Source organism: Mycobacterium sp. IEC1808 (genome assembly GCF_002101935.1).
GTDB lineage: Bacteria > Actinomycetota > Actinomycetes > Mycobacteriales > Mycobacteriaceae > Mycobacterium.
Genome location: NZ_LQPV01000068.1, coordinates 115343 through 340383, shown reverse-complemented (window position 1 = coordinate 340383; position 225041 = coordinate 115343). Strand labels below are relative to the sequence as shown.

The 225041-nt window shown below is 68.2% G+C and carries 191 protein-coding genes, 2 tRNA genes, 2 pseudogenes and 1 other annotated feature (1 of these 196 cut by a window edge); of the genes and pseudogenes, 78 read left to right on the top strand and 117 right to left on the bottom strand.

All coding sequences use genetic code 11. The features are described 5' to 3' along the window. The 6 genes and pseudogenes from AWB92_RS27805 to AWB92_RS31240 form a co-directional block, all read right to left on the bottom strand. Window positions 1-201, bottom strand: a pseudogene (locus tag AWB92_RS27805) (IS256 family transposase); the annotation flags it as partial. A 79-nt stretch (window positions 202-280) separates the two neighbouring features. Then, a complete protein-coding gene (locus AWB92_RS27800; RefSeq protein ID WP_241523614.1) occupies window positions 281-982 on the bottom strand; it encodes a helix-turn-helix domain-containing protein in 702 nt (233 codons plus the stop codon). 161 nt (window positions 983-1143) lie between these two features. Then, on the bottom strand, window positions 1144-3045 hold the full coding sequence (locus tag AWB92_RS31250; RefSeq protein WP_085191445.1) for a serine/threonine-protein kinase: 1902 nt from the start codon (window positions 3043-3045) through the stop codon (window positions 1144-1146). 97 nt (window positions 3046-3142) lie between these two features. Then, window positions 3143-4978 (bottom strand): serine/threonine-protein kinase, encoded by a 1836-nt coding sequence (locus tag AWB92_RS31245; protein ID WP_206601311.1) that lies wholly within the window; start codon window positions 4976-4978, stop codon window positions 3143-3145. Between the two features lie 29 nt (window positions 4979-5007). After that, the gene (locus AWB92_RS27785) at window positions 5008-6480 is read right to left on the bottom strand and encodes a multicopper oxidase domain-containing protein (RefSeq protein WP_085191384.1); all 1473 of its coding nucleotides are present in this window, start codon (window positions 6478-6480) and stop codon (window positions 5008-5010) included. Beyond that, window positions 6477-7217: a helix-turn-helix domain-containing protein gene (locus tag AWB92_RS31240; protein ID WP_142282341.1), complete on the bottom strand. Its 741-nt coding sequence runs from the start codon at window positions 7215-7217 to the stop codon at window positions 6477-6479. The genes AWB92_RS27785 and AWB92_RS31240 overlap by 4 nt, the downstream gene beginning before the upstream one ends. A gap of 41 nt (window positions 7218-7258) precedes the next feature. On the opposite strand from AWB92_RS31240, the gene AWB92_RS27775 reads away from it, so the two are divergent. Genes AWB92_RS27775 through AWB92_RS27765 form a run of 3 tightly spaced genes read left to right on the top strand, consistent with a single transcriptional unit; the run spans window position 7259 to window position 9672 of the window. After that, entirely contained in the window at window positions 7259-8497 is a 1239-nt protein-coding gene (locus AWB92_RS27775; protein WP_277622341.1) for an APC family permease, read from the top strand. A 4-nt stretch (window positions 8498-8501) separates the two neighbouring features. Then, the gene (locus tag AWB92_RS27770; RefSeq protein ID WP_085191382.1) at window positions 8502-8999 is read left to right on the top strand and encodes a flavin reductase family protein; all 498 of its coding nucleotides are present in this window, start codon (window positions 8502-8504) and stop codon (window positions 8997-8999) included. Between the two features lies 1 nt (window position 9000). Beyond that, the gene (locus tag AWB92_RS27765) at window positions 9001-9672 is read left to right on the top strand and encodes a pyrimidine reductase family protein (protein WP_085191380.1); all 672 of its coding nucleotides are present in this window, start codon (window positions 9001-9003) and stop codon (window positions 9670-9672) included. Window positions 9673-9677: 5 nt separating this feature from the next. Here AWB92_RS27765 and AWB92_RS27760 read toward each other — a convergent pair whose 3' ends face one another. Next, window positions 9678-10166, bottom strand: a complete 489-nt coding sequence (locus tag AWB92_RS27760; RefSeq protein WP_085191378.1) for an SRPBCC family protein — start codon at window positions 10164-10166, stop codon at window positions 9678-9680. Window positions 10167-10406: 240 nt separating this feature from the next. On the opposite strand from AWB92_RS27760, the gene AWB92_RS27755 reads away from it, so the two are divergent. Continuing rightward, window positions 10407-10745, top strand: coding sequence for a hypothetical protein (locus tag AWB92_RS27755; RefSeq protein WP_068101112.1), 339 nt, complete (start codon window positions 10407-10409; stop codon window positions 10743-10745). Window positions 10746-10906: 161 nt separating this feature from the next. Next, complete coding sequence (locus AWB92_RS27750) at window positions 10907-12724, top strand: serine/threonine protein kinase PknE (RefSeq protein ID WP_085191440.1); 1818 nt, start codon at window positions 10907-10909, stop codon at window positions 12722-12724. A gap of 6 nt (window positions 12725-12730) precedes the next feature. Here the strand turns inward: AWB92_RS27750 and AWB92_RS27745 are convergent, their stop codons facing one another. Then, a complete protein-coding gene (locus AWB92_RS27745; protein WP_085191376.1) occupies window positions 12731-13105 on the bottom strand; it encodes a hypothetical protein in 375 nt (124 codons plus the stop codon). Window positions 13106-13222: 117 nt separating this feature from the next. Here AWB92_RS27745 and AWB92_RS27740 point away from each other — a divergent pair. Then, window positions 13223-13800, top strand: a pseudogene (locus tag AWB92_RS27740) (hypothetical protein). Between the two features lie 110 nt (window positions 13801-13910). On the opposite strand, the gene AWB92_RS27735 reads toward AWB92_RS27740, so the two are convergent. The 6 genes from AWB92_RS27735 to AWB92_RS27710 form a co-directional block, all read right to left on the bottom strand. Further along, window positions 13911-15839: a serine/threonine-protein kinase gene (locus tag AWB92_RS27735; RefSeq protein ID WP_085191374.1), complete on the bottom strand. Its 1929-nt coding sequence runs from the start codon at window positions 15837-15839 to the stop codon at window positions 13911-13913. A 215-nt stretch (window positions 15840-16054) separates the two neighbouring features. Next, window positions 16055-18232, bottom strand: coding sequence for a glutamine synthetase III (locus tag AWB92_RS27730; RefSeq protein WP_085191372.1), 2178 nt, complete (start codon window positions 18230-18232; stop codon window positions 16055-16057). 151 nt (window positions 18233-18383) lie between these two features. Beyond that, window positions 18384-18824, bottom strand: coding sequence for a hypothetical protein (locus tag AWB92_RS27725; RefSeq protein WP_085191370.1), 441 nt, complete (start codon window positions 18822-18824; stop codon window positions 18384-18386). A gap of 191 nt (window positions 18825-19015) precedes the next feature. Continuing rightward, window positions 19016-20500, bottom strand: a complete 1485-nt coding sequence (locus tag AWB92_RS27720; protein WP_068183717.1) for an MFS transporter — start codon at window positions 20498-20500, stop codon at window positions 19016-19018. Window positions 20501-20553: 53 nt separating this feature from the next. Then, window positions 20554-22374 (bottom strand): N-acetylglutaminylglutamine synthetase, encoded by a 1821-nt coding sequence (ngg, locus tag AWB92_RS27715; protein ID WP_085191367.1) that lies wholly within the window; start codon window positions 22372-22374, stop codon window positions 20554-20556. Beyond that, a complete protein-coding gene (locus tag AWB92_RS27710; protein ID WP_085191365.1) occupies window positions 22371-24176 on the bottom strand; it encodes an N-acetylglutaminylglutamine amidotransferase in 1806 nt (601 codons plus the stop codon). The genes ngg and AWB92_RS27710 overlap by 4 nt, the downstream gene beginning before the upstream one ends. A gap of 165 nt (window positions 24177-24341) precedes the next feature. Between AWB92_RS27710 and AWB92_RS27705 the strand changes: the two genes are divergently transcribed. Next, the gene (locus tag AWB92_RS27705; RefSeq protein ID WP_068183708.1) at window positions 24342-25247 is read left to right on the top strand and encodes a phosphatidate cytidylyltransferase; all 906 of its coding nucleotides are present in this window, start codon (window positions 24342-24344) and stop codon (window positions 25245-25247) included. Window positions 25248-25346: 99 nt separating this feature from the next. On the opposite strand, the gene AWB92_RS27700 is transcribed toward AWB92_RS27705, so the two are convergent. Together AWB92_RS27700 and AWB92_RS27695 are read right to left on the bottom strand one after the other, a co-directional pair. Continuing rightward, a complete protein-coding gene (locus AWB92_RS27700; protein WP_085191363.1) occupies window positions 25347-25985 on the bottom strand; it encodes a lysophospholipid acyltransferase family protein in 639 nt (212 codons plus the stop codon). Further along, the gene (locus tag AWB92_RS27695) at window positions 25982-26848 is read right to left on the bottom strand and encodes a CDP-alcohol phosphatidyltransferase family protein (RefSeq protein WP_241523612.1); all 867 of its coding nucleotides are present in this window, start codon (window positions 26846-26848) and stop codon (window positions 25982-25984) included. Before AWB92_RS27695 ends, AWB92_RS27700 begins: the two co-directional genes overlap by 4 nt. A 337-nt stretch (window positions 26849-27185) precedes the next feature. On the opposite strand from AWB92_RS27695, the gene AWB92_RS27690 reads away from it, so the two are divergent. Together AWB92_RS27690 and AWB92_RS27685 are read left to right on the top strand one after the other, a co-directional pair. Beyond that, the gene (locus tag AWB92_RS27690) at window positions 27186-27560 is read left to right on the top strand and encodes a DUF732 domain-containing protein (RefSeq protein WP_068183702.1); all 375 of its coding nucleotides are present in this window, start codon (window positions 27186-27188) and stop codon (window positions 27558-27560) included. 64 nt (window positions 27561-27624) lie between these two features. Then, a complete protein-coding gene (locus AWB92_RS27685; protein WP_241523611.1) occupies window positions 27625-27960 on the top strand; it encodes a DUF732 domain-containing protein in 336 nt (111 codons plus the stop codon). Between the two features lie 14 nt (window positions 27961-27974). On the opposite strand, the gene AWB92_RS27680 is transcribed toward AWB92_RS27685, so the two are convergent. The 5 genes from AWB92_RS27680 to AWB92_RS27660 form a co-directional block, all read right to left on the bottom strand. Beyond that, window positions 27975-29036 (bottom strand): TOBE-like domain-containing protein, encoded by a 1062-nt coding sequence (locus AWB92_RS27680; RefSeq protein WP_085191361.1) that lies wholly within the window; start codon window positions 29034-29036, stop codon window positions 27975-27977. Window positions 29037-29052: 16 nt separating this feature from the next. Continuing rightward, window positions 29053-29862 (bottom strand): sulfate ABC transporter permease subunit CysW, encoded by an 810-nt coding sequence (gene cysW, locus AWB92_RS27675; RefSeq protein ID WP_068183694.1) that lies wholly within the window; start codon window positions 29860-29862, stop codon window positions 29053-29055. After that, window positions 29859-30749 carry a sulfate ABC transporter permease subunit CysT gene (gene cysT, locus AWB92_RS27670; protein ID WP_085191359.1) on the bottom strand — a complete coding sequence of 297 codons (891 nt, stop codon included), beginning with the start codon at window positions 30747-30749 and terminating at the stop codon, window positions 29859-29861. Before cysT ends, cysW begins: the two co-directional genes overlap by 4 nt. Further along, window positions 30746-31717 (bottom strand): sulfate ABC transporter substrate-binding protein, encoded by a 972-nt coding sequence (locus AWB92_RS27665; RefSeq protein WP_085191433.1) that lies wholly within the window; start codon window positions 31715-31717, stop codon window positions 30746-30748. The genes cysT and AWB92_RS27665 overlap by 4 nt, the downstream gene beginning before the upstream one ends. Before the next feature lie 642 nt (window positions 31718-32359). Then, on the bottom strand, window positions 32360-33391 hold the full coding sequence (locus AWB92_RS27660; protein WP_085191357.1) for a 4Fe-4S binding protein: 1032 nt from the start codon (window positions 33389-33391) through the stop codon (window positions 32360-32362). A 150-nt stretch (window positions 33392-33541) separates the two neighbouring features. On the opposite strand from AWB92_RS27660, the gene AWB92_RS27655 reads away from it, so the two are divergent. Beyond that, complete coding sequence (locus tag AWB92_RS27655; RefSeq protein WP_142282349.1) at window positions 33542-33745, top strand: hypothetical protein; 204 nt, start codon at window positions 33542-33544, stop codon at window positions 33743-33745. On the opposite strand, the gene AWB92_RS27650 is transcribed toward AWB92_RS27655, so the two are convergent. Next, the gene (locus tag AWB92_RS27650) at window positions 33746-36043 is read right to left on the bottom strand and encodes an MMPL family transporter (RefSeq protein WP_085191355.1); all 2298 of its coding nucleotides are present in this window, start codon (window positions 36041-36043) and stop codon (window positions 33746-33748) included. Window positions 36044-36283: 240 nt separating this feature from the next. On the opposite strand from AWB92_RS27650, the gene AWB92_RS27645 reads away from it, so the two are divergent. From AWB92_RS27645 to AWB92_RS30145, 8 genes are all read left to right on the top strand, one after another. Continuing rightward, complete coding sequence (locus tag AWB92_RS27645; RefSeq protein WP_085191353.1) at window positions 36284-37207, top strand: NmrA family NAD(P)-binding protein; 924 nt, start codon at window positions 36284-36286, stop codon at window positions 37205-37207. Then, complete coding sequence (locus tag AWB92_RS27640) at window positions 37200-37334, top strand: NmrA family NAD(P)-binding protein (RefSeq protein WP_085191351.1); 135 nt, start codon at window positions 37200-37202, stop codon at window positions 37332-37334. Before AWB92_RS27645 ends, AWB92_RS27640 begins: the two co-directional genes overlap by 8 nt. Before the next feature lie 5 nt (window positions 37335-37339). Continuing rightward, window positions 37340-37645 (top strand): hypothetical protein, encoded by a 306-nt coding sequence (locus AWB92_RS27635; RefSeq protein WP_085191348.1) that lies wholly within the window; start codon window positions 37340-37342, stop codon window positions 37643-37645. Between the two features lie 49 nt (window positions 37646-37694). Further along, window positions 37695-38432 (top strand): DUF899 domain-containing protein, encoded by a 738-nt coding sequence (locus AWB92_RS27630; protein ID WP_085191346.1) that lies wholly within the window; start codon window positions 37695-37697, stop codon window positions 38430-38432. Next, window positions 38416-39399 (top strand): sigma-70 family RNA polymerase sigma factor, encoded by a 984-nt coding sequence (locus tag AWB92_RS27625; RefSeq protein ID WP_085191344.1) that lies wholly within the window; start codon window positions 38416-38418, stop codon window positions 39397-39399. The genes AWB92_RS27630 and AWB92_RS27625 overlap by 17 nt, the downstream gene beginning before the upstream one ends. Then, the gene (locus AWB92_RS27620) at window positions 39396-39872 is read left to right on the top strand and encodes a DUF6632 domain-containing protein (protein ID WP_085191342.1); all 477 of its coding nucleotides are present in this window, start codon (window positions 39396-39398) and stop codon (window positions 39870-39872) included. The genes AWB92_RS27625 and AWB92_RS27620 overlap by 4 nt, the downstream gene beginning before the upstream one ends. Before the next feature lie 220 nt (window positions 39873-40092). Then, on the top strand, window positions 40093-41730 hold the full coding sequence (locus AWB92_RS27615; RefSeq protein ID WP_173817501.1) for an L-lactate permease: 1638 nt from the start codon (window positions 40093-40095) through the stop codon (window positions 41728-41730). A gap of 43 nt (window positions 41731-41773) precedes the next feature. Beyond that, entirely contained in the window at window positions 41774-42532 is a 759-nt protein-coding gene (locus AWB92_RS30145; RefSeq protein WP_173817507.1) for a glycoside hydrolase, read from the top strand. A 24-nt stretch (window positions 42533-42556) separates the two neighbouring features. Here the strand turns inward: AWB92_RS30145 and AWB92_RS27610 are convergent, their stop codons facing one another. The 7 genes from AWB92_RS27610 to AWB92_RS27580 all read right to left on the bottom strand — a co-directional run bounded on the left by AWB92_RS27610 (window position 42557) and on the right by AWB92_RS27580 (window position 49966). Beyond that, window positions 42557-43582 (bottom strand): PE family protein, encoded by a 1026-nt coding sequence (locus AWB92_RS27610; protein WP_241523609.1) that lies wholly within the window; start codon window positions 43580-43582, stop codon window positions 42557-42559. Window positions 43583-43796: 214 nt separating this feature from the next. After that, entirely contained in the window at window positions 43797-44579 is a 783-nt protein-coding gene (locus tag AWB92_RS27605) for a 3-hydroxybutyrate dehydrogenase (RefSeq protein ID WP_085191338.1), read from the bottom strand. A 4-nt stretch (window positions 44580-44583) separates the two neighbouring features. Continuing rightward, window positions 44584-44901, bottom strand: coding sequence for an STAS domain-containing protein (locus AWB92_RS27600; RefSeq protein WP_085191429.1), 318 nt, complete (start codon window positions 44899-44901; stop codon window positions 44584-44586). Continuing rightward, complete coding sequence (locus AWB92_RS27595; RefSeq protein WP_085191336.1) at window positions 44901-47432, bottom strand: SpoIIE family protein phosphatase; 2532 nt, start codon at window positions 47430-47432, stop codon at window positions 44901-44903. The genes AWB92_RS27600 and AWB92_RS27595 overlap by 1 nt, the downstream gene beginning before the upstream one ends. A gap of 10 nt (window positions 47433-47442) precedes the next feature. After that, window positions 47443-48369: a pyridoxamine 5'-phosphate oxidase family protein gene (locus AWB92_RS27590; protein WP_085191334.1), complete on the bottom strand. Its 927-nt coding sequence runs from the start codon at window positions 48367-48369 to the stop codon at window positions 47443-47445. Next, complete coding sequence (locus AWB92_RS27585; protein ID WP_085191332.1) at window positions 48366-49307, bottom strand: aldo/keto reductase; 942 nt, start codon at window positions 49305-49307, stop codon at window positions 48366-48368. The genes AWB92_RS27590 and AWB92_RS27585 overlap by 4 nt, the downstream gene beginning before the upstream one ends. Before the next feature lie 86 nt (window positions 49308-49393). After that, entirely contained in the window at window positions 49394-49966 is a 573-nt protein-coding gene (locus AWB92_RS27580; protein WP_085191330.1) for a TetR/AcrR family transcriptional regulator, read from the bottom strand. 108 nt (window positions 49967-50074) lie between these two features. Between AWB92_RS27580 and AWB92_RS27575 the strand changes: the two genes are divergently transcribed. From AWB92_RS27575 to AWB92_RS27565, 3 genes are all read left to right on the top strand, one after another. Next, the gene (locus tag AWB92_RS27575) at window positions 50075-50503 is read left to right on the top strand and encodes a hypothetical protein (RefSeq protein WP_085191328.1); all 429 of its coding nucleotides are present in this window, start codon (window positions 50075-50077) and stop codon (window positions 50501-50503) included. 187 nt (window positions 50504-50690) lie between these two features. Beyond that, entirely contained in the window at window positions 50691-51134 is a 444-nt protein-coding gene (locus tag AWB92_RS27570; protein ID WP_085191326.1) for an MmpS family transport accessory protein, read from the top strand. Continuing rightward, window positions 51131-53974 (top strand): RND family transporter, encoded by a 2844-nt coding sequence (locus AWB92_RS27565; protein WP_085191324.1) that lies wholly within the window; start codon window positions 51131-51133, stop codon window positions 53972-53974. The genes AWB92_RS27570 and AWB92_RS27565 overlap by 4 nt, the downstream gene beginning before the upstream one ends. An 87-nt stretch (window positions 53975-54061) precedes the next feature. Here AWB92_RS27565 and AWB92_RS27560 read toward each other — a convergent pair whose 3' ends face one another. From AWB92_RS27560 to AWB92_RS27550, 3 genes are read right to left on the bottom strand one after another with little or no spacing between them, the layout of a single operon-like run. Next, the gene (locus AWB92_RS27560; RefSeq protein WP_085191322.1) at window positions 54062-54349 is read right to left on the bottom strand and encodes a HigA family addiction module antitoxin; all 288 of its coding nucleotides are present in this window, start codon (window positions 54347-54349) and stop codon (window positions 54062-54064) included. Window positions 54350-54363: 14 nt separating this feature from the next. Continuing rightward, complete coding sequence (locus AWB92_RS27555; protein WP_085191320.1) at window positions 54364-54645, bottom strand: type II toxin-antitoxin system RelE/ParE family toxin; 282 nt, start codon at window positions 54643-54645, stop codon at window positions 54364-54366. Between the two features lie 53 nt (window positions 54646-54698). After that, window positions 54699-56132, bottom strand: coding sequence for an FAD-binding oxidoreductase (locus tag AWB92_RS27550; protein ID WP_085191318.1), 1434 nt, complete (start codon window positions 56130-56132; stop codon window positions 54699-54701). A 168-nt stretch (window positions 56133-56300) separates the two neighbouring features. Between AWB92_RS27550 and AWB92_RS27545 the strand changes: the two genes are divergently transcribed. From AWB92_RS27545 to AWB92_RS27535, 3 genes are all read left to right on the top strand, one after another. Then, window positions 56301-57857, top strand: a complete 1557-nt coding sequence (locus AWB92_RS27545; RefSeq protein WP_085191316.1) for a succinic semialdehyde dehydrogenase — start codon at window positions 56301-56303, stop codon at window positions 57855-57857. Window positions 57858-57973: 116 nt separating this feature from the next. After that, window positions 57974-58408, top strand: a complete 435-nt coding sequence (locus tag AWB92_RS27540) for a DUF4383 domain-containing protein (protein ID WP_085191314.1) — start codon at window positions 57974-57976, stop codon at window positions 58406-58408. A gap of 82 nt (window positions 58409-58490) precedes the next feature. Further along, window positions 58491-58871, top strand: coding sequence for a DUF4189 domain-containing protein (locus AWB92_RS27535; protein ID WP_158090422.1), 381 nt, complete (start codon window positions 58491-58493; stop codon window positions 58869-58871). On the opposite strand, the gene AWB92_RS27530 is transcribed toward AWB92_RS27535, so the two are convergent. From AWB92_RS27530 to AWB92_RS27510, 5 genes are all read right to left on the bottom strand, one after another. After that, window positions 58856-59638, bottom strand: coding sequence for a Stf0 family sulfotransferase (locus AWB92_RS27530; RefSeq protein WP_085191310.1), 783 nt, complete (start codon window positions 59636-59638; stop codon window positions 58856-58858). The genes AWB92_RS27535 and AWB92_RS27530 overlap by 16 nt on opposite strands. Before the next feature lie 37 nt (window positions 59639-59675). Beyond that, on the bottom strand, window positions 59676-60416 hold the full coding sequence (locus tag AWB92_RS27525; protein WP_085191308.1) for an SDR family oxidoreductase: 741 nt from the start codon (window positions 60414-60416) through the stop codon (window positions 59676-59678). A gap of 49 nt (window positions 60417-60465) precedes the next feature. Next, complete coding sequence (locus AWB92_RS27520) at window positions 60466-60681, bottom strand: hypothetical protein (RefSeq protein WP_085191306.1); 216 nt, start codon at window positions 60679-60681, stop codon at window positions 60466-60468. 79 nt (window positions 60682-60760) lie between these two features. Next, window positions 60761-61615 (bottom strand): DUF1707 domain-containing protein, encoded by an 855-nt coding sequence (locus AWB92_RS27515; RefSeq protein ID WP_085191304.1) that lies wholly within the window; start codon window positions 61613-61615, stop codon window positions 60761-60763. A gap of 19 nt (window positions 61616-61634) precedes the next feature. After that, entirely contained in the window at window positions 61635-62450 is an 816-nt protein-coding gene (locus AWB92_RS27510) for a DUF1707 domain-containing protein (RefSeq protein WP_085191302.1), read from the bottom strand. Between the two features lie 123 nt (window positions 62451-62573). Between AWB92_RS27510 and AWB92_RS27505 the strand changes: the two genes are divergently transcribed. After that, on the top strand, window positions 62574-63767 hold the full coding sequence (locus AWB92_RS27505) for an aldose epimerase family protein (protein ID WP_085191300.1): 1194 nt from the start codon (window positions 62574-62576) through the stop codon (window positions 63765-63767). Between the two features lie 16 nt (window positions 63768-63783). Here the strand turns inward: AWB92_RS27505 and AWB92_RS27500 are convergent, their stop codons facing one another. Beyond that, a complete protein-coding gene (locus tag AWB92_RS27500; RefSeq protein ID WP_085191298.1) occupies window positions 63784-64263 on the bottom strand; it encodes a pyridoxamine 5'-phosphate oxidase family protein in 480 nt (159 codons plus the stop codon). Window positions 64264-64445: 182 nt separating this feature from the next. Between AWB92_RS27500 and AWB92_RS27495 the strand changes: the two genes are divergently transcribed. Beyond that, on the top strand, window positions 64446-65759 hold the full coding sequence (locus tag AWB92_RS27495) for a cytochrome P450 (protein ID WP_085191296.1): 1314 nt from the start codon (window positions 64446-64448) through the stop codon (window positions 65757-65759). Here the strand turns inward: AWB92_RS27495 and AWB92_RS27490 are convergent, their stop codons facing one another. Further along, on the bottom strand, window positions 65760-66662 hold the full coding sequence (locus AWB92_RS27490; protein ID WP_085191294.1) for an alpha/beta hydrolase: 903 nt from the start codon (window positions 66660-66662) through the stop codon (window positions 65760-65762). It lies immediately after the preceding gene. 94 nt (window positions 66663-66756) lie between these two features. Here AWB92_RS27490 and AWB92_RS27485 point away from each other — a divergent pair, with 94 nt between their 5' ends. After that, the gene (locus AWB92_RS27485) at window positions 66757-67104 is read left to right on the top strand and encodes a hotdog domain-containing protein (protein ID WP_085191292.1); all 348 of its coding nucleotides are present in this window, start codon (window positions 66757-66759) and stop codon (window positions 67102-67104) included. Window positions 67105-67386: 282 nt separating this feature from the next. Here AWB92_RS27485 and AWB92_RS27475 read toward each other — a convergent pair whose 3' ends face one another. Continuing rightward, window positions 67387-67758, bottom strand: a complete 372-nt coding sequence (locus AWB92_RS27475; protein WP_085191288.1) for a hypothetical protein — start codon at window positions 67756-67758, stop codon at window positions 67387-67389. A gap of 133 nt (window positions 67759-67891) precedes the next feature. Between AWB92_RS27475 and AWB92_RS27470 the strand changes: the two genes are divergently transcribed. Then, window positions 67892-69132 (top strand): IS3 family transposase gene (locus tag AWB92_RS27470; RefSeq protein ID WP_241523607.1). Its coding sequence is split into 2 segments (ribosomal slippage): window positions 67892-68177 and window positions 68177-69132, totalling 1242 coding nucleotides; the frame shifts between segments, so codons are not numbered across the junction. Continuing rightward, window positions 68167-68284, top strand: a sequence feature (AL1L pseudoknot). It overlaps the preceding gene by 118 nt. Before the next feature lie 206 nt (window positions 69133-69338). Here AWB92_RS27470 and AWB92_RS27465 read toward each other — a convergent pair. From AWB92_RS27465 to AWB92_RS27420, 10 genes are all read right to left on the bottom strand, one after another. Continuing rightward, window positions 69339-69415, bottom strand: a tRNA-Pro gene (locus AWB92_RS27465). Between the two features lie 59 nt (window positions 69416-69474). Further along, window positions 69475-70221 (bottom strand): IclR family transcriptional regulator, encoded by a 747-nt coding sequence (locus AWB92_RS27460; protein WP_085191286.1) that lies wholly within the window; start codon window positions 70219-70221, stop codon window positions 69475-69477. Beyond that, window positions 70218-71048, bottom strand: a complete 831-nt coding sequence (locus AWB92_RS27455; protein WP_085191284.1) for a cyclase family protein — start codon at window positions 71046-71048, stop codon at window positions 70218-70220. Before AWB92_RS27455 ends, AWB92_RS27460 begins: the two co-directional genes overlap by 4 nt. A gap of 13 nt (window positions 71049-71061) precedes the next feature. Beyond that, window positions 71062-71817, bottom strand: coding sequence for an SDR family oxidoreductase (locus tag AWB92_RS27450; RefSeq protein ID WP_085191282.1), 756 nt, complete (start codon window positions 71815-71817; stop codon window positions 71062-71064). A 341-nt stretch (window positions 71818-72158) separates the two neighbouring features. After that, entirely contained in the window at window positions 72159-73559 is a 1401-nt protein-coding gene (gene der, locus AWB92_RS27445) for a ribosome biogenesis GTPase Der (RefSeq protein ID WP_085191280.1), read from the bottom strand. Beyond that, the gene (gene cmk, locus AWB92_RS27440; RefSeq protein WP_085191278.1) at window positions 73556-74230 is read right to left on the bottom strand and encodes a (d)CMP kinase; all 675 of its coding nucleotides are present in this window, start codon (window positions 74228-74230) and stop codon (window positions 73556-73558) included. The genes der and cmk overlap by 4 nt, the downstream gene beginning before the upstream one ends. Further along, window positions 74227-74970, bottom strand: coding sequence for a pseudouridine synthase (locus AWB92_RS27435; RefSeq protein WP_085191276.1), 744 nt, complete (start codon window positions 74968-74970; stop codon window positions 74227-74229). The genes cmk and AWB92_RS27435 overlap by 4 nt, the downstream gene beginning before the upstream one ends. Continuing rightward, entirely contained in the window at window positions 74970-75668 is a 699-nt protein-coding gene (gene scpB / locus AWB92_RS27430; RefSeq protein ID WP_085191274.1) for an SMC-Scp complex subunit ScpB, read from the bottom strand. The genes AWB92_RS27435 and scpB overlap by 1 nt, the downstream gene beginning before the upstream one ends. Then, entirely contained in the window at window positions 75665-76480 is an 816-nt protein-coding gene (locus AWB92_RS27425; protein WP_085191272.1) for a segregation/condensation protein A, read from the bottom strand. Before AWB92_RS27425 ends, scpB begins: the two co-directional genes overlap by 4 nt. Next, window positions 76477-77340, bottom strand: coding sequence for a ParA family protein (locus AWB92_RS27420; protein ID WP_068108747.1), 864 nt, complete (start codon window positions 77338-77340; stop codon window positions 76477-76479). The genes AWB92_RS27425 and AWB92_RS27420 overlap by 4 nt, the downstream gene beginning before the upstream one ends. 187 nt (window positions 77341-77527) lie before the next feature. Here AWB92_RS27420 and AWB92_RS27415 point away from each other — a divergent pair, with 187 nt between their 5' ends. Beyond that, window positions 77528-78292: a class I SAM-dependent methyltransferase gene (locus tag AWB92_RS27415; RefSeq protein ID WP_085191270.1), complete on the top strand. Its 765-nt coding sequence runs from the start codon at window positions 77528-77530 to the stop codon at window positions 78290-78292. A gap of 48 nt (window positions 78293-78340) precedes the next feature. Here AWB92_RS27415 and xerD read toward each other — a convergent pair whose 3' ends face one another. From xerD to tyrS, 14 genes are all read right to left on the bottom strand, one after another. After that, on the bottom strand, window positions 78341-79282 hold the full coding sequence (xerD, locus tag AWB92_RS27410; protein WP_085191268.1) for a site-specific tyrosine recombinase XerD: 942 nt from the start codon (window positions 79280-79282) through the stop codon (window positions 78341-78343). Then, window positions 79279-79902: an NUDIX hydrolase gene (locus AWB92_RS27405; RefSeq protein ID WP_085191427.1), complete on the bottom strand. Its 624-nt coding sequence runs from the start codon at window positions 79900-79902 to the stop codon at window positions 79279-79281. The genes xerD and AWB92_RS27405 overlap by 4 nt, the downstream gene beginning before the upstream one ends. Further along, on the bottom strand, window positions 79895-81646 hold the full coding sequence (locus AWB92_RS27400) for a CTP synthase (protein WP_085191266.1): 1752 nt from the start codon (window positions 81644-81646) through the stop codon (window positions 79895-79897). Before AWB92_RS27400 ends, AWB92_RS27405 begins: the two co-directional genes overlap by 8 nt. Window positions 81647-81786: 140 nt before the next feature. After that, window positions 81787-82731, bottom strand: a complete 945-nt coding sequence (locus tag AWB92_RS27395) for a copper transporter (protein ID WP_085191264.1) — start codon at window positions 82729-82731, stop codon at window positions 81787-81789. A gap of 23 nt (window positions 82732-82754) precedes the next feature. Continuing rightward, window positions 82755-83936, bottom strand: a complete 1182-nt coding sequence (gene steA, locus AWB92_RS27390; RefSeq protein ID WP_068108759.1) for a putative cytokinetic ring protein SteA — start codon at window positions 83934-83936, stop codon at window positions 82755-82757. 159 nt (window positions 83937-84095) lie between these two features. Further along, entirely contained in the window at window positions 84096-84374 is a 279-nt protein-coding gene (locus tag AWB92_RS29710) for a hypothetical protein (protein ID WP_142282338.1), read from the bottom strand. Between the two features lie 207 nt (window positions 84375-84581). Then, window positions 84582-86333 carry a DNA repair protein RecN gene (recN, locus tag AWB92_RS27380; RefSeq protein ID WP_085191259.1) on the bottom strand — a complete coding sequence of 584 codons (1752 nt, stop codon included), beginning with the start codon at window positions 86331-86333 and terminating at the stop codon, window positions 84582-84584. Window positions 86334-86340: 7 nt separating this feature from the next. Further along, window positions 86341-87261: an NAD kinase gene (locus AWB92_RS27375; RefSeq protein ID WP_085191257.1), complete on the bottom strand. Its 921-nt coding sequence runs from the start codon at window positions 87259-87261 to the stop codon at window positions 86341-86343. Beyond that, window positions 87258-88067: a TlyA family RNA methyltransferase gene (locus AWB92_RS27370; RefSeq protein WP_085191255.1), complete on the bottom strand. Its 810-nt coding sequence runs from the start codon at window positions 88065-88067 to the stop codon at window positions 87258-87260. The genes AWB92_RS27375 and AWB92_RS27370 overlap by 4 nt, the downstream gene beginning before the upstream one ends. 8 nt (window positions 88068-88075) lie before the next feature. Then, on the bottom strand, window positions 88076-88261 hold the full coding sequence (locus AWB92_RS27365; protein ID WP_085191253.1) for a hypothetical protein: 186 nt from the start codon (window positions 88259-88261) through the stop codon (window positions 88076-88078). A gap of 12 nt (window positions 88262-88273) precedes the next feature. Continuing rightward, window positions 88274-89272, bottom strand: a complete 999-nt coding sequence (locus tag AWB92_RS27360; protein ID WP_085191251.1) for an HAD-IIA family hydrolase — start codon at window positions 89270-89272, stop codon at window positions 88274-88276. Between the two features lies 1 nt (window position 89273). Next, complete coding sequence (locus AWB92_RS27355) at window positions 89274-90062, bottom strand: tetratricopeptide repeat protein (RefSeq protein ID WP_142282337.1); 789 nt, start codon at window positions 90060-90062, stop codon at window positions 89274-89276. Between the two features lie 286 nt (window positions 90063-90348). Then, on the bottom strand, window positions 90349-90708 hold the full coding sequence (locus AWB92_RS27350) for a DUF732 domain-containing protein (RefSeq protein ID WP_277622340.1): 360 nt from the start codon (window positions 90706-90708) through the stop codon (window positions 90349-90351). A gap of 43 nt (window positions 90709-90751) precedes the next feature. Further along, window positions 90752-92026 carry a tyrosine--tRNA ligase gene (gene tyrS, locus AWB92_RS27345; protein ID WP_085191248.1) on the bottom strand — a complete coding sequence of 425 codons (1275 nt, stop codon included), beginning with the start codon at window positions 92024-92026 and terminating at the stop codon, window positions 90752-90754. An 80-nt stretch (window positions 92027-92106) separates the two neighbouring features. Here tyrS and AWB92_RS27340 point away from each other — a divergent pair, with 80 nt between their 5' ends. Beyond that, window positions 92107-93045, top strand: a complete 939-nt coding sequence (locus tag AWB92_RS27340; protein ID WP_085191246.1) for a bile acid:sodium symporter family protein — start codon at window positions 92107-92109, stop codon at window positions 93043-93045. On the opposite strand, the gene AWB92_RS27335 is transcribed toward AWB92_RS27340, so the two are convergent. Continuing rightward, entirely contained in the window at window positions 93042-93653 is a 612-nt protein-coding gene (locus AWB92_RS27335) for a DNA-3-methyladenine glycosylase (RefSeq protein WP_085191244.1), read from the bottom strand. The genes AWB92_RS27340 and AWB92_RS27335 overlap by 4 nt on opposite strands. Window positions 93654-93721: 68 nt before the next feature. Here AWB92_RS27335 and AWB92_RS27330 point away from each other — a divergent pair, with 68 nt between their 5' ends. Continuing rightward, complete coding sequence (locus tag AWB92_RS27330) at window positions 93722-94984, top strand: ammonium transporter (RefSeq protein ID WP_085191242.1); 1263 nt, start codon at window positions 93722-93724, stop codon at window positions 94982-94984. A gap of 8 nt (window positions 94985-94992) precedes the next feature. On the opposite strand, the gene AWB92_RS27325 is transcribed toward AWB92_RS27330, so the two are convergent. Together AWB92_RS27325 and AWB92_RS27320 are read right to left on the bottom strand one after the other, a co-directional pair. Then, window positions 94993-95859 carry a cyclopropane mycolic acid synthase family methyltransferase gene (locus AWB92_RS27325; protein ID WP_085191240.1) on the bottom strand — a complete coding sequence of 289 codons (867 nt, stop codon included), beginning with the start codon at window positions 95857-95859 and terminating at the stop codon, window positions 94993-94995. A 64-nt stretch (window positions 95860-95923) separates the two neighbouring features. Next, window positions 95924-96673, bottom strand: coding sequence for a dienelactone hydrolase family protein (locus AWB92_RS27320; protein ID WP_085191238.1), 750 nt, complete (start codon window positions 96671-96673; stop codon window positions 95924-95926). Window positions 96674-96933: 260 nt separating this feature from the next. Between AWB92_RS27320 and AWB92_RS27315 the strand changes: the two genes are divergently transcribed. Genes AWB92_RS27315 through AWB92_RS27305 form a run of 3 tightly spaced genes read left to right on the top strand, consistent with a single transcriptional unit; the run spans window position 96934 to window position 99131 of the window. After that, window positions 96934-97698, top strand: coding sequence for an ABC transporter ATP-binding protein (locus AWB92_RS27315; protein ID WP_085191236.1), 765 nt, complete (start codon window positions 96934-96936; stop codon window positions 97696-97698). Continuing rightward, a complete protein-coding gene (locus tag AWB92_RS27310; protein ID WP_142282336.1) occupies window positions 97632-98450 on the top strand; it encodes an ABC transporter permease in 819 nt (272 codons plus the stop codon). The genes AWB92_RS27315 and AWB92_RS27310 overlap by 67 nt, the downstream gene beginning before the upstream one ends. A 57-nt stretch (window positions 98451-98507) precedes the next feature. Next, window positions 98508-99131, top strand: a complete 624-nt coding sequence (locus AWB92_RS27305) for a TetR family transcriptional regulator (protein ID WP_085191235.1) — start codon at window positions 98508-98510, stop codon at window positions 99129-99131. Here the strand turns inward: AWB92_RS27305 and AWB92_RS27300 are convergent. The 3 genes from AWB92_RS27300 to AWB92_RS27290 all read right to left on the bottom strand — a co-directional run bounded on the left by AWB92_RS27300 (window position 99097) and on the right by AWB92_RS27290 (window position 102768). After that, entirely contained in the window at window positions 99097-99312 is a 216-nt protein-coding gene (locus tag AWB92_RS27300) for a Trm112 family protein (protein WP_085191233.1), read from the bottom strand. The two genes, AWB92_RS27305 and AWB92_RS27300, sit on opposite strands and share 35 nt — an antisense overlap. Beyond that, window positions 99312-102281: an acyl-CoA synthetase gene (locus AWB92_RS27295; RefSeq protein WP_085191231.1), complete on the bottom strand. Its 2970-nt coding sequence runs from the start codon at window positions 102279-102281 to the stop codon at window positions 99312-99314. The genes AWB92_RS27300 and AWB92_RS27295 overlap by 1 nt, the downstream gene beginning before the upstream one ends. A 115-nt stretch (window positions 102282-102396) precedes the next feature. Beyond that, on the bottom strand, window positions 102397-102768 hold the full coding sequence (locus AWB92_RS27290; RefSeq protein WP_142282335.1) for a hypothetical protein: 372 nt from the start codon (window positions 102766-102768) through the stop codon (window positions 102397-102399). A 483-nt stretch (window positions 102769-103251) separates the two neighbouring features. Between AWB92_RS27290 and AWB92_RS27285 the strand changes: the two genes are divergently transcribed. From AWB92_RS27285 to AWB92_RS27240, 10 genes are all read left to right on the top strand, one after another. Continuing rightward, entirely contained in the window at window positions 103252-103737 is a 486-nt protein-coding gene (locus tag AWB92_RS27285; protein WP_085191227.1) for a hypothetical protein, read from the top strand. 25 nt (window positions 103738-103762) lie between these two features. Next, entirely contained in the window at window positions 103763-104506 is a 744-nt protein-coding gene (locus AWB92_RS27280; protein ID WP_085191225.1) for a gluconate 2-dehydrogenase subunit 3 family protein, read from the top strand. After that, window positions 104506-106215: a GMC family oxidoreductase gene (locus AWB92_RS27275; protein WP_085191223.1), complete on the top strand. Its 1710-nt coding sequence runs from the start codon at window positions 104506-104508 to the stop codon at window positions 106213-106215. Before AWB92_RS27280 ends, AWB92_RS27275 begins: the two co-directional genes overlap by 1 nt. After that, window positions 106208-107998 (top strand): glycoside hydrolase family 15 protein, encoded by a 1791-nt coding sequence (locus tag AWB92_RS27270; protein WP_085191220.1) that lies wholly within the window; start codon window positions 106208-106210, stop codon window positions 107996-107998. The genes AWB92_RS27275 and AWB92_RS27270 overlap by 8 nt, the downstream gene beginning before the upstream one ends. A 19-nt stretch (window positions 107999-108017) precedes the next feature. Further along, the gene (locus AWB92_RS27265) at window positions 108018-109028 is read left to right on the top strand and encodes an SDR family oxidoreductase (RefSeq protein WP_173817500.1); all 1011 of its coding nucleotides are present in this window, start codon (window positions 108018-108020) and stop codon (window positions 109026-109028) included. Beyond that, a complete protein-coding gene (locus AWB92_RS27260; RefSeq protein ID WP_085191218.1) occupies window positions 109025-109477 on the top strand; it encodes a hypothetical protein in 453 nt (150 codons plus the stop codon). Before AWB92_RS27265 ends, AWB92_RS27260 begins: the two co-directional genes overlap by 4 nt. A gap of 9 nt (window positions 109478-109486) precedes the next feature. Continuing rightward, on the top strand, window positions 109487-110590 hold the full coding sequence (locus tag AWB92_RS27255; protein WP_085191216.1) for an enolase C-terminal domain-like protein: 1104 nt from the start codon (window positions 109487-109489) through the stop codon (window positions 110588-110590). Window positions 110591-110755: 165 nt separating this feature from the next. Then, window positions 110756-111394, top strand: coding sequence for a PAS and ANTAR domain-containing protein (locus AWB92_RS27250; protein ID WP_241523623.1), 639 nt, complete (start codon window positions 110756-110758; stop codon window positions 111392-111394). 7 nt (window positions 111395-111401) lie between these two features. Beyond that, window positions 111402-113174 carry an ABC-F family ATP-binding cassette domain-containing protein gene (locus AWB92_RS27245; protein ID WP_085191212.1) on the top strand — a complete coding sequence of 591 codons (1773 nt, stop codon included), beginning with the start codon at window positions 111402-111404 and terminating at the stop codon, window positions 113172-113174. A 40-nt stretch (window positions 113175-113214) separates the two neighbouring features. After that, window positions 113215-114540, top strand: coding sequence for a cytochrome P450 (locus AWB92_RS27240; protein ID WP_085191421.1), 1326 nt, complete (start codon window positions 113215-113217; stop codon window positions 114538-114540). Here the strand turns inward: AWB92_RS27240 and AWB92_RS27235 are convergent. The 24 genes from AWB92_RS27235 to AWB92_RS27120 form a co-directional block, all read right to left on the bottom strand. Beyond that, entirely contained in the window at window positions 114537-115598 is a 1062-nt protein-coding gene (locus AWB92_RS27235) for a type III polyketide synthase (RefSeq protein WP_085191209.1), read from the bottom strand. The genes AWB92_RS27240 and AWB92_RS27235 overlap by 4 nt on opposite strands. Before the next feature lie 181 nt (window positions 115599-115779). Next, complete coding sequence (locus AWB92_RS27230) at window positions 115780-118857, bottom strand: type I polyketide synthase (protein ID WP_142282334.1); 3078 nt, start codon at window positions 118855-118857, stop codon at window positions 115780-115782. Between the two features lie 50 nt (window positions 118858-118907). Then, window positions 118908-125237: a type I polyketide synthase gene (locus AWB92_RS27225; protein ID WP_085191205.1), complete on the bottom strand. Its 6330-nt coding sequence runs from the start codon at window positions 125235-125237 to the stop codon at window positions 118908-118910. Between the two features lie 15 nt (window positions 125238-125252). After that, entirely contained in the window at window positions 125253-131588 is a 6336-nt protein-coding gene (locus AWB92_RS27220) for a type I polyketide synthase (protein ID WP_085191203.1), read from the bottom strand. Window positions 131589-131721: 133 nt separating this feature from the next. Then, window positions 131722-132783, bottom strand: coding sequence for a type III polyketide synthase (locus AWB92_RS27215; RefSeq protein WP_085191200.1), 1062 nt, complete (start codon window positions 132781-132783; stop codon window positions 131722-131724). Window positions 132784-133277: 494 nt separating this feature from the next. Further along, window positions 133278-134696, bottom strand: coding sequence for an argininosuccinate lyase (gene argH, locus AWB92_RS27210; RefSeq protein ID WP_085191198.1), 1419 nt, complete (start codon window positions 134694-134696; stop codon window positions 133278-133280). Window positions 134697-134775: 79 nt separating this feature from the next. Continuing rightward, on the bottom strand, window positions 134776-135984 hold the full coding sequence (locus tag AWB92_RS27205; protein WP_085191196.1) for an argininosuccinate synthase: 1209 nt from the start codon (window positions 135982-135984) through the stop codon (window positions 134776-134778). A 12-nt stretch (window positions 135985-135996) separates the two neighbouring features. Continuing rightward, complete coding sequence (locus AWB92_RS27200; RefSeq protein WP_068189612.1) at window positions 135997-136491, bottom strand: arginine repressor; 495 nt, start codon at window positions 136489-136491, stop codon at window positions 135997-135999. After that, window positions 136488-137414, bottom strand: coding sequence for an ornithine carbamoyltransferase (gene argF / locus AWB92_RS27195; RefSeq protein ID WP_085191195.1), 927 nt, complete (start codon window positions 137412-137414; stop codon window positions 136488-136490). Before argF ends, AWB92_RS27200 begins: the two co-directional genes overlap by 4 nt. After that, window positions 137411-138583: an acetylornithine transaminase gene (locus AWB92_RS27190; RefSeq protein WP_085191417.1), complete on the bottom strand. Its 1173-nt coding sequence runs from the start codon at window positions 138581-138583 to the stop codon at window positions 137411-137413. Before AWB92_RS27190 ends, argF begins: the two co-directional genes overlap by 4 nt. Window positions 138584-138597: 14 nt before the next feature. Further along, on the bottom strand, window positions 138598-139485 hold the full coding sequence (gene argB / locus AWB92_RS27185; protein ID WP_085191193.1) for an acetylglutamate kinase: 888 nt from the start codon (window positions 139483-139485) through the stop codon (window positions 138598-138600). After that, the gene (argJ, locus tag AWB92_RS27180; RefSeq protein WP_085191191.1) at window positions 139482-140696 is read right to left on the bottom strand and encodes a bifunctional glutamate N-acetyltransferase/amino-acid acetyltransferase ArgJ; all 1215 of its coding nucleotides are present in this window, start codon (window positions 140694-140696) and stop codon (window positions 139482-139484) included. Before argJ ends, argB begins: the two co-directional genes overlap by 4 nt. After that, window positions 140693-141736, bottom strand: coding sequence for an N-acetyl-gamma-glutamyl-phosphate reductase (gene argC, locus AWB92_RS27175; protein ID WP_085191189.1), 1044 nt, complete (start codon window positions 141734-141736; stop codon window positions 140693-140695). Before argC ends, argJ begins: the two co-directional genes overlap by 4 nt. Before the next feature lie 150 nt (window positions 141737-141886). Continuing rightward, on the bottom strand, window positions 141887-143974 hold the full coding sequence (locus tag AWB92_RS31235; RefSeq protein ID WP_206601310.1) for a PE family protein: 2088 nt from the start codon (window positions 143972-143974) through the stop codon (window positions 141887-141889). A 610-nt stretch (window positions 143975-144584) separates the two neighbouring features. Continuing rightward, a complete protein-coding gene (locus tag AWB92_RS30925) occupies window positions 144585-146000 on the bottom strand; it encodes a PE family protein (protein WP_085191185.1) in 1416 nt (471 codons plus the stop codon). A gap of 287 nt (window positions 146001-146287) precedes the next feature. Further along, entirely contained in the window at window positions 146288-147319 is a 1032-nt protein-coding gene (locus AWB92_RS31230) for a PE family protein (RefSeq protein ID WP_085191414.1), read from the bottom strand. A gap of 355 nt (window positions 147320-147674) precedes the next feature. Then, window positions 147675-149201: a PE family protein gene (locus AWB92_RS27155; RefSeq protein ID WP_085191412.1), complete on the bottom strand. Its 1527-nt coding sequence runs from the start codon at window positions 149199-149201 to the stop codon at window positions 147675-147677. Window positions 149202-149545: 344 nt separating this feature from the next. Beyond that, on the bottom strand, window positions 149546-151099 hold the full coding sequence (locus AWB92_RS27150) for a PE family protein (protein ID WP_158090421.1): 1554 nt from the start codon (window positions 151097-151099) through the stop codon (window positions 149546-149548). Between the two features lie 280 nt (window positions 151100-151379). After that, window positions 151380-152771, bottom strand: a complete 1392-nt coding sequence (locus AWB92_RS27145) for a PE family protein (protein WP_085191181.1) — start codon at window positions 152769-152771, stop codon at window positions 151380-151382. A gap of 137 nt (window positions 152772-152908) precedes the next feature. Beyond that, entirely contained in the window at window positions 152909-155395 is a 2487-nt protein-coding gene (pheT, locus tag AWB92_RS27140; protein WP_085191179.1) for a phenylalanine--tRNA ligase subunit beta, read from the bottom strand. After that, window positions 155395-156438, bottom strand: a complete 1044-nt coding sequence (pheS, locus tag AWB92_RS27135) for a phenylalanine--tRNA ligase subunit alpha (RefSeq protein WP_085191177.1) — start codon at window positions 156436-156438, stop codon at window positions 155395-155397. Before pheS ends, pheT begins: the two co-directional genes overlap by 1 nt. A 124-nt stretch (window positions 156439-156562) precedes the next feature. Beyond that, window positions 156563-157369: a rhomboid-like protein gene (locus AWB92_RS27130; RefSeq protein ID WP_085191410.1), complete on the bottom strand. Its 807-nt coding sequence runs from the start codon at window positions 157367-157369 to the stop codon at window positions 156563-156565. Window positions 157370-157387: 18 nt separating this feature from the next. After that, entirely contained in the window at window positions 157388-158230 is an 843-nt protein-coding gene (locus AWB92_RS27125) for an adenylate/guanylate cyclase domain-containing protein (RefSeq protein WP_241523622.1), read from the bottom strand. A gap of 201 nt (window positions 158231-158431) precedes the next feature. After that, on the bottom strand, window positions 158432-159316 hold the full coding sequence (locus AWB92_RS27120; RefSeq protein WP_158090420.1) for a PE family protein: 885 nt from the start codon (window positions 159314-159316) through the stop codon (window positions 158432-158434). A gap of 262 nt (window positions 159317-159578) precedes the next feature. Here AWB92_RS27120 and AWB92_RS27115 point away from each other — a divergent pair, with 262 nt between their 5' ends. Further along, window positions 159579-160637 (top strand): oxygenase MpaB family protein, encoded by a 1059-nt coding sequence (locus tag AWB92_RS27115; RefSeq protein WP_085191172.1) that lies wholly within the window; start codon window positions 159579-159581, stop codon window positions 160635-160637. A 13-nt stretch (window positions 160638-160650) separates the two neighbouring features. Here the strand turns inward: AWB92_RS27115 and AWB92_RS27110 are convergent, their stop codons facing one another. From AWB92_RS27110 to infC, 5 genes are all read right to left on the bottom strand, one after another. Next, on the bottom strand, window positions 160651-161340 hold the full coding sequence (locus tag AWB92_RS27110) for a PE family protein (protein WP_241523605.1): 690 nt from the start codon (window positions 161338-161340) through the stop codon (window positions 160651-160653). 171 nt (window positions 161341-161511) lie between these two features. Then, the gene (locus tag AWB92_RS27105; protein WP_085191168.1) at window positions 161512-162297 is read right to left on the bottom strand and encodes an RNA methyltransferase; all 786 of its coding nucleotides are present in this window, start codon (window positions 162295-162297) and stop codon (window positions 161512-161514) included. 9 nt (window positions 162298-162306) lie between these two features. Continuing rightward, window positions 162307-162702, bottom strand: coding sequence for a 50S ribosomal protein L20 (gene rplT, locus AWB92_RS27100; protein ID WP_068111278.1), 396 nt, complete (start codon window positions 162700-162702; stop codon window positions 162307-162309). A gap of 58 nt (window positions 162703-162760) precedes the next feature. Beyond that, complete coding sequence (gene rpmI / locus AWB92_RS27095; protein WP_067012098.1) at window positions 162761-162955, bottom strand: 50S ribosomal protein L35; 195 nt, start codon at window positions 162953-162955, stop codon at window positions 162761-162763. A gap of 61 nt (window positions 162956-163016) precedes the next feature. After that, a complete protein-coding gene (gene infC, locus AWB92_RS27090; protein ID WP_081665070.1) occupies window positions 163017-163625 on the bottom strand; it encodes a translation initiation factor IF-3 in 609 nt (202 codons plus the stop codon). A gap of 390 nt (window positions 163626-164015) precedes the next feature. Here infC and lysX point away from each other — a divergent pair, with 390 nt between their 5' ends. Both lysX and AWB92_RS27080 read left to right on the top strand, forming a co-directional pair. Further along, window positions 164016-167366: a bifunctional lysylphosphatidylglycerol synthetase/lysine--tRNA ligase LysX gene (gene lysX / locus AWB92_RS27085; protein WP_277622342.1), complete on the top strand. Its 3351-nt coding sequence runs from the start codon at window positions 164016-164018 to the stop codon at window positions 167364-167366. A 78-nt stretch (window positions 167367-167444) separates the two neighbouring features. After that, window positions 167445-168917, top strand: a complete 1473-nt coding sequence (locus AWB92_RS27080) for an alpha/beta hydrolase-fold protein (protein ID WP_193791433.1) — start codon at window positions 167445-167447, stop codon at window positions 168915-168917. On the opposite strand, the gene AWB92_RS27075 is transcribed toward AWB92_RS27080, so the two are convergent. Beyond that, window positions 168898-169602, bottom strand: coding sequence for a dienelactone hydrolase family protein (locus AWB92_RS27075; protein WP_085191164.1), 705 nt, complete (start codon window positions 169600-169602; stop codon window positions 168898-168900). The two genes, AWB92_RS27080 and AWB92_RS27075, sit on opposite strands and share 20 nt — an antisense overlap. Window positions 169603-169731: 129 nt before the next feature. Here AWB92_RS27075 and AWB92_RS27070 point away from each other — a divergent pair, with 129 nt between their 5' ends. Both AWB92_RS27070 and AWB92_RS27065 read left to right on the top strand, forming a co-directional pair. Beyond that, window positions 169732-170397: a TetR/AcrR family transcriptional regulator gene (locus AWB92_RS27070; protein ID WP_085191162.1), complete on the top strand. Its 666-nt coding sequence runs from the start codon at window positions 169732-169734 to the stop codon at window positions 170395-170397. A gap of 60 nt (window positions 170398-170457) precedes the next feature. Beyond that, the gene (locus AWB92_RS27065; RefSeq protein ID WP_085191160.1) at window positions 170458-172587 is read left to right on the top strand and encodes an Rv1355c family protein; all 2130 of its coding nucleotides are present in this window, start codon (window positions 170458-170460) and stop codon (window positions 172585-172587) included. 5 nt (window positions 172588-172592) lie between these two features. Here the strand turns inward: AWB92_RS27065 and AWB92_RS27060 are convergent, their stop codons facing one another. Then, entirely contained in the window at window positions 172593-173444 is an 852-nt protein-coding gene (locus AWB92_RS27060; protein WP_241523604.1) for a class I SAM-dependent methyltransferase, read from the bottom strand. Between the two features lie 227 nt (window positions 173445-173671). Between AWB92_RS27060 and AWB92_RS27055 the strand changes: the two genes are divergently transcribed. Then, complete coding sequence (locus AWB92_RS27055; protein ID WP_085191158.1) at window positions 173672-175042, top strand: cytochrome P450; 1371 nt, start codon at window positions 173672-173674, stop codon at window positions 175040-175042. 516 nt (window positions 175043-175558) lie between these two features. After that, window positions 175559-177466: a bifunctional diguanylate cyclase/phosphodiesterase gene (locus AWB92_RS27050; protein ID WP_085191156.1), complete on the top strand. Its 1908-nt coding sequence runs from the start codon at window positions 175559-175561 to the stop codon at window positions 177464-177466. A gap of 7 nt (window positions 177467-177473) precedes the next feature. On the opposite strand, the gene AWB92_RS27045 is transcribed toward AWB92_RS27050, so the two are convergent. After that, entirely contained in the window at window positions 177474-178073 is a 600-nt protein-coding gene (locus AWB92_RS27045) for a class I SAM-dependent methyltransferase (RefSeq protein ID WP_085191154.1), read from the bottom strand. 221 nt (window positions 178074-178294) lie between these two features. Continuing rightward, window positions 178295-179011 (bottom strand): hypothetical protein, encoded by a 717-nt coding sequence (locus AWB92_RS27040; protein ID WP_085191152.1) that lies wholly within the window; start codon window positions 179009-179011, stop codon window positions 178295-178297. A 613-nt stretch (window positions 179012-179624) separates the two neighbouring features. On the opposite strand from AWB92_RS27040, the gene AWB92_RS27035 reads away from it, so the two are divergent. The 3 genes from AWB92_RS27035 to AWB92_RS27025 are packed head-to-tail and all read left to right on the top strand — an operon-like array spanning window position 179625 to window position 181485. Further along, window positions 179625-180053 carry a DUF6653 family protein gene (locus tag AWB92_RS27035; RefSeq protein WP_173817498.1) on the top strand — a complete coding sequence of 143 codons (429 nt, stop codon included), beginning with the start codon at window positions 179625-179627 and terminating at the stop codon, window positions 180051-180053. Between the two features lie 9 nt (window positions 180054-180062). Beyond that, complete coding sequence (locus AWB92_RS27030; RefSeq protein WP_085191150.1) at window positions 180063-180302, top strand: hypothetical protein; 240 nt, start codon at window positions 180063-180065, stop codon at window positions 180300-180302. A gap of 1 nt (window position 180303) precedes the next feature. Continuing rightward, window positions 180304-181485 carry a winged helix DNA-binding domain-containing protein gene (locus AWB92_RS27025; protein WP_085191148.1) on the top strand — a complete coding sequence of 394 codons (1182 nt, stop codon included), beginning with the start codon at window positions 180304-180306 and terminating at the stop codon, window positions 181483-181485. A gap of 42 nt (window positions 181486-181527) precedes the next feature. Here AWB92_RS27025 and uvrA read toward each other — a convergent pair whose 3' ends face one another. Next, window positions 181528-184431, bottom strand: a complete 2904-nt coding sequence (gene uvrA / locus AWB92_RS27020; RefSeq protein ID WP_085191146.1) for an excinuclease ABC subunit UvrA — start codon at window positions 184429-184431, stop codon at window positions 181528-181530. A 119-nt stretch (window positions 184432-184550) separates the two neighbouring features. Here uvrA and AWB92_RS27015 point away from each other — a divergent pair, with 119 nt between their 5' ends. Further along, window positions 184551-185237 (top strand): MBL fold metallo-hydrolase, encoded by a 687-nt coding sequence (locus tag AWB92_RS27015; RefSeq protein ID WP_085191144.1) that lies wholly within the window; start codon window positions 184551-184553, stop codon window positions 185235-185237. 120 nt (window positions 185238-185357) lie between these two features. Here the strand turns inward: AWB92_RS27015 and AWB92_RS27010 are convergent, their stop codons facing one another. Then, a complete protein-coding gene (locus AWB92_RS27010) occupies window positions 185358-185798 on the bottom strand; it encodes a universal stress protein (protein WP_068107190.1) in 441 nt (146 codons plus the stop codon). 307 nt (window positions 185799-186105) lie between these two features. On the opposite strand from AWB92_RS27010, the gene AWB92_RS27005 reads away from it, so the two are divergent. Then, window positions 186106-187689, top strand: a complete 1584-nt coding sequence (locus AWB92_RS27005; RefSeq protein WP_085191142.1) for a hypothetical protein — start codon at window positions 186106-186108, stop codon at window positions 187687-187689. Window positions 187690-187728: 39 nt separating this feature from the next. Further along, window positions 187729-188448: an MgtC/SapB family protein gene (locus AWB92_RS27000; RefSeq protein WP_085191139.1), complete on the top strand. Its 720-nt coding sequence runs from the start codon at window positions 187729-187731 to the stop codon at window positions 188446-188448. A 2-nt stretch (window positions 188449-188450) separates the two neighbouring features. Here AWB92_RS27000 and AWB92_RS26995 read toward each other — a convergent pair whose 3' ends face one another. The 3 genes from AWB92_RS26995 to AWB92_RS26985 form a co-directional block, all read right to left on the bottom strand. After that, window positions 188451-189851 carry an MFS transporter gene (locus AWB92_RS26995; protein ID WP_085191136.1) on the bottom strand — a complete coding sequence of 467 codons (1401 nt, stop codon included), beginning with the start codon at window positions 189849-189851 and terminating at the stop codon, window positions 188451-188453. Next, complete coding sequence (gene uvrB / locus AWB92_RS26990) at window positions 189848-192016, bottom strand: excinuclease ABC subunit UvrB (RefSeq protein ID WP_085191134.1); 2169 nt, start codon at window positions 192014-192016, stop codon at window positions 189848-189850. Before uvrB ends, AWB92_RS26995 begins: the two co-directional genes overlap by 4 nt. A gap of 202 nt (window positions 192017-192218) precedes the next feature. Then, window positions 192219-194261 carry a serine/threonine-protein kinase gene (locus tag AWB92_RS26985; protein ID WP_241523602.1) on the bottom strand — a complete coding sequence of 681 codons (2043 nt, stop codon included), beginning with the start codon at window positions 194259-194261 and terminating at the stop codon, window positions 192219-192221. 176 nt (window positions 194262-194437) lie between these two features. On the opposite strand from AWB92_RS26985, the gene AWB92_RS26980 reads away from it, so the two are divergent. After that, on the top strand, window positions 194438-197122 hold the full coding sequence (locus AWB92_RS26980) for an ATP-binding cassette domain-containing protein (protein ID WP_085191132.1): 2685 nt from the start codon (window positions 194438-194440) through the stop codon (window positions 197120-197122). A gap of 12 nt (window positions 197123-197134) precedes the next feature. Here AWB92_RS26980 and AWB92_RS26975 read toward each other — a convergent pair whose 3' ends face one another. Further along, on the bottom strand, window positions 197135-197881 hold the full coding sequence (locus AWB92_RS26975; RefSeq protein WP_085191130.1) for an SDR family oxidoreductase: 747 nt from the start codon (window positions 197879-197881) through the stop codon (window positions 197135-197137). 141 nt (window positions 197882-198022) lie between these two features. On the opposite strand from AWB92_RS26975, the gene AWB92_RS26970 reads away from it, so the two are divergent. From AWB92_RS26970 to AWB92_RS26945, 6 genes are read left to right on the top strand one after another with little or no spacing between them, the layout of a single operon-like run. Next, entirely contained in the window at window positions 198023-198463 is a 441-nt protein-coding gene (locus tag AWB92_RS26970) for a DUF402 domain-containing protein (protein WP_085191128.1), read from the top strand. Window positions 198464-198500: 37 nt separating this feature from the next. Then, window positions 198501-198938: a hypothetical protein gene (locus AWB92_RS26965; protein ID WP_085191126.1), complete on the top strand. Its 438-nt coding sequence runs from the start codon at window positions 198501-198503 to the stop codon at window positions 198936-198938. After that, complete coding sequence (ligD, locus tag AWB92_RS26960; RefSeq protein WP_085191124.1) at window positions 198935-199933, top strand: non-homologous end-joining DNA ligase; 999 nt, start codon at window positions 198935-198937, stop codon at window positions 199931-199933. The genes AWB92_RS26965 and ligD (AWB92_RS26960) overlap by 4 nt, the downstream gene beginning before the upstream one ends. After that, on the top strand, window positions 199930-200817 hold the full coding sequence (gene ligD / locus AWB92_RS26955) for a non-homologous end-joining DNA ligase (RefSeq protein ID WP_085191122.1): 888 nt from the start codon (window positions 199930-199932) through the stop codon (window positions 200815-200817). The genes ligD (AWB92_RS26960) and ligD (AWB92_RS26955) overlap by 4 nt, the downstream gene beginning before the upstream one ends. Beyond that, the gene (locus AWB92_RS26950) at window positions 200810-201589 is read left to right on the top strand and encodes a DNA-formamidopyrimidine glycosylase family protein (RefSeq protein ID WP_085191120.1); all 780 of its coding nucleotides are present in this window, start codon (window positions 200810-200812) and stop codon (window positions 201587-201589) included. Before ligD (AWB92_RS26955) ends, AWB92_RS26950 begins: the two co-directional genes overlap by 8 nt. Before the next feature lie 11 nt (window positions 201590-201600). Beyond that, window positions 201601-202017, top strand: a complete 417-nt coding sequence (locus AWB92_RS26945; RefSeq protein ID WP_085191117.1) for a hypothetical protein — start codon at window positions 201601-201603, stop codon at window positions 202015-202017. 151 nt (window positions 202018-202168) lie between these two features. Here the strand turns inward: AWB92_RS26945 and coaE are convergent, their stop codons facing one another. From coaE to AWB92_RS26925, 4 genes are all read right to left on the bottom strand, one after another. After that, window positions 202169-203383 (bottom strand): dephospho-CoA kinase, encoded by a 1215-nt coding sequence (coaE, locus tag AWB92_RS26940; protein WP_085191115.1) that lies wholly within the window; start codon window positions 203381-203383, stop codon window positions 202169-202171. 12 nt (window positions 203384-203395) lie between these two features. Next, window positions 203396-204841: a 30S ribosomal protein S1 gene (rpsA, locus tag AWB92_RS26935; RefSeq protein WP_068107161.1), complete on the bottom strand. Its 1446-nt coding sequence runs from the start codon at window positions 204839-204841 to the stop codon at window positions 203396-203398. Between the two features lie 214 nt (window positions 204842-205055). After that, window positions 205056-207731 (bottom strand): DNA polymerase I, encoded by a 2676-nt coding sequence (gene polA / locus AWB92_RS26930; protein WP_142282347.1) that lies wholly within the window; start codon window positions 207729-207731, stop codon window positions 205056-205058. Between the two features lie 106 nt (window positions 207732-207837). Continuing rightward, window positions 207838-208125 (bottom strand): antibiotic biosynthesis monooxygenase, encoded by a 288-nt coding sequence (locus AWB92_RS26925; protein ID WP_085191111.1) that lies wholly within the window; start codon window positions 208123-208125, stop codon window positions 207838-207840. Window positions 208126-208256: 131 nt separating this feature from the next. Between AWB92_RS26925 and AWB92_RS26920 the strand changes: the two genes are divergently transcribed. Together AWB92_RS26920 and AWB92_RS26915 are read left to right on the top strand one after the other, a co-directional pair. After that, on the top strand, window positions 208257-208700 hold the full coding sequence (locus tag AWB92_RS26920) for a Zn-ribbon domain-containing OB-fold protein (protein WP_068177589.1): 444 nt from the start codon (window positions 208257-208259) through the stop codon (window positions 208698-208700). Further along, on the top strand, window positions 208697-209896 hold the full coding sequence (locus tag AWB92_RS26915) for a lipid-transfer protein (RefSeq protein ID WP_068177743.1): 1200 nt from the start codon (window positions 208697-208699) through the stop codon (window positions 209894-209896). The genes AWB92_RS26920 and AWB92_RS26915 overlap by 4 nt, the downstream gene beginning before the upstream one ends. Window positions 209897-210089: 193 nt before the next feature. On the opposite strand, the gene AWB92_RS26910 is transcribed toward AWB92_RS26915, so the two are convergent. Next, entirely contained in the window at window positions 210090-210719 is a 630-nt protein-coding gene (locus AWB92_RS26910; RefSeq protein ID WP_158090418.1) for an ANTAR domain-containing response regulator, read from the bottom strand. Window positions 210720-210813: 94 nt separating this feature from the next. Between AWB92_RS26910 and AWB92_RS26905 the strand changes: the two genes are divergently transcribed. The 8 genes from AWB92_RS26905 to cydC all read left to right on the top strand — a co-directional run bounded on the left by AWB92_RS26905 (window position 210814) and on the right by cydC (window position 219269). Further along, window positions 210814-210887: transfer RNA gene (locus AWB92_RS26905), tRNA-Leu, on the top strand. A gap of 11 nt (window positions 210888-210898) precedes the next feature. After that, window positions 210899-211411: a DUF488 domain-containing protein gene (locus AWB92_RS26900; RefSeq protein ID WP_085191107.1), complete on the top strand. Its 513-nt coding sequence runs from the start codon at window positions 210899-210901 to the stop codon at window positions 211409-211411. Between the two features lie 25 nt (window positions 211412-211436). Then, window positions 211437-212765: an adenylate/guanylate cyclase domain-containing protein gene (locus AWB92_RS26895; RefSeq protein ID WP_085191105.1), complete on the top strand. Its 1329-nt coding sequence runs from the start codon at window positions 211437-211439 to the stop codon at window positions 212763-212765. Between the two features lie 30 nt (window positions 212766-212795). Further along, the gene (locus AWB92_RS26890; RefSeq protein ID WP_142282333.1) at window positions 212796-213407 is read left to right on the top strand and encodes an HdeD family acid-resistance protein; all 612 of its coding nucleotides are present in this window, start codon (window positions 212796-212798) and stop codon (window positions 213405-213407) included. A 43-nt stretch (window positions 213408-213450) separates the two neighbouring features. Beyond that, a complete protein-coding gene (locus tag AWB92_RS26885; RefSeq protein WP_085191100.1) occupies window positions 213451-214917 on the top strand; it encodes a cytochrome ubiquinol oxidase subunit I in 1467 nt (488 codons plus the stop codon). Window positions 214918-214928: 11 nt separating this feature from the next. Beyond that, the gene (gene cydB, locus AWB92_RS26880) at window positions 214929-215969 is read left to right on the top strand and encodes a cytochrome d ubiquinol oxidase subunit II (protein WP_085191098.1); all 1041 of its coding nucleotides are present in this window, start codon (window positions 214929-214931) and stop codon (window positions 215967-215969) included. An 80-nt stretch (window positions 215970-216049) separates the two neighbouring features. Beyond that, window positions 216050-217639, top strand: coding sequence for a thiol reductant ABC exporter subunit CydD (gene cydD, locus AWB92_RS26875; RefSeq protein ID WP_241523619.1), 1590 nt, complete (start codon window positions 216050-216052; stop codon window positions 217637-217639). Continuing rightward, a complete protein-coding gene (gene cydC, locus AWB92_RS26870; RefSeq protein ID WP_085191094.1) occupies window positions 217626-219269 on the top strand; it encodes a thiol reductant ABC exporter subunit CydC in 1644 nt (547 codons plus the stop codon). The genes cydD and cydC overlap by 14 nt, the downstream gene beginning before the upstream one ends. A gap of 18 nt (window positions 219270-219287) precedes the next feature. On the opposite strand, the gene AWB92_RS26865 is transcribed toward cydC, so the two are convergent. Both AWB92_RS26865 and AWB92_RS26860 read right to left on the bottom strand, forming a co-directional pair. Then, complete coding sequence (locus tag AWB92_RS26865) at window positions 219288-220169, bottom strand: alpha/beta fold hydrolase (protein WP_085191092.1); 882 nt, start codon at window positions 220167-220169, stop codon at window positions 219288-219290. Window positions 220170-220267: 98 nt separating this feature from the next. Then, window positions 220268-220498, bottom strand: a complete 231-nt coding sequence (locus AWB92_RS26860; protein WP_158090417.1) for a zf-HC2 domain-containing protein — start codon at window positions 220496-220498, stop codon at window positions 220268-220270. 180 nt (window positions 220499-220678) lie between these two features. Here AWB92_RS26860 and AWB92_RS26855 point away from each other — a divergent pair, with 180 nt between their 5' ends. From AWB92_RS26855 to AWB92_RS26845, 3 genes are all read left to right on the top strand, one after another. Further along, a complete protein-coding gene (locus tag AWB92_RS26855; RefSeq protein WP_085191400.1) occupies window positions 220679-221401 on the top strand; it encodes an SDR family oxidoreductase in 723 nt (240 codons plus the stop codon). A gap of 63 nt (window positions 221402-221464) precedes the next feature. Continuing rightward, on the top strand, window positions 221465-222385 hold the full coding sequence (locus tag AWB92_RS26850) for a LysR family transcriptional regulator (RefSeq protein WP_085191087.1): 921 nt from the start codon (window positions 221465-221467) through the stop codon (window positions 222383-222385). Window positions 222386-222535: 150 nt separating this feature from the next. After that, window positions 222536-223267 carry a Crp/Fnr family transcriptional regulator gene (locus AWB92_RS26845; protein ID WP_158090416.1) on the top strand — a complete coding sequence of 244 codons (732 nt, stop codon included), beginning with the start codon at window positions 222536-222538 and terminating at the stop codon, window positions 223265-223267. A 26-nt stretch (window positions 223268-223293) separates the two neighbouring features. Here the strand turns inward: AWB92_RS26845 and AWB92_RS26840 are convergent, their stop codons facing one another. Next, on the bottom strand, window positions 223294-224184 hold the full coding sequence (locus AWB92_RS26840) for a class I SAM-dependent methyltransferase (protein WP_085191082.1): 891 nt from the start codon (window positions 224182-224184) through the stop codon (window positions 223294-223296). A 180-nt stretch (window positions 224185-224364) separates the two neighbouring features. On the opposite strand from AWB92_RS26840, the gene AWB92_RS26835 reads away from it, so the two are divergent. Further along, window positions 224365-225041, top strand: partial view of a methyltransferase gene (locus AWB92_RS26835; RefSeq protein WP_158090415.1) — the 5' portion only. 331 nt of this gene lie beyond the right edge of the window; the window shows 677 of its 1008 coding nt (coding positions 1-677); it begins with the start codon at window positions 224365-224367; its stop codon lies beyond the right edge, outside the window.

The following is a 225041-nucleotide window of genomic DNA, read 5'->3' as shown; positions in this document are numbered from 1 at the left end:
GCGGGAATTGCCCGAGCCGTGACCCGCCGGATCACCGTGCTCGTAGCCCAGGTGATCGGCGATTTCGACATCCAAAGCCCGCTCCAGCACCGCCTTGGTCATCTGGGCCAACAGCCCATCAGGGCCGTCGATCGGAACGCCGGAAGCCTCGGCGTCGGCCAACAAAGCATCCACTGCCGCCGGCGGCAACAGCTGGGCCAACTTGGCCGCAGCATCGTCTCTGGGCGAGTCAGATTGAGGCAATTGAGAACTCTCCTGTCCGGTGGTCAGCCACCACCATTCAGGCCGAACCCCTTACACAGTCAATGAGACACGCCCTGACCATGTCCTTGATCCGGCCGCGACGTTCATCAGCACGGCGATGCGGTTTACGCACGGCGCGTCCGGTGCGCAGACACCGATGCAGTTCGCGACGCAGATTCCCTTTGCCCTGAACATAAATCGCCAGATAGATGGTCTCGTGCGACACCCGCATCTCCGCATCGTCAGGAAAGTCGATCGCCAGCCGCCGGGCGATCTGCCGGGGGCTGTGTTGTTCATTTTCCAACCGGGCTTGGACCTCGTCGTGCAGACGGGCATTGGTGGCCAGCTTGCCCGGCCGGCTGCGGCGGGCACGCCGCCACGCCTGCGCATGGGCCTGGCTGGCCCGATACCGCCGGGTGGGATCCCAGCCGCCCCGCCACCTCGCACCGAAGCGATACCGCGCCCGATAGCGTCCCGGTCCCCGAAAGGACCCGTTGCGGTTGATCTCACGCATCACCGTCGACGGGGCGCGCTCGAGCCGGCGCGCCATCGACCGGATCGACTCACCCCGAGCGATCCCGTCCTGGATCTCTTCACGTTCCTCCACGCTCAGACGCGGTCGCGAACGCGGGACAGTTTCATCTGCAAAGGTCGGTTTCACTCCGCCAGCATCAGCAAACCAACCCCATCCCGTGCGCCGCGACACACCCACGGCCTCCCCGGCGTCCTCGAAAGACATCCCCGCACCGACCAAATCCCAGAACTGCCGACCCACGAACGGATACCGCGACGGCCTCATCACAACCCCTCAACTAGAGGCCGTTGCAATCAACCCTGGAAACCGCCCCGGGATTTCGCCGTGTCGTTACGCTCGCGGCTGCCTGGTGGAATCAGGCGCTCCTAATCGCCTGTCCGCGTGTATGTTTCGTCGAAGTCCACGCTCCATTGGCAGTCGGCGCGGCCCGACGACTCGTCCAGATGGTCGTGGCCGATCAGCTGCGTGATCGGATCCTGCGGCGGTTGGGGCAGCGCATACTGGCCGGTGGCTCGCGCGTAGACGGCCCCGCCGCAGCCCGGATCGTTGTCGTCGTGCTCGACGTGCAGGGTCCAGGTGCCGCCCTCGAACACCAGCGGCGTGTCAATCGTTTTGGAGTGGAAATAGCTCATGCACCGGTCCCCGGTGCGCAGGCAGTCGGTGACGACGGCCTGGTCCGTCTGCTGTGGCGCGATCCTCGCCTTGAACTTTCGGACCAGGTGGTAGCGGCCGTGCAGGGCTTGGGCCGGCGAGCCCACCCGCCGCGGAAGCGCGTTCGGGTCGGGGAGCTTGTTGATGTCGACGTCCCCGGAGCGGGTGAAGGTCACCGTCCGCTTTTCGTTGCAGGCGTTGGCCGATGCCCCGCGATATTCACCGACGAAGGTGCCGTCCGGTTGCGGCTGCAGAGTCAACACCTGCCACACCTCGGCCGGGGCGTCTCGGCACTTGTCCGAGCCGATGGTCACCGCCACCCAGCGCCCGTCCACCTCGTCGAAAACCGCGTTCGACGCGAGCCGTAGCTCGCCACTGACCCGTTGCGCCGTCGCCCGGCAACCGTTCGGCCCGCACGCCGAGCGGACGGCGTACGTGTCCGTTTCCGGAGCCGCGCCCTGACCCGGGACACCCTCCAGCGTGGTGCCCTGGCTGAAGCGCACGCGGTAGACACCGGTGAAGGGGCCGGTGTTCGGGGTCGCGGCCGCGGTGTTCCCCGGCGCAGTGGCGGGACTGGTGGCCGCGGTGTGGCCCGATTCGGAGTGCCGCAACAGCTTCACGGCCGCGAAGACGCCACCGGCGACGACGAGCAGCGCGATGCCCAGCAGGGCGCCGATGAGCGCCCGGGGGCGCCGGCGAGGTCGGATGGCGGGCATGGTCGCGTCGATCCGCGGTTGGGTGTCCGGGAATGGAATGTCGCCGGGCTGGGTCGCGCCCGGCCCCAGCTGCCGGGCCAGCTGGTCGGCGAATTCGCGGCAGCCGGCGAACCGGTGCGATGGCTCCTTGGCCATCGCGGTGGCGAACACGGGATCCAGCGCGGCGAGCTCCGGGCGGCGGGCACCGATCGACGGCGGGGTGGCGTTGATGTGCTGGCTGATCACCACGGCCGGATTGGAATCGACGTACGGCGCCGACCCGGTCAGCAGGTGAAACGCGGTGCACGCCAACGCATATTGATCGGCGCGCCCGTCGACCCGCTCCCCCTTCAACTGCTCGGGCGCGACATAGGCCACCGTCCCGACCGTCATGTTCGTTGCGGTCAGCCCGGTCGCGTCGTCGATGTGGCGCGCGAGCCCGAAGTCGGCGAGATAAACCCGGCGCGCCTGACCGTCGGGGTCGGTCAACAAGATGTTGGCCGGCTTGACGTCCCGGTGCAGCAACCCACGGCCGTGCGCGTAATCCAACGCCGAGCCGACCGCGGTGATGATCGCCACGACGTCTTCGAGCGGCATCCCGCCCGGGTGGTGTTCGCGCAGCAGCCGGCCGGCATCGGTGCCGGCCACATAATCCATCGAGATCCAGAACTGACCGTCCTCTTCACCGCGATCGTGGATCGTCACGATGTGCGGATGCGACAACCCGGCCGCCAGCTCCGCCTCCCGCATGAAGCGGCCCCGGAACTCCGGGTCGCCGGTGAGCTCCGCGGGCAGTACCTTCAACGCGTCCTGGCGCGGCAACCGGGGATGCACCGCCAGGTAGACCTGGCCCATCCCGCCCGCGCCCAACACCCGCACGATCGTGTACCCGGCAAACACCTGACCCGCCTCGAGCGACATGGGAAAATCGTAAATGCTCAAGCCGCAGTGGCACCTAAATTCGCGCCTAATGCGAAGCCGCGCCTTCCGGGCAAACCGCGGTACGCCGCGTACCCCGTTAATCGCCGGTGCGGGTGAAGGTTTCGTCGAAGTCCGTGTTGAGCTCGCACGGGGCGGTCTGTGCCTGGTGGGCACGGCCGGTGAGCGTGGCGATCGGATCCCCCGGTGGTTGCGGCAGCGGATACTGTCCGCTGGACTTCATGCGCGCGGTGCCCCCGGAGTGCGGGCAGGTGACGTCGGCGTCCACGTTCCAGGTCCAGCGTCCGTCTCCGAAGACCAGCGGTTGATCGGCCGAGGCCTCGTGGAAGTAGCTCATGCACCGATCGGCGGTGCGCAGGCAGTAGGTGGCGACCGCGGTGTTGAGCTGTTGTTGCGGCAGGCCGTTCGCGAAGATCCGGGTCAGGCGGTAACGGCCGCGCAAGCCCTGGGCCGGCGATGCCGCCCGCGGGGGCTGGACGTCCGGATCGGGAAGGGTTTTCACGTCGACGTCGCCGGTGCGGGTGAAGGACACGGTTCGCTTGTTGGCGCAGGCGTTGGCGGCGGTCGCCGTGTATTCGCCGTCGAGGCCGCCGTCCGGACGCGGCCGCAGTACGAAGACCTGCCAGAACTCCGCGGTCGCCTCGCGGCACGCGTCCGGTGCGACGGCGACCGCGACCCAGGCCGCGCCGATCTGATCGAACACCATCGTCGGTTGCGCCACGGTCTCCCCACCGAGGCGGGACGCGGTCATCACGCAGCCCGCGGGGCGGCACACCGAACGCAGGCCATACATGCTCGTCAGCGCCGGCGGCGAACCGGGGTCCGGGACGTCATCGAGAGCCATGTTCGGCCCGAAATCGGCCCGATAGGCGCCCGTGAACGGGCTCGCGGGCGCGGCCGGGAGGTGCGAGCCGGTGAGCTTCAGTGTCGCGACGACGCCGCCCGCGACCAGCAACACCACGCCGGCCAGCACCGCGGCGAGGACGCCGGGGCGACGGCCCACCCGCCTCCAGGCGGAGGGCTTCTTCCACTGCGGCGCAAGCAAAGTCGGGTCCGACGAGGGATATGCGTCGGCCCCGTCGAGGTGCCGCCCCAATTCCCGGGCGAACTCCCCGCAGCTGTTGAACCTGCCAGAGGGATCCTTGGCCAACGCGGTGGCGAAGACGGGATCCAGGCCGGTCAGCTCGGGACGGTGGGCGCCGATCGACGGCGGCGGGGCGCTGACGTGTTGACCGATGACCACCGCCATGTTGGGCCCGCCGAACGGGGGCACCCCGGCGAGCAGATGAAAAGCGGTGCACGCCAGGGCATATTGATCGGCGCGACCGTCGACCGACCCTGCCATCAACTGCTCGGGCGCCGCGTAGGCCACGGTGCCGACCGCCATCTTCGTCGAGGTCAACCCGGCCACGTCGTCGACGCGACGGGCGATGCCGAAGTCGGCCAAAAAGATTCGCCGCGGCTGTCCGTCCGACTCGGTCACCAGGATGTTGGCCGGCTTCACGTCGCGGTGCAGCAGCCCCCGGTGATGCGCGTAATCGAGCGCCGAGGCAACCGCGTTGATGATCGCCATCGCGTCCTCGACGGGCATGCCTCCTGTAAATTGCTCCCGCAACAGCCGGGCCACGTCGGTGCCGGCCACGTATTCCATCGAGATCCAAAACTGGCCCTCGTATTCACCGCGGTCGTGGACCCCCACGATGTGCGGGTGCGAGAGCCCGGCGGCCAGCTCCGCCTCCCGCTCGAATCGCTCCCGGTATTGCGGATCGGCGGTGGTTTCGGTCGGCAGCACCTTCAACGCGTCCTGGCGCGGCAACCGGGGGTGCGACGCCAGATACACCTGCCCCATGCCGCCCGAGCCCAGCAGCCGCAGGATCGTGTATCCCGCGAACACCTGACCGATCTCGAGCGCCATGGCCGAATCGTAGATGCCCCGGTGGCGGATCAGCGGCTGTTGAACAGCAGCATGAGGCCGTAGTCCATGTGGATCTGCTGGTGGCAGTGCAGCAGCGACAAGCCGGGCTGGTCGGCGACGAAGTCGATCTCCATGCTTTGGAACCCGCCCAGCATCGCGACGTCTTTGCGCACCCCGGAGGTCGGCGTCCCGGCGATGCGGGTGATTTCGAAGGTGTGGCGGTGCAGGTGCATCGGGTGCAGGTCATCGGTCGCGTTGCGGAAGCGAAGTCGATAGCGCTTGTCGCGCTGCAGATCCAGCACGGGCTGATTGGTCTCCATCGAAAACGCCGTACCGTTGAACATCCAGACGTTGAAGCCGTTGTCGGCGGCGTTGCGCTTTTCGATCAGCATCTCGATGGTGCGTTCCGGCGGCGGCACCGGCGCGGGGTTGGGCGGCGCGAACAGCCGGTAATCCCACTTGAACGGCGGGGGCTCCGCCCACTGCGGATCACCGCCGCGCCCGGCGTATTCCACCACCACGCCCATGCCGTGGCTGCGGTCGTCATCGGACAGATCCCCCAGCACCCACACGCCGGGATTCGTCATGTTGACGAAAGCCGAAATGCGTTCTGCCGCACCGAGCCACAACACCGGGACCGGGGACGGATTGGGCACCGGGTTCCCGTCCAGCGCGACCACGTTGAAGGTGTGCCCCGGCAAGGCCAGGCTGCGACTTTCGGTGGCGCTGCCGTTGAGGACGTGCAACAGCACCCGCTGCCCGGGTTGGACGCGGATGGGATCGCCGTGGCCGAGCATGCGCCCATTGATCGCGAATGCACCGTAGCTGACCTCGTAGCCATGCGGGTCGCCCTTGGCGAGCGACGCCTTCATCGCCGACTCCCCTTTGTCCTTGAGGTCGCCGTCCGGTTCGCCGGCCAGGAATTCGCTGGCCATGTCGCCCCCGCGGGTGAAACTGGGATCGAATTCCTTGAGCGTCAGGAAGATCTCTTGGTCGTAGGCGCCCGGGTTCTTTTTGGGCTCGATGTAGACCGGCCCGACCAGGCCGCTGTACTGGCCGCGGGACAGGTCCGCGCGCGGCACGACGTGGGTGTGATAGAAGCGGTAGCCCGCCGGCCCGGGCACGAATGAAATGCGCCGCATGCCGTGCGCCGGGATGTCGGGGGTGCCCTCCTCTGCCGAGCCGTCGACGTCGACGCCGACGTGCTGGCCGTGCCAGTGCAGCTGCTCCGGCGCATCGGTGTCGTTGAAGATGTCGACCCACGTCCGTTGCCCCTCCTTGAACCGCAACAACGGGCCCGGGAATTGGCCGTTATAGGTCAGGGTCGACACGGTGTGGCCCGGCGCCAGCTCCACGGGTCCGGTGCCGATGCGCAGCGTGTAATCGGGCTTGCCGTTGGGCGGGCCGGGCGGCGCGGTCCGTGAGCAGGCCGCAGCGGCGCCGCCGGCGGTGATCAACGCCAGGCCACTGAGGAATTGACGGCGGTCGAAGGGGTTCATCATCGCTCCCGGGGCCGGGCTAGGACGGGCAGGAGAAAATCGATCCGGTCGTTCAGTTCGCTTGCCACGCGCCGGAATTCGGGGTAACTCGCCCTGCCCACAGCGGCCGAGGGATCCGGCAGGCTCCAATGCATCGCGGTGACAACGCCATGCTCTCGGGCGTATTCGCGGACCTTGTCGCACAACGTGATCACGCAATCGAAGCGCCCCCGGGCGACCGCGGCCAGCGGCTGCGGTCGGCCGCCAAGGTCGATGTCGTAGAGGTCGCGCATGATCCGCACCGCGTTCGGGTGCATCTGTGGTTTGGGATGGCTGCCGGCGCTCGCGGCACGGATGCGGCCGCCGCCCTTCTTCCGCAGCAGCGCCTCGGCCATCGGCGAGCGCGCGCTGTTGCCGGAGCACAGGAACAGCACCGACCCGGCCGGCCGGGTCGCCGCAGGCGGCGCGAGCGCCGGATGCAATGCGGTTGCCGCCCCGGCGAATTCGGCCGCGCACCGCGAAAGGTTCAGGTGGTAGTAGGTGTCGCGGGCGTCGAAATTGCTACGCCGCGCGTCGATGAGCCCCGCCGAGCGCAACAGCCGCAGGTGGTACGACACCAGGTTCTGCGGCTCGTCGACCGCGGCGGCCAACTCCCGTACCCGGTGGTCGCCTTCGGCGAGCTCGGCCAGCAACGCCCACCGCACCGGGTGGGACGCCATCTGCATCAGCGGTGGAACTTCCGCGCGTTTGGTTGCCGGCACCCTCCGGACAATACATCAAATTGGTTTGATAGGTTTGGCGCGTGAATGAGCTCCGCCGAACCCTGGGTGTGTTCGACGCGGTGGTGATCGGGCTGGGCTCGATGATCGGTGCCGGCATCTTCGCGGCGCTCGGCCCCGCGGCACGCGCCGCCGGCTCGGGGCTGCTGCTGGGCCTGGCCGTGGCCGCGGTGGTCGCCTATTGCAACGCCACCTCCTCCGCGCGGCTGGCCGCCCGCTACCCCGCCTCCGGCGGCACCTATCTGTACGGCCGCGAGCGGCTCGGCGATTTCTGGGGCTACCTGGCGGGTTGGGGCTTTGTCGTCGGCAAGACCGCCTCGTGCGCGGCGATGGCCCTGACCGTCGGCTCGTACGCGTGGCCGTCGCAGGCGCATGCGGTGGCCGTCGCCGCGGTGGTCGCGCTGACGGCGGTGAACTACGTCGGGGTGCAGAAGTCGGCGTGGCTGACCCGGATCATCGTCGCGGTCGTCCTTGCCGTACTGGCCGCGGTCGTCGTCGCCGTATTCACCTCTCGCAGCGTCGGCCCCGAATACCTGCATCTGTCGGGCGTCACCGCCGGCGGCGTGATCCAGGCGGCGGGCCTGTTGTTTTTCGCCTTCGCCGGCTACGCGCGCATCGCCACGCTGGGCGAGGAGGTGCGCGATCCGGTGCGCACCATCCCCCGGGCCATCCCGCTGGCCCTGGCGATCGCCCTGGCCATCTACGCGCTGGTGGCCGTCGCGGCGCTGGCCGCGCTGGGGCCGCGACGCCTGGCCGAGGCGTCCGCGCCGCTGTCCGAGGCCGTGCGGGTGGCGGGGATGGGCTGGCTGGCGCCCGTCGTGCAGGTGGGTGCGACGGTCGCGGCGCTGGGCTCGCTGCTGGCCCTGATCCTGGGGGTTTCGCGCACCACCCTGGCGATGGCGCGCGACCATCACCTCCCGCACGCGCTCGCCGCCGTGCACCCGAGGTTCGGCGTGCCCCACCGCGCCGAGCTGCTGATCGGCGTCGTCGTGGCGGTGTTGGCCGCGACGGCGGACCTGCGGGGCGCGATAGGTTTTTCCTCGTTCGCGGTGCTCATCTACTACGCGGTCGCCAACGCCTCCGCGTTCACCCTTCGGCCCGACGAGGGACGGCCGCGCCGCGCCATCCCGGTGATCGGGCTGGTCGGGTGCCTGGTGCTGGCGTGCGCGCTGCCGCTGTCCTCGGTGCTGTCCGGCGCGGCGGTGCTGGGCATCGGCGCCGCGGCGTACGCGATTCCCAGGGCATCCGAACGGGAAGACTGAGCGGGTGACCGAGCCCGGAACAGACGCATTCGAAAAGCTGGTGGCGCTGCTGAACTATCCGATGTTCGTCGTCACCACCCAGGCCGACGGCGTGCCGGCCGGCTGTCTGGTCGGCTTCGCGAGCCAGGCCAGCATCCATCCACCGCGGTTCCTGGTCGGTTTGTCCACGAAGAACCACACGTTCCGGGTCGCCGCCGACGCCAGCCACCTCGCGGTGCACGTGTTCGACCGCGAACATCTCGGCGTCGCGGAGCTGTTCGGCAGCCAAACCGGCGACAAGGTAGACAAGTTCGACCGCTGCTCCTGGCATCGCGGCCCGGCGCAGCTGCCCATCCTCGACGACGCGGCCGCCTGGTTCGCCGGCAAGATCCTGGATCGTTTCCCGCTCGGTGACCACGTCGGGCACCTGCTCGAGCCGGTGGACGGCCGCCCGCCGCTAGAGCTCGAGCAGTGGGTGTCGTTCGGCGACGTCCGCCACCTGGAACCGGGTCACGAGGCCTGATGTGACTCCCCGGGTGGGCGCCGTCGGCGGCATCGCCGAACTCGCGTCGTTCTACGCCGATCCCCCGGCGGGCGTGCGGGCCAACATGATCTTCAGCGCCGACGGGGCCGCGGCGTTCGCCGGTCGCGCGGGTCCGCTGTCCTGTCCCACTGACCAGCAGCTGTTGAGGCTGCTGCGGGGCTTCGCGGACGTGGTGCTGGTCGGCGCGGGCACGGCGCGCGCCGAGAACTACGGCCCGGTGCGGCTCACCGACGCGCAACGGGCCGCGCCGCCCATTGCGGTGATCACGCGCACCGGCGAACTGCCGGCCAGGCTGTTCAGCGACCCCGCACAGCCGCCGATCGTGGTGACCTGCGCGCGCTCGGCCGCGTGGCAGGACCCGCGCCGGCAGATCCTGGTGGCCGGGGAGGATTCGGTCGACGTGACGCGCGCCGTCGCCCAGCTGCGCGGGCAGGGCTTGGGCCGCATCCTGTGCGAGGGCGGGCCGACCCTGCTGGACGAGCTGGTTGACGCCGACGCCGTCGTCGAAATCTGCGTGACAGTGGCGCCCAAGCTAGCCGGGAGCCAGCCCGTCGGCAGCCGCCCGCCGTCACGGTTGTCGGTGCCGGTCGGGATGCGCCTCGAGCACGCCCTGGCTTACGACGATTACGTGTTCCTGAAGTACCGCCGCTGAGGGGGTCAGGCTCGGGGATAACCCCGCCGAACCGTGCGATCGAGGATGCCCAGGGTCGCCCGCAGCGCGCCCTCGGAGAGCACCGGAAAAATCCCGGCGTCGCGCCACTTCGGGTCGATGTTCGACCAGTCGTAGAACGACGTGACAACGGTCGACGCGCCGTCGTCGGCCGGCTCGAGCAGATATCCGTAGACGTGGCCGATTTGCGGGCGGATCTGGCCGAGAATCGTCCACGAAATTAGCCGGTCCCGCTCGAACTCCTTGATGGTGACGGTGACGTCGTATTTGCCCAGTTGCGGAAAGTCGTTGAGCGCCTCGCGGTCCATATGGACCACGAAGCTGTCTCCGACGCCGGTGACGGGTTCGCCCTCGGCATCCTGGAGCATGCCCGAGGAATCGATGGCGACGTGGCCAGCCGGGTCGCACAGCACCGCGAAGATATCGGCGGCCGGGGCCGGGATGGTGCGACGGATCTCGATGCGTTCTTCGGTCATGGGTCCTCGCAGCCGCCGCAGAAAACCTGATTTGCCTCGCCGGTCACTCTACGTCGCCGCGGCCGGTCGACGTCAGTGCCGTCGCGATTGCTGGATGCTCGCTCGGCATGCAGCGGCGCACCGGGCTTCCTATGATGAAGACTTGGGGAAAATTTCATCGAATTGCCTGCGCGACACAATCTTCAGTCCACCGCCGTCCGACTTCTTCTCGCGGGCACACAGAGGAGGATCAGCGGCGACGTGAGCGATTCGAACGGCGAGGACGAATACCGCAATCTGGCCGTGAACCGGCTGCGGCCCAGCGAGCTTCAGTGGGCGCTGAACAACGATTCCGTGCACGGGATCGCCTACGCGTTCCGCAACCCCGTCGCCGTCGCCGAGTCCATCGACGACCCGCAGGACGAACGCAAGACCTACCTGATCCGGGTCAGGCGTGACGATTTGGCCTCGGCGCTGGGAAAGATCAACGATTGGATCGTCCGGAATCCCGGCCCGGCGGGCATGCAGGCGTACGGCTTCGTCCGGGCGCTGTCGCGGGAGGGGCTCAGCGAAAAGACCGGCGACGAGGAATGCCGGTAATCCTCACCCACCCCGGGAGTTCGTAGCCAGCCGACCGGGAATTAGCTGGCTTTCTGGCAATTCAGCGTGCCCCGCGGTTGCCCAAACCATTAGCCTTATGCCTGGCACGCCGCGCTTCGGTGTGGGTTTTGCGGCGCGTGGCGGCGGGTGAGGAGTCGGCGATGGGTGACACGACCGCGGATTCGCGGGAGGGCTCGCAGTTCGGGCCGTATCGGTTGCGGCGGCTGGTCGGCCGCGGCGGCATGGGCGATGTCTACGAGGCCGAGGACACGGTGCGCGAGCGCATCGTGGCGCTCAAGCTGATGTCGCAGACGCTGTCCAGCGATCCGGTCTTCCGCTCACGCATGCAACGCGAGGCCCGCACCGCGGGGCGCCTACAAGAACCGCACGTCGTGCCGATCCACGACTTCGGCGAGATCGACGGTCAGCTCTACGTGGACATGCGACTGATCGACGGCAAGAACCTAGCCGCGACGCTGAGCCGTTTCGGGCCGCTGTCCCCGCCGCGGGCGGTGGCGATCGTGCGTCAGATCGGCTCGGCGCTCGACGCCGCGCACGCCGCCGGGGTGATGCATCGCGACGTGAAACCGGAGAACATCCTCGTCAGCGCAGACGATTTCGCGTACCTGGTGGATTTCGGCATCGCCAGCGCCACGTCCGACGAGAAGTTGACGACATTCGGCACCACGGTGGGCACGGTCAAATACATGGCCCCGGAGCGGTTCAGCGATGGCGAGGTCACCTATCGGGCCGACATCTACGCGCTGGCCTGCGTCTTGTATGAGTGCCTGACGGGCACCCCGCCGTACACGGGCGACACGATCGGGGTGATGGGCGCGCACCTCAACCAGCCGATCCCGCGCCCCAGCGCCGCGCGCCCGAGCATCCCGGTGGCCTTCGACGCCGTGATCGCCCGCGGCATGGCCAAGGATCCCGCGGCGCGCTACGCCACCTGTGGCGATCTCTCGGCGGCCGCGTATGCCGCGCTGGCCACGCCCGATCAGGATCGGGCCACCGACATTTTGGAGCGCAGCCAGGTGGCGAAGCTGCCCGCCGCGTTCGCCGGCCAGCAGCCCAGCGGTTTTGCCGCGATGCCGCCGCACGCGATGGCGAACCAGGCACCCCCTCAGGCACCCCGGTGGACCACCGGATCGGCTCCCGGTGCACCGATGCCGCAGCCGACGGGCTGGCCCGGCACCCCCACGTGGGGCACGGGCGACATGGGCAGCGTCGGCGCGCCGCTCTGGGGGCAGCCGCCCCAGAGCAGCCGCAAGCCCTGGCTGTGGATCGGCGCCGTCGTGGCGGTCGTGGTGGCCGTGGTGGTCGGGTTGGTCATCGTTGCCGCCCACCCGTGGCAGTCGTCGTCCCCGTCGGCCCGGTCCTCCACGCCGACGTCGCCCGCGCCTCCGCCGGACGCGGTTGAGCTCAAGGTGCTCGATGACGGTGTCTCCGTCGGCAGCTCGGCCGCACCGACGACGATCGACATCTTCAACGAGCCGATCTGCCCGCCGTGCGGTAGCTTCATCCGGTCGAACGCCGGTGACATCGACAGCGCGGTGAACAACAAGAAGCTGGCGGTGCGCTACCACTTGCTGAACTTCCTCGACGACAAGTCGCACAGCAAGAATTACTCGTCGCGCGCGGTGGCGGCGACGTATTGTGTTGCGGCGCAGAATGATCCGAAGCTGTACATGAACTTCTACTCCGGCCTGTTCGCCAGCAACTTTCAGCCGGCGGAGGACGCCCCCGAGGACCGCACCGACGGCGAACTGGCCCAGCTGGCCAAGACCGTCGGCGTCGACGCCAGCGTGATCGATTGCATCAAGGGCGGCGACGACGTCGGCACCGGCAAGGCCAAGGCCGCGGCCGGGGACGCGACGCTGACCGGACTCAACGCCACCGGCACACCGTTCGTCTGGGATGGCACCAAGTCGGTGAACTATCAGGACCCGACCTGGCTCACCAAGCTGCTCGGCTAGTTCGCGCTAGGGATGCGGCGTGGCAGGCGCCGGAGCGGGTGTTTGTGAGGGGCCCATCATGCCGCCCGGACCCGTCATTCCGCCGGGACCCATCATTCCGCCGGGACCCATCATGCCGCCCATTCCGCCCGAGCCCATCATCGGGCAACTGCCCTCGTGGCCGCCGTAATAGCCGCGATGCCAACCGGAGTGGGCCCCCGAGGACCAACCCAAGAACAAACCCCAGAAGAAGATCGATCCGACGACGAACACCACGCCGGCGACGATGACGACCCACGCCGCGGCTTGGCCCAGGCGGCTGGGGCCGCCGAATCGGTTGTCGTAGCGGGGTTGCTCACTCACGGTGGTCGGTTCGATCGTGGATTCAGGTGTGTCTGTCATGCCTCGAAGGATTGCACACATATACCCCTCGGGGGTAGGGACTATTGGCCCTAGCATGGGGGCCGTGCCTCTGGTCAGCTTGGCGAAGCGGCTCCTGCTGGATGTGGAGGCTAGGACGTGGTCAAGTTCACCCGACGGGCGGCACTCGCCGCGCTCGGCGCGCTGGGTGCGGGCGGTCTGTTAGGCCTGCAGGCGGCCCGCCGCAGCGTGGTGGCGTCGCCGTCTGTGGATATCCGGCTCGCCGACGGATGCGGCTTCATGGGTGCCGGTTCGGTGGACATGAGCCGATACATGGAAATGTTCATGCGGCACCGGAAGTCGGCCGAACGGTGGAAGAGATCCCCGGCGGCGTGCGCACCACCACCCAATCGGACGCCCCGGAGCTCGCCGCCCAACTGCAGGCGCATGTTTCGAGCATGTACTCCCACCTCGATCAAGGGACGGAGGTCAGTTGCATGAGCCAGAGCCTGCCGACGCTGTTCCGCCACGCTAACGGCTATCGCCGCCAATTCACCCTCACCGCAACGGGTGTGGTCGTCGAGGAGACTTCCGAAGATCCTGCTCTCACCGACGCCATCCGCGCGCACGCGCGGGAGGTAACGGGGTTCGTCGAGCAAGGTATGCCCGCAATGATGCAGCAGATGATGGGCGGGTGCATGATGGGGCCGGGCGGCATGATGGGTCCGCGCAGATAGCCGCTAAATCGCCTGCACGCCTTGACTCTACGATGCCGCCGCGAGCGTAACCTGATTGCGAAAACTGCGGCCGGGTTTCGCAGTGTGGTTAGGCTCGCGCGGGGATGCCGCTAGTCGCCGGTTCGCGCGAACTTTGCGTCGACGTCCGTGCTGCCGCAATTGGCCCCGCCGGAGTTCGTCACGTCCTCGTGACCGTGCCCGGTGAGCAACGCGATGGGGTCCTGTGCGGGCTGGGGCATCGGAAAATGCACGACGATCCTGACGTGCGCCGTGCCGCCCTTCGAGCAGCGGCCGTCGAACTCACGGTCGTAGATCCACTCCCCGGCGCCGAATACCAACGCCATAGCGGAAGCCGGGGGTGCGTGGAAAAAGCTCATGCACCGGTCGCCGGCGCGCAGGCAGTCCGTGCGGACAACGTAGTCCTGCTGCCCTTTGAAACCGGTCGGTGTGACGTCCGATTCGTGGTAGTGGCCGCGCAGCGCCTCGGCCGGCGAAACCACCCGCGGCGGCAGCACATTCGGGTCGGCCACGCTGCCGAGGTCGACGTCTCCCGTGCGGGTGAACGTCACGCTGCGTTTGTTGGCGCAGCCCTTGCCCATGATCTCGGTCACCTCCCCCGCGAACGTGCCGTCGGGACGCGGTTGCAGCGTGAAGGTTTCCCAGATCTCGCCTTCGGCGCTGGCGCACGTGCTCGAGCCGGCGGTCACCGCCCGCCAGCTTCCGTCTACCTGATCGAATACGGTCGCCGGCACCTGCATGGTCTCACCGGTAAGGCGCGTCGCGGTCGCCACGCAACCGGTGGGACGACACGCCGAACTGACAGCCCAGGTTTCGCTAGACGGCGCGGCGCCCGGGGGCGGCATGCCTTCGATGCTGGTGATCCGGGCGAAGTCGGCCCGGTAGACGCCCGTGAATGGACCCGTGTTCGGCGGCGGTGCCTTGGGCCCGGGGCTGGCCGTGGGCGCCGCGGTGTGCGTCGGCTTGCCGGACTGGGTGAGCTTTCCTGAGGCGAAGACACCGCCGGCGATCAGCAGCGCGACGCCCGCCAGGGCGGGGATCAGTACCGCCGGGCGCCGGCTCAACCGTTTCCAGCCGGCCGGTTTCGGCCGCGACGGGACGGTGGGCGCGGCGACGCCGAAAGAAGGCTGGGTGATTTCGTTGTCGGGGCGGGCCGGGATCTCGCCGGCGTACGCGAAGCTCGGCAGCGGCCGGCCGCCGAGGTGGGCCGCGAACTCCCCGCAGCTGGCGAACCGGCCGGACGGCTCCTTGGCCATCGCGGTGGCGAACACCGGATCCAGCTGGGCCAGCTCCGGTCGCTGCGCACCGACCGACGGCGGCGGCGCATTGACGTGCTGGCTGATCACCACGGCGGGATTGGAGTCGACATACGGTTGTCCACCGGTCAGCAGGTGAAATGCGGTGCAGGCCAAGGCGTATTGGTCGGCGCGCCCGTCGATCGCCTCGCCCTTGAGCTGTTCGGGTGCCGCGTAGGCCGCGGTGCCGACCGTCATGTTGGTCGCGGTCAGCCCGGTCGCGTCATCGATGCGGCGGGCGATGCCGAAATCGGCCAGGAAGACCCGCCGCGCCTGCCCATCGGGTTCGGCCAACAGGATGTTGGCGGGCTTGACGTCGCGGTGCAGCAAGCCCCGGTGGTGCGCGTAGTCCAGTGCCTCGGCGACGGCGGTGATGATCGGCACCACCTCGTCGAGCGGCATTCCGCCGGGATAGTTTTGGCGCAACAGGCGGCCCGCATCGGTGCCCGGAACGTAGGCCATCGAGATCCAGAAATGGCCGTCCTCCTCGCCGCGGTCGTGAACCCTCACGATGTGCGGATGCGACAGCCCCGCCGCCAGGTCGGCCTCGCGCACGAACCGGGCGCGAAACTCAGCGTCGGCGGTCAAGTCGGGTGGCAGCACCTTGAGCGCGTCCTCGCGCGGCAGACGCGGGTGCGCCGCCAAATACACCTGACCCATGCCGCCCGAACCCAGCAACCGCAGGATCGTGTATCCGGCGAATACCTGGCCAGCTTCCAGCGACATGGCCGAATCGTAAGTCTTGTCTTCGCGGCTTTGCGGCACTTTGTGTCCCTTTCCGGTCTGTTGCGGGCAAGGCCCGTCAGCGGAAAGGTTGCGGCACAGCACTTGGCAGAAGTTGGCGAGTTTCTTGCGAAATTCTTGCGCACGCGGATCGTCGGGCGTGGGGGCCGCGGATCACCGCCGCTGGCGCGGCCGGCCCCCACACCCGACGATGTCTATCACAGGATGTAGAGCATCTCCTGGTAGGTGGGAAGCGGCCACAGGTCGTCGGCGACAACGCTTTCCAGCGTGTCGGCGGCCGCGCGGACCGCCGCCATGGCAGGCAGCAGCTCCTTCTGCGCGTGCGTAGCCTCGGCCAGCGCCGTCTCCGCCGAGTGGTCGGACAGCGCCGACTTCAGCGTCGCCAGGCCCTTTTGCAGCTCGGCGATTGGGATCGAAACCGCTTCCAGCGCAACCGTGCTCGCTTCGATGCCGGCCTTTTTCAGCGTGGCGACGTTCTGGGCGAGCTCGGTCTGGTACCGGATGGCGGCCGGCAGGATCACGGTCGTACCGAGTTCCAGCGCCAGTTTCGCCTCGACCGCGATGGTCAGGGCGTACTGCTCCAACCGGACCTCGTAGCGGCTGTGCAGCTCGCGCTCGTTGAACACCCCGTACTTCTCGAAGAGTTCAACCGACTCCGGCTTGATCAGCTCCGGAATGGCGTCGAGCGACGTCTTGAGATTCGGCAGACCGCGCGCGGCCGCCTCGATCTGCCATTTCTCCGAATACCCGTCGCCGTTGTACACGACCGCACCGTGCTCGGTGATGATATCGGTGAGCAGCCGCTGAACGGCATGGTCGAAGTCCTCGCCGTCGGCGACGGCCTTCTCCAGCACCGTCGCCATGTAGTCGAGCGAGTCCGCCATGATCGTATTGAGGACGATCAGCGGCACGGCCACCGTCTGCCCGGAGCCTGGCGCACGGAACTCGAACCGGTTGCCGGTGAACGCGAACGGGCTGGTCCGGTTGCGGTCGCCCGGGTCGGTCGGCAGTGGTGGGAGCGTGTCGACGCCGATGTGCATGACGCCCTTGCCCTTTGACGACGTGGCCGCGCCCTTGGCGATCTGCTCGAACACGTCGGCCAGCTGCTCGCCGAGGAAGATCGAAATGATCGCGGGCGGCGCCTCGTTGGCGCCCAGGCGGTGGTCATTGGTGGCCGATGCCACCGACACCCGCAGCAGCCCCGAGAACTTGTGCACGGCACGGATCACCGCGGCGCAGAACACCAGGAACTGTGCGTTCTCGTGCGGGGTGTCGCCCGGAACCAGCAGCGAGCCCAGCTCGGAGTTGCCCATCGAGAAGTTGACGTGCTTGCCCGACCCGTTGACGCCGGCGAACGGCTTCTCGTGGAACAGACACTCCATGCCGTGCTTCTTCGCGATCGTCTTGAAGATCGTCATCAGCAGCTGCTGGTGGTCGGAGGCGATGTTGGCCCGCTCGAACATCGGCGCGATCTCGAACTGGCCGGGGGCCACCTCGTTGTGCCGGGTCTTGGCCGGGATGCCGAGCTTGAACAGCTCTCGCTCGGTGTCCATCATGAAGCCCAACACCCGCTCGGGCACCGCGCCGAAGTAGTGGTCGTCGAACTCCTGGCCCTTGGGCGGCTTGGCGCCAAACAGGGTGCGCCCGGCGTTGACGAGGTCCGGGCGCGCCAGGAAGAAGTGCCGGTCGACCAGGAAGTACTCCTGCTCCGGGCCGCAGAACGAGACGACGTGGTTGAGGTCCTTGTGGCCGAACAGCTTCAGGACACGCTCGGCGTGTTTGCCCATCGCCTGCTGACTGCGCAGCAGGGGCGTCTTGTAGTCCAAGGCTTCGCCGGTCATCGAGACGAACACCGTCGGGATGCACAGCGTGTTGCCGTTCGGGTTCTCCAGGATGTAGGCGGGGCTGGTCACGTCCCAGCCGGTGTAGCCGCGCGCCTCGAACGTGCTGCGCAGGCCGCCCGACGGGAAGCTCGACGCGTCCGGCTCACCCTGTATGAGGGTCTTGCCGGCGAACTCCGCCAGCGTCTGGCCGTCGGAGATGGGCTCCAGGAAGCTGTCGTGCTTCTCGGCGGTGAGCCCGGTCATCGGGTAGAAGACGTGCGCGTAGTGGGTGGCACCTTTTTCCAGCGCCCAGTCCTTCATCGCCACGGCGACCGTATCCGCCACCGCGGGGTCGAGCTTGGTGCCCTTCTCGATGGTCGCGACGATTGACTTGAACACCGACTTGGGCAGGCGGGCCTGCATCTCGGCCTTGGTGAAGACGTTCGAGCCGAAGACCGCGCCGGGCTCTTCGCCAGGTACGAAACTGATGGCTGGGGGGACATACGCCTCGACGTTGTTGATCGCCTGCAGGCGGACCGCGTTTCCGCTCAATTGAGTTCCTATCGCTGAGGGGGGCCCACGATTTCCTGTGCCGGACAGTGGACCGCCCCACAGTAGGAACGTTCGATGGCAAACTTGTTACGCCGATGTCAACGGCGGGTCCGCAATGGTTTCGATCATGAGACGCGGACGGCAGCGCGGGTTAGCGCCGCAGGCGCACCCGAAATGGCCCGCGCGCGCGGCTGAACGGCGGACCCTGCAGGCGCGCGATCCGCAAGGTGCCGATGATCAGCACCGCCGCCAACGGCAATTCCACCAGCCCGGCGATGAGCGCCGACACAAGAAGGTCGCCGCCTTCGGCGGTCAGCACGTCGAACCAGGCGTCGCACACGAGTAGCACCCCCGTCGTGAACGCAAACAGCGTCAGCAGTTGGTGCTGCAGGAAACCGAGCACCGCGGTGGCGACCATGAACGCCAGCAACAAGATGTCGAAGCCGACCCAGGTGGCTTGCCAATGCTGCGCGGTGTAGTCCTGCGGCAAGGTGAGGGCGAGGTAGACGGTCCACGGGATCAACGTGATCGCCGCGCACAACGCCAGCCATGCGCGGATCCGGCGGATCTGGAGCACGCGCCGCGACCGCATCACCCGGGAATCATCCCGTGGACCGTACCTACGTCGCCATGTGGGGAGAATCTCTGCGCCGACTGTCTGGTGAACTCAGGGTTTTCAGCGTGAAGCCAGGGCGGCATCTTGGCGATTTTCCCGCCGTGGGCTCACACGCAAAGCCCACGATTCACACCCAACGCCCGAAGCGCCGGAAGCGTCCGGGCCGGCTAATGCTGAGGCGCTTCGTCCTCTTCCTCGCGCTCGGCGTCGGCCACCGTCAAGGGCAACGCCAGCTCTTCGAGCGGACGCCGTTCGGCCGCGACGCCCAGCCACAGCTCGATCAGGCCCGCGACCGCCATCACCGCCGCGCCGATGAGGAACGACCAGACGACCTGACCGCGCTCTCCGGAGTTGATCAGCTGGCCGAACAGCAGCGGGCCGGTGATGCCGCCGATCGCCGTTCCCACCGCATAGAAGAACGCGATCGCCAGCGCCCGGGTCTCCATCGGGAAGATCTCGCTCACCGTCAGATACGCGGCGCTCGCGCCCGCCGACGCCAGGAAGAACGCCACCGCCAGGACGGCGATGAATGTCCAGGCGCCGCCCGTCTGCGTGACGAACAAAATCGCGAGGACGACGGCCACCACGGCGGACCCGATGTAGGTCGCCGCGATCATCGGTTTACGACCGACGGTGTCGAACAGGTGGCCCAACGCAAGCGGTCCGACGAAATTGCTTACCGCCCACAGGATGAAGAACACCGGCACCTTGCCCGACGGCACCCCGTAGAACCCGCTCAACAGCGTGCCCAGGTTGAACGTCACCCCGTTGTAGAGGAACGCCTGCCCGATGAACAGCGCCAGCCCGAGCACCGCACGACGCGGATACAGCGTGAACGCCACCCTCGCGATCTCCCGGAACGGGATCGCCTCGCGCTGACGAACTTTCAGGGGCCGGCCCGCCGGTTCGGGCAGCGCTTTGTCGCTCCCCCGCCGCACCTCTTCTTCGATTTCGCCGACCACCCGCTCGGCCTCCTGCGCACGCCCGTGGATGAACAACCACCGCGGGCTCTCCGGGACGTTGCGCCGGACCAGCAGGACGAAGATGCCGAAGATGGCGCCGAGGCCGAAGGCGAGCCGCCAGCCGATGTTCGGTGCGAAATTCGACGTGTCGAGCAGTACCAGCGCCCCGGCCGCCCCGGCGGCCGAGCCCAGCCAGTAGGTCCCGTTGATCACCAGGTCCACCCGACCGCGCACCCGAGCGGGGATCAATTCGTCGATCGCCGAATTGATCGCGGCGTATTCGCCGCCGATGCCCGAGCCGGTGAAGAAGCGGGCGATGAAGAAATACCAAGGCGCAAAGGCGAATGCGGTCGCGACGGTGGCGGTCAAATACACCACCAGCGTGAGGATGAACAGGTTCCGCCGGCCGAACCGGTCGGTCAGGTGACCGAAGACCAGTGCGCCCAGGCAGGCCCCGGCGATGTAGAACGCGGCCGCCACGCCGATCTGCGCGGGGGTGAGGCCGATGCCGCTGCCCTTCTCGGTGAGGCGGGACGACACGTTGCCGACCATGGTGACCTCGAGCCCGTCGAGAATCCACACGCCACCGAGTCCGATGACGACGCGCCAGTGGAACCGCGACCAGGGCAGCCGGTCCAGCCTGGCCGGGATGTGGGTGGTGATGGTTCCGGTTTGCACGCCCGCGCTCATGTGACTCCTATCTGCGTGAGCAGAGCATTACCCAAACAAGGCCGGTCGCAAGCTCAATCCCGGTCGGCGCGGGACTCCTCGGGAGTCCAGGCCGGCGGCTGGCCCGGGTGGCCGGGGAACAGGTAGTCGATGAACGCCGCGGCAGTGGGCTGGGGTTCGTGGTTGGCGAGCCCCGGTCGCTCGTTGGCTTCGATGAACGCGTAGTCGGCCCCGGTGACGTCGGGCACCAGCAGGTCGATGCCCGTCACCGGAATCCCGATCGCCTCGGCCGCCGCAACCGCGACGCGACACAGTTCCGGGTTCACCTGGGCGGTGACATCGTGGATCGTCCCGCCCTGATGCAGGTTGGCGGTGCGGCGGACGCGCAGCCGATTCCCCTGCGGCAGCACGTCGTCCAACTTCCAGCCGGCCTCGGCCACGGTCGCCTCGGTGATGTCGTCAATCGGGATCTTCGACTCGCCCCCGGTGGCCGCGGAACGCCGGCGGCTCTCGGCCGCGATCAGGTCTCGCACGGTGTGGTCGCCGGTGCCGATGATCTCCGGCGGCTTGCGCAGCGCCGCGGCCACGACCCGGCCGTTGATCACCACCAGGCGGAGATCGTCGCCGTCGATGCGTTCCTCGATGAGCACCTCCCGGTAGTGCTGGCGCGCCCGGGCCACCGCCGCAGCGAGCTCGTCGGGCCCCTTCTCGGCCACCACCCCGACGGTGATGCCCTTGCCTTGTTCTCCACGGGTGGGTTTGACGACGACCTCGCCGACCTCCTGCAGGAATGCGAAGTCGCCGTCGTCGAAGGTGGCCAGCCGCGCACGCGGGACGTTGATGCCCGCCTCGGAGACCAGGCGTCGTGTCAATCGCTTGTCGTCGCAACGGCACATCGCGATCGCCGAGGTGAACTCGGACAGCGATTCCCGCGTGATCACGCTGCGACCGCCGTGCGTGAGCCGCATCTCGCCGGTCTCGGCGTCCAGGACCTCGACCCAGATTCCGCGGCGCATCGCCTCGTCGGCGATGATCCGCGCGTAGGGGTTGAGGTCCTCGACCGTCTCCGGGGGTGGGGTGAACAGCGGCTCGTTGATCGCGTTCTTCCGCTTGATCGCCAATACGGGAACGCGGACGAAGCCGAGTTTCTCGTAAAGGCCGATGGCCGCGGCATTGTCGTGCGCCACCGACAGATCCATGTAGGCCCGGCCCGCGCGCCGGAAGTGGTCCGCCACCGCCCGGGTCAGCGCCTCACCCACCCCGGGAAGCGCCGCGGCGGGATCGACGGCCAGCGTCCACAGGCTCGACCCCTCCTCGGGATCGGAGAACAGCAACTGGTGGTCGACGCCGGTCACAGTGCCTACCACCGCGTCGTCGTCGTCACGCACGGCGAGCAGGTACGTCACCGCCTCTTGGTGCAAGTGGTTGTCCCAGATCGTCTCGACCGGCGCCGGCACCATGCCGCAGCGCACGAACACGCGGTTCATGGCGTCGGCGTCGACGGGGTCGTTCAGCGTGCGCACCGTCATGCCGACCGGCGAGGGCGCCAGGTTCTCCTCGTCCGGGTGCCCGGTGAAGCGCAGCCGATAGGTGTGGCTGGGGTCGATGAAGAGCTCGGTCGGCGCCCCGGCGACCACGACGTGGGACTCGCGCGCGTAGATGCAGATGTCGCGCCGCCCGGCGACCTCGCGGCGCAGCGTCTCGGCCAAGGTCTCGGCATCGGCGAATGTCTGACCGAAAATCAGTCGGCCCCAACCCATTTCGAGCTCGACGTCCTTGGCCATCGCGTCGACGAGCTCGGGCGGGGAGGCGTCGTGCAGGCCCATGGTGATGGCCTCGGTGTGATCCTCGGCGTGATCGTGCGAGTGATCCTCGGAGGGGTCGACGGCGGTCATGCGGCCGGGCCCGTCACGCCGTGACGCTGCAACCACAGCTCCAGGAGGGCGATCTGCCAAAGCTCATTGCCGCGCAACGGGGTGAGCTTGCCGTTCGGGTCGGCCAGCAGGGCGTCGACCGCTTCGGAGTTGAACAGCCCGCGCTCCTTGGCCACCGGCGCGTAGAGGGCGTCGCGAACCATGTCCAAGTAGGGCCCTTCGAGGTGGGTCAGCGCTGGAACCGGGAAGTACCCCTTGGGCCGGTCGATGACCTCCGATGGGATCACCCGTCGCGCAGCCTGTTTGAGGACGCCCTTGCCGTCGTGAGCGATCTTCAGCTCCGGGGGGCAGGTCGCCGCCAGCTCGACCAGCTCGTGGTCGAGGAACGGAACCCGGCCCTCCAACCCCCAGGCCATGGTCATGTTGTCCACCCGTTTCACCGGGTCGTCCACCAGCATCACGGTCGTATCCAGCCGCAGGGCACGGTCGATGCCGGTTTCGGCACCCGCGTGAGCGAAGTGTTCGGAAACGAAGCGCTGGCTGGGATCGCCCGGCGCGAGGTTGCCCGTTCCCAGCAGGCCCGCCAGCTCGGCCGAATCGCGATCGAAGAAGGCGCCGCGGTACTCGGCGACCGCCCCCTCCAGCGTCGCCGCCGCCGGGGAACCCATCGGCGGGTACCAGTGGTAGCCGGCGAACACCTCGTCGGCGCCCTGACCCGACTGCACGACCTTCACGTGGCGCGCGACTTCTTGGCTCAGCAGGTAGAACGCGACGCAGTCGTGGCTGACCATCGGCTCGCTCATCGCGCCGATCGCCCCGTCGAGCGCGGGCAGCATCCGGTCGGTCCCGATGCGGATCTGGTGGTGGTCGGTCTCGAAGCGCCGGGCGATGATGTCAGACCAGCGGAACTCGTCGCCCTCGACGCCGCCCGCCGACTCGAAGCCGATCGAGAACGTGGACAGCCCGTGCTGGCCCGCCTCGGCGAGCAGACCCACGATCAGGCTGGAGTCGACACCGCCGGACAGCAGGCAGCCGACGGGGACGTCGGCGACCAGCCGGCGCTCGACCGCGACCCGCAGCGCGGACAGCACCGCATCCTCCCAGTCGTGTTCCGACCAGTCGGAGCGATCGGCGCGCCTGGTGAAGTCCGGCGTCCAGTAGGTGGTGGTGCTGCGCCGGCCGTCGGGCTCGATGGCGACCACCGACGCGGGAGGGATTTTGCGCACGCCGCGCAGAATCGTCAGCGGCGGCGGGACCACGGAGTGGAACGTCATGTAGTGGTGCAGCGCGACGGGATCGATCCGGGTGTCCACCCCGCCACCGGCGAGCAGCGCGGGCAGCGTCGATGCGAACCGGACGCGGTGACCGTCCTCGGTGAGGTACAGCGGTTTGATGCCGAGCCGGTCCCGGCCGAGCAACACCCGACCGCTGTCGCGCTCGACGATGACGAAGGCGAACATTCCGTACAGGTGGCTGACGAAATCGTCGCCCCAGCGGTGGTAGGCCTTGAGCAGGACCTCGGTGTCGCTGTGCGAGAAAAACCGGTAGCCGTGGTCGCTCAGCTCGCGCCGGAGCTCCTTGTAGTTGTAGATGCAGCCGTTCCAGGCGACCGCCAGGCCCAGCTCCGAATCGACCATCGGCTGGGCGCCCGCTTCGGTCAGATCGATGATCTTGAGGCGCCGATGGCCGAGGGCGACCCGGCCTTGTGACCAGGTTCCCGCCGCGTCCGGCCCCCTGGGCGCCAGGACGGCAGCCATTGCTGACACCGCCGCTACGTCGGGAACCCGGCCATCGAGTCGAACCTCACCGGTGAGTCCACACACTCGTTTCACCCTACCGCGAGCCGATCCGAGGGGGCCAGCGGAGCCGTGTGACAGGTAGCCGACGCGGGTCCCGATGACGCGATTTCATTTCCCGGATCGGCCAGGACCGCTTATCGTTTCCTGGACCACAGTTTGCTGGGAGGCTGATGTGGACGGGCCACGCTGATGCTGGTCGACTACTACCTGCGGATCCTGCATCTGGATCGGCGATTGCCGCTGAACTTCGACGTGGGTCCGCTGCACGTGCACCTGTACGCGCGATCGGTGTTCTTCCTGTGGGTCACCGTCGTGATTTTGGTGGTCGCCGGCGTCGTGGTGCTCGCGTCGCGCCGGCGTGAGCTGATCCGGCGGTGGACCACGTGGGTGATGATCGCGCCGGTGGTCGGCATCCCCATCTGGATCGGCCGGGGCACCACCGCGACCCTGGCGGCCGCGCTGGCCGTGGTCGCGGTGTTCGAGTACGCGCGCCTGGTGAAACTCGGCAAGGCCGACACGTATCTGCTGCTGGCGCTGGCCGTGCTGTATCCGCTTGCGGCGTGGCTGCATCCGCCGCTGCTGCGCCTGGCGCCGATCATCGTGCTGGCGTGCTCGCTGCCCTCGGTGTTCAGCGGCGACGTCGAAAATGGCGGCAGGCGAACCACTTTCACCGCGTTCGGTTCGGTGTGGATCTGCTGGTCCCTGGCGCACCTGGTGACGTTGTGGTCCGACGCGTACCTGGTGTGCTTCGCGGCCGCGGCCACCGACGTCGCGGCCTGGTGCGGCGGAAAGGGGCTGCGCTTCTTCGGGTGGGCGCGAAAGCCGTTGTCCCCGTTGAGCCCCAACAAGACGGTCGGCGGGCTGGTCGGTGCGGTCATCGGGGCGTTTCTGGTGCTGACGTTGCTGGGCACGATGACCCTCGGCCTGCTGGTGGCGGTGGCCTTCGGCGGCGTGCTCGGCGATCTCGTGGAATCGATGGTGAAGCGGCAGGCCCAGGTCAAGGACGCGGGCACCTGGCTCCCGGGCTTCGGCGGCCTGCTCGACCGGATCGACTCGCTGTTGCTGGTCCTCCCCCTGGCCTATCTGCTCGGTTGAGCAGCCGCCGTTGAGGCGGCCTGCGACCGCGCACCGAACGTGCACTCACTGCGGGAAATATTCGAAAATTCACGCTGAATGCACACTCGGCGCGGCGATTCAGGCGGCGTGCGTGAGCTCGACGAGCTGCGGCTCCGGGGCGTCTCCGCGCAGCGCCATGACCTGCTCGCGCAGCTGCGGCGCGGACGTGCCGGCCGGGTCGACGGGTTCGCCGATGCGCACCTGCATCGGCGCGTGGGAGATGAAGCTCGCGCCCTTGGGCAGCACCTCGGCGGTGCCCAGCACCGCGACCGGGACGATCGGCACCCCGCAGTCGCGCGCCAACCGGACCGCGCCGGAACGGAATTCGGCAATGTTGCGATCCGTCGACCGGGTGCCCTCGGGGTAGATGACGACGGTGCGTCCGGCCTCGAGCGCCGGGCGGGCCGCGGCCAGCAGCTGGGCGTAGGTGTCCTTGCCGGACCGCCGCACCGGCAGGATCCCGATCAACGAGGACGCCACAAAGCGGCGTACCGGCACGTCGAACCAGTAGTCGGCCGCCGCGGCGAACACCGGCTGGGCGCCGGCGGGCAGCGCCGCCAGTAGCACGGCGGTGTCGGCGTGCGAGGAGTGGTTGGCCACGACCACGCAGCCACCCCGCACCGGGAAGCGGCCGGTCACGGTCAGCCCGCCGGACACGGCGCACACCGCCCGCCACAGCCGGTGCCGCAGCACGCTGCTGATCCTGGTCGCGGTCATGACGCCAGCACCGCCAATTCCTGCGTGCCCTGCGCGGCCGGGCCGTCCTGACGCTTCGCCGCCAGCTCGCGGTGGGCGGCCCGCAGCCGCAGCACCGTGGTGATCAGCGAGCCGTTCACCAGCTGGGTCGCCACCACCGGAAGGATGACCGGGAAGGCGGTGGCCAAGAAAACGAAGAGGCAGCGCTCGGTCTTGCCGAGCGGGCCCCCGTTGCGCCGGGGCGCGCCGGCGGCGGCTCCGGCCAACGAGGCGAAGGTGGGCAGCGTCGCGGCCAGCGCGGCGATCAGCACCATGATCACCGGCCAGGACAGCCAGTGCAGCCCGGGGCCGCGCTGCCGCGCCGCCCAAACCGCGAGCCCCGCGAAGGTCAACAGGTCCGAGGCGCGGTCGCCGATCTCATTGACGACGAATCCCCACGGCCGGCTGACGCCGCGGGCGCGTGCGACCGCGCCGTCGAGGTTGGCTCCGGCCAGCCGCAGCGCCAGGAAGAGCGCCGTCAGGGGCCACCAGCCCAGCGCGACCGTCGCTCCGGCCACGCCCGCCGCCAGCACCCCGGCGACGGTGAAGACGTCCGGCGAGATGTTCCACCGCACCGCGACGTTCACGACCGGAGTCAGCCGGCGGGTGTACCACGGCTTGAGCGCGTAGAGGCCCTGCCATTTCCGCGCCGCCTTGGCGGGCAACGGGGTCACGGCGGGGGCGATCGCCTTGATCCGAGGGAGCGTGGACGTCTCGGTCACCGCGAGGGCGCGCGATCCCGACGCGTAGCAGCCGCGGTGGGCGATGCGGGGCTCGCTCACCGGCGTCAGCGTGCTGATGCCGCGCAGGCGCTGTGTCGGCGCGTTGTCGAGGTCGGTGCTCACCGGGGTTTCCTCTCTGGTGGGTGGTCTGTAGTTGTGTCAAGTTGACCCGTCCCCCGCGGCTACCGGTCCCAAGATCGGGACCGCAGCGACCGGTCGGACGCTCGCATTCCTAAGAGCCACCGCTCCCCCGCGGTCGGACACTTTTCTTGCGACGTTTCCTTGCGGCCCGGTCGCCGTGACCGGCAACGCATACGTTGCTGCACGACGCTTGCCGCTTCGTCGCGAAGTTCTTGCGGAATTCTTGCGGCCGCTCGACGAGAGGAATGTCTAGATTTCGGTTACCGTTCAACCAAGTCGTTCTTGACTCGAAGCCGATTCACCCGCTTAGGGGGAGGCCATGACCCGGACAAACGCGGGTGCAGCGAAGTGGTCGATCGCCTGCGGGGTCCTGTTGTCCGCGGCCGCGCTGCTGGGCGCGGCGCCTGCATCGGCGGAGCCGATTGACGATGCGTTCGTCGCGGCCCTCGCGAAAAACGGGATATCGATGTCCGACCGCGGCACCGCGGTATCGATGGGACATACGGTGTGCGCCGGATTCGACAAGGGTGAGGCGTCAACCGCGGTGGCGATGGGGATCGTGAAGGACACCCCGCTTTCGCCGAAGCAAGCCGGCTACTTCGTCGGCCTTTCGGTGGCTGCCTACTGCCCGCAGTACCGGGGCAAGACCGACAACTCGATGAACTGGATGGTGCCGTTCCCGCCGATGATGTGAGGGTTGTTCTTGCCTTAACGGTTATTTTTGAACCGAAGCACATTCGCCCGCTCTAAGAGGAACAGTGGCCCATCTGAACATGGGTTCTGGAAAGTGGTCGACGTTAATGGCGGTCCTGCTTTCCGCCGCGGCGCCGCTCTTCGCCGCGCCGGCATCGGCCGACCAAAACGATGACGCGTTCATCGCCGCCCTTGCGAGCCAGGGGATCCCGATTTCCGACAACAGCGCTGCCATCGGGATGGGCAGGAACATGTGTGCGCTACTCGACCAGGGCACCACGCGGCCCCTGCTCGTCATGAAGCTGATGAAGGACGCGAATCTCTCGGCCAGGCAGGCCGGCTTCTTCCTGGGGCTGTCGTCGTCCGCGTACTGCCCGCAATACCGGACGACCACCGGGTAAAGCAGCCGTGCTCGTCAGGCCGAGCCGACTCCCGCCTGATCCTCCGTCACCTCGCTGGCGATCGGCGGCACGCGGGTGGCACGCACGTAGACGGTGTCGCCGTCGCGCAGGGCCAGTGCCTCGGCGTCGCCGCGGGTGATCTGCGCGGTGAACGGGCCCCCGGTGGCCTCGGCCGTGAGTTCCACGCGGACCTCGAAGCCCAGCGCCACCACCCGATCGACGGTGGCCCGCACCACCCCGATCGACTCCGCCGTGCCGTCGCCGCCGGCCACCGCCATCTCGGGGTTGCGGCCCACCCGAATGTCGTGCGGACGCACCAGGGCACCGTTGAGAACGGACACCGCGCCCAGGAACGACATCACGAATGTGTTCGCCGGGGAGTCGTAGACCTCGAGCGGTGACCCGACCTGCTCGATGCGGCCCTTGTTGAGCACCGCGATCCGATCGGCCACGTCCAGCGCTTCCTGCTGATCGTGGGTCACCAGCACCGTGGTGACGTGCACCTCGTCGTGCAGGCGGCGCAACCACGCCCGCAAATCCTCGCGCACCTTGGCATCCAGTGCCCCGAACGGCTCGTCGAGCAACAACACGTGCGGATCGACCGCCAGCGCGCGAGCCAACGCCATGCGCTGACGCTGACCGCCGGAGAGCTGGTTGGGATAACGGGTCTGAAAACCGCTGAGCCCCACCACCTCCAGCAGGTTGTCCACCTTCTTCTTGATCTCGGCCTTGGGCCGCTTGCGGATCTTGAGCCCATAGGCCACGTTGTCGCGCACCGTCAGGTGCTTGAACGCCGCATAATGCTGAAACACAAACCCGATCCCGCGCCGCTGCGGCGGCACCCCCGTGACATCCAGGCCATCGATCGTGACCGTGCCGGAGTCGGGGTGATCGAGCCCCGCGATGGCCCGCAACAGCGTCGACTTGCCCGACCCACTGGGCCCCAACAACGCCGTCAACGAACCCTTCGGCACCACGAAATCCACATGATCCAACGCCACGAAATCGCCATAACGCTTATAGGCGTCACGCACCGTGATCGCGTACGCAGTCGGGTCGTCCCCGTTTTCGCTCATCGTTGTTGTCTCCTTGTCATGCCTGGGCCCGAGCTCGCGCCCGGCGAATGAGCAGAATGGCCTTGACGATCAGAAACGCGACCGCGACGCCCATCATCAGCGTCGACAGCGCGTAGGCGCCGTATTCGGCCCCACGGTTGTAGCGATCGTTCACGAGCAGCGTGAGCGTCTGCGATTCCCCCGGCAGGTTGGACGACACCATGATGACCCCGCCGAACTCGCCGAGGGTGCGCGCGGTGGTCAACAGGATGCCGTAGGTCAAACCCCACCGGATGGACGGCAGCGTGATCCGCCAAAACGTCTGCCACCAACCCGAACCCAGCGTCGCGGCCGCCTGTTCCTGCTCGGTCCCCACTTCCTGCAGCACCGGTTGGACCTCGCGCACCACGAACGGCAGGGTGACGAAGATGCTGGCCAGCACGATGCCGGGGGTACTGAAGATCACCGGAATGCCGAGGTCCTTTTCGACGAAACCCAGCGCGCCGGCCGAGCCCCAGAGCACGATCAGCGCGACGCCCACGATGATCGGCGAGACCGCGAACGGTAGGTCCACGACCGTCTGCAGCACTCCCCGGCCGCGGAATCGGCTGCGCGCCAACAGGAGTGAGACCAAGACACCGAATATGACGTTGAGCGGCACCACGATGGCGACCACCAGCAGCGACAGGTGCAGGGCCGAGATGGCCGCCGGCGTGCTGATCCACGTGTAGAACTGAGCGAGGCCGGGCCGGAAGGTGCGCCACAAGATGATGACCACCGGAGCGACCAGCACCACACCAAGGTAGGCCAGCACCACCGAGCGGAGCGCGTAGCGCCCGGAGCTCATGCGGCCTTCTCCTCGCGTTTGGCCCTCCGGCCGCCCACGATGCGCAAGAGCAGCAGCACGGTGAATGAAATCGACAGCAAGACAATGGATATCGCGGCGGCGCCGGTGCGGTCGTCGTTCTCGATCAGGGCGCGGATCCACTGCGACGACACCTCGGTCTTGCCCGGCACCTGCCCGCCGATCGTCACCACCGAGCCGAACTCGCCGATGCAACGCGAAAACGCCAGGCCGGCACCGGATAACAAGGCCGGCGTCAGCGACGGCAACACGACCGAGGTGAAAACCTTGGGACCGGTCGCACCCAGGGAAGCCGCCGCCTCCTCGGCTTCGCGGTCGATTTCCAGCAGCACGGGCTGGATGGCCCGCACCACCATCGGCAGCGTCACGAAGATCAACGCCACCGCCACGCCCGGCGGGGTGTGCTGCAAGTGAATGCCTATCGGGCTGTTCTTGCCGTAGAGGGCGAGCATCACCAGGCTGGTGACGATGGTGGGCAACGCGAACGGCAGGTCGATGATGGCGTCGAGCACCCCCTTGCCGACGAAGTCGTCGCGCACCAGCACCCAGGCGGTCGCCAGCCCGAACACCAGGTTGACGATGGTGACCACCACCGAAACCGTCAGCGTCACCTTGAACGACTCCAGCGCGGCGTGAGACGTGACCGCCAGCCAGAACGCCTGCCAGCCCCCACCCACGGCCTGCCAGGCAATGGCTGCCAGCGGCAGCAGCACGATCAGCGAGAGCCACAGGGTCGCCACGCCGACCTGAAGCGACGTCCCGCCCGGCGGGCGGGGGGCACGCGGGGGGCGGGGCTCCGGCACCTCATTGGCGGGTGGTTCGAGTTCCGGCCGGACCGCTTCCGGGTCGGGGAGAACGGCCGCGGTCATCCGGTCGCCTGCAGGTAGACCTTGGTGATGCTGCCGCCGCTCCTGTCGAACAGCTGCGCGTCCACCTTGCTCCAGCCGCCGAGGTCGGCGATCGTCCACAACTTCACCGGCACCGGGTACTGGTCGCGGAACTTGTCGGCCACGGCGGGGTCGACCGGCCGGAAACCGGCCTGCGCCCACAACTTCTGCGCCTCGGCGGTGTACTGGAAATTCTTGAACGCGGTCGCGGCATCCAGGTGCGCACTGGTGCTCACCACCGCCAGCGGGTTCTCGATCTTGAAGGTCTGTGCTGGGTTGACGTGTTCCACCGATTTTCCTTGCCGCTCAATGGCGATGGCCTCGTTCTCGTAGCTGATCAACACGTCACCGCTGCCTTCGATGAAGACACCTGTGGCCAGACGACCCGAACTCGGACGCAATTTGACGTGCTCGTGCACCAGCTTGCTGATGAAATCGACGCCGGCGTTGGTGTCCCGGCCGCCTCCGCTTTTGGCTGCATACGGGGCGAGCAGGTTCCATTTGGCACCGCCCGAACTCAGCGGGCTGGGCGTGACGACCTCGATGCCGGGGCGTAGCAGGTCGTCCCAATCGCGGATGTTCTTCGGATTGCCTTTGCGGACAACCAATGTCACCACCGACCCGAAGGGGATCCCGCTGGCGACGCCCTTGTCCCAGTCCGCGGAGACCTTGCCGGCCTTGACCAACCGGGTGATGTCCGGCTCGACCGAGAAGTTCACGATGTCTGCCGGTTTGCCCTCGACGACGCCCCGGGACTGGTCGGCGGATGCCCCGTAGGACGTGATCACCTGCACGCCCCGACCCTCCTGCGAGGCGTTGAACGCCGGAATCACCTTGCTCCAGCCCGGTTCCGGGACCGAATACGCGACCAGGGTGATCTTCGTGTTCGCGTTGGCCGGCCCGGTGCCGCCCGCGATGTCGCTGGCGCCGCCGCCGCATGCCGTGACCATGCCGACGACAAAGGTCAGCGCGGCCAGCTGGCGGGCGCGCCGTGTGCTTCGGATGTCACTGAGCAATTGGTGGCCTTCCGGGGTGGGACTCGGGCGTGTCGGTCCCGTGGCTGCGGAAGGCGCTAGAACATCAACCGGTCTTTACCAACTCCCAATCCGCGCACGGGCTTACGAGTCAGCGACAACAATGCACGAATGGGGAGCAAACGAGGTCTGCCGCGTGCATGGCGGGAAGCCTAACAGCGCGTGCCCCTGTTGGCGCGCGGGCAGCAACGCGGCCCCACCCGCGCCGCCGCACTACGTCACACGCAAAGCGGGCGGTGTAACCCGACCGTAACGCCGGGATCGCGCGTGATCGGTTGACTCGATCCCGTTGTCGATCCACATGCGCAGCAACCAATCGGTGCCATCGACCGCAAAGGCACAGGTCGAGGAGGGCTTCGCCGATTCGCGGACCCGACCGCGGTGCGACGACGGCCCCGCGGCACGGGCGCAATGGTCGGCCGCGCCTGCGGCGCTCACACCGGGCCGAAACGGGGTCCGCGGATAAAAGTCACGGTGAGAGAAACGTCCGGCCCGCATCGGCGCGGGACCCGCGAAACATGGTGCAGCCGAGCGCCTTGCGGTTCGCCCGGCCGGCCACTAGCGCCCCCGGATACCGCTGTCGACAACCTTCACCGGCTTGTGCGGATAGCGGCGTTCGGCGTGCGCCTTCGCCCGCGAGTTCGGCAGCACGTACAACGTCTCCTTCTTGTCCTGCAGCGGTTTCAGCACCAAGTCCATGAAGCCCTTGCGGTTCTCCAGGTAGGGCTCGATGACCTCATCCCCCGCCGGGCACACCGCAAGGCAGTAGGCGGCCTTGTAGTTCGGCTTGAACGACAGGCTCTGCCACATCGACGCGTTCTCCGAATCGCTGACCCGCGAACGGAAGTCGGCCGCATCGGCGCTGTCCGCGACCGTCTGCACCCAGTCGGTGAACCCACCCATGAACTCGCGGTAGTTGTGCACCGAGCAGGAGACGAAGTCGAAGTCGCCGTCCTTGCCGATCGCGCCGACCGGGCACGCCGCCACGCATAACTTGCACTCGAGGCACGGGCTGTAGTCCAGCGGCTCGCCGTAGCTGCTGATCGCGGCGTCCACCAGGATCGTGCCCAGCAGAATGAAGTTGCCGAACCGCGGGTGAATCACGTTGCGGTGGATGCCCATAACGCCAAGGCCCGCGGCCACCGCGACGGGCTTGTGCGCCACCACCCAGATGCGGCCGGGGAAGTTGTCCATCTCCATCGGGAACGTCGCCGACGGGTTCAGGGCCCGATAACCGGTGTCCTGCAGCCGGCGCACGATCCGGTGGGCCGCTTCGTTGAGCACTTCGCCGCTGCGGTGGAACTCCTGGTTCGCGACGCTGCGCGCCGTCGAGCGCACGTTGTCGCGGTTCATCTTGACCACCAGCGAGATGTAGCTCCTGGCTCCCGGCAGCGCGGCTTGGACGTGCTCGACCTCCGAGGCCAGGTCGGGGTTGTCCACGGCGGCGAACGCGACGTCGTCGGCGCCGGCGGCCAGGCACAGCTCGCGCAGCCAGTCGGCGTCCAGCAGGCCAGGGCGCCGTTTCTGGCGGGTTCTCACCTTCTTCACGGTGGGGTGTTCCGCCAGCTTCGCCGGGAGTTTTTCCGCCATGCTCGGTATAGTACACAATACTCAGCTATCTGCACGGCGGGGCTCCCGACCCCCTGTGAACGGAGTTTGACTTCGGTGTGAAACGCATGCGAACCTGGCGCGGTGATCGAGTTGAGTGAACAGACGATCATCGCCCAGGTGGCCGATCGGTTGACCAGCAAGTATTCGACCATTCCCGCGCAAACGGTGGCCGCCGTCGTGCAGGGTGTTCACGCCCGGTTCGAGGGGCGACCGGTGCGGGAGTACGTCCCGCTTCTCGTCGAGCGTTTCGCCGACCAGGAACTCGCGCTGCTCCTGTTGACCGGCCGCAGCCCGCTCTCCGAGCCCGCGGTCGACGAGGCCATCGCCGTCTGATCAGACCGGCCGGCTCTGCACGCCGAACAGCACCCGGCGACCGATCACCCGCCAGTCGGGTTTCTCGGTGTCCGCCCCGCGCTCCCCGCTCTCGCTGAACCCGACCCGGTCGTGCAGCCGAGCCAACCATTCGGGCGCCCACCAGTTGGCCCGGCCGAGCACGTGCATGACCGCCGGCACCAGCAGTATCCGGACCAGCGTGGCGTCGACCAGCACCGCGACCGTGAGCCCGAACCCGAACAGCCTCATGAGCGACACCTGTGCGGCCATCAACGCCACGAAGGAGATCGCCATGATCAGCGCCGCGGCCGTGATCACCCGGCCGGTGTGCGCCACGCCGAGCGCGATGCTCCGGTCGTTCGCGCCCCAGCCCCGGTGTGAGCCCAGCCAGTACTCCCGGATCCGAGCGATCAGAAACACCTCGTAATCCATCGAAAGCCCAAAAGCTATGCAGAACAACAGGACCGGCAGATCCACGCCGATCGTGCCGGTCGCCGCGGTGCCGAGCCCGCCCAGGTGTCCCTGCTGAAACACCCACACCACCGCGCCGAAGGCCGCGGCCAGCGACAGGGTGTTGGTCACCAAAGCCTCGAACGGCAACACCGCGCTTCCGGTCAGCAGGAAAACCAGCACCAGCGTGATCACGGCGATGATCGTGAGCACGAGCGGCAGGCGCGTGGTGATCGCGTGCACGGTGTCGCGATTACCCTGGGCGGCGCCCGCGAGCAGCACCGGCCGGCCCGACGGAGTTGGGACGGCGTGCAGACGGTCGAGCTGCGCGTTGGAGGCGGCCGAATACAGCGGTGCCGTCGTGGCGACGGTCATGAAGGCGGCGCCGTCGGTGATGGCGGCCGACCCCGACGGCGGCCCCGCCAGCCTGCCGCCGACGAACGTGCCGCCCGGTGAGGACACCGACGAGACGTCCGGCACCCGCGACAGCGCGGCGGCGTACGCGTTGAGGTCGGCCGGGCCGACTCCGGCCGCGTTCGCCAGCACGACCGTGACGTCGGGCACGCCGCTGCCCGGGAAGCCGGTGCGCAGCTGGTCGCCGACCTGGCGCGCGGAGGCCGAGGTGGGCAGGACCCGGTCGTCGACGACGCCCCATCGCACATCGCGGAAGGGTGAGCCGAGCAGTAACAGCAGCGCGACGATGGCGATGGCGATCGGCGCCGCGTGGCGGGTGACGGACCGCGTCCATCGATACCAGATGCGCCGTTCGACCGGGGCCAGCCGGAAGGGGGGCAGCCGCAGGATCCGGCGTGCCAACCGGCGCACGTCCAGGGAATCGAGGCGCTCGCCCAGCAGCATGATCGCCGCCGGGGTGACCACGACCGCGGCGGCCACCGCGAACGCGACCACCGCGACCCCCGCGAAGGCGAACGATTTCAGGAAGTATTGCGGGAACAGCGCCATGGTGGCCATCGACAACGCCACCGTCATCGCCGAGAACAACACCGTGCGGCCCGCCGTCGCCATCGTGCGGATCAGCGCCGCGTCGCGAGTTTGACCCTCTGCCAACTCATCCCGGAATCGGCTGAGGATCAGCAGCGTGTAGTCGATGGCCAGCGCGGCGCCCATCGCGACGGTCAGGTTCAGCGCGAAGATCGACACGTTGGTGAACAGCGAAACCATGCGCAGCGACGCCATCGCACCGAGGATCGCGAACCCGCCGACGGCCACCGGCAGCGCCGCCGCGAACAACCCCCCGAAGATCCAGACCAGCACCACAAAACTCAGCGGCAGCGCCAACGACTCCATCACCAGCAGGTCTTGGCGCGTTTGGTCGTCGACCTGCCAGAAGACGGTGGCGTCGCCGCCCGAACGCACCGTGACGCCGTCGCGGTCGTGTACGAGTTCGTGGGACAGCCGCTCGGCGGTTTTCTGGGCGTTGGCCTCACCGCCGGAAATCGCGGCCGTGATCAGGCCCGTCTTGCCGTCCTTGCTGATGAACGCGCGGGCCGCGGGCGGCGGCACCGTCCAGGCCGAACGCACCTGCTCGATATTGCGCGAATCCTGCAGCCGCCGAACGAGATCCGTGCCCGCCGCCCGCGCCCGGGGGCCGTCCGCGCCGTCGACGGACGTGACCGTGATCAGCATGACCATGTCGCCCTGGCCGAACTTCTGGGACAGCAACGCGGACGCCCGCGACGACTCGGAGCCAGGATCGAACCACCCGCCGGGCAACAGGCTCTTGCTCACCGGGATGCCGAAGATCGCGGCGGCGATCACGATCAAAACCGCCAGGGCAATGACCCGGCGCGGCGCCGCGATAGCGAGCCGAGCGCTTGCGTACAGCACGACACTCCCTTCCCACGGCAGTCCCAGCACCGACCGGCGGTCATGCGATGATCCACGAACGCGCTATCGCATGCGATAGCGCATCGCAAAGTCGCCCCGCGACCGACAGCGCTCAGCGTGCGGCACAACGCTTGCCAGATCTTCGCGAAGTTCTTGCGGATGCCTTGCCGCCGATGAGTTTGGGCCGCCCGCCGCCTCTATATAGGCGTTCGGCGTGTTCGCCTACGAAAGGGAGCGAAGATGACACGGGAGACAGGCACGCGCTACTTGATCGCGGGCGCGGCTGGAAGCCACGGAGCCACGGGCAATTACGCGGCGCGACAGCTGCTCGCACGCGGGCTGCCGGTCCGCGCGTTCGTTCGTCGGGCGGATGAACGGGCCGACCAACTCAGGGAGCTCGGCGCCGAGATCGCCGTCGGCGATCTCCTCGACTACCGCGACGTGCGCGCGGCGCTCGACGGCGTCCAGCGGGCCTATTTCACGTATCCGCTGGCCGAAGGGCTGCTGGAGGCCTCCGCGAACTTCGCCGTGGCCGGCGCGCAGGCGGGTTTGCAGGCGGTGGTGAACATGTCCCAGATCACGGCGGCCCCGGATCATCGCAGCCCCGCGGCTCGCGCACACTGGGTGGCCGAACGGGTGCTGGACCAGTCCGGAATCGGCGTCACGCACCTGCGGCCCCCGTTTTTTCTGGAGAATCTCTTCAACGTCGCGGCCCCGACCGTTCGCGCCGAGGGCAGGATCTATCTTCCGTACGGCGACGGGGCCCACGCTCCAATCGGGGGCGAAGACATCGCGCGCGTGGTCGTCGGCATCCTGACCGATCCGTCCGCGCACCGTGGCAAGACGTATGTGCCCACGGGGCCGGCGTCGCTGACGATGACGGAACAGGCCGGCGTTTTCAGCCGGGTGCTGGGGCGCCCGGTCGAATACGTCGACATCCCGGGCAAGGCCTGGAGGCAGGCCCTGGCGCAGGTCGACGTCATGACGCCGTATTTGATCGAGCACCTCTCGCGGGTCGCCGAGAGTCACCAACACGGTGTTTTCGACGCGGTGACCGACGTCGTCGAAACGATTGGCGGCGTGGCGCCGCAGTCGCTGGACGCGTTCATCGGCCAACACCGGACCGCATTCGGGGTAGCGCAGGAGGCCCACCACGATGCCTAGCGGACCGGTCACCGTCATCGGCGCGACCGGCCGGCAAGGCGGCGCGGTGGTCGAGGCCCCGGTCGACCGGGCGGTCCCGGTTCGGGCGGCGACGCGAAACTCGAACGGCGACAAGGGATTGGGGTGAGGAGAATGCGCAGAGCCGCCGTGGTGCAGTACCACACCACCGCAAATTCGGCCGAACACAACCGGGCGTTGATCGAGCGGGTACTGGACGAGCTCCGGGCCCGCGATCCCGGCGGGCTGGACTACCAGGCGTTCCAGTTCGAGGACGGAACGGGTTTCCTGCACGTCGCCGTGTTCGACGGCACCGCCGACCCGTTCGCGGGTTGCGACGCCGACCGGGAATTCCACCGCGAGCTGGACAAGCGCCTCGCGACACCGCCGCTGATCAGCCGCGCCGTGCTGATCGGAGCCTACTTCGGCAGGAAGCGATGAGTTTCGGCCCGGCCGATCCTCAGTATGTGGTGAAAGGAGGCAGACCCCGATGAAGATTTCGCGCATCGCGCCCCGGCAGGAGTGGCTTGCCGCGCGGCTCGAATTGTTGGCCGAGGAGAAGGCCGCGAGCCGGCAGCTGGCCGCCCTGGCCGAGAAGCGCCGCGGCTTGCCGGCGGTGCCCGTCGACAAGGACTACGTCTTCGAGGGCCCCGACGGCAGCGCACGGCTGATCGATCTGTTCGACGGCCGCAGCCAGCTGATCGTCTACCACTTCATGTGGCTGCACGACATCGACGACGGCTGCCCGAGTTGTTCCTTCGCCGTCGACAACATGCCCGACCCCGTCCACCTTCGCGAGGGCGCGGACACCACGCTGGCGCTGGTGTCGCGGGCGCCGTATGCGCGGCTGAGCCGGTTCAAGGCGCGGATGGGCTGGCGGCTGCCGTTCTACTCCTCGCACGGCAGCGACTTCAATTACGACTTCCACGTCACCAGCGACGAGTCGATCGCGCCGGTCGAATACAACTACAAGGACAAGGCCAAGCTGCTGCGGGAGGGACTGGACTACGCGGCCGCCGACGGCGCCGACGGGCAGGGCATCAGCGTTTTCGTCCAGGACGACGGCGCGGTCTTCCACACCTATTCGGCCTACGGGGTCGGCGCCGACGTCATGCTCAGCACCTACCGCTTCCTGGACCTGACCCCGCTGGGCCGCCAGCGCTACATCAACGAGTGGCCTTGGCACGACACCTACGGAGCCTCGGACGGCCATGCCCACCACCACTGACACCAAAGAGGACTTCGGGCGGCTCGCCGAGCCGTTTCGGCGCGAGCTGATCGCCTACGGCTACCGAATGCTCGGGTCGCTGGACGACGCCGAGGAGATCGTGCAGGACGTGTACCTCGAGGCGTGGCGCGCCTATGACCGCTTCGAGGGACGCTCGTCGCTGCGCACGTGGCTGTATCGCATCGCCACCCGCGCCTTCCTCAAGGGGATCGAGCGACACAACCGCCGCCCGCTGCCGTCAGACCTCAGCGGTCCGGCGATGGATGCCTTCGCCGGTGTGCAGGCCGGCTCGCCGGAGCTGGCCTGGTTGCAGCCGGCGCCCGACTCGGTGCTGACCGGCACCCTGACGGATCCCGCCGCGGTGGTCGCCGCGCGTCACACGATGCGGTTGGCGTTTGTCGCCGCGTTGCAGGCGCTGACGCCCCGCCAGCGGGCGGTGCTGATCTTGCGCGACGTTCTGAGCCTGAGCGCGGCCGAGGTCGCGGCCGTGCTGGAGCTCAGCGTCGCGGCGGTCAACAGCGCGCTGCAGCGGGCGCGTTCGCGGCTGCCGGCCGACCACGACAGCGTGCTCGAGCCGTCGGAGGCCCGGCAACGCGAGCTGCTCGACCGGTATGTGGCCGCGTTCGAAAACGCCGACGTGGCCGGGCTCATGGCGGTGCTCACCGAGGACGCCAGGTACGAAATGCCGCCATTTCTCACCTGGTTTCGGGGCGCGCACGACGTCGGGGGGTTCCTCGGCGCACGGATGCGCGAGTTGGGTGGGGCGTCGGTCATCCGGACTTCGGCCAACGGGCAGCCCGCGGCGGCGCTGTACACCGGTCCGGCCGGCGGGCGGCGGCTGCACTCGTTGCACGTGCTCACCGTTGCCGCACAGGGCATTTCCCACGTCGTGGCGTTCATGGACGTCGCCACGCTAGGACGTTTCGACTTGCCGGCGACGGCGTCAAAGAAAGGACCACAACGATGAGCGCGACCGGAATCGACAAACCAGCTCCGCCGCAAGGCCCGACGGCCTTCCGGGTGTTTCTGCGCGTCTACGGCGTGCTGACGCTCGCGATCTTTGTGCCGCTGTTCGTAGGTTTCATCGCGCAGTCGCCGCTGCTGGCTGAGCACGGCGGCGCGTTGAACTGGACGATCTGGAACGACGTGCGTTGCGGCAGCGAACATTTGCACGTTCCCCCGATGCTGCTGGTGATCTACATCGTGTGGGGTATCTTCCTGCTGCGCGCCGCCGGCGACCCGCGCGGCTACGCGTCGTTTCTGAGCTTCACCATGTGGGCCAATCTCGTCCACGGGTTATTGATGGCCGCCCAGGCGGCCACCGAGATCGATCACTACTGGAGCAAGTTCTTCACCGACATACCGTTCGTGCTGGTCCTCGCGCTCGGCATCTACCTGTGGCGGCGCAAAGAGGCTGTCGGCCGGATTAATTCGCAGTGAACGCCGAAAGGCGCCACGGCTAACAACGTCGGGAAAAACCTCCGCACCAAAACGGAACGCCGCGATTGACGCGCGCGGATATAGAGTGCTGTGTAGAGCACTGTTACGACAACGACTGTCACCACGGTGGCGTGCCGCGCCGGCCATCGAGTCCCGTTGCTGCTCAAGGGGATTGGCGACCGGAAAGCCCGCGCACCCGTCCGTCCGGAAGGTGCGCGCCATGTATCGCCAGATACTCGATCCCGTCGCCCACTCGCTGGCCTGGAGCTCCCTGGTGGCCGCCTTGCCGCTGGCCGCCCTGTTCCTGATGCTGGGTGTGTTGCGGGTCCGGGCCTGGATGGCGTCGCTTGCGTCGCTGGCCGTCGCGCTCGTGATAGCGGTCGCGGTCTACGGGATGCCGGTCGGCCAGGCGGCGCTGGCGGGTGCGGAGGGCGCCGTCTTCGGGTTCTTCCCGATCCTATGGATCGTGATCAACGCGATCTGGGTTTACCAGATGACGGTGGAGACAGGCCATTTCGACGTGCTGCGCCGCAGTTTTGCGACGGTCAGCGACGATCACCGGATCCAGGCCATCATCATCGCGTTTTCGTTCGGCGCGTTGCTCGAAGCGCTCGCCGGGTTCGGCACGCCGGTGGCGGTCACCTCGGTGATGCTGCTCGCGCTGGGCTTCAAACCGATCAAGGCGGCGGTGCTGGCACTGGTCGCCAACACCGCGCCGGTGGCATTCGGCGCGATGGCCACGCCCATCATCACGCTCGCCAAGACGTCCGGGTTGCCGACCGACACGCTCGGCGCGATGGTCGGGCGCCAAACCCCGATCCTGGCAGTCTTCGTCCCCCTCGCGCTGGTCGCCATCGTCGACGGCCGGCGCGGCGTGCGCGAAACTTGGATCCCCGCGATTGCGGGCGGCGTGGTTTTCGGCCTGGGTCAGTACGCGACGTCGAACTTCGTGTCGGTGCCACTGGCCGACGTGATCGCGTCGCTATTGTCCGCGGGTGCCGTGGTCTCGGTGGTTCGCATCAGGCCGTCGCGCCCCGAACACGTTGGCGCGCCGGTCATCGCCGGCGGGGCCGCGGAGGCGCCGGCTCCCGAGTTCGCCGAGCGCGTCGCGGATCCCGACCCGCGCGGGCAGGTGCTGCGCGCGTACTCGCCCTACGCGATTGTCATCGCCGTCTTCGTGATTTGCCAGATCTCTTGGGTGAAGAAGCTTCTCGACAAGGCGACCTTCATCGTGCATTGGCCGGGGCTGCATCTCTATACGGCCAAGGGCGCCCCGTCGTCGCTGCCAAACTTCACCTTGAATCTGCTGACCACACCGGGCACGCAGATGCTGGTGGCCGGGGTCCTCACCATGGTGGCGCTGCGCCTGTCGGTGGGCGGCGCGCTCCGGGCCTACGGGGCGACGCTGCATCAGCTGCGATGGGCCATCGTCACCGTAATGGCAGTGCTGGCACTGGCATTCGTGATGAACGCATCCGGGCAGACCATCACCCTGGGCACGTGGATGGCCGGGGCCGGAGGCGCGTTCGCGCTGCTCTCCCCCATCCTGGGGTGGCTCGGTGTGGCGGTGACGGGGTCCGACACGTCCTCGAACTCGCTCTTCGGCGCCCTGCAGGTGACCGCGGCGGCCAAGGCGGGACTATCCCCGGTGCTGATGGCCGCCGGCAACAGCTCCGGCGGAGTGCTCGGAAAGATGATCTCGCCGCAGAACCTCGCCATCGGGGCGGCGGCGGTCGGCGTGCACGGCAAGGAGGGCGACATCTTCCGGCGCGTGTTCATCTGGAGCCTGGTGTTCCTGGCGTTCATCTGCGCCCTGTCCGGGCTGCAGGCGTCGGTGCTGTCCTGGATGGTGCCCTGATTCTTCGCAAAAGATTGCCACGGCCGTCCCGGACGGCACTAAGCTGCTGTTCGTGCGCAAAGGCGTATTAGCCATCGGACGAAGCCGGTGGTTGGCGTTGGCGGCCTCGCTGGTGGTCTCGGCCGCGATCATCTACGCCCAAGGCACCAAGCCCATCAACGCCCAGGGCACACAGCCGTGCTGCCCCGACAAGCCGGCCGCGGGCCAGGCGGCCGGGCCGTCCGTGCCGCCGATCGCCGCGGCGGCGCCCGGTCCGACCGCCGCACCGCCGACCGCCGCACCGCCGGCGGGTCCGGCGCCGCAGATCGCCAGTCCCGCGGAGGTGGAGAAGCTGGCGGCGGGTGCTCCCGCGGCCGCCCAGCAATTCCTGTTCCCGTTGTCTCCCGGCGTCGCGAACGAGCAGCGGTTGCAGGTCAAAACCATCTGGGCTGCCCGCGCCATCAGCGTGCTGTTCCCGGAGATCACCACCATCGGGGGGTATCGCGAGGATCCCCTGCCGTGGCATCCCAACGGGTTGGCGATCGACGTGATGATCCCCAACCACGCCAGCCCGGAAGGCATCCAGCTCGGTAACGAAATCGCCGGGTACGCCCTGGCGAACGCGAAACGGTGGGGAATCAACCATGTGATCTGGCGCCAGAAGATCTACCCGGGCGTCGGCGCGCCGAGCTGGATGTCGAACCTGGGCAACGAAACGCTGAACCACTACGACCACGTTCACATCGCCACCAACGGCGGCGGCTACCCGACCGGTCACGAGACGTACTACATCGGGTCGATGACGCCCGCGCCGTCCGAGTGATCAACGGCGCCTTCGGGATTCCGGTCAGCCGCCGAGGAGGCCGAGCAAGTCGCCGGTGATCGGGGGCACCGTCAATTGCCCGCCGCCGAGGCTTTGAGGCAGGGTCAGGATGCCGCCGGTGATGACCGAAGGGATCCCGACGTCCCCGCCGCCGACGCTCGGGGGCAGGCTCAGCACGCCGCCGGTGAGGATCGACGGGATGCTGACGTCCCCGCCGCCGGCGATCGGCGGCAGGCTCAACACCCCACCGGTCAGGACCGACGGGATACTCAACTGTCCGCCGCCCAGGACCGGCGGCAGGGTCACCGCGCCGCCGTCCAGGATCGGGGTCAGGATGGTGCTGATCGGGGGCACCGTAAATACGCCGCCGCCGAGGCTGGAGGGCAGCGTCAGCAGGCCGCCGGTGATGATGGAAGGCAACCCCAGCACGCCACCGCCGAGGCTTGCCGGCAGGTCGAGCACGCCGCCGGTCAGGATCGACGGCACCGTCAAGTCCCCGCCGCCCAGGAACGACGGCAGGGTCACCACGCCGCCGTTGATGATCGGGCTCGCGGCGGTGACGATCGCGGAACCGACGCTCGAGATCGGCGGCACGATCAATTGCGCACCGCCCAAGATCGGTGGCAGATCCAGCACACCCCCGGTGATGAACGACGGCACGCTCAGCACGCCACCGCCCAGGATCGGCGGCAGGGTCACCAGTCCACCGTTCAGGTTCAGGCTCGCGCTGCCGCCCAGGAACGACGACAGGTTCAAGTCCGCGGCGGCCGCAGCCCCGGCGTTGGCCAGCTCGGTGCCGAGGTAGGCGCCCGCGCCCGCGTTGATCAGGCCGACGAACTCCTCGTGAAACACCTTGGCTTGGGCGTTGATGGCTTGGAATTCCTGGCCGAAATCGCTGAATAACGTTGCGACCAAAGCCGATACCTCGTCCTGAGCGGCGGCGGCCACGGCCGTCGTGGGCGCCGCGGCCGACGCGGCGGACCCGGACAGCAACGTACGAATGCCGGCCAAACCTTCGGCCGCAGACTGCAGCTGCTCTGGAGCCGTCACGAGATATGACAAAACGCGCCTCCCGCCGATCCGCTGCGACAGTCGCCCGATGACTCAGCAATAAGAGCGTACTGGGATATCGCCGAAATGCCTACGAAAACTCCGTTTTTCAGTAATGACACCGGTCAGATGAGCCTCAACCGCGGGCGGCGGCCGGCAAAAGAGGTTGATTGCGCTCGCCGCCCAAAATCTCAGGGCCGTCGCGTATTTCGCCTCATTGGGCCGTCCACCCGCCGTCGATCGAATAACTGGCGCCGGTGATGGTGGCGGCCGCATCGCCGGCCAAAAAGACCGCGAGCGCGCCGATGTCCTCCGGTTGGGTGTAGCGGGCCATCGGTTGCTTTTCGGCGACGAATTCCGGTTTGACCTCGTCGAACGACTTGGCCGCCGCATCGGCGCGCGTTTGGATCTGCTGGGCGATCAAGGGCGTCATCACCCAACCGGGACAGATCGCGTTGCATGTTATGCCGTGGTTGGCGGTTTCGATGGCCACCGCTTTTGTCAGTCCGACAACGCCGTGCTTGGCCGCGACATATGCCGCTTTTTCGGCGCTGGCAACGAGGCCGTGCGCCGAGGCGATGTTGATAATTCGGCCCCAGCCGCGGCGTTTCATCCCGGGCAGCGCACAGCGGCACGTGTGGAACACGGCCGACAGATTCGTCGCGATCACGGCGTCCCACTTGTCGACCGGGAACTCCTCCAGCTTCGCCACGTACTGGATGCCGGCGTTGTTCACGAGGACATCGATTGCGCCGAAGGACTTTTCGGCGCCGGCGATCATTTTGGCGACCTCGTCCGGCTTGGTCACGTCGGCACCCGAATAGGCCGCGGTCACCCCGAACGTCTCCTCGATGTCGCGCCGCTGTGCCTCAACGGCCTCCGGATCGCCGAAGCCGTTGAGGGTGACGTTCGCGCCCTCGGCGGCGAAGGCGCGCGCGATGCCGAGGCCGATACCGGACGTGGAACCCGTTACGAGTACCGACTTTTCGCGCAGCATCGGGTCAGCGTTCGGATGCCGGTTCGACGGTGACGAGTTCCGTTATGCCGCTCACGGTGAGGACGGGCATCACCAGCGGGTGGGCGATGACATCGATGTGTGCGGCCCGGGCGAACAAGGCGTTGATGGCGGCGCTGTCCAGGTACTCCACCGCGCTGAGGTCGACGGTAAACGTGCCACTGTTGTTCGCGGCCTCGGCGATGGCTCTCCTGAGTGCGTCGTTAAACTCGTCGATGTTGCTCAGGTCGATTTCCCCCGTCGCGGTCAGCACGAGCTTCCCGTCGTCGCGGCGCGCGGTGTCGAGGGTCAGCGACGTGGGCATCAGGTGATCCTCGCGCATAGGTGAACCGTAGTTCCCGCGGCCTCAGGGTTGATGGTGACGTCCTGCATGAGGCCCCGCATCAAAGCGATGCCACGGCCGCGATTCGTCTCGGCAGCCGGCTGCGGGGGTTTCCACGAGCCGGTGTCGGTGATGGTCAAGCGCACCTGGTCGACCAAGATGGTGGCGCCCAGGCTGATCGTTCCCCCGGGGCTGTGGCGGTGACCGTGCTCGATGGCGTTGGCGACGGCCTCTCCGGCGGCGACGAGCACGTTCATCGTCTGATCCGCGTCCAGCTTGGCCCGGGTCAGCCACCGGCGCAGTGCGGTGCGGGTGGGTGCGAGCTGGCTGACGTCGGCCGGAAATTCCAACTCCAGCGGGGCGGGATGGCGGTAGAGCAGCAGGACGACATCGTCCTGATAGCCGCCTTCCGGCGCCAGACCGGCCATGATCTGGTTGGCCAGATCGTCCAGTGTGGAATCGCGCCCGTCCTGGACGAGGGCGGCCGCGCGCGAAATGCCCTGGTGCAGCAGTCGACGGCGACGTTCGACCAGTCCGTCGGTGTAGAGCAGCAACGTGGCGCGCGGCGGAATGGTCACCCGTGCTTCGGGGCGGGGCCAGTCGGGTCGAACCCCGAGCGCGATGGTGTGGCCGTCGTCCAGCATTCGGGTGGTTCCGTCGGCGTCGACGAGGACGGGCGGCGGGTGCCCGGCGCTCGAGTAGACCAGTTCACCCGTCTCGGGGTCGAGCACCGCGCAGACGGCGGTGGTGCATTGCGCGCCGGGCAGCCGCGCGGCGAAGCGGTCGATGCCCGCCAGGGCGGCGCTGGGGCTGGGGTTCTCGAACAGCAGCGCGCGGCAGGCGCTGCGCACCTGCCCCATCACGGTGGCGGCGGCCAGGCCATGGCCGACGCAATCCCCGACGATTAACGCGATGCGCCCGTCATCCAGGTCGACGACGTCGTACCAGTCGCCGCCGACCTGGAGGGGCCGGCTGGCGGCCTGGTAGCGCACGGCGAACCCGTGGGGTAGGTCGGCGGGGCCGAGGATGGCGTGCTGGAGGGCGAGGGCCGTTTCGCGCTGCTGGTCGACCTGGTGCACCCGTTGCAGCCCCTGACCGAGACGGCCCGCGAGCACGGTCAGCAGCGTCTGGTCCTCCAGGGTGAACGGCCGCCGCTCGGTCAGGTCGATCCGCACGACGAGCACGCCCTCGGGATGCTGCAGCGCGATGCCCGCGGTGCCGGGCTCGGCGGCGTTCGGGGTGAGCAGGTCGCCGTCGCGCAACGAGCTGAGCATCCGGCGCGTTTCGGAGGGCAGGTCCGCCCACTGCGCCGACTCGCCGACCGATTCCACCGACGGTTCACGAGAGGCGGTTTCCGCGGTGGAGTCGTCGGTCGGGAAGGTAACCGCCAGGACGCGGCGGGCCCGCCACAGCCGGCGGAGTTCCTCGGCCGCGGCGTGCACGGCATCTTCGACGCTGTCGGCTTCGGCGAGTTCCTGGTTGAGGGCGTGTTCGCGGCCCGCCGCCAGCGCCAACGCGATGGCCGCGTGCCGGGCGAAGTCGCTGACCAGCTCGAGGTAATCGTTGCCGAACGCCGGCCGCCCCGGGTGGCGCGCGACGGCAATCACCCCGAGCACCCGGCCGTCGGCGATCAGCGGCATCACGATCGCCGAGCGTTCACCGGCGTCGGTGAACCCCTCGATCGGATACTGGAAGGAATCGGTGATCAACGGCAGGCCCCGACGCGCCACGCCGCCGGTGGTGGAGGCGTCCATCGGCACCTGCCGGCCGATCACCTCCGAGGCGTACCGGCCCGCCGTCGCGGCCACGACCAGGGTGTCGACCTGATCGGACGGCAGATCGGGCTCCCGTGGGACCAGCAAGATGGCCTGTTCGGCGTCGGCCAACTCCAGCGCCCGGTTGACGATGAGCTGCAACGGCCCGGTCTGTGGGTCACCGGACAGCAGCGCGGTCGTGATTTCCCGGCTGGCCTTCGTCCATTTCGACGATTCGCGTTCCCGCTCGAACAATCGCGCGTTGTCAATGGCGGCCGCGGCCGCCGTGGCCAGTGCCCGGACCGCGGATTCGTGGGAGTCGGTGAACACCCGGCCCGGACGATCGTCGGCGAGGTAGAGGCTGCCGAAGTCGGCCGCGCGCACGGTGATCGGTATGCCGAGCAGCGCCCGCAGCTTCGGGTCGCGCGGCTGCAGTGCGGCGGTCGCCGGGTGGGCGCTCAGATCGTCGACGCGCAGGCCGTCGGCCACCGGCAGGTCGCCGAGCCGCCGAGCCGTGTCGGCGTCGATGCCCGCCTGAACGAACGAGGCCAGCGTGCCGTCGGGCGCCCTGATGCCCAGCGCCGCGTACCGGGCGTCGGTCAGCTCCATCGCCGCGTTGACGATTCGATGCAACGTCGAATCCAGATCCAGGTCGGCGTTGATCTCGACGATGACCCGGACCAGGTGTTCCAACTGGTCGCGAGCAGCCGCCAGCTCGTCCAGCTGGGAACTCACGTCGTCCCGGTCGTCTTGCCCCATAGCTCCAAATCTAATTGTTAAATTCCGGCTCTCCGTTTTGGCCTCGGTGGTTGGCCGGGTAAGGGGCGTGGTCGGTGTCACCGAGGGCGGGTATTGCGGTGGTGATTACCCACTCGGGACTGAATTGCACACGGCGTCCGGTGCCGGCGTCGCCCGGGTCGTCCCAGTGGACGCTCGCGCGGCCGGAGAGCTGGAGCGTGATGCCGGCGCGGAAGTCGACGAACAGCAGCGCCGCGGAGGGGTCGGCGGCGAGGTTTCCGAAGCTGTTGAACATGTTGTTGCCGGGAAAGTCGGGCCACCACAGGCGGCCCGCGGCAACCCGGACGAACCCCGGGGGCCCGCCGCGGTGGGAGGCGTCGCTGCCGGCGGTGGGGTGGGTAGTGCCCAGAAAGAAGGTGTCGGCCGCCTCGATGAGACGAATGTCCTCGGCTCGCAACGCATTTCCGGAGTACAACGGCTTCCGGTCGTCGGCGGGCGCCCCATGGACGTCGACGCGACGCTGGTGGATGTACTGCGGGCAGTTGCCGTAAGCCTGGTCCACGTCGACGGTCAGAGCGCCGGGCTCGGTGGAGCTGAGAAGACCGTTGATTCGGACGCGCTTCCGGGTGAGAAAGTTGATGGCGATGACACCCACCGGTTGTTCGGAGGGTAGGCCGTGGAGCGGGTCCGCGCTCGGCAGCTCCGCTCCGATCTCCAGGGCGGTCGGCGAGGCCGCCCGCAGGAACCCGGGTGCGCCGAACAGCGGTGAGGTCCAAAGCCGTCCGGACCGATCTCGGGCGGCCATGGCCGCGAACGGCGCCTCGGAGAGGAACGCGGCCATGCCGGCGCGCAGTTGCCCGCGCCCGACCATCGCGGCGAGCCGCGCGGCTTCGGCCTCGACGCCGGCTCGTCGCTGGACGGCCAACTCACCGGCGTGGAAACCCACGCTCGATGTCATCGCGGCACCTCGGCAAAGCCCGGTTGTCCGGCGTCGACGACGGAATTGAACCGGTATCGAGTTACCAGACTTTCGTTGATCTCTTGGATCGCGCTCTCAGGAAGGGCGGTGACGTCGAAGTTTTCGCCGATGCGTGCGGGTTTGACCGACGCGGTCAGGACGGCCGAGCCGCGCTGGATGCCCCACGCCAAGAGCACTTGCGCCGGCGTCTTTCCCACGCGCCGAGCGATCGAGACGATGAGCGGGTCGTCGAGCAATCGCGGTTCGAGCGCATGGCCCAGCGAGGCGAAGGCCAACAGGATGATCCCGTGCTCCTTGCACAGTTCGTGGAGTTCCCATTGCGGGTGATACGGGTGCGACTCGACCTCGACGACGGACGGTTTGATCCGGGCGGTTTCGACAATCTTCCGGGCGCCCGCGGCGTCGATGTCCGACAGACCTATCGACCGCGAAAGGCCCTCGTCCACAAGGGCTTCCATCGCGGCCCAGGTCTCCTCCAGCGTGACCCCGTCGTCGTAGAGCACGGCTCCGTGCCGGTCGCGGGGGTCTTGGTCGTCGCCGGGCCGGAACGCGAACGGCGTGTGCACCAGATACAGATCGACCGCCTCGAGGCCGAGCTTGTCCAGGCTGGCCCGCAGCGCGGGCTTCACCCGTTCAGGCCGATGGTTGTTGTTCCACAGCTTGGTGGTGACGAACAGTTCGTCACGACGCACGGTCCCGGCGGCGAACAACTCTTTGAGCGCCGCGCCGACGTCCGCTTCGTTGCGGTACCGCTCGGCCGCGTCGAGGTGGCGGAACCCGATCTCGACTGCGGTCTTGACTCCGTTTCGCGTCTCGTTGCGATCGGAAAGCGACGTCCCGAATCCGAGCGCCGGAATCGCACCGCTGCCGTCGTTCAATGAGAATCGGTGATCGCTTAGCTTCTGGTCTAACGTCATGGCGCTCAGCCTCCTGGGCTCGTACTATAAATGACCAGTCGTCTAATTAACAGACGCCGCGGTCACGCCATTCCCGAAGCGACCGATCAGCGCAGCAGCGCCGGGACCGTGACCGCCTCGAACCGGTCGTACGGGACGCGGCTGCGGGCGACTTTTCCGCGCAGGGCGGCACCTTCCCACGCCTCGATCAGCCGAAGGGCCAGGTCCCCCGCGTCGAGGTCGCCGCGGTCGCCGGACCGCAGGCACTGACCGAGGGCGGCACCCCAGCGGTCGAGAATGCTCACGAGCTCCCTGCGCACCGGCTCGCTGGACCCGCCGAGTTCGAGCGAGAGGTTGCCGACCAGGCAGCCGAGCACGAAATCGCCGGCCTCGTGCTCGTCGGCCAGCGCGTGGAAGAAGCGGGTGATTCGCTCCCGCGGCGGCCCGTCCGCCTCGAGGATCGGCAGCAGCCGCGCCTCGACGTCTTCCCAGTGATGCTCGAGGATCGCCGCGGCGAAAGCCTCCTTGCTGGGGAAATACGCGTAGAACGAGCCCTTCGGGACGCCGGCCGCGTCGGTGATGTCCTTGACGCCGCTGGCGGCGAATCCGCGCGCGTGCACGAGCTCCAGGCCCGCCGCGAGCAGGCGGCTACGCACTTCGGGGTTCGGTGGGCGGGGCATGGCGACAATAGTAGCCGACCGGTCGGCTATCTTCGGTCGGCCGCCGTGCACGGGACGGGTGGCGTAGCGTCTGGAGCGGCCTTCGACCGCGGGGAATGAAGGAGCGAGATGGTCACTGCGGCTCTGTTCGGTTTCCTGACGCTGCTCGCGCTCGCGTTCGCGTTCGTGTTCGCCGCCATTGCGGCCGTCCATGTCAAACGGCTGCAGGACAGGCCGCCTCCCCCGCTGAGCGACGAAATCGGCAGCGCCAAAGCGGTTACGCGCAAAGTGCGCAAGCGCGAACCCATGTCGCAAGAGGAGCTGGATTACGCGAGGCACCTCCTCGGCGCCCGTAGCTCGGTGTTGACGCTCTGCATCCCGGGTGCGTTGTTCTCGCTGGGCTGCTTCTACGTGTTCGGAAGCCTCTACCACCTGCATGGGGCGACGCCCTCCGAGCGGACGTTTCTCGGGCTGTTCCCGATCTTGGCGTCCATAAATCTCACGACTCAAATCATCCGCAGCGCAAGACTGAAACGGCGTCTGCAAAAGATGTCCTGAAGCCGCTGCCGTGAGCGACCGGAGCGTGCTCCCGCAGGTCGTTGCGGTCGCGTTCCGGCTGCAAGGCCGCTACTCTTGCACGATCATCTGTCCATTGGGTACATGACCGTCTACTATCTGCAGTTGGCCTAGGGGTGGGGCCGGGGGGAGAAGACGGTGGCCCGAGCGAGTTACGAGAGGTGATCGAATGAGCCCTCGTCCGGTGGGCAGGCGGGTCTTGGCGCGAGTCTGGCTGCCGCTGGTTGCCGTCATCGCGCTCGCTGTCGGCGGGGTGGCCATGTACAAGGTGCATCAGTTCTCGGAGCCCCCGCCCGTCATCACCGTCAATCAGCCGGCCGCACCGCCGGAGTTCAGCATCAAGCGGCTCACATACGAATTGTTCGGCTCCGTCGGGGAAGGCGGGATGCTCGTCTGGGTGGATATCAACGGGCATCCGCATCGGGTCGACCTCACGACCTTGCCGTGGTCGCACACGGAGGCGACGACGCTAACCGTGGTGTCCGGCAGCCTCTCGGCGCAGGTGCATGGCGGTCAAGTCGGCTGCCGACTGCGGGTGAATGGCGTCATCCGCGCTGAACAGTCCGATACCAATCAGGATGCCCACGTCTATTGTCTGGTGAAATCCGCATGAGCGAGCCACAGGCGGAGCACCGGACGAAGCGCCCGTTCGTCCCCAGAATAGTTCGCGCCCTTGCGATTCCGATCATCGCCTTCTGGGGCCTGCTCGCCGTGTCGACGAACACCTTCATGCCCCAGGTCGAGCGGGTCGCCGAGGAGCTCGCCGGCCCGCTGGTCCCGCACTACGCGCCGTCGCAGCGGGCGCTGCTGTCCATCGGTGCGAAGTTCCGCGAGTCCAATTCGACCAGCTTGGCGATGATCGTGCTGGAGGCCAACCGGCCGCTGGGCGACGCGGATCACCAGTACTACGACGACTTGATGCGCCGGTTCAAGGGCGACCCCAAGCACGTGCAGTACGCCATGGATCTGTGGGGGAAACCGATCACGGCGGCCGGCGCGCAGAGCCTCGACGGCAAGTGCGCCTACGTGCTGTTGCGCCTCGCGGGCGATATCGGCCAGATGCAAGCGAATGAGTCCGTTGCCGCCGTTCGGGACATCGTCGCAAAGGACACGCCGCCGCCCGGGCTCAAGGTCTACGTCAGCGGCGCGGCCCCGCTCGCCTCGGACACGGTGGCGATTGCGAATTCGAGCCTGAACGACATCACGATCGTGACGATCTTCCTCATCATCGGAATGTTGTTGCTGGTGTACCGCTCCATCGTCACCCTGTTCGTGCCGCTGGCCGGGGTGCTGTTCGAGATGCTGGTCGCGAAGGGGGTTATCGCGACCCTCGGGCATCTCGGGTACATCGAACTTTCCTCGTTCGCCGTGAACATCGTCGTCGCGCTGACTCTGGGAGCCGGCACGGACTACGGCATCTTCCTGATGGGTCGCTATCACGAGGCGCGACACGACGGCGAGAGCCGGGAGGAAGCGTTCTACACCGCGTACAAGAGCGTCACCCCCGTCATCCTCGGCTCGGGGCTGACGATCGCGGGGGCGTGTTACTGCCTGACGTTCGCGCGACTCAACTACTTCCACACGATGGGCCCGGCGGTCGCGATCAGCATGCTGTTCACCATCGCGGCGGCGCTGACGCTCGGCCCCGCCTTCTTGACGCTGGGCAGCCTGTTCGGGCTCTTCGACCCGAGGAGCAAGGCCAAGGCACACCTGTATCGGCGGATCGGGGCGAGCGTGGTCCGGTGGCCGGTGCCGATCCTGTTCGCCAGTGCGGCCGCGGTTCTGCTCGGGGCGATCTTCGTGCCGACGTACCGGCAGAACTATGACGACCGCCAGTACCAGCCGCACAACGCGCCCGCCAATTTGGGCTTCCAGGCGGCCGATCGGCACTTCCCGAAGAGCAAGCTGTTCTCCGAGATGCTGATGATCGAGACCGATCACGACATGCGGAACTCGGGCGACTTCATCTCATTGGACCGCGCGGCCAAGGCTCTCGAACGCCTTCCGGGCGTCGCGATGGTGCAAAGCATCACCAGGCCGATGGGCCGGGCTTTGGAACACGCCACGATCCCGTATCTGTTCACCACACAGGGCAGCGGGAGCGGCCAGCAGCTCCCGTTCAATCAGCAGCAGAACGCGAATACCAACCAGCAGGCGCAGATCACGCAGCACACCGTCGAGGTGACGCGCAAAGAGATCGACTATTTCCAGAACCTGTCGGACGAGCTGCACAAGACGGTTCTCACCGTCGAAGATCTGCAACGGGTTACCGACGAGATGAATCAGGAGATCTCGAACTTCGACGACTTCTTCCGACCCATCAAGAGCTACTTCTATTGGGAGCGGCACTGTTTCGACATCCCCATGTGCTGGGCGTTCAGGTCGTTGTTCGACACGCTCGACAACATCGACCACTTGGCCGCTGACATCAACGACGCCAAGACCTCCCTCGAGGAGATGGACAAGATCGTGCCGCAGATCATCGTGCAGCTGAAGCTGACGGCCGACGACTCGGAGGCCTTGGCGAACCTGTTGGTCAGCACCTACGGACAGTCGGCTCTGCAGACCACCCAGACCAACCAGACGTTCGACGACCAGATCAATGTGGGTCTCGACTTCGACCAGGCCCGCAGCGACGACTTCTTCTACATCCCGCACGAGGGCTTCGACAACGAAGACGTCAAGACCGGCATGCAGCTGCTGATGTCACCGGACGGCCAGGCCGCTCGGATCATCGTCACCCATGAGGGAGACGCCAACGGTCCGGAAGGCGTGCAGCACGTCGAACAATTCCCCAACGCCATAACCGTTGCGCTCAAAGAGACTTCGCTGGCCGGCTCGAAGGTCTATATCGGCGGTTCCGGCTCCACCAACAAGGACATCAAGCAATACGCCGCGTCCGATCTCCTCATCGTGGCGATCGCCGCCTTCGTGCTGATCTTCTTGATCATGCTGTTCCTCACGAAGAGTCTGATGGCGGCGATTGTCATCCCCGGCACGGTGGCCTTCTCCTATGCCGGGGCGTTCGGGCTTTCGATACTCGTCTGGCAGCACCTCATCGGACTGCCGCTGCACTGGTTGATTCTGCCGCTGACGTTCATCATCCTGGTGGCGGTGGGCTCGGACTACAACCTGCTGTTGATCCTTCGGGTCAAAGAGGAGCTGCATGCCGGGATCCACACCGGTCTGATCCGCGCCCTCGGCAGCACCGGTGGTGTAGTGACTTCTGCCGGTTTGGTTTTCGCGTTCACCATGCTGGCGATGCTGAGCAGCGATCTGCGCACCGTCGGCCAGGTCGGTTCGACCGTCTGCATCGGCCTGCTGCTCGACACGCTGATCGTGCGGTCGTTCGTCGTGCCCTGCATCCTGCGCATCCTCGGGCCGTGGTTCTGGTGGCCGACGCTGGTGCGGTCCCGTCCGCTGCCGGTTCGCGCGGCGACGCCGGCCACGTGAGCACTGTCAGCCTGCCATGCGGTGATTCCCATTTGCGATATCACCGGCGCTATCACAAATGAGACTCACCCATCGGCCGCTCGCGGATTACGCGATGCGATCAATGGTCGCAAGTTCCCCCGCCAGCTGCTCGCGGGCAATTTCGGCGTCGTAATGAGCCTGCATGTTGATCCAGAACATGTCGCTCAGACCGAGCGCACGGGATAGCCGCAACGCCGTGTCGGCGCTGATGCCGCGCTTGCCGTGCACGATTTCGTTGATCCGGCGCGGCGGCACGTCGATCGCCTTGGCGATCCGATACTGCGAGATACCAAGCGGATCAAGGAATTCGGCCTTGAGGATCTCGCCCGGGTGGGTCGGCGCGAAGTCTGCCATTTATGTTTGCCTTTCTAGTGATAGTCGACGAGTTCAACGTTCCCGGCCCCGCCGGCGCTCCACGTGAAACAGATGCGCCACTGGTCGTTGACGCGGACGCTGTACTGGCCGGCACGGCGGCCGGCCAGTTTCTCCAGTCGGTTGCCCGGAGGCACCCGCAGGTCGTTGATGGTCTCGGCGGCGTTGATGAGAACGAGCTTGTTGTATGCGAGCCTGCTGAGTTCCGGACTCAGTTTCTTCACGTAGCGGCGCTGCCAGATCGCCTCGGTGTCCTTGTCCCGGAACGAGCGGATCACTCGACCAATGATAACGTCAAACGTTATTAACGTAAAGCGTTATCACTCGACCGCTAGAAATTCAGCCCCGAGAACATGACCCGGCCGGGATCGTACTTCTGCCGCACCGCGCTGAGCCGCGACAGGTTGGGCCCAAAGTAGCGCGACGCCGGTTGGTTCGCCTCGATGTAGTTCACGTAGCCGCCGACCGAATACGGTTGCACCGCTTGGTGTGCCGTGGCGAGCCAGCTCGTCGCCGCCGCCGGGTCACCCGTCTCGACGTACCACTGCACCAGCGAGGCCTGCCGGCGCCACGGGAAGGCCGTCGCACCCGGCGCCACGGTGGCGAGCGCGCCGTCGAGGGCGTGCATGATCGCCAGCATGCGGCCCGCGCCACGCGGAAACGCCTCGACCGCCGACGCGATCCCCTGGGCGGCGGCCGGGGTCATCGCCGTGAAGACGTCGGATCCGCCGACGTATCCCAGCGGCGACGGGTTGAGGTTGCCAACGGCCAAGTAGCGCACCAGGTCCATGTAGTTGAACGTGTGGTTCTCTGTCCCGCTCGGTTGCACCCCAACGGCTTTGGTGATGGCGGCCGCGACGCTGTTCCCCGATCCGGCCGGGCAGGTCGCCATTATCCGGGGATGCGTACCGAACCCGTCGACGGTGTTGTCCGCCAGCGCCCACATGCTTTGGTCGGCGGTGCGCAACCAGTTCTGCCAGCCAAGCAGAACCTGCGCGAACGCCTGGGGCGGGAAATTGAGGTTGACGACGTCGACGTCGCGGGTGGGGAACGTGGCGAAGGTCAGCGAGGTCGTCACCCCGAAGTTGCCGCCACCGCCGCCGCGCAGCGCCCAGAACAGGTCGGGGTTGTTGGCGGCGGACGCGGTGACGGCCTGGCCGCCGGGCAGCACCACCGACGCCGCCGTCAGCTGGTCGCAGAGCAGGCCCGCGTGCCGCGATTGGGCGCCCAGTCCCCCGCCCAGCGCGTGCCCCGCGGCGCCGACCGACGGGCAGGTACCCGTCGGGATGCCCCGTCCGGCCGCGGCCAGGGCCTCGTGGATCGCGTACAGGCTGGTCGCGGGCGTCACGGTGACCTGCCCGGTGGACGCGTCGTAGTTGATCCCGCCGGGCAGCTGGCGCAGGTCGAACACCACGGCGCCGTTCGCGGTCGACGCGCCAATGTAGGAGTGCCCGCCGCTGCGCGGGGCGACCTTGAGGTTATTGGCGGCGGCGAAGGCCATCGCCTTCTGCACGTCCGCCGCCGACGTCGGGGTGACGATCGCCGCCGGCGTAAACCCGTTGTAGTTGGTGTTGAAAACCTGCTTCGCGCTGGCGAATTGAGGATCTTGCGGCAGCACGACCCGCCCGCCGATGGCGGTGGTCAGGCCGTCCCAGCCGGAGGGGTTCGGGGCCGCGGTCGCCCGCGCCGAGCCGAAGACCGCGCCCGCGGCCAACGCGCCGGCGGCCCCGCGCAGGAACGCCTGGCGGGAGATCTCACGCGCCATCGTCAGGGCTCCCGCGATTGCGTCATGCCCGCATTGTCATTCCCGGGGGCCGCGGTGCGCTGTGGCGTGCCGCGAGGCAACCGGACCGTGCCCCAACCGTTACCGGCCCGGGTCCGCCGGGCCTAGGCTGGTGTTTTGCACGCCTGCGCTTTTTCGAGAGGTAACGCCATGCCCGCACCGTCAGCCGAGGTCTTCGACCGCCTGCGTCAACTGGTCGCGATCAAGGACATCACCGCACGCGAGACCAAGACGATCGACGAGGTTTTCACCGGTAAACCGCTGACCACGATCCCCATCGGCACGGCCGCCGACGTCGAGGCCGCTTTCGCCGAGGCCCGCGCGGCGCAGATCGACTGGGCGAAGCGCCCGGTCGCCGAGCGGGTGGACGTCATCCGCCGCTATCGCGACCTCGTCATCGAGAACCGCCAGTTCCTGATGGATCTCCTGCAGGCCGAGGCGGGCAAGGCCCGCTGGGCGGCGCAGGAGGAAATCGTCGATCTGATGGCCAACGCCAACTACTACGTGAACGTGGCCGCCGACCTGTTGAAGCCGCGCAAGGTGCAGGCGCTGCTCCCAGCGGTTGGCAAGACGACCGTCATCTACCAGCCCAAGGGCGTCGTGGGGGTGATCTCGCCGTGGAACTACCCCATGACGCTCACCGCGTCCGACTCGGTGCCCGCGCTGGTGGCGGGCAACGCGGTGGTGCTCAAGCCCGACAGCCAGACGCCTTACTGCGCGCTGGCGTGCGCCGAGCTGTTGTACCGGGCCGGGCTGCCGCGGGCGCTGTACGCGATCGTGCCCGGTCCGGGTTCGGTGGTCGGCACAGCGATCATCGAGAACTGCGACTACCTGATGTTCACCGGCTCGACCGCCACCGGCAGGCAGCTCGCCGAGCACGCGGGCCGTCGGCTCATCGGGTTCTCGGCCGAACTCGGTGGCAAGAACGCGATGATCGTCACGCGCGGCGCCAACCTCGACAAGGCCGCCAAGGCGGCCACCCGCGCGTGCTTCTCCAACGCGGGCCAGCTGTGCATCTCGATCGAGCGGATCTACGTCGAAAAGGACGTCGCCGACGAGTTCACGAGCAAGTTCGGCGCACAGGTGCGAAACATGAAGCTCGGCAGCGCCTACGACTTCTCGGTCGACATGGGCAGCCTGATCTCGGCGAGCCAGCTGGATACCGTGACCGACCACGTGGAGGACGCGAAGGCCAAGGGCGCCAAGGTGATTGCGGGTGGCAAGCCCCGGCCCGACGTCGGGCCGCTGTTCTACGAGCCGACGGTGCTGACCGACGTCACGCCGGAGATGGAGTGCGCGGCCAACGAGACGTTCGGGCCGTTGGTGTCGATCTACCCCGTCGCCGACGTGGACGAGGCCGTCGAGAAGGCCAACGACACCGAGTACGGGCTCAACGCCAGCGTGTGGGCCGGGTCCACCGCGGAGGGCCAGGAGATCGCCGCCCGGTTGCGGTCGGGGACGGTCAACGTCGACGAGGGTTATGCGTTCGCGTGGGGCAGCCTCGGCGCGCCGATGGGCGGGATGGGCCAGTCCGGCGTCGGCCGCCGCCACGGCCCCGAGGGCCTGCTGAAGTACACCGAATCGCAGACGATCGCGGCGGCGCGGGTGTTCAATCTCGATCCGCCGCGCGGCATTCCGCCGACTCTGTGGCAGAAGTCGCTGGTGCCCGTCGTGCGCACGATGATGAAGCTTCCCGGGCGGAAGTGACGGGTCCGGCCTTCGGCGCGCTCTGACAGGCCATCGCGACGCGCAGGTCGTCATTGTCAGCATCTACTACCGAGCGTAGTATCTAGGGCATCCCACCGTGCACAAGGAGGTGCAACGTGAGGTGGAGTTTCGCCCAAATCGGGCTGCTGATCATCTGTGTCCTGCACGTCATCCAGGCTGTGGTCGGGTTCATCATGGAGCCCAGCTTCGCGACGGGCCCCAATGCGCCGACCGTCCAGCTGCTCGGCATGGACTACAACGGTTGGCACGCCGTCGCCGGCCTGGCCCTGTTCGGCCCGGGTCTGGTGTTCGCGCTGCGCAAGTCGTGGGCGGTGCTGTATCTGATCGCTGCGGCGATTGCCGGTGCGCTGCCGGGCATTTGGGCGTTCTTCTCACATCAGGTTGCGTTCGTCTTCACTTTCCCCAACAACACCACCGACGCGGTGGTGCACCTGGTGACCGCGGCGGTGATGCTTGCGGTGGCGGCCGTGCAGATCCGGTTGGACGGTGGGTTGCGCAACTCGCTCGCCGATCTGCGAAAGGCGCGGTAGCGCCAAGGATTTCTTGAGGATCCGCCAAGCGGCGCGGCGGATGGTGGGTTCGTCCATTGGAAACGACTCACGAGGTTCCGCTATGACCCGCCACCGCATCTACGCCCTGATCATCTTGGCCGCCCTCGCCTTCTTCGGCGCTGCGTTCATGGCGTCGCCCGCCGCGCAGGCCGCGGCCGTCGATCGCTTCGCCGTGATCGCCTACTCCCCCGTCACCGGCTGGGCGGGTTGGGCCAACAACGCCAGCACCATGGAGGAGGCCACCCACATCGCGCTGGGCAACTGCCAGCGCCACGGCGCCGGCTGCACCGTGGCGTCATGGGCCCGAAACGGTTGCACCGCTTTGGCTCTCGGGCCCGGCGGTTGGGGCGCCGACTGGGGGTTGACCCCGGTAGCCGCTCAGCGGGGCGCGCTGGCCAAGGTCTCGTCCGGCAGCGTCGTCGAGGTTCACTGCACCGGGTAGCGGCGTTCCTCGTCGTCGATTCGTCGCCGCCAGTGTTCGTTGATGTGGTCGGACTGACGCTCGAGCGGAGGCTTGGGCACGCCGGTCGCATGTGTGGGGTCGACGCCGAGGAATTGCAGGACGCCCGCGATCTCGTCGGGATAGTTCTCGTCGAGCTCTTCGTAGCGGACCGTGAGAACTTCGGGACGTCGGGTGGTGAAGTAGTCGGTCCACGCCGCCTGTTCGGCGCCGAGGCTGCGTTCCATCGCGGTGATCTGCTCGCGCGTCGGCGCGACAGCGGCGAGGTCGACCGCGGGCCGCTGCGGCGTGGGCCGACCCAGATATAGCCCCCAGGGACGTTCCGTCGTCGGCGGTCCCGGAGAACGAAACCACTCGCCCGTCGTCTCGGCGCGAAACAGCGATATGGCCTGCGCCCGCCGATCGGTACGGACGATGTTGACGAAAACCGCTGTCGGAAAAAGCGTCTCAAGCACCGCGCCCGGATCTGCACGAAACCCTAGGGCCTGCGCCAGCGAGACGACGTCCCGCCAGTGGATCTTGAAGCCCCACACGCCGTTCTGCGTCGCCGCGAACGCTCTGACCCTCGTCAGGTATTCGGTCCACGAGCAGTCCAACGGCAGCCCCAGGTCTTCCTTATAGGCCGCGATGTGGTCTGCCGCGAAATACTCCTCGGGGCGCCCGGCGACTCCCGTAGCGACGAGCCCGGCGGCCAAAAACGAACTACCCGAACGGGGGGTGGAGGCGATGACATAGCTCGCGTGTCGCATAAGCCTCCTCGGACGTGTTCTTCAAAGCGTAGGCGCTTTACCCGGCGCCCTTGCCGTTGTCGACCCGATAGACGGCGCCGTGGACGGCGGCCGCGGCGTCGCTGGCGAGGAACGCGATCACGTTGGCGACGTCGACGGGCTGCATCATGCCGCGCGGCGAGGCCGTGCGCAGGATCAGGTCGTAGTTCGGATTCTCCGGCGCGCTGAAGTGTTCGATTTGGGGTGTGAGCATGCCGCCCGGGCATACCGCGTTGACGCGCAGGCGATCCGCGGTGTACTCGACCGCCAGCGCACGGGTGAGCCCGATCAGGCCGTGCTTGGCGGCGCAGTAGCCGGCCGAGTACGCCTGGCCCTCGACGCCCGCGATGGAGCCGACGTTGACGATGTTGCCGCCGCGTTCGAGCAGATGCGGCAGCGCGGCCCTGCACAGGTAGAACGGTCCGTTCAGGTTGACCGCGAGGTCTTGTGTCCAGTCGTCGTCGGTCATCGACTCGGTTCGGCGCATCTGGTGCTTGCCGGCAACGTTGACCAGGACGTCGAGTCCGCCGAACTCTTGGACGCACTGCTCGACCGCGTCCGTGCAGGCCTGCGCCGAAGCGACGTCCACCGAGGCGTACGAACCGCGTTCGACGTCTTTGAATACCGCGGCCAGGCGTTCGGTGTCGCGGCCTATGCCGAAAACCGTTGCGCCCTGCCGGGAAAACAGCCGGGCGGTTTCCGCGCCCAGGCCCGACGACGCACCGGTGACCAACGCGACCTTGCCTTGCAGTGCTGACATTTCGGCCCTTCTTGGTGCGGTGACGGGCTTCAAAGGCTACATTGCGCCCTCAATACGAGAGGATCCGCGCCACGCCCGCAACGGTTCTCAGCTTCAGGACGCGGCGCGCGGTCATCGCCACTAGCAGGCTGATCGCAAGCCTGCCGAGCGCGACCCGACTCGTGCGCTGCTTCCAGGATCGCGGCGACGAACCCGCGCGCCGGCCAAGGTAATAGCCGAAGCATGTCGCTGTCGCGAGCGCGCAGAGTAGCGCCAATACCGCCATGACGATGAGCGTCCTTCGTCGCTGTCGCGGAAAGGTCACGCGCGAGAAACACCTTGGGCAATAAGTGCAGGCTGCCCGATCAGAAGTCCGGCCGAATGCTGCCGTCGGCGTTGACCATGAGGTAGCGCTCGGTGTGACCATCGGAGACGTAAAGCTCGATGCGCAGGGTCCCGTCTTGGGCCGCTTCAATGATGATGTTCTCGGGGTTGCCGCCGTCAATGTGCAGAGTCTGGGGCGCCGCACGAAGGGCGCTAATGACGGCCTGGACGTCGAATTTGCCGAGGTCACCAATGGCCGTGTCCATCGGGATGGTGGTGCTGCTGCCCGTGCCCCAACCGCGACCCCCGTACGTGTAGCGCACGGTTTTGTGTGCGTTGACCGTGTCGGGGCGAGTGATGCTGGCGTGATCGGGATAGACCACCAGCTCGTAGCCCATCGTGTCCCCGAACGTCGTCCGAACTTGCGCCATCAAGCTCGACAGCCCGCCCAGGGTCAGCAGTTGCGCCGGCGGCTGCGGCTGGGTCGAGGCTGGCGGCGGTTCAACAGTCGGTGCCGGTGTTGGCGGCGGCTGCGGCGCGACCACGACCGGGCTGGCGACGGTCGGCTGGGGCGTTGCGTCGCGCGACGAAGCGGTGTTGCTGTACAAAGCCCAGGCGATGCCGGCTCCCACCAGGGCCAGCGCCACGAGCACGGCGATCCGCATCCCCCGACGGCCGGCCAGCGATTTCAGGCTCGGGGATTGGGCTGGGGCACGGCGGATCTGCAGGTCCGCCACCAGCGACTGCAGCTCGCCAAGGGTGGCGGCGTTGGTCGCGGCGCTCACCCGCTGGCGGTGCTCCTCCATCGATAGCTGGCCGTCGCTCAGCGCCAGATCCAACAGCTGGCAGGTGTCGACGCGGTTGCTGTCGGTAGCCCGGGTGTTTGCGGTGGCCACGGGAAGATCCTAGAAGGTCTCAGCGGCGCGCCGGCTCGATTGCCCTGACAGTGCCGTCCGCGTTCAGGTCCATATGCCCGCCGTCGCGGTCTCTGAATACATAGACCGACAACGCCAGGCTGCCGTCCCGCGCGGATTCGACCACCAGGTAGGTGTTGTTGGCGCCGGCAACCTGAAGGGTCTGCGGCGCCCCGCGCAAGACGTTGGCGACCTCCTGCGCGTTGAACTTGCTCAAGTCACCGGCGGTCGAGGTAGACGGAATGGCGCTGGCGCCCCACTGCGACCAGCCACGGCCGGCGTAGTGGTAGGTCACCGAGTTGCGAGGGTCTTGGGGATCGGGACGGTCGAGGTCCGCATGATCCGGGTAGACCACCAGCCGGTAGCCCATGGTGTCACCGATCTCTTTTCGCATTTGCGCCAATAGCCCCGTCAGCCCGTCGACGGTCTGCAGTTGCAGTGGCGGCGGTGGCGGCGGCGTCGTCGGGGTGATCGCCACGGTGCTGGTGGCGCTCGGAGGTGGGGCGGTTTGCCGCTGAGAAGGGCTGTTGCCGAGCATCTTCCAGCCGATGCCGAGGCCCGCGAGCGCCAACACCGCGACGCCGGCTATCAGGATGCCCCGTCGACTGGCCGGCGTCGGGGGTTGGGCAGGGCCGCTGTGGATCTGTAGGTCGTCCACGAGCGACTCAAGCTCGCCGACAGTGGCGGCACGGCGCGCGGCGCTCACCCGTTGGCGGTATTCCTCCATCGAGAGCTGGCCGTCGCTCAGAGCCGCGTCCAGCACCCGTCCGGTCTCGTCGCGGTCACTGTCGGTAGCCCTGATGTATCCGGCGGCCACGAGGGTGAGCGTAACCGAGGACGCACGAGGTCGACGCCGCCAAGACCGAGTGTGCCGATCAAGTCGATCCGCGCGTTGCTAGCGCTATCCTCGTCCGGGGTCGGACGAGTGCGAGGAGAGCCGATGCGCGGCAGACGGTTACTTCGGCCGATCGCCATCGCCGGTGTAGCGGGCTTGGCGGCGTGCAGCCACCCGACGACAAACTCCACAACGGGCGGTGGCAATGCCTCGACCCCCGCCGGACCGCCGTCGATCACCGGCGAGCCGTTCGGTCAGGTGGATGATAGCCCGGTGACCCGATACGAGCTCACCAGTGGGCGCGGCATGCGTGTGCGAATCCTGAACTACGGCAGCATCATTCAGTCCATCGAGGTCCCCGATCGCACGGGAAACGTCGGTAATGTGGTGCTGGGCTTTCCGACCCTGGCCGGCTACGTGAACAACACGGGATCCGCCAAGACCTATTTCGGCGCCATCATCGGCCGCTATGGCAACCGGATCGCCAAGGGCGCATTCACGTTGAACGGCAACGAGTATCACTTGCCGACCAACAACAACGGCAACAGCCTGCACGGCGGCACCGCCGGCTTCGATACAAAGGTGTGGCAGGCAAGTCAGCAGAACGGTAGCGACCGCGTAAGCCTCAAGCTCCAATATGTCAGCCCCGCAGGCGAAATGGGCTATCCCGGGACGCTGACGACCACCGTGACCTACACGCTGGGCCAGAACAACGAACTGCGCATCGACTACCGCGCGACCACCGACGCGCCGACCGTGATCAACCTGACCAATCACAGCTACTTCAACCTGGCGGGTGAGGACACCCTCGACGTCTACGACCAGAAGGTCACCATCAATGCCGACAACTACCTTCCGACCGACCCGACGCAGATCCCAACCGGGCAGATCGCCCCGGTGAAGGGCACACCCTTCGACTTCACCTCACCGACCGCGATCGGCGCGCGTATCACCGCCAATGACCCGCAGTTGTTGCTCGCCCAGGGCTACGACCACAACTGGGTGATCAACCGCGGCAACAACACCGGGCTGGTGGAGGCGGCCAGGGCCCAAGACCCGAAGTCGGGACGCACCCTGACGGTCTCCACCACCGAGCCCGGCGTGCAGTTCTACACGTCCAACTTCCTCGACGGGGCGTTCACGGGCACCAGCGGGCACAGCTACCGGCAGGGCGCCGGATTCACGATGGAGACCCAGCACTACCCCGATTCTCCGAATCACCCGAACTTCCCGACCACCACGCTCAACCCGGGCCAGACCTACGATTCGACAACCGTCTTTGCCTTCGGCGCCCAGTGACTCGCCTAGCGAGTTGTCAACGCGAAAGCTCCGCGAGGAACGCGGGTAACCGGCCGACGCCAAAGTCATAGAACCGCGCCCAGTGCGGCTCGATCGAGATCCGCACCATCTCCGGATACGTCGAACGCACGTTGCGTTCGAACTCGGCAAATTGCGCTTCTTCCATCGACCTCCTCGCCGCGGCGAGGTACTCGTCGGTGACGCCGTCGACGGTTTGCAGTGTGGCGAGGCCACGGACCAATAGCGCCTTCGCCTCTTCGGGGGTGGAGCCGGTGTCGATCGTCAGCGCAACTTTCGGGCGGGAGGCTAGCGCGCGGGCTTTCGGGGAGGTCGGTGCCGTCGAGACAACGATGCGTTCGCCGGTCCAGTAGAACCCGACGGGGATGACTCGCGGGAAGCCATCGTGGCCGTTGTAGGCGAGCCGGGCCATTGAACCGGAGAGCAATTTCTGGGCATCGGGGTGGCCGAGCTCCCGAGCCAACTCCTGTTTGTCCATCACACCGGTATAGCTACCCGGTGGGGACGGAGGTAGATCATCCGGGCGAGCTTCGACCGGTCGCGCCCCCTCGGAATGGCGCGCCGCAATTGTGTGAACCGATAGATTCCTGCGCGTTTCTTTGACGCGTATCGCCGCTCGATGACCGCTAGCCTCATCGGTAGCCGGAGGCAGGGGCGAATATGAATGCCGACATCAAGACCCGGGCGCATTGGCTGCTGGGATATGGACTGCCGCGTTGGACGCTGAAATTGCTCGCGCGCCGGGGCGATCCTTTTTCCCAGCTGTTAATCCAAAGCGGTCAGCCCGACGAAGTGAATCGCCGTATCGAGCAGATCCGCGAGCGGGGACGTATCTCCGCGATTGTCGGCGGGTGGGTCACCCCTGACGCGCAGATTGTTCGTGACGTGCTGCGCGACGACAGGTTTCGGACCCCGAAACCACGGGACCGGTCACCGTTTCCCGTGGTTCAGCGGATGTTCGCGAAAACCAACCCTGGAGTGCTGAATGGCGTGGAACCGCCGTCTTTGCTCGTTGCCGATCCGCCCGAGCATGCGCGGTTGCGTCGCCTGGTGTCGCGTGCATTTACCCCTAGGGCGATTGAGGGACTCCGTCAGGGCATTCAGGAGATCGCCGACGCCCTGCTCGACGATCTCGAAGGCAACAACCAATGCGATTTGATCGCCGCCTACGCTTCTCAAATCCCCATCGCCGTCATCGTCGAGATGCTGGGCATTTCGCGCGACGAGGCGCCCTACCTCCAAACATTCGCCGAGCCCGGCACCAAAATCCTTAACAGCACGTCCCCGTCTTGGCGCGAGTACCGGACCGCCGTCGCGGCGTTGCGCGAGTTCGAAAACTTCCTCGCCGCGCATATCGAGCGCCTACGTCGGGGCCGCGCCGAGGACAGCATCCTGTCCGCCGTCGTGCACGACGGCGACCTCACCGAGACCGAGGTCCGGATGTTCGCGGGGCTGCTCCTAGGCGCCGGGTTCATCACCACCACCCATGCGTTCGGCAACGCGGTGGTGGCACTCGTCGGGCATCGCGATCAGCTCGCCCGGCTGCAGGAGCATCCGGAGGGCTGGCCGAACGCGGTCGAGGAGGTGCTGCGCTACGACTCCGTCGCGCATATCGCGGCCCGGGTGGCCACCGAAACCGTTGAGATCGGCGGACATACCGTGCAGGAAGGCTCGACGATGTTCCTTCTGATCGGCGGGGCCAACCGCGATCCGGCCGTTTTCGAACGTCCCAACGAATTCGACACCGCCCGCGTTAACGCCCGCGATCACATCAGCTTCGGCAGCGGCATCCACAGCTGCCTCGGCGCGTCGCTCGCGCGCATGGAACTGCAGATCGGCCTGCGGGCGCTGTTCGAACGCTTCCCCCAGCTGGCTCTGGCCGGCGAGCCGATCCCGAACGACAGCACCCTGCTGCGCGGGATCAAGAAGTTGCCCGTCACCCTCGGACCGGCGAGGGTTGACGTTGCCCGCTAGCTAGCCGGCGCTGACACGGTCGATGTGTTCGAGGAAGTGCCGTAGCACTTCCTCGGGCGCTTCGAGTTGCGGCCAGTGCCCGATGTCGTCGGCGAGCATCACCACGTCGGGGTCGGGGATCACCTCGGCGTAGCGGCGCGCCATGTGGGCACCGGAGTTGGGGTCGACGGGCCCGTCGATCAACCGCATCGGGACCGCGGTTTGGCGCATGGCGCGCACCCACCGGTTGCGGTGCGTGTAGCGATCGTTGATGAACCGGCCGACCTTGTGCAGCACCCGGCGTCCGTCGTTGTAGTCCAGGATCTGGTTGAACACGGCCATCATGTGCGGGGTGGGTTTGGTGTTGGGGCCGAACATCTCGCGCATTGTCGGCTCGAGCAGTCGTCGTGCCAGCGGGCTGCCCTGCACAGGGCTGAACAGGTCGCCCAGCGGGGTGCCCGACATCAGTTTCTGCGCCGCCCTGGGCGTGTAGGCCTCGATGAACATGCCGCCGTTGAGCCAGGTGATGGAGTCGATGCGCCATTCGCCGTACGTCTGTTGGCCGAATTCGTGGCGGGCCAACAGTTCCTGGCCGACCGAGTCGCCGATGTCGTGGGCGAGGATGTGGGCGTTGTCGACGTTCAGGTGCTGTAGGAGCGCTTCGTGCATGTCGGCGTGGTCGTGCACCGAGTATTGGTAGTTTGTCGGTTTGGCGGAGAATCCCATGCCCATCATGTCCGGCGCGACGACGGTGAACCGCTTTGTCAGTGTCGGCCAGATCGGCGCCCAGTCAAAGGAATTGAACGGGTAACCGTGGATCAGCAGCAGCGGAGGCCCGCTGCCCTCGACGCGGTAGAAGATGTCGAAGCCGAGGTAGTCGAAGTGCTTGCCCGAGTCCAGCCAGCGTGTCAGTTCAGCGTCCATGACAGTCATCATGCGCCGACCCGATTGGCTAGCCGTCATTGGCCAGACTTCCTTGCTGCAGCGAGATACTCGTCGGGCGAGCTAGCGTGTAGTGATGCACTACCAAGTGACCGACGCCGACACCGCCGCACAGATCGGCAGCGGCGATGTGCCGGTGCTCGCGACTCCACGGCTCATCGCGTGGCTGGAAGCGGCCACGGTGCAAGCCGCCGCGCCCTTCACCGGTTCTGGCCAGACGACCGTTGGCACCGCGGTGCGCATCGAGCACCGGCGCGCGACCCATGTAGGCGGCAGCGTAGAGGTCACCGCCGAAGCGCGATCGCCGGGCGAGGGGCGACGCCTGACGTTCGACGTGCAGGCGGTTGACGATTCGGGACAGCTTGTTGCTCGCGGCGAAATCGATCGGGTAATAGTTGACCGCGAAAAGTTCCTCCGCCGCTGACCAAGATGCGGCGCTATGAACTACTGGTCTCGGCGAGCGGTAATTCGCACAGTTCTGATTTCGCCCCGGCGGAGGGGCCGTCGCACGTAGGCCCACCACGTCAGCCCCGACCCGACGAGGTAGCACAGCAAGAAAAAGCAGAACGCCGTCGTTTCCGAGCCCGTGGTCAGATAGGACTGTCTCAGGGCCAGATTAATCAACACACCGCCGAGCGTGCCGACCGCGGCGACGATTCCGATCACGGCGCCGGACATCGCACGGGCCCAGTGGCGGCGTTCGGCCTCAGCGGCTTGCATGGAGGGGCTGCGCGATTCGAAAACCGCCGGGATTCATCTTGTACACGGCCCCGTTGCCGATCCCGCACAAGACAAAAAGTGCCATAAAACCGACGATGTAGCCGGTCATGGTGGTGACGCTCAAGGGACCGGAGCGATTGTCGGCGTGTGCGCTCACCACGATCAGCGTGCTGACGGCAGCGATCATGGCGAATAGAGCTCCCAGGGTGACGGTGCCTCCGCCGAGCCGGTCCGAGAGCATGCCGCCGTACATCCGGGCCAGCGACGCGAGCAGCGGTCCGAGGAATGCGATCCGAGCGGCGTGCAAAGACGCCTGCAGCGCACCTTGCCCGGCGGCCATGTGGTTGATTTCCAGCACCTCGCCGAAGGCGAACGAAAATCCGATAAATGAGCCGTAGGTCGCGACGTAGAGCGTCGCCAGGATCCAGGTGTCGCGCCGTACCTGAACTACCCCAGCTTTAGTTCCGATCCTTATAGGAGGATTGGACGCTATGCCCCGTCAGTATTCGCCGGAGTTTCGCCAGCGTGCGGTGCGGTTGGTGGACACCACAATGGAGACCTCGGATATTTCTGAGTTCGAAGCCATCAAGTCGGTGGCTAGCAAACTCGGTGTCGCGCAGGAGTCGGTGCGCCGGTGGCGGCGTAAAGCCCAGGTCGATGCCGGCGAGCGGCCCGGCACGACGAGCTCTGAGCATGCCGAGATCCGTCGGCTCAAGCGTGAGGTCGCGGAGTTACGTAGGGCCAATGAGATTTTGAAGTCTGCGTCCGCGTTTTTTGCAGCGGAACTCGACCGCCCCGCGACGAAATGATCGCTTTCATCGATACCTATCGCGATCAGTTCGGGGTCGAGCTCATCTGCCGCGTGCTGCGGGCAGCTATCCCCGGCTTCTTGACCTCCCGAGGCTATCGGGCGGCGCGAACCCGACCGGCGTCGGATCGCGAGATCCGCGATGAGCAGCTGATCGCCGAACTGGCCACCGTGCATCGCCAGAATTACTCGGTCTACGGGGCCAAGAAGATGCATGCGGCGATGCGCCGGCGCGGCTGGCAGGTCGGCCGCGAGCAGATCCGGCGGTTGATGCGCAAAGCCGGCCTGCGGGGTGTGCAGCGGGGCAAGCCGGTGTTCACCACGATCACCGACCCGGCCGACCAACGGCCGGCTGATCTGGTCATTCGGCAGTTCAAGGCCTCGGCGCCGAACCGTCTGTGGGTTGCCGATATCACCTTCGTGCGGACCTGGCAGGGGTTTTGCTACACCGCGTTCGTCACCGATGCCGCCACGAAGAAGATCGTCGGCTGGGCGGTGGCGGCCAGCATGGGCACCGAGGATTTACCGCTGCAAGCATTCAATCATGCTGTTTTCCAGGCTGATTCGGATCTTTCTGAGTTGGTTCATCATTCCGACCGCGGATCGCAGTACCTATCGCTGGTCTATACCGACCGGCTGGCCGAGCTCGGGATCGCCCCGTCGGTGGGGTCGCGCGGCGATAGTTATGACAACGCCCTCGCCGAAGCGGTCAACGCCGCCTATAAAACCGAGCTGATTTACCGCGGTAAACCGTGGCGCTGCATCGACGACGTCGAACTCTCGACCGCCGAATGGGTGGCCTGGTACAACCAGGAACGCCTGCACGAAGCCCTCGGCTACCAAACCCCAGCCGAGTACGAGGCCGCTATCACCGGCACCTCACAGCACGCGAGCCAGCCAACCCCGGCCCTCGCAACCGACTAGGAACTAAACCTGGGGTAGTTCACATCGACGACCGCGACATCCGCGTCCTGGACCGCAACACCGGAACACTCATCCGCAAACTCGTCCTCGACCCCACCCGCGACTACCAACCACGCGGAGTCAAATGCGGAAACAGCCCCGAAAACCGGCTAGAGGTGTAAACCATGTCTCGGGACACCTGTCAACGATGTCCCGAGACATGACACTGGTCGGGCTGACAGGATTTGAACCTGCGACCACTTGACCCCCAGTCAAGTGCGCTACCAAACTGCGCCACAGCCCGCCTGCCGCCGAATCACCGGCAGCAGTGCGACAGCCTACCGCAGGCGACCCGCCACCTTGCTAATGCCCGAGCGACCTGCGAGTCTGCTCCACCCAGGCCAGTAGCGCCTCGGCAAGTTCGGACTCGCGGCGGTAGAACCGCTGCGCCGGGACGGGCACGCTGACCGCCACCAGCTGCTCGCCCACCCCCGGCAGCGCGGCGCCGACCGCGCAGACGCCTTCGGTCTGCTCCTCGCGGTCGTAGGCGACGCCGTCGGCGCGAACGCGCTCGAGCTCCTTGCGCAGGGCCGCCGGCGTCGTGATGGTGTTGTCCGTCAGCCGCGCCAGCCGGCTGGGCAGGGCCTGCGCCTGCTGCTCGGGCGGCAGATTGGCCAGCAGTGCTTTGCCATTGGCACAGCAGTGCAGAGGAAACGACTCCCCGACCGCGCTGATCGCCCGCAGTCGGTGCGGCGAGACTACTTGGTCGACGAACGTCGCGCGATCCCCGTCCAGGATCGACAGATCCACGGTCTCCTGCAGCTCCCGCGACAGCTCCTCCATGAACGGGTGCACGTCCATCACCACGCCGAGCCGCACGGTGCCGGCCATGCGCGCGATCTCGGGCCCGAGCCGATACGGGCCGCGGGCCCCTCGCGACGCCACCAGACCTTCGTCGTCCAGTGCCCCCAGGATCCGGCTGACGGTCGAGCGCGCCATGCCGAGCCGCTCGCCGATCTCGGCCTGACTGAGCCCACCGGGATGCGCTTGGAGCAGCCGCAGGATTTCGCCTGCGCGGGAGATGACCTGGATGCCGCCGTCGGCAGTCACGCCGCATGTCCCGTCTCGAGGCGGTAGGTTCCGGTGGGATCGACGATCGCGACCAACCGCACGATGCAGCCGTCGCCGCCGACCCAGCGCCAGGGGAACGCGGCGAAGGTGACGCGCTTGCCGGTGACCTTGTCCAGGTCTCCCCCGACGTTCTCGAAGCCGTAGATGCCCTTGGACAGGATCGCGCGGTGGCACGGCTCCCACTCCGGGAAATCATCGAGCACCTTGCGGCCGGTCTCCTGTTCGTATTCGCTTACCGCCCAAGGCAATAGGCCGCCGGTGTGTTCGGTCGGGCCGTGCGGGGCGATCGCGGTGGCCATCGGGTGATCCAGGGCCTGGGTGTCGGTGCCGACGGCCTTGACGCCCTTGGCCGCAAACCACTCGCCCGCCTCCTTGTAGAAGCCCGGCGAGTAGGCGTAGTACTCGGCGCTGTCGGCGTAGGTGTGGTGCCAGCCGGTGTTGACGATGACGATGTCGCCGGGCCGGATCTGCGGCATCGCGTTCTCGAGGTCTTCGGCGGTGACGACCTCCCACTTCTTCTTCGGGATCGAGACGACGACGCCGGTGCCGAAGAACGCGCTCAGGGGGATCTCGTCCAGAAACGGGGTGCCTTCGATGACGTGCGCAGGCGCGTCGATGTGGGTGCCGGAATGCATTACGGTGGTGACCTTTTGGGTCAGCACGCGGCTTTTCGCCATGTTGTGCAGGCGCTCGATCTTCACATCCTCGAAGTACGGCCACGCCGGCACGCCGTGCCTCCAAGGGTGGGACAGGTCGTAGAACTCCAGCTTGGACTCGGCTTCACCGAGGGGCCAACTGATACTCATGATTTCCTTTCAATCAACACGCGGTGTAGCCGCCGTCGAGATACATCACCTGGCCGGTGAAGAAGCTCGACGCGTCGCTCAGTAGATAGATCAGGGCGCCGACGAAGTCGTTCGGCTCGGCGAAGCGGCGCAACGGGATTCGAGCGAACATCGCCTCGCGCGTTTGCCGACCCTTCTCGTCGTCGGCAAACATCCACTCGGTCACCTCTGACCGGAAAACCGTTGGGGCAAGCGCGTTCACGCGGATGCCGCTCGGGCCCCATTCGGCGGCAAGGCTCTTGGCCAACAGGTCGGTGGCGCCCTTCGACGGGCAGTAGGCGCTGTACCCGGCGGGGTGCCCGAGGGAGCCGCGCACCGAGGAGACCAGGACAACGCTGCCGCCGGTGCCCTGCTCCAGCAGCACGCGCCCGGCCGCCTGACAGACCAGCCAGGCGCCGCGGGCATTCGCGCCCATCACCTTGTCGTAATCCTCGACGGCCATGTCGGTAATGGGTGCGACGTGGTTCATGCCCGAGGCCACCAGGACACCGTCGAGACGGCCGTGCCGGGCGACGGCCGTTTCCACCATCTCTTGGGCGTCGGCAGGAGTCTCGGGCCGCCGGGTGACGACGGCGGCGTCGACGCCGAGTTCGTCCAGTCCCGCGGCATTTCCGCCGGCCAGGGTCAGCCGGGCCCCGGCCTCGGACAGCGCGCGGGCCGCGACGCTGCCGAGGGCGCCGGTCGCGCCGGTGATCAGGATCGACTTCTCTTCAATGCTGAACAGCTTCATCGCTGTCTCCGTAATTCCTACAATGCGGGTATTCCAACCCGATATACGAGAGAGGTTAGTGCCCCCAGTTGCTGAAAATCAATCACTTACTCCTGTGATGTAGGCGTCATTATCCGTATTGCAGGAGTTTTATCAGCAAACGACCGATCAGCAACCGGGGTATCTCACCGCGCGCGGGCACACTTCCTTGCCCGCCTCACAGCGACAACTACCTAGTGACGACCCCGAGAAGGGAGGGAGCAGAGCCGAGTTGTCGCTGCGAGGCGGGCACATCGCCTATTGCCCTCCGCGCCGGGGCGAATGTGACAGGTGTGACCCGCACCCTCCGGCCGGGACGACGCTCAGCGCCGCTTAGCTCCCCGCTTCTCGCGCACCCGCACGTTGATCCGGATCGGCGAACCCTCGAACCCGAACGTCTCCCGCAGCCGCCGCTCGAGGAAGCGCCGGTAGCCGGCCTCGAGGAAGCCGTTGGTGAACAGCACGAACGTCGGCGGGCGCGCGGTGGCCTGGGTGGCGAACAGGATGCGCGGCTGCTTGCCCCCGCGCACCGGCGGCGGGGTGGCCGCGACGACTTCCTTGATCCAGGTGTTGAGCTGGCCGGTGGAGATCCGCTTGTCCCAGGATTCCAGTGCGGTCTCCATGGCCGGCACCAGCTTCTGCACCGCGCGGCCCGTCTTGGCGGAGATGTTGACCCGTTGCGCCCAGCGCAGCTGCGCCAGCTCGCGGTCGATCTCGCGCTCCAGCAGATCGCGGCGGTCCTCGTCGACCAGGTCCCACTTGTTGAAGGCGAGCACCAACGCGCGGCCGCCCTCGATTACCATCGACAGCACCCGCTGATCCTGCTCGGTGAGTGTCTCGGACGCGTCGATCAGCACGACCACCACCTCGGCCGCGTCGATGGCCGAGTGCGTGCGGACCGAGGCATAGAACTCGTGCCCGCTGGCCTGGCCGACCTTGCGCCGCAGGCCCGCGGTATCGACGAACCGCCACACCTTGCCGCCCAATTCGATGAGCGAGTCCACAGGGTCCACCGTCGTGCCGGCGACGTCGTGCACCACCGAACGCTGGTCTCCCGCAAGCTTGTTCAGCAGCGAGCTCTTGCCCACATTGGGCTTGCCGACCAGCGCCACCCGCCGCGGGCCGCCCGCCTTGGGCGCCGCCTCGGACACCTCGGGCAGCGCGGCCAGCACCTCGTCGAGCAGATCGGCGACGCCGCGGCCGTGCATCGCGCTGATCGCGTGCGGCTCCCCGAGCCCCAGCGACCACAACGCGGCGGCGTCGGCCTCGCCCTTCTCGCTGTCAACCTTGTTGGCGGCCAAGAAGACCGGCTTGCCCGAACGCAGCAGGGTGCGCGCCGCGTCCTCGTCGGCCGCGGTGGCGCCGACGGTGGCATCGACCACCAGGATCACCGCGTCGGCGGTGCGCATGGCGACCGACGCCTGCTCGGCCACCAGCTGCTGCAGGCCTTTGGCGTCGGGCTCCCATCCCCCGGTGTCCTGCACGACGAACCTGCGCCCGGTCCACAGCGCGTCGTAGGACACGCGGTCGCGAGTCACGCCGGGGACGTCCTGCACCACCGCCTCGCGCCGCCCGAGGATCCGGTTGACCAGGGTTGACTTGCCGACGTTAGGCCGGCCTACCACCGCGACGACGGGAGCGGGGCCGGGTTCGTCGACGTCCGCGAGCTCGGAATCGGTGAGCTCCCAATCGCTTTCGTCGGCCCAGGTGCCGTCGGACGTCATCGCACCGCCCCGCTCTTCTGCCGGACCAGCTCGAGCAGGTGGTCGATCACCTGGGCCTCGCTCATGTCGCTGGTGTCGACGACTACCGCGTCGTCGGCCGCGCGCAGCGGCGACACCGCCCGGGTGGAGTCGAGATGGTCGCGGCGGCGCACGTCGGCCAGCACACTCTCGTAGTCGTCGGCCAGCCCCGACGCGACGTTCTGGTCGTTGCGGCGTCGCGCACGCGTCTCGGCCGACGCGGTCAAAAAGATCTTCACTGGAGCGTCGGGCAGTACAACGGTTCCGATGTCGCGGCCCTCGACAACGACGCTGCCGGTCCCGTCCGCCAAGGCCCGCTGCAAGCCCACCAGCCGGGCGCGAACGGCCGGCACCGCCGACACCGCCGACACTGCCCGGGTGACCTCGTCGCCGCGGATCTCGACCGAAACATCCTCTCCCGCGAGGAAGTAGTGCTCATCGTCCACCGACAACGGCACACCCGACGCGACCGTCCCGACCGCCTCGGCATCGGCCGGGTCGACCCCGGCGCGCAGCACCGCCAGCGTCACGATCCGGTACATCGCCCCGGTGTCCAGGTAGCGGGCACCTAGCACCCGCGCCAAACCCTTTGAAACGGAGGACTTTCCGGTTCCGGCCGGTCCGTCGATGGCGACAACAACGTCGGAGTTCACAGCCCGACCGCCTTGTACAGCGCGCCGATCTCGTCGCGCCGCAATGCCCGGATGCTTCCCGGGCGCTGCTCGCCCAACGACACCGCGCCGATGTCGGTGCGCACCAGCGCCTCCACCGGAAAGCCGGCGGCACCCAGCAGCCGTCGCACGATGCGGTTGCGTCCTTCGTGCAATGTCAAGCGCACCAACGTCTTCCCGGGGATGGCGTCCACCACGGCGAAGTCGTCGACGCGCGCCACCCCGTCGTCCAGCTCGATGCCGGTGCGCAGCCGCTTACCCAGTCCGCGCGGCACCGTCCCCGCCACGGTCGCCAGGTAGGTCTTGGGCACCTCGTGGGAGGGATGCATCAACCGGTGCGCCAGCTCGCCGTCGTTGGTCAGCAGGATCAGCCCCTCGCTGTCGGCGTCCAACCGACCGACGTGAAAGAGGTTCTTGTTCCCGCGGACCCGGCGCTCGATCAGGTCACCGATGCACGGCCGGCCGCGTTCGTCCGACATGGTCGAGTGCATGCCGCGCGGCTTGTTCAGTGCCAGGTACACCAGCGAGTCGTCGACGACCACCCGGGCCCCGTCGACGCGGATCACCGAGGCGTCGGGGTCGACGCGCGTCCCGAGCTCGGTCACCACCTGGCCGTCCACCTCGACGCGGCCGTCGATGATCAGCTTCTCGGCCGCCCGCCGCGAGGCAATTCCGGCCTGGGACAAGACTTTTTGCAGCCGGACCCCTTCAGTATCGGCCATCAATCCTTGTCCACATCGAAGGACAGCGACTGCTCGGACGCCGAACCGCCCGCAAGTTTGATGAAACGTGGCTCGCTGTCCAGTGATTCGCTGAGGTCCTCGATCGTGTCGACGTCGGGAAGCAGCGGCGCGATGTCGGGAAGGTCGCCCAGCGACTCCAACCCCAGACGCTCCAGGAACAGTTCGGTGGTGGCGAACGTCGTCGCGCCGGTGTCGTCGTCGACGCCGGCCTCGGTGATCAGGCCGCGGGCCAGCAGGGTGCGCATGACGGCGTCGACGTTGACCCCGCGCACCGCACTGACCCGCGCGCGGGTCACGGGCTGGCGGTAGGCGACCACCGCCAGCGTCTCCAGCGCGGCCCGGGTGAGCTTGGATCGCGCGCCGTCCAACAGCAGCTTCTCGACATACGGGGCGAAGCGGGCGCGGGTGTACATCCGCCAGCCCTCACCGTTCTGGCGCAGGTCGATGCCGCTGTCGCGCTCGGCGAGTTCCTCGGACATCTGCTGCAGCTTGGCCGCGATTCGGTAGACGGGCTGGCCGGTAGCCGCGCCCAGCGCCTCGACGGTGACGGGGGTGTCCACCACCAGCAACAGCGCCTCCAGCACCGAGCCGAGTTCGTCGGCGTCCATCGGCGCCGCCTCGGCGATCTCGATCCCCAGATCGATTTCGGGCAGCTCTTCGGGCAACTCGTCGGTCATTCGTCCCGCACTTCTAACAGGGCCTCGGTGGCCGGCCGTTCCCCGGTCCACGAAATTTGGAGCACGCCAAGCGGCTCTGACTGGTCGAATGCTACCGTCCGGGTCCGATACAGCTCGAGCAGCGCCAGGAAGCGGCCGACGACCTCCAGCGGCGCCTCGCAATCCGCGACCAGCTCGGAAAACGTCGCCCAATGGCCGCTGCCCCGCGCCTCGAGGATCTCCAGCAACCTCTTGGCCTGCTCGGGAACCGACACCTGCAGCTCGTGCAGGTGTCCGAGGGACACCGTCGGCACGGGCCGCGGGGTGAAGGCGACGGCGGCGATCTGGGCGAACCGCTCGGCGTCGACACCGAGCATCACCTCCGGGAGCAGCTCGGTGAACCGGTCCTCCAGCGACACCGCGCGCGGGTAGCTGCGCAGCGCGGCGGCCTCCAGCTCGGCGAACATCTCAGCGACGTGCTTGAACGCCCGGTACTGCAGCAGCCGGGCGAACAGCAGGTCGCGCACCTCCAGCAGCGCCAGGTCCTCTTCGTCGTCGATCTGCCCGGCCGGCAGCAGGCGCGCGGCCTTGAGGTCAAGCAGCGTCGCGGCGATCACCAGGAACGCAGTGGTCTCCTCCAGCCCAAGCTGGGAGCCGATCTCTTTGGTGTAGGCGATGAAGTCGTCGGTGACCTGGTGCAGCGCCACCTCGGTGACGTCGAGGCGATGGGCGAAGATCAGCTGCAGCAGCAGATCGAACGGCCCCTCGAAGTTCGTGAGGCGGACCTGGAAGCCGGTCTGGGGTGGCGCCTCACCGTTGGCGGTTGAGTTCACGCGCCGAATCGGTGGATGAACTCGCGGGCCAGCGCGCGATAGGCGATCGCGCCGGTCGATCGGGGCGCCCAGGTGGTGATCGGTTCGCCCGCCACGCTCGTTTCCGGGAACCGGACGGTCCGGGTGATCACGGTGTCGAACACCAGGTCCCCGAACCGCTCCACGACGCGGGCCATCACCTCGCGCGCGTTGACGGTGCGCGGGTCGTAACGGGTGAGCAGGATGCCGCTGATCTCCAGCTTCGGGTTGAGCCGGTCGCGCACCTTGTCGACGGTATCGGTCAGCAGCGCCAGGCCGCGCAGCGAGAAGTACTCGCACTCGGTCGGGATCACCACGCCGTCGGCGCAGGCCAGCCCGTTGACGGTCAGCAGGCCCAGCGACGGCTGGCAGTCGATCAGCACATAGTCGTAGCGGTCCAGTACCGGATACAGCGCGCGGCCCAGAGTCTGCTCGCGGCCCACCTCGTTGACCAGCTGGATCTCGGCGGCCGACAGGTCGATGTTGCTGGGCACCAGGTCCATGTGGTTGACCCGGGTCTTGAGCAGCACGTCGTCGATCGACACCCGCGGCTCCACGAGCACGTTGTGGATGGTCTTGTCAAGCTCGTAGTGCGGGACGCCCAGCCCGGCCGACAGCGCGCCCTGCGGGTCCATGTCCACCAGCAGCACCCGGCGGCCATACTCGGCGAGCGCGGCGCCCAGGTTGATGGTCGACGTGGTCTTCCCGACGCCGCCCTTCTGGTTGCACATCGCGACGACCTTGGCGGGGCCGTGCGAGGTGCGCGGCGCGGGCTCGGGGATCGCCCGCGGCGGGCGTCCCGTCAAGCCGATCTCGACGCCGTTTTCCGGGTGCTCGGTCATCACGCCCGGCGTGTTCGGGAGGTGAACATCGCTCGAAAGTCTAACGGCTTCGCGCATTTAACCCGGGCGCCGCGCTGGCGAGTCACCAGCCAATATGGGCGAAAATCGCTGGTCGAGCGCTCATCCGTAAGGGGAGTTAACTTCAGCCACACCAGCAACATTCGGGAGATCACTATCGTGGATACCTATGGACCTCAAGCGACGGCTGCCCATCCTGCGCTGGTCGGTGTTGCGGATGGCCGCAGGCGTGCGCAACATCACCACGACGGGCCAGATCGGTGACGGTCGCGAGGCCGCCGCCGCCGAATACGTGCTGCGGAACGCCCGCGCCGGCGACATCGACGACGCGCTGGCCGCCCTGGACAAGTTCGCCTACGAGAAGTCGATGCTGATGAGCATCGGCGACGAGAAGGGGCTCCTGCTCGACGCGGCCGCGCGCCGTGCCGATCCCACGCTGGCGCTCGAGCTGGGCACCTACTGCGGCTACGGCGCGCTGCGGATCGCCCGCGCCGCGCCTGAGGCCAAGGTGTATTCCGTCGAACTCGCCGAGGCCAACGCCGCCAACGCCCGGCGGATCTGGGAGCACGCCGGCGTGGCGGACCGGGTGACGTGTGTCGTCGGCACCATCGGCGATGGCGGGCGCACGCTGGACGCGCTAGCGGGTGAGCACGGATTCACTTCGGGCGCACTCGATTTCGTGTTCCTCGATCACGACAAGGACGCCTACCTGGGCGACCTGATGAGCATCGTCGAGCGGGGCTGGCTGCATCCCGGCACGATCGTCGTCGCCGACAACGTGCGAATCCCCGGCGCGCCGAAGTACCGCGAATACATGCGCCAGCAGCAGGGCAAGGGGTGGAACACCGTCGAGCACAAGACGCACGTCGAGTACCAGTCGATGGTGTCCGACCTGGTGCTGGAGTCCGAATACCTGGGCCCAGCGTCGACTTGATGTCGCGATTTCGGCCGATTAGCGCAACGAGTCGACGTTCGGCGGAAATTAGGTAGCCCGCGGGTGCGCCCCGGCCCACACCTCGCGCAGCGCATGCACGGTGACCAGCGTGTAGATCTGCGTCGTCGTCACCGAGGCGTGCCCCAATAGCTCCTGCACGACGCGGACGTCCGCGCCGCCCTCCAGCAAATGGGTCGCGAAGCTATGCCGCAGCATGTGCGGCGACACCCCCGAGGTGATCCCGGCGCGCTCGGCGGCGTCCTGCAGCACCTGCCACGCACTCTGCCGCGACAGCCGGCCGCCGCGGGCGTTGAGGAAGATGGCGGGCGTCCCGCGGCCGCGGCGCGCCAGGTCGGGGCGGCCGCGCACCAGGTACGCGTCCAGCGCCTGCACGGCGGGGCGCCCGATGGGCACCAACCGCTGCTTGCCGCCCTTCCCGCGCAGCAGCACGGACCGTGCCTCGGTGTCGATGTCGTCGACGTCGAGGCCGACGGCCTCGGAGATCCGAGATCCGGTGGAATACAACAACTCCAGCAGGGCGCGGTTGCGCAGCGTCAGCGGGCCATCGCTCGGGCCGTCTCCGCCGGCGCCTTCGAGTAGCGCCAGCACCTGGTCGATCGTGAGGCTCTTGGGGAGCCGACGGCCGGGGGTCGGTGGGCGCACGGCCCGAGCCACGTCCAGCTCGGCGAGGCCTTCGGCGGCGGCGAACCGGTGCAGACCGCGCACCGCGATCAGCGCCCGCGCCGCCGACACCGCCGACAGCGCCGCCGTCCCGGCCTCTGGGTCGCCGCGGCGCAGCGAGACGAGGAACTCGCTGACGTCGTCCTCGCCGACCTTCGCGAGGTCGTAAATTCCGCGGTCGGACAGGTGCTTCGAATAGCGGCGCAGGTCGCGGCGATAGGAGGTCAGCGTGTTCTTCGCCACGCCGCGCTCGATGGTCAGGTGGTCGAGGTAGCCCTGCAGCTGCGTGTCCAGAACCGCCGCCGTCATTGCGCGGCCTTTCGCGCGGCGAACGCAGTCGGCTTGTCGGTCCACGGGCTGCCGGGCGGGCGCGTCATCATGAACTCGGTGGTGGCGACGTGTGCGGCCAAAATCCCCGCCACCGCAATGGCATTCACGATCTCTCCCCTGAACACCTTGTCGACGGCATCTTCCAGCGGATACCACTGCAGCGTCATGTCGGCCTCTTCGTCGTGCGCTTCGGGCCGGTCCACCTGGGTGAGGCCGGTGGCCAGGTAGACGCGCACCGATTCGTCGCTGAAGCCGGGCGTGGAGTCGAGGTCGACGAGCACCCGCCAGGTGTCGGCCTTCAGGCCGGCCTCCTCGTGCAGTTCGCGGGCGGCGGTCAGCTCCGCGGGCTCGCCGCCGACGTCGAGCAGCCCGGCGGGCAGCTCCCACAGCCGCCGGCCGAACGCGTGCCGGTACTGATAGACCAACGGGATGTTGCCGTCGTCGTCCATCGCCACCACGGCCACCGCGCCGAAATGCTCGACGACTTCACGGGTGACGAGCTTGCCGCCGGGCATCCGGACCTGATCGCGGCGCAGCGCGAAAATCTTTCCGGTGTGCAGCGTTTCGGATGACGCCGTCTCGAAGACGTGCTCAGCCACGGGTCGCGGGCTCGGGTAGCGGCCGCTGAACGCTGTCACGATGCTGGTTGCCGTTGGACGACTGCTCCGGGATCTCCACCGGAAGCTGCTCGCCCGCCTTGTAGTCCAGGGAGGCCTTGACGAACGCGACGAACAGCGGGTGTGGCCGGGTGGGCCGGCTCTTGAGCTCCGGGTGGGCCTGGGTGCCGACGATGAACGGATGCATCTCGGGCGGGTACTCGACGAACTCGACGAGGTGGCCGTCGGGCGAGGTGCCCGAGAAGCGCAGCCCGCTCTCGGCGATCTTGTCGCGGTAGGCGTTGTTGACCTCGTAGCGGTGCCGGTGCCGCTCGGACACCTCCGTCGCGCCGTACGCCTGGGCCACAATCGAATCCGGCTCCAGCACCGCGGGATAGGCGCCGAGTCGCATGGTGCCGCCGAGGTCGGCGTTGCCGGCGACGATGTGCTCCTGGTCGGCCATCGTGGAAATGACGGGATCCGGTGTGCCCGGCTCGAATTCGGCCGAGTTGGCCTCCGTGAGGCCGGCCGAGCGGGCGGCCTCGATCACGATGCACTGCAGCCCGAGGCACAGCCCCAGCACCGGCAGGCCGCGGCCGCGGGCGTGCCGGATGGCGCCGATCTTGCCCTCGATGCCGCGGATGCCGAAACCGCCGGGGACCAGGACCCCGTGCACGTCGCTCAGCGCGGCGGCGGCGTCATGAGGACTCGCGCAGTCGTCGGACGGTATCCACACCATCTCGACCTTGGCCTGGTGCTTGAACCCGCCCGCGCGCAGCGCCTCGGTGACCGACAGGTAGGCGTCGGACAGCTCGACGTACTTGCCCACCAACGCGATTCGGACGGTCTCGTGCGGCTCGTGCACCCGGCGCAGCAGGTCGTCCCATTCGGTCCAGTCGACGTCGCGGAACGGCAGGTTGAGCCGGCGCACCACGAACGCGTCGAGCTCCTCGCGGTGTAACACCTTCGGGATGTCGTAGATCGACTTCGCATCCGGGGTGGAGATGACGCCGTCGATGTCGACGTCACACATCAGGGCGATCTTGTTCTTCAGCGGCTCGGGGACGTCGCGATCGCAGCGCAGGATCAGCGCGTCCGGGGTGATACCGATGCTGCGCAGCGCGGCCACCGAGTGCTGCGTGGGCTTGGTCTTGAGCTCACCCGAGGGCGCCAGGTACGGCACCAGCGACACGTGCAGGAAGAACACGTTTTCCCGACCGAGGTCATGGCGCACCTGGCGCGCCGCCTCCAGAAAGGGCTGCGACTCGATATCGCCTACGGTGCCGCCGATTTCGGTGATGACGACGTCCGGGCGATTCCCGTCGGCGTCCGGCTGGGCCATGGCCAGGATGCGCCGCTTGATCTCGTCGGTGATGTGCGGGATGACCTGGACGGTGTCGCCGAGGTACTCGCCGCGCCGCTCCTTGGCGATGACGGTCGAATACACTTGCCCGGTCGTCACATTCGCCGACCCGGACAGGTCGCGGTCCAGGAACCGCTCGTAGTGGCCGACGTCGAGGTCAGTCTCGGCGCCGTCCTCGGTGACGAACACCTCGCCGTGCTGGAACGGGTTCATGGTGCCCGGGTCGACGTTGAGGTAGGGGTCGAGCTTCTGCATCGTGACGTGTAACCCGCGGGCCGTCAGTAGCTGCCCCAGGCTGCTGGCGGTGAGCCCCTTGCCGAGCGAGGAAGCAACCCCACCGCTGACGAAGAGGTGCTTGGTGGCGGTTTGCGGGTGCTTGCGCACTGGCGACCTCCGTGAAGACGGGCAGGGCTTGGATTTGTCTAGCATTTAACTAGCTGGGCCTGCCGACCCACGGAAATCCACCCTAACATCCGGCACGCCGACGCGCCGCGAACACGCCCTAGCGAGGGCCCACCGACGATTTACTGGGGCACGGTGATCGAGGTGGCGCCGTGCCCGGTGCCGTACTGCCCGATGTGGCCGCCGTTGATCAGATCGTGCAGGCCCAGGACCGTCGTGATCCGTCCCGGCGCGGCCTCGATGTCGTCGACGGTGCTGATCGCAGAGTTCATGCCGGCGTCGGCGCGGGCGACGGCGACCGCTGAGCCCCCCGTCGCCGAACCGTCGCGGCCCGCCAGCAGGGTGCCCGAGCCGTGGGGTGCAAGTGCGGCGGAGAACCGGGCCACGCTCACGCCCTGATTGCCGGCGTCCTGGGGCAACGCGCCGCCGGTGACGACCAGCGCGGCGTTGGCCGCCCCCAGGTGGTCGGCGGGCTGATAGGTGATGAAGCCGGTGTCGCGCAGCGACGCCAGCACGGTGTCGCGCTGCGCGTCGTCAATCGGCGGGGTGGCCGGGTTGGCGTTGATCAGCATGGCGATGCCGAGCAGGTCGCCGGCCTGCGAGCCCTGGTCGACGAGCTTGGTGCTCAACTGCTGACCGGCGGGCAGGATCGAGGAGTTCACCACCGTCCGCAGCTTCTCCGCGGAGTTGGCGTCGACGAACTCCTGGGTGAGCGAGACCGTTCCGGCGACGGTTCCGCCGGCCTGGCCGATGAATTTCGCGATCGCGGCGACGTCGTCGTCCCGGGCGTCCGGGGTGCGGAACATCACCACCGACTTCCCGCCCAGCGCGTCGTGCACGATCCGGCCGGCCAGCTGGTTATCGAAATTGTTTGCAGCGGCGAGCTTTTCGTTCATCGCGTTCTTCTGGTCGTTCAGCCCGTTGATCTGGGTGTACAGGTCGCGCTTCTCGTCACGCAGGCTGGACAGCAGGGTGTCCGAGAGGAATCCGGACCCCAGCACGACGCCCACGGCCAGCGCCAGGAAGACCGCGGCCAGGGATAGGGCGTGTTGGCGTAACGAGATCATTTAACGCACCGTTCGTCGAAAAGCTATGTGAGCAAGTGCTGTATCCACAGGGTGAAGTGGTTCCAGTAGTGGGTGATCCAGTGCATCACCACGCCGTCGGTGCGCGAGACCCACAGCGCGACGATGACGGCGATCAGCATCGTCAGCGCCAGCAGCGCGATGGCGCCCGCCGAAATGTGGTTGCGGTACAAGGTCGCAACGGCCTTGGCGTCGACCACCTTCTCCCCCACCCGCAGCCGCGTCAAGAACGTCGAAGGGTTGCTCTGGGTGCGGTTGCGGTCGAAGAACGTCTCGATGTTGGCGGTGTGGCCGGCCGTCACGAGCAACGCGGCACCGTGGTGATCGGCCAGCAGCAAGGCCAGGTCGACCGCCGAACCGGCGGCCGGGAAGGTCATCGCCCCGACGCCGAGGTCCTGGATCCGTTCCAGGCCGGGCGCGTGGCCGTCGGCGTCGGCGGGCAGCACGACCTGGGCGCCGCACTTGAGGGTGTCGGTGCTGATCTGGTCCGGGTCGCCGACGATGATCTGTGGGCGATAACCGTTCTTGCGCAACACATCCGCACCGGTGCCGACACCGATGAGCACCGGCTGGTACTCCTTGATGAATGGTTTGAGGGAGCGCAGCTCGTCCTCGGCGCTGGGCTCGTCGGCCACGATCACCACGTGCCGCCGACGCAGGTCGACGTCGATGTCGGGGATGCCGATGCCGTCGATCAACAGCGGGCTCTCGCTCTTGATGAACTCGATCGTGTTGCCGGCGAACGCCTCCAGGTGGGCGGCCAGGCCGCTCTTGGCCTCCCGCATCAGGTCGGCGATGTCGTGGTCGGTGCGCTCGGTGCCGCGGACCAGCCGCCGGTCACCGGAATACACGCCGCCCTCGTAGAGGCGAATCTTGGCGCCGTCCTTGACCTTCTTGAAGACCTCGGGCCCGGTCTCGTCGATCAGGGTCACCCCGTTGTTGACCAGAACCTCGGGGCCAAGGTTGGGGTAGCGCCCCGACACCGACGGTGACGCATTGACGACGGCGGCGATGTCGGCCTCAACCAACGCGTCCGCGGTGATGCGGTCCAGATCCAGGATGTCGAGCACCACGATGTCGCCGGGGCACACCCTGCGCAGCAGGCGATCGATATTCCGGTCGACCCGGGCGGTGCCGGTGAGGCCCGGCCGTGTCGTGTTACGCGAAAGCAGACCTGACATCTTCATGGGGGCGATTCTGTCCGCGAAGCCAGGGCGAGGCGAGTAGGCGCGCCGTAACATCTGCCTCATAAGTTATCTAGAGTCACATTAGTAACAGGCTGATCCCGGTTCGGTCGCGGTGAGGGTGCGCAGACGGCGGCCTGTCGTCGCCCGAGGCGTCGACAGTCACGAAGAGTGGCTGGCGGGCACGCCGGTGGGATGGTGGGTTTTGTGATGTTTGTGCACGTTTGCCCAAAGATTCGCAGCAAGAACGACGCCGACGTAAACGAGGAATGTGGTCAACACGATGACGACGAGCCTTTTGCGCTGCCGGCCGCGGGCGGTCACCACGCCATAAATCACCGCACCAAGTGGCAAAACGATTAGTAGCACCACTCCGACTGCGTTCTCCGCATACGATGTCCAGGCCGTGGCTGTGCTCAGTGCCACGTCAATTCGCTGCATCGCCGCACCCTAGACGAAGCCGATCACGAAGGGCTACATCATTCCTGGGCAATGCGGACGGCGCCGTCAGACGCGTCGACCAGCTCGAGCGCCGGCGCGGCAGCGGTAGGCTGCGCCGCTTCGTCCCGCCGTCGCGGCGAGGGTCCGCAGATGTACGGAATTTGCGGCGTGTCGGCGTACAAACGCGGACACTCGCGGGGAGGGGGGTCAGGCCTGCTCGGCCTGGGCGGTCTCGAGCAGTTCGCGGGCGTGCGCGCGGGCGCTGTCGGAATCGCCCAGGCCCGCGAGCATCCGCGCCAGCTCGGCGACCCGGTCGTCGCCCCTCGCCCGGCGGACCACGCTGGTGCCCTTGGGTCCGGCGCTGTGCACCACCAGGTGCACGTCGGCGTACGCGGCGACCTGCGGCAGGTGGGTGACCACGATGACCTGGTGCGTGCGGGCCAGCCGCGCCAGCCGCCGCCCGATCTGCACCGCGGCCCGGCCGCCGACGCCGGCGTCCACCTCGTCGAACACCATCGTGGTGCCGGCGGCCGAGGCGGCAAGGACGACCTCGAGGGCCAGCATTACCCGGGACAGCTCGCCGCCGGAGGCGCTCTTGGCCAGCGGCAGCACGGTCATGCCGCGATGCGCCGCAAAGCCGAACTCGACCTGATCGATGCCGTCGCCGCCGGCGCGAACCGGCTCGCCCGAGGGCAGCGTCAGGGTGGCGGGATCGTCCGGGTCGGTCGCCACATCGGTGGCCACGTCGATGGTGAACTCGGCGTCGGCCATCGCCAGCCCGGACAGCTCCGCGGTCACCGCCTTGGCCAGCCGCTTGGCGGCCTTGCGCCGAACCTTGCCGAGTTCGACTGCGGCGTCGCCCAATTCGCGCGCCAGCTCGGCGACGCGGCGTTCCAGCGCGGTGATCGCCTCTTCGGAGACGTCGAGTTGCGCCAGCCGCTCCCGCGATTCGGCCGCCCACCGCAGCACCCCGCCGATGTCGGCGGCGTACTTGCGGGTCAGCGTGCGCAGCTGGGCCTGGCGGGCCAGCTTGGATTCCAGCGCGCTGGCATCGACGGGGAGCTCGTCGAGGAAGCCGCCGAGTTCGTGGGCCGCGTCGTCGACCACCGTCAGCGCCTCGGCGATCTGGCCGGCCAACGCCCGAAGGGTCGCGTCGTCGGTCGATTCGAGTGCGGCCCTTGCCTTTCCGAGGCTGTCGATCGCACCGTGGCCAAGGCCGTCCCCGTCGTCGGCCGACAACGCGGCCCGCGCGGTGGCGGCGGCCTCGCGCAGCGTGTCCAGTTCGGACAGGCGCACGATGTCGGCGACGAGCGCGTCGTCCTCGCCGGGTTGCGGGTCGACGGTGTCGATCTCGTTCAGCGCGAACTGCAACCGGTCGGCCTCCTGCGCGAGCTCGCGGGCCCGCTCACGGCGGTCGATCAGGTCGCGGCGCGCGGTCAGCCAGGCGTCACGCAGCTTGCGGTAGCGCTCCAGGGCCGGACCGGCCTCGGCGAAGCGGTCCAGCGCGCCGCGTTGCTCCTCGGGTCGCATCAGGCGCAGCTGGTCGTTCTGCCCATGCAGGGTGAGCAGTTCTGTGGTGAAGTCGCCCAGCGACTTCGCGGGCACGCTGCGCCCGCCCAGGGAGGCACGCGACGGCCCGTCGCGGCTGACCGAGCGCAGCGCGATCACGCTGCCGTCCTCGTCGCGCTCGGCACCGAGGTCTTCCAGAATCGCGTCCAGCTGCGCCGCCGTCTCGTCATCGAGATCGGTTGTGGTGAAACGGCCTTCGACGACGGCACGGTCGGCCCCCGAGCGGACCCGGTTCGGGTCGGCGCGGCCCCCGCCGAGCAGGTGCAGCCCGGTCACCACCATCGTCTTGCCGGTGCCGGTCTCGCCGGTCAGCACCGTCAGGCCGCGGCCGAACTCCCCGACCGCGGCGCTGATGGCACCCAGCGACTCGATGCGTATCTCGGTAAGCACCCGGCCATTACTTTCCGCGCCAACCGGTCACCGGCAACCGGAATTTGCGCACCAAGCGGTCGGTGAACGGCGCGCTGTCCAGCCGCGCCCACTTGACCGGGGTATCGCAGCGGGTCACCTCGATCCGGCTGCCGGCCGGGATCCTCATTTCGCGGCGGCCGTCGCAGAACACCAGCGCGTCGTGCCCGTCCGCCTCGGTCTCGATCGCGATGGTGGCCTCGGGGCTGGTGACCATGGGCCGGCCGAACAGCGCGTGAGCGTTGTTGGGCACCACCAGGATTGCCTCCAGGTCGGGCCACAGCACCGGGCCGCCGGCCGAGAACGCGTAAGCGGTGGAGCCGGTCGGCGTCGACACCAGCACCCCGTCGCAGCCGAACGCGGACACCGGGCGGCCGTCGACCTCGACGACCACGCCGAGCACGCCCAGCCGGGGGCCCTTTTCCAGGCTGACCTCGTTGAGCGCCCAGCCGTGTTCGACGTGGCCCTTGTGCAGCACCGCGACGTCCAGCGTCAGGCGGTTCTCCACCCGGTAGTCGCGGGCCACCACGTGATCGAGCACCCGGTCGATCGCCTCGGCTTCGGCCTCGGCGAGGAAGCCGATCCGGCCCAGGTTGACGCCAAGCACCGGAATCCCGGCGTTGCGGGCCAATTCGGCCGCGCGCAGGAAGGTGCCGTCGCCGCCGAGCACCAGCACCAGTTCGCAGCCCTCGGCCGCCGACGGCTCGGCGTCGACCACCTCGATTTCGACGCCCATGGCCCGCATGTCGTCGGGGGCCAGGTTCAGCGGTCCGCGGTCGACCGCCTCGGCGGACAGCACGCGCAGCCCAATCCCGTTGTCGCCCAACACTTTCTGAACCCGGCGCGCGGTCTCGGTCGCTTCCTCACGGCCGGTGTGCACCACCAGCAGCACGGTGCGCTCAAAAGTCATTGCGGGCCCTCTTCCACCGCGCGCCGCACCGCGTCCACCAGCCCATCAGCAGATAGCCCCCGATCGGTCTCGGCGCGCAGCCACAAGAAGTATTCGACATTGCCCGACGGGCCCGGCAGCGGGCTGGCGGTGACGTCGACGGCCTGCCAGCCCAGCTCCCCCGCGCGCCGCGCGACCCGCAGTACCGCGTCGGCGCGCAGGCCGGGATCCTGGACGACCCCGCCGGCGCCGACCTGGCCCTTGCCCACCTCAAACTGCGGCTTCACCATGGGAACGATATCCGCGCTGGGCCAAGCGCATCCAATCAGCGCGGGCAACACGGTGGCCAGCGAGATGAATGACAGGTCGGCCACCACCAGGCCGACCCGGCCGCCGATGGCCTCCGGCGTTAGTGCGCGGGCGTTGGTGCGCTCGACGACGACCACCCGGGGATCGGACCGCAGTGACCAGGCCAGCTGTCCGTAGCCGACGTCGGCGGCCACCACCTCGCTCGCCCCGCGATCCAGCAGCACCTCGGTGAACCCGCCCGTCGACGCGCCCGCGTCCAGGCAACGGCGGCCCGCGACCGCAATGCCGAACGCGTCCAGCGCGCCGATGAGCTTGTGCGCCCCGCGCGACACCCAGCCGCGCTCGTCCTCGTCGGTGACGGTCAGGGCGGCGGTGACGTCGACGGCGGTGCCGGGCTTGCGGGCCGGCATGCCGTCGATGCTCACCTTGCCGGCGCCGATCAACTCCGCGGCCTGCTGGCGGGATCGGGCGAGCCCGCGGCGGACGAGCTCGGCGTCGACGCGGGCACGTCGTGCCACGGCGGTACTCAGCCCTTCTCCGCCGACTCCAGCGCGGCCAGCAACACGTCGTGCGCCTCGGAGAGGCGGCGCGCTATCTCTTCGAGTTCGGCGAGGGACGGCTCGTGTTCGGAGTTTTCCGGATCCCCGATATCCGATAGCTGGGCGACCAGGGCATCTATTTCAGCGCGAAGCTGATCGGGATCGATATTCATCGCGTCCCTACGCTAGTCCAGAGACCAGCGCTGCAGCGCGTCCCGAGCGCGCGCGTCGGCCGCCTCGATGCGCATCGGCCCGGTCGCCGCGGCGCCCCAGACCGCGTGCGCGACGGCCCGGACGACCGAGAGCCCGTCGCCCTCGTCGGCGCCGTTGGCGCTGACCGTCACCACCTGATCCCCGACGTCGACGTGCCAGCCGGGCTGCGGCTTCACCGCGAGCCGCTCGCCCTCGGAGTGCAGCGAACGCAGGTCGGGGGCGATGTAGGTGGGCCGGAGCTCCGGCGCTGCGAACACGGCGTCGCGGGCGGTGCTGACCCCGGTGAGCACCATCAGGCTGGGCAGGTCGGCGGCGTTGGCGCCCTCGATGTCGGTGTCCAGCCGGTCGCCGACCACCAGGGGCGCGCGGAAGTCGCCGCGGGCCACCGCGTCCTGCAGCAGCCGCGGCGCCGGCTTGCCCGCGACCCGCGGGTCGGCGCCGGTGGCGGCCCGCAGCGCGGCCACGAACGATCCGTTTCCGGGCAGCAGGCCGCGCTCGGTGGGCAGGGTCGGGTCGACGTTGGCGGCCACCCACAGCGCGCCCGCCCGGATGGCCAGCGCGGCCTCGGCGAGGTCGGGCCAGCCGATGGTGGTGGACAGGCCCTGCACGACGGCGACGGGGTCGTCGTCGTAGCGGCGCACCGGGCGCAGCCCGACGGCGGCGATCTCGTTGGCCAGCGCGTCGGTGCCGACGATCAGCACGCGCGATTCCGGCGGTAGCTCATCGGCGAGCAGCCGGGCCGCGCTCTGGGCGCTGGTGACGACGTCGGTCGCGGTCGCGGTGAAGCCGAGCTCGCGCAGGTGCAGCGCCACCTCGTCGGCGCTGCGGGAGGCGTTGTTGGTCACAAAGAGCTTGCGGCTTTCGACCTCGTCGAGCGACTGCACGGCGCCCTCGGTGGGCTGGGCGCCGCGGAAGACGGTGCCGTCCAGGTCGACGAGCAGGCAATCGTATTGCTGCGCAATGGTTTTCATCTCAGGCGAGCTCGCCGACGCGCTCTTCGGCGTCGGTGACGCCGTCGATATCGGCGGCCGCCGAGCGCAGGAACCATTCCAGCGCCTCGTCATTGCGGCCGAGCGCCAGCAGCGTGTCGGCGTAGGCGTAGAACAGCCGGGCCGCCGTCGAGCCGCTGCGGCTCGTGTCGAGCTGCGGGGTGGACAGGACGGTCAGCGCCTGCTCGAGCTGCCCTAGATCCGCGCGGGCGCCGGCGGCGACGATGCGCAACTCGTCGGCGTCGTCGCCGGACAGCTGGGCCGCCTCCTCGCCGCGCGCCAATTCGATCGCCCGCTCCGGACGGCCAAGGCCGCGTTCGCAATCGGCGATCAGCGCGAGCAGCGCCGACTTGCTGCCCATTCTGCGGGCGGCCCGGAGTTCGGCAAGCGCCTGGGCCCAGTCGCCGCAGTGGTAGGCGGCGATTCCGACGGCCTCGCGGACCGCGGCGATCCGGCTGGACCGGGCCCGCGCCGCGCGGGCGTGTTTCAGCGCGGCCTCGGGATCCTCGTCGATCAGCTCGCCGGCGGCGACCAGGTGGCGCGCCACCGCGTCGGCCGTGGCACGGTCCAGCGTGCTCAGCTCGCGGCGGATTTCGGGCGCCAGTTGTTTGGCTTCCACGCCGGGCGGTATCGGGGGCCCGTCGTTCGGCGCGCGATGGTCCTTGTCAGCGGTGCCCGGCTGCGCCGGCCGGGCGCGGCCGGGACCCGACCAGGAGCCGGATGCCTTGCGCGGTCCCCGCCCACCGCTGTGCCCCTGCCTGTCGTCGACCACTCTGCAAAGGATACGGGCGCCGCGGCGGGGCCTTTGTTGAGTGTGCGGCGACGGCTTTGATTGTGAGGCCAGGGCGGGAAAACTGCCCAGATCCCGCCCGGTGTACACACCGAAAGCCGTCAGTGCACACGACGGGCGGTGCGAGGCCGCTTTGGCCGGGCGCGGACCGGCCGTTGAGTGTGCAGTCACGGCTTCGAGTGTGAGTCCAAGGTGGTAAAAACGCCGAAACCCCGCCGTCAGCGCACACCGAAAGCCGTGAGTGCGCACGGCGGCGGCGCGGGGCCGCCTACGCGGGCGGGCGGTCGGTCAGCAGCGGAGCCAGCACCGCTGGGCAGTAGGTCGCGATCGCGACGATGGTGAACACGCCCGCCGCGTCGTGCGACATTCCGTGGCCGTCGGCGACGGTGCTGATCACCGAGTCGAACGACCCGCCGGGTTCCACGAGCATCGGGCACACCGACCTCCCGAGCGCCGTCGCGCTGTCGGGCTGCGACACCGGGACGCCGGCGTTGGTAAGGGCCCGCAGGAACGCGTTGCCCATCCAGTCGGCGTGCACGGGTGCGGCCAGTACGGCGGTCAGGCCGGCCAGGCCCGCGCTCAGCACCATCACCCGCAGCATCCGAGTCGCGCTAGTCACCGTGACCACCCTGGTCAGCCGAGGTCACGTCGGCGATACGACACGGTAACGACTAGGCGACGCGTTCGATGCCGGCGACGTTGCGCTTGCCGCGCCGCAGCACCAGCCAACGGCCATGGAGGAAGTCCGAGGGCTGGGGCGCCCATTCCTCGCTGTCGACGCGCACGTTGTTGACCGAGACGCCGCCCTCGCCGATCGTGCGCCGCGCCGCGCCCTTGCTGGCCGACAGGCCGCTGGCCACCAGCAGGTCGACGATCCCGTCGGGGCTGCCGGGCTTGAGCTCGGCGACCGACGTCTCGCGCAGCGCCGCCGCCAACGTCGCCTCGTCCAGCTGGTCCAGTTCGCCCTGCCCAAACAGCGCGCGGCTGGCGTGCTCGACGGCCTCGGTGGCCGCCTCGCCGTGCACCAGCACGGTCAGTTCGCGGGCCAGCCGCCGCTGCGCGGCGCGCTGCTGCGGGCGCTCGGCGGTGGCCCGCTCCAGCTCGGCCAGCTCGTCGGCGGACAGGAAGGTGAACCAGCGCAGGTATCGGATCACGTCGGCGTCGGCGGTGTTGATGAAGTACTGGTACCAGGCGTACGGGCTGGTCATCTCGGGGTCCAGCCAAAGGCTGCCGCCGCCGGTGGACTTGCCGAACTTGGTGCCGTCGGCCGCGGTCACCAGCGGGACCGTCAACGCGTGCACCGCCGCGCCGAGCTTCTGGCGGACCAGGCGCACCCCGGCGATGATGTTGCCCCACTGATCCGAGCCGCCGATCTGCAGCGTGCAGCCGAGGCGCTGGTGCAGCTCGACGTAGTCGTTGGCCTGCAACAGCATGTAGCTGAACTCCGTGTAGGAGATGCCCTCGCCGTCAAGGCGCCGCCGGATGGTGTCGCGGTCCAGCATCACGTTGACCGAGAAGTGCTTGCCGATGTCGCGCAGGAACTCGATGGCCGACAGGGGGCCCGTCCAGTCCAGGTTGTTGACGACGACAGCTCCCGTGGGCGAGTTGTCGAAGTCGACGAAGCGCTCCAGCTGGCCGCGGATGCGCTCGGTCCACGCGGCGACGGTGTCCGCCTCGTTGAGGCTGCGCTCGCCGACGTCGCGCGGGTCGCCGATCATGCCGGTGGCGCCGCCGGCGAGCACGATCGGCCGGTGGCCGGCGCGTTGGAAGCGGCGCAGCGCCAGCAGCGGAACCAGGTGCCCGGCGTGCAGGCTCGGCGCGGTCGGGTCGAATCCGGCGTAGACGGTCATCGGCCCGCGCTCCGCTTCGGCGGCCAGCGCGTCGAGGTCGGTGGACTGCGCGATCAGCCCGCGCCAACCCAGCTCGTCAAGGATCCCGGAATTCATCGCGCACGACTTTAGTCGCTGTGACGCGGTCGATTCGCCCACGCGCCGTGATATAAGGCAAGCTAACTACGTGGCGCATCGTGGCGCCGTCGCTTTTCCCCGTACGCGCACCAACAACGCGGAGCGTCATGGACAACCGATACTGGCCGTTGGTCGTCGCGATCATCATGCTCGCGCTCGGGCTGACCCTCACCGTCGACGACTTCAAGCGGGCCGCGGGCCTGCGCAAACCGCTCGCGGTGGCGCTCATCTGCCAGGCGCTGCTGCTGCCGACCCTGTGCCTGGTGATCGCCGAGGTCTTCCATCTCGAACCGCACCTGGCGGTCGGGCTCATGCTGATGTCGGCGACCCCCGGCGGGACGATGTCGAACATCCTGAGCCATTTGTTCAACGGCGATCTGGCACTGAACCTTACCCTGACCGCAATCAACGCGGTGCTGTCGATCGTTGCCCTGCCCACGATTCTGGCAGTGGCGATGACGTGGTTTCTCGGTGAAGGGCGGTTTCTGCCGCTGCAGCTGGACAAGTTCCTTGCGGTGATCGGCCTGGTGCTGGTTCCCATCGCGATCGGCGTTGCCATCCGTCACCGCTTCCCCGAGCTGGCCCGGCGAATGCAGAAGCCGGTCCGGATCGCGGCGCTCACGCTGCTGGTGCTGGCGATCGTTGCGGCCATCGCCGGCGGACGAACGACGCTCTGGCACAACATCGGCCTGCTGACCGGGGCCGTCGTGGTTTTCTGCGCCGTGAGCCTGATGGTCGGCTACCTGGCGCCACGCCTGATGCGCCTGGCCCCGCGGCAGGCCGTCGCCGTCAGCCTGGAGGTCGGAATGCACAATGCAGTCGTGGCGATGGGCATCGCGCTGAGCCCGCAGCTGCTGAACAGCGCCGTGATGGCCACGCCCGCCGCGGTCTACAGCGCCATCGCGCCGCTGCTGGCCGTGACGTTCGTCTTGATCGCGCGCCGCGTGGACCCGGCGTTTCGCGTGGTCTCCCCAGGCGATACACCGGCCCGCACTTAGTCGCTCGTCCCGGGGGCGGGTGCCCGCGGGCTGCGCCGATAGGCCGACACCTCCGGGCGGCCGGCGAGCCACAGTCGCCACGGCCGGTCGGCCGCCTGGCTGACGCCGACGCGGGGTCCCGAGGTGGCGGTCAGCGGGGCGTTCAGTTCCAGGGTCACCGGGCCGTCGGGATCGAACAGGTCAATCCCGTTGTCGTCCATGGTGATTCCCAACGCCGAGCACAGGTTGCCCGGGCCACGCGCCAGCGCGGCGGTGCGGACCAGCTCGCCGCGGCGGGCGCGCGCGAAGTCGGTGCCCTCCTCGACGGCGGCGGCGCGCAGCAGGACGGCCGCCGCGGTCCCATCGGGCCCGCACGAGACGTTGGCGCAGACGTGGATCCCGTGGCTGCGGTAGGTGTAGAGCCGCCCGGGCGGGCCGAACATCACGGCGTTGCGGCCGGACCGGCCGCGGTACGAGTGGGCCGCGGCGTCGGGCCAGGGACCGTCGGGAACCCCGCCGTAGGCCTCGACTTCGACGACGACGGCCCGCACGCCCCTCCCGTTGAGGGTGGCGCCGAGCAGCCGGTGCGCGGCGGCGACCGGATCCACCACCAGCTCCCCTGCAACCACCCACCGAACCTACCGACACGGCCGACATGGCAATATCCCGGCCGAAATTGTGTCGAAGGAGCCCGACAATGCACATCGACCCCGCCGCCACGGCGTGGCTGCTGGCCAGCACCGCCTTGGTGCTGCTGATGACCCCCGGCCTGGCGATCTTCTACGGCGGCATGGTCCGCACCACCGGGGTGCTCAACATGATCATGATGAGCTTTATCGCCATCCCGCTGGTCACGGTGGCGTGGCTGTTGATCGGCTACACCATCGCGTTCTCCCAAGACGGTGGGTACGGCCTCGTCGGAAACCTCGGACACCTCGGGATGCTCGGCATCGGCCCCGAGACCGTCCACGGGGCGGTGCCAGAACTGTTGTATGCCACGTTCCAGTTGGCGTTCGCGATCATCACGGCCGCCCTGGTCAGCGGCGCGATCGCGGACCGCGCGAGGTTCTCGGCCTGGATGGCGTTCGCCACCGTGTGGACGATCGTCGTGTATTCGGTTGTCGCGCATTGGGTGTGGGGACCCGGCGGCTGGCTGGCGAAGCTGGGGGTGCTCGACTACGCGGGCGGCCTGGTCGTCGAGATCGTGTCCGGATCCTCGGCCCTGGCCCTGGCGCTGGTGCTGGGGCCCCGCATCGGCTTCAAGAAGGACGCCATGCGGCCGCACAACCTGCCGTTCGTCCTGCTCGGTGTCGGGCTGCTGTGGTTCGGTTGGTTCGGGTTCAACGCCGGATCCGCGTTGGCCGCCAACGGAACTGCCGCGGCGATCTTCCTCAACACGCTCGTCGCGGGGTGCCTCGGCATGCTCGGGTGGCTGACGGTCGAACGCATCCGGGACGGCAGGCCGACCACGTTCGGGGCGGCATCCGGTGTGGTGGCCGGGCTGGTCGCCATCACCCCGTCGTGCGGAACCGTCAACACGCTCGGCGCGGCGGTCGTCGGCCTGGCGGCCGGCGTCGTCTGCTCGTTCGCGGTGGCGGCGAAATTCCGCTTCAACTATGACGATTCGCTCGACGTGGTCGGCGTTCACTTCGTCGGCGGCGTCGTCGGCGTGTCGTTGATTGGGCTGCTCGCGACGGCGGTCATGACGGCGGGCCCGCGGGGCCTCCTCTACGGGGGCGGCTTCGCCCAGCTGGGCAAGCAGGTACTGGCGATCGCCGTCGTCGCGCTCTATGCGTTCACGGCGTCGTTCGTCCTCGCCAAGGTGATCGATCGGGTGATGGGCTTCCGGCTCAGCGCGGACGACGAGACCACCGGTGTCGACCTCACCCAGCACGCCGAAACCGCTTACGCCGAAGGCGTGCACGGACATCAGCCGCTTCGCCGCCCCGGCGAAAGATGAGCCGATCGCTACTTGCGTAGCGTGAATTGGTTGAGGTCGGTGTAGCCCTTGCGGAAGAGGTTCGCGCAGCCGGTGAGGTACTTCATGTACATCTCGTAGACCTCTTCGGACTGGATCGCGATGGCCTCTTCTTTGTGCGCCTCCAGGCCCGCGGCCCAGACGTCCAGGGTCTTTGCGTAATGACGCTGCAACGATTGCCGGCGCTTCAGCTTGAAGCCGGCCTTCGCCGAGAACTCCTTGACCATGTCGATGGTCGGCAGGAAGCCGCCCGGGAAGATCTCGGTCTTCATGAAGTCGCTGAATTCGACGATCGCCGGGGTGAGCGGCAAGCCGGACTCGATGATCTCCTTCTCCGAGAGGACGGTGATCGTGTGCAACAGCATCGTGCCGCCGCTCGGCAACAACTCATAAGTTCTCTTGAAGAAAGCGTCGTAGCGGTCGTAGCCGACGTGTTCGAACGGTCCGATCGCCAAGATCCGGTCCACCGGATCGTGAAACCGCTCCCAGCCCTCGAGCAGCACCCGCTTGGAGCGCGGGCTGTCCGACTCGGCGAACAGTTGCTCGACGTGGGCGACCTGATTCTTGGACAGCGTGATGCCGACGACGTTGACGTCGTATTTGTCGATGGCGCGCATCATGGCGGCGCCCCAGCCGCAGCCCAGGTCCAGCATTGTCATGCCCGGCTGCAAGCCCAGCTTGCTCAGCGACAGGTCGATCTTGGCGATCTGCGCCTGTTCCAGAGTCATGTCATCGCCGCCGAGCCAGTAGGCGCACGTATACATCTGGGTGCGGTCCAGAAACAGGCGGAAGAAGTCGTCCGATAGGTCGTAGTGCGCCTGCACATCCTCGAAATGCGGTGTCAGCTCCTCGGCCATGACGTGTTGCCTTTCCTTGGAACCGTCGGGCGGTCCAGTCGATGTGCGGCTCGGCGTGGTGAGTTTATCGGCTGCGGCCGACCTGCGGGCTGCGCCCGGTGTGGAACGCCTCGTCGAACAGGTCGAGCATGGCGCGCCACGATCGCTCCGCTGAGAGTTCGTCGAACCGCAGACCGGGGACCTCGATGCGGTCGACCTCCGGGTGGGTGAAACTGTGCTGCGCGCCGCCGTAGAGGTTCATGCGCCAGTCGACCCCGGCCGCGCGCATCTGCTCTTCGAACACGAGCCGCTCGCCGACGGGGATCAATGGGTCCTCGGTGCCGATGCACACGAGCACCTTGGCGGTGATGTTGGCGGCGTCCGACGGGCGCGGAGTGGCCAGCCGGGGGTGGAAGCCGACCACGACAGCGAGGTCGGTGCCGGCGCGCGCAAGTTCCAGGACGAGGTGTCCGCCGAAGCAATAGCCGATTGCGGCGACCTTCTTGGGGTCGGTGCGGGGCTGGTCGAGTAGCACGGTCAGGCCCTCGCGGGCCAGCGCCCTGGTGCGCTCCGGGTCGTGCCAGAGATCGTCGAGCCGGGCCATCATGGCTGTTCGGTCGGTCATCGACACGCCACCGCCCTGATAGTCCAGGGCGAACGCCACGTAGCCCAGCTCGGCGAGTCGATCCGCGCGGCGGCGTTGGTGGTCATCAAGTCCCGGGCCCTCGTGCGCGATAAGGACCGCTGGACACGGGCCGTCGCCGTCTGGCACGGCAAGTCGGCCGATCATGGTCCTGCCGTCGGCCTGGTACTCGATGTCAGTCGCGCTCGTCATGGTCGACTGTGTATCACGAAGTGCGTTGCGAGATAAGCGTGTTCACCGCCAGCGAAGGCCGGCACCCGGCTAGCCCGCGGGCAGCTTGAGCACGAAGCCCTGAGCGTCATCGTGCTCCCAGGGAAGGCCGCCGCCCGAAGTGGGGACGGGCTCCGCCCAGCGTGAAATCCACGACGCCGCGGCGGCGTGTCGCGTCGTGGATTTGACGCTCGCGGGAAGGGGTCTTGACATGGCCCGGTCACCAGCGGAGTATTCATCATATGATGAGTTCATCGAGTGATGAATTATTGGCGAGGGGACACGCCCCGGCGATCAACATCGAGCATCTGCGCGTCCTCCGCGGTAAACGCCCTGCGCTGCACGACTTTTCGGTAACCATCGCCAAGGGCACGATCACCGGACTGCTCGGCCCCTCCGGCTGCGGCAAGACCACCCTGATGCGCTGCATCGTCGGGACTCAAATCGTGAAGTCGGGCACCGTCACGGTGCTGGGCCGGCCGGCCGGAAGCCCGGCGCTGCGCCGCCGCGTCGGCTACATGCCGCAGGACCCGACGATCTACAACGACCTGCGGATCGTGGACAACGTCCGCTACTTCGCCTCGCTGTACGGCTTCGACAACCGCGCCGCCGACGAGGCCATCGAGCGGGTCGGGTTGACCGACCATCGAACCGCCTTCTGCGGCAACCTGTCTGGCGGTCAGCGCACCCGTGCGTCATTGGCGTGCGCGCTGGTCTGCCGGCCCGAGCTGCTCGTGCTCGACGAGCCGACCGTGGGCCTGGACCCCGTGCTGCGGGTCGACCTGTGGGAGCAGTTCACCGAGCTCGCCCGCGGCGGCACCACCCTGCTGGTCTCCAGCCACGTGATGGACGAGGCCGACCACTGCGGCGACCTGTTGCTGATGCGCGAGGGCCACCTCGTCGCCCACACCACCCCGACCCGACTACGAGAGGACACCGGATGTCCGTCACTGGAGGACGCATTTCTGTCCATCATCAAGCGCAGCACGAGGCTCCAGGCCGGTTAGGACTGAAGGCCTACGCGGCCACCACGACGCGCATCCTGCGTCAGCTGGCCGCCGACCACCGCAGCGTCGCGCTGATCCTGCTCGTGCCGATCCTGGTGATCACGCTGATGTACTTCATGTTCGAGAACGCCCCGCATCGCCCCGGCACGCCAACCCCGTTCAACAACGCCTGCCTGATCCTGCTGGGACTGTTCCCGCTCTTCGTGATGTTCATCATCACGTCGATCACCATGCAGCGCGAACGGGCCTCCGGGACGCTGGAGCGCATCCTGACCACGCCGCTGCGCCGTCTGGACCTGCTCATCGCCTACGGCACCGCGTTCTCCATAGCCGCTGCGGCGCAAGCGATCCTGGCCTGCATCGTGTCGTTCTGGCTGCTGGGCTTCGACACCGCGGGCAGTCCGGTATGGGTGTTTGTGATCGCCATCGCCAACGCCGTGCTGGGCGTCGGGCTGGGCCTGCTGTGTAGCGCGTTCGCGCGCACCGAGTTTCAGGCCGTGCAGTTCATCCCGCTGGTGATGGTCCCCCAGCTCCTGCTGGCCGGCATCATCGTGCCCCGCGCGCTGATGGCGCACTGGCTGCAGTGGATCAGCAACGTGCTGCCCGCGAGCTACGCGCTGGAGGCCCTGCAGCAAGTGGGCACGCACAGCGAACTCACATACATCGCGGTGCGCGACATCGTCGTCGTGATGGGGTTCGCCCTCGCGGCGCTGTGCCTGGCCGCGGCGACGCTGCGCCGGCGGACGCCCTAGTGGCGATCGCAAGCGCGGCGGAGCCGGGCGCAGCGGGTCGCCACGGAGGGCCCTAGCATGACGGCTATCAACACGGGCCGGAGGCGGCCCGGGCGACCGGCGGGCAGCTCGGATACCCGAGAGCGAATCCTGACCAGTGCCCGAGAGCTGTTTGCCCGCAACGGCATCCGTAACACGTCGATTCGCGCGGTGGCCGCCGCGGCCGGCGTCGATTCGGCGCTGGTGCATCATTACTTCGGCACCAAGGAAAAGCTTTTCGCCGCCGCTGTGCACATCCCGATCGACCCGATGGAGGTCATCGGCGCATTGCGCGAGGTGCCCGTCGAGGAGCTCGGCCACACCTTGCCGTCAATGTTGTTGCCGCTGTGGGACTCCGAGATCGGTGTCGCGTTCGTCGCCGCGCTGCGCTCGATCCTGGCCGGTTCTGAGGTCAACCTGTTTCGGTCCTTCATCCAGGACGTGATCGCGGTCGAGGTGGGTCCGCGCGTCGACGATCCGCCGGGCAGCGGCGTCGTCCGCGTCCAGTTCGTCGCGTCGCAGTTGGTGGGGGTGGTGATGGCGCGCTACATCCTGGAATTGGAGCCGTTTAAGTCGCTGCCCGCCGATGTGATCGCGCGGACCGTGGCGCCGAACCTGCAGCGCTACCTCACCGGGGATCTGCCGGACGGGCTTGTGCCATGAGCCGTTCGTGCTCGTCGTCGTCGACGTCGCGCGCCTCGTCGATCAGCAGCACCGGAATGCCGTCCTCGATGCGGTAGGCGCGGCGCAGCCGGGGGTTGTAGAGCAGCTCCTCCCCGACGAGCACCAATGGGCCCCGGTCGGCCGGACACACCAGGATGGCGAGCAGGGCATCGTCGAGCATCACTGCCCACCGCTCAGTTCGGACCGCGCGGCCGGCGTCAGCTTGCGGAACTGCTCGCTGGTCGCGTCGAAGTACCACGCCTGGCGCCCCGCCTTGGGGATCCCGGCCGCGCGCAGCGCGCTGACGGTCGGACGGTAGGTGGCGCTGAGCGTCAGCTCGGGACACACCTGCACGATGTCCGGCCCCACCCCGATGGGCAGGTCGCCGACGGCCTCGGTCAGGTCCGCCGCGGTGATGCCGGCCCCGGGCAACAGGGCCACGGCCGCGACCGCCAACTGGCGGTCGCCCACCGGGACGTTGTAGGTCACCGCGAGGTCGACGCCGTTGATGCAGCTCAGCGCGTCGGTGACCGGCTCGGCGAACACCAGCCCGCGCGCGGTGTGCACGACCGAGCCGCGCCGGCCCGCCAGCCAGTAGTCGCCGTCGCCGTCGCGGTAGAACAGGTACTCGGTGGAGATCCACGTATCGGCGGGGGCGAACACCCCCCGCTTGACCGAAGCGCTGGGATCGATCGGCCCGCGGGACTGGGCGAGCAGCACCCCCACCTGCAGGGGCTCGGCGCGCTGCACGAAGCCGCGGTCGTCCTCCAGGATCAGGTCGTGCTCCGCGTCGTAGGCCGCGAGCTCGACGCGCCCCACGCCCGGCAGCGGGCGGCCCTTGCTGCCGATCTTGGCGCCGGACACGTTGGCCAGCACCGCCTGTCCGTCGGTGGTGGCGAAGAATTCCACGACGTTGGCGGGGGTGAACGCGTCGAGCACCCGCTGCCACAAACCGGTCGGCATGCCCGAGCCGATGAACAGCCGCACCGGATGGTTACCGTGCAGCACGAACGCGGGATCGTCGACGACGTCGCGCAGCATCGCCCAGGTGTAGGACACCACCGTCACGCCGTACTGGCGGATCTCCTGGACGAAGCGCTTGGGGTCCAGACCGCGTGACAGCGCGATGCGGGTGCCGCCGACGACCGCGCCGCCCAGGCTGACCAACAGAGCCGACTCGTGGTGCAGCGGCGTGAGGCAGTACACGGTGTCGCGGCGGTCCAGGGCGGCCGTCGACGCGGTCCCGAACGCCGACAGCGCCCACCGGTAGTTGGTGATCTGCTTGGCCACCAGCTCGCCGCCGGCGGCGGTGAACGCGATGAACGCCAGGTCGCGGGCCAATCCCGGGTTGGGCCGGTACCACGCCGGCAGCGTGACCGCGTCCGGGTCGATCTGTTCCATGTCGATGACGTCGCTGTCGTGGGGCAGGTGCAGATCGCGCGATTCGCCGCCACCGAGCACCAGGATCTGACCCGGCAGGTCGCGCGCGGCGTCGAGGTTGGTCGGGTCGGTGAGGATCTCGCTGACTCCCCCGAGCCGCACCGACGCGGCCAGGTCGGCGTCGGGCCGCATCACCACGGCGACGGCGCCCAGCCGCGACAGCGCGGCGATGGCAACGAGGGCGCTGGGGCGGGTCTCCATCAGCACGCCGACCCGGTCGCCCTGGCGCACGCCCACCTCGATCAGGCCGCGGACGACGTTGTTGATGCGCCGGTTGACCGCCTCGTAGGTGTGCACGCGCCCGTCGAACAACAGGAACTCACCCTGCGGGGCGTCGCGCGCCTGCTCCTCGATGATGCGGCCCAGCGAAATCCGGGTGTGGTCGTTGATCTGCCCGAGCCGGACCAGCCGGGGCAGCGTGCGGATGGTCTCGACGGCCAGCGTGCGCATCGACTTGTTGGCCGCGACGACTGTGCTGGCCGCTCCGCGCACCGCCCCGATCGCCGCCTCGGACACCTCACCGATGCCGTGCGTGATCCTCGAACTCATCGCGACGCCGCTGTCGGTGTGCTCGATCGGTTGATCGGCCATCAGGTCGATGCCGCTCGGCTTGTCCCCGCCCGTCGACAGCCAACGCACCCACTCGGCGACGGTGGGCCAGCTCTCGCGCGCCGCCCGGGAGCCGACCACAAGACCGAAATGCCCTGTGCGGATTAGGCGTTCGTAGACCTCGGCGTTGGGCGCCGCCCGCCGGATGCCGCGCACCGAGGCCGGCTGCCCGATGTCGTCCACCTCGCCGACGAAGGCCAGCACCGGACAGGTGATGTCGGTGAGCGTGACCATCTGGCCGTTGATCGCGAAGCCACCGGTCATCATGCGGTTGTGCGCGATGAACTGCTTGAGCAGCTCGGAGATCGCCGGGCCCGACCACGCGATCCAGCCTTCGCGCTCGAGGAACCGGCGCTGTTGTTCACGCGGCAGCAGCGCCTCGCGGTCGTGCAGCTGGCGCACGAAGTCCACCCGCGCCTTGGCCGTCTTGAGCGGGTCCATCATCTGAAAACCGGCCCGCGCCATCCAACTTGGGATGGCCATCCGGCTGAAGACGTGGTCGGCCATGAAGTTCGCGGCCGGTGCGGCGAAGTTTGCCGGGATGCCCATGGGCAGGGCCGCCAGCGTGTCCACCGGCGACCCGAACGCGACGATGCTGGCGATGTTCTTCGAACGCCGGTACGCCGCGGCCTGATAGCACCACATCCCGCCCTGCGAATAGCCCACCAGATGCACATCGCTGCCCGTGACGTCCTTGACGGTGTCGACGGCCTGGCTGAGCGCGACGATGTGGTCGGCCAGATTGCGGCGCATGCCGCCCTCGACCTTGTCCGGCGAACCGAAGTCGATGACCCAGGGATCCAGCCCCCCGGCGTGCAGGATTCCCACCGCGCCGTCGTCCCTCGTGACGTCCCACATGTCCGCCGACATCATCATCGGGTGGACCATCAGGACGGGCGGGCCCACCGGCGGCTGCCCGGGCCGGCTGTCCGGGGGGAAATACCGGCGCAGCTTGTACATCGGGACGCTCTCGACGATCTGGGATGGCGACGGCACCGTGCCGGTTTCCAAGCCCCCCAACCGCAAGACCTCTAACCCGTTCTGTGCCGTGGCGACCAGCCGTTCGACCGGACGCGTGACCATCGAAAAATTGAGATCCACCGCTGCTCCCTGACTCTTGACAGCTCCGCCATCATGGCACACCGGCGCCCACGGCGGTTCTGGTCAGGCAGTTTGCCCGCGGGCGGCCCCAGCGCGGCTCGATTGGGATATCGAATTAGTCGATCCCGTAAATTCTGCGGCCGCTCCATATAGCTTCACCGGCGCCGAATCCCCACGGGTCGCTCTCGGCCATGCGCCGCAGCCGCTGCGCCATCCGGCGATCCTCCGCCGCGTACTCGCGGTGCCGAACCGCGCGTCCCCGCCACTCATCGGCGCGGCGACCATCGCGCCGGGCCGCCTCGTCATACGCGTTCGCGGTTCGCTCGTGACTGTCCGCCGAGATGTCCAGGCTGCTCGCCGCAGATCGCTGTGCCGCCCTGGCCAGCCGCCGCGCCTGCTCGGCCCGCCGGCCTGCGCGCAACGCGTCCTCGGCGCCCCATGCCTCGGGCCCAGATTGGGCCTGGAGTCCGTTGTCTACATTGACCATCATCCGGTCCTTTCTCGAGCGCAGGATTGCCCGGTTGTCGGGGCTGAAACCGGTCCGCGCCGACGAATCGGCGAAGGATGACTTGCGTTGCCCCCCATGGCTTAGCGCCACCGGTGGCCTGGCGCGGAATTCAATGGTTAGCCCCGGCGAATCCGGGTACTTAACCCGAGCGCAAGGGTTTGCGACGCATGCCTGCATGCCGTCACGACCACCTCGGTTGAAACACGCAGCTGGGCGCTTAACCGGTCCTGTGGGCAGCCACCTCAAGATCCCGCGAGCGGTGTCGTAGGAGTGGCCGTCCGAGCGTGTTTTCCTGCAGGAGTGAGGTGCCCCAATGGGCAGACGGCGGGCTTCCACCACGAGCGCCCCTTGGCGCGGAACATCGACACGATTTACGGGTTCAGGTTTCGCCCGCGTTCGCCATCACAACGCATTCAATCCCGGGTCGCTGAGGCCCGGCCGACCCCAGGAAGAGGAACTCAAATGATGTTGCTGGACAACGCCGGACGGCGCCGAGGCGGCGGCGGCGCCGGACAGGTGGCCGAGCGCGCGTTGTACGACGTCGCGCACGGTCGCTTCGAACGCTCCCTGTCGGGGCTGACGGCGATCGCGGCCCTCGTCACCACCGCGGAAATCTATTTCGAGCACTACAAGGCCAGCTTCGGCAACAAATGGATGTGGAGCCCGATCGTCGTCACTCCGCCGGTGGTCGTCGCCGGAATCGGCGGGGTGTTCTCGCGCCGCTGGGCCAAACTCTGGCTGCCGATCACCGCCGGCGTCTACACGGCCAACGGGCTGATGGGTGAATACCTGCACGCCCGCGGCGTCGCCCGCAAACCGGGCGGGTGGAAGAACGCGTCCTACAACGTGCCGATGGGCCCGCCGATCGCTGCGCCCGGGTTGATGTGCATGGTCGGCGGAATGGGCCTGCTGGCCTCGATCCTGCGCCGGGAACGCTTCCGGCGATAACGACGGATTGCGAGAGATTTTCAAAATGGCCGATACCTCTCTCCCCGACCACCTGCCCAACCTGCGCCCCGACCGCCAGCCGCCGCACCCGTCGTGGCTTCCGAAGCAACGCCGCGGCATCACGCCCCAAATGATCGGGCGCTACCCCGGTTTCGACGTTCTTCAGACCGCCGACACGTGGGACGACGCCACCCGCAAGGTGGTGCTGGCACGGCTGGAACCGCCCGGTCCCCTGCGGTTTTTCACCGCCGAGCAGGAACCCTGCCTGCGCGCGTTTTGTGACACCGTGCTGGCGCAGGACTGTGAGCCGCGAGTGCCGGTGGCCGAGTCGGTCGACTCCAAGCTCGCCGACGGACGCCTCGACGGCTACCAGTACGCCGACATGCCCGACGACCGCGACACCTGGCGACTGGTGCTGCGCGCGCTCGACGAGACGGCCGCCCGCCGCTATGGCAAGGCGTTCGCCGAAGCCGAGCCCGCCGCCCGCGAAGCGATCGTCGAGCAGTTCTCGCAGGGCGAGCTGGAGGGCGGGGCCTGGGACCGGCTGAACGTCAAGCGCGCCTGGTCGGTGTGCATGCGAATGACGCTGTCCGGCTTCTACTCCCATCCCTGGGCCTGGAACGAGATCGGCTTCGGCGGCCCGGCGTACCCGCGCGGGTTCATGCGTCTCGGCGGTGCTACCGGGCCGGCCGCGGCGCGCGAGCCGTTCGAGACCCGTGGCGCCACGGACGAGGATCCCGTGCGGGTCGTGCGAAGCGGTGAGCTGTGATGGGCGACTTGCTGCGCGGTGTGCTCAAAGGAGCGGTGGGGCCGAAGGACAACGACTCCCGCTTCCTGCTCGACGTCCATTCCCGCGACCTGCCCGGCGAGAAGACCATGTGCCGCTATCGCGACGACGACGAGGTCGATCTGGTGGTGGTCGGGGCCGGCGCGGGCGGCTCGGTGCTCGCGCAGCGGCTGGCCCGCGCTGGGTGGCGGGTGGTGATCCTCGAAGCCGGACCATTCTGGCATCCCGACGAGGACTGGGTCTCCGACGAGGCCGGCTCGCACGACCTGTACTGGACCCAGAAGCGCATTATCGGCGGCGCCCACCCGATTGAGTTGGGCAAGAACAACTCCGGGCGCGGGGTGGGCGGCTCGATGGTCCACTATGCCGGCTACTGTCCGCGCTTCCACCCCAGCGACTTCGCCACCCGCACCCTCGACGGGGTCGGGGCGGACTGGCCCATCGGCTACGAGGACATCCGCCCGCACTACGAGCGCGTCGAGCTCGAGTTGCCGGTGGCCGGCCAAAACTGGCCCTGGGGCTATCCCCATCGCTATTCCTTTGCCCCACATCCTATTTCGGGCGCGGCCGCCAAACTGTGGGAGGGCGCGCTGAAGCTCGGCATCGAGATGCGCGTCGGGCCCGTCGGCATCGTCAACGGTACCTTCGGCAATCGCCCGCACTGCATTTACCGCGGCTACTGCCTGCAGGGCTGCAAGGTCAACGCCAAGGCCAGCCCGTACGTCACGCACCTGCCGGACGCGCTGGCCCACGCCGTGGAGATCCGTGCCAACTGCATGGCCGCCCGCGTCGAACTCGACGAGAGCGGCGCCGCGCGCGGGGTGGTGTACTACGACGAGGCCGGCGGGACCGAACGCCTGCAACGCGCGAAAGCCGTTGCCGTCGCGGGCTATTCCATCGAAACGCCCCGGCTGCTGCTCAACTCCGTCAGCGCCCGGTTCCCGAATGGCTTGGGCAACAACGACGATCAGGTCGGGCGTTATGTCATGGTGCAGGGGGCGACGCAGTCGGCGGGCCGGTGGTCCGAGGAGGTCCGGATGTACAAGGCACCTCCCCCGGAGGTGTCGTCCGAACAGTACTACGAGACGGACCCCGCGCGCGGATTCGCCCGCGGCTTTTCCATTCAGACCGTGTCCCCCATGCCCATCGGCTGGGCCGAGCACGTGATGGCCGGCGGGCACTGGGGCCGCGCGCTGCGCGAGTACATGCGCGATTACAACCACTGGGCCACCATCGGGGTGCTCAACGAGCTGTTGCCGCGGCCGGACAACCGGGTCACCCTCGCGGACGAGACGGACCTGTACGGCATCCCGGTGGCCCGGTTCGACTACAGCCTGTGCGACAACGACAAGGCCAACATGGCCTACTCCACCAAGGTGATCGGTGACATCCTCGATGCTGCCGACGCCCAGGACAAGCTCACCATCGAACGGTTCGCCCACCTGATCGGCGGCGCCCGCATGGGGACCAGCCCGGAGAATTCGGTCGTCGACTCCGATCACCGCGTGTGGGGCGTGCCGAACCTGTTCCTCGCCGACGGTTCGGTCTGCCCGACGCAGGGCTCGGCGAACCCGGCGCTGACCATCATGGCGTTGGCCTCGCGGCTGGCCGAGCGGATGGCGGGGGGCAAGATTCCCTCCGGCGCGGCCGGCGCCGTCGGTGGGCGCTCGAAGGTGGCGGCGCGTGGCTGAGCAGACGATCGACGTCGACGCGGCCTACGCGCCGCGGGTGCTGCGCGAGTATGCGCTGCTGGCGGACGGCGAGCGCGGCGCGTTGATCGGCCCGCAGGGCGACGTGGCGTGGATGTGTGCGCCGCGGTGGGATTCCGAGGCCGTGTTCTCCAATCTGATTGGCGGCGACGGGGTTTACGCGGTAACCCCGACGGACGTGCGGAACGTGTGGGGCGGCTATTACGAGCCGGGCACCCTGATTTGGCGCAGCCGGTGGACCACCCGCGACGGGATCGTCGAGTGCCGCGAGGCGCTGGCCTTCCCCGGCGATCCTGAGCAGGTGGTGCTGCTGCGGCGGGTGACGGGCTGCCGCGGGAAGTCGCGGGTGCGGGTGCTGCTGGCGCCGAGCGCCGGGTTCGGCCGTCACGGACCCGGCCAGGCCAGCCTTGACGACGGGATTTGGAGCGGCCGGTCCGGGCGGTTGCGGTGGCGGTGGTCGGGCGGCTCGGACGCGCACCCCGTCAAATCGGCCCGCGGCCGCGGCGATCCGTTGATGTGTGAGATCACCATCGACGAGGGCGCCCATCACGACCTGGTGCTGGAGCTGTCCGAACGCGCGCTGCCCGACCGTCCACCCGACCCCGACATCGCCTGGGACGCAACCGAAGCCGCCTGGGGCCGTAGCGTGCCCGAGCTGGACGGCACCATCGCGCCACGCGACGCGCGTCATTCCTACGCGGTGCTGCGCGGGCTGACCAGCAGCGGCGGCGGCATGGTCGCGGCCGCCACCATGAGCCTGCCGGAACGCGCGCACACCAACCAGAACTACGACTACCGCTACGCCTGGATCCGCGACCAGGTATACGCCGGCCTGGCCGCGGGCGCCGTCGGCGCGCCCGAGCTGTTCGACCAGGCGGTGGAGTTCGTCGGCGCCCGGCTGCTCCAGGACGGCCCGCACCTCAAACCCGCCTACACGGTCACGGGTGGTTCGGTGCCGAGCGAAGAGGCCCTCGACCTGCCGGGCTACCCGGGCGGCACGGACAAGGTCGGCAACCGGGTCAACCAGCAATTCCAGCTCGACGTCTTCGGCGAGGCGCTGCAGCTGTTGGCCATGGCCGCCAGGGCCGACCGGCTCGATGCCGAGGGGTGGCGCGCCGCGCAGGCCGCCATCGACGGGATCGAAAAGCGTTGGCGCGAACCGGATGCCGGCGTCTGGGAAATCGACGACGAGCTGTGGACGCAGTCCCGCCTGGCCTGCGTGGCCGGGCTACGCGCCATCGCGAAGGTGGCCGGGGCGGGTCCCGAGCTCGCCGCCTCCGCGTCGCTGGCCGACGCGATCCTGGCCGACACCGCGTCGTCCAGCGTGCACCCGCACGGCTACTGGCAGCGCAGCCCGCGGCTCGCCGGGGTCGACGCGTCGCTGCTCTTGCCGCCGGTGCGCGGTGCGGTGCCCGCGGACGATCCCCGCACCCGGGCGACGCTCGACGCCGTTCGCCGGGAACTCGCGCGCGACGGCTACGTCTACCGCTTTCGGCACGACGAACGTGACCTCGGCGATGCCGAGGGGGCGTTCCTGCTGTGCGGATTCATGATGGCGCTGGCCGAAGACCAACTGGGCCATGCGGATTGCGCGATGCGCTGGTTCGAACGCAACCGCGCCGCCTGCGGCCCGCCCGGGCTGCTGTGCGAGGAATACGACGTCAGGCAGCGCCAGCTGCGCGGCAACCTGCCGCAAGCGTTCGCGCACGCCTTGCTGCTGGAATGCACGGCCACCCTCGCCGAAGAGACCGTGCACCAGGACTGAACGAAAGGAGATTCGGCCGATGACACCGACTTCAAAGACGATTGTGATCACTGGGGCCAGCGCCGGCATCGGCCGCGCGACCGCGCAGCTGTTCGGGCGCCGCGGCGCCAATGTCGCCCTGCTCGCGCGCGGCGCCGCCGGTTTGGAGGGCGCGGCGCGCGACGTCGAGGCCGGCGGAGGAAAGGCGCTGGCAATCCCGACGGATGTGGCCGACTATTCGGCCGTCGCGGCCGCCGCCGACGAGGTCGAATTGACGTTCGGCCCCATCGACACCTGGATCAACGTCGCGTTCACATCCGTGTTCGCGCCGCTCCACGAGATCACGCCGCAGGAGTTCAAACGTGTGACCGAGGTGACCTACCTCGGCTACGTGCACGGCACCATGGCGGCGCTTGCGAAGATGCGGCCGCGTGACCGCGGCACCATCGTGCAGGTCGGGTCCGCGCTGAGCGAGCGGTCCATCCCCCTGCAGTCGGCCTACTGCGGCGCCAAGCACGCCACCAACGGCTTCACCGAATCGGTGCGCTGCGAGCTGCTGCACGAGGGCTCGAACGTGCGGATCACCGTCGTGCAGATGCCCGCGGTCAACACGCCGCAGTTCTCCTGGGTGTTGTCCCGCCTGCCCCGGCATCCGCAACCGGTGCCGCCGATCTACCAGCCGGAGGTCGCCGCGCGCGGCGTCGCCTACGCCGCGGATCATCCAGGGCGCAAACAGTATTGGGTCGGCGACAGCACCGCGGTCACCCTGCTGGCCCAGAAGTTCGTCGCGCCCCTGCTGGATCGCTACCTCGGTCGCACCGGATACGACTCGCAGCAGACCGACGAACGCGTGAACGGAGGACGGCCGCACAACCTGTGGGAGCCCGTCGATGGCGAGTCCGGGAGCGACCACGGCGCCCACGGCGAGTTCGACGACAAGGCCCACGCCCACAGCCCGCAGGTGTGGTTGTCCCAACATCCGCTCGTCGGGGGCACCGGCGCGCTGGGACTCGGGCTGGGTGCACTGCTGGCGCTGCGGCGGGCGCGATGACGGCCTGGGCGCGAATCGTTTACGGCTTGGTGCTCCTCGCCGCGCCGAGTTCGCTGCTGCGGCGGGCGTCCGGCAAGCCGGCGACCAGTCGGGAGCGCGCGGTGACCCGCATCCTGGGGGCGCGGCTGCTGACGCAGGCGGCGGCGACCGATATCAGGCCCGACGCGGTGAGCGTGGCGCTGGGTGCCGAGGTCGACCTGGTGCACGCGATCACCATGCTCGGCTGGGCGGCCGTGGACCGCGGCGCCCGGCGGCTGACGCTGCTGAGCGCCGCGACCGCCGGCCTGTTCGCCGTCGCCGGCGCCGCCCAGGCCCGGCGGACGCCGGCGGTGGCGGACGCGCCGACCGGCGACGTGCTGGCCACGCTCGTCCGGCTGCGCCACCGGATCGCCGAAGCCGTCGCCCGATACACCCTGCCGGGCGACGTTCGAGCCGCCCTCAAGACGTAGGAGGACCGCATGCTGGACGCGTGCATCGACGAGGTCACCGCGCAGGCCTACGAAATTCCCACCGACGCACCGGAGGCCGACGGCACCTTCGCCTGGTCGTCGACCACGCTGATCCTGGCCGAGGTGGTCGGGGGCGGCCGGCGCGGGCTCGGCTACACGTACGCCGCCGGCGCGTGCCGCGAGCTGATCACCGGGCCGCTCGCCAGCGCGGTCAAGGGACACAGCGCCCTCGATGTCAACGACGCCTGGGAGTCCATGGTCAGGGCGGTCCGCAACAGCGGGCGCCCGGGCCTGGTGTCCTGCGCGATCTCGGCGGTCGACACCGCGCTGTGGGACCTCAAGGGCAAGCTGGTCGATCTGCCGGTGTGCCGGCTGCTCGGCGTCGCGCACCCCGAGGTGCCGATCTACGGTAGCGGCGGCTTCACCACCTACGCCGACACCGCGACCCGCGCCCAGCTCGAACGCTGGGTCGACAACTGGAAAATCCCCCGCGTGAAGATCAAGATCGGGGAGTCGTCGGGTTCCGACGAGCGCCGCGACCTGGACCGAATCGCGTTCGCGCGCAAGGTGATCGGGCCCGACGTCGAACTGTATGTCGACGCCAATGGCGGCTACCGGCGCAAGCAGGCGATCCGGGTCGCGCACGCCATGGCCGAGCACGATGTCACCTGGTTCGAGGAACCCGTCTCCTCCGACGACCTCGCCGGGCTTCGCGAGGTGCGCGACCAGGTGACGCCGGACGTCACCGCCGGCGAATACGGCTACGACCTCACGTATTTCCGCCGGATGCTGGCGGCCGACGCGGTCGACTGCCTGCAAATCGACGTCACCCGCTGCGGCGGCATCACCGACTTCCAGCGTGCCGCGGCCGTCGCCGCCGCCTACCACGTCGACGTGTCGGGACACTGCGCACCCAACCTGCACGCCCACGTCGCCGCCGCGATTCCCAACCTGCGGCACCTGGAGTACTTCCACGACCACCACCGCATCGAGCACATGTTGTTCGACGGCGCCCTGTCCCCCGACGGCGGGTCCTTGCGGCCCGATCAGCACCGGCCCGGACTCGGGCTGGAATTCAAGCACGCCGACGCCGAGCAGTACCGGGTGAGTTGATCGACGGGTTGGGGCACCCCCGGTGTGCTTGAACGTGCCCGAAAACGGGCATTGATAAGGCAAAAACGGCAAGCATTCCGGGAGAGACAGGCGATGACTGTGAACGAGGATGACACCGGTCAACGTCGCAATGGGCGAGCCGGCGGCTCGCCGCCGGAGGCGGTGATGTCCGGGGTGGTGCAGGAGCACGAGCTGGGCGCGCTCGATCTGGTGCTGGGCCTGGGCGAGCCGCAGCGGGTCGGCAGGTTCCGGTTCTTCCTGGACGGCCAGCGTTGGGAATGGTCGGACACCGTCGCGCGCATGCACGGCTACGAGCCGGGACAGGTCGAGCCCACCACCGAGCTGTTGCTGCAGCACAAGCACCCCGAGGACCGCGAGCGCGTCGCCGCCGTGCTGGACCGCGTGATCAGCGGCAAGCCGTTCAGCAGCAGGCACCGCATCATCGACACCGCCGGGCACACCCGCTGCGTCGTCGTGGCGGGCGACCGGATGCTCGACGACACCGGCGCCCTGATCGGCACATCGGGGTTCTACGTCGACGTCACCGACTCGTTGCACTCCGACATCACCAACGTCCTGGAGGCGGTGGCCGACGCGCGCGCCCGGATCGAGCAGGCCAAGGGCGTGCTGATGAGCGCCTACGGCATCTCCGCGGAGCGGGCCTTCGACATCCTGGCCTGGCGTTCCCAGGAAACCAACCTCAAGGTCCGCGACCTCGCCGCCCGCTTCCTGGAGGCCGTCGCCGGCAAGGCGTCACCCGACACCCGGACCCACATCGACCACGCGCTGCTAACCCTCGAATAATTGCCGGGTGGCGCACCTACTGGGAGCCGAGGGCATACGCCTGGAATATCCGACTCAGGTCGTGTTCGAGTCGGTGACGCTGGGCGTCAACGACGGCGCGCGCATCGGCATCGTCGGACGAAACGGCGACGGCAAGTCCAGCCTGCTGGGCCTTCTGACCGGCCGGCTGCGGCCCGACGCCGGGCGGGTCACCCGCCGCAGCGGGCTACGGGTCGGCGAGCTGAGCCAAGCCGACACCCTGGACGATGACCGCACGGTGGGCTGGACGTTGGTCGGCGAGCAACCGGAGCATCAGTGGGCCGGCGACGCCCGGGTGCGCGACGTGGTCGGCGGGCTGGTGTCCGATATCGCCTGGGACGCAACGGTTTCCACGCTCAGCGGCGGGCAACGACGGCGGGTGCAGCTGGCGCGGCTGCTGATCGGTGAATGGGATGTGATCGCCCTCGACGAGCCCACCAACCACCTGGACATCGAGGGCATCACCTGGCTGGCCGCCCATCTGCAAGAGCGCTGGGCGCGCAACACCGGCGGGCTGCTGGTGGTCACCCACGACCGCTGGTTTCTCGACGAAGTCGCCACCGCGACGTGGGAGGTGCACGACGGGATCGTCGAGCCGTTCGAGGGGGGCTACGCCGCCTATGTGCTGCAGCGCGTCGAACGCGACCGGCTGGCCGCCGCTGCCGAGGCCAAGCGGCAGAACCTGATGCGCAAGGAGCTTGCGTGGTTGCGGCGGGGCCCGCCGGCGCGGACGAGCAAGCCCAAGTTCCGCATCGAGGCCGCCAACCAGCTGATCGCCGACGTGCCGCCGCTGCGCAACACCGTCGAGCTGGCCAAGCTGGCGACCGCGCGGCTGGGCAAGGTCGTCGTCGATCTGCTCGACGTGTCGGTGGCGTATGCGGGGCGGCCGGTGCTGCGCGACGTCGAATGGCGGATCGCGCCCGGCGAGCGCACCGGCATCGTCGGGGCCAACGGCGCCGGGAAGTCGACGCTGCTGGGATTGATCGCCGGCACGGTGTCACCGGACAGCGGGCGCGTCAAGCGCGGCAAGACCGTGCGGCTCGCCGTGCTCGATCAGCGGGGCGAAGAGCTGGACGCGCTGGCCGCCGACCGGATCGCCGATGTGCTGGGCGGCCTGCGCGGCGGCTACGAGGTGGAGGGCAGGGAGGTCACCCCGGCCCAGCTGCTGGAGCGGCTCGGCTTCGGCCGCGGGCAGCTGTCCGCGCGCGTCGGCGACCTGTCCGGCGGCCAGCGACGGCGGCTGCAGCTGATGCTGACGCTGCTGTCCGAACCGAACGTGTTGCTGCTCGACGAGCCCACCAACGACGTCGACACCGACATGCTCACCGCGGTCGAGGATCTGCTCGACTCCTGGCCGGGCACCCTGATCGTCGTGTCGCACGACCGGTACCTGCTCGAGCGGGTCACCGATCAGCAGTACGCGATCCTCGACGGCCGGCTGCGACATCTGCCCGGCGGCATCGACGAGTATCTGCGGCTTTCGGCGCGCCGGCCGGCTGCGGCTTCGACCTCGGCTGCGCCGGCTTCCGTTTCGGGGATGTCGGGCGCGGAGCGCCGCACCGCCGAGAAGGAGCTGGCCGCGGCGGACCGTCAGCTCGCGCGCCTCGCCGAGCGGATCGCGGCCAAGCATCACGAGCTCGCCGAGCACGACCAGTCCGATCACGTCGGCCTGGCGCGGCTGACGCGCGAATTGCGCGGCCTGGAAGGCGAGGTCGCCGCGACGGAGAGCCGCTGGCTGGAGCTATCGGAGCTACTCGAATAATCGGGTCATGGCTGCAGTCGGGCTCGAGACCTATCGGCCGGTGCGGTACCCGCCCGGCGAGGCGTTGCTGGCGCTGTACCGGTGGCGGGGTCCGGTGATCAATTCCGGCGTCGGTCGCCACGGCTACACCTACCTGCTTGGCCCCGAGGCAAACAAGTTCGTGTTTGCCAACGCCGACGCGTTCAGCTGGCGGGAGACGTTTGACAACCTCGCCATCGTCGACGGGCCCACCGCGTTGATCGTCAGCGACGGCGACGACCACCGGCGCCGGCGCAGCGTCGTCGCGCCCGGTCTGCGGCACCGGCAGATCCAGGACTACGTGCAGACCATGGTCGCCAACGTCGACGCCGTCATCGACGAATGGCGGCCCGGGCAGCAGCTGGACATCTATCGCCAGTGCCGCTCGGCGGTGCGGCGGAGCACCGCCGAAAGCCTGTTCGGCCAGCGCATGGCCGTGCACTCCGACTTTCTCGGCGAACAACTTCAGCCCCTGCTGGACCTGACGCACATGCTTCCGCAGGCGGTGGCTTTGCAGCGACGGTTCCGGTCGCCGGGCTGGCGGCGGGCGGAGGCGGCGCGGAAACGCATCGACGACCTCGTCGACGCCCAGATCGCCGCCGCCCGTGCGAATCCCAGGCCCGACGACCACATGCTGACGATGCTGATCAACGGACGCGGCGACGAGGGCTACGCGTTGAGCGACGACGAGATCCGGGATGCGGTGATTTCGTTGATCACCGCCGGCTACGAGACGACCAGCGGCGCGTTGGCCTGGGCCATCTATTCGCTGCTGTCGCTGCCGGGCGCGTGGGACACGGCCGTTGACGAGGTGCGCCGGGTGCTCGGCGACCGGCCTCCCGCGGCCGCCGACCTCGACGCGCTGGTCTACCTCGACGGCGTCGTGCATGAGACGCTGCGGCTGTACCCGCCCGGGGTCATCTCGGCGCGCAAGGTGATGCGCGACCTCACGTTCGACGGGCATCGCATCCCGGCGGGCCGGTTGCTGATCTTCAGCCCGTACGTCACCCATCGCCTGCCCGAACTATGGCCGCAGCCAACGGAATTCCGGCCCTCGCGCTGGGACGCCGGCGCACCGGGCTACCGCAAACCGGCTCCGCACGAATTCATTCCGTTCAGCGGGGGCCTGCACCGGTGCATCGGCGCGGTCATGGCCACCACCGAGATGACCGTCATGCTCGCCCGCCTCGTGGCCCGGACCACGCTGCGGCTGCCCCCGCAGCGCCTCCGCGCCCACAACCTGGCGGCGCTGTCGCCCAAGCCGGGACTTAGCGTCGAGGTGGTTGATCTTCGTGGCGATCGCGAGCGCGGCGTAGCCGGACGAAGCGGGTCGCCACCATCGACCTAGTGCCAGCGCAGTAGCACCAGCTCCGAGCAGAAGCCGGGACCCATCGCGAGCATCAGCCCGGGGCTACCACTGGGCGGCGGCTTGGCAATGGTGTCGCGCAAGATGTGCAGCACGGAGGCCGACGAGAGGTTGGCGATTTCGCCAAGCGAGCGCCACGTCAGCTCGAGCGCGTCGGGGGTGAGGTCCAGCGCCCGGGAGATGGCGTCGATCACCTTGGGGCCACCCGGGTGGCTGACCCATGCGCCGATGTCGTCCCTGCCGAGCCCGTGGGTGGCGAGGAAGCCGTTGACGTCGTCGGCCAGGTAGCGATCGATCAACGTCGTCAGGTCCGGCGACAGCACGAGTTGAAGCCCCGAGGAGCTGACGTTCCAGCCCATGATCTGCAGCGAGTCGGGGTAGAGGCGGCTGCGCGAATCGAGGATGTCGGGCCCGCTCGCGCGAACCTGGTCGGCGCGACGATCGCCGACCGCCACCACCGCGGCCGCGCCGTCACCGAACAGCGCGCTCCCCACCAGCCCGGAGACCGTCGGTTTGACGGCCGGATAGGTGAGCGAACACAGCTCGACCGAAACCAGAACCGCGACACCGTCGGGGGCGCCACGCAGGTAGTCGTCCAGCCGGGCCACCCCCGCGGCCCCGGCCACGCAACCCAACCCGAACAGCGGCACCCGGCGCACGTCGGGACGCAGGCCGAGCCGCCCGGCGATGCGGGCGTCCAGCGACGGCACCGCGATCCCGGTGACCGTGGTGGTCGCGATCATGTCGATGTCTTTCGGCTCCAGGCCGGCCTCGTCGAGTGCGCCCGACAGCGCCTCGCAGCCAAGGTCGACGGCGGCGTCGATGAAGATCGCGTTGGCCTCCCCGAAGTCGGTCAGCGCGGGGTAGCGCTCCAACGGCAGGATGAAGTGGCGGCTGTTGACCCGCGCCGCGGCGTGCAGGCGCCGCACGATCTCCTCGTGTTCCTTCAGCCCGGGAAACTCGACGAATTGGTCGGTGATCTCGCTCTGGCTATACCGATGCGGTGGCAGCGCACCGAACACGCCCGCAATAACGCTCATGCGCCCACCTTTTTGGTTATGGGCGGACGAAAGCGAAGACTTTCACCCGAGGCTGTGAACCACTCCGTAACGTGCGCAGTTTAAGAGTTTTCGCGCCGCATCGCAATCCAGTTGATATTCAACGTATGTCAAATTAAGGTGGGCACGCGGCGCGTAATCAATTCCGCCAGTGGCAGTTTGACTATTGAACGTCTTCGCCTTCTGCCGCGTCAAGGGCAAGCGCAATTAGCGCGTCAGGGCTCAAGGAGTCGATGGCTTCCTCGGTGACCGTTGAATCGTCCAGCGACTTCTCCGGGTCGCCGGCCAACAGTAATAACTTGTCGAGCAATCCGGTTCTTCGAAGTTCCTGAATCGGAATCTTTCTCAGCACCGACCAGACCTTTTCTTCGTCGGACTCTTCGGATTCGCCGCTCAGCAGTTGTTGGCCGAGATGATCGGCCAGCGTCGCGGGGTTGGGATAGTCGAAGATGAGCGTGCGCGACAAGGCCAGTCCGGTATCGGCTTTGAGCCGGTTGCGCAATTCCACCCCGGTCAGGGAGTCGAACCCGAGATCTTGGAAGGCGCGCTCCGGGTCGACGGCGTGGCCGTCCGGATGTCCCAACACCGCCGCGGCGTGGGCGCACACCAGCTCGGTCAGGCGGCGGCGCCGCTCGCGGGGCGGCAGTTGGCGTAGGCGCTCGGCCGTCTCGTGCGGAGCGTCCGGTGCCGGCGCATCTGTCCCGCTACCCAGCCAAAACCTCTGGCGCACAAAGCCATACGTCGGCAACTCGACCCGCCGGCCAGGCCGCAGGACCGCGCTCCAGTCGACCGCCACGCCGGTGGTGAACAACCGAGCGGCCGCCATGAGCAGCGACTCCACCTCCGGACGATCCTTGGCCAGCGTGACCGTCGCGACGGGACGCTCGGTCGCCAGGGATTGCTCCGCCGCGGCGCTGAGCCCGCCGCCGGGACCGACTTCGACGAACACGCCGGCCCCGAACGACTCGGCGGCCCGCACTCCGTCGGCGAAGCGCACCGGACGGCGCACGTGCTCGGCCCAGTAGCGCGCGGATCCGTAGCCGGGTCCGGCAAGCTGACCGGACACGTTGGACACCAACGGTATTCGAAGCTCTTCTGGCGAGATGTCGGACACCGCGGCTTCGAAGGTTTCGATCATGGGTTCCATCAGCGGCGAGTGGAACGCGTGCGAGACGGCCAACCGATGGAAGCGCCTGCCCCGGTCCGCCAGGGTTTGGATGATGGCGCCGACGGCGGCTTCCGACCCGGAGATGACCACCGCCTCCGGGCCGTTGATCGCCGCGATGGCCACGCCGTCGGTGAGCAGCGGCGCCACCTCGCCCTCGCCGGCGCCGACCGCGACCATCGCGCCGCCGGCAGGCAACCCCGCCATCAACCGGCCCCGCGCAGCGACCACCTTGGCGGCGTCGGACAGCGACAGCACCCCCGCGACATGGGCGGCGGTGATCTCGCCCACCGAATGCCCCATCACCACGTCGGGGACCACCCCCCAGTGCCGCAGCAGCGCCGCCAGCCCCACCTGGACGGCGAACAACGCCTGCTGCGCAAACTCGGTGTTATCCAACAGGTTTGAGTCGCTCCCCCACATCACGCCGCGCAGCCGGTCGTCCAGCGCGGCGGCGGCCTCGTCGAAAGCCTCCGCGAACACCGGGAAGCGGCCGTACAGCTCGGCCCCCATCCCCAGCGACTGCGCGCCCTGCCCCGGGAAGACGAACGCCGTCGTGCCCGGCGCGTGCGCCCGGCCGACGACGGCGTCGGTACGCGGCTCGCCGTGCGCCAAACCGGCCAGCGCCTCGGCCAGGGTCCCGCGATCGGTGCCCACCAGCGCCGCGCGATGCTCGAAAACCGAGCGCGTCGTCGCCAACGACCACGCCACGTCGTTCGCGTCCGGCCCCGGGTCGGCGGCCACACGCGCGTGCAGCCGCGCGGCCTGATTGGCCAATGCGCGCTGCGAGCGGCCGGACAGCACCCACACGGTCGGCCCGTTCTCGCGTTCGGTCACGGGCGTTTCCGGGCGCGCGGGCGCCTGCTCGACGATCACGTGGGCGTTGGTGCCGCCCATGCCGAACGACGACACCCCCGCCCGTCGCGGGCCCTCCCCCGCCGGCCAGGGAGTCAGTTCGGTGCTGACGCGCAGCCTGAGGCTCTCCAGATCCATTGTCGGAGCGGCATAGTTGAGGCTCGCGGGAATGGCACCATTCTCGATCGACAGCACGGCCTTGAGCAAACCCGCGATGCCCGCGGCGCCGCCCGCATGGCCGATGTTGGTCTTCACCGACCCCACGGTCAGCGGGCGCTGTCGGAGCCTGCCGATCGCCTCCCCCAGCGCGTTCGCCTCCACCGGGTCGCCCACCGGGGTGCCGGTGCCGTGCGCCTCGACATACTCCAACTCGCCCGGTTGGAGGCCCGCGTCGCCCAGGGCACGGCGGATGACGTCGGCCTGTCCCGCGACCGAGGGCGCGGTCTGCCCGGCGGCGGTGTGCCCGGCGTTGCCGACAGCGCTGCCGCGGATGACCGCGCGGATGCGGTCTCCGTCCTCGAGGGCGGCGCGCAACGGCTTCAGCAGCACCAGCCCACCGCCCTCGCTGCGCACGTAGCCGTCGGCGCGGCCATCGAAGGCATAGGTGTGGCCCGCTTCCGACAGCGCTCCGAATTCCCGTTCCAGCAGGGATGTCTCGCTCGCGAGGTTGAGGTGGACACCGCCCGCGATCGCCAGCTTGGATTCGCCCGAGCGCAGGCTTTCCGCCGCGGCGTGGACGGACACCAACGACGATGACTGGCCGGCATCGATCGTCATGCTCGGGCCGTAGAGGCCCAAGGCGTAGGAGATCCTGTTCGCGATCATCGCCCGGCTGATTCCGGCGAAGGAGTGATGGTCAACATGTTCCGCGCTGTCGAGCGTCAGCACCGCGTAGTCGTCGCTCATCGCACCGAGGTAGACGGCGACCTGTTCTCCCCGCAGGCCTTCCGGCACCAGGAACGCGTCCTCGAGAAGCTCCCAGGCAAGCTCCAGCGCCAGCCGCTGGCGGGGATCCATCGCGCCGGCCTCGCGCGGCGAAACGTTGAAGAAGTCCGCGTCGAACTCGGCGACGTTGTCCAGCAGCCCTTCTCGGCGGGTCTTCCCCTCGGCGACACGGGTGACTTCTTTTCCGTCGCGAAGCACGCGCCAGAATTCGGCGGGGTTGGCGGCGCCCGGGAACCTGCAGGCGATCCCGATGATCGCTACGTCTGCCGGGCGCACGCCGTCCTCCATATCAGTGTGCTGCACCACGTTCCCGTGTGCGGCGTCGGTCAGGGTCCGGATTCTTCGTCGAGGATGGCGAACAACTCGCTCTCGGTGGCGTTCTTGATGTCGTCGTCGAAAAGCTCGTCGTGGGCGGCGGGATCGGATTGAGCGGTGCTCAAGGTCAGCAGCATCTCGATCCGGGCCGTCATGCGCTTCTTGTCGTCGGGGTCCAAGCCGGGCTGGTCGATCAGCGCCTGGAGCTCGCGGACGACGTCGCTGAAACGGGCCATCGGGTCGGGCTTTTCGGCGCTCGGGCCCGCGGCGAGTTGGCCGTCCAGATGCTCGGCGAGCGCGGCAGGGGTCGGGTAATCGAAGATCAGCGTCGGCGAAAGGGTAAGCCCGGTAGCGTTTTTCAGGCGGTTGCGCAGTTCGACGGCGGTCAGCGAATCGAAGCCGAGATCCTGGAAGGGCTGTTCGGCCTCGACGTCCGCGCTGCTGTGACCGAGCACCGTGGCGGCGTTGCCGCACACCAGATCCACCAGTTCGCGGTGCCGCTGCTCGGGGGTCAGCCCGGCCAGCCGCGCCCGCAATCCGGTCGACGCCATCGCGATCTCGACGTGGTCGACCACGCGCCGGGCGGGGCGGTTGGCCAAGCCGCTCAACAGCGGGGGCAGCGCCGCGCTGTTGCGGGCGAGCGCGTCCCGGTCGAGGCGGGTGGCCACGACGACGGGTGGCTCGCTCAGCAGGGCGGTATCGAAGAGTTCGAGCGCCTGCTCGGCGGACAGCGGCGCCAGCCCGACGCGGCTTATCCGGGCCTTGTCGCGATCGGCGAGATGCTGCGTCATGCCGGAGTCCTGTTCCCAGAGTCCCCAGGCGACCGACAGTGCGGGAAGGCCGTTCGCGCGCCGGTGGACGGCGAGCGCGTCGAGGAAGCTGTTGGCCGCCGCGTAGTTGCCCTGACCGGGTGCGCCGACCACGCCGGCCATCGATGAAAAGACCACGAATGCGGCGAGATTCATGTCCCGGGTCAGCTCGTGCAGGTTCCAAGCGGCGTCGGCTTTGGCCCGCAACACCGTGTCGAGGCGCTCGGGCGTCAGCGAGGCGATCACCGCGTCGTCGAGCACCCCGGCGGCGTGAATCACCGCGCTCAACGAATGCTGTTCGGGCAGCCCCGTCAACAAGTCCGCCGCCGCCGCGCGGTCGCTCACGTCGCACGCCACCACCTGGATCGTGGCACCCGCCCGGGTCAGGTCGGCCACCAGTTCGTCGGCGCCGTCGGCGGTTTGGCCGCGGCGGCTGGCCAAGACGACGTGGCGGACCCCGTGCCGGGCGACCACGTGACGGGCCACCAGGCCGCCGACCATCCCGGTGCCGCCGGTGATCAACACCGTGCCGCCGGCCAGCCCGACGCCGGGCCGGTTCGGCAGCGTCAGAACCACTTTGCCGATGTGCCGGGCCTGGCTGACGAACCGGTACGCCTCGACGGCGCGGCGCACGTCCCAGGTCCGCAACGGCAGGCGGTTCAGGGCGCCGGCCTCGAACAGCCCGACCAGCTCGACCAACATCTCCTGGATGTGCTGCGGGCCGGCCTCCATCAGGTCGAACGCCCGATACTGCACACCGGGATGGATCGCGGCGATCGCCTGCGGGTCACGCAGATCGGTCTTGCCCATCTCGATGAAGCGACCGCCGGACGCGAGCAACCGCAACGAGGCGTCGGTGAACTCCCCGGCCAGCGAGTTGAGCACCACGTCCACGCCGGCCCCGTCGGTGGCGGCCAGGAACTTCTGCTCGAATTCCAGCGAACGCGAGTCGCCGATGTGGTCTTCGTCAAACCCCATGGCGCGCAGGGTGTCCCACTTGCCGCGGCTCGCGGTGACGAAAACTTCCGCGCCCCAGTGCCGGGCCAGCTGGACCGCCGCCATGCCGACCCCGCCGGCCGCGGCGTGCACCAGAACTCGCTGCCCGGCCCGCACGCCGGCCAGCACCGACAACCCGTACAGCGCCGTCAAGAACACCACCGGCACACCCGCGGCCTCGGTCAACGACCACCCCTGCGGCACCCGCACCACGTACCGCTGATCGACGACGGCCTCGGAACCCGCCAAACCCAGGATCCCCATCACCGCATCGCCGACGGCCAGGCCCGTCACCTCCGGGCCCACCTCGACGACGACCCCGGCGCCCTCGGCGCCCAACTGCGCCATACCCGGGTACATCCCGAGCGCCACCAGCACATCCCGGAAGTTCACGCCGACCGCGGCGACCGCGACCCGCACCTGGCCGGCGGTTAATTCCGCCCGGGGGCACGGCTCGGCCACGAGGTCTTCGAGCGTCCCCCCGCTACCGGCGGCCAGTCGCCAGTCGCCCGCCGGCAGCTCCAGCGCCGGCCCCGACTGCACGGGCGTCAGCCGCGCCTGGTACGCCACGCCCTCGCGGACCACCAATTGCGGTTCACCACAAACGATTACCGACTCGGCGTCGAGCGACCCGTCGGAATCGACCAAAACCACCCGGCCCGGATGCTCGGCCTGCGCCGAACGCACCAGCCCCCACACCGCCGCGCCGGCCAGATCCGTGACGTCCTCGCCGGCCAACCCCACCGCACCGCGGGTCAACACCACCAACGGACCGCTTCGATCGGCGGCCAGCGACGACTGCACCATTTCCAGCGCCGCCGCGGTGGCGGCGTGCACCGACTCCACTGGGCCCCCGGCGCCGGCACGGCACTCCCACACCTCCACGGGCTCGCCCGTCCCATCGGCGCTCAGCGAAATTGGAGACCAGCTGGCCTCGAGCAGGCCGCCGCCGGGACGACCCGCGGCCGCCAGCTGTTCGGGCGACACCGGGCGAACCACCAACTCCCGCACCGACAACACCGGCAGTCCCGCCGCGTCGGCGATCTCCAGCGACATCGCCCCCGACCCCGCCGGCGCAATCCGGACCCGCACGTGCGCGGCGCCCGCGGCATGCAACGTCACACCCTGCCAGGAGAAGGGCAGTAGGATCTGATCCTGCTCGCCGCCCACGCCCAGGGCGTGCAGGCTCGCGTCGAGCAACACCGGGTGAATCCCGAACCCACCCAACGTAACCCCCGCGTCCGGCGGGACGGCGGCTTCCGCGAAAATCTCCGTTCCCCGCCGCCACACGCTCCGTAGCCCCCGGAACGACGGGCCGTAGCCGTAGCCGCGGCCGGCCATGCTCTCGTAGGCGCCGCTGACGTCGACGGCAACCGCCCCCACCGGCGGCCATGCCGAGGAATCTGCGATCGGCGCCACCGCCCGCGCCGTCAACACGCCCTCGGCGTGCAGCACCCATCCCGAATCCGACTGCGCACCTGAGGAATACACCGACACGGCCCGAGCGCCCGCGTCGTTGGCGACACCCACCAGAACCTGCACCTGGACCCCGCCGGTTGCCGGCAGCACCAGCGGCGCCGACAACGTGAGCTCCTCGATTGCCGAACAGCCGACCTCGTCACCGGCGCGCAGCGCCAGCTCGACGAAGCCGGCCCCGGGAAACAACACCACCCCGCCCACCGCGTGATCAGCCAGCCACGGTTGCGCCGCGAGCGAGAGCCGGCCCGCCAACACCACCTCTCCCGAATCGGGCCGTTCGACGACCGCGCCCAGCAGGGGATGGTCGGACCCGGTCAGGCCCAGGCCGTCGACATCGCGTGACCCCACCATCTCCGCCGACAGCCAAAACCTGCGGCGCTGGAAGGGATACGTGGGCAGGTCCACACGTTGGGGGTCGAGGCCGGCGAACGTCGCGGCCCAGTCCACGCCCACCCCGACGGCGGACAGGCGCGCGGCCGCGGTGAGGAGCGACTCGACCTCCGCCCGGTCTTTGGCGACGGACACCACCGCTTCGGTGGTCGACGACTGTGCCACCGCGGCCGTCAGCGCCTTACCGGGCCCCACTTCGACGAACACCCCGGCCCCGAGCGTTTCGGCCAGTTGGATGCCGTCGGCGAAGCGCACCGGCGCGCGGACATGCTCGACCCAATACTGCGGCGAGCCGTACCCTGGCCCGGCCACCTGGCCGGTCACGTTGGATATCAACGCAATCCGCGGCTCGGCCGGCGCTACTTGGCCGACCACCTCCGCGAACCGCTCGATCATGGGTTCCATCAGCGGCGAGTGGAACGCGTGCGAGACCGCCAATCGATGTGTCCGCCGGCCCTGCTTCGCCAACCGGTCGGCCACCGCGTCCACCGCGGCCGCCTCGCCCGAAATCACCACGGCGCTGGGCCCGTTGACCGCGGCCAGGCTGACGCCCTCGGTCAGCAACGGCACCACCTCGGCCTCACTGGCGGCCACGGCGACCATCACGCCACCGGCGGGCAACGCGCCCATCAAGCTGCCCCGCGCGGCCACCAGTTGGGCCGCGTCGGCCAGGGACAGCACCCCGGCGACATGGGCGGCCGCGACCTCACCGACGCTATGGCCGATCACCACATCGGGGTGCACACCCCAGGACCGCCACAGCGCAGCCAGCGCGACCTCGACCGCGAACAGTGCCGGCTGGGCAAACTCCGTGCTTTCCAACAGGTTCGGGTCATCCCCCCACACCACCTGGCGCAGCGGCAACCGCAGGTGTACGTCCAAGGCCTGCGTGGTTTCGTCGAAGGCGCGGGCGAACTCTCCGAAGCGCCCGTACAGCGCCGCGCCCATCCCCAGCCGCTGCGACCCCTGACCGGGGAACAGCCACACCGTCTTGCCCGCCGCCCGCGCCCGTCCGACGACCGTGTCGGGGCCCGGGTCGCCGGCGGCCAGCTGCACCAAACTCAGTTGCATGGCCATGCGGTCGTCGCCCAGCACCACCGCGCGATGATCGAAGGCGGAGCGCGTGGTAGCCAACGACCACCCGACATCGATGACGTCCAGGCCCTCGTCGGCGCTCACCCGCGCCAGCAGCCGCTTCGCGTACGCGCCCAGTGCTTCCGGCGAACGAGCCGACAGCACCCACGGCGCCACGACGGCCTGGCGGGGGGCATCCCGTTCAACCGCAACGCCTTCCAGCGCCGGTGGATCCTCGACGATCACGTGGGCGTTGGTCCCGCTGATCCCGAACGACGACACCCCAGCCCGGCGCGGACGATCCCCCGCGGGCCACGGCCGCGGCTCGGTCAACAACGACACCGCCCCCGCCGACCAATCCACATGCGGCGACGGCACATCCACGTGCAGCGTCTGGGGCATCACCCCGTGGCGCATCGCCTGGATCATCTTGATCACCCCGGCCACGCCCGCGCCGGCGGAGGTATGGCCGATATTGGATTTGATCGAGCCCAACCACAGCGGTTCGACGCGGTCTTGGCCATAGGTCGCCAGAAGTGCCTGGGCCTCAATCGGGTCCCCGAGCACCGTCCCGGTCCCGTGGCCCTCGACCACGTCGACGTCGGCCGCGCTCAGGCCGGCGTTGGCGAGCGCCGCGCGGATCACCCGCTGCTGGGACGGACCATTGGGCGCGGTCAACCCGTTCGAGGCGCCGTCCTGGTTGACCGCCGAACCGCGCAGCACCGCCAGCACCGGATGCCCCAGGCGGCGGGCATCGCTCAGCCGCTCCAGCACCAGCATGCCTGCGCCCTCCGACCACGCGGTGCCGTCGGCGGCGCCGGCATACACCTTGCACCGGCCGTCGGGCGCCAGCGCCCGTTGGCGGCTGAATTCCACGAAGGCGGCGGGGGTGGCCATCACCGTCACGCCGCCGGCCAGGGCCAGCTCGGACTCCCCCGAGCGCAGCGACTGCGCCGCCAGGTGCATGGCCACCAACGACGACGAGCACGCGGTATCCACGGACACCGCCGGGCCTTCCAGCCCCAGCACGTATGCCACCCGGCCGGAGGTCACACTGAGGGTCGAGCCGGTGAGCCCGTAGCCCTCCAGTTCGCCCTTCACCTCGCCCCCGTAGCCGGCGTGGATGACTCCGGCGAACACCCCGGTGGCCGAGCCGCGCAGCGTGAGCGGGTCAATCCCCGCCCGCTCCAACGCCTCCCAGGAGAGCTCCAGCATCAAGCGTTGCTGCGGATCCATCGCCAGGGCCTCGCTGGGGCCGATGCCGAAAAATCCCGCGTCGAAGTCCCCGGCGTCGCGCAGGAAGCACCCGCGGCGCGTGTACATCTTGCCCTTGGCATCTGGATCGGGATCGAACAACCCGTCGACGTCCCAGCCCCGGTCGGTCGGAAAATCCGACACCGCGTCGCGGCCTTCGACCACCATGTCCCACAACGCTTCCGGCGAATCCACCCCGCCCGCGTAGCGGCAGGCCATCCCCACCACCGCCACCGGCTCCGACTGCTTGCCTTCCAACTCCAGGACGCGCCGGCGCGTCCTCCTGAGATCGGCGGTGAGGCGCTTGAGGTAATCGAGATGCTTTTCGGTGCCCGGCACCGCGTGCTCCTTAAGTTACGAGCCCAGCTCTTCGTCGAGGATGGCGAAGAGTTGGCTTTCGGTCGCGGTGTGGATGTCTGCGTCGTCGGTGTCGTCGAGCTGGGCGCTGGTGAGGGTGGTCAGCAGGTTTTGCAACCGGATGGCCAGGTGCGCCTTGTCTTCCGGGTTCCAGTCGGTTCGGTTCAGGAGCGCTTGTAGCTCCGCGGCGATGTCGTTGGCGCGGGCCGCCGGGTCAGGCATCTCGGTCCCGACCGCGAGGCGGGTATCCAGGTATTCGCCCAGCGCGGTCGGCGTGGGGTGGTCGAAAATGATCGTGGGCGAAAGGGTGAGCCCGGTGGCGGTTTTCAGCCGGTTGCGTAGTTCGACCGCCGTCAGCGAGTCGAAACCCAGTTCCTGGAAAGCCCGTTCGGCGTTGATGTCCGCCACGTCGGTTCGTCCCAGCACCGTGGCGGCGTTGCTGCGCACCAACTCGACGAGCTCGCGGTGGCGCTGGTCGGGGGCCAGTTCCCGCAGCCGCGCGGTCAGCCCCGTCGTCGAGGCGGTCACGGAAGTGTCGTCGATGACGCGACGCACGGGACGGGTTGCCAAACCGTGCAGCAGGGCCGGCAGCGCGGCGGCGTTGTGCGACAGCGCGATCCGGTCCAGGGACGTGGCCACGACGACGGGCCGCTCGCCCACCATGGCGGCGTCCAGACGCTGGAGGGCCTCGGTGGTCGACAACGGCGCGAGGCCCAGCCGGCTCATGCGGTCCTTGTCCGTGTCGCCCAGGTGCGCGGTCATCGCCGAAGCCTGCTCCCAGAGGCCCCAGGCCACCGACAAGCCGGGCAAACCATTCGCGCGGCGATGCGCGGCGAGCGCGTCCAGGAAGCTATTGGCCGCAGCGTAATTGCCCTGACCGGGGGTGCCGACGATCCCCGCCATCGACGAAAACAGCACGAACGCGGACAGATCCAACCCCGCGGTCAGCTCGTGCAGGTTCCAGGCCCCATCGACCTTGGCGCGCAACACCGCATCCACCCGCTCGGGCGTCAACGACGCGATCAACCCGTCGTCGAGCGTGCCGGCGGCATGAAACACCCCGCGCAACGGATACTCGGCGGGCACCCGCGCCAACAGCGCCGCGGCCGCGTCCCGGTCCGCCACATCGCAGGACACCACGGACACCCCAGCCCCGGCCGACCGTAACTCGGCCTCCAGCTCGGCCGTTCGTTCGTCGCCACCGCCCCTGCTGGCCAGCACGACGTGGGCCACCCCGTACTGGGCGACGAGGTGACGTGCCAGCGCCGAACCGGCCATCCCGGTTCCGCCGGTGATCAGCGCGGTGCCCCCGGAAAGCCCCGACGACAGCGTCAGCACGATCTTGCCGACGTGGCGGGCCTGGCTGACGAACCGATACGTCTCGGCGGCGCGGCGCACATCGAAAGCCCTTGTCGGCAGCGGCTTCAGGACGCCCTCTTTGAACAGATCCGTCAGCTCGGCCAGCATGGCCGCGATGCGATCGGGGCTGACCTCGGTCAGGTCGAAGGCCTGATAGCGCACGCCCGGATGCTGCGCGGCGACCTCATCGGGGTCGCGCAGGTCGGTCTTGCCCATCTCGACGAACTGCCCTCCGTCGACCAGCAACCGCAACGAGGCGTCCACGAACTCCCCGGCCAGCGAGTCCAGCACGACGTCCACCCCGCGGCCACCGGTGGCCGCGAGGAACTGTTGCTCGAACGCGGTTGTCCGCGAGTCGCCGATGTGGTCGTCGTCGAAACCCATCGCGCGCAACGTTTCCCACTTGGCCCGGCTGGCGGTCGCGAAGACCTCGGCCCCCCAATGCCGCGCCAGCTGGACCGCGGCCATGCCGACCCCGCCCGTCGCGGCGTGGATCAGCACCCGCTGTCCGGCCCGCAGCCCGGCCAGCACCGACAGGCCGTACAACGCCGTCAAGAACACCACCGGCACGCCCGCGGCCTCGAGGGTTGACCACTGCGCCGGGACGGCGGTCACCAACCGCGCATCGACCACCGCTTCCGAACCCACGACCCCGAGCAGACCCATCACGCGGTCACCGACCGCCAGCCCGGACACCCCGGGGCCGACTTCGGCGATCACGCCGACGCCCTCGGCGCCCAGCTGGCCGCCGCCCGGGTACATCCCCAACGCCACCAGCACATCCCGGAAGTTCACCCCGACGGCGGCTACCGCCACACGCACCTGGCCGGCGGCCAGTTCCACCGGCGGGCTCGGCCGCACGACCAGGTCCTCCAGCGTCCCACCCCCGCCGGCGTCCAACCGCCAATTCCCCTGCGGCAGCGCCAACGCCGCGTCGGGCGGCAACGGCGCCAACCGGGCGGCATACGCGACCCCGGACCGGATCGCCAATTGTGGCTCGCCGCAACCGATCACCGTGCTCGTATCCAGCGACCCGTCCGAATCGACCAGCACCACCCGGTCGGGATGCTCGGCCTGGGCGGAGCGGACCAACCCCCACACCGCAGCGCCGGCCAGATCCGTGACGTCCTCGCCGGGCAGCGCGACCGCGCCGCGGGTCTGCACCACCAGCACCCCGCGCCCGTCGCCGGCCAGCCAGGACTGCAACACCCCCAACGCCTCGTGAACGGCCTCGTGCGTTGCCCGCACCACATCCGAGCCCGTGCCCGGCTCCCACACCACCACCACGCCATCGCCAACACCGCTGTCGCCCAACGGCGTTGGCGACCAGGCGACCTCCAGCAGTCCGCCGGCGCCCGGGACCGCCGCCGACAGCTGGCCCGCCGACATCGGCCGTAGGTCGAGGCGTCCTACCGACAACACGGGAAGGCCCATCGCATCGGCCAGCTCGATGGACACCGCCCCGGCGCCCGCCGGCGCGATCCGCACCCGCGCCCGCGATGCCCCCGCCGCGTGCAGGCTCACCCGCTGCCAGGAAAACGGCAGCACCGTCGGGGCATCCGCATCGGCCAGGCCCAGCGCGTGCAGCGCGGCGTCCAGCAAGGCGGGATGAATCCCGAACCCGTCAACCGTGACACCGGCCTCTGGTGAAACCGCGACCTCGGCGAAGATCTCGTCGCCGCGCCGCCACATGACCCGCAATCCCCGAAAGGCCGGGCCATATTCGTATCCCCGCGCGGCCAGGCGCCGATAGGCGTTGCTGACGTCGACCGGCTCCGCGCCCACCGGCGGCCAGGCTGACAAATCCGCGCCCGGCGCGGCCGCCCGAACCCCCAGCAGGCCCTCGGCGTTCAACGACCAATCCGAATCCGGCCGCGCCCCAGCGGAATAGACCGCCACCGGCCGCGAACCGGCCGCGTCCGCACCGCCGACGAACACCTGAACCTGCGCCGTACCGTCCGCGGGCAGCACCAACGGGGCCGACAACGTCAGCTCCTCGATCACCGGGCTACCGACCTCGTCACCGGCCCGGGAGGCCAGTTCCACAAACCCGGTTCCCGGGAACAGCGTCACCCCGGTCACCTGGTGGTCGGCCAGCCAGGGATGCGCGGCGGCGGACAGCCGACCCGTCAGCACCACCCCGCCTGAATCGGGTCGCTGCACCACCGCACCCAACAAGGCGTGCTCGGCGGCGGCCAACCCCAACCGGCCCATGTCACCCGAACCCATGAACTGGGCCGGCAACCAAAACCGCTGTCGCTGAAACGCATACGTCGGCAGCTCGACACGCCGCGCGTCGCCGCCGGCGAACGCCGCCCGCCAGTCGACCTCGGCCCCGGCCACGTGCGCCTGGCCCACGGAGAGCCAGAACCGGTCGAGGCCGCCGTCGTCGCGGCCCAGCGACGGGACGACGATCGCGTCTTCCACGGAATTCACCGCGCCGACCGTCTCTTCGATGCCGGCGATCAATACCGGGTGCGGGCTGCATTCGACAAACATCCGGTACCCGGCCTCGCTTGCACCCCGCACCACTCGCTCGAATTCCACTGTCTCGCGGATGTTTCGGAACCAGTACTCGGCATCCAGGCCCGCCGTGTCGATGACCTCACCGGTGACGGTCGAGTAGAACGCGGTCGACGATGACCGTGGCTCGATGTCCGCCAGCGCCTGAATCAGGGGTTCGCGGATCGCGTCCACCTGCGTCGAGTGCGACGCGTAGTCGACGTCGATCCGGCGAGCCCGAACGTTGTCGGCCTCACAGCGCCGGATCAGCCCGTCCAGCGCCTCCACATCACCGGACACGACGACCGCCGAAACGCCGTTCACTGCGGCGATATTCAGCCGATCATCCCAGTGCGCCGCCAGCTCCTGTGCTTGCGGTAGACCGCACGCCAGCGAGGCCATGCCCCCCTCGCCCGACAACTGCAGCAGGAGCAGGCTGCGCAACGCCACCACCCGCGCGCCGTCCTCGAGCGAGAGCGCCCCCGCCACGCACGCCGCGGCGATCTCGCCCTGCGAGTGGCCGATCACCGCGTCGGGGGCGACGCCCATCGACCGCCACAACTCGGCGAGCGACACCATGACCGCCCACAGCGCCGGCTGCACCACGTCCACCCGATCCAGCCCCGGCGCGCCCGGTGCCGCGCGGATGACGTCGAGCAGCGACCACTGGACGTGCTCGCCGAGCGCCTTGTCGCACCGGCGCATGTGGTCAGTGAATACCGTTGACTCGTCGAGCAATTGGGCTGCCATGCCGACCCACTGCGAACCCTGCCCCGGGAACACGAACGCCGTCTCGCCCGCCGCGCGGGCCCGGCCCACCACCGCGCCCGCACCGGGCGAACCGGACGCCACCCCGGCGAGGCCGGCGAGCAGTGCCTCGCGGTCGGGACCGACCACGACGGCACGGTGCTCGAACGTCGAGCGGCTGCTGACCAGCGACCATCCGACATCGGCGGCGCTCAAACCCTCGCGCTCCCCGACCCAGGCCGCCAGCCGGGCCGCCTGGTCGGCCAGCGCCCGCTCGGAGCGAGCCGACAACACCCACGGCACCGACGGCGGCTCATCGCGTTGGGCCACAACCGGTTCCGGCTCAGCGGGTGCCTCCTCGACGATGACGTGGGCATTGGTCCCGCTGATCCCGAACGACGACACCCCCGCCCGGCGCGGACGATCCCCCGCGGGCCAGGCCCGCGGCTCGGTCAACAACGACACCGCCCCCGCCGACCAATCCACATGCGGCGACGGCACATCCACGTGCAGCGTCTGGGGCATCACCCCGTGGCGCATCGCCTGGACCATCTTGATCACCCCGGCCACGCCCGCGCCGGCCGAGGTATGGCCCATGTTCGATTTGATCGAGCCCAACCACAGCGGCTCTGCCCTATTCTGCCCATAGGTCGCCAAAATCGCCTGCGCCTCAATCGGATCCCCCAGCATCGTGCCGGTGCCGTGCCCTTCCACGACGTCGACGTCGGCCGCCTCGAGGCGCGCGCTGGCCAGCGCCGCGCGGATCACCCGCTGCTGCGACGGACCGTTCGGCGTCGCCAGCCCGTTGGAGGCGCCGTCCTGGTTGACCGCCGAACCGCGCAGCACCGCCAGCACCGGATGCCCCAACCGCCGGGCATCGCTCAGCCGCTCCAGCACCAGCATCCCGGCGCCCTCGGAGAACCCGGTCCCATCGGCGGCGCCCGCGTAGGCCTTGCAGCGACCGTCGGCCGACAGCGCCCGCTGCCGGCTGAAGTCGACGAACATCGCCGGGGTCGCCATCACGGTCACGCCGCCGGCCAGCGCGAGATTGCACTCCCCCGACCGCAGCGACCGCGCCGCCAGATGCATCGCCACCAACGACGAGGAACACGCGGTGTCCACCGACACCGCCGGGCCCTCCAGCCCCAGCGCGTACGCCACCCGGCCCGACGCCACGCTCAGCGTCGTGCCCCGCATCCCGTAGCGCTCCAGCTCGCCCGGCACCCGGCCCGCGCCGCCGTACGAACCATGGAAGATGCCGGCGAACACCCCGGTCGCCGAGCCCCGCAAGCCCAGGGGGTCGATCCCGGCCCGCTCCAGCGCCTCCCACGAGATTTCCAGCAACAACCGCTGCTGCGGATCCATCGCCAGGGCCTCGCTCGGCGCGATCCCGAAGAAGGCGGCGTCGAAACCGGCTACGTCGGCGAGGAACCCGCCCTGCCTCGAATACGACTTGCCGACCGCGTCGGCGTCGGCGTCGAACAGGTCGGCCAGGTCCCAGCCCCGGTCGTCCGGGAAGTCCGACACCACGTCGCGACCCTCGGCGACCATCGCCCACAGACCCTCGGGCGAATCGACCCCGCCCGGATAGCGGCAACCCATCCCGACGATCGCCACCGGCTCGGTCGCCTGGGCCAGGTATTCGCGGTTCTCGCGCTTGAGCTGCTCGTTTTGTTTCAGGGACGCGCGCAGGGCCCTCACGAGCTCTTCGTGAGTGCTGCTCATGAGCCCCGACCTCTCGGGTTACTCAATCGGCGCCAAGCCGCGCGACGATCATCGCCATATTCTCTCAACGGCCGCTCGTGCCGTCTGCCGATCTCGTCAACTGCGGGCGCCAGGGGTCGCGCCACTCGTGGACTCAATGCCAGCGCAGGAGCACGAGCTCAGAACAGAATCCGGGACCCATCGCGATCATCAGCCCGGGGCTGTCGCTGGGCGGCGGCTTGGCCAGGGTGTCGCGCAGTACATGCAGCACCGACGCGGACGAGAGGTTGCCGATCTCGCCGAGCGAACGCCAGGTCAGCTCCAGCGCCTCCGGCGGCAGGTCGAGGGTCTTGACGATCGCCTCGATGACCTTGGGACCGCCGGGGTGGCTGACCCACGCCCCGACGTCCGTCGTCGTCAGGCCGTGCGCTCCGAGGAACCCGGTGACGTCGTCGTACAGGTACTGCTCGACGACGCCGGCCACATCCTTCGACAAGACCAGCTCGAACCCGGTGGCGCCGACGTCGTAACCCATCGTGCGTAGCGAGTCGGGGTAGAGGTGACTGCGGGAGTCAACGATGTCGGGACCGACGGCACCGATCTGCTCGGCGCGGCGCTCCCCGACGGCCACCACCGAACCCGCCCCGTCGGCGAACAGCGCGCTGCCGACCAGTCCGGCCACCGTCGGCTTGTAGCCCGGGTACGTCATCGAGCAAAGTTCCACCGAGACGAGGGCCGCGACGCCGTCCGGCGCACCGCGCAGGTAGTCGTTCATGCGGGCAACCCCCGCGGCGCCGGCCACGCAACCCAGTCCGAACAGCGGAATCCGGCGCACGTCGGGACGCAGGCCGAGCCGCCCGGCGATGCGGGCGTCCAGCGACGGCACCGCGATCCCGGTGACCGTCGTGGTGATCAGGACGTCGAGGTCCTGCGGCTGCAGCCCCGCCTCCTCGAGAGCGCCGGACAGCGCCTCGCAGCCCAGATCCACCGCGTGCTCGATGAAGACCCGGTTGCCCACGCTGAAGTCGGTGAGCGTCGGGTATTTCTCCAGCGGCAAAACCAGGTGGCGGCCGTTGACCTTGGAGCTGGCGTGCAGCTGGCGAACGAGGTCCTCGTATTCGGCGAACTCGGGGATGCTGATAAAGAACTCGGTCAGCTCCCGCTGCGAATAGCGGTGAGGCGGCAGGGCGCCGAAGACACCTGCGATGACGCTCATTGGTCCCACCCTTTTGGAGACGTGTGACTAGGCCGATAGGTTCAGCCAGAATCGCTTTTCGAGCTGAAAGCTTAGCCGGGTTTGATAAGTAAGGCAGAAACGGGCCGCGGACCTGCGACGTTAGCTAGAGCTGTTGGCGACGACCCGACATGAAGGTGGGCGGCGACGCCGCGGGCGCGGCGCGGCGGCGCACGGCTGGCCGAGCGAGTCGGGAAAGTCGCAACGATTCCCCGTCGCAATAATTTGCCGCCGCGTCAATATACCGGCGGCCTTGCGCCGCCACCATGAGTAGCCCCGCAAACAACAACCGAAACCCACCAAACCATAAGGGGAAAACGACGCACCGCTGCCATTCGACGCGAAAGAGCTTTATCGGCATTGCGAGCCGACCGGCTGTATTGCCGGGCAAACAAGCCAATGGCATTTGTATTCAATGGTCCGAATTCCTCGGCAGCGGCTGCGGAATTGGACCGCGTCGGTTCGACGGTTCCCGGCTATCGCTCGGCGCTTAGGCGGTCCTTGAGTTCGGCGCACCTGGCCAGCAAGGCATCGAGCTGCTCGGCGACCCGGTTGGGCGCGGTGCCACCCCTGGAATCCCGCGAGGCCACCGACCCCTCGATGGTCAGCACGTCACGGACCTCAGGGGTCAGCTCGGGGCTGATGGCGGCCAGTTCGTCGTCGGTCAGCTCGTCGAGCCCGACGCCGCGTCCCTCGGCGGTGCGCACGGCCGCCCCGGCCGCCTCGTGCGCGGACCGGAACGGAACACCCTGGCGAACGAGCCACTCCGCGATGTCGGTGGCCAGCGTGTAGCCGGCCGGGGCCAGGGCGGCCATCCGTTCGACGTCGAACGTCAGGCTGGCCACCAGTCCGGCCATCGCCGGCAGCAGCAGCTCCAGCTGCGCCACCGCATCGAACACCGGCTCCTTGTCTTCCTGCAGGTCGCGGTTGTAGGCGAGCGGCTGCGCCTTCAGCGTCGCCAGCAGGCCGGCCAGGTTGCCGATCAGCCGCCCGGCCTTGCCGCGGGCCAGCTCGGCGATGTCCGGGTTCTTCTTCTGCGGCATGATCGAGCTGCCGGTGGACCACGAATCGTGCAGGGTGACGTAGCCGAACTCCGTCGAACTCCAGATGATGATGTCCTCGGCCAGCCGGGACAGGTCGACGCCGATCATTGCGAAGACGAACGCGGCCTCGGCGGCGAAATCCCGGGCCGCGGTCGCGTCGACGGAGTTCTCGGCGGCGGCGGCGAAGCCCAACTCCGCGGCGATCGCGTCCGGGTCCAGGCCCAGCGACGACCCGGCCAGGGCACCCGAGCCGTACGGGGAGATCGCCGCGCGACGGTCGAAGTCGACGATCCGGTCCACGTCGCGGAGCAACGGCTGCGCGTGCGCGAGCAGGTGGTGGGCCAGCAGGATCGGCTGGGCGGACTGCAGGTGGGTCTTGCCGGGCATGATCGCGTCCGGGTGGGCGGCGGCCTGGGCGGCCAATGCGGCGACGACCTCGAGCGCCCCATCGGCGACCCGCTTGGCCGCGTCCCGCAGCCACATCCGAAAGAGCGTGGCCACCTGGTCGTTTCGCGACCGCCCGGCGCGCAACCGGCCGCCGAGGTCGGGCCCGACCCGGTCGATCAGCCCGCGCTCCAGCGCGGCGTGGACGTCCTCGTCGGTCACCAACGGCGTGAAGCTGCCATCGGCCACGTCCTCGGCGAGGCTGTCCAGGCCGGCCAGCAACCCGTCGCGCTGCTCCTCGTCGAGGAGTCCCGCCCGGAACAGGATCACCGTGTGCGCCCGCGAGGCGACGATGTCGTAAGGCGCCAGCACCCAGTCGAAGTGGGTGGACTTGCTCAGCGCGGCCAGCGCGTCCGACGGCCCGTCGGCGAACCGGCCGCCCCACAGCGACCCCTCGCGAGTGCTCACCTCTTCTCCGCGAGCAGACACAAAAGCCCCTTTGCGCCCGGCGTGTCGGGGGCTTTTGCGTCTGGTGGCCAGGAAGAAGTCACTGCATGTCCCGGCGGGACGCGATCTTCGACGACAACCCGTGCACGTAGACGAAACCCTTCGCCGCCGACTGGTCGAAGCTGTCGCCCTCGTCGTAGGTGGCCAGGTTGAAGTCGTACAGCGACTCGGAACTGCGCCGGCCGTTGACCGCAATGTGGCCGCCGTGCAACACCATTCGCACCTCGCCGGTCACGTGCTCCTGGGTCTTGGCGACGAAGCTTTCCAGCGCGTCCTTCAGCGGCGAGTACCAGAGCCCGTCGTACACCAGCTCGGCCCAGCGCTGGTCGGTGTGGCGCTTGAACCGGCCCAGTTCGCGCTCCAGCGTCACGTGTTCGAGTTCGGTGTGCGCGGTGATCAGCACCATCGCGCCTGGCGCCTCGTAGATCTCGCGGCTCTTGATCCCCACCAGCCGGTCCTCGACGACGTCGAGGCGCCCGACGCCCTGGCTACCGGCGCGCCGATTGAGTTCCTCGATGGCCTGCAGCATCGACACCCGTTTGCCGTCGATGGACACCGGCACCCCGCGCTCGAACCCGACGATCACCTCGTCGGGCGTGCTCCAGTTCAGCGTCGGGTCCTCGGTGTAGGAGTAGACATCCTTGGTGGGCGCGTTCCAAAGGTGTTCCAGGAAACCAGTTTCCACGGCGCGGCCCCACACGTTCTGGTCGATCGAGAACGGCGAGCGCTTGGTGACGTTGATCGGGATGGCGTTCTCCTCGGCGAACGCGATCGCCTTCTCCCGCGTCCAGGCGTAGTCGCGGACCGGCGCCAGCACCTCCAAATCCGGTGCCAGCGAACCGAATCCGACTTCGAACCGGACCTGGTCGTTGCCCTTGCCGGTGCAGCCGTGCGCGACGATGGTGCCGCCGTGCTCGCGGGCTGCCGCGACCAGGTGCTTGACGATCAGCGGCCGGCTGATCGCCGACACCAGCGGGTAGCGGTCCATGTACAGCGCGTTGTTGAGCACCGTCGGCAGGCAGTAGCCCTCGGCGAACTCGTCGCGGGCGTCCACGACGATCGCCTCGACCGCGCCGCAGTCCAGGGCCCGCTGGCGGACCACTTCCATGTCCTCGCCGCCCTGGCCGAGGTCGATCGCGACCGCGACCACCTCGCGGCCCGTCTCCTTGCCGATCCAGCTGATCGCCACCGAGGTGTCCAGCCCGCCGGAATACGCCAGGATGACGCGTTCTGACCCGCCTTGTGACATGGACCTGTCTCCTTACTTGAGGTTCTCCAACATCCCGGCGAGTTCCGCGCCCGTCATCGGTTCGCGCGCAACCACCAGGATGGTGTCATCACCGGCCACGGTGCCGACTACGTACGGTAGGGCCGCGCGGTCGATCGCACTGGCCAGATAGTGCGCCGCGCCCGGCGGGGTGCGCAGCACCGCGAGGTTACCGCTCGCATCGGTCGACACCAGCAACTCGCCGAGCAGGCGCGACATCCGGTCGGTGCCGCCGGCCACCCCACGCACCGGGCTGCCGTCCTCGGGAACGATGTACACGCCGACGCCGCCGTCGGCGCCGCGCAGCTTGACCGCGCCCAGCTCCTCGAGATCGCGCGACAGCGTGGCCTGGGTGACCTCGATGCCCTCGCCGGCCAGCCGGGCGGCCAGTTCGCTTTGGCTGCTGATCGGCTCCGACGACAGGATCGCGACGATGCGGGCCTGCCGGCCGGCGCGGGTGGTCTCGGGGCTGGCCTTCGAGCGGGTCATCGGGACCGCTCCAGCAGCCACACCAGCAGCGCCTTCTGGGCGTGCAGACGGTTTTCCGCCTCGTCCCACACCGCGCTGGCCGGCCCGTCCATCACCTCGTCGGTGATCTCCTCGCCGCGGTGGGCCGGAAGGCAGTGCAGCACAATGGCTTCCGGGTCGGCCAACCCGACGAGCCGCGCGTTGAGCTGAAACGGCCGAAACGGCCCCACCCGGTCCAGCCCGTCGTTCTCCTGCCCCATCGACGTCCAGGTGTCGGTGACGACGACGTCGGCGCCCTTGGCCGCCTGGTCGGGGTCGGAGGTGACCGTGACCGACGCGCCGGTGGCCTCGGCGCGTCGCCCGGCCGCGGCCACCAGGGCCGGGTCGGGCGCGAAGCCGTCGGGGGCGGCGACGGTGACGTGAATGCCGGCGGTGACCCCACCGAGGATCAGCGAGTGCGCCATGTTGTTCGCGCCGTCGCCGAAGTACGTCAGCCGCAAGCCCTTTAGCGATCCCTTGCGTTCGGCGATGGTCTGCAGGTCGGCCAGCACCTGACACGGGTGGAAGTCGTCGGAGAGCGCGTTGATCACGGGCACCGACGCGGACGCCGCCATCGCCTCGAGCCGGTCCTGCCCGAACGTCCGCCAGACGATGGCGTCGACGTAGCGGGACAGCACCTGTGCGGTGTCACCCAGCGTCTCGTCGCGGCCCATTTGGGTGCTGCGGGCGTCGACGACGACGGCGTGCCCGCCGAGCTGCGCGATGCCCACCTCGAACGAGAACCGGGTGCGAGTCGAGTTCTTGTCGAAGATGACCGCGACCCCCCGCGGCCCGTCGAGCGGGCGGCGGGCGAACGGGTCCTTCTTCAGTTCGGCCGCCAGGTCGAGCACCTCGGCCTGTTCGGCGGGTGACAGATCGTCGTCGCGCAGGAAGTGCCGAATCACGTTGCCGCCTTGGCGGTATCGAGGATGGTCGGCAAAGCGGCGATGAAGCCGTCGATCTGGTCCTCGGCGATGATCAGCGGCGGCGCCAGCCGGATGACGTCGGGGGCCGCCGCGTTGACCAGGAATCCGGCGTCCCGCGCCGCGGCCTCGGTCTCCTTGGCCGCCGTCGCCGAAAGGACAATGCCCCAGAGCAATCCGCGGCCGCGCACGTGGTCGACGAGCGGGTGCCCGAGCCGTTCGATGCCGTCGCGCACGGACTTGCCCAGCACCTCGGCGTGCCGGACCAGATCCTCCGTGGCGATCACCCGCAGCACCGCCAGCGCGGCCGCGGTGCAGATCGGGTTGCCGCCGAAAGTGCTGCCGTGCAGGCCGGGGGTGAGCAGCTCGGCGGCCGGCCCGACGGCCAGGCATGCCCCGATGGGCAGCCCGCCGCCGAGTCCCTTGGCCATGGTCACCATGTCGGGGGTGATGCCGTCGTGCTGGTGGGCGAAAAATGCTCCGGTGCGGCCCATTCCGGTCTGCACCTCGTCGAGGATCAGCAGGGCGCCGTGGCGTGCCGTGATGTCCCGCGCGGCGGCCAGGTAGCCCTCGGGTGGGACGACGACGCCGCTCTCCCCCATGATCGGTTCGAGGAACACCGCGGCGGTGTCGTCGCCGACCGCGGCGGCCAGCGCGTCGGTGTCGCCGTACGGCACGTGGGAGACGTAGCCGGGCAGCGGTTCGAACGGCGCCTGCTTGCTCGGCTGGCCGGTCAGCGCCAGGGATCCCATCGTGCGGCCGTGGAAGGCCTCTTGCGCGGCAACCAATTTGGTGCGGCCCGTGAGCCGCGACATCTTGAACGCCACCTCGTTGGCCTCGGTGCCGGAGTTGCAAAAGAACACCCGCGTCGGCGCGTCGGCGCCGAGCAGGGCGACCAGCTCCTCAGCCAGCGCGATGCCCGGCTCGGTGGCATAGAGGTTGGAGGTGTGCCCCAGCGTGGCCATCTGGTGCGTGACGGCCTCGATGACGGCGGGGTGGCGATGGCCGAGGACGTTGACCGCGATGCCGCCGAGCAGGTCCACGTAGGTCTTGCCGTCCACGTCGGTGACGAGGGCGCCGTCTCCGCTGGCGAGCGCGACCGGCGGAGTGCCGTAGTTGTGCATCATCACGGCGTCCCACCGCTGCCGCATCGCGTCGCTGTTACTCACGAGGCCACCACCTTGGTTCCGGTGCCCGCATCGGTGAAAAGCTCAACCAGCACGCAGTGTTCGACCCGGCCGTCGATGACGTGCGCGCTCGGCACACCCCCGGTGACGGCCCGCAAGCACGCCTCGACCTTGGGGATCATGCCGGTCTCCAGCGTGGGCAACAGTCGCGCCAGCGCGACGGTGTCGATTTCAGTGACCAACGACTCGCGGTCCGGCCAGTTGGTGTATAGGCCTTCGACATCGGTGAGCATCAACAGCTTTTCGGCTCCCAGGGCTTCGGCCAGCGCCGCCGCAGCGGTGTCGGCGTTGATGTTGTGGACGACGCCCTCGGCGTCGGGCGCCAGCGTCGAGACCACCGGAATGCGACGTGCCGCAATCAGATCCAGCACCGCGGCGGTGTTGACCAGCTCGACGTCGCCCACCAGCCCGATGTCGGTGGCCACGCCGTCGACCGTGACGCTGCGCCGCACCGCGGTGAACAGTTGCGCGTCCTCGCCGGTGATGCCGACGGCGTACGGTCCGTGCGCGTTGATCAGGTTCACCAGTTCGCGGCCCACCTGCCCAAACAACACCATCCGCGCCACGTCGAGCACTTCGGGTGTGGTGACCCGGAAGCCGCCCTTGAAGTCGCCTTCGATGCCGAGGCGGCGCAGCATGGCGGTGATTTGGGGTCCGCCGCCGTGCACGACGACGGGGTGGATGCCGCAATTACGCAGGAAAGCCATGTCGGCCGCGAAGGCGTGGCGCAGCGCGTCGTCGGTCATGGCGTTGCCGCCGTATTTGATGACGACGATCTTGCCGTGCAACTGCTTGAGCCAGGGCAGGGCTTCGGCGAGCACCTGCGCTTTGATCTGGGTGGGCAATTCTTCGACGCGGAGGCTCATGAGCTGTAGGCCGAGTTCTCTTCGACGTACCCGTGCGAGAGGTCCGTGGTCCGGACGGCGGCCCGCCCGTCCCCGACCCGAAGGTCCACGGTGATGTCGATGTCGGCGCCGGAAAGGTCTACCTCGCGCGCGCCGGGCGCGCCTACCCCGTCGACGCATACCGCAAAACCGTTGAACGACACCCCGATCCGGTCCGGTTCGAGCGTGACCGGCGCCATGCCGACGGCCGCGAGCACTCGGCCCCAGTTCGGGTCGGACCCGAATACCGCCGTCTTGACCAGGCTGTCGCGGGCGATCGCCCGCGCCGCCGTCAGCGCGTCGTCCTCGGAGGCGGCACCGGTCACGGTGACCGTGACGCGCTTGGTGACGCCCTCGGCGTCGGCCTGCAGCTGCGCGCACAGGTCGTCGCAGACCCGCAGCACCGCCTCGTCGAGGTCGGCCTGCGACGGGGTGATCTCGCTGGCGCCCGAGGCCAGCAACAGCACGGTGTCGTTGGTCGAGCAGCAGCCGTCGATGTCGAGCCGGTCGAAGGTGCGGGCGGTGGCGTGCCGCAGCGCCCGGTCGAGCGCCTCCGGGTCGGCGGCCGCATCGGTGGTGAGCACACACAGCATGGTGGCCAGCGACGGGGCCAGCATGCCCGCGCCCTTGGCCATCCCACCGACCGTCCAATTGTTGGGATGGTGCAGCGCAACCTGTTTGGGCACGGTGTCGGTGGTCATGATGGCCTGGGCGGCGTCCTCGCCGCCGGTCAGCCCGCCGGCCATCTCGCGCACGATCTCGCGCACCCCGGCGAGCACCTTGTCCATCGGCAGCCGATCGCCGATCAGCCCGGTGGAGCAGACACCGACCTCGATAGCGCCGGTCTCGGTGCCCCAGTCCGACAGCGCCGCCGCGACCGCTTCCGCGGTGGCGTGGGTGTCCTGGAAGCCGCCGGGACCGGTGCAGGCGTTCGCGCCGCCGGAGTTGAGGATCACCGCCCGCAACTGTCCGGTGGTGAGCACCTGCTGGGTCCACAACACCGGCGCGGCCTTGACCTTGTTGCGGGTAAAGACTCCGGCGGCCGCATAGTCGGGCCCCTCGTTGAAGACCAGAGCGAGGTCGCGGGCCCCGGATGCCTTGATCCCGGCGGCGATGCCGGCCGCCCGGAACCCGGCCGGGGCGGTGACACCCTGTTCCCGCAGCAACCGCGCGGTGGCGGCAAGTTCCGTCACGGCGCCACCCCCACCACCGAAAGGCCTTCGGTCTCAGGCCAACCCAGCGCCAGGTTCATCGACTGCACCGCGGCGCCGCCCGTGCCCTTGACCAGGTTGTCGATCGCTGCGATCGCCACGAACGTCTCCGCGGCCTCGTCCATCGCGACGGCGATGTGGGTCGCGTTGCTGCCGATCACCGCCCCCGTGCGGGGCAACTGCCCGTCGGGCATCAGGTAGACGAAAGGCTCTGCGTCGTAAGCCTTTTCATAGGCGGCCCGCAGCTGCGACAGCGGCGCTCGGGTGCGCGCGGTGCAGGTGGCCAGGATGCCGCGGGAAGTCGGGATCAAAACCGGGGTGAACGACACGGTGACGTCGCGATCGGTGACGGCCCGTAGTCCCTGGGCGATTTCGGGCGTGTGCCGGTGCGCCCCGGCGATGTTGTAGGCGCGCGCCGAACCGATGACCTCCGAGCCGAGCAGGTCCGTCTTGGCGGCGCGGCCGGCCCCCGAGGTGCCGCTGACGGCGACGACCGTGACCGCCGGCTCGATGAGGTCCTCGGCCATCGCGGGCACCAGCGCGAGCAGGGCAGCCGTCGGGTAGCAGCCGGGAACCGCGATGCGGCGGGCGCCGCGCAGCCGCTCACGTCCGCCGGGCAGCTCCGGCAGCCCGTAAGGCCAGCTGCCGGCGTGGTTTGTTCCGTAGAACCGTTCCCAGGCGGCGGCGTCGGTGAGGCGGAAGTCGGCGCCGCAGTCGATGATCAGGGTTTCCGGGCCGAGCCGTTCGGCCAGGGCGGCCGAATGGCCGTGTGGCAGGGCCAGGAACACCACGTCGTGGTCTTTCAGGACGCCTTCATCGGTCGGCTCGACCACGCGCTGGGCCAACGGAGTCAGATGCGGATGGTGCTCACCCAGTGTGCTCCCGGCGCTTGCCGCCGCGGTCAGAGCGCCGATCGTGAGGCGGCCGTCGGCGTAGCCCGGGTGCCCGAGCAGGAGACGTAGGATTTCTCCGCCTGCGTAGCCGGTGGCACCGGCAACCGCCACCCTCAATACGTCGGCCATCTCGACGATTCTGCATGGTTATGCAGTAGTTTGCAAATCCATTCCGCAGGTCGAACCGGAGGCGGTGTGCGCCCAGGAGGTCGCGTCGGGCAAGGCGTCGCTTCGCTTCGGAAGAGCGAGGCCTACACGACTCTCCTGGGCGCCACCGGGCTATGCGGCGATCCCGATGCCCAAGCTGGCGTCGATAGCCGCCTGCAGCGAGAGCTCGAGGTCGGTCAGGGCGGTGTTGATGGACACGACGAGCGAGCCCCCGGTCTGCTCCAACGTGTTGGCCGCGCCGGACAGGCCGGCCGCCAGGGCGGTGCCGAGTCCCAGCACGCCGGGAGTGCCCACACCCAGGGTCGCCGCGAAACCACCGAAGAGCGCACCACCGATCTGGGCCGCGGTGTTCTCCCAGATATTCGCCAACGCGTTGCCCGTGCCGGCCAACCCGGCCAAGCCCGTCGCGAGGCTCCCGCCCAGGGTTTCACCCGCGTGGACCAGGCCCCCGAGGCCGCCGGTGAGGCCGCCTGTCAGGGATCCGGTGGCCTGTAGCAGGCCGTTCAGCGCGGCGCCGAGGTTAGCCGACAGCGCCCCATTGATAGTCAGTCCCAAGTTGGGAATGGACAGCGTCGACAACGCCGCAGCGAAGTTGGCGGCCAGGTTCTCGCCGGTCTGGATCGCCGCGTTCAGGCCCGCTCCGATGTTGCTGGCGAAGTTCGCCGCCAGCGTCTCACCGGTCTGGATAAACGCGTTGAGGTTGGCGCCCAGGTTCAGGCTTCCGGACAACATCGCGTTCAGCGACGCACCCAGCCCATTCAGCGACGCGCTGATCGAACCACCGATCCCGTTCAACGCCGCGCTCAATCCCACACCGAGCGCACCCAGGTTAGGCAGCGTGAGCGGGGGCAAGGCCGGGAAGGTGAAAGGCGGCAGCGTCAACGCCCCGGACAACACCGCGTTCAGCGCGGCGTTGATGTCCGCGCCGATGTTGGGCAGCGTGATCGGCGGCAACCCCGGCAACGGCGGCAACGTGAAGCTCGGCAGCCCCGGCAGCGTCAAGTTGATCGCCGGCAACCCCGGCAACGTCAAATTCAACGCCGCGTTCAGCGCCGCGGAGATGTCGGCCCCCAGGTTGGGCAGCGTGATCGCCGGCAACCCCGGCAACGGCGGCAACGTGAAGCTCGGCAGCCCCGGCAGCGACAGGTTGATCGGCGGCAGCGTCAACGCCCCGGACAACACCGCGTTCAGCGCGGCGTTGATGTCCGCGCCGATGTTGGGCAGCGTGATCGGCGGCAACCCCGGCAACGGCGGCAACGTGAAGCTCGGCAGCCCCGGCAGCGTCAAGTTGATCGCCGGCAACCCCGGCAACGTCAAATTCAACGCCGCGTTCAGCGCCGCGGAGATGTCGGCCCCCAGGTTGGGCAGCGTGATCGCCGGCAACCCCGGCAGCGACGCAAGGAAGTTCGCCGCCAGCGTCTCACCGGTCTGAAGCGCCCCGTTGAGACCCGCCCCGAGGTTGCCGGCCAAATTACCCAGTCCGTTAATTCCAGCGGCGAGGTTGGCGGCCAAGCCATTTAGGCTGCCACCCAAGCTGGCCGACAAGGCCGCGTTGAGGTCAAGACCGAAGTTGGCGTTCAGCAGCGCCTGAAGCGCGGCGTTGGCCTGAGCAATGAGCGGACCACCCATGGCCGACAGGGCCGCGCCCGCATTTTCAAGGGCCACCCCGGCCTGGACGATGGCGTTGCCGGTTTGGACCAGCCCGTTGCCGAGACCCGACAGGAACAGGCCACCGGTCTGGAAAGCGATTCCGCTGAGCCCGGCGCCGAGGAGAGTTTCGATGGTGCCCCCAAGCGAAGCTCCCAGGCTGCTGGTCAAGCCGGCCGACAGTGACCCGCTGATCGCGGCGCCCAAACCGGATATGGCGCCGCCGATCTCGGCGGCCAGGTTCCCGCCGCCCGAGAGCACCGCGGCGCTGTTGGCGACCTCCGCCGCCGCATACGCGGCCGCCCCGCCGCCCAACGTGTTGACGAACGCGTTGTGGAACGCCGCCGCCTGGGCGCTGAGCGCTTGGTACTCCTGTCCGAAGTTGCCGAAAAGCGCGGCGATGGCGGCCGATACCTCGTCACCCGCCGCGGGCGCCAAGCTGGTGGTCGGGGCGATTATCGCCTGGGTGACCTCATCCAGGGACGCGCGAATACCCGCAAGATCTTGGGCTGCCACCTCGACGAGATCGGGAACTGCAACGACGAAAGACATGTTCATCTCCCCACGCGAATGAACGACATATACGTTTGTAAGCCCGAATTATCGAGGCAAGGCGAGCGTAATGGTGTGCCACACAAGCACATTCGAAAATGATTGTTTTCAACCGAGTCTGGCGCGTGTATTTACGATTCTGCGCGACCCGAATGCCCCCGATGTGCGGTCCGAACGAGACCCAGCATACCGTAGGCGCGGCGGTCGCGATACTTAAGGTACAAATCCCTTGCTATTGAACAAATTTCAGTCCGTCGGGCCTCCCTCGTCGTTGCATTTGGGCTGCAGGTGACCACGTTTGGCATGTGGCGAATAAGGAGGTTTCCGGACTGCGCGCGTTTTAAACATCGCAACGCGATTTTATCCATTATTGGTATTCGCGTACCGAAAACAAGGGAATGACAAGCTGTTTCCGCAAGCGCTCGTCGCGACGACTGGCTGAACGCTGGCACGCCGAATTATCCGGTCGAGCGGTTAGGACCGATGAGACCGCCAGCAGAGGTAAGCCGGGCTGCCGCATATCACGGTAGACCAAATTGGTATCCGCGTACCGAAACGTCAGGATTGACAAGGACTTTCCGTTGACGCCCGTCCTGAGACCAACCCCGAACTAGAAGGTTGGGAGAGCTATTGAGATCAGCGGTGGAGGCGGCGCGGGCGCGCCGATCGCCTGGGCGAGCTGTTGCGGCAGGTAATTCACCAGGAAGGGCAGCAACCCGCTGAAGGGTGTGCTGCCGGCCCCGATGCTGACGTTGATCGGTGGCAGAACGGTGTTGTCGAGAAGCGTGACCGTCGCCGTCACCGGGTAGTAGCCGGGCGCATGAAGTATTCCGTCGAGCGGGAAGTCGGCGACCACGGTGACGTTGGCGACGCTCCCGATGGCGGGCCCAGTGAGACTGGATAGGTTGAGCGCGTAGGGATATGTCGCCTGGCCGTTGAGGAAGCCGTTGACGATGAAGGCGGGTGCATCGACGAGTGCCGCGAATGCCGCGGGGGCGTTGCCGGTCTGCACGGCCGTCGCGAACGTCCCCGCGCTGTAGGCGGCCGCATCGATCGTGGCGGCGGGCGGGCCCATGAGGCTGGCTGCGAACACCAACGGCAGCCCGACGGCGTTGTCCAGCGTCACGTCGGTGGGGATCGTGAGCGACTGCACCACCAGTGATGACGTGACGCCGGTATTAGTCAGCGTCCCAACGACATTGGCGACGTTCTGGGCGATATGGCCGGGTATGGCAACCACGGGCTGATAGTCGCCGGTCTGCAGTGCAGTCGCAATAGTCTGGCCGTAGCTCATCTGGTTGGCGACGACCTGCCGCAGGAACGGAAATGGATCGGCCAACCAACCACCCATCAGGCTCTGCAGGTTGTTCGCCGTGTTATAGACGAGCGCTTCGTATGGTCCCGCGATGCCCGTGAAGTAGGGTCCCGAGCTAGCTTGGATGTTGAACAGCCCGGGAAGTAGCGAATTGCTGACGCCGGCAACGGGATTCGCCAGGCCGGCCAGCGTCGTCGGCAACCCGGGAAGCGCGCTCGTCAGCAGTGTGCCCAGGTTGTTCCCAAGCGAGCCCAGGTTTCCCAGGGGGCCCAAGACGCCCCCGAGCGAGCCCAAACCGTCAAGCAGCGAGCCGCTCGGGGTCCCACTCCCGAGGAGCCCACCAAGCAGCCCGGCTGCGCTGACGGCCTGGGCAGCGCCGGCCCCTGCCTCGGCGGGCGTGGTGACCACGTTCGCCACAGCTTGTTCGGCGTTGGCGAGCTCGGCTCCGGCATAGGCGCCCGCGCTCTTGGTCAACAATCTGACGAACTCGGCATGAAACGCCTGGGCATGGGCGCTGAGCCCTTGAAATTCCTGCCCGACCTTGGCGAACATCGCGGAGACGACGGCCGATGTCTCGTCCGCCGCGGCGGGCACTATCGCCGTCGTGGGGTCCGCAACCAGTCCCGTCGCCTCGGCCAACGAGGCCCGAATACCCGCCAAATCCCCTGCTGCCGCCTCAACTGCCTCCGGCGCCGCGATCACAAAAGACATGTCCTGCCACCTCGATTCACCGGCTGCGACTACCCGGTGAACGTCGAAGTAAACACGAGTTGAATAGCGAGTTTTGATTTGCTCGGGGAAACCGAGGATTGATTCGGGTCTCTCGGTCGGCGCTGGGGGTGACCGCTGGAGCGCGGCGTCAACGCAACTCGGAATGGCCGAAACTATCTCCGCGACAGCATAATCCGGGACCCGAGCTTCGATCTTGGGGTGGCGATCTTGACGACGACGAGCACGCCCCGCGCGACGCGCTCTGCAGGCGCCAGAAGGCGCGTCAATTAACCGCCGAAGGAGGACGCAAGCAGTTTGGGCGCGTAGTCCAGCAGGGCGGGAACGATTCCGCCGACGGGCGGGCCGCTGACGCTGATCGAAGTCCCGAGGAGCGATGCCGTCGTCGTAAACGGTTGCACGGGCACGAGGAGCCCGGAGAAGGGAACGTCGGCCGTCAGGCCGGGCGCCAGCATTACGGGTAGCGTCTGCTCGCCGTTGAGGAAAGCGTTGGCGATGTTGGCGGGGGCGTCGACGAACGCGGTGAACGCAGCCAGTGGGTTGCCGGTGCCAAGGGCCTCGAGAAACGCTGCGCCGCTTAGTGATGCCGCGAGGCCGGCGTTGACCGGCGCGCCCAACGCGTCAAAAGCCAGCAACTCCGGCAGTCCCAGGCCGACGGCAAACGATGGCGGATTAATGGACGTCACGGTCAGCGAGGCGGGAACGATCAGGTCGCGGAGAAGGTTGGCGGAGCCCAGCGCGAACTGCCCGCCCGTGCCCAGGATGGGCAGCGGGTTGCCGGTCTGCAACGACCCGAGGATCAGCTGCGGGTTGGTGTAGGTGCTCATCGCCTTGAACACGGCGGGCGCAGTGACCGTGGTCCAGGTGTTGCCAATGCCCTGCAGGTTGGCAGCCGTATTCGCGGCCAGGCTTTCGTACGGGCCCGCGATTCCGAGCGCGTCGCTGGTCGCCGCGGCCGCACCTCCTCCGATCAGCCCCTGCGCCGGAGCGTCCACTGCGCTCGCCAGGGCCTGCTCGGCATTCGCCGCTTCCGTGCCGAGGTAAGCCTCCGCGCCGGCGTTCATCAGGTTGACGAACTGGGCGTGAAACGCCTGAGCTTGCGCATTGATGGCTTGGTACTCGTGGCCGAAGCTGTCGAACAGCGCCGCGATTGCGCCCGACACCTCATCCTGGGCCGCAGCCACCACCCCGGTCGTCGGGCCGGCGGCGGCGGCGCTCGCCTCGCTGAGCGCTGAGCGGATTCCCGCCAGGTTCTGGGCTGCCGCCTGGACCAATTCCGGCTGCGCAATGACAAACGACATCGCCGTCTCCCATCGGCTCATCAGCAGGATCACCGGATGGTGACCAAGATGAACATGAGGTTAAAGGGACCAGTGTGCGAGCGGAGGAAATTGCGCATTTTCGTGGCACCTGTGGCGTCACGATTTCGCCACGAAAGCGCCCACTCGAGCCGAGCGGCGCCTACCCAGCGGGGGTGATCGCCAGTGCGAGTTGCTGGGCGCGTAGATCAGCAGTCCGGTCCCCCATCGCTTCATTCGACGGTCGCCCGACGGTCATCGAGCTGAATGTGGGCTTTGTGGCAACCCGTTCACCACGCCGAGAAATGGCGGTTTTAGTGCGGCTATACCGCCGAAAGGCCGGCTCGCGACGGCGACGTCAGGGGGTGATGACCGCCGCGAGTTGCGACCCGAAGCTCAGCAGGCCCGGGATGAGACCGCCGATTTGAGTGCCCGGAAGCGGGCCTCCACCCCCGCCAAGCTGAATGGGGCTGAGCGGAGTGAGGAGCCCACCCAAGGGGACCTCGGCCACCGAGTTGAGGGTCAAGAGCGGCTGGCCGGCAACCGTCACCGTGACGGGCAGCGTCGGCAGGCTGATGAACGTTTGGCCATTGAGGAAGCCGTTCGCAACGGCGCCCGGAGCACCGATCAGCGCGGCTGCCGCCCCCAACGGGTCGCCCGTCTGCACCGCCGTGACGAACGCGAGCGCGCTCGAATTCAGGGCGCTCAAGGCGTTGGCCGGCGCGCCGATCGCGTCCAGGAGGAACTGCAAGGGCAAGCCGAAGGTGATGCCGAGGTCCGCGGGATTAAACGTCGCCCCGAAGTTGGTGAGCGTCTCGACCACGTTGGTGAAGTTCTGCGCCATCTGCGCGGGGATAGATCCAGGGGGGAACAGGTTTGCGACGTTCTGCGCCATCTGTCCGGGGATGGCAAGGATCGGGGCGAGGTCTCCCAGCGGGCCGAGCGGTGTGACCGGAAGGAGCGTCGCGGTGGGCGACCCGAGTTGGCCGATGTCGAAGCTGATGGGCTGGAAACCGGGCAGCACAACGTTTTCCAAGCCCTGCGCGACGGCGTTCACCGCGCCCTGGATGTCGCCGCCGGCGAGGGTCTGACCTGCCGCCTGGACGCTGGCGGGCAAGCCGCTCAGCCCGGTGACGAGGTCGGTGCCGGCATTCTGCAGCCCCGTGACGACGGTCTGGGCGTAGCCGATCTGGTTGGTGACCAGTTGCTGCAGCAGCGCACCGGGGTTCAGCGTCGACAGGCCCTGGATGCCGGTTTGGATGGCCGCCGGCAAGCTGGCCAGCTCGGCGGGCAGGTTTTGGATGCCGGTCACGATCGACGAACCGATCGTTTGCGCGTAGCCGATCTGGTTGTTGGCGAGCTGGTGCAGGAACGGGAACGGGTTGGCGGTGAAGGTGCTTCCGATCGCCTGCAGGTTGGTGACCGTGTTCGAGACCAGCGCCTGGTACGGCGCCGCCACGGCAGCGCCAAACGAGTTGAGGCCGGTGATCGCCGCGGAGGCGCCACCCGTGGGGAGCGAACCCAGACCGATGGGCGAGCTGGCGATCGCGTTCGAAATCGCTTGCGCGCCAGACTGCATCTCGCCACCGACGACCTGGGCGGCGTTGGCGGCCTCTGCACTCGCGTAGGCGCCCGCCCCCGCGTTCATCAAGGAGACGAACTGCTGATGAAAGGCCTGCGCCTGGGCGGTCAGCGCCTGAAATTCCTGGCCGAAGTTGCCGAACATCGATGCGATCGCGACCGATACCTCGTCCTGAGCGGCCGTGGCGATCCCGGTCGTGGGACCGGCCGCCGACGCCGCAGCCTCCGCAAGCGACGAACGAATACCGGCGAGATCCTGGGCCGCGCTCTGCACCAGGTCCGGCGTTGCGATCACAAACGACATTTCCACCCTCTCCTCGGGCACTAGCCGGATGACCACCGGTCATCCGATATTCAGTGCGAGACCAACAGGGACCCCGCGCCGGCGCGGCGCGGAACCCCGCTCGAGTCATTCGCTGCCGGTTACCGGCCGGGAACTTACCCGGCAGTAACCCTTGACAGACACGAGCCTAATAAGCCCACGGCTCCAACGAAAAAGACAATTTGCGTTTTCACAGCTTTCGTTACGGTTGGCGATGTTTCAGGGTGACGCGCCAAATCCGCAGCTCGAGAGGCCCGTCGGACGCGACGACGGGCGGGACGCCAGCCAATCCGACGCCCCGCCCCTCAACGAATAGGTACGGCCGATCAGGTAGCGGCGATGTCCGCCGCCAGCTGGGCGGGGAAGCTAAGCAGCCCGGGAATCAGTCCACCGATCGGGGTTCCACCTGTGAGTTGGAGCTGCGCGAGATCGCCCCCGCCGAGGTCGACGAACACCGAAGGAAGGCTGAGCGGCGTGAGGATCCCCCCCAGCGGAAGGTACGTAGTCGACGGAAGGGTAAAGCCGAACAAGCTGACCGCGGCCGGTGGCAGCGGGACGAGCATCGAGCCATTGAGGAAGGCGTCGGCGACGACGGCCGGCGCATCGAGGAGCGTGGCCGCGAAGGCGGATGCGTTGCCGGCCTGCGCCGCGCCTACGAGGGCCACCCCGGTGGAGTTGAGCGCGCTCAACGCGTTCGCCGGGCCACCGATCCCGTCCAAAATGAGCTGCAGCGGGATCCCAAAGCTCAGATCGGCGACATTACTGATGGTGAGCGTCGTCCCCAGGTTGGTGAAGGCGCTGACCAGATTGGTGGCGTGCTGCGCCATTTGGGCTGGGATAGAGCCGGCGGGCAGCAGGTTGGTGACGTTCTGCACCATCTGCGCTGGTATCGCCAGGATCGGGGCGAGGTCTCCCAAGGGACCGATCGGCACGATGTCGATGACAATCGACGTATCACCCGGGCCAACCTGAACGCCATTGAAGCCGGGCAGGAAGGCGTTGATGAGCGCTTGGTTGATGGCGCCGTATGCGCCACTGTTGTCCCCGGCGAGGAGGTCCTGGGCGGCCGTCTGGAAGCCCCCCGGCAGGGTTTGGATTCCGGTGACGAAATCTTGGGCGGCGCTTTGCAGACCGGTTACGACGGTCTGCGCGTTGCCGATCTGGTTGCTGATCAGCTGCTGTAGCACTGCACCGGGATTGACCGTCGAAAGGCCTTGCAGCGCAGTCTGAATCGTCGCCGGCAAGTTCGCCAACGTGGCGGGCAGGTTCTGAATACCGGTCGCGATCGTCTGCCCGTAGAAGATCTGGTTGTTGACGAGTTGGCGCAGGAAAGGGAACGGATTGCTCACCACGGTGTTGCCGATGGCCTGCAGGTTGGTGACGGTATTCGAGGCCAGCGCCTGGTACGGCGCGGCCACCGTGGCGCCAAACGATCCAATTCCGCTCATCAGCGCGGACGCCCCGCCCGTCGGAAGCGAACCCAGACCAATCGGCGAGCCGGCGATCGCGTTCGAAATCGCTTGCGCGCCGGACTGAATCTCCCCGGCGACCCCACCGAGGCTCTGCTCGATCCCGCCGCCCAGCACCGTCTGCGTGGCGTTCGCGGCCTCGGCGCTGGCGTAGGCGGTCGCGCCGGCATTCATCAACGAGACGAACTGCTGATGAAAGGCGTGCGCCTGCGCGCTGACCGCCTGGAATTGCTCGCCGAAGTTGCCGAACATCGATGCGATCGCAACCGACACCTCGTCCTGGGCCGCGGTCACGATCCCAGTCGTGGGCGCCGCCGCGGTCGCTGCCGCCTCGACCAGCGACGAACGAATGCCCGCCAAATCGGTGGCCGCGCTCTCGACCAGCTCCGGCGTTGCGATCACAAATGACATATCCACCCTCTCCTCGGCCACTGGATGATGACCAGTGGTCACCCACTTGGACATAGCCGAATAAGGCCTCGCGCACGTGACGTGCGCGAGGCCCCCCTCGGCTGTTCTTGCTGTCGCTTACCGAGCAGTAAACTTACCCGCGGGTAAGCAAGACAGACGTGAGTCTAATAAGGCGTCGCCTTTTGTCAATACGCGCGCAAGGATTCCCCGAAAATCGTTACGCTTGCGAACCGTTTCGGAGGCGGTGAGCCCAACACCGCAGCTCAGGGTAGCCGCACGGCTATCCGAGCGGCGTCGCGCCGATCGCCTGGGCGAGGGTTTCGGGAAGGAAGACCAGCAGGCCGGGGAGGATCCCCCCGAAGGCTGTGCCGCTCAGCGTGATGGATCCCGGCCCCAGCGCCGGGATGCTGAGCGAGGCGAACTGCAGGGGCGTGAGGACCCCGCCGACCGGGATCGCGGTGATCGTCTCGATACCGCCGGGACCGCCGAGCAGGGAAGGCAGCGGGAGCGCTGCCTGGCCGTTGAGGAAGCCGTTGGCGATGACGGCGGGGGCATCGATCACTGCGGCGACCGCCCCCAGCCCGTCGCCGGTTTGCACCGCGCCGATGAACGCGCTCGCACTCGATCCGACCGCCTGCAGCGTGGTGATCGGCGGCCCCAGCGCGTCAAGCGCGAGCACCACGGGCAACCCGATGTGCAGGTTGCCGGTGTTGAGATCCAGGGTTTGGGACACATCCGTCAGCGTCGTGAACAGATTGGTCGCGTGCTGCGCCACGGTTGCCGGAATCGTCCCGGCCGGAAGCAGATTCGTGAAGTTCTGCGCCATCTGCGCGGGGATGCCGAGGATGGGTAGCAGGTCCCCCAACGCGCCGCCGGGCACGATATCAAGGAGCCCGGTTACGGGGTCCACGGTGACATTGAGGTCGGTGAAGACGGGGGCCAAGAAGGCGCCGCCGACTTGCAGCAGCCCTCCGGTGACGTCACCGGACATGATGGTCTGAAGACCGGTCTGCAGGTTCACCGGCAGCGCGGTCAAACCGGCCACGAAATCGTTGCCGGCGTTCTGCAGCGAGGTGGCGATCAGCTGGGCGTAGCCGATTTGTTGGTTGACGAGCTGCTGCGCGAAGGACAGCGGGTTGATCGCTGAGAGCGCCGAGATGTTCGCCGGCAAATTGGCCAGCTCGGCGGGCAGGTTCGCCACCGCGCTCTGGAATCCCGTCGCGACGGTTTGGCCATACCCGAGTTGGTTGCTGAGGAACTGGTTCAGGAGCGGCGCGGGGTTCGCGCTGATCGCACTTCCGAGGCTTTGCAGGTTGTTCGCCGTGTTCGCGACCAACGCCTGATAAGGGGCCGCGACGGTGGCACCGAAGTCCAGCAGGACTTGCTCGACGTTGGCCGCCTCCGCACTCGCATAGGCGCCCGCTCCGGCGTTCATCAACGAGACGAACTCCGAGTGAAAGGCCTTGGCCTGTACGCTCATCGCCTGGAATTCCCGCCCGGCGTTCCCGAACATCGCGGCGATGGCGACCGAGACCTCGTCGCCGGCGGCGGCGGCGATCTCCGTGGTGGGACCCGTCGCGGTCGCGGCGGCCTCGGCCAGCGACGAACCAACACCCGCCAACTGCTGTGCGGCTCCATGCAGCAGCTCCGGCGCCACGCTCACAAACGACATACCAATCCCCTCGACTGTTTGCCCGATCACCAGTTCTTACTTGCAAGTAAGAACTTTTGGGCCTCGGCCGACGAAGACCATCGGCCAAATGGCGTAGAAAACCGCGCGAGGGGGTCGTAGATCCGCGGGCGCCGGTCTCAGGCGCGCAGTTCGGCGCCGACCACCTCGGCGGCGCGTCGCACGGCGGCGTCACGGGCCGCGCTCGCGTCGTCCTCAGTCAGCGTGCGATCCGGCGCCCGGAAGCGCAGGGCGAAGGTCAGGGATTTGCGGTCCTCGCCGATCTGCGGACCCGTGAACACGTCGAACAGCTGTAGGTCTTCGAGCAGTTCGCCGGCCCCCTCGCGAACGGCGTCCGCCACCGCCTGGGCCGGCACGTGCGCGGCCACCACCAGGCTGACGTCCTGGAACACGGCGGGAAACGGCGACACCCGCGGCGCCGGCAGCACGTCCACGATGGGGATCGCGTCGAGGTTCAGCTCCATCGCGCAGGTGCCCTTGGGCAGCGCGGAGCGCTCGATCACGGCGGGATGAAGCTGCCCCGCATAACCCACGCACGTCTCCCCGACGAGCACCTCGGCGCACCGGCCCGGATGCCACGGCAGGTGCTGGGCCGCCCGCAAACGAACGTCAATCCCACTGGCGCGGGCCACGATTCGCACCGCCTCGAACGCGTCCGCGGCTTCCACCCGGCGGCCGGGGCCCCAGGGGCCGCGCGGTTCACGCAGGCCGGTCAGCACCGCGGCGACGTGCTGCGGTTGTCGCGGCAGGGATGCGTCCAGCATCGCGATCTCGGCGTCGGTGGGCCGACGGTCGACCGGGATGAGCTCGACGCCGCGGGTCTCGTCGGTCGGCTGAACAACTTGGGCCAGGGCGAACAGCGCGGCGTCGACGATGCCGCGAGATACGTTGCGCCCCAAGGCTTCCAACAGCGCCGGCAGCAGCGTGGTGGCCAGCGCCGGGCGGTCGGCTTCCAGCGGGTTGAGCACATGCGTGGTCGCGCGCCGCGGGTCGTCGGCTGGCAGGCCCCACAGGTCGAAGATGCCGGCGGGCAAGAACGGCGTCGGCAGGATCTCCACGTAACCGGATTGGGCCAGCGACTTGCCGATCGCGCGGCGCCGCTTCTGCGCCGCGGTGAGGCCCCGCCCCGAGGGGGCCGCCGGCAGCACCGACGGGATGACTTCCAGCCCCTCCAGCCGCATGACCTCCTCGACGAGGTCGGCGGGCTGCAACAGGTCGGGGCGCCAACTCGGCGGCGTCACGATCAGGATGTCGTCGTTTGCGGCCACCGCCGCGCCGATCTGGGTGAGGCGCCGGGCCGTCGTGCCCGGGCCGTAGGCCACCCCGGCTATGCGGTCCGGCAGGCCGACGCTGATCCGGATCGGTGGGAGCGACCAGTCCTCGCGCGGCGGATCGCCCCGCCAATCGGTCAGCGTCGGCGACACCGCTCCCCCGGCGATCTCGGCGAGCAGCGCGGCGCACCGGTCCAGGGCGGCGACCGAGATGGCCGGGTCGACAGAGCGCTCGTAGCGGCGGGCCGCCTCGCTGGGCAGGTGGAGCCGTCGTTGGGTGCGCGACACCCCGGCCGGGTCCCACACGGCCGCCTCCAGCAGCACGTCGGTGGAGTCGTCGCGCACCTCGGTGGTGGCCGCGCCCATGACGCCGCCGATCGCCGCGGTCGCCTTGTCGTCGACGATGAGAACGTCGGCCGGATCGAGCCGCCGCTCGATGTCGTCCAGCGTGACGACGGTCTCGCCGGGCCGGGCGAACCGCACCGCGAGGCCCCCGGTTATGCGATTGCGGTCGTGCGCGTGCATGGGGTGGCCGAGCTCGAGCATCACGTAGTTGGTGACATCCACCGCGGGCGACATCGCGCGAATGCCGGCCAGCAGCAGCCGGCGCTGCAGCCACCACGGCGACACGGCGGTCGGGTCGATCCCGGTGACCGGGCGCAGCGCGAACCGGCGCACGCCCGTCTCCGGGTCCACCGTGAGCGGCCACGCCTCCCCCTCGACCGGCAGCGGTTTGATGTCGGCCGGGTCGACGAAGTTGAGCTCGTAGGCGCACGCGATCTCGCGCGCCACCCCCCGCACCGACATGCAGTAGCCGCGGTCGGGAGTGATCGCCAGGTGGAAAACGACGTCGTCGAGGCCGAGCACGTCGGCGCCCGAGGCGCCCGGCGCGGCGGTTTCGGGTGGCAGCACCAGGATCCCGGAATGGTCTGCGCCCATGCCGAGTTCGGCGGCCGAGCAGATCATGCCGTCGGAGCTGCGGCCGTAGGTCTTGCGAGCCGTGATGGCAAAGCCGCCGGGCAGTGTGGTGCCGGGCAACGCCACCACCACCAGATCGCCGACCGCGAAGTTGGTTGCCCCGCAGACGATCTCGCGTGGCTTGTCCTCGCCGACGTCCACCAGGCAGGCGCGGATGGGCTTCTTGAACTCGGTGAGCTCTTCGATGGAGGTGACGCGCCCGACCGTCAGCGGGCCGTCGACCGGGCCCAGGGTGACGACCTCTTCGACCTCGTGGCCGATGCGCACCAGGGTCTGCTCGATGTCGACGGGCGTCGCGTCCCAGCCCGGGGCGCCGGCCGTCACGACCTCGCGGAGCCAGCTCAAGGGGACGCGCATCAGGCACCCACCCCGAACGGCAGCGAAAACCGGATGTCGCCCTCGACCATGTCACGCATGTCCGGGATCCCGTTGCGGAATTGCAGGGTGCGTTCCAGGCCCATGCCGAACGCGAAGCCGGAGTAGACGTCGGGGTCAATTCCGGCGGCGCGCAACACGTTTGGATGCACCATTCCGCAGCCGCCCCACTCCACCCAGTCCGCGCCGCCCTTCTTGTTGGCAAACCACACGTCGACCTCGGCGGACGGTTCGGTGAACGGGAAGAAGTGCGGCCGGATCCGGGTGCTTGCCGTCGGCCCGAACTCGGCGCGCGCGAACGCATCCAGCGTCCCACGTAGGTGCGCCATCGACAGGCCGCGGTCCACCGCCAAGCCCTCGACCTGGTGGAAGACGGGCGTGTGGGTGGCGTCGAGCTCGTCGGTGCGGAACGTGCGGCCGATCGAGACGATGTAGACGGGCAGCTCCCGTTCCAAGAGCGTGCGGACCTGGACCGGCGACGTGTGGGTGCGCAACAGCTGGCGGGAATCCTCGGGCGCGATGTAGAAGGTGTCCTGCTCGCTGCGGGCGGGGTGGTCGGCCGGGAAATTCAAGGCGTCGAAGTTGAACTGCTCGGTTTCGACCTCGGGTCCCTCGGCCAGCTCCCATCCCATCGCGATGAAGGTATCGGCGATGTGCTCGGCCAGGATCGTGATCGGGTGCCGGGCACCGGGTGGCTGTCGGGTCGACGGCAGCGTGACGTCGATGCCCTCGGCGAGCAGGACCGCGGCGTCGCGCTCGGCTCGCAGTTCCGTCAGGCGTTCGTCGTAGCTGCGTTGGGCCTCGCCGCGCGCGGTGTTGACGCGCTTGCCCGCGTCGGCGCGCTCGTCCTTGGGGACGCTGCCCAGCGCCTGGCGCGCCAGCGCCAGCGGCGAGCGGTCCCCGAGGTGCTCGGTCTTGACCCGTGCCAGCGCGTCCAGGTCGTCGGCGCCCGCGATGGCGCGGCGGGCGGCCGAGACCGCCTCGGCCAACGCTTCCGGCGACAGGTCGACGGGTTGATCGCCCACGCGACGGCACTCTCCTTGCTGACGAGGCTGTTGAACGCGCCGGAATGCGCCCAGCGCAAGTGCCGATCATAGGTGATTCGGTGCGCGACGCTCGGTGCGTGCCGGGCCGTTTGCCGGCGGCTGATTAGCCGGTTGCGACCGGCTGCGGAGCGGCGTCAACCGGCAGAACCGGCACCACACCGCGTCCGGTGACGAATTGATAGGCCTTGTGGGCCGCCAGCGCGCCCAGGACCCCGAACACCGGCGCGGCGGCCATCGTCCCCCAGTGGTGCGCCAGGATCAGGAAACCGAAGCCCGAGGACGCCGCAAGCATCACGAGCCGCGTCGGCGTCCAGTGGATCGGCTGCCGGAACCGGGCGGACACCAGCACGCCCAGCACGACGGCCGCGGTGTGGCCCGCGTCGGTGAAATCGCCGCCGATGATCGCCGAGGCCAGGCCCGCCGCGACCCACCAACCGACCCATGCCGCGCGCCACCGTGCGGGGATCACCGCCGTCATCGCTCCGAGCACCGCCAGGGCGCCGTAACTCATCCCGACATCGCTGGCCCGGGTGATCGACACCGGCATCCAGCCGAACTCGACTGCCGCGGCGAGGGCGGCGGCCACCAGCAGGGTGGCGCCGATGTGGCCGACCAGGAACGCCACCACCAGCCGGATGGTGCGCAGGTGCAGCTCGGCGAGCGCGAGCAGGCAGGTCAGGAACGGCAACCAGAAGTACAGCGGTCCGGCGTCGACGACCAGCGCGCTGCCCAACAGAGTCCCCACGTGGCCGTGGGCCAGGTTGTGCAGGTTGGTGCTGGCTCGCTGGACGAGCACATCATGCGCGTGCGGGCCGAGCGCGATGAGCGCGCAGCTGATGGCGAGCAGCGCCGCCACATATCCCACGGTGAACCGGACCCGGGCAAGCCGGGAGAAGATGCCCCCAATCATTGCCATCCATTATGTGGACTAATTTGTTTCGGAAGTGTGATCAAAGGCTGTTAACTCCCTAAGAGTCTTGAGACGATATATCCCCAGGTCAGCGGGGACGCCGGCGGGCTTACCCGCGAATACGGGCTTACGTGCACGCTTGGCGACGATGCCCAACGCGTCCAGCTCGGTCTGCGGTATCTGATCTAACGTCGAGCTCGACACCATGATTCCACCTTTGGTGGCGCGTTCCATAACTCGAGCGGCGACGTTCACATCGACGCCGAGCCAGTCCGCGGCCATTCGCTGCGGCCGGCCGGTGTGGATCCCGACCCGCATCCGTGGCGTGTAACCCGCCACCTCAACCGATTTCAGCGCCTCGTTCGCGGCCAGCGATGCCCGCAAGGCGATCGTCGGATCGCGGAACACGGCCATGAGCCCGTCGCCCATGCGCTTGACGATGTGGCCCCCAGCGTCGAGCAAGGGCGGCTCGACGGCCCGTGCCACCCGTCGCAGCAGGGTGAGCGCCGCCTCGTCGCCCGCTTGCAGCGACCATGTCGAGAAGCCGACCAGGTCGGTGAAGACCAGCGTGACCTCCGGGTTTGCCGGTCGTCGGGAAACGGTCTCGGTCAGCGCCTGCCACACCTGCAACACACCGAGGCTGAGCTCGCGCGACGCCGCGTCTCGATCGCCCAGCAAACGGTCGGCGGCGCGGGCCGCGGCCCGGGGGCCTCCCTCGCCGGCGGTGGACAACGGGTCGCCGAATTCCGGATCTCCCGGCAACAGCCGTCGCGCCCGTCGCAGAAACGACACCACACCTGGGCTGTGATTCGTGGAGTGCAGCCAGCGCGCAGGAGACCGCCGCTCCGAAGCCGGGGGCACCGTCGCCACCGCTTCGCGGTCGGTCTCCACATCGGTCTCCGAGGCCTCGCCCGGGTCCGGATCGTGCGGCGCGAGTTCCACTTGGCCAGGTTAGGTGCTGTCAGGAGAAGCGGGCAATGACGGTCGCCGCGTGTGTGTCACATCTCGCAGGGAACGTCGGCCTCGCGATTCCACAGTCGCCACCGCGAGGCGCGCTGACGGTTAGCCGGCGCTCATGATGCCGGCGAGGAGGCCACCGAACTCAGTGCCGCTCAACGGGAAGGAAGTCACCGTCCCGTCAGTCGAGGTGAGGCTGAACGTAACGGGCTGGAGCGGGGCTAACAGCCCTCCGAAGGGAATCGTCACCGACCCCGTCGAATATCCCGAACCCGACGGCGCCGCCTGGGTGATCGTCACGGATTGCTGGCCATAGAGGAAACCGCTGCCGACGTTCGCGGGAGCGGTGACGAGCGCGGTAAGGGCCGCCACCGGGTTCCCGGTCTGCACCGCGCCGACAAATGCCGCGCCGCTGGCGTTGAGCGCGGCCAGCCCGTTGATCGGCGCGCCTATCGCGTCAACGGCCAGCGCGAGTGGCGCGCCCACTTGGAGGGTTCCTGAGGTAATGGTGACTCCCAGTATCGAACCTTCCCCATACAGCGTCAGCACCACCGGACCGAGCGGGGTGAGCGTATTGATGATGGGAATGGCGATCTCTAGACCGACCAAACCGCTGAGCAGGCCCGTGCCGGTGGATTCCAGGGCGCCGGTCAGGGCGCCCAAGCCGCCGCCAGTGGACAACGCCTCGATGGGTCCATTCACCGCGTTCAGCAAGGTCTGCTGGGCGTTCGCGGCCTCGGTGCCGACATACATGCCAGCGGTGGTGGTCAAGGCGCCCACGAACCGGTCACAGAAGGCCCGCGATTCAGCGCTGAGCGCCTGAAATTCCTGGCCAACGTCGCCGAACAGTCCCGCGATTGCAATCGACAGCTCGTCCTGAGCCGCGGGCGCGATCACGGTGGTGGGGCCTGCGGCCACCGCGCTGGCGGAGTCCAGCACCGAGCCGATGCCCTCCAGGTCCCCGGCCGCCGCCGAGACGATATCCGGCACAACGCTGAGAAAAGACATAGTCGGTCCCCCTTGGACTCGCGACCGCGGTCACGAAATCGAGCACTGAGTGTACTGGCGCGGGGCGGGCGCTGGCCTCACCTCCGGTCGACGTGCGACCACGTACCCATACGCGCCCCCCGGCAAACGTCCGTATCACGACGCCGCCACGCCGACGCGGAATCTGCATAACAACGGCGCCGCCGGCGTCCCAAATCATAGACAACGTGCGTTGTCAAAGTTATCGTGAGCCCAGGAGGCCGAGATGACTGCCATACCAACGACATCCGCGGATCCCCTCGGACCCGACTCGCTCACCTGGAAGTACTTCGGTGACCTCCGCACCGGAATGATGGGCGTCTGGATCGGCGCGATCCAGAACATGTATCCGGAACTGGGTGCGGGCGTCGAAGAGCATTCCATCCTGTTGCGCGAGCCGCTGCAGCGAGTGGCGCGCTCGGTCTATCCGATCATGGGCGTGGTCTACGACGGCGACCGCGCCGCCCAGACCGGTCAGCAAATCAAGAGCTATCACCGCACCATCAAGGGCGTCGACGGTGCGGGGCGCCGCTACCATGCGCTCAACCCGGAGACGTTCTATTGGGCGCACGCCACGTTTTTCATGCTCATCATCAAGGTGGCCGAGTACTTCTGCGGGGGCCTGACCGAAGCCGAGAAGCGACAGCTCTTCGACGAGCACGTGCAGTGGTACCGCATGTACGGCATGAGCATGCGACCGGTGCCTCGATCGTGGGAAGAGTTTCTGGAGTACTGGGACCGGGTGTGCCGCGAGGAGCTGGAAATCAATCAGGCGACGCTGGACATCTTCAAGATCCGCATTCCCAAGCCCAAGTTCGTGCTGATGCCGACGCCGATCTGGGACCAGTTGTTCAGGCCGCTGGTGGCCGGCCAGCGCTGGATCGCGGCGGGACTGTTCGAGCCGGCGGTGCGCGAGAAGGCGGGCATGCATTGGACGCTGGGCGACGAGGTGCTGCTGCGCGTGTTCGGGAAGCTCGTCGAGTTGGCCTTCTTGGCCGTTCCCGACGAGATCCGGCTGCATCCGCGCGCGCTGGCCGCCTATCGCCGCGCCGAGGGCCGGCTACCCTGCGACGCGCCGCTGGTGGAGGCGCCGGCGTTCATGGCACCGCCGCGCGACCGCCGCGGGCTGCCGATGCATTACTTTCCGCCGCGATCACGTTTCGCCCCCCGTACGCCGCTCGACCCCGCCAAGTTCCTGATGGAGCGCGCGGGATCCTTCGTGCACGGCACGCTCTCGCTGACCGGCTTGCGGCCCGCGCGGGGCCGGCGGCCCAGGGCGGCCTGAGCAGGCCGGGCGGCTACTGGATCGAAGCGTTGGGAAGCAGGCCGCCGAAGTAGGTGCCCGGGAACGAAAGCTGCAAATGGCTGATGTCGACGGTCACCCCGGTGATCGCGATCGCGGGCAATAACGTCCCAGTCACCGATGTCCCGTAGGAAAAATACGGAAGGGCTTGGCCCACGGATAAGAAGAACTGCCCGTTGGGGGCGACACCTTCGGTCCCGGCGGCCGACAGCAACGGCACGGCACCGAATGGGGTATTCAGGGCGACGCTGCCGTTCGCGATACCCAGCACTCCGCCGGTGCCGAAGGAAACGGCCGTCGCATTCAGCGAGATGCCGAAGGGACCGACGTTGAAGGTCTGGTTGAGACCGGGGAGGGTGACAGCCGCCGGCAGAGCCGCGGCCGGCGCGTTCCCGACGCCCGCCAACGTTTGCTGAGCGTTGGTCAGTTCGGTGCTCGCATATTGGGCCGCGGCGCCACTCAGCCCGTTCACGAACTCCTCGTGAAAGGCCGACGCCTGCGCATTTATGGCTTGAAATTGCTGCGCGTGCGAACCAAGCAGCGCCGTGATCGCGGCCGATACCTCGTCGGCGGCGGGAGCAGCGACCGAGGTGGTCTGGCTCGCCGCCGCTGCGCTCGCTTCGCGCAGCTCAGAACCCAAATTCTGTAAGTTTCCGCTTGCCGCCGCCACGATGTCGGGCGTCACGCTCAGCAATGACATTGTCGTGCCTCCCTGCCGTCGAAACTGTCGCTCCGCAGACCGCCGGACTAGCGACGAGACGCAAAGCCTAGCAGGCCGCGAGCACCGGAAAGTGTTATTGGCAAACTTTTCGCAACCAATCCCCGGATGCTCACAGCACAGTTTGCTGGAAGGGGCTTATCGGCGGTCGAGCGCCCGGGCGCTCTGGTACAGGCAGATGGCCGCCGCGGCGGCCACGTTGAGGCTTTCGGCGCCGCCGGCCATCGGGATGCGTACGCGGCGGTCCGCCGCCGCCGCGAGCTCGGCCGACAAGCCGTGTGATTCGGCTCCGAACAGCCAGGCCGTCGGCGCGGCGAGGTCCGCCTCGTCGAGCCGGGTCTCGCCGTCCACCGTCGTGGCCAGCACCTGCAACCCGGCGGCGCGCAACGCGGCGACCGCGCCGACGGCGTCGGGCGCGGAGACGACCGGGATCGAGAAGATGCTGCCGGCCGACGCGCGCAGGCACTTGCCGTTGTACGGGTCGACGCTGTGCCCGCCGAGCACCACCGCCCCCGCGCCCATCGCGTCGGCGATGCGAATCAGGGTGCCCGCGTTGCCCGGCTCACCGATCTCGACGGGAACCGCGACCAGCCGCGGCGAGCCCGTCAGCGCGTCCTCGAGCGAGCTCACCGGCATGTCACAAACCGCCACCAGCCCCGTCGGGGTGACCGTGTCGGACAACGCCTTTGCGGCGCGCTCGGTGACCAGGTGGACCGGGCACTGCTGCTCGGCAAGCAGCCCCGCGTGCCGCTGCGCGGCGAGTTCGGTGACGAACACGTCACGGACCAGCCCGCGTGCGGCCGCGGCCGCGACCAGGTTCGGCCCCTCGGCGAGGAACCGTCCCGCACGGCGACGCCCGACATGCCGATGCAATTTGACCGCAGCGGCCACCCTGGCCGAGCGTTCGGTGAGCGGTGCCGGCATCGCCGGCAGTTAGGCGGCCTCTCCGGAATCCGAGGGGGCGTTGACATCCTCGGGCAGCGCCGCCCGGGCGACGTCGACCAGCGCGGTGAACGCAGCCGGATCGGTGATCGCGATGTCCGCGAGGTTCTTGCGGTCCACCTCGACGCCGGCGGCCTTCAGGCCCTGGATCAGGCGGTTGTAGGTGATGTCGTTGGCCCGTGCAGCCGCGTTGATCCGCGAGATCCACAACTTGCGGAACTCGCCCTTACGCGCACGACGGTCGCGGTAGGCGTAGTTCAGCGAATGCAGCTGCTGCTCTTTGGCTTTGCGATAGAGCCGGGACCGCTGGCCGCGATAGCCCTTCGAGGCCTTTAAGACGCTGCGCCTCTTCTTCTGGGCGTTGACCGCCCGCTTCACGCGTGCCATGGATGTTCCTACTCTCGTTCTGGCAGTAAATGGTTCTAAATGGTCGGGTGCCGGCTGACTAGCCGTTCAGCAGCTTGTTGACGCGCTTGGTGTCGTTGGCCGACACCGTGGTGCGGCCGTCCAGCCGTCGGGTCCGGGTCGACGGCTTGTGCTCCAGCAGGTGCCGGCGGTTGGCTTTCTGGCGCAGGATCTTCCCGGTGCCGGTGCGCCGGAACCGCTTCGACGACCCGCTGTGGGTCTTGGCCTTGGGCATGTTTCCTCTACTTCCAGTACTTTCCAGTACTTTCCAGTACTTCGTGCTTCTCGCTGTCAGGTCAGTTGGGCGACGGGGTGGCGTCGGCTCCCGCATCGGTGTCCGGTGCCGCGCCTCCCCCCGGTGCCTCTGGGTGGCGCGCCCGCGCGCGGGTCTTGGCGCCGCGGTGCGGTGCCAGCACCATCGTCATGTTGCGGCCGTCCTGCTTGGCGGACGTTTCGACGAATCCGTAGTCGGCGACGTCCGCGCCCAGGCGCTGCAGCAATCGGTAGCCCAGCTCGGGCCGCGACTGCTCACGTCCGCGAAACATGATGGTGACCTTGACCTTCGATCCCGCCTCCAGGAAGCGGATTACGTGGCCCTTCTTGGTCTCGTAATCGTGATCGTCGATTTTCGGTCGCAGCTTTTGCTCTTTGACGACGGTCTGCTGCTGGTTCCGGCGGGATTCGCGCGCCTTTTGCGCCGCCTCGTATTTGAACTTGCCGTAATCCATGATCTTGCAGACCGGAGGTCTGGCGTTCGGGGCAACTTCGACGAGGTCGAGATCGGCGTCCGCGGCGACGCGCAGTGCGTCCTCGATGCGCACTATGCCTACCTGTTCTCCCCCGGGTCCGATCAATCGAACTTCAGGTACGCGGATGCGCTCGTTGACGCGGGTCTCAGTGCTGATGGGGCCTCCCTTGTTGGGCTTTTTCTCCTTGTGGCGGCCGCAGCGGTGGAAAACCACACCATCAGCAAAAAGGCCCTGCACAAGCAGGGCCCAATGCCGACCGATCGCCGCTGGAACTGCTCCAGCCGCCCGCGCTGCACGCGGAACAGGCATTCACGATGCCTGTGACCGGACCGCTGAACCTTGAGAAAACTCGTGGCCAACGGTGGGAGTGGGACTCCACTTAACTGTCCCCGGCGTTCACCGGGATGGTCGCAGTCGATAGTTTAGCAGCCATGACGCGTCTTCCTGCACGTCTGCGGCCGGACGGCCGTCCGGCGCGCGTCGTATCCCGACCAATTGCTGCCCGGCTCCCCTGGCGCTTCGCCAGGATTTTCACGGCTTGACGGCATATCCTCGCGGTCTGTGACACTCGCTACGTCCCGCTTCGGCCCGCGTTCGGGCAGCCAGCCGAACTCCCGGTATCGCTGGGTACCGGCGGCGGCGGGCTGGACCGTCGGCGTCATCGCCACGGTGTCACTGATCGCGAGCGTGTCGCCGCTGATCCGGTGGCTGATCAAGGTCCCGCGCGAGTTCATCAACGACTACCTGTTCAACTTCCCCGACACCAGCATCGCGTGGTCGTTCGTGCTGGCCCTGCTGGCCGCCGCCCTGACGGCGCGCAAACGCATCGCCTGGGTGTTGCTGCTCGGCAACATGGTCCTGGCCGCCGCTTTGAACGCGGCCGACATCGCCGCGGGCGACAACACGGCGGCCGAGTCGTTCGGGGAGAACCTCGGCTTCGCCGTGCACATCGTCGCGATCGTCCTGCTGGTCCTGTCCTATCGGCAGTTCTGGGCCAAGGTGCGCAAGGCCGCGCTGTTCAAGGCGGCCGCGGTCCTGGTCACCGGGCTCGTAATCGGAATCCTGGCGTCCTGGGGCCTGGTCGAGATGTGGCCGGGCACCCTGGCGCCCGATTCGCGCTTTTGGTACGTCGTCAACCGGGTGGTGGGGTTCTCCATCGTCGATCCCGACGCGTTCACCGGCCGGCCGCACGTCCTGCTCAACGCGATCTTCGGGTTGTTCGGAGCGCTCGCGTTGATCGCGGCGACGATCGTGCTGTTCCAGTCCCAGCGTGCCGACAACGCGCTGACGGGCGAGGACGAGTCCGCGATCCGCGGGCTGCTCGAGCTCTACGGCAAACAGGACTCCCTCGGATATTTCGCCACCCGCCGCGACAAGTCGGTGGTGTTCGCCCCGAGCGGCCGCGCGGCCATTACCTACCGGGTCGAGATCGGGGTCTGTCTGGCCAGCGGCGACCCGATCGGTGACCCGAGGGCGTGGCCGCAGGCGATCGACGCGTGGTTGGGGTTATGCCAGACCTACGGCTGGGCGCCGGGTGTGATGGGCGCCAGTTCGCAAGGGGCCCAGGCATTCCGGGAGGCCGGGCTCAACGCCCTCGAGCTGGGCGACGAGGCGATCCTGCGGACGTCCGACTACAAGCTGTCCGGCCCCGACATGCGCGGGGTGCGCCAGGCGGTGACCCGGGCGCGCAGGGCGGGGCTGACGGTACGCATCCGGCGACATCGCGACATCTCCGCCGACGAGATGGCCGAAACGATCTCGCGCGCCGACGCGTGGCGCGACACCCAAACCGAGCGCGGCTTTTCGATGGCGCTGGGCCGGCTCGGCGACCCGGCCGACGGCGACTGCCTGCTGGTGGAAGCCATCGATCGCGAGGGTCGGGTGGTCGCGATGCTGTCGCTGGTCCCCTGGGGAAGCACCGGCGTCTCCCTAGACCTCATGCGGCGTTCCCCGCAATCCCCCAATGGCACCATCGAGCTCATGGTCAGCGAACTCGCGCTGAACGCCGAAGCCCTTGGCATCATTCGCATTTCACTGAACTTCGCGATGTTCCGCTCGGCGTTCGAACAGGGCGCACAGCTCGGCGCCGGGCCCATCGCCCGGTTGTGGCGCGGGTTCCTGTTGTTCTTTTCGCGATGGTGGCAGCTCGAGACGCTGTACCGCTCGAACATGAAGTACCAGCCCGAGTGGGTTCCCCGGTACGCGTGTTACGAAGACGCCCGGCTGATTCCGCGGGTAGGCGTTGCCTCGGTGATCGCGGAGGGTTTCCTCGTCCTGCCGTTCAGCCGGCGGGAGAAGGTGCACACCGGGCACCATCCCGCGGTACCGGCCAGGCTGGCGGAGTCCGGGCTGCTGCACCACGACGGGTCGACGCCCGACGTGAGCGACCTGCAACGCGGGGTCAAGGCGGCCGAGGCCGAGGAGTCGAGGTTGCGCCTGCCCGAGCAGGTACGGGTGCGCCTGGCCAAGCTGAAGATATTGCAGCGCAACGGGGTTGACGCCTACCCGGTGGGGTGCCCGCCCAGCCACTCGATCGCCGCCGCGTTGGACGCCGACGATCAGGAGGACGTGTCGGTGGCCGGCCGCATCCTGCGGATCCGCGACTACGGCGGCGTGCTGTTCGCCCAGGTGCGCGACTGGTCGGGCGAAATGCAAGTGCTGCTGGACAATTCGCATCTCGGACGCGGCCATACCGCCGATTTCACCGCGGCCATCGATCTCGGTGATCTGGTTGAGATGTCCGGACACATGGGCTTTTCCAAAAAGGGGACCCGCTCGTTGATCGTGCGCGACTGGCGCATGATCGGTAAGTGCCTGCGCCCATTGCCGAATAAGTGGAAGGGGCTGACCGATCCCGAGGCGCGGGTGCGGACCCGCTACGTCGACCTGGCGGTCAACCCGGAGTCGCGCGAGCTGATTCGGGCCCGCAGCGAGGTGTTGCGCTCGGTTCGGGAAACCCTGTTCGCCAAGGGGTTCATCGAGGTCGAGACGCCGATCCTGCAGCAGATCCACGGCGGGGCCACCGCCCGGCCGTTCGTCACCCACATCAACACCTACGACATGGACCTGTTCCTGCGCATCGCGCCGGAGCTGTATCTGAAGCGGCTGTGCGTCGGTGGCGTGGAGCGGGTGTTCGAGCTGGGCCGGGCGTTCCGCAACGAGGGCGTCGACTTCAGCCACAACCCCGAGTTCACGCTGCTGGAGGCCTACCAGGCGCACGCGGATTACAAGGTGTGGATCGACGGCTGCCGGGAGCTCATCCAGAACGCCGCGCAGGCCGCCAACGGCGAGCAGACCGTGCTGCGTCCCCGGGCGGGGAGCGACGGGCGCCTCGAACCGGTCGACATCTCCGGCACGTGGGCGGTGAAGACCGTGTACGACGCGGTATCGGAGGCGCTGGGCGAGCACATCGATCCCGACACCTCACTGGCCGCCCTGCGCAGGATGTCCGACGCCGTGCACATTCCGTATCGGGCGCATTGGGATTCCGGCGCGGTGGTGCTGGAGCTCTACGAGCACCTGGTGGAGGACAAGACGGAGCAACCGACGTTCTACATCGACTTCCCCACCTCCGTGTCGCCGCTGACCCGGCCGCACCGCAGTCAGCGCGGTGTTGCCGAGCGGTGGGACCTGGTGGCGTGGGGCGTCGAGCTGGGGACCGCCTACAGCGAGCTGACCGACCCGGTGGAGCAGCGCCGCCGCCTGCAGGAGCAGTCGCTGTTGGCCGCCGGCGGGGATCCCGAAGCGATGGAGCTCGACGAGGACTTCCTGCAAGCCATGGAGTACGCGATGCCACCCACCGGCGGACTCGGTATGGGCATCGATCGGCTCGTCATGCTCATAACCGGCCGCAGCATCCGCGAAACCCTGCCGTTTCCGCTGGCCAAGCCGCATTAGCCCGCCTGCCACTGCCAGCGGACACACAGGGAACATGCGGTCAAAATGTTCCGGGAGTGTTAACGATGGCTCACACTGATGCACGTGACCGCCCCGACGCCCCTCGCCACGGCGCAGCTGGCCGGTAATTTCACCTCCCTGATGCACGGGTGGATACCCGCGACGATCCAGATCGGCACCGCCGTCGTGCTGGCGCTGGCCGTGGGCTGGCGGTCGCGACGATGGCGGGCGGTGTGGCTGCCACTGGCCGGCGTCGCCGGGGGCGCCACGGCCTACCTGACGCACTGGTACGTCGTCGACCGCGGCCTGTCCGACGAGCCGGCACCCTCGGCACTGTGGGTGTGGGTCGCGTTGGCCGGCGTGGCCGCGGCAGTGCTGGTGGTGGGCTGGCGCAGCGCGCCGCCGTGGCGGCGCGGCGTGACGCTGCTTGCCGTGCCGTCGTGCGTGCTCTGCGCGGCGCTGGTGCTCAACGCGTGGGTCGGCTACTTTCCGACCGTGCAGGCGGCATGGAGCCAACTCACCTCCGGTCCCCTGCCCGATCAAACGGACCCGGCCACCCTCAGCGCGCTGGCCGCCAACCGGACCCGCCCTCCGCACGGCAGCGTGGTGCCGGTGGTGATCCCTTCGGACGCATCGCATTTCAAGCACCGCGGGGAACTCGTCTACCTGCCGCCCGAGTGGTTTACCAGCAGCCCACCGCCGGCCCTGCCGACGGTGATGATGATCGGCGGACAGTTCAACACCCCCGCGGATTGGACGCGGGCGGGCAGCGCGGTCAGGACGACCGACGACTTCGCGGCCGCTCATGACGGCAAGGCGCCGGTGTTGGTGTTCGTCGACGCCGGAGGGGCCTTCAACAACGACACCGAATGCGTGAACGGCGTGCGCGGCAACGCCGCCGATCATTTGACCAAAGACGTTGTCCCCTATATGGTTTCGAAGTTCGGCGTGAGCGGCGACCGGTCCAACTGGGGCATCGCCGGCTGGTCGATGGGCGGGACGTGCGCCGTTGATCTGGCCGTGATGCACCCCGAGATGTTCAGCGCGTTCGTCGACATCGCGGGTGATTTCTTTCCGAACGCCGGCAACAGATCCCAGACCATCGCCCGGCTGTTCGGCGGAAATGCCGCAGCCTGGGCCGCTTTCGACCCGACCACTGTGATCACCCGGCACGGCAGCTACCGAGACCTGGCCGGCTGGTTCGCGATCTCGTCGGACGGCCCGCCGGCGCCGCGCGAGGACGTGGCCGTAACCGATTCCGGCGCAATGCGTCTCGCCGCTGCCAACCCGGGTAACCAGACCGCGGCCGCCTACTCGCTGTGCGCACTCGGCCGCGCCAACGGCATAGATTGCGCAGTCGTGCCCCAGCCGGGCAGGCACGACTGGCCGTTCGCCGGCCGGGCCTTCGCCGCCGCGCTGCCGTGGCTGGCCGGCCGGCTGGGCACCCCGGAGACCCCACGCACGGGCCTGCCCCCCGCTTCCCCGCCCCCGCCGTTGCCGACCCGGATAGTGGTTCCGGCTCAACGTTCCACTACTGCAGGTGTTCGTTGAAGAACGTGACGATCCGCCGCCACGCGTCCTCCGATTCGGATTCGGAATAAGCCATCCCGGCCAGGCCCGCAATTATGCGGATTGGCGCGGGAACACAGTGGTCGTTGATGAAGCTGTGGCCGACATCGGGATATTCCTTGATGTCACGCGGTACGTCACCCTCCGCCAATACGGCCTCAAGCCTTGCCGCGGTGCCCCGCCGCACGATGGGGTCGTTCGCGCCGAAGCTCGCGACCACCGGGCACGACTCGCGCAGCGCTTCGACGTCGCCGGGCAGCAGCCCGTAGTTCGGCGCTGCCGCGTCGAACTCGCCGCGGGGGGCCAGCTGCATAACGAACCCCGCGCCGATGCAAAACCCGACGAGCCCGACCTTGCCGGAGCACCGCTCGTCGGCGACGAGGTGATCGCGGGCGGCAACCAGGTCGTCGTGGGCGGGGCCCCGGCCGGTCACATGGGCGCGGATGGTGCTCAGCAGGCACCTGATCTTTGGACCGCGGCCGTAGAGCACCGGAGCCAGCGCCAGATAGCCGCTGCGGGCCAAGCGGTCCGAGATCTGCCGCAAGTTCGCGGTCATGCCGAGTAGGTCCTGAACGACCACCACACCGGGCCATGGCCCCGGGCCCTCGGGGACGGCGAGATAGCCGGGCAGGTGGCCGTCGGCGACCGGATAAGTGATATCACCCATGGCTCGGTGGTCCCCCAAATACGGTGTCGCCCGTCGACCGTTCCCGCGGCGCGCATAGCCGTGACGATACGAAGATATGGTAATCCGATACCGCCATATCGTGACGCTGTGCCGGTGTATTGTCCGGCCGTGGAACCTCCCCGGTTGTTTCCCTACGACCCGCCGCCTGCGCCCGAACCGTCGGCCAAGGAGCGGATTCGTGACGCCGCGCTGAGCTGTTTTGCCGTTCGCGGCATTGCTGCCACACCGCTGCGTGCGGTCGCCGAGACCGCGGAGGTTTCGATTGGGCTGGTGCAGCACCACTTCCACACCAAGGCCGCGTTAACCGCTGCCGTCGACCAGTACGTGCTCCAGGTGGTGGGTGAGGCATTGGAGCCCACAGCGCCGCTCGAGCCGGAGTCCGACGCCCTCGAGGAAGCCGGCAACCGCCTGATCGCACTGATGGTCCGACGTCCCGACGTCATGACGTACCTGGGGCGCACGCTCGCCGAGGGCGGCGCACTGGGGTCGGTGATCTTCACCGGGTTGGCGGCGATCAGCGCAGGGCAGGGCAGCCAATTCGGGCAACACGGCAACCTTCGATCCGACCTCGATCCCGACTGGGGGGTGCTCAACCCGCTCATCCTGCGGATCGGCGCCATCATTCTGCAGCCGTACATCGAGCTCTACCTCGGCGAGCCGTTCTTCACCGAGCCGCAGCTGCGACGCTGGGATGCCGCCGTCACCAGCCTGATACGGCGGGGCCAATTCGCCGAGGAAGCGGAGACCCCGGGCAGCGACGCCATCGCTCGGTGAGCGGCCAAGCGCGGCGGTTAGGCGCCCGTGTTGCCGGTCGGGTGCTATACACGAAACACCATGGACGAGCCCGAGGTAACCGCGCACAGCGCGCAAGTTCTCGACCCCGACGAGCCCGACGACGCACTGACGTTGGAGCGGCTACGAGCCGATCCCCTCGTCGAGGTTCTCGACCGGCTCGATGCACAACTGGCCAATCTGCGCAGCCTTCGGCCGGCACCTGATTCGGAGCTCCTCGGCGAACGGAGCCAGTGGGCTTACTACCCCTGGCGGCGGACCGTCGTCGCGGTGCTGGGCCCGAAGGGGTTTCGGACGCTACGACTTGATCGCAACAGAAACAACATCACCATTCGAGAACAGGCCCGGCTCAATTCGCTGACCATCGGCGTCGCCGGCCTGAGCGTCGGCCATGTCATCGCTCACACCCTGGCGCTACAGGGACTATGTGGCAGGATTCGGCTGGCAGATTTCGATCATTTGGAACTGTCAAATCTGAATCGGGTGCCGGCCACCGTCTTCGATCTTGGGTTGAACAAGGCGCATGTGGCGGCACGCCGGATCGCCGAGCTTGATCCCTACCTCGCGGTAGACGTGTTCGACGCGGGACTCACCGCGGACAACCTCGACGCGTTCCTGGATGGACTCGACATCGTTGTCGAGGAATGCGATTCGCTCGACATCAAGGTTGGCCTGCGCATGGCAGCGCGCGACCGGCGTCTCCCCGTGCTGATGGCAACCAGCGATCGCGGCAGGGTCGACGTTGAACGCTTCGATCAAGACCCTGACCGTCCGATCCTGCACGGGCTGCTTGGCGACCTCGACATCGAGCTGCTGCCGGGCATGAGCATCCGGGAAAAAATTCCTTACATGCTCCGTTACGACGAAGCCGATCGGGTATCGCCCCGCACTGCCGCATCACTTATCGAGATCGACCGATCGCTCTCGACCTGGCCTCAGCTGGCATCCGACGTCGTCGTCGGCGCTTCGGCTTTAGCCGAAGCCGTGCGCAGAATCGGGCTGGGCGAAGAACTGAGATCGGGTCGGTGCCGCATCGACATGGGCTGGGAACTCGATCAACTCGACGAAGTCGAGCCGGCCCACCATCGCCCTGAGCCCGACGGCGGGCATGGCGGCGACGCAGCCCCTTCGATGGTCAGCGATCCTATTGTCGCTGCCGCGCTGCGCGCCCCCTCGGGCGGGAACAGCCAGCCATGGCGCATCGACGCAGACCCGACCAAACTAACCATCAGCGTTGCGCCGGAACATACTTCAACCATGGACGTAGGGTTCCGCGGCAGCGCTGTCGCATTGGGCGCAGCCCTGTACAACGTCAGGATCGCCGCCGCCGCCCGCGGGGTGCTCGGGCCGGTGAGCGTCTCCGAAGACGTAGCCGGCTCTCCGCTACAAGCCGGGATCGACTTCGGAAACGGTAACGACCCCGCCCTCGCCGACCTCTACGAACCGATGCTCGCACGCGAGACCAACCGCCATCGCGGAACGCGTCAACCACTCGACGACCAGACGATCAAGTTGCTCTCGACCGCGGCAGAGCGGGAGGGCGCGCGTCTGCACCTGCTCACCGAGCGAGACGACCTTTCGCTGGCCGCAACGATTTTCGGCGCAGCCGACCGAATCCGGTACTTGACACCGCAGCTGCACAAAGAGATGTTTTCGGAACTGCGCTGGCCCGGTGACCCCGATCCCGACGTCGGTATCGAGGTGCTCAGCCTCGAACTCGACGACAGCGACTTGGCACTATTTGATGTCGTCCGGCGGCCCGACGTGATGGCTTGCCTTGCGGACTGGAACGCCGGCAGCGCGCTGGGCGACGGCATGCGCGACCAGGTCCTCGACAGCTCGGCACTGGCGGTGATCACCGTGACCGGGGAGCGTCTTACCGACTACGCCCGCGGTGGATCGGCCGTCGAGGCGGTATGGATCCTCGCGCAGCGCGAGGGCCTCGCCGTCCGGCCGCTGTCGCCGGTCTTCTTGCATGCTCGAAACGCTGACGATCTCCACGAGTTATCCGCCGACTTTGCCGACGAATTGAGGCAATTGCAAAGCGATTTCGTCCGCCTTACCGCGACCGGTCCCGAGGAATCGATCGTGCTGGTCTTGCGGTTGACCACCGCACCACCTGCGTCGCGACCGAGTCGCCGCAGTCTGAGCCGAGTCCGTTCCCGGCGGTAGCCGACTCAGAACGGTTTTGCGGTGAATCCCCAGCGCAACAAGGCCGCCTCGCGGCGGGCCGGACCGCGTAACCGGGCATCATGCGTGCCGGTCAGAGCGTTCGGTTTGCCGCGCGCACCGAACATCCAGTACGCCTGCAGATAGGGCAACGGTGTCGAATGACCGCTGTGCATTCCTTGCAGTCCAGCCGCGGCAAGCTCTTTCGAGAGCTCGGCGATGGTGAACGCCGCCGCCTCGCTTGCAATTGCGTCTTTTCGCAAGACAGCCGGCGAGTCGGGATCTGCGATCGCGAGCATGTTGGGGGCGGCTGTCGGGTCCCGCAGGCGCTGGAAATCGGAGATCCAAACCGCGGACCCACTGTCGCGTTGGATAGCAGCGATCTGTCCGAGTGCGCCGCGCAAGGAGTCGAAATCCGGTAGCTGATGCAGCGTCCACATGCAGGAGATCGCGTCCCACGGAGCCGCTGAAATCCGTCCTGGCAGCGCGGTGATGTCCTCGCGCAACAGTTCGACACGTTCGCCTAGACCTTCAGCGTCGAACAGCTCCCGCGCCGTGGTCAGCATGTTGGGCGCTAGATCGACGGCGGTCGCCCGAACATCGGGACGTCGGCGCAGGACGGCGCTGAGCGCACGGCCCGAGCCGACGCCGAGATCCAACAGCGCGCCGCCCGGCGGAAGGAGCGCATCGAGCGCACGAGCGCAGAAGTCGTATATCGCGACTATCCCTGGGTTGGACGCGCCGCCGGTGTGGAACTGGGCAACGGATTCCGGATCGTCCACCACCATTGGCTCGGGAATGCGCTCGCGCCCGGCGGGGTGGAAGCGCTCGCGCAAAACGACGCCGGGTACCCGCCACATCGGCCGAATTCTCTTCACCCTCAACCTCTCATGGAGTCCGCGTCATCGATTTCGAGCCGCACTGTCATACATGATTATGAACTCGACCCGTGTTCTCCACCGGCCACACGTGGCCTTTCGATCTTCCGAAAAGATGTTCAAGGACTTGCCCGGTCACCCGGGATCGGTAAGCTTTGCCTGCGCGGTCCTTTGATCGAGATAGGAAACGTTGTCCGCGGGAGGTAGGCGTGGTTCAGACCCTTGCGAGTGACGGACTCAAATCTTTACCGCTGCCGCCGGTGAATCCCATGCCCTATCGGCAGCGTCTTGCGGCGGTGCGGGAATTCAGCACGGGTACCGAACGGCTGCGTGATGCCGGCGGGCGAGTGTCGTTTTTCAGGTTAGGTCCGCGATGGCTGATGCCGCCGATTGTGTTGGCAACATCTCCGGAGGCTATTCGCGACATCCTCAGCACCAAAGATGATTCCGTGGACAAGACGACCCCGGTCTTCGAGCAGGTGCGCCATATCATCGGCGCCAGCCTTACTGATCTTCCCTTCGAGCCGTGGAAGTCACGTCGGCGCACCCTGCAGCCGGTGTTCACCAAGCAGCGTGTGAACGAGTTCGGCGGTCACATGGAGCAGGCAGCACAGTCCGTGAGCCAGGGGTGGCGCGAGGATGCCGTGATCGATTTGGACGCCGAGTGCCGCACGATCACGCTGCGCGCGCTGGGTCGGTCGGTGCTCGGGCTCGACCTGGAACAACGCGCCGACGAGGTTGTTGAGCCGCTGCGGGTGGCGTTGGCCTACGCGGTCAGGCGCGCGACGAGCCCGCTACGCGCCCCTCGCTGGTTGCCCACTCCCGCGCGTCAGCGCGCGCGAGCGGCAAGCACCAAACTTCATGCCCTGACGCGGGAGATTTTGCGCGACTGCCGCGCCGATCCGACACGAGTCGCACCACTGGTCCACGCGCTCATCGCCGCCGAGGATCCAGAGACCGGAAAACGGTTGACTGATGAAGAGATTTGCGACGAACTGGTCATGTTTATGTTCGCCGGCCACGACACCACAACCACGGCGTTGACGTACGCTCTGTGGGCTCTGGGACACCACGCCGACTGCCAGGACCGCGTCGCGGCAGAAGTCGCGGCCCTGCCGGATCGGCCACTGACGTCCGACGACATGCCACGGCTGGGCTATACGGTCCAGGTCATCCGGGAATCGCTTCGCCTGTGCCCCCCGGCGCCCACGGGCACACGTATGGCGTGCCGGGACGTGGAGGTGGGCGGCTTCCGGGTGCCGAAGGGCACCATGCTCGTTGTCGGGAGGATGGCCGTACAACGCGACCCCCAACTCTGGGAGGACCCGCTTCGATTCGATCCCGACCGGTTCAGCCCTGAGAACTTCAAGGCGCTCAACCGTTGGCAATATGTGCCATTTGGCGGCGGACCGCGCTCGTGCATTGGCGACCATTTCGCCATGCTCGAAGTGACCCTCGCCTTGGCGACGCTCATCCGCGGGTTCGAAATCCGCTCTCTCGACGACGAATTTCCACTTGCATTGCACTTCACGATGATTGCCGGTGGTCCGATTCCTGCCCGTGTTCGACCGCGTCGCTAGCGGTATCCGGCGCCAAGGCCTATCGACGGCTTGGGAACAACGACGGGGCGCGGCCACACCTGATCACCGACAAAAACGCTATTGCCTGTGCAGCAACGATTCTGGCCCGAGCACTGCGCAGCCGCGACGGCGGCACACATGCACGGCTGCGGCGCTGCCCTGGACCTGACACGATCTCCGAGCTGCGCCGCCGGAAATCAAGCCCGTCGATGCGAGACAGTGTGTGCCGCCCAAATGTCACGGTCCACCTGGCACAACAGCCGTAGCAGAGCGCTCGGTCGGTAATACGCGTGTGTTGAACAGTTCGGCGCCGGCTGTGATGGCTGTCATCGAGCAGCAGCGTGGAATCAGGTGACCGGGGATGCGGCGACCGTCCCATCGGGGTGATCTGGCCCGGCTGCCTGCGGTAAACCGGGTCGGGCCGCGCATGGATCTGCCAGTGTGATTCCACACAGACGCGTGACGCGGCAAACAAAAACTGCCTCCGCGCACTAGTAACAGCTACGGTAAGGGCAAATGTCGGGCACCTTGGACTACTTGGTCACTGCGGCCGCCGCCGAGTTGATGGCGGCCACCGCGGCTGACTCGGCCGCAATCAGCGAACGAGTGCTCGGCAACCTGGTTCGCGACTTGGGCGTCGATTTCAGCTTCCTGCGACACAACGACCACACCATCCGCGCCACGATCCTCATCGCCGAATTCCCGCCCCGCAATGCCGACCCGGACCCGATTGGCATAGTGCATTTCGCCGACGCCGACTCTATCTTCGCTCGGGCCGAACACCTCAAGGCGCCAGACGTGATGCGGCCCCGACCGGACAATGCCGACTATCAACACAACATTGAGGAGGGCACCGGTGCTCCCACCGTCTCCCTCGCCGCCGTTCCGCTGCTATCCGGCGACGTCACCACCGGCACGCTAGCCTTCGGCAAGCTCGGAGACCGCGAATGGCTACCGGAAGAACTCAACGCCCTGCAAGCCATCGCCGCGCTGTTCGCCCAGCTGCAGGGCCGCACCGTCGCAGAAGAACGACTCCACTATCTCGCCGAACACGATGACCTCACCGGCCTGCTCAACCGCAGGGCGCTGATCGAGTACCTGGACCAGCGGCTGGTCGAGGGGCAGCCCGGCCCGGTCTCGGTGGTGTTCATTGCCTTGGACCGCTTCAAGGTCATCAACGACCACCTGGGTCAAAACGCCGGCGACCGGTTCATCGAGGCCTTCGCCCAACTGATGCGCGAGGCCACGGACATCCCGGCGGCCATCGCCCGTTTCGGCGGTGACGAGTTCGTCGTCGTACCCACGGCACCAATGGACATCGAGGCCGCCGAAGTGTTTGCCCAATCGCTGCACGACCTCGTCCACAAGCAGGTCGTGATCGACGATGAGCTGCTCACCCGTACGGTCAGCATCGGCGTCACGTCGGCTCTACCCGGGCAGGACAGCACCTCGGACGTGCTGCGCCGGGTCGACCAGGCTCTCCGGTCGGCGAAAAGTTCCGGCGGCGACAGGGTCGTCACGTTCAGCCCGGAAATGTTGAGAACGAACATGATCCGCAACGACATCGAACTGCACCTGGAAGGGATGGTCGACAGCCGTACTGGCGCTATGGTGCTCCATTACCTTCCGGAGTTCGACATGCGAACCGGTGAGATCCTCGGCACCGAGGCGCTAATCCGTTGGCAACACCCCACTCTCGGACTGTTGATGCCCGATTCGTTCATCCAGGTGGTCGAATCGATCAACCTGGGCGCCAAGCTCGGCCGTCTCGTAATGCGTGCGGCGTGTGCGCAGTTCGGGCTTTGGCAGTCACGCGACGTCGGGCGCGGTGCGGTGTTGCGCATCAACGTGTCGCCCGTGCAGCTCGTCACCGATGGCATCGTCGACACGGTCGCGACCACACTCAACGAGTTCGGCCTCGACCCGCAGACGGTATGCCTGGAGATCACTGAAAGCGTGGTGGTCCAAGACATCGACGCCACACGCAAGACTCTCTTCAGATTGAAGGAGATCGGGGTACAGATCGCGATCGATGACTTCGGCACCGGCTACAGCGTGCTGACGTATCTGAAATCGCTGCCCGTCGACACACTCAAGATCGACAAGGGGTTTGTCCGCAATCTCGACACCAACGCGGGCGACCTGGCGATCGTGCGCTCCACAATGGCCCTGGCCGATGCCTTCGGACTGAACGCCGTCGCCGAAGGCGTCGAAACCGTGGCCGCGGCCAAGACATTGCTCGGCCTGGGCTGCTACCGGGCGCAAGGTTTTCTGCTCTCCCGCCCGCTGGACAGCGCCGCAATGGAGGCGCTGCTCGCCAAGCGCGTCGTGCCGATGGACTTCTCCGACGGCGCGGCCGCTGCACCGGATAAGGGATCCGCCACCGAGAACGTGGTTGAGATCCGCGGCAAGCAGAACTCTTGATCGGCGCTTACGCGCGCCGCTGAAACAGGTAGTAACGCGACGGGTTCTTCTGGTCAAGCTCTCGTTCGTCGCCCGCGGAGACCAGCGTCCAGCCCGGGGTAAATCGTCGCTCTATTTCGGCATCGTCGATGCCCGGCACACCGATCCTGCGGCCGGGAGGAAACGCGGCGATGTAGAGCCACGCGTCGGGCGCCGCCACAGCAGAGACTTCCCGGACGTAGGCGTCACGATCGGCACCGCTCATGTTGTGGATGCAGGCGTTGTCGACGATCAACTGAAAGCCCGCACCGATTCCGGCCCGACTCAATTGCGTCACGTCGGCGCGCACAAAGTTGACCGAAACATCGGCGGCGCGAGCTTTGGCGCGGGCCTTGTCGAGCGGCTTGGCCACATAGTCGACCGCAGTTACCCGCCAACCGTGCTGGGCGAGGTAAATCGCGCAGTCTCCGGTACCGCATCCGACATCGAGGGCCGATCCCGTGGACAGCCCGGCTTCACCGGATGTTCCTTCGACCAGGTCTCGTAGACCCTGCCCGATCGGATGGCCCTCCCACGGTGTGAAGCCGATGCGGTAGAAAATCCGAAAGCGGGTGTGTCGCGAGGCCATACACGCAATGATCGCATTCGCGGCGAGCAGCCGCTCTCCGACCCGGTAATCGCCACGCCTGACCGCCCTTTCGACGATCTCGAGGTCATTACCGGCAACGGTTCGTCGAATCCTGTGTAGCACCAACGGAAATAGATACGCCGCCCCGTCGCCGTAGTCCCAACGTTGCCGCCAATGAGATCACCGTCGACGAGGACGTTCAGGCTGCGGCTCGATCTCTCCTAAGCCGAAATGCGACCGAGAATTTCGGCGTTGTGGGCGCACATCAGCTTGAATTGTTCGGGTTCGGCGTGCGTCGCGATGGTTCGGCGGTCCCACCACATCACCTTGGTGCGGTAGTCCTCGGTGGGATAGGCGGCCGCCGGTATGCCGGAGGCCACCACGCCGCCGGAGGATGCCCACTGCTCCAACACGTGAGCCGCTGCGGTGGCCATGATGAACTGGACATCCAGCATCGTCATCACCGGCAGTGCGTTACGCGCCAGCACCCGGGACAACACCCGGCTGCTGTAATCCTGGGAATTGGTCCAAGCGCTTTTGACTTCGACAACGCCGAAGGGGATCCGGTTGGCGATCATATGGCTCAGCACGGCACGTCCCGGATTGCCGGCCCACTCGTCGAGCGCGTGGGACTGCTCGGGTGCGCGCAGGGGACCCACGAGGCGGTGACCGCCGACCACCCGGCCGTTTGGATCGACCACGGCGAAGAACAGCGTCGTGTCGGTGCCATCCCGAATCGCGTCGAGATCGAGCACCCACTCCAAGCCGTGACGACGGTAGCTGCGGACCGCGCCGTCCAGGTATTGCTCCCATAGGCCGGGCTCCGCCTGTGGCGTGGCCGCGGAGACCCAGCATCCCGTCGCCAGATCGCGCCAGCCTGTCCCGCCTTCCAACCACGGGCCGTGAATCGCCTGACCAGTGAGCTGAGCCGCTTCCATTGGTATCCCTTCGCTTGTTAACCATGACGGCCCGACTATTTCGTCGGCGCGCTTCGAATTATTTCGTAAAATGTGCGCACGATAAATAACCGACAGTATTTATTCTGTTGAGATCGTTTGTCGTGGCCAAACCGTTAGCGTTACCGATGAGTAATCGGCAACGAGCCGAAAGTTTGCGGTCGCTGATGCAGTATGGCCCCCTGTTAGTGGAAGCGGTAGTCACTCCGCCGGCCCCGTCCGGGTCGGCCCTGGCATTGCCCGCCGACCCGGGTCGGTCCGCAGGCTGTCATGACCTTCACTTACCGCAGCCAGGGCCGTTCCCACTCAGATGATTCAACCGGACCGCCCTGGCGGCTCTACCTGTGGATTCCCTGTGCCGCGGCCGCCGGAGCGGCGCAGGTTTGCTGGCGCCGCCCGAGGTAATGGAGCGCGATTTCCGACAACTTTCTTGCGTTTCCGGCGATTTCACGCGCACAGGCACGACGGCGACGAAGAAGCAAAATTCCACAGGCAAAGCGATTTTGCGGGCTGATGTTTGGCAACTGATCGCTTTTAGTCAGGCCGCAGCGGGTGGCTCTTCGCGAACCCCGGCCATGAGGGCAGACTCGACGTCGTGACCAGCAAGCCAACCCTGGCGCGCGTCCGGCGAGCCGTATTCGCGCGCCACTGCAACCCGTGGAGCGCCTGGACTCGCTGGGCGACCACGCCGCTGACCCTTGTGCCCGTCTGGACTCGGCGATGGAGACACGCGGCGTGGGTCGCGGTGTGGTTCGCCGTCAACCCGGTCGTCTTCGGCAAGCCGGCGCACGAACGGGCCTGGTCGACGCGGGCGATGCTGGGCGAGGAACTGTGGATCAGCCGTCGGCCCCGGGACGCCGCGATGCTCGTCAGCGCCCTGACGTCCGCGTCCGCGGTGGGCGCCGTCGCCGCCGCCCGCCGCCATCGACTGGGACCGACCGCGATCGCCACCGCGGTGCAGATGGCCCTGACGCTGGTGTACTGGCAGCAGATGGTGCGCTATCTGGGCCGCGAGGCGCAGTAGCGTGGCGGCATGCCCGACGAAACGACATTCCCCGAATCCGACCCCGGGTACGACAGCGCCGGTGTGCCGACTTTCGAAGGAGTCCGCGAGAAAATCGAGAACCGGTACGCGACAGCAGAGGGCGCGGCGGAACTCGACGCGGACACGGCCGAGGGCCGCTCGGTAGAGGAACAATACGAAGACCGCCGGCGCGCCGCCGCCGAGCGGCTGGCGCAGATCCGGGAGTCGATGCACCCCGACGAGCATTGAGGTGCGTGCGTTCACGGTCAACGAGCGGCGTAACCGCTTGGCGCGCAGGCATTTTCTGGCGACGGGCGACACATTGCCGATCACCCGGGCGATCGGCGGGCTGCTCGGCCTGCACGCGAGCGATCCTGCCACGCCCTACCTGTCGCTGTGGGCGCGGTTGCCGGGCTTCGCGACCGCCGATCTCGAGGAGCAGCTGTACCGGGAGCGCTCTGCGGTCAGGCATTTGGCGATGCGCCGCACGCTGTGGCTGGTGCGCAGCGATGACCTGACGACGATTCAGTCGGCCGCCAGCGACCGGGTCGCCGACAACGAGCGTCGGCGGCTGGCCGCCGACGTGCGCAAGGCCGGTGTGGCCGCCGACGGCGACCGCTGGCTCGACCTGGCCCGTGCCGCGGTGGTGCGCCACCTCGCCGCCAACGGGCCCGCCAGCAGCACCGAATTGCGGGCGGCGCTCCCCGAGCTGGCCGGGACGTACAACCCGGCCCCCGGAAAGCGTTGGGGCGGCGACGTTCCGCTCGGCCCCCGGGTGCTGACCGTGCTGTCGGCGCGCGGCGAGATCGTGCGCGGGCCAAACGACGGCGCCTGGACCACGTCGCGGCCGCGTTGGGCCACCACGGCGCACTGGCTCGGCGAGCTGGGCGAGCCGCCACCGGACCGTGAGGCCCGGGCGGAGCTGACCCGGCGCTGGCTGGCAACCTTCGGGCCGGCGACCGTCGCCGACGTCAAGTGGTGGTTCGGCACCACGCTCACCGCGGCGCGCCAGGCCGTGGCCGACGTCGGCGCGGTGGAGGTCGAGCTGCACGGCAGCGGTGCCGGCTGGGCCCTGCCCGACGACCTCGACCCCGAACCCGACGCGCCGCCGTGGTGCGCGCTGCTGCCGGGCCTGGACGTCACGACAATGGGCTGGTTTCAGCGCGATTGGTACCTCGGCGAGCACCGGGCCCAAGTTTTCGACACCAACGGCAACGCCGGCCCGACGGCCTGGTGGAACGGGCGCGTGGTGGGCGGCTGGTATCAGGACGAGGGCGCCCGCGTCCGGCTGCAGCTCCTCGAGGACCCCGGCCGCGACGGGCGGCGTGCCCTACAGCGCCGCGCCGACGAACTGACCTCGTGGCTGGACGGCGTGCGGATCAGCCCGCGTTTCCCGTCGCCGCTGTCCAAGGCGGGTGCCCGGGCGCGCTGATCGAGCCGCGAAACGGCAACCGGCGCAACGAAACCCGGCCGGTCAGGCGGTGACCTTGCGCCGCCCGTTCGACCGCCGCGCGGGTGCGGGGCTGCCCACGACGTCGGCCAGGAACTTGCCCGTGTAGCTTTCCGGCACAGCCGCGATGTCCTCCGGGGTCCCTTCGGCGACAACGGTTCCGCCCTCGGCGCCGCCCTCGGGCCCCATGTCGACGATCCAGTCCGACGTCTTGATGACGTCCAGGTTGTGTTCGATGACGATGACCGTATTGCCCTTGTCCACAAGGCCGTTGATGACGCTCAACAGTTTGCGGATGTCGTCGAAATGCAGCCCGGTGGTGGGCTCGTCGAGGATGTAGATGGTCCGACCGGTCGAACGCTTCTGCAATTCCGCGGCCAGCTTGACGCGCTGCGCCTCACCGCCGGACAGCGTCGGCGCGGGCTGGCCGAGCCGGACGTAGCCCAGCCCGACGTCGACGAGCGTGCGCAGATACCGGTGGATGCCGCTGATCGGCTCGAAGAACTCCGCCGCCTCCTCGATCGACATGTCGAGCACCTCGGAGATGGTCTTGCCCTTGTAGTGCACTTCCAGCGTTTCCCGGTTGTACCGGGCGCCGTGGCAGACCTCGCACGGCACGTACACGTCGGGCAGGAAGTTCATCTCGATCTTGATGGTGCCGTCGCCAGTGCACGCCTCGCAGCGACCGCCCTTGACGTTGAACGAGAATCGGCCGGGCTGATAGCCGCGGACCTTCGCCTCGGTGGTGGCCGCGAACAGGGTGCGGATCTTGTCGAACACCCCGGTGTAGGTCGCCGGGTTGGACCGTGGCGTGCGACCGATCGGCGACTGGTCGACGCGCACCAGCTTGTCCAGGTGGTCCAGCCCGGTCACCCGGGTGTGACGGCCCGGGACCTGCCGGGCGCCGTTGAGCCGGTTCGCCAGCACCGCAGCCAGGATGTCGTTGACCAGTGTCGACTTGCCCGAGCCCGACACCCCCGTCACCGCGGTCAACACGCCGAGCGGGAAGGACACGTCGATGCCGCGCAGGTTGTGCTCCCGCGCGCCGACGACGGTGAGCTTGCGCTTGTGGTTGACGGGCCGCCGGATGGCGGGGATCTCGATCCGCTCCTTGCCGGACAGGTAGGCGCCGGTGATCGAGTCCTTGTTCGCGAGTAGCTCGGCATAGGTTCCGCTGTGCACGATCTGGCCGCCGTGCTCGCCGGCCCTCGGGCCGATGTCGACGATCCAGTCGGCGTGCGCGATGGTGTCCTCGTCGTGTTCGACGACGATCAGCGTGTTACCCAAATCCCTTAGGCGGGTGAGGGTTTCGATGAGCCGGCGGTTGTCGCGCTGGTGCAGGCCGATGGACGGCTCGTCGAGCACGTAGAGCACGCCCACCAGACCGGACCCGATCTGGGTCGCCAACCGGATGCGTTGCGCCTCACCGCCGGACAGCGTGGCCGCGGCGCGCGACAGCGACAGATAGTCCAGCCCGACGTCGAGCAAAAACCCCAGCCGCGACTGGATTTCCTTGAGCACCTGTCCGGCGATCGCCTGTTCGCGCGCCCCGAGGGTGAGCGCGTTCAGGAAGTCCGAGCAATCCGAGATCGACAGCTCGGACACCTCGGCGATGGACTTCTTGCCGTGCCGGCCGGCTGCGAGCGTGACGGCCAGGATCTCCGGCTTGAGCCGGGTGCCCTCGCACACCGGGCAGGGCACGTCGCGCATGAAGCCCTCGTAGCGCTCCTTCATCTGCTCGGATTCCGTCTGCGCCATCTTGCGCTGCAGGAACGCCAGCACGCCCTCGAAATCGGCGTAGTAGGACCGGGTGCGCCCGTACCGGTTGCGGTACCGCACGTGCACCTGGTGGTCGGACCCCTCGAGGATGGCCTTGCGGGCCTTGGCCGGAAGCCTGCGCCATGGCGTGTCGACGTCGAATCCCAGCTCCTCGCCGAGCCCGGCCATCATCCGGGTGAAGTACTCCGCGGTGTGGCCCGTCGACCAGGGCGCCACCGCGCCCTCGGCCAGGGTGCGTTCGGGGTCGGGCACCACCAGGTCGGGGTCGACCTCCTTGCGGATGCCCAGGCCGGTGCACTCGGGGCAGGCGCCGTAGGGCGAGTTGAACGAGAACGACCGCGGCTCCAGGTCGTCGACCGCCAGCGCGTGCCCGTTGGGGCAGGCCAGCTTCTCGGAGAACCGCTGCTCGCGGTTGTGCGCGTCGTGCTCGTGGTCGACGAACTCGAGCACCACGATGCCGTCGGCCAGGTTCAGCGCGGTTTCCACCGAGTCGGTCAGCCGCTGCTTGGCGCTGGCCTTGACGGTCAGGCGGTCGACCACCACCTCGATGTCGTGCTTTTCCTGCTTCTTCAGCTTCGGCGGATCCGTCAGCGAATGCACCACGCCGTCGACCCGCACCCGGCTGTAGCCCTGCGCGTTGAGCTTCTCGAACAGGTCGGCGAACTCGCCCTTGCGGGTGCGCACCACGGGCGCGAGCACCTGGAACCGGGTGCCCTCCGGCATCACCAGCACCTGGTCGACGATTTGCTGGGGCGTCTGCCGGGCGATGCGCTCGCCGCAGACCGGGCAGTGCGGTGTGCCCGCGCGGGCGTAGAGCAGGCGCAGGTAGTCGTAGACCTCGGTGATGGTTCCGACGGTCGACCGCGGGTTGCGGTTGGTGGACTTCTGGTCGATCGACACCGCCGGGGACAGGCCCTCGATGAAGTCGACGTCCGGCTTGTCCATCTGGCCCAGGAACTGGCGGGCGTACGCCGACAGCGACTCGACGTAGCGGCGTTGCCCCTCGGCGAAGATGGTGTCGAACGCCAGCGACGACTTGCCCGATCCGGACAGCCCGGTGAACACGATCAACGAGTCGCGCGGCAGGTCGAGGTCAACGCCGCGCAGGTTGTGCTCGCGGGCGCCTTTGACGATCAGGCGGTCAGCCACGCTGCCTTCTTTCAGGAACTATCAACGAATCTTTGATGCTGTAGCCGTTGATGCGCACGGCGCATTCCATGCTATGTGCCCATACCGACAAGCGATCGATGACCAGTAACGTGGCCGCTATGACCGTCTCGGTTGAGCCAAGCGACAACTACACCGGACACGTCGACCCTGGTACCGCGGGGCGCCGGACCCTACCCGGCGCCACGATTCTAAAGGCGTCGGTCGGCCCAATGGACAACAACGCGTATCTGGTCACGTGTTCCGCGACCGGGGAAACCCTGCTGATCGACGCGGCCAACGACGCCGACGTGCTGATCGACCTGATCCGCCGCTACGCGCCGAAGTTGTCGCTGATCGTCACCAGCCACCAGCACTTCGATCACTGGCAGGCGCTCGAGGCCGTCGCGAAGGCCACCGGCGCCCCGACCGCCGCGAACGAGATCGACGCCGAGCCGCTGCCGATAAAGCCCGACCGTTTGCTGGCCGGCGGCGACACCGTCCGGATCGGCGAGCTCAGTTTCGACGTCATCCACCTGCGCGGCCACACCCCCGGCTCGGTCGCGCTGGCCCTCGATGGGCCCGCGACCGGCGGGGTCACGCAATTGTTCACCGGGGACTGCCTTTTCCCCGGCGGTGTCGGCAAGACCTGGCAGCCCGGAGATTTCGCCCAGCTGCTCGACGACGTCACGACGAGGGTGTTCGACGTCTACGACGACTCCACCGTCATCTACCCCGGCCACGGGGACGACACCGTGTTGGGCGCCGAGCGCCCCCACCTGGCCGAATGGCGCGAGCGCGGTTGGTGAGCCTTCCGGCCGTGAGTGTGTGCTGACGGACTTTCGGTGTGCGCTGACGGCGGGGTTTCGGCCATTTTTCCGCCCTGGGCTCACACTCAAAGCCCTGAATACACACCCAAACCCGCGCCGCTACGTGGTGTGCACGATCAGCACGTCGACCTTGGCCCGGCGCGAGACGTTGGCCGGCACCGATCCCAGCAGGCGTCCCGCGATCGTGCTCAGGCCGACGTTGCCAACGACCAGCAGGTCGGCTTTTTCGTCCTCGGCGAGCTTGACCAACGCGTCGACGGGGGCACCGACGATCGACCGGTCTTCCACGTTCTTGGCGCCCGCGTTGTGCGCCCGCTCCTTGGCGTCCTGGAGGATCGCGTAAATCGGCGCGGTCCCGGACACCTTGTAGCTCTCGTCCCGCAGTGCGTCGGCGGCCCGGGTGTCCTCGTGTTGGGGCAGGTACGCCGACGCGATGATCAGCTTTGCGTCGTCCCCCGCGATCTGCGCCGCCCGGTCCACCGCGCGAAACGACGAATCCGAGCCGTCGGTCCCGACCACCACGGTTCGATAGGCACTCATTTACCCTCCCAGTTTCGGTTGGTCAGCCAACCCAAGACAGTATCGCGTTTGCCGGACGGAAAGGAGAAAGAGTTCCGACCGAGCGTGGCGTGGCGCTACAGGCATTTACCGTGGCCGCGCGGCACCGGCGGCCTATTTGCCCAGCGGTTAACGGGCCGGTTGAGCAGGGCTAACGCCGAAAGCCTTGCACGACCCGGCTTTTGGTGAACCGCGGGCTCCCGTCGTAAGTGTGAGCAAGTACCCTACCCTCCCCCACCAGGCTCGTCGCGAGCCAGTTCACTTCGTGCCCCTTACAGTGACAAGCATCATGGCCATGTCCACCGCTGAGCAGTGCGCCTCCGACGCCCCGGACGTCGCTGACGAGGCGGTGCCGGCACGCCCGCGCGGCAGGTTGCTCGATCCGTGGGCGATCGCCGTGTTCGCGGCCGTCGTCAGCGCCGCCTGGGCCTGCAGGCCGTCGTTGTGGTTCGACGAGGGAGCCACCATCTCGGCCTCGGCGAGCAGGACTTTGCCCGAGCTGTGGAAGCTGCTGGGCCACATCGACGCCGTTCACGGGCTGTATTACCTGCTCATGCACGGTTGGTTCGCGATATTTCCGCCGACGGAGTTCTGGTCGCGGGCGCCGAGCGCGCTTGCGGTAGGGGCCGCAGCCGCGGGCGTCACGGTGTTCACCAGGCTGTTCGTCCCCGGGCGCGCCACGGCGCTGTGCGCGGGTGCGGTCTTCGCCATTCTGCCGCGCACCACCTGGGCGGGAATGGAAGCGCGCTCGTATGCCTTCGCGGCCGCCGCGGCCATCTGGCTGACCGTGTTGCTCGTCGCCGCCGTTAGGCGCAACCGGCCGAGGTTGTGGGTGGGCTACGCGCTGGCGTTGATGCTGTCGATCCTGCTCAGCCTCAATTTGGTCCTGTTGGTGCTGGTGTACGCGGTCATGGTGCCGCTGCTGGCGCCGAAGGAATCCCGCAGGTCGCGGGTTATCCAGTGGGGGGCCAGCTCGGCCGTCGCCGTCGGCGCCATGACGCCGTTCCTCGTCTTCGCCCACGGCCAGGTGTACCAGGTCAACTGGATCTTTCCCGTCAGCTGGCACTACGCCTTCGACATCAGCCTGCGGCAGTACTTCGACCACAGCGTCCCGTTCGCGATCCTCACGGCGGTGCTCCTCGTCGCGGCGATCGTGGCGTGGCGGAGGGGCGCGCGCGGTCCGGGCGGCGACCTGCGCGTGCTTCTCGTCATCTGCGCGGCGTGGATCGTGCTGCCCACCGCGCTCGTTGTCATCTACTCGGCCGTCATCGAACCGATCTACTTTCCCCGCTACCTGATCCTCACCACGCCCGCGGTGGCCGTCGTCATGGCCGTCTGCATCGTCACTCTGGCCCGCAAACCGTTGCTCGTCGCGGCCGTGGTCCTGGCGTTTGCTGCCGCCGCGGTGCCGAATTACCTGTTCATCCAGCGCTGGCCGTACGCCAAGGAGGGCTGGGACTACAGCCAGGTGGCCGACCTGATCAGCTCCCACGCGACGCCCGGGGATTGCCTGATGGTGGACAACACCGTCCCCTGGCGTCCCGGGCCGATCCGGGCCCTGCTGGCCACCCGGCCGGCGGCATTCCGCTCGCTGATCGACGTGGAACGCGGCGCCTACGGGCCGAAGGTCGGCTGGCTGTGGGACGGTCACGTCGCCGTGTGGCTGACGACGGCCAAGATCAACAAGTGCCCGGCCATCTGGACCATCACCAACAGGGACGGCTCGCTGCCGGATCACCAAGCCGGACAGTCGCTGCCGTCGGGAGCCGCCTTCGGCCGCTCCCCGGCGTTCCGCTTCCCGAGCTACCTCGGGTTCCGCATCGTCGAGCGTTGGCAGTTCCATTACTCGCAGGTCGTGAAGTCGACGCGGTGACGGGCGCGTAGAAGCGCCGTTCGTGGGTAGTTGACGGAAATGCAGATTCTGCTGGCCAACCCGCTGCTCGGCGGTGACGTGCAGGGCGCACGCCATGTCGTCGAGCTGTTGGCCGCCTTCGGCCTGACCGCGCTCATCGGCCTGGAGCGCACGGTTCAGGGCAAGAGCGCGGGGCTGCGGACCCAGACCATCGTCGGCACGTCGTCGGCGTTGATCATGCTGGTCAGCAAATTCGGCTTCTTCGACATCGTGCGCGAAGGGACCGTCGCGCTCGACCCGTCCCGCGTCGCGGCCCAAATCGTCTCGGGCGTCGGCTTTTTGGGCGCCGGAATCATCATCACGCGACGCGGCGCGGTGCACGGACTCACGACGGCGGCGGCGGTGTGGGAGTCGGCCGCGATCGGCATGGCGGTGGGCGCCGGGCTGTTGCTGCTGGCCATCGCGGTCGTGGCGCTGCACTTCGTCAGCGCGCTCGCGTTCAGCGCCGTCGAGCGCCAGCTCACCGCCCGGCTGCGCGGGACTCGCCGGCTGACCATCATCTACGAAAACGGCCGGGGCGTGCTGCGGGAGCTGCTGCGGATCTGCGGGCAGCGGGAGTGGCAGCTCACCGAGCTCGACGCCGACGCCCACGACATCGATGACGGCGAGGTCAGGGTGACGATGACTCTGTCGGGCGCCAAGATGGGCAGCGCCTCCGAGGTTCTCGCCGAGGTCGATGGGGTGGTTGCCATCCTCCGCGGCGGCGAAGAACCCGACTGAGCTCAGCGACTGCCGCGGACCGCGCGGTACGACGCCACGACACCGGCCCCCGTCAACGCGGTGAACACGGCGAACAGCCAGCGGGCCGCCGTCGCGTCGCCGCCGCCCTGGGTCGTGTTGACGACGACGCCGGCCACCCCGGCCCCGAATGCCCCCGAGATGAGCTGCACGGTGTTGATCGCCGCGGCCGCCGCGACGCCTTCGGCCGGGTCGTCGACGGAATCCATTGCGCGCACCGACAAGTGGGGCCAGGCCATGCCGATCCCGATCCCCGCGACCAGCAACCCCAGCGTCCAGGCCGCGACGGTCCCGGCCGTCGCGTTGTCGCGCTGGGTGAGCGCACCCAGCGCCAGCCCCGACGCCACCACCACCGGCGCCGCCGCGATCACCCGCCCGATCGCCCGCGGGCTCTCCAGCGACGCGCTGACGATCTCGGAGACCGTCCAGCCGACCGCCAGCGCCGCGCCCAGGAATCCGGCCGCCAGCGGCGACAGGTGGGCCAACCGCTGACCGAACAGCGGCACGTAGGTGTCCACCATGGCCCCGATCATCAGTAGGCCCATCGCCAGGTAGATCCACTTCAGGGGCCCGGGCCCAAACACGCTGGGCGGCAACACCGCCGCGTGCATCCGCCAGTCGACGACCGCGAACAGCCCGACGAGCACGACGGCGGCGGCGAGCAGTCCGGCGGTCGCGGCGAGGTTGTCCGGGATCTGGGCGACGCTGACCGCCAGGGCCGCCGCGCCGATCAGCACCAGCGACCACACCGGCACCCGCAGCCGCGGTGTCTCATCGCTCGCGCCGGCGCGGCCGGCCGGCAGCGCGATCGGCACCAACGCGGCCATCAGCGCCGTCAGACCGGCCATCGCGACGAATGCCCACCGCCACAACCCGAATTGGGCGAACAGGCCGCCCGTCGCGGGACCGACGACCGTCGCGACCCCCCACATCGCCGACACCAGCGCCGAGGCCCGGGTCCACAGCGAGCGGGGCAGCGCCGCGTTGATGACGGCATAGCCCAGCCCGGCCAGCAGGCCGCCGGCCACGCCCTGCAGGGCGCGCGCCGCGATCAGGACCTCCATGTTGGGGGCCGCCCCGCATGCCACGCTCGAGACGCCAAACACGCCCAGCCCCAACAGGAACGACGAGCGGGCGCCGATGCGCATCAGCATCGGATTGACCATGGTCGCGGCGACCACCGACCCCACCAGGTACAGGGTGGTCACCCACGCGTAGAGGCGGCTGCCGCCGATCTCGGCGACCGTGTTCGGCAGCAGGCTGATGGTCAGGAACTCGTTGGTGGCGTACAGCGCGACGCCACCCGCCAGCACGACCGAGGTGCCCAGGTACTTGGCGCCCAGCAGCTCGCGCCAGCTGCCGGTGACGGCGTCGGTTTGCGTCACTTCAGGCCGGCGGCGTCCATCCCGCGCAGTTCCTTCTTGAGGTCGGCGATTTCGTCGCGGAACCGGGCCGCCAGCTCGAACTGCAAATCGCGGGCGGCGGCCATCATCTGCGCGGTGAGGTCCTTGATCAGGTCGGCCAGTTCGGCGCGTGGCATGTTCGACGTGTCGCGGCCCTCGAAGACACCGGCGCTGACCGCGCGACCCGGCTCTCCCTGGGCGCGCCGGCCGCGTGACATGCTGCGGCCGGAGCCGATTTCGACGGTTTCGCTGTCGTCGGCTTCGGCGTAGACCCGGTCGAGGATGTCGGCGATCTTCTTGCGCAGCGGCTGCGGGTCGATGCCGTGGGCCTCGTTGTAGGCGATCTGCTTCGCGCGTCGCCGTTCGGTCTCGTCGATGGCCTCTTTCATCGAGTCGGTCATGGTGTCGGCGTACAGGTGCACCTCGCCGGACACGTTGCGGGCGGCGCGGCCGATGGTCTGAATCAGGCTGCGCGTCGAGCGCAGGAAGCCTTCCTTGTCGGCGTCGAGGATCGCCACCAGCGACACCTCCGGCAGGTCGAGGCCCTCGCGCAGCAGGTTGATGCCGACCAGCACGTCGTAGTCGCCGAGGCGGAGCTGGCGCAGCAGCTCCACCCGGCGCAGCGTGTCGACCTCGGAGTGCAGGTAGCGCACCCGGATGCCCATCTCGAGCAGGTAGTCGGTGAGGTCCTCGGCCATCTTCTTGGTCAGCGTCGTGACCAACACCCGCTCGTCGGCGGCGGCGCGCTTGCGGATCTCTCCGATCAGGTCGTCGATCTGCCCCTTGGTCGGCTTGACCAGCACCTTGGGGTCCACCAGGCCGGTGGGGCGGATCACCTGCTCGACGAACTCGCCGCCGGTCTGGCTGAGCTCGTAGGGCCCCGGCGTGGCCGACAAGTACACCGTCTGCCCGATCCGGTCGGCGAACTCCTCCCAGGTCAGCGGCCGGTTGTCGCACGCCGACGGCAGCCGGAACCCGTACTCCACCAGGTTGCGCTTGCGCGACATGTCGCCCTCGTACATCCCGCCGATCTGCGGCACGGTGACGTGCGACTCGTCGATGACCAGCAGGAAGTCTTCCGGGAAGTAGTCCAGCAGCGTGGCCGGCGGCGAGCCCGGTCCCCGGCCGTCGATGTGCCGCGAGTAGTTCTCGATGCCCGAGCAGAACCCGACCTGGCGCATCATCTCGATGTCGTAGTTGGTGCGCATCCGCAGCCGCTGGGCCTCCAGCAGCTTGCCCTGCCGCTCGAACTCGGCGAGCCGCTCGGCGAGCTCCTCCTCGATGGTGGAGATCGCGTGGGCCATCCGCTCCGGCCCGGCCACGTAGTGGGTGGCGGGGAAGATCCGCAGTGAGTCGACCTGGCGAACCACCTCGCCGGTCAGCGGGTGCAGGTAGTACAGCGCCTCGATCTCGTCGCCGAAGAACTCGATGCGGACCGCAAGCTCCTCGTAGGACGGGATGATCTCCACGGTGTCGCCGCGGACCCGGAACGAGCCGCGGGTGAAGGACAGGTCGTTGCGGGTGTACTGGACGTCGACGAGCAGCCGCAGCAGGCCGTCGCGGGGCACCTCGGTGCCGACCTGCAGCTCGACGGAGCGGTCCAGGTAGGACTGCGGCGTGCCCAGGCCGTAGATGCACGACACCGACGCGACCACCACCACGTCGCGCCGCGACAGCAGCGCCGACGTCGCGGAGTGGCGCAGCCGCTCCACGTCGTCGTTGATGGAGCTGTCCTTCTCGATGTAGGTGTCGGTCTGCGCGATGTACGCCTCCGGCTGGTAGTAGTCGTAGTACGACACGAAGTACTCGACGGCGTTGTGCGGCAACATCTCTCGCAGCTCGTTGGCCAGCTGGGCGGCCAGCGTCTTGTTGGGCGCCATCACCAGCGTGGGGCGCTGCAGCCGTTCGATGAGCCAGGCGGTGGTGGCCGATTTTCCGGTGCCGGTGGCGCCGAGCAGGACGACGTCGCGCTCCCCCGCCCGGATCCGGCGCTCCAGCTCCTCGATGGCCGCGGGCTGGTCGCCGGCCGGTGCGTGCGGGCTGACCACCTCGAAGCGACCACCGGCGCGCACCAGCCCCTCGATATCCTCCGCGGCCGGCCGGTATTCCGAGTGCGCGACGATTGGGTGTTCAGTGGCAAAGGCCATGGCACCAGGGTAGAGGCGGGTACCGACAAGTGTCCCGTCGCTACAGAGAACCACCACTCGATCCAAAACTTGATAGCGCATGCGCTAGCGCGTTCCAAAGTCACCTATCGGTGCGCTGACTAGATCACCCCGCGAGCGCGCGCAGAATGCCACGCAGCGCGGCGTGTCGGCGTACAGACACGGCCGCTCGCGGCCGAAACCCCTACGCCCCCGGACGCGTCCAGGTGCGGGTGACCGGGTCGCACTCCAGCAGGTAACCGTCGCTGGACGTGGACATCGCGAACACCGAGGTGTTCGGGCGGTTGCAGGAGCTGCCGGTGGTGTGCACCCCCATCGTGATCGGCGCCTTGGCCCACGTGTTGCCCTCGCAGACGACCTGCTCGCTGTTGGTCGGGTCGTAGGCGAGCTTGTCTGCGTCGCTGCACGACCCGCCCAGGACCGGCGCCCCCGGGTGCGGCGGCGTGGTCGAGGCGCTGATCACCTGGGCGGGATCGGCCACCGGCACGGACGGCGGGGCGTCGCCGACGCGGGTGGCCAGCACCGGCACCCGCACCACCGCTCCCTGCGCGCCGCACTCGTCGGACAGGGCGGTTTGCGTGACCGTGCCGCGCAGCGTGCCGTCGGATTGCGGCGCCAACGACCCGGCGACGCTTTCCTGTTGGGTCGCGCTGGCCTGTCCGTTCGGCTCGGTGCAGCCGGCCCGCTCCTGCTGGAACCCGCCCTGCCAATAGCCACCAATGAACCGCAGCGAGTAGGTGTGACCGCCGTCGACGGTGCTGGCCACCTGGTGGTTGGTGTCGTCGAGCTGGGTTCCGGTCGCCGCGCACCCGTTGGCGGTGCACACGGAGCGGAACGCCCACCAGCTGGCGGCCGGGCCGTCGTGGCGGATCGGGATGCCGTTGGTGGTCTGCTTGCTGCGGTCGTAGGTCAGCTTGTAGGTGCCGTTGAGCACCGGCCCCCCGGGCCGCGCGGGTGCCGCGCTCGGCGCCGGCACGGAGGGGCGGGACGCGAGCGCGGGCACATTCGGCGTCGGGCTCTCCGGCTGAAAGGAGTACAGCGTCGACCAGGTTGCCGCGATGGCGATCAGCACCGCGCACAGCAACGCGGTCGCCCACCGGGCCCGGGACGAGAACCGGTGATACAACCGTCGCCGCGGCGGTGCGTCACCCGCCTGGTCGCCGGCCCGCTCCTCGGAAACCCGCTCGTCGACGGCGGCGGCGAACACGCGGCACCGCTCGAAGCGGTCCTCGGAGCGCTTGGCCAGGGCCGTGAGGAACACGTCGTCGAGGTAGGCCAAGTCGGGGCGGTAGTCGCTGAGCCGCGGCGGATCCTCGTGCAGGTGCTGGCTGATCACCGCGACCGGGTTGGAGTGCTGGAACGGCGGCGCACCGGTGAGCAGATGAAATGCCGTGGCCGCCAACGCATACTGGTCCGCGCGGCCGTCGATGTTGGACCCGGTCAGCTGTTCCGGGGCGGCGTAAGCCACCGTCCCCACCGCGACGTTGGTCTCGGTGATGCCGCTGATGTTGGCGAGGTGGCGCGCTACCCCGAAGTCCGCCAACAGGATTCGGCGTTCCCCCTCCTCGGGATGAGTGAGCAGGATGTTGGCGGGTTTGACGTCGCGGTGCAGCAGCCCGCGGTCGTGCGCATAATCCAGCGCCCCCGCGACCGCCTGCAGGATCGCGCACACCTCGTCGATGGGCATCCCGTCGGGGTAGCGCTCCTTGACCAGCCGGGCCGCGTCGGTGCCCTCGACGTAGTCCATGGAAATCCAGAGCTGACCGTCGAATTCGCCGCGGTCGTGGACGCCGACGATGTGCGGGTGCCAGAGCGTCGCCGCCAGGTCGGCCTCGCGGTTGAACCGCTCGCGGAACTCGGGGTCGGCGGTGACCGCCTCGGCGAGCACCTTGATCACGTCGCGCCGCGGCAGCCGGGGATGCAGCGCCAGGTAGACCTCGGCCATGCCGCCGGCGCCGAGCTGCCGCAGGATCGTGTAGCCGGCGAACGCTGCACCGCTGCTCAGCGCGAGGCGCGATGCGCTGGCCTCGGGGCGGGACTCCACGGCCGGGGGCTCGGCGTTCGGGGTCGAGATGACGGGCGGAATGCGGCGAAACAGGTGCGCGACGGTTGCCGAGGGACCCGAATTGAAGCCCGCGCGCAGGGCCTCACGCGCCAGGCGCGGGTTGCTCAGCAGCCGTCTGCCGGCGTCGATCCGCCGGGTCGTGCCCTTGTGTTCGTCCGTCAATCGCTGCCCCCTCGTTGCTGTGCTTGCACTCCCCTCACGTCCGAATGATGCCGGATCTCGGTGGGCGATTGGTCTCAGGAAGCTATGAGCACCCTATGAGTGGCCGAATCGAAATAAAGCCAAATCACAGGCGAGTCCCATGGAGAGCACTCAAACCGCGGACCGATACTTGAGTAGTGAATCGACCCGCCCCGCCTGTCCTGACAATCCGGCACGACGGGTCCCAACGCTCGTTCGCGGCCGGCCACGAGGTCGTCGTCGGGCGTGACGCGAACGCGGACTTGCGGATTCCGGATCCCCGGATCTCCCGCGCGCACCTGATCGTGCGGTTCGACCAGGGCCGCTGGCTGGCGATCGACAACGGCTCGCTGAACGGCACCTATGTCAACGGCTACCGGATGCCGGTCATCGACATCCACGACGGCCAGAGCATCAACGTCGGCAACCCGCAGGGACCGCGGCTCACATTCGCGGTCGGACCGCAGCAGGGCCACGCCAGCGGACCGCCCCCACGCAGGCTGACGCGGGACTCCGGGCCGCCCACGGTGGCCTGGTCCGCGCTGCCGGAGCGGACGAACCCCACGGCGCCGCCCGTCCCCCGTCGGGGCCAGACCGGCAGCCAGCCCAGGCAGACCGCGCCGCCGCGGCCGATGCCGCCCCAGGGCCCGCCCCGGCAGCCACCCAGGCCACCAAGGACACCAACGCCACCGAGGCCACCGCAGCCGCGGCAGGCGCCGCCGCCCAGGCCACCCGACAGGACACCACCCGACCAGGTGACCACCGTCAACGCCGAGCCGGCGCTCCGGCCGGACGCGCCGCCGCCCGCCGAGTCCACAGTTGTCGACGCCAGGACGGCCGACGTCTCCAACCTCGCGACGAGGTTTGTGAAGTTGCTGTCGCCGCGCCTGTCGGCGGCCGCGGGCACGGCCGGCGCCAAGACGATCGGTCGCGCGGCCGAGAGCGACATCGTCGTCTACGACGTCCTCGCCTCGCGTCATCACGCCACGCTGCTGCACACCCCGCTAGGGACCGAAATCCGCGACAACAGCATCAACGGCACCTTCGTCAACGGCACCCGGGTCGGGTCGGCGATCCTGACCGACGGCGACGTCGTCACCATCGGCAACGTCGACCTGGTGTTCCGGGACGGCACCCTGGTCGAGGGCGGCGCCGCCGCGGCGCGTACCGGCGGCCTCGAGGTGCGCAACGTCAAATACGTCGTCGACAGCGGCAAGCAACTGCTCGACGACATCTCGCTGACCGCCCGCCCGGGCACGTTGACCGCCGTGATCGGGGGGTCGGGCGCCGGCAAGAGCACGCTGGCCCGGCTGATCGCCGGCTACACCAGCCCCACCTCGGGTTCGGTGACCTTCGAGGGCCACGACATCCACGCCGAATACGCGTCGCTGCGCAGCAGGATCGGCATGGTCCCCCAGGACGACGTGGTGCATCGGCAGCTGACGGTCAACCAGGCCCTGGGCTACGCGGCCGAACTGCGGCTGCCGCCCGACACCAGCAAGGCCGACCGCGCCAAAGTGGTCGCCCAGGTGCTCGAGGAGCTCGACCTCACCAAGCACGCCGACACCCGCGTCGACAAGCTGTCGGGCGGTCAGCGCAAACGGGCCTCGGTCGCGCTGGAACTCCTGACCGGGCCGTCGCTACTGATCCTCGACGAGCCGACGTCGGGCCTCGACCCGGCGCTGGACCACCAGGTCATGACGATGCTGCGCCAGCTGGCCGACGCCGGTCGCGTGGTGATCGTGGTGACGCACATGCTGTCGTACCTGGACATCTGCGACCAGCTGCTGCTGGTGGCCCCGGGCGGCAAGACGGCCTACTTCGGCCCGCCCGACCAGATCGGCGACGCAATGGGCACCACCAACTGGGCCAAGATCTTCACCAAGGTGGGCGCCGACCCCGAGGAGGCCAACCGGCGGTTCCAGGAGCGGGCCGAGGCCCAGCGGCGGCCCCAGAAACTGCTGCCCGCCCGGACCGACGAGCCCGGCGACCTGGGCGAGCCGGTGCACACCAGCGTGCGGCGCCAGATTTCCACGGTCGCGCGCCGGCAGGTGCGGCTGGTCGTCGCCGACCGCGCCTATTTTGTCTTCCTGGCGCTGTTGCCGTTCATCCTGGGATCGCTGTCGCTGACGGTGCCGGGCAACCACGGATTCCAGGTGCCGGGCCCGAACGCCGGGACACCCGACGAAGCCGCGCAGATCCTCGCCCTGCTGCTGCCGGCCGCGGCGTTCATGGGCACCGCGCTGACGATCCGCGACCTGGTCGGCGAGCGCGCCATCTTCCAGCGCGAGCAAGCGGTCGGGCTGTCGACCACGGCCTATCTGCTCGCGAAGACGGCGGTGTTCTGCGGGTTCGCGATCCTGCAGTCGGCAATCGTCACCGCGATCGTGGTGATCGGCAAGAGCGCCCCGACCCGCGGCGCCGTTCTGCTCGGCCACTCGACCGCCGGCGCAACCGTCGAGCTGTTCCTGACCGTGGCGGGCACGTGCGTCGCCTCGGCCATCCTCGGGCTGGCCATCTCGTCGCTGGTGCGCTCCAGTGAGCAGATCATGCCGCTGTTCGTGGTCACGGTGATGGCGCAGCTCGTACTGTGCGGCGGCATGGTCCCGGTGACCGGCCGGCTCGGCCTCGACCAGCTGTCGTTCGCGATGCCCGCGCGCTGGGGCTACGCCGCGGCGGCCTCGACGGTCGATCTGCGGCACCTGGTGCCCGACACGCTGCTCTCCCAGGACCGGTTCTGGGAGCACACCTCGAAGGTCTGGCTGATCGACATGGGCATGCTGGCCGCGCTGTCGGTGATCTACGGCGGCTTCGTGCGGTGGAAGATTCGACTGAAGCGTTAGTCCGTCGCGACCCTAGATCTGCTCCGCGCCGCCGTCGACGAACAACTCGCTGCCGGTCATGAAACTGCTTTCGTCCGACGCGAGGAAAAGCACCGCCGCGGCGACCTCTTCGGGCCTGCCCAGGCGGCCCATCGGGACCTTGGCTGCCTCGGTTTCGCGTAGCTCCTGCTCGCGTCCGGCCGGCGCCAGTCCCAGCAACCCCGGCGTCTCGACCGGTCCGGGAACGATCGTGTTGACCCGAATCCCGCGGCCGACGAGTTCGGCCGCCCAGGTCCGCCCGAACGAGCGGATCGCCGCCTTGGTCGCCGCGTACACGCTGAACGCCGGGGTCCCGTTGTAGGCCGCGGTCGAGCCGGTCAGCACGATCGACGAGCCGCGGTTGAGCAGCGGCAGCATGGCCTGCACGGTGAACAACGTGCCACCCACGTTGGTCATGAACGTGGACGTGAAGTGTTCCAGCGAAATGTCGCCCAGCGCCGCGAATTCTCCGCCGCCCGCGTTGGCGAAGAGCACGTCGAGGCCGTCCCCGCGGGACGCGATGGCGTCGGCGATTGCCGACACGTCATCGAGGTTGGCCACGTCGGCGCTGATGCCGGTCGCCCGGTCACCGATCGAAGCCACCGCGGCGTCGATGGTGTCCTGATTACGACCGGTCAGGAAGACATGGGCGCCCGCGTCGGCAAGCCGCTGCGCGGTCGCCAACCCGATGCCCGAATTCCCGCCGGTGACGAGCGCTGTCTTCCCGCTGAGGTCGCTCACTGTGTCCCTACCGCTTGGCCGTACTCATTCGACATGGTGCTGCCTCCCAACCGCCCCAACAACTAGAGTGGGTCAATCCATCCCCCCAAACACGAGACGTTCGACCTGGTCGCCCGCACCAACACCGATCCGAAGGGCATCGTGCGGGCCGTCGACGAGTACGTCGTGCACCCGTGGGGGCTCTACCTCGCCCGCCCCACGCCGGGCCGCCCGCAGTTCCACTACCTCGAATCCTGGCTGCTGCCGTCGTTAGGCTTGCGCGCCACCGTCTTTCACTTCAACCCTGGGCACGAACGCGACCAGGACTACTACCTCGACGTGGGCGAATACACGCCGGGCGGTGACGTGTGGCATTCGGAGGACCACTACCTCGACATCGTCGTCCGGACCGGCTCCGGCGCCGAGCTGGCCGACGTCGACGAGCTGCTGGACGCCGTGCGCCACGGCCTGCTGACGCCGGAGGTGGCCGAACGGGCAGTGCGGCGCGCCGTGGTCGCCATCGACGGCCTGGCCCGCAACGGCTACGCCCTTTCCCGCTGGCTGGCCACCCGTGGCATGGAGCTGACCTGGCGTGACGCATAGCCCGTTTCCTCACGCGACCCACGGGTATCACTTGGGGATGCGTTTGATCGACCACCGACGCAAACGCCGGCCCGGCCAGGACCCGCGTTTCGTCGTCGAGCGGCAGGGGGCGGCCAGCGACCACTACTACCTTCGCCTCGAGATCGATGGCGTGCTGGTCTCCTGGGCGATCCCCGACCACAGCCGGATTGCCCGCCGCACGGAGGACCTCCCGCTCAAAGCCGCCGAGCGCGACGTCGACGGCGACGGCGGCACCTATGTCAACGCGACGCCTTACGACATGGGCGAATGCCTTGAGCGCGGCCATCTTTCGTTCTTCCTGTGCGGCGAGTGGGTGCGCGGCTGGTACACGCTGACCCGCATCCGGGACGGCGATCACGAGACGTGGCTGCTGATCAGGCGCAAAGACGACGAGGACGCCGACACGCTGCGTCAGCCGGCGCTGACCGGCCACTCACTGGACGACGTGTCATGACCGACGTCGCCGCCCTGCCCGCACCGGTGCGCGCGGCGCTGCACGACGAACCGGTGCCCGACTGGCGGCCTCCCACGCTGGCCACCCTGACCGACCGGCGGTTCTCCGATCCGCAGTGGATATTCGAGCGCAAATTCGACGGGATGCGCTGCCTGAGCTTTCGCGACGGTGACCGGGTGCGACTCCTGTCGCGAAATCGGCAGCCGCTCAACGGAACCTATCCCGAGCTCGTGGACGCGCTCGGCGCCCAGCGCACCACGCGGTTCGCCGTGGACGGCGAGGTGGTGGCGTTCGCCGGCCGACGCACCAGCTTCGAACGGCTGCAGGCCCGGCTGGGCATCACCGACCCCGAGGTGGCCCGCGCGTCACCGGTCCGTGTCTTCTACTACGTGTTCGACCTGCTGCACGTCGACGGCAAGTCGACCACCGATGTGCCGCAGCTGTGGCGAAAGAAACTGCTGCGCAAGGCGATTGACTTCGGCGATCCGCTACGTTTCGCGGTGCATCGGGTCGAGGACGGGATCGGCGCCTACGAGGCGGCATGCAAACGCGGCGACGAGGGCGTGATCGCCAAGCGGACCGACGCCACGTACGAAGGCGGCCGGTCGAAGAACTGGCTGAAATTCAAATGCGTTCGCGACCAGGAATTCGTCGTCGGCGGCTACACCAGCCCGAAGGGCAGCCGCATCGAGTTGGGGGCGCTGCTGCTCGGCTACCACGACGGTCGCGACCTGGTCTATGCCGGCAAGGTGGGAACCGGGTTCGACGAACCCACGCTGCGGAGCCTGCACGAGCGGCTGTCCCCCCTCGAGCAGGACGAGCCACCGTTCACCCGGGGTCTGGTGCGCGAGAACGGCGCCCACTGGGTGCGCCCCGAGGTGGTGGCCCAGATCGGGTTTGCCGAGTGGACCCGCGACGGCAAGCTGCGTCACCCGCGATACCAGGGGCTGCGCACCGACAAGGACGCGTCCGACGTGGTGCGGGAGACGCGGTGACGCCGCGCGTCGAGGTCACCCACCCGGACCGGGTGATGTTCCCCAAGGACGGGATCACCAAGGGCGAGCTGGTCGACTACTACGGCGAGGTGGCCGACGCGATGCTGCCGCACCTGCGGGACCGGGCGCTTACCGTGCAGCGGTTCCCGCGCGGCATCGGCGAACAAGGTTGGGTGCAGCAGGATTTCGCCGATTCGTTGCCCGACTGGATGGGCCGGGTGGAGGTCGGCAAAGAGGGCGGCACCGTGGTGCATCCCGTGGCGGAGCGTCCCGAGGCGCTGCGCTGGCTGGCCAACCAGAACTGCGTCACGCTGCACGTGTGGCAGTCGCGGCGGGACCGGCTGCACAAGCCCGACCGGCTGGTGTTCGACCTCGACCCCTCCGACAGCGACTTCGCGGTGGTGCGGGCGACGGCCCACGCGGCGGCCGGGGTCCTGGACGACCTCGGGCTGGCGCGCTACGTGCAGACCACCGGGTCGCGCGGCTTGCACGTGGTGGTGCCGCTGCGTCCCGACACCGATTTCGACACCGTGCGCCAATTCGCGCGCGAGGTCGCCGAGGTGGTGGTGGCCGACGACCCCGCGCATCGCACCCTGGAAGCCCGCAAGGACAACCGCGGCCACCGCGTGTACCTCGACATCATGCGAAACGCCTACGCGCAGACGGCGGTTGCACCGTATTCGGTCCGGGCCCGGGCGGGCGCGCCGGTGGCGACCCCGCTGGAGTGGGACGAGCTGGACATGCGGGGCCTTCGGGCGGACCGATTCACCATCCGCGATCTCCCCAAACGGCTTGCCGGGCAGGGCGATCCGTGGGCCGGCATGTGCCGGCGCGCTCGCTCGTTGAAGGGTCCCGCGCAGCGGGTGGCCAAGCTTCGTGCCTGAACTGCCCGACGTGGAGGGCTTTCGGCGCGAGTTGGCCGACGCGCTACCCGGCCGGCGGATCCGGGGCGTGCAGGTCCGCGATCCGGGCATCCTGCGAAACACCACCGCCGACGCGCTCGGCCGTCGGCTCGACGGCCACCGCTTCGATCGCCCACGCCGGCACGGCAAGTGGCTGATGCTGCCGACGGCCGGCCCCACGCTGCTGGTGCACAGCGGGATGACCGGGCGCCCGTACTACGCCGCCGACGGCGCCGAGCGCGAGCCATACGAGCGCCTGGTGATCGCGCTGGATCGCGGCGAACTGCGCTATGCCGACCTGCGCAAGCTGCGTGGGGTGTGGCTGGCCGACGACGACGAGGACGTCGCGCACGTGACGGGCCCGCAGGGCCCCGACGCCCTGGGCCTCGGCCTGCCGGCGTTCCGCGAGGCGCTGCGCGACCGGTCCGGGCGGCTGAAGCCGACGCTGATGGATCAGGCGGTGATCGCGGGGCTCGGCAACCTGCTCACCGACGAGATCTGCTGGCGGGCCCGGATCGCGCCGGCCCGCCCCATCCCGCAACTCGAGGCCGACGACGTCAAGCGCCTGCACGCCGCGATGACGCAGGTGCTGCGCACGGCGGTGCCGCACGGTCGGGTGCCCGGCCTGCCGCGGTGGCTCACCCGGGTGCGCGACGACCCCGACCCGTCCTGTCCGCGCTGCGGCACCCGCCTCGCGCGTGCCCGGGTCGCCGGACGGACGTCGTTGTGGTGCCCGCGCTGTCAGGCCGGGTAATCTCGGCTGCTATGAGCCCCAGCAACCACCGATGGATGGCAATCACTGCCTTGACCGCCATCGCGGCCGGGTCCCAGCTAAGCCCGGCGACCGCGAGGGCGGACTTGCACAACATCACCTACCGCGCCCGGATCGACGCGCTGACCACCGGTAGTCAGGCCATTTTCGTGATCAATGGCAACCGGGCGAACAGCACCAACCTTCCGTCGATGCCGGGCAACGTGTTCGAGGCCAACACGGTGTTGCCCGATCCGCAGCAGGCCGGGATGCAGATCGTGCTGCATTTCCCCTACTCGGCGAATGTGCACTGCGAGATCGACGTGGACGACAACGTTTTCACACAGCTCGATCAGTTCGTCAGACCAACGCCCGGTAATTCCGACCCCAAGAACGGCATGCTGCAGTGCGGTGCGCCCATACCCGCCTAACCGCGGGAATCACATCCGCCACACAAGCCTCTCCGCCGAACCATTGCCCGTTGTGTCCACCTCGTAGCGACAAGCGGATTAGTCGCTATGAGGTGGACATGACGCGTACCACCTCCCCCGGAGGCGCGTGGGGCTGTTGTGAAAGTTGGCGCTAGGGCTGCCATCCGGTTGAGTCGGCCCACTTCCAGGCCCGCCGGTAGGCCTCGGCAAACCATGGTTCCTTCGCGTCGACATAGCGCGAGATGTCACCGCCCGCGGCCTGTTCGGCCTTGAGCTTGACGGCCAGGTAGTCGGCGCGGGCGCCGACGTCGGCCCGCAGCCAGGCTACGAACAGCAGGGCGAACTGCTGTCCCGGCCAGCCTTCCACCCTGACGTGCACATTGGTTGGCCGGCCCGGGTCGGCGGATGCGTGAATCCGCTTGTGCCACAGGCCGGGATCGTCGCTGTGGTCGTAGCGCTCGACGGTGCTGCGGGCGTCGATCCGGGCGGTGTCCTCGGTGATGTGCTCCAGGCGCGGGTAGCCGGCCGCCAACAAGGGTTCGGCGAGTTCGTCGGCGACCGCGAGCGATTCGACGGTGATCTGCATGTCGATGACGTCCTTGGCGTCCAAGGCGGGCAGCGCGGTGGAGCCGATGTGGTCGACGCGAATCGCCCGATGGCCGCACGCGGTCTGCAGCCGGCCGGCGATCCGGCGCGCCTGGTCCGGCCAGCTCGGGTCGGCCGGCACGAGACGCACGGGCGCCCTGGCGATCTGGCGCGCGCTCAGGTTGTGGGCGAACGGCAGGATGCGGTCGATCCAGACGTCGCGGGCCCGCTGCGCCAGCTCCTCCGGGCTGCCCGAGTTGTCCAGCCAGACGTCGGCGACGGCGCGGCGCTGCTCGTCGTCGGCCTGCGCGGCGATCCGGGCGCGGGCGTCGTCCTCGGGCATGCCGCGTTGCTCGACCAGCCGTCGCACCCGCACCTCGACGTCGGCGTGCACGACCACGACGAGCGGGAACAGCGGCGCCATCCCCGACTCCACCAGCAGCGGAATGTCCTCGACGACAACAGAATCCGCGGGCACCGACGCGATGATCTCGGAGCGCCGCTTGCCCACCAGCGGATGCACGATCCCGTTGAGCTTCTGGCGCGCCTCGTCGTCACGAAAGGCCTTGGCGGCCAACGCGGGACGATCGAGCGACCCGTCGGGCGTCAGGATGTCGTCGCCGAACGCCTCGACGAGCGCCTTCAGGCCCTCGGTGCCCGGCTCGACCACCTCGCGCGCGATGACGTCTCCGTCGACGATGACGGCACCGAACTTCGCGAAGGTCGACGAGACCGCCGACTTGCCGGCGCCGATGCCACCGGTCAACCCGATGCGCAGCATCCCTGAACGCCGCTAGGCGTTGCCGGCGAGCTTTTCCCGCAGGGCCGCCAACTGGGCGTCGCTGGCGAGCGATCCACCCGCCGCCTTCTCCGACGACGCGCCGTTGCCCGGCGCCGAATCGCCGGCGGTGTGGGCGGCCGACTCGGCCGCGGCGAACTTCTCCATCTGCGCAGTGTGCATCTTGTGCCGGCGCTCCGCCTCGGCGTAGCGCGCCTCCCATTCGTTGCGCTGGGCGTCGAATCCCTCGAGCCATTCGTTGGTCTCGGAGTCGAAGCCCTCGGGGAAGATGTAGTTGCCCTGCTCGTCGTAGCTGTCGGCCATGCCGTACTTCGCCGGGTCGAATTCCTCGGTGTAGTCCTCGTTGGCCTGCTTGAGCGACAACGAGATTCGGCGGCGCTCCAGGTCGATGTCGATGACCTTGACCATCGCGTCGTCGCCGACGGCGACCACCTGGTCGGGCACCTCGACGTGGCGCTCGGCCAGCTCGGAGATGTGCACCAGGCCCTCGATGCCCTCCTCGACGCGGACGAACGCGCCGAACGGAACCAGCTTGGTGACCTTGCCGGGCACGATCTGGCCGATGGCGTGCGTGCGGGCGAAGTGGCGCCACGGGTCTTCCTGGGTCGCCTTGAGCGACAACGAAACCCGCTCGCGGTCCATGTCGACGTCGAGCACCTCGACGGTGACCTCGTCGCCCACCTGCACCACCTCGGACGGGTGGTCGATGTGCTTCCAGGACAGCTCGGAGACGTGCACCAGGCCGTCCACCCCACCGAGGTCGACGAACGCGCCGAAGTTGACGATGGACGAGACCACACCCTTGCGGATGCTGCCCTTCTGCAGCTGGTTGAGGAACTCGCTGCGCACCTCGGACTGGGTCTGCTCGAGCCAGGCCCGGCGGGACAGCACCACGTTGTTGCGGTTCTTGTCCAGCTCGATGATCTTGGCCTCGATCTCCTTGCCGATGTACGGCTGCAGGTCGCGGACGCGGCGCATCTCGACGAGCGAGGCGGGCAGGAAGCCGCGCAATCCGATGTCGAGGATCAGGCCGCCCTTGACGACCTCGATGACGGTGCCCTTGACGGCCTCGTCCTTCTCCTTGAGCGCCTCGATGGTGCCCCAGGCGCGCTCGTACTGGGCGCGCTTCTTGGACAGGATCAGCCGGCCCTCTTTGTCCTCTTTGGTGAGAACCAGGGCCTCGACCTCATCGCCGACGGAAACGACCTCGTTGGGGTCGACGTCGTGCTTGATGGAGAGCTCGCGGGCGGGGATGACCCCTTCGGTCTTGTAGCCGATGTCGAGGAGCACCTCGTCCCGGTCAACTTTGACGATCGTGCCCTCGACGATGTCGCCATCGTTGAAGTACTTGATCGTTTTGTCTATTGCGGCGAGAAAATCCTCGCTCGAGCCAATGTCGTTGACGGCTACTTGCGGCGAGGTGACGGCGGGACTCGGCATGTTGTTGGGTTGCTCCGGACAGGTTGGGTCGTAGGGACAAAATGGATTTACCCGTTGAGGCTACTCGACAGGGCACTAGCTGGACAAACTCGGCCTCGAAGCCAAGACAGCCAAGGCGACGCAAATGTAACGCCACGGCGAATTTTCGGCCGGATTTTCGTCCCCAACGTTACACCGGGCGGGCCTCAGTGCGCGGCCGTGTCCGATCGCCGCGCTAGTGCGCGGCGGTGTCCCATGAGCGGCCGTAACCGACCGAGACCTCGAGCGGGACGTCGAGCGGGTAGGCGCCGCCCATCTTCTCGCGCGCCAGCGCCTCAAGGACCTCTCGCTCACCCGGCGCGACTTCGAACAACAGTTCGTCGTGCACCTGCAGCAGCATCCGGGAGGCCAGCCCGGCCTGCTTGATGGCCTTGTCGACCTCGATCATGGCCACCTTGATGATGTCGGCCGCGCTGCCCTGGATGGGCGCGTTGAGCGCGGCCCGCTCGGCGGCCTCCCTGACCTGGCGGTTGCTGCTGTCCAGCTCGGGCAGGTAGCGGCGGCGGCCCAGCACCGTGGAGGTGTAGCCGTCCTTGCGGGCCTGCTCCACGACGTCCATCAGGTAGTCGCGGACGCCTCCGAACCGGGCGAAGTAGGCGTCCATCTGGTCCTTGGCTTCCTCGGTCGAGATCTTCAGTTGCTGCGACAGCCCGTAGGCGCTCAACCCGTAGGCCAGCCCGTACGACATCGCCTTGACCCGGCGGCGCAGCTCGGCGGTGACCTCCTCGATCGGCACCCCGAACGCCCGGGAGGCGACGAACGAGTGCAGGTCCTCCCCGGTGTTGAACGCCTCGATCAGGCCTTCGTCCCGCGACAGGTGCGCCATGATCCGCATCTCGATCTGGCTGTAGTCCGCCGTCATCAGCTCTTCATAGGAAAAGTTGGGGCCCTTGCCGACGACGAACCCGTCCCGGATCTGCCGGCCTTCCTCGGTGCGGATCGGGATGTTCTGCAGGTTGGGCTCCGTCGACGACAGCCGGCCGGTCGCCGCGATGGTCTGGTTGAACGTGGTGTGGATGCGGCCGTCGGCGGCCACCGAGTTCAGCAGCCCGTCGACGGTGACCTTGAGCCGGGTGACGTCGCGGTGGGCCAGCAGGTGCTGCAGGAACGGATGGCCGGTCTTGTCGAACAGCGACTGCAGGGCATCGGCGTCGGTGGTGTATCCGGTCTTGGTCCGCTTGGTCTTCGGCATCCCAAGCTCGTCGAACAGCACCACCTGCAGCTGCTTGGGCGAGCCCAGGTTGATCTGCTTGCCGATCACGGCGTAGGCGGCCTCGGCGGCGTCGCGGATCTGGTCGGCGAACTGGCTCTGCAGCTCGCCCAGCAGCCGTAGATCGACGGCGATCCCGGCGCTTTCCATGTCGGCCAGGACGTGCTGCACGGGCAGCTCCATCTCGCCCAGCAGGGCGGTGGAGTCGATGCGATCCAGCTCGGCGTCCAGCGCGTCGGCGAGGTCGACCACGGCCCGGGCGCGCAGGATCAGGGTCGCGACGGCCTGCTCGTCCACGCCCTCCATGTCGTCGAGCAACGAAAGCTGTTGCTGCTCAGGGGTTTCCGCGCGCAGCTCGCGGCGCAGGTAGCGCAGCGACAGGTCGTCGAGGGCGAAGCTGCGCTGCCCCGGGCGCACCAGGTAGGCGGCCAGCGCGGTGTCGGAGGTGACGCCGTTCAGCGTCCAGCCGCGGCCCGCCAGGTCGTGGATGGCCAGCTTGGCCTCGTGCAGCGCTTTGGGTTTCGCGGGGTCGGCCAGCCAGGCCGCCAGCGCGGCGTCGTCGTCGGGGGTCAGCGTCGCGGTGTCGATGTAGGCGCCGTCACCGTCGGCGGCCGCGATGCCCAGCCCGGTGGCGTCCCCGCCGTGCGGCAGGTGGGTGCCCGCGACGGCCAGTCCCGCCCGGCGCCCGTCGGCGGCGTGCGCGGCCAGCCATTGGCCGACGGTGCCGGGCTCGAGCGCGTCGCCGCGCACGTCGAAGCCCTCGTCGACCTCGGGCTCGACGGCGACGAGGGTCTCGAACAGCCGGTCGCGCAGCACCCGGAACTCCAGGTCGTCGAACAGCCGGTGGATCTGGTCGCGGTCCCAGGGCTGCAGCCGCAGCGTGTCCGGGGTTTGGGCCAGCGGCACGTCTTTGACGAGATCGGTGAGCTCGCGGTTGCGGATGACGCTGGCCAAGTTGGCGCGCAGCGCGTCGCCCACCTTGCCGCGGACCGAGTCGACGTTGTCGACCAGCGCCTGCAGGGAGCCGTACTCGGCAATCCACTTCGAGGCGGTCTTCTCCCCCACCCCGGGAATGCCGGGCAGGTTGTCGCTGGGATCGCCGCGCAGCGCCGCGAAGTCGGGGTACTGCCGCGGGGTCAGCCCGTACTTTTCCACGACGGCCTCGGGCGTGAAGCGGGTCAGTTCGCTGACGCCCTTGCGCGGGTACAGCACCGTGACGTCGTCGCTGACGAGTTGCAGGGAGTCGCGATCACCGCTGACCACCAGCACGCGGTAGCCCTCGTTCTCGGCCTGGGTGGCCAGCGTCGCGATGAGGTCGTCGGCCTCGAATCCCGGCTCCGAGAGCACCGTGATGCCCAGCGCGTTGAGCACTTCCTTGGTGATGTCGATCTGGCCGTGGAATTCGTCCGGCGTCGACGACCGGTTGGCCTTGTATTCGGGGTATCGCTCGGAGCGGAAAGTCTGCCGCGAAACGTCGAACGCCGCGGCGATGTGCGTCGGCGCCTCGTCGCGCAGCAGGTTGATCAGCATGGCGGTGAAGCCGTAGACCGCGTTGGTGGTCAGCCCGCCGCGGGTCTTGAAGTTCTCGGCCGGCAGCGCGTAGAACGCCCGGAACGCCAGCGAATTGCCGTCCAGCAGCATCAGAGTCGGCTTGATTTGGTCCTCGGTGGCGAGGGCTGCGGAATCTGCCTTGTCGCCGGCGGTCCTTGCTGGGCTCACGGCCCTACTCTAGGCATCGCTCACGACATCAAGTCAGCGGCCGCTCAGCGCCCACGTCGTACTCGGAAACCGACGCGCCAACGATCGAACCCTGTTGTTCATCACTGGGCCCGGTGCCGCGGAATGCATCGACGGCCGCCCGCGACTCCCAGCGTTCGAAGATGTCGATGCGACTCGGATCGAGCAGGTCGGCGCTGATCGCGAAGTCGAGGCAGCCTGGGGTTCGGCGGGCTTGCTGCACCACTGCCCTACATCCGGTCAGATAGCTGTCTCGCCGAAGTGGCTCGACGACAAGGTAGCCCGCGACGATCACCATTTGACGCTCCTTTCGTTGCATCAAAGCTCTGCCCGATTTGACCGTCGAGACCCGCCAAAGTCATCGGTGCAACGCCGCGGCGGAACTGCAACACGTTTCAGTTTTGTATTGGGGCTGGGTAGTCTGGCCGAGTGCCCGAGGTCACCAGCCAACAACCCGCGATCGACGGATGGTTCGCCACCGACGACGCCGGTAATGCCCATTTGATCGGCAGCAAGTGCCCCGAGTGCGGCACGTATGTCTTCCCGCCGCGCGAGAACAACTGCCCCAACCCGGCGTGTGCCAGCGACACGCTGGAGCCGGTCGCGTTGTCGACCCGGGGGACGCTGTGGAGCTACACGGAGAACCGGTATCCGCCGCCGGCGCCATACCCCGCCCCGGACCCCTTCGAGCCGTTCGCCATCGCGGCGGTGGAGCTGGCCGAGGAGGGACTGATCGTGCTGGGCAAGGTCGTCGAGGGCACGCTGGCCGAGGATTTGAAGGTCGGCATGGAGATGGAGCTGACCACCATGCCGCTGTACACCGACGACGACGGCGTGCAGCGCCTCGTCCATGCGTGGAGGATCTCGTCATGAGCCCTGAACCGCTGTACATCCTCGGCGCCGGCATGCACCCCTGGGGAAAGTGGGGCCGCGACTTCACCGAATACGGCGTGGTCGCGGCGCGCGCCGCCCTGGCCGAGGCCGGCCTGGACTGGCGGCAGATCCAGCTCGTCGCCGGGGCCGACACCATCCGCAACGGCTACCCGGGGTTCATCGCCGGGTCGACGTTCGCGCAGAAGCTGGGCTGGAACGGGGTCCCGGTCAGCTCCAGCTACGCCGCGTGCGCCAGCGGTTCGCAGGCGCTGCAGAGCGCCCGGGCGCAGATCCTGGCCGGCTTCTGCGACGTCGCGCTGGTGATCGGCGCCGACACCACCCCGAAGGGCGCCTTCGCCCCCGTCGGCGGCGAGCGCAAAAACGACCCGGACTGGCAGCGGTTCCACCTCATCGGGGCGATGAACCCGGTCTACTTCGCGCTGCTCGCCCGGCGCCGGATGGATCTCTACGGCGCGACGCCCGAGGACTTCGCACAGGTCAAGGTGAAGAACTCCCGACACGGCCTGCAGAACCCAAATGCCCGCTACCGCAAGGAATCCTCGGTCGACGACGTGTTCGCCAGCCCCGTGGTGGCCGACCCGCTGCGGCAGCTCGACATCTGCGCCACGTCCGACGGCGCCGCCGCGCTGATCGTGGCCAGCGCCGAATTCGCCCGCAAGCACCTCGGCTCGCTCGACGGCGTCCCGTCGGTGCGCGCGGTCAGCACCGTGACACCCCGCTACCCGCAGCACCTGCCCGAATTGCCCGACATCGCAACGGATTCCACCGCGGCGGTGCCCGCTCCGGAGCGGGTGTTCAAGGACCAGATCCTCGACGCCGCGTACGCCGAGGCGGGCATCGGACCCGAAGACGTCAGCCTGGCCGAGGTCTATGACCTGTCCACCGCGCTGGAGCTCGACTGGTACGAACACCTGGGCCTGTGCGCCAAGGGCGAGGCCGAGGCGCTGCTGCGCAGCGGCGCCACCACCATCGGCGGCAAGGTCCCGGTCAACCCGTCCGGCGGGCTGGCGTGCTTCGGGGAGGCCATTCCCGCCCAGGCGATCGCGCAGGTCTGCGAGTTGACCTGGCAGCTGCGCGGCCAGGCGACCGGCCGTCAGGTGGAGGGCGCGACCGTCGGCGTCACCGCCAACCAGGGCCTGTTCGGCCACGGCTCGTCGGTGATCGTCGCCCGCTAGTTCGCTCGGTTTGCGCCGAGACTGCAACCAGAGCGTCGAATCGCCCAAATTCGCGATCTGAGCGCAGTCTCGGCGCGGTTCGCCGTCGCGTGTGAACTGACGGTTTACGGTGTGTACTCAGGGCGGGATTTGAGCGGTTTTATCGCCCTGGATACACACGCAAAGCCGTCACCACACACTCAAAGCCGCGGCGCTACTCAGAAGAGGCGTCCTTGGGCGCGTCGCCGAGGGTCTCCAGCACCACCTCGGCCACCCGCTTCATGGTGGTCCGCCGGTCCATCGCCGCGCGCTGGATCCACTTGAACGCCTCGGGCTCGGTCATGCCCTGCTTGGTCTGCAGCAGGCCCTTGGCCCGCTCGACGAGCTTGCGGGTCTCCAGCCGGTCGGACAGCGTCGCCACTTCGCGTTCCAGCTCGCTGATCTCGGCGAACCGGCTGACCGCCAATTCGATCGCCGGGATCAGGTCGCTGATCGTGAACGGCTTCACCAGGTAGGCCATCGCGCCGGCGTCGCGGGCACGCTCGACCAGGTCGCGCTGGCTGAACGCGGTCAGCACCACGATCGGCGCGATGCGCTTGCTGGCAATCTCCGAGGCCGCGTCGATGCCGTCGCGGCGTGGCATCTTCACGTCCATGATCACCAGGTCCGGCTTGTGGCGCTCGGCGAGTTCGACGGCCTCCTGGCCGTCGCCCGCCTCGCCGACGATCTCGTAGCCCTCCTCTCGGAGCATCTCGGCCAGGTCCAGCCGGATGAGCGCTTCGTCTTCCGCGATCAGGACCCGGCGCGGCACAGCGGCGTCGGTGTCGGTCTTGGGGCCTGTCATGACGGACATTGTGTCGTGCACCCCCGTCACCTGCGAACTCGGGGGCGGTGAGAACAGATCGGCGCACCGATCCTCTATGGTGGGAGGCTGCCCAGCCCTCGTATCCCAACTGGCAGAGGAAACGGACTCAAAACCCGTCCAGTGTGGGTTCGAATCCCACCGAGGGCACTCCACTGGAAATGCTGTACACCATCGGCCACGGCGCCAAAACCGCCGACGAACTCGTCGCCGCGCTTCGCCTTCACGGCGTCACGCTGCTGGTGGACGTCCGCAGTTTCCCCGGCTCGCGGCGCAACCCCGACGTGTCCAAGGACGCGATGCCGGGCTGGCTGAACGCCGCCGGGATCGCCTATCGCCACGAACCCGATCTAGGTGGGCGACGCAAGCCGCCGGCCACCCGGCTACCGCGCGACCAGTGGTGGAAGAACCCGGCGTTCGCCAACTACGCAGCGCATACCCGCACGCCGGAGTTCCGGGCGGCATACGAGCGGTTGCTGCACGACGCCGCGGCGGGCGACGTGGCCATCATGTGCGGCGAGCCGACCTGGTGGCGCTGTCACCGCCGCATGATCGCCGACCTGGCCACCCGCGACGGGCACCCGGTGCGGCACATCATGCCCAACGGCTCGCTGGCGCCACACCCGCTATCGGACTGGCTCATCGTCGATGTTGACCGGGCACCCAACAAATGACGAGGTCAACGGTTAGGCTTTGAGCGTGGGCGCGAAGAAATGCGGAGCCCCACCCCGGTCAGAAGGCTCACCGAACCGCCCGGACTGCGTCGCTGTAGTGCGGGCGCAGACCCGCGACCGGAATCAGCACTACGCCGCCAGCGCCGCGCGCCGGGGCCGGATCCTCATGATCACCTCGTGGCTGGCCGTGATGGTCAGCGTCAGCTTCGTGCTGGTGCAGATCGCGACCGATTCCTGGACCTGGCAGGTCAGCTCGATCAACATCGCCGGCGCCATGGTCTTCGCGATGGTGCCCTGGCTGCAGCGATTCGGGGAACTGGTTGCGCCGCTTACCTTTATCGGCGCGGCCTACGTCTCCATCTTCGCGAGCTGCCTGGACGTGGGCACCGGTTCCGGATCGCAGTTCTTCTTCCTGGTCGGCGCGTGCATCGTCGTGCTGGTGCTGGGCATCGAACACATCGTGTTGGCGTCCGCGCTGGCGGCCATCGCCGCCGGCCTGATCATCGCGGTCGAGTTTCTCGTGCCGCGCAACACCGGGCTGCAGCCGGCCTGGGCGACGTCGACGGGCTTCGTCGTCACCGCCGTCTCCAGCGTCGTGATGGTGGTCGTGACGGTGTGGTTCGCGCTGCGCGACACCGCCCGCGCCGAGGCGGTCATGGAAGCCCAGTACGAACGTTCCGAGACGCTGCTGGAAAACATGTTGCCCGCCAGCATCGCCGAGCGCCTCAAGGAGCCCGACCGCAGCGTCATCGCCGACAAGTACGACGACGCCTCGGTGCTGTTCGCCGACATCGTCGGGTTCACCGAGCGCGCCAGCAGCACGCCGCCCGCCGACCTGGTGCGTTTCCTCGACCGCCTCTACGGCGCGTTCGACGCCCTCGTGGACAAGCACGGCCTGGAGAAGATCAAAGTCAGCGGCGACTCGTACATGGTGGTCAGCGGCGTGCCGCGGCCACGGTCCGACCATTCCCGCGCCCTGGCGGATTTCGCGCTCGACATGGCCAATGTCGCAGCGGCACTGAGGGATCCGCACGGTGAGCCGATCCCGCTGCGGGTGGGCATGGCCTGCGGGCCGGTGGTCGCCGGTGTCGTCGGCTCGCGCCGGTTCTTCTACGACGTGTGGGGGGACGCGGTCAACGTCGCCTCCCGGATGGAATCCACCGACTCGGTGGGCCGCATCCAGGTGCCCGAGGCGATGTACGAGCGCCTCAAAGACGAGTTCGTGCTGCAGGAGCGGGGCAGCATCGAGGTCAAGGGCAAGGGCCCGATGCGGACCTGGTATCTGATCGGGCGCAAAGCAACCGAGGAGCCCGCCGACCTGTCCGCCGAGGAACCGCGCACCGCGCGCGTCTGAGCCGAAAGTCCCTATCCCCCGGTCCGCGGTTTGTGCCAGACTTCGGCCATGCAAACCACGCCTGGAACCGTCCCTGTCCCAAGCTTGTTGCCGCACTTGTGGAAATCCACGCTGGTCTCCGGAATCCTGTCGCTCGTCGTCGGCGCCGTGATCCTGGCCTGGCCCGGAATCTCCATTCTCGCTGCCGCCGTCGCGTTCGGCATCTATCTGTTGATAACCGGCGCCGCGCAGGTCGTCTTCGCGTTCAGCCTGCACGTCTCGGCGGGAAGCCGGATCTTGCTGTTCATCAGCGGCGCGGCGTCACTCATCCTGGCGGTCTTGGCATTTCGTCATTTCGGTCAGGGATACGCAGTCCTGTTGCTGGCCATCTGGATTGGCATCGGGTTCATCTTCCGCGGGGTGGCCACGACGGTCTCGGCAATCAGCGATCCCGTGCTGCCGGGGCGGGCCTGGTCGATCTTCATCGGCGTAATCAGCCTGCTCGCCGGAATCGTCGTCCTGGCGTCGCCATTCGACTCCATCGTCACCCTGGCGATCGTGGTCGGCGTCTGGTTCGTGGTAATCGGCGTTTTCGAGATCGTGTCGTCATTCGGCATCCGCAAGGCTTCCAAAGAACTGGGGCGTGGCGCCGGCGCCACATAACTACTACACTGCGTCGTAGATACCCGCAGTAGGGAGATGACAGATGAATGTCGTCGATATTTCGCGGTGGCAGTTCGGTATCACCACCGTCTACCACTTCATCTTCGTGCCGCTCACCATCGGCTTGGCTCCCCTGCTGGCCGTCATGCAGACGGTATGGGTGGCAACCGGAAACACCGCCTGGTACCGGCTGACCAAGTTCTTCGGCAAGCTGTTCCTGATCAACTTCGCCATCGGCGTAGCCACCGGCATCGTCCAGGAATTTCAGTTCGGGATGAACTGGAGCGAGTACTCGCGCTTCGTCGGCGACATCTTCGGCGCCCCGCTTGCGATGGAGGGTCTGTTCGCCTTCTTCTTCGAATCCACCTTCATCGGGTTGTGGATCTTCGGCTGGAGCCGGCTGCCGCGGCTGCTACACCTGGCCTGCATCTGGATTGTCGCGATCAGTGTCAACGTGTCCGCGTTCTTCATCATCGTGGCGAACTCGTTCATGCAGCACCCGGTCGGCGCGCACTACAACCCGACGACGCACCGCGCCGAGCTGAACAGCATCTTCGCGCTGCTGTCCAATAACACCGCGCTGGCAGCGTTTTCGCACACGGTGACGGGGGCGCTACTAACCGCCGGAACTTTCGTCGCCGCGGTCAGCGCGTGGTGGCTGATCCGTTCGCGCAATCCGGCATCCGCCCTTTCCGAAGCCGACGCCCGCAACGTGTTTCGCCCCGCGGCCATCCTGGGCTGCTGGGTGGTGCTGCTCGCCGCAGTCGGGCTGTTCTTCACCGGGGACCGCCAGGGCAAGCTGATGTTCGTTCAGCAGCCGATGAAGATGGCGTCTGCGGAATCGTTGTGCAGCACCGAATCCGATCCGAACTTCTCGATCCTGACCGTCGGCACACACAACAACTGCGACAGCATCACCCGCGTGATCGAGGTGCCGTACGTGCTGCCGTTCCTGGCAGAGGGCAAGACCAGCGGTGTCACGTTGCAAGGTGTGCGCAACATCCAGCAGGACTTCGAGCACCGATTCGGGCCGAACGACTACCGGCCCAATCTGTTCGTCACCTACTGGTCATTCCGCGCGATGATCGGATTCCTCGCCATTCCGGTGCTGTTCGCGCTCGCGACGTTGTGGTTCACCCGCGGCGACCGGGTGCCCAACCAGCGCTGGTTCTCGTGGTTTGCGCTGCTGACCATTCCAACGCCGTTCCTGGCCAACATCTCCGGGTGGGTGTTCACCGAAATGGGCCGCCAGCCCTGGATCGTCGTTCCGAACCCGACCGGCGATCAACAGGTGAGGTTTACCGTTCACGAAGCCGTCTCCAACCACGCTCCCGGAATGGTGGTCACATCCCTGGTGACCTTCACCCTCGTCTACGCGGTGCTCGCGGTCATCTGGTTCTACCTGCTCAGACGCTACGTCGCTGCGGGCCCACAGGAACACGACGCCGAACCGGCACCGCCCCAAGCGCCCAGCGAGGACGACGTGGCGCCACTTTCGTTCGCGTACTAAGGAGCTGACCGGTGGCATTGCAACAGTTGTGGTTCGGCATCATCGCGATGCTGTTCCTCGGTTTCTTCATCCTCGAGGGCTTCGACTTCGGCGTGGGCATGCTGATGGAACCGTTCGCCCGCTTCGGCGTGGGCGACCCGGAGCTACATCGCCGCACGGCGCTCAACACCATCGGGCCGGTGTGGGACGGCAACGAGGTCTGGCTGATCACGGCCGGCGCGGCGATGTTCGCCGCCTTTCCCGGCTGGTATGCCACCGTGTTCTCCACGCTGTACCTGCCGCTACTGGCGATCCTGTTCGGCATGATCGTGCGCTCCGTGTCGATCGAATGGCGCGGCAAGATCGACGACACGAAATGGCGCCGCTGGGCCGATTTCGGGATCGCCGCCGGGTCGTGGCTGCCCGCCATCCTGTGGGGCGTCGCCTTCGCCATCCTGGTCCGCGGGCTGCCGGTGGACGCGGCCGGCCACGTCAACCCGTCGATCACCGATGTGCTCAACCCCTACACGCTGCTGGGCGGCCTGGCCACCGCCGGGCTGTTCCTGCAATACGGCGCGGTGTTCGTCGGGTTGAAGACCTCGGGCACCATCCGGGACGAAGCGCACCGGTTCGCCGTGTGGTTGTCGTTGCCGGCCACGGGACTGGTTGCGGCCTTTGGGCTTTGGACGCAGCTGGCGCACGGCAAGGGCTGGACCTGGCTCGTGCTGGGGGTCGCGGTCATCGCCCAGCTGGCGGCCGTGCTGCTGGTGTGGCGGCGCGCGTCGGAGGGCTGGGCCTTCACCAGTACCGCCCTGGTGGTGGCGGCCGTGGTGATTCTGTTGTTCGGCTCGTTGTACCCGAACCTGGTGCCCTCGACGCTGAACAGCCAGTGGAGCGTGACGATCTACAACGCCTCGTCGACCCCCTACACCCTCAAGATCATGACCTGGGTGACGGCGATCATGGCTCCGCTGACGGTCGTGTACCAGGCATGGACGTATTGGGTGTTCCGGCAACGGATCTCGTCCGAGCGGATACCGGCCCCCGTCGGCCTGGCGAGGCGTGCGTCCTGAGCGCAACCGCATCACGAGCGCCGCTGGACCCGCGGCTGTGGCGGGCGTCGACCGCGTTGCGGCGCTACCTGGTCGCCGCGGTGGGTTGCGGGGTGGTGATCTCCGGCTGCGCGATCGCCTCAGCGATCGTCCTGGCCGGCGTCGTGGCCCGCGTCATCGGCGATCACCCGGCGCGTGGCTTGCGCGCCTGGCTGGGTCCCCTGTCAATCCTGTTGGCGCTGTGGGTCATTCGCACGGTGACGCACTGGCTGCAGGCCCGCCTGGGACAGCGCGGGGCCGGCGCGGTCATCGCCGACCTCAACGGGCAGGTGCTGGACGCAGTGACGGCTCGGCAACCGGCAGAAATCGCCGCGCAGCGCGATGCCGCCGCCGTCGTGGTGACGCGCGGCCTCGACGGGTTGCGGCCCTACTTCACCGGATACCTGCCCACCTTGCTGCTCGCCGCGATCTTGACCCCGGCGACCGTCGCCGTGATCGCGCTGTACGACCCGAAATCGATGGTGATCGTGCTGATCACCCTGCCGCTGATCCCGGTCTTCATGGTGCTGATCGGGATGGCGACCGCCGACCGTTCGGCGGCGGCACTGGAGGCCATGACGACCCTGCAGGCCCGGCTGCTGGACCTGATCGCCGGCATCCCGACGCTGCGCGCGCTGGGCCGCGGCCACGGCCCGGAACACCGGATCGCCGAACTGGCTGCCGCCCACCGGCGTTCGGCGATGGCGACACTGCGGATCGCCTTCCTGTCGGCGCTGGTGCTCGAATTGCTGGCCACGCTCGGCGTGGCGCTGATCGCGGTCGGCATCGGCCTTCGCCTGCTGTTCGGTGAGATGACCCTGACCACCGGTCTGACCGTGCTGCTGCTGGCGCCCGACGTCTACTGGCCACTTCGGCGCATCGGCGTGGAATTCCATGCCGCCCAAGAGGGTAGGACCGCCGCCGACAAGGCGTTCACCCTCATCGGCGAGCCCCCGGCACCGACGGCGCGAAGCCAGACCGTGGATGCGCGGCGCAAGCAGATCCGCATCGAGGACCTCAGCGTGCTGGGCCGCGACGGCCACGCGCCCCGCGACCTGACCGCGGTGCTCGAGCCCGGTCGGGTCACGGTGCTGACCGGGCACAACGGCGCCGGCAAGAGCACCACGCTGCAGGTGATCGCCGGCCTCACCGCGCCGTCCTCCGGCCGGATCACCGTGGCCGGAACCGACGTCGCCGACCTGGACCGCGCCGCGTGGTGGCGACAGCTGTCCTGGCTGCCGCAGCGGCCGGTCCTCGTCCCCGGCACCGTGCGCGACAACCTGAACCTGCTGGGAACGCTCGGCGATCTCGACGAGGCCTGCGCCGCATCGGGTTTCGACACCGTGCTGGCCGACCTGCCCGACGGGATGGAAACCGTGCTCGGCCGCGGCGGCGTCGGGTTGTCGCTGGGCCAGCGCCAACGGCTGGGCCTGGCCCGGGCACTCGGCTCGCCGGCCCCGGTGCTGCTGCTCGACGAGCCCACCGCTCACCTGGACGCGCGCACCGAACAGCGGGTGCTGCGGGCCATCGTCGAGCGCGCGCGCTCCGGCGCGACGGTGGTGGTCGTCGGGCACCGTGCACCCGTCGTCGCAATCGGTGACCGGGTCGTCGAGGTGGCCGCCGACGCGGAGGTCCGCCATGCCGCGGTCTGATCTCCTCGCCACCGCCGGCCTGTTGCGCCCGCGGGTGCCACGAATGCTCGCGGCCGTCGCGCTTGGCGTGCTGTCACTGGGCAGCGCCCTTGCGCTGGCCGGGGTTTCGGCCTGGCTGATCACGCGGGCCTGGCAGATGCCGCCCGTGGTGGACCTGTCCGTCGCCGTCGTGGCGGTTCGCACGTTCGCGATCTCGCGTGGCGTGCTGCACTACTGCGAGCGGCTGGCCACCCACGACACCGCGCTGCGGGCGGCAGGCACCGCCCGGGCACAGATCTATCACCGGCTCGCCCGCGGCCCCGCGGCGGCCGCGGTCCGCCTGCACAGCGGTGAGCTGGTGGCCAGGGTGGGCGCCGACGTCGACGAGCTGGCCAACGTGCTGGTGCGCGCGGTGGTGCCGATCGCCGTCGCCGCGGTGCTCGCGCTGGCGGCGACCGCGGTCGTCGCGGCCATCTCGCTGCCGGCCGCCGCGGTGCTGGCGGCGTGCCTGCTGATCGCCGGCTACATTGCCCCGCGACTGGCGGGCAAGGCCGCCGCGACGCAGGAAGAGGTTGCCCGCCAACACCATTCCGACCGTGATACGTCGGCGATGATCGCCCTCGAACACGCCCCAGAGCTGCGCGTCGCGGGCGCCCTGCCCGGCGTCATCGCCGACGCGCAACGCCGCCACCGCGCCTGGGCCGACGCCCTCGACGCCGCTGCACGACCGGCGGCCATCGCCGAGGCGATGCCCACCGCGGCGATCGGGGCCAGCGTCCTCGGAGCGGCGGTGGCCGGGATCGGGTTGGCGCACACGGTCGCGCCCACCACGTTGGCCGTCCTGATGTTGTTGCCGCTGTCCGCGTTCGAGGCGACGACTCCCCTGCCCGCCGCCGCCGTCCAGCTGACGCGGTCGCGGATAGCGGCGCGTCGCCTCCTCGACCTCGCTCCCCCGGAGCGCCCGAAGGAGCCCGGCCAGCCGGTGCCCGACGGCACCGGCGCGCTGTCCGTCGACATCCGTTCGGGCCACGCGGATTCGGGCAACCCGGCCAGCGTGCGGCTCGATCTGCCGCCCGGTTCCCGGCTGGCCGTCACCGGCGCCAGCGGTTCGGGCAAGACCACGTTGCTGATGACGCTCGCCGGGCTGATCCCCCCGCTCGAAGGGCGCGTGACGCTGGACGGTGTCGACATCGGCCGGTTCGATGAAGACGAACTACACAGGGCCGTCAGCTTTTTCGCCGAAGACGCACACGTCTTCGCCACCACGGTCCGGGACAACCTGCTGGTCGCCCGCGGCGACTGCGCCGACGACGAACTGCTGGCGGCGCTGGGCGGGGTCGGCCTGGGCGGCTGGCTCGCCGGACTGCCCGAAGGCCTCTCCACCGGGTTGACCGGTGGTGCGCAGGCGCTCTCGGCGGGCCAGCGCCGACGGCTGCTGTTGGCGCGGGCCGTGATCTCACCCGCCCGGATCGTCCTGCTCGACGAACCCACCGAGCACCTCGACGCGGCCGACGCCGAACGGGTCTTGTGCGATCTACTGGGGCCGAACGGTCTTATGTCCGCCGACCGCACCGTCGTGGTGGCTACCCACCACCTACCCAACGCGATTGGTTGCCGGGAATTACAAATCGAGTGCGCCGAATCCGTTTGACCCGCAAGGACATCGGCATCAGTCGGCGATTTCCGCGAGACGGTGTACCGCGGCGGCAATCTCTTCGGGGCAGTCCTCCTGCAGGAAGTGCTTGGCCGGCAACAAGGTTGCGTCCGAGACCCCGGCGGCGCGCTGGGCAGCGATGCCGTAACGCCGCCACGAAAGCATCCGGTCACGTTCCCCCCACACGATTTGCACGGGGTAGGGCCGGCCGTGAACCGCATCGAGATAGGACCGCTGCTTGGCGGCGGTGAGCTCAAATCCACGCATTATCTTCAGGAATGCCTTGCCACCATCGTCTCCGAACAGCAGTGGCAGCCAGCAACCGAGCTCGTCGTTCCTAACGTGGCGGCTGACCCCGACAGCCCGCATGATCGACGTAAACGTGCCCGGGAATCGGAGTGATGCCAGCCAGGCCTCCCCTACGCCGCGATGCGCGAACGGTTCCATCGGCCAGGGCCGATGGAAGTTCTGCACTTCGATGATCGTGTTCAGCAGGGTCATCGACAGCACACGTTCTGGCACGGCATTGGCCACCTCGAAGCCGATGGGTCCGCCGATATCGTGAAGTAGCAAATGAAAGCGGTCGAGGCCGAGCGCATTAATCGCGGATAGCATCCACCGGCCGAGTCCGGTCCAGGTGTAATCGGCCTCGGCCGGCCGCTCGGCGAATCCCAGTCCGGGTAAGTCCACGGCGACGGCGCGCAGACCGCGCGAAGCCAACTCCGGCACGACTTTGCGATACAAATACGCCGACGCCGGAACGCCGTGCACGCACATTACGGTGGGAGCGTCTCGCGGACCGGCATCGAGTGCGAAAGAGGAAATCCCATCGGCGGTGAACACCTCGCCGGAGGCCCGGTAGTCAGCGAGCCTCCGCGTGATCTCGGCCGCGGTCAAAACGACGACTCGGCAACGAGTCCCGCCGAAACACCCGATACATGCATCCAGCACTCCTTCCTGACACTTCGTACAACTCAAGCAAGCCGGCTCTCACGTCACCCCGGACGGAGCTGAGAACGCTGAATCGCGACGGAGGCAAGTCGGTTGCGCACCTGGGGACTGAGATCGTCGCCGCTGATGGCGTCGACGGCTAGCAGGACGTGCGCGAAGCGCGCCACGTAGTCCTCGCAGGGATGGCACTGCTTGATGTGGTCTTCCAGTTCTCCGCTGCTGGTTGGGTTCGCTGTGCCGTACAGGTAGGCGGCCACGGCTTCGAGCGCCTCCACGCATCGCACCGCACTATCCCCGATCTGTCAGGCGCGCAAGACGATTGTCGTCCGCTGCCTTGGGATCCTGACATGCTGCGCCAACGGAGGGTATGGGCGTCGCCTATCGGCGCCATCGTCAATCGGTATGGCGCCGATGAATGATCCGGGTCGCGTCGCGCATTTGATAGGGCTATGAGTTTGGAACTGGAAGCACATACAGCCGTCGTCACCGGAGGCACAGCCGGCATCGGTTTGGAGGTGGCCAAGCTGTTGGCCGCCGAGGGGGCACGCGTCGTCATCGCCGGGCGAGATCACGAGCGAGGTGCCGCAGCGGCGAAAGAGGTCGGCGCCGCGGCGACGTTCGTGCCGACCGATCTGGCCGACCTGGCCTCGGTGTCCGCACTGGCCCGCGAGGCCGGGCAGGTGGACATCCTGGTCAACAACGCCGGTGCGTTCCCGGTCGCGCCCACCATCTCGCAGGGTCTGGCCTCGTTCGAGGCGATGTTCGACACCAACGTGCGCGCAACCTACTTCCTCGTCGCCGAGATGGCCAAAGGCATGCTGGAGCGCGGACGCGGTTCCATCATCAATGTCACCTCGCTGGCAGCGGTCAAAGGGATGCCTGGAGCGTCGGTGTACGGCGCCACCAAGGCGGCACTGGCTTCGCTGACGCGGACCTGGGCGGCCGAATTCGGCGCCCAGGGCGTGCGGGTGAACAGCGTCTCGCCCGGGCCCACGCGCACGCCCGGAGTGCTAGCCGAGTGGGGCGAATCGATTGAAGACATCGCCGCGGGGCTGCCGCTGCGCCGCACCGCGCGTCCGGAGGAGATCGCCCAAGCGGTGCTCTTCCTGGCCTCGCCACGCGCCAGCTACGTGACCGGGTCGACGCTCTACGTCGACGGCGGCGGCTCCGCGGTTTGACCGGCTTAGCACAAACTGAAGGGCATAACGCCGACGCAGGCATCTCCGTTGTTGAATGTCGGTGTGGACATCGAGCAGCTGCGGGTCTTCGTCGCGGTGGTAGAGGAGGGTGGCCTGTCGGCCGCAGCGCGCCGACTCCACCTCAGCCAACCCACGCTGTCTCAAACTATCCAAGCGTTGGAGAAGCAACTCGATGTTCAGTTGCTGCGCCGCAGCAACGTCGGTGTCACCCCTACCGCGGCGGGGTTGACCCTGCTGAAGGAAGCGCGGGCCGTCATCGCCCGCTACGAACAAGCGCTGAGCGCGATGACAGCGCACACCACGGATGGGCGGCGATCGCTGCGACTCGGCGTGCCGATGGAGATGCCGGCTGAGCCACTCTCGGGGGCGCTGGCCTCGATGGCGTCGGCCTACCCGCAAAGCGTCGTCGAAGTGCGGCATATGTCGACCGCCGCGCAGATACGCGCACTACGCAACGGTGACCTCGACTTCGGGCTCGTGCGGGAACGCCCCACAGATGAATCGCTAGACGCCTCATTGGTTTTCGCGGAGCCACTCGGGGTTCTGGTGAGCGACGAAGACGCGCGCGCCCTCGACTTTGCGGACGGTCCCATCCGTCTGGACCGCCTCGCGCGTATGCAATGGCTGGGATTCCCGCGAGAAGGCAGCCCGGCCTGGTATGACGAGGTGACGTCGATCCTGCGCAGTCACGGCGTCGATCCGGGATCCGTGCAGTCACACACACAAGACCTCATTCCCGAAGTCAAATTGGCGGCAGTTAGCGCCACCGGCAAATTCACCCTGGCGCCTGCGAATTGGCACCGCACGCTGCCGAGCAGCGTCCACTGGTACGCGTTGGAGGGCGATCCGTTGATCCGCCGCACCTGGGTCGTGTGGCCTGCGGCATCGCGGCGCCGCGACATCGGGCACCTCGTCGCTGCGTTAGAAGAAGCGGTCATCGCTGCCGCGAGCCGGCCCTCGTGACCCGCCGCTGAGCGGATGACCCACCCCGGGTTGGGCTTCGAGACGAATTCCGTGGCGCGCTAGCCGGATAACGCAGAGTCGTCGCAGTGCGGCCGGCAGGCTGCGCGCAGCGGCTTGGTCGGCGCCGCTTCCCCTTTTAGCTTCAACGGTGTGCGCAGGCTGGGAGTTTCAGGCAGCGGCGACGTCTACGACGCGTTGATCGCATCGGGCATCTTCGCCAGGACCGATCCAGCAGTGGTATCCGAATTGTCCAAGCGCCTAGAGCCCGTTCGATTCCCGCCGGGACACGTTATCGACGCGCAATGCGGCTTCCACGGCCACGTCTACGTCATCATCTCCGGAAAGATCGAGCTCACTTTCCGGCGTGCCGAGGGATACCAGATCGGGCTGACGATCCTTGGCCCCTCCCAAATATTCGGCGCGAAAACCCTTTTCGATCCCGACTCCAGCGGTTTCACCCTCGCGGCACTCACGGAGGTTGAAGCCGTGCCGATCGCGCGCAGTCAACTGCTGACCTGGATGGCCGAACGGCCAGAGATCGGCGAACAACTGTTGCGACTGTTTGCCCGGTGGGCGAAACAGACGGCGAGCGCAATGGTTGACTTCGCCCTGGCCGATGCTCGAAGCCGCACCGCGAGCCGACTGCTGATGCTGAGCAGGCGATTTGGTCGCCGGGACGGCGAACTGGTGCGGGTGGAGCACGACATGGCATTGACGGACTTCGCCCTTCTAGTGGGCGTGGCTCCGCACGTCGCAGACTCGGCATTACGTGAGTTTGCGCAGCGCGGTTGGATTCGTCTGGAAGAGCAAACCGTTGTCATCGCCGATATGCAGGCGCTGAAGTCGGCGCAAGCGGGAGGCACTATCGCGCCGCGAACGTGACTACGCCATCCCGCTGTGCGCCCAGTTCAGTGTCCCGGGTCCGCCGAATAAGGCGGCATCAGGTGATCGCCGTTACGCGATTTGGCGGCCTTGAGCGCGTACATGAGCGGGAAACGGGGCTCGTCGGCCGGTAGTGCCCACCACCCTTCGTGCGTCCGCACCATGTCCGACCAGCGCGGCCACGGTAGCTGGCGTGTCTCGATAAGGCGTTCGACGGACAACCCGGCCGCCGCGACGGCGGTGACAACTTCCCCCAGCCCGTGTGGCCACTCGAAGTGCAGCGTGTCGCCGGCCAATGCGGGGCCGTCGGTGTAGCTGTGCGAGCCGTCGCGTTCGACGGCACCCCCCCCACCGAGATAATCGTGGCGGATCGTCAGGTCATCGGACACCCCGGGCGTCGGCGTGGGTCCGAGCGCGTTGAGCAGCGGATGGAACTCGACGAGATAGAGAAAGCCGCCGGGTACGAGCAGGCGGAAAACCGTTTCGGCCCAACGCGTCAAGTCGGGTAGGTAACAAACCGCGCCCTTTCCGGTGTAAACGATGTCGAATCGATGCGCCCCCAAAGCGTCGACCGCGTCGTAGACGTCGGCGCACACGTAGTCGATCGCCAAGCCGGCCGCACGGGCAACCCGACGCGCCTCACGCACGGAGACACTCGAGAAATCGAGGCCCGTGGCGCGCGCCGCACCTTTCAACGCGAACGCCATCGTCTCGGCGCCCAAATGGCATTGCAGGTGCGCGATCTCGCGCCCCGGCAGCGGGCCGAGGTCGCGCCACTCGAACGCGGCGAACCAGCTCACCGGGTCGCGGTGGCCGATCCCGTAGAACCGGCTTGCCGCGTGGATCGGTGCCCGCGCATCCCAATTGCGCCGGTTGGCATCCAGTTTGGCTCGCACACTCTCGTTGAACACCGCCATCACACGAGGGCCGTTGCGTCGCGGATGAGCGAGGAGGCCCGCATCCGTCCATCTTCACCCGTGAGCGCGAACGCGGCAAATGGCAGATCGAATGGCGCTCATCGGGAATCTCGATCGCGGGCACAGAACCGCGGCCGTTCGAGCCTCGTTATTCCTGCGGCGCGACCACGAGGAGTAAGAATGGCCGACCGCGGGGCAACGACAGCGAAAATGCTTGAGCTGATGAGCGGGTTCGCGTTGTCTCAAGCCGTTTTCGCCGTCGCGGAGCTCGACGTATCGACCGCGCTATCGAACGGATCCCGGCAGCTCGACGACCTCGCGGCCACCGTGGGAGCCGACACCCACTCGCTCGGCCGCATCATTCGGTTTCTCGCCCAGCACGGGATTTTCCGTATCTGGGCCGGCACCGTCGAGATCACCGATCTGGGGCGTACTCTCGCCGATGGCGGCTCGGGTACCTCGCTGCGGCAGGTGGCCCGCTACTTTCGGCAAACGCACTACTGCGCGTTCGGCGATCTGCTTCAAGCGGTGCGTACCGGCAAACCCGCTGCGCGGTCGTTCTTTGGCAAACCCTTCTTCGAGTGGATCAACGACGACCCGGACCTGGCGCAGTTACAGAACGAGGCGATGGCATGCTTCACGCGCGGTGCACGCGGTGACCTGCTCGACAACTACGACCTGCCCGGCGGCGAGGTCGTCGCCGACATCGGCGGGGCAGACGGCTCGTTGCTGGTCGAGCTGCTCACCGGCCGGCCCGAACGACGCGGCATCGTCTACGACCTTCCCGCCTCGGTCGCGGCGGCGCATCGCACACTACGCGCGGCAGGTCTGGATGATCGGGTGGACATCGTCGCCGG

Bases quoted from the DNA above. Each gene is read 5' to 3' on its own strand.
- AWB92_RS27800 (WP_241523614.1), bottom strand. From the start codon at position 982: ATGTCTTTCGAGGACGCCGGGGAGGCCGTGGGTGTGTCGCGGCGCACG.
- AWB92_RS31250 (WP_085191445.1), bottom strand. From the start codon at position 3,045: ATGTCGCTCGAGGCGGGTCAGGTGTTTGCCGGGTACACGATCGTGCGG.
- AWB92_RS31245 (WP_206601311.1), bottom strand. From the start codon at position 4,978: ATGGCGCTCGAGATCGGTCAGGTGTTCGCGGGATACACGATCCTGCGG.
- AWB92_RS27785 (WP_085191384.1), bottom strand. From the start codon at position 6,480: ATGATGAACCCCTTCGACCGCCGTCAATTCCTCAGTGGCCTGGCGTTG.
- AWB92_RS27760 (WP_085191378.1), bottom strand. From the start codon at position 10,166: ATGACCGAAGAACGCATCGAGATCCGTCGCACCATCCCGGCCCCGGCC.
- AWB92_RS27750 (WP_085191440.1), top strand. From the start codon at position 10,907: ATGGGTGACACGACCGCGGATTCGCGGGAGGGCTCGCAGTTCGGGCCG.
- AWB92_RS27745 (WP_085191376.1), bottom strand. From the start codon at position 13,105: ATGACAGACACACCTGAATCCACGATCGAACCGACCACCGTGAGTGAG.
- AWB92_RS27735 (WP_085191374.1), bottom strand. From the start codon at position 15,839: ATGTCGCTGGAAGCTGGCCAGGTATTCGCCGGATACACGATCCTGCGG.
- AWB92_RS27725 (WP_085191370.1), bottom strand. From the start codon at position 18,824: ATGCGGTCGCGGCGCGTGCTCCAGATCCGCCGGATCCGCGCATGGCTG.
- AWB92_RS27720 (WP_068183717.1), bottom strand. From the start codon at position 20,500: ATGAGCGCGGGCGTGCAAACCGGAACCATCACCACCCACATCCCGGCC.
- ngg (WP_085191367.1), bottom strand. From the start codon at position 22,374: ATGACCGCCGTCGACCCCTCCGAGGATCACTCGCACGATCACGCCGAG.
- AWB92_RS27705 (WP_068183708.1), top strand. From the start codon at position 24,342: ATGCTGGTCGACTACTACCTGCGGATCCTGCATCTGGATCGGCGATTG.
- AWB92_RS27700 (WP_085191363.1), bottom strand. From the start codon at position 25,985: ATGACCGCGACCAGGATCAGCAGCGTGCTGCGGCACCGGCTGTGGCGG.
- AWB92_RS27690 (WP_068183702.1), top strand. From the start codon at position 27,186: ATGACCCGGACAAACGCGGGTGCAGCGAAGTGGTCGATCGCCTGCGGG.
- AWB92_RS27680 (WP_085191361.1), bottom strand. From the start codon at position 29,036: ATGAGCGAAAACGGGGACGACCCGACTGCGTACGCGATCACGGTGCGT.
- cysW (WP_068183694.1), bottom strand. From the start codon at position 29,862: ATGAGCTCCGGGCGCTACGCGCTCCGCTCGGTGGTGCTGGCCTACCTT.
- cysT (WP_085191359.1), bottom strand. From the start codon at position 30,749: ATGACCGCGGCCGTTCTCCCCGACCCGGAAGCGGTCCGGCCGGAACTC.
- AWB92_RS27665 (WP_085191433.1), bottom strand. From the start codon at position 31,717: ATGGTCACGGCATGCGGCGGCGGCGCCAGCGACATCGCGGGCGGCACC.
- AWB92_RS27660 (WP_085191357.1), bottom strand. From the start codon at position 33,391: ATGGCGGAAAAACTCCCGGCGAAGCTGGCGGAACACCCCACCGTGAAG.
- AWB92_RS27645 (WP_085191353.1), top strand. From the start codon at position 36,284: ATGACACGGGAGACAGGCACGCGCTACTTGATCGCGGGCGCGGCTGGA.
- AWB92_RS27640 (WP_085191351.1), top strand. From the start codon at position 37,200: ATGCCTAGCGGACCGGTCACCGTCATCGGCGCGACCGGCCGGCAAGGC.
- AWB92_RS27635 (WP_085191348.1), top strand. From the start codon at position 37,340: ATGCGCAGAGCCGCCGTGGTGCAGTACCACACCACCGCAAATTCGGCC.
- AWB92_RS27630 (WP_085191346.1), top strand. From the start codon at position 37,695: ATGAAGATTTCGCGCATCGCGCCCCGGCAGGAGTGGCTTGCCGCGCGG.
- AWB92_RS27625 (WP_085191344.1), top strand. From the start codon at position 38,416: ATGCCCACCACCACTGACACCAAAGAGGACTTCGGGCGGCTCGCCGAG.
- AWB92_RS27620 (WP_085191342.1), top strand. From the start codon at position 39,396: ATGAGCGCGACCGGAATCGACAAACCAGCTCCGCCGCAAGGCCCGACG.
- AWB92_RS27615 (WP_173817501.1), top strand. From the start codon at position 40,093: ATGTATCGCCAGATACTCGATCCCGTCGCCCACTCGCTGGCCTGGAGC.
- AWB92_RS27605 (WP_085191338.1), bottom strand. From the start codon at position 44,579: ATGCTGCGCGAAAAGTCGGTACTCGTAACGGGTTCCACGTCCGGTATC.
- AWB92_RS27600 (WP_085191429.1), bottom strand. From the start codon at position 44,901: ATGCCCACGTCGCTGACCCTCGACACCGCGCGCCGCGACGACGGGAAG.
- AWB92_RS27595 (WP_085191336.1), bottom strand. From the start codon at position 47,432: ATGGGGCAAGACGACCGGGACGACGTGAGTTCCCAGCTGGACGAGCTG.
- AWB92_RS27590 (WP_085191334.1), bottom strand. From the start codon at position 48,369: ATGACATCGAGCGTGGGTTTCCACGCCGGTGAGTTGGCCGTCCAGCGA.
- AWB92_RS27585 (WP_085191332.1), bottom strand. From the start codon at position 49,307: ATGACGTTAGACCAGAAGCTAAGCGATCACCGATTCTCATTGAACGAC.
- AWB92_RS27580 (WP_085191330.1), bottom strand. From the start codon at position 49,966: ATGCCCCGCCCACCGAACCCCGAAGTGCGTAGCCGCCTGCTCGCGGCG.
- AWB92_RS27575 (WP_085191328.1), top strand. From the start codon at position 50,075: ATGGTCACTGCGGCTCTGTTCGGTTTCCTGACGCTGCTCGCGCTCGCG.
- AWB92_RS27570 (WP_085191326.1), top strand. From the start codon at position 50,691: ATGAGCCCTCGTCCGGTGGGCAGGCGGGTCTTGGCGCGAGTCTGGCTG.
- AWB92_RS27565 (WP_085191324.1), top strand. From the start codon at position 51,131: ATGAGCGAGCCACAGGCGGAGCACCGGACGAAGCGCCCGTTCGTCCCC.
- AWB92_RS27560 (WP_085191322.1), bottom strand. From the start codon at position 54,349: ATGGCAGACTTCGCGCCGACCCACCCGGGCGAGATCCTCAAGGCCGAA.
- AWB92_RS27550 (WP_085191318.1), bottom strand. From the start codon at position 56,132: ATGGCGCGTGAGATCTCCCGCCAGGCGTTCCTGCGCGGGGCCGCCGGC.
- AWB92_RS27545 (WP_085191316.1), top strand. From the start codon at position 56,301: ATGCCCGCACCGTCAGCCGAGGTCTTCGACCGCCTGCGTCAACTGGTC.
- AWB92_RS27535 (WP_158090422.1), top strand. From the start codon at position 58,491: ATGACCCGCCACCGCATCTACGCCCTGATCATCTTGGCCGCCCTCGCC.
- AWB92_RS27530 (WP_085191310.1), bottom strand. From the start codon at position 59,638: ATGCGACACGCGAGCTATGTCATCGCCTCCACCCCCCGTTCGGGTAGT.
- AWB92_RS27525 (WP_085191308.1), bottom strand. From the start codon at position 60,416: ATGTCAGCACTGCAAGGCAAGGTCGCGTTGGTCACCGGTGCGTCGTCG.
- AWB92_RS27520 (WP_085191306.1), bottom strand. From the start codon at position 60,681: ATGGCGGTATTGGCGCTACTCTGCGCGCTCGCGACAGCGACATGCTTC.
- AWB92_RS27505 (WP_085191300.1), top strand. From the start codon at position 62,574: ATGCGCGGCAGACGGTTACTTCGGCCGATCGCCATCGCCGGTGTAGCG.
- AWB92_RS27500 (WP_085191298.1), bottom strand. From the start codon at position 64,263: ATGGACAAACAGGAGTTGGCTCGGGAGCTCGGCCACCCCGATGCCCAG.
- AWB92_RS27495 (WP_085191296.1), top strand. From the start codon at position 64,446: ATGAATGCCGACATCAAGACCCGGGCGCATTGGCTGCTGGGATATGGA.
- AWB92_RS27490 (WP_085191294.1), bottom strand. From the start codon at position 66,662: ATGGACGCTGAACTGACACGCTGGCTGGACTCGGGCAAGCACTTCGAC.
- AWB92_RS27485 (WP_085191292.1), top strand. From the start codon at position 66,757: ATGCACTACCAAGTGACCGACGCCGACACCGCCGCACAGATCGGCAGC.
- AWB92_RS27455 (WP_085191284.1), bottom strand. From the start codon at position 71,048: ATGAGTATCAGTTGGCCCCTCGGTGAAGCCGAGTCCAAGCTGGAGTTC.
- AWB92_RS27450 (WP_085191282.1), bottom strand. From the start codon at position 71,817: ATGAAGCTGTTCAGCATTGAAGAGAAGTCGATCCTGATCACCGGCGCG.
- der (WP_085191280.1), bottom strand. From the start codon at position 73,559: ATGACGTCCGACGGCACCTGGGCCGACGAAAGCGATTGGGAGCTCACC.
- AWB92_RS27435 (WP_085191276.1), bottom strand. From the start codon at position 74,970: ATGGCCGATACTGAAGGGGTCCGGCTGCAAAAAGTCTTGTCCCAGGCC.
- scpB (WP_085191274.1), bottom strand. From the start codon at position 75,668: ATGACCGACGAGTTGCCCGAAGAGCTGCCCGAAATCGATCTGGGGATC.
- AWB92_RS27420 (WP_068108747.1), bottom strand. From the start codon at position 77,340: ATGACCGAGCACCCGGAAAACGGCGTCGAGATCGGCTTGACGGGACGC.
- AWB92_RS27415 (WP_085191270.1), top strand. From the start codon at position 77,528: ATGGACCTCAAGCGACGGCTGCCCATCCTGCGCTGGTCGGTGTTGCGG.
- xerD (WP_085191268.1), bottom strand. From the start codon at position 79,282: ATGACGGCGGCGGTTCTGGACACGCAGCTGCAGGGCTACCTCGACCAC.
- AWB92_RS27395 (WP_085191264.1), bottom strand. From the start codon at position 82,731: ATGATCTCGTTACGCCAACACGCCCTATCCCTGGCCGCGGTCTTCCTG.
- steA (WP_068108759.1), bottom strand. From the start codon at position 83,936: ATGAAGATGTCAGGTCTGCTTTCGCGTAACACGACACGGCCGGGCCTC.
- AWB92_RS29710 (WP_142282338.1), bottom strand. From the start codon at position 84,374: ATGCAGCGAATTGACGTGGCACTGAGCACAGCCACGGCCTGGACATCG.
- AWB92_RS27375 (WP_085191257.1), bottom strand. From the start codon at position 87,261: ATGACTTTTGAGCGCACCGTGCTGCTGGTGGTGCACACCGGCCGTGAG.
- AWB92_RS27365 (WP_085191253.1), bottom strand. From the start codon at position 88,261: ATGAATATCGATCCCGATCAGCTTCGCGCTGAAATAGATGCCCTGGTC.
- AWB92_RS27360 (WP_085191251.1), bottom strand. From the start codon at position 89,272: ATGAAAACCATTGCGCAGCAATACGATTGCCTGCTCGTCGACCTGGAC.
- tyrS (WP_085191248.1), bottom strand. From the start codon at position 92,026: ATGAATTCCGGGATCCTTGACGAGCTGGGTTGGCGCGGGCTGATCGCG.
- AWB92_RS27330 (WP_085191242.1), top strand. From the start codon at position 93,722: ATGCACATCGACCCCGCCGCCACGGCGTGGCTGCTGGCCAGCACCGCC.
- AWB92_RS27325 (WP_085191240.1), bottom strand. From the start codon at position 95,859: ATGGCCGAGGAGCTGACACCGCATTTCGAGGATGTGCAGGCGCACTAC.
- AWB92_RS27320 (WP_085191238.1), bottom strand. From the start codon at position 96,673: ATGACGAGCGCGACTGACATCGAGTACCAGGCCGACGGCAGGACCATG.
- AWB92_RS27315 (WP_085191236.1), top strand. From the start codon at position 96,934: ATGATGAGTTCATCGAGTGATGAATTATTGGCGAGGGGACACGCCCCG.
- AWB92_RS27310 (WP_142282336.1), top strand. From the start codon at position 97,632: ATGTCCGTCACTGGAGGACGCATTTCTGTCCATCATCAAGCGCAGCAC.
- AWB92_RS27305 (WP_085191235.1), top strand. From the start codon at position 98,508: ATGACGGCTATCAACACGGGCCGGAGGCGGCCCGGGCGACCGGCGGGC.
- AWB92_RS27300 (WP_085191233.1), bottom strand. From the start codon at position 99,312: ATGCTCGACGATGCCCTGCTCGCCATCCTGGTGTGTCCGGCCGACCGG.
- AWB92_RS27290 (WP_142282335.1), bottom strand. From the start codon at position 102,768: ATGGTCAATGTAGACAACGGACTCCAGGCCCAATCTGGGCCCGAGGCA.
- AWB92_RS27285 (WP_085191227.1), top strand. From the start codon at position 103,252: ATGATGTTGCTGGACAACGCCGGACGGCGCCGAGGCGGCGGCGGCGCC.
- AWB92_RS27280 (WP_085191225.1), top strand. From the start codon at position 103,763: ATGGCCGATACCTCTCTCCCCGACCACCTGCCCAACCTGCGCCCCGAC.
- AWB92_RS27275 (WP_085191223.1), top strand. From the start codon at position 104,506: ATGGGCGACTTGCTGCGCGGTGTGCTCAAAGGAGCGGTGGGGCCGAAG.
- AWB92_RS27265 (WP_173817500.1), top strand. From the start codon at position 108,018: ATGACACCGACTTCAAAGACGATTGTGATCACTGGGGCCAGCGCCGGC.
- AWB92_RS27260 (WP_085191218.1), top strand. From the start codon at position 109,025: ATGACGGCCTGGGCGCGAATCGTTTACGGCTTGGTGCTCCTCGCCGCG.
- AWB92_RS27255 (WP_085191216.1), top strand. From the start codon at position 109,487: ATGCTGGACGCGTGCATCGACGAGGTCACCGCGCAGGCCTACGAAATT.
- AWB92_RS27250 (WP_241523623.1), top strand. From the start codon at position 110,756: ATGTCCGGGGTGGTGCAGGAGCACGAGCTGGGCGCGCTCGATCTGGTG.
- AWB92_RS27235 (WP_085191209.1), bottom strand. From the start codon at position 115,598: ATGAGCGTTATTGCGGGCGTGTTCGGTGCGCTGCCACCGCATCGGTAT.
- AWB92_RS27220 (WP_085191203.1), bottom strand. From the start codon at position 131,588: ATGAGCAGCACTCACGAAGAGCTCGTGAGGGCCCTGCGCGCGTCCCTG.
- AWB92_RS27215 (WP_085191200.1), bottom strand. From the start codon at position 132,783: ATGAGCGTCATCGCAGGTGTCTTCGGCGCCCTGCCGCCTCACCGCTAT.
- AWB92_RS27205 (WP_085191196.1), bottom strand. From the start codon at position 135,984: ATGTCACAAGGCGGGTCAGAACGCGTCATCCTGGCGTATTCCGGCGGG.
- AWB92_RS27200 (WP_068189612.1), bottom strand. From the start codon at position 136,491: ATGACCCGCTCGAAGGCCAGCCCCGAGACCACCCGCGCCGGCCGGCAG.
- AWB92_RS27190 (WP_085191417.1), bottom strand. From the start codon at position 138,583: ATGCGGCAGCGGTGGGACGCCGTGATGATGCACAACTACGGCACTCCG.
- argB (WP_085191193.1), bottom strand. From the start codon at position 139,485: ATGAGCCTCCGCGTCGAAGAATTGCCCACCCAGATCAAAGCGCAGGTG.
- argC (WP_085191189.1), bottom strand. From the start codon at position 141,736: ATGGCCGACGTATTGAGGGTGGCGGTTGCCGGTGCCACCGGCTACGCA.
- AWB92_RS31235 (WP_206601310.1), bottom strand. From the start codon at position 143,974: ATGTCTTTCGTCGTTGCAGTTCCCGATCTCGTCGAGGTGGCAGCCCAA.
- AWB92_RS30925 (WP_085191185.1), bottom strand. From the start codon at position 146,000: ATGTCTTTTGTGATCGCGGCGCCGGAGGCAGTTGAGGCGGCAGCAGGG.
- AWB92_RS31230 (WP_085191414.1), bottom strand. From the start codon at position 147,319: ATGTCGTTTGTCATTGCGCAGCCGGAATTGGTCCAGGCGGCAGCCCAG.
- AWB92_RS27155 (WP_085191412.1), bottom strand. From the start codon at position 149,201: ATGTCGTTTGTGATCGCAACGCCGGACCTGGTGCAGAGCGCGGCCCAG.
- AWB92_RS27150 (WP_158090421.1), bottom strand. From the start codon at position 151,099: ATGTCATTTGTGATCGCAACGCCGGAGCTGGTCGAGAGCGCGGCCACC.
- AWB92_RS27145 (WP_085191181.1), bottom strand. From the start codon at position 152,771: ATGTCGTTTGTGAGCGTGGCGCCGGAGCTGCTGCATGGAGCCGCACAG.
- pheT (WP_085191179.1), bottom strand. From the start codon at position 155,395: ATGCGCGTCCCCTTGAGCTGGCTCCGCGAGGTCGTGACGGCCGGCGCC.
- AWB92_RS27130 (WP_085191410.1), bottom strand. From the start codon at position 157,369: ATGATTGGGGGCATCTTCTCCCGGCTTGCCCGGGTCCGGTTCACCGTG.
- AWB92_RS27115 (WP_085191172.1), top strand. From the start codon at position 159,579: ATGACTGCCATACCAACGACATCCGCGGATCCCCTCGGACCCGACTCG.
- AWB92_RS27105 (WP_085191168.1), bottom strand. From the start codon at position 162,297: ATGCCGGCACCGCTCACCGAACGCTCGGCCAGGGTGGCCGCTGCGGTC.
- rplT (WP_068111278.1), bottom strand. From the start codon at position 162,702: ATGGCACGCGTGAAGCGGGCGGTCAACGCCCAGAAGAAGAGGCGCAGC.
- rpmI (WP_067012098.1), bottom strand. From the start codon at position 162,955: ATGCCCAAGGCCAAGACCCACAGCGGGTCGTCGAAGCGGTTCCGGCGC.
- AWB92_RS27080 (WP_193791433.1), top strand. From the start codon at position 167,445: ATGCACGTGACCGCCCCGACGCCCCTCGCCACGGCGCAGCTGGCCGGT.
- AWB92_RS27075 (WP_085191164.1), bottom strand. From the start codon at position 169,602: ATGGGTGATATCACTTATCCGGTCGCCGACGGCCACCTGCCCGGCTAT.
- AWB92_RS27065 (WP_085191160.1), top strand. From the start codon at position 170,458: ATGGACGAGCCCGAGGTAACCGCGCACAGCGCGCAAGTTCTCGACCCC.
- AWB92_RS27060 (WP_241523604.1), bottom strand. From the start codon at position 173,444: ATGTGGCGGGTACCCGGCGTCGTTTTGCGCGAGCGCTTCCACCCCGCC.
- AWB92_RS27050 (WP_085191156.1), top strand. From the start codon at position 175,559: ATGTCGGGCACCTTGGACTACTTGGTCACTGCGGCCGCCGCCGAGTTG.
- AWB92_RS27045 (WP_085191154.1), bottom strand. From the start codon at position 178,073: ATGGCCTCGCGACACACCCGCTTTCGGATTTTCTACCGCATCGGCTTC.
- AWB92_RS27040 (WP_085191152.1), bottom strand. From the start codon at position 179,011: ATGGAAGCGGCTCAGCTCACTGGTCAGGCGATTCACGGCCCGTGGTTG.
- AWB92_RS27030 (WP_085191150.1), top strand. From the start codon at position 180,063: ATGCCCGACGAAACGACATTCCCCGAATCCGACCCCGGGTACGACAGC.
- AWB92_RS27015 (WP_085191144.1), top strand. From the start codon at position 184,551: ATGACCGTCTCGGTTGAGCCAAGCGACAACTACACCGGACACGTCGAC.
- AWB92_RS27010 (WP_068107190.1), bottom strand. From the start codon at position 185,798: ATGAGTGCCTATCGAACCGTGGTGGTCGGGACCGACGGCTCGGATTCG.
- AWB92_RS27005 (WP_085191142.1), top strand. From the start codon at position 186,106: ATGGCCATGTCCACCGCTGAGCAGTGCGCCTCCGACGCCCCGGACGTC.
- AWB92_RS27000 (WP_085191139.1), top strand. From the start codon at position 187,729: ATGCAGATTCTGCTGGCCAACCCGCTGCTCGGCGGTGACGTGCAGGGC.
- uvrB (WP_085191134.1), bottom strand. From the start codon at position 192,016: ATGGCCTTTGCCACTGAACACCCAATCGTCGCGCACTCGGAATACCGG.
- AWB92_RS26965 (WP_085191126.1), top strand. From the start codon at position 198,501: ATGCGTTTGATCGACCACCGACGCAAACGCCGGCCCGGCCAGGACCCG.
- ligD (WP_085191124.1), top strand. From the start codon at position 198,935: ATGACCGACGTCGCCGCCCTGCCCGCACCGGTGCGCGCGGCGCTGCAC.
- AWB92_RS26945 (WP_085191117.1), top strand. From the start codon at position 201,601: ATGAGCCCCAGCAACCACCGATGGATGGCAATCACTGCCTTGACCGCC.
- coaE (WP_085191115.1), bottom strand. From the start codon at position 203,383: ATGCTGCGCATCGGGTTGACCGGTGGCATCGGCGCCGGCAAGTCGGCG.
- rpsA (WP_068107161.1), bottom strand. From the start codon at position 204,841: ATGCCGAGTCCCGCCGTCACCTCGCCGCAAGTAGCCGTCAACGACATT.
- polA (WP_142282347.1), bottom strand. From the start codon at position 207,731: ATGCTGCTGGACGGCAATTCGCTGGCGTTCCGGGCGTTCTACGCGCTG.
- AWB92_RS26925 (WP_085191111.1), bottom strand. From the start codon at position 208,125: ATGGTGATCGTCGCGGGCTACCTTGTCGTCGAGCCACTTCGGCGAGAC.
- AWB92_RS26915 (WP_068177743.1), top strand. From the start codon at position 208,697: ATGAGCCCTGAACCGCTGTACATCCTCGGCGCCGGCATGCACCCCTGG.
- AWB92_RS26910 (WP_158090418.1), bottom strand. From the start codon at position 210,719: ATGACAGGCCCCAAGACCGACACCGACGCCGCTGTGCCGCGCCGGGTC.
- AWB92_RS26900 (WP_085191107.1), top strand. From the start codon at position 210,899: ATGCTGTACACCATCGGCCACGGCGCCAAAACCGCCGACGAACTCGTC.
- AWB92_RS26885 (WP_085191100.1), top strand. From the start codon at position 213,451: ATGAATGTCGTCGATATTTCGCGGTGGCAGTTCGGTATCACCACCGTC.
- cydC (WP_085191094.1), top strand. From the start codon at position 217,626: ATGCCGCGGTCTGATCTCCTCGCCACCGCCGGCCTGTTGCGCCCGCGG.
- AWB92_RS26840 (WP_085191082.1), bottom strand. From the start codon at position 224,184: ATGGCGGTGTTCAACGAGAGTGTGCGAGCCAAACTGGATGCCAACCGG.